Below are 224,964 nucleotides of genomic sequence, written 5' to 3'. Positions count from 1 at the left end.
TGTCGCCGGAACCCAGAACCTGTGCGACAACTCGCAGAACGACGTCTATATCCCTGAGGCCGAGCGCCACGGCGCTATCGCCAGCCTGTTCCAGGAATTGGACGATCGCACCAACGTGAACATCAAGGCGTTTTACGGCCGGCGAACCACGCTGAAGACCGGCGATCTGACCGGCGTCGTCGCGGTCAGCCCCGCCAACCCCTATGCGGCGGCCAGCCTGCCGGCGGGCCTGGCGCTCGGGCCGACGACCGTCACGATTCCCGGTTTCGGCACGTTCCCCGCGGTCAATCTCGCCTCGGTCAGCTTCAACCTGCGACCGTTGCTGGGCGCCGATGCGCAGCGCGAGAAGACCCGGCTGGACGAATGGGGCTTCAATGCCGAATTCGTGCGCGACATCGACGACAACTGGCAAGCGCGCCTGCTTTTCAACTGGAGCGAGAGCGACAGCGCGTTCAGCCTCACCGGTATCAGCAATGCCCGGCTGAGCGCCGCGGGCGCCGGCACGACCACGGCCACCGCGTTCAATCCGTTCAACGTGGCGACCAACAATCCGGCGCTGGTCGCGGACCTGATCGACAGCCAGATCGCCGGCCAGGCGCGCGACAACCTGGTCAACATCCGCGGCATCATCGAGGGACGCCTGCTGGAGCTGCCGGGCGGCGACCTGCGTCTCGCGGTAGGCTACGAATACATGAACGACCGGCTGCAGCAGCGCTATCAGAGCGACATCCGCATCGGGACGCTTTCGAGCTATCCTTACGGCACCTACGGCCGCAACGTGCACTCGGTCTTCGGCGAGGTGCGGGCGCCGATCCTGTCCGACGGCAATGGCGGCTCCCTGCTGACGCTGTCCGCCTCGGGCCGCTATGACGATTACAGCGACTTCGGCAGCACTTTCAACCCCAAGTTCGGCGCTACGTTCAAGCCGGCCGACTGGGTCACGCTGCGCGGCAACTGGGGCACGTCGTTCACTGCGCCGACCCCCCTCGACCAGCTCGGATCGCAGCGCAACACGATCAGTTCCTTCGCCTTCGTGCCCTTCCCGAATCCGGCCGATCCGCCGCCGAGCGGCGCCTACACGATCGGACTGCAGGGCTCGAACTCGAACCTGAAGCCGCAGACCGCCGACACCTGGTCGATCGGCGCGGACCTCACGCCGCTCGACGGGCTGCGCGCCAGCGTCAGCTACTACGACGTCAACTTCAAAAACATACTCCAGACCCCGCTCGTCAACGCGGACATCATCACCAACTATCCCGGACAGGTGCAGACCAACAGCGCGGGTTTCTCGGCGGCCGAGGTACTGGATTTCGCCGCGGGCGCACCAGGGGGAGCGGCCGTGGTTCAGCCGCTGATCGACAGCGGTACGCTGGTTTATTCGCTCGTCGACTTCCGCGTTGCCAACTTCGGCATCTTGCATGTCAAGGGCGTCGACTTCGACGTGAACTATACGCGTGACACCGGGTTCGGCAGCGTCGACGTGTCGGTCAACGGCAACAGGCCGCTGTCGCGCAAGGCCCAGGCAAGCTCGACCTCGCCGGTGGTGGACGAACTCGCGACCGAAAGCCCCAAGCTGTACCTGCAGGCCTCGCTGGGCGCCAACGTTGGGGCGCTGCGTGCCCAGGCGACCTGGAACCACACCGGCGGCTACCGGATCGCGCCGACCAGTTCGGTGCCGATCCAGGACCGCGTGAGCGCGTTCAACACGGTCAACTTGTTCTTCAAGTACGACGTGCCCGGCGACAGCCTGCTGCTCAAGAACCTGAGCTTCACGGTGAACGTCAACAACGTGTTTGACCAGGACCCGCCGATCCTGCGCCGCAACCTGCCGAGCGAACTCGGCTTCGCCAACGGCTTCACCTTCGGGCGCATGTTCGTCCTGGGGGTGAGCAAGCAGTTCTGACCTTGCGACGGGGCGGCCCTTGGGTTGCCCCCACCGGCTGCGCCGCGCGTGCCGGATCAGATTGGGAGACGATCATGAAGAACCGGATTATCGCTGCCGGAACGCTCGGCCTGGCCGCGCTGGCGGCATCGACTTGCCTCACCACGCCCGCGGCCGCCGCCGAGTGCCGGTTCGCGCCCGTCCGCCAGATCGACAAGGACGTCGGCGTGGAGCCGCAATTGCTGATCGACGGCACCTGCACCGATCCCGACTACAACGAAGCCACCTTCGTGGTCGATAAGACCGAGCAACTCACGCTCGAGGTGCCCGGCGGCTCGGCGATCCCCTACACCCAGGTGACGGGGCATTTCCCGGCGACCAGGACAACGGCGACCCTGCCGCCCTACGTGCGCCAGAGCCCGACGCTGTTCCAGCAGAACTATGTCTTCCGGTTTCCCGCGCGGGAATTCTGGAAGAACCGCTCGTTCGAGCAGCAGCACCCCTCGGGCGGGGGTGTGGTCGATAACCGGATGGCCTTCACCAACGGTGCTTTCTCGGTCAACTGGATGAGCGCCAGCACCGCCAATGCGGTGGCCAGCCACCGTCACGAGGCGGCGGCGACCAAGGTCGCCAAGGCCTATGCCAACAAGCTCTATGGCAACACCGCGAAGATCTACAGCTACTTCTGGGGCTGCAGCGGCGGCGGCATCGTCAGCATGGCCGCGGCCGAGAACACGGTCGGAGTCTGGGACGGGGTGCAACCGCATTGCCTCGGGCCAAAGGGCGTTGGGACCTTCCACTCGTTCCAGTGGCAGGCGCATTACACCATGGCGATCCCGCAGGCGAAGCGCGATGCGATCGCCGCGGCGACCGCGCCGGGCGGGACCGGTGACATCTATGCCGGCCTCAACGATGAGGAAAAGGCCGTCCTCGACGAGTTCATCGCCGCCGGTTACCCGTTGCCGGCGATCGGCAACCACTTCAAAAGCCTGGTGCCACTGGTTGATCCGATCGACATCCGCATCGCCGACCCGACCTACGAGGACGATTTCTGGTCGAAGTCGGGCTACGCCGGCGCCAATCCACCAGGCTACCTGAAGGCGGCGCTGATCGACGGCTGGGCGACGATCACCGGCATCACCCCCGGCGCCGACGGTACGCCGGCGGTGATCAAGTTCGACCCGGCGACCCTGCCCCGGCTGGGTGTCACTGGCGACAACTACCTCGAATTCTTCGTTTATGGGCCTGACGGCAAGACCCGCCTGATCGACCCGGAGGTCGTGGTGGGCGAGCCCAGCGACAACCGCCGCCGCTTCAGCCTTCAGGGCAAGTACGATCCCGCCGCAGGGACGCTGGCCGTGAGCGGCACGAAGAGCGACGTGTTCGGCAAGTCTTCGCCGATCACCAACAGCAAGCTCCTGCTCGACGGATTGAAGGTCGGCGGCAAGGTGCGGGTCAACAACCGCTTCATCCTCGCGATGTACTACTACCCGCGGTACAGCAACATCCCCGGCAGCCGCAGCCACGACCAGTACCGCAACGCCGACGGATCGCCCAAGTATCCGCAACGCGCCGACATCAGCGTCCTCTACGGCGCAAACTATCGCACGATGGGCGGACGCTTCGAGACGGGCGAGGTCAAGACCAAGATCATGATCCTGGAGGGGATGAACGACAACCTCTCGTGGCCGATCTTCAATGTCAGCTATGCCGAGGAGGTCCAGCACGCCCTGGGTGCGGCCAAGGCCGACAAGACGATGCGCTTCTACCTGCACGACAACGGCAGCCACAGCGCCGGCGCCGGCGAGCCGGGCATCTTCCAGCAATCCATGCAGGATATGATGGCCTGGGTGGAGAAGGGCGTCGTGCCGCCGCCGTCCACCCGCTACACGATCCGCAACGGCCAGGTCGTGCCCGCGCCGCGGGCCGCCGACCACGGCGGCCTGCAACCGGTGATGACGCTTGCGGTCGATGGAGCCAATCGCGCTACGGTGAAGGCGAACCAGCCGGTGAACCTGGTCGGAGAGCTCGAGATGCCGCCGAAGACCGGCAAGATCGTCCAATATTTCTGGACGGTTGCCGGCGCCGACGATGCCCCGACCAACCTCGCCACGCCGACGCAAAAGGTAGAGGTCAAGCGCACGCTCAGCTTCCCGACACCGGGCTCCTACCTCGTGCGCTTGACCGTCAACGGCCAGCGTGACGGGCAGGTCGATCCGTTCAACAAGACTCTTCTGCGCAACTTCAAGGAGGTCCGCGTCGTCGTGGAATGACGCGGGAACGCTCTACTTCTTGATACCCTCGACGAAGATGAGGGTTTTCTTGACGTGATCGCGGACCTCGTCGTCGTTGTGGACGAAGACGATCCTGCCTGAGGGCGCGATCACGTAAGTGGTGCGGGTGTTGAACATGGCGCCGTCGTTGACGTCGAAGGCGTTGACCAGGGCCTCGTCGGCAGAAGCCAGCGCGAACCGTCCCTGCGCAGCGCCTGTCGACAGGCCGGTCAGCGAGGCGACGGAATCGCGCGACATGCCCAGCACGGTGACCCCGGCAGCGCGGAAATTCTGGATATTTGTGGCGAATTCCCGCGTCTCGGCGTCCTCGGTGAAGGCGGACGGGAAAAAATACAGCACCACCGGTCCAGCCTGAAGGAGCGCGGCGAGTTCGACCTGCTTTGCCGAACCATTCTCTACCGCTTCCACCGTAAACGGTGCAACGACATCGCCAGGCGAAAGCGCGGCATGGGTCTGTGTAGAGACTCCCATGAGGGAAACGGCAATGGCAAGTTTCAATTTCATCGAGCCCTCCATGCACGCACGTAGACGAAGTGGCCGAGGAAGTCGCGCCTCTATCCGACACCACAGCCGGATCTGAGCGATCCAGGCGCTAAACTCGATACGCGCCTTCCGTTCACCGTGCTAAGAAAGCGGATCGACCGACCGGCTCTGGGCTTTTCTGATCATTCTACCGCGCCTGCCAACGACAGCCTTCGACAGAACCCGACGTTCGGTGATGTAAATGTGAACGGCTCATTCTGGTCGACACGAGCCGCCCAACAAGTCCTGCGCATCCTCGTCGGCAAGCGTTCTGCAGATGGCCAATGTGGCCATAGGAGAACGATCATGGAGATGCCTAAAACAGAACTTACCGCCACCAAGCGCCCGCCCTGGAATGCCGGAAGGACCGTGGGCGCAAAGCGGGCCCTGAAACCGAAACAAATCTGGGAAATCCGCTTCTATCTCAACCAGCGCCGTCGCTTGCGAGACCGTGCACTGTTCGACCTCGCGATCGACAGCAAGCTTCGTGGTTGCGATCTGCTGCAGATGAAGATCGGCGGCCTTGTCAGCGGCGGGCAAATCCGAACGCGGGCAATCGTAATGCAGCAGAAAACAGGCCGGCCTGTTCAATTCGAACTGCTGCCAGATGCTCGGGCCAGTTTGCTGGCGTGGCTCGAGCGCCGGGGCGGCACGGTGGACGATTATGTGTTCCCGAGCCGGGTTGATCCTAATGGGCACCTGAGCACACGGCAGTATGCTCGGCTTGTCGACGAATGGGTGTCAGGGGTCGGGCTAATGCGAAGCGAGTATGGCACCCACTCACTTCGGCGGACGAAGGCATCGATCATCTACAGAGCGACCGGCAATCTGCGGGCTGTCCAGATTCTTCTCGGTCATAGCAAGATAGAGAACACCGTGCGATATCTCGGGATCGATGTGGAAGACGCGCTTGCCCTTGCCGAAAACACAGAAATCTGAACCCTTGGCGCCCGTTTCTGGTAGAGAGCCGGAAACGGGTGCTTGGACGAAGCAGTCGTACACGCTGCCCAGCTCAACGACGGCTATCGTCAGCTAATGTCCTTTGTAAGTTGTGCTTATATTGGGACTCCCCCGCCCAAACCAGCGGCCGGATCACACCATCCCTCCGCTAACGTGGATCACCTGCCCATGTATCCAGCGTAGCGGTCCGGCGAGCGCGAGCACCACGTCCGCCACATCGTCGGGCTCGCCGATCCGGCCGAGCGGCGTCGATCCAACGATGAACTGGCGGAGCGCGTCGCCGTCGGCCTTGGCGAATTCGTTGCGCAGCATCTCCGTCTCGGTCGGTCCGGGGGCTACGGCGTTGATCGTGACGTCGCGACCCCGCAGCTCGAGCGAGAGCGTGCGCACCATTGCCTCCAGCCCCGCCTTGCTGGCGGTATAGACGCTGTAGCCCGGCGCGGTGCCGCGCGTGACGGCGCTCGACAGGTTGACGATCGCGCCGCCTTCGCGCACGCGCGTCATCGCCTGGCGGTTGACGAGGAACGCGCCCAGCAGGTTGGTGCGCAGGATCGCATCAATATCGGCCACCGGAAAATCGGCAAGCGGATGGGTAATCATCATCGCTGCCGCATGCACCACGACATCGACGCCGCCGAACGCGCAGTCTGCCGCATCGAACAGGCCCGCGACGGCGGCATCGTCGGCGACGTCCACCGCAACGGCTATAGCGGTACCGCCGTCGCGCGCGATAGTCGCGACCGCGGCATCGGCATCCCCGGCCGCAGACCGGTAGCCGATGACCACGGCATAGTCTTCCGCCGCCAGCCGTTCGGCGATCCTTTTGCCGATCCCGCGCGATCCGCCGGTTACGATCGCCACCCGGCGCGGCGCACCTGTTGATTGAGTCATGACAACCTCCTGCAATGTGGAAATCACCTTGCAATCAAACTTTGGAACGATGAATATTTGAACGTCCGCGTTATATGTGCAATCGTTCAGACATGGCTAGCGATCCCTTCTCCTCCGTCCTTTCGATGATGAACGCCCGCGCGGTGGCAGCGGGTGGATTCACGGCCGCCGGTCGATGGGCACTGCGCTTCCCACCGCCGAAGAAGATCAAGTTCTTCGTCATGGCGCGGGGCAATAGCCTGCTGATGGTGGATGGCATCGCCGCGCCGTTCACGCTGCGCGAAGGCGATGTCTTCCTGCTGCAGGCCGGCGCAGGCTTCGTCATCACCAGCGACGCCGACACCACCCCGCGCAATGCCCTGGAGGTGTTCGACGCAGGCGTGCCGGAGATCGTCGATCTTGGCGGCGAGGACATCCTCTTTCTCGCTCTTTCTCGGGGGACATATCGACCTCGACCTGGCTGGCGGCGACATGCTGGTCGCGCACCTTCCCGCCGCAATCCATCTGCCTTCCGGGCGGGCGGAGAGCCGGCGCCTCGGCTGGCTGATCGATGCCTTCGTGCGCGAGCAGACCGAACCGGACATGGGTTCGGATCAGGCCTGCGCGGCGATCGCCCAACTCATTTTTCTCGAAGTGCTTCGCGCGCATGTCGCCGAACCCGACATGCAGGCCACTGGCTGGCTGCGCGGGCTTGGTGACCTGCGGCTGGAGCCGGCTCTAAAGGTGATCCATGCCGAGCCGGCGCGCGACTGGAGCGTCGAGGAACTGGCGCGCCGCGCCGGCATGTCGCGGACCGCCTTCGCGGTTCGGTTCAAGGCGGTGATCGGGCTGGCTCCGTTGGCCTATCTTACCGACTGGCGGATGCGGGTGGCGCGGCGCGGTCTCGCCGCAGGCGTGCCGATCGCCTCGCTCGCGCCGACGGTCGGCTATGGATCGGAAGCGGCGTTCAGCACCGCATTCAAGCGCGTCGCCGGGGTCGCGCCGACCCACTATCGACGCATGGTGTTGAACGATGGATAATGGAGTGAGAACTCGGACGTATTCTTAGTTCCGTTTCTCCAGCCTATCCTTGGGCATATTTTCCGAGGAGATGTTCCCCATGACCACGCCCCAGCACCCGATCGGCTCTGGCTTTTCGGCCGCCACCACCACGGCCCATATCCTGCGCGGCATCGATCTGGTCGGGCATGTGGCGATCGTGACCGGCGGCTATTCGGGGATCGGCGCCGAGACGGTGCGCGCCCTGCTGTCTGCCGGCGCGCGCGTGATCGTACCGGCGCGCGATGTTGATCGCGCCAGCGCCTGCCTCGCGACCATGGGCGGCGTGGAAATCTGGCCGATGGACCTGCTCGACCCCGAGTCAATCGATGCTTTCGCCAAGCGGTTCCTCGACACCGGACTGCCGCTCGACATCTTGGTCAACAGTGCGGGGATCATGGCGGTACCGACGCTCGAGCGCGATGCGCGCGGGCACGAACTGCAGTTCGCGACCAATCATCTCGGGCATTTCCGCCTCGTCCAGCGGCTGCTCCCGGCATTGCGCGCGGCAGGCAAGGCGCGGGTCGTCTCGGTCTCGTCCTTCGGCCATCGCTACTCGCCGGTGCATTTCGATGATCTCGATTACACGCGCCGGGCCTATGATCCCTGGCTCGGCTATGGCCAGTCGAAGACCGCCAATATCTTGCTCGCGGTCGAACTCGACGCGCGCGAGCGGGCGAACGGCATCCGCGCATTCGCGCTGCATCCCGGTTCGATTGCCGGCACCGGCTTGGAAAAGCATATCCCCCGGCAAATGCTGATCGATCATGGGGTGCTCGATGCCGCCGGCAATCCGATCCGCGATCCCGCCCGCAACCTGAAGTCGGCCGAGCAAGGGGCCGCGACCAGCCTGTGGTGCGCCGTCAGTCCGCAGCTTGACGGCATGGGCGGGGTCTATTGCGAGAATTGCGAGATTGCCAAGGTGTCCGAGGCTGGCAGCGTCGAGACGACCATGGCGGATTCGTTGCGCCCGGGCGGGGTGCTGGGCTATGCGATTGATCCCGAAGCGGCGCGGCGTCTATGGGCGCTCAGCGAGGAATTGACCGAGGCGTGACCATCGGGCGAACCGTCCAGCCGCGCAGTCCATGAACGCGCGGACGCGCGGCGAGAACTGGCGGCTGGGCGGATAAAGCAGAGACACCGGCACCGAAGGCGGCCGATGCTCCTGCAATATCTCAACCAGTCCGCCCGCCGCCAGTTCGCGCGCCGCGTGGAACAGTGGCACCTGGAAAATTCCGAAGCCGAGCACTGTCTTGCGGTCCAGATCGGGAACGAAAACCCGGCAGCCGTCAAACTCGCGAATGGCTCTTTACAGCGCGAGCAGTCATTCGCGCATCCACGCTGGAACGGCGGAAGCTGGTCGCGTGCGGCCGGAAGCGGAACGCCTTGTCATGGGACGAAGCCGTCGTTCCCTATCGACGTTTAGAGCGGCAGGTTCTTTGCCAATACCCGACACTGAGCGTTCGCCGGCTTGGCCACGCACAGTGACTGCAACGGGCTGCTGACTGTCAGCTTCTCATCACCCACCACCATACTGCAGACTAAGCCGTTACCGGCCAAATCAGCCAAGTTGGCGGCGCTATTTGAGCAGCCGCATGAAGATACTGTTAGCTTGGGTGAATTTCTTGCGCTGTCCGCGGAGCTTTTGTGCGTTCCTATCGAATGAATACTACACCACACCGTCCACTTCTCAGATGACAGTGCCATGAGGCGTAGCTTGCTTCAGGGATTTCCCTGCGGGAAATCGTCGGTGTCCGCACCTGCTCCAGCACTCCGTTCACCCCATAGAGCCAGCTGGGATACAAATAGCGCAGCCACCTACGGCGCCCCTTCTTCGGTGGCCACGAGACGGCTGCCGCGATAGCGACAGGTAGCGAAATGCCTTGGTCGAACCATCGTCAGGGCGGACTATGACGATCGTAAAGCCGGTCGCCTGACATGCGTCGCTGGTCGCATCGCCGTTGAGTTTCGACATCACCTTGTTGCGAACTACCGCCGCGTTATCGTTGAACGTCGTCGAGGAAATGGCGGTCCCAGTCGCACTCGCCATGGTGCGAAGAAAGTTCATCAGACCGTTAGCGTATGCTTGCCCCGGGCCAGGGCGAAGCAGAAGAAGCGGTGCGTTTTTTCAAATCGTTACTGATTTCCCATGACCAATTGGTAGCAACACTCATTCGGCGCCGTCGCAAGACTTCCGATCTACCCCAACGTATTGGGATCGCTGGGGCGATGGTGCGCGCCACAGCCGCTGTCATTGTGTTGCGTTATGGATATTGGAATTCCATAAACGATCTAATGGTTCATAAAAGATAACGGCTTGGGATTGGGAGAATGGAGATGGGATCGGCAGGCCAAAGGATCTGTCTCTGGACCGCGCCGGTGGTGGCAGCAGTCTGGTTTTTGTGTTTCCTGTCCTTTCCAGGATTCACGCCGCCGATGTCCCCTCGCCTTCCGGCCGAGGCGGTCGCGGCATTCTATGCCGATCCTGACAACCTTGCCCGAACCCGTTACGGCATGATCCTGTTCAACTGGTTCGGCATCGGTTTTCTACCGTTTTATGGGCTTATCACCGTCCAGATAAAACGCATGGCCCACAACAGCGAAGTCCTAGCTTATGGTTTCCTGGGCACCGCGACATCGGCCGCCACAATAATGTCGCTCGCGATCTTGTTCTTCCAAGTCGCCGCCTTCCGACCTGATCGCGATCCCGCCATCGTCCAACTCATCAATGATATGGCCTGGATGACATTCACCGTTCCGGTAAGTTTCGTGATGGCGCAGGCGGGAGTGCTCGCCCTCGCCATTATCTTCGACCGCCAACCGACCCCGATCTATCCGCGGTGGGTTGCGTGGTTCAATTTGCTCGCCGTCGTGCTGCTGGCGCCTGCGGTCTTCGCCTCCGTGAAGCTCGAAGGGCCGCTGGCTTGGGACGGCATCTGGTCATTTTGGGTGCGCATCGCAACTTATGTAGCCTGGACTGCAGTGATGTTTGTGATGACTTGGCGCACGCTGGGTCGCATGGACGAGAATCGCATTTCGGCGACGGAGGCCATGCGATGATCGCCTCGATCTCCACTCCACCGCCGCACGGCACCGGCCTATTTGGAAAGTTGGCCTGGAACTGGAAGCACAACCGCCAGATCGAACTATGGATCGTTTGGTGGTCGATGCCGGTGTTCTATCAAATTTTCACGATCACCTATTTCGTGCTGGCGCGCACGCAACCGCCCCCCCCTCCCTCATGGGGTGCCGAGGAGATCCGGCAGTGGCTCGACCTGCGGCATGGCGGAATAGGCGTGGGCTACATCCTTTTCTACCTAACGATCGGTCTGCCGGGCTGGCACATCGGCTTGATCTGGGTTCTGATCAAGAACATGACGGTGCATCGTTCCTGGGCCTATGCCTATCTAGGTACGATGGCAGCAGGTACCTTGCCCGGCGCCATGCTCAACGGTTTCGCCTATTCGGTCCTGGCGCTGAGGCCTGACCGTGACCCACGCGCGCTTCAATTCATCTACGAATTTGCTAACCTGACGTTCGTGGGAACGATGGGCGTGTTCTTCGTCGGCTCATTTATCTTCGTGGTCGCTATCTTGCTCGACCGCAATGAAATCTTGCCAAAGTGGTTCGGCTTTGCGTGCATCTGGAACCTGACTACCGAGTTCACGGTAGCGCCTGCGTGGATATTCCAACACGGGCCGATGACCTGGACCGGCGGGATCACCTTCTACTGGAACATGGTAGTCTACGGTACTTGGCAGATGATGTATTTTGTCGTCTTCTATAAGGCGATCAACAAGATTCGCTCTAATCTGGCACCCTCAACTCATGCAGGCGGAGACCTGTCATGACGATCACCCCGCAGCAAAGCGAGGGTCAACCGGCGCACGCCATCGGGCAAGGCGCGATGTGGGTGTACATCATTGGAGACCTGTTCATCTTCGGCGGTTGGTTCGTATTCTACCTCGTCTATCGCGCGCTTGACCCGGCAACGTTCTTTACATCGCAGGCTCAGCTCAACCAGACGGCGGGAATGTTTAATACACTGATACTGCTCGTCAGTTCTTGGCAGGTCGCGCTCTGCGTAAACGCCGCTCGGGAAGGACGGTTCGATGCTGCAACGCGTAACGCCTGGTTGACCATCGCACTGGGAACCGTGTTTGCTGTCTCGAAGCTGTTCGAATGGTCACATGGAATGGCGGCCGGCCACACCTTCACCACCAACCGCTTCTTCATGTTCTACTACTTCCTGACGGCAATCCACCTGTTCCATGTCCTCTGCGGCTTCATCGTGCTGGGCGTGTTAGTGCGCAATCTCAGAACGCCCGAACTGCGCAGCCAGATCGTAACGGAAAACTGCGCTGCCTATTGGCACATGATCGACCTGCTCTGGGTGGTCATCTTCGCCTTGCTCTATCTTATGAGGTAACTATGCTCGCGAACCGCAAACGCCTGCGCCTCGTGCTCCTTTTGATCGTCTCGGTCACTTTGCTGTCCTGGTCGCTGGGCACCGGGGGCGGCGGACACCCGACGAAACCGAACCTGACGATTTCGGCCGCGGTGATCTTCATTGCATTGCTTAAGGTGCGGGTGATCATGCGCGAGTTCATGGAAATGGGACTGGCGCCGGCGTGGGTGCGCCGAACGAGCGACGGATGGCTGTTGTTGTTTTTCGCGGCAGTCTTCGCTGCACATTACGCCGTGCAGAACTGGTCCCCGCAGGCGTAAGGTTGCTTACTCCAACCTTCCGACCACCTGAGCGATAAACAGGCGATCCATGATATGTGCGACCTGATGTGCCGAGAGTTCAGGCGACTGCGCGAGCCACCAGCCTAACACCTCGACAACGAGCCCGATAACCAAAGCTGTCCCGGTGTCCCTCGGAAGCCAGGACTGGGCTGGTGGCCAGTCCTCAGACATCTCCGTGGTATGCACGATCATCCGCTCGCGTAAGAGCGGTGCCGCACCCCCGAGGAGCAGCGCCGACCAGACCCGGCGCCGGCTGTCGACATGCTGGCACATCCTGACGGTGGCGGTCAGACTGTCCGATGACCGCAGCAATGGCAAAGACTGTTGGATCATCTCTGACGCCTCGCGGTCCGCGAGGTCGGCGAGAGCCGCTTCCTTAGTCGGAAAGTGACGAAAAAAAGTCGTGTAGCCGATATCGGCCTCGGCGGAGATCTGTTTGGCCGTGATCTGCTCGATCGCGTTGTTCTGCAGTAGATTTTCTAGTGCGCCGCGGATGGCCAACAGCGTCTTGCGGACCCGCCGGTCGGGGATCGGGTCGGCGGCATTCGTCATGGGCAGCCTCGCATGCAGGGCAGACGGCGACCGTTGTATCGCCGTTGTTCATGCCCATAACTCTTATCGTCCTACGATTGCCATATGATACATTTCAAGGAGCACGATTTCCCGGATCTTCTCGTTAAACCTATGTTCTCCCGGGTCAGGAGTCCGTTTTAGCCAAAGACTAGGCAATGGCCCCTGATGTCTTGAGCTGCTCAATCCGGTCCCATTCGAGCCCTAGTTCCATGAGGACCAGTTCAGTGTGCTCGGACGCCTGCGGTGCTCTTGTGGTCACCAGAGGCTCACCGTCCCACTGAACCGGACCCCGCACGAGGCGCAATGGTTCGCCGTCCGCTCCATCCACTTCGATGATCATGTCGTTGGCCAGCGCTTGCTCATCTTCGAGCAGATCGGTGAAGCTCTGAACAGGGGCCCACTGCCCGCGCATCGTTTTAAGGTGCTGCTTCCAGTAGGAAAAGGGCTTCGCTGCGAAAGCTTCAACCATGTATTCGCTGGCGGCGACCGCATTCTCAAACAGCTTGACCGGCTCGCAAAACCGCGGGTCCTCAGCGAGGCCGGGCAGGCCTAGGTGCTCGAAGGTGTCACGGATCAGGCCGGTCGGGCTGTTGATGCACAAATTTATCGTGCCGCCGTCCGAGGTACGGTAATTGCCGTTGAATGGGCTGCGTTTGGAGCCGCCTGAGACCGGCATGGTGTTCTTCATCGGCACCCCGGTTTCCATGATCTGCGCCAACAGTGCACCCGACGCCCACCATGCCGAACTCAGTAGGGAAACATCCATCACCTTGGCTTCGCCCGTCTTTTCGCGGTGATAGAGCGCGGCAGAGAGGCCGCCCGCTATAAACATGGCGCCGATGGAGTCGCCGAAGGCGGGGATCGCCTGGCCCAATGGGCCGTCAAGCTCCGGCGGGGTCATCGCATCCGCTATACCACTTCGCGACCAGAAGGCAGTGCCGTCGAAGCCGCCCTTTTCGCGTTCCGGCCCCTTGTCGCCGAAGGCGCTGCCGCGGGCATAAATGATGTTCGGGTTGGCCGCGCGAATGTGTTCGACATCGAATTTGTTCTTTTGGCGCACCTGGGGAAGGTAGTTAGTCAGGAAGATATCCGCGGTCTTGGCCAGCTCGTAAAGCACGGCCTGTCCTTCTGCGGTAGCGAGGTCGATCCCGACGCTGCGCTTGCCGCGATTGGGATGCTCGATCAACGTGTGCCGCAGCGGATCGAGTTGGACGCCGCCCATGTTGAGGAATCCCCGCTGAGTGTCTCCCCGCAGCGGGTGCTCGATCTTGATAACGTCTGCTCCCCAATCGGCCAAGATTCCGCCCGCCGCCGGCACGAACGTGAACTGGGCAACTTCCAGGACCCTGACGCCATCCATGACATTGCTCATAGCTACTCCCACTTGATCGTTATCATTTCCGCTGTCGTTGACTCAGGCTGCGTCGGACTCTGCCTCGGCAAAGATCACTTTCTCCATCGCGACCTTAAGGTCGCCATGGAACCGGGCGAGACGGGCGAGGCGGTCCGCAGAAGGCCCCGGCGCCATTGTCTTGCTGTTCACCGCGAGAAGCGCTGCTGTGCGTCCGAGCGTTTCAGTCTGCGCCCGGAGCGGCAGCCCGGGATCATCCCCTGCGATGAAACGGATGCGCTTGGAGCCGCGCTCTCCCACCCGACGCGCGTTCCCGTGCTGCTCCAACAGCTTGGCCGCATTAAAAACGTTGCTGCGGCTCATTTCCAAGTCGCGAGCGATTTCGTCGATACTTGCCGCCTCGTCGCGGATCTGGAGATATCCATAAAGGCGAGCTGCGTTGTTCGGCATGTTCCAGACCGACAGGAGGCCGGCCAGGTCATCGACGAACCGGAGCTGCGTCTGCGTCATACCTGATGTTGCAATATTCTGCATATTGAGAATATACAAACTATCAAAGAGCGAATCAAGCTCGGTTTGCCCAACGGAAGGATTTCTGAGATGAGCGTACTCCCCGATGCCCTGCTCTACGTCGATGGCACGATGCGCCCCGCAGAAGGCAGTCGAACTTACGACAATATCGGTCCATGGACCGGCGAACCGGTCGGTAAGGCGGCCGATGCTTCCGCGGCCGATGTCGAGGCTGCGATCGCCGCCGCCCGCCGCGCGTTCGACACGACCGACTGGTCGACCAACCATGAGAAGCGCTTCGCGCTGGTGAAGAAGCTGCACGAACTCTTCGTCGCCAACACCGACCGCCTGATCGACATCGCTCGTCACGAGGTCGGAGCCCCGCTCGTTGCGGTGAACCGCGCGCAGGTCGCGAACTGCCTGAACAGCTGGGCCGACCTCATGGCAGTTTTCCCAAAGCTGGCGTGGGAAAAGGACTACGGCGACAAGGAGGCGATGGGCTTTGTTACGCGCCGCAAAGCAGTCTACGAAGCCGTGGGCGTCGTAGGGGCGATCACGCCCTGGAACTTTCCGCTCTATGTGAACGCCGAGAAGGTCGTCTCCGCCCTGCTGGCCGGTTGCACGGTCATCCTCAAACCCGCGCCGGACACACCCCTGGCGGGTTCGATTTTCGGAGAACTGGCAGCGGAAGCGGGATTTCCGGCGGGTGTCGTCAACGTCATCACCGCCGCCGATCCCGCTGAGGCCGGCGAGCTCCTGGTAACCGATCCCCGGGTCGATCTCATCACTTTCACCGGTTCGACCGGGATCGGCAAGCACATCATGCGCCAGGGTGCCGAGACCATGAAGCGCGTCTTCCTGGAACTTGGCGGCAAGTCCGCCAACATCGTGATGGAGGACACTCCCGATTTCACCCGCATCGTCGCTCAGTCGATCCTGGTGTTTCACGCCGGCCAGGGCTGCGCCGTGCAATCGCGCCTGTTGGTGCCGCGCAGCCGATATGACGAAGTCAAGGAAGCACTGAAGGCCGCTTACGATGGCTTCGCGGACAAGTGGGGGCACTTCGACGACGCCACCTGCTCGATGGGACCGGTCGTCTCGAAAAAGCAGATGGAGCGGGTTAAAAGCTACATCGAGCTGGGCAAGGCCGAAGGCGCTACGCTTCTAGCCGGCGGCGAACTACGTCCCGACAAAGGCACCGGTTGGTTCATCGAGCCCACCTGTTTTTTCGACGTCACCAACGATATGCGCATCGCGCAAGAAGAAATCTTTGGTCCTGTGCTGGTCGTGATCCCGTTCGATGACGAAGACGATGCCATCCGGATCGCCAACGATAGCATCTACGGGCTTTCAGGTGGTGTCTGGTCAGGGGATATCGAACGCGCGATGAAGATCGCAACCCGCATCCGTTCCGGTACGATCAGTGTCAACGGCGGCGCGCCAATCAACGGCGACCTGCCCTTCGGCGGCTACAAGCACTCCGGGGTCGGCAGGGCATGGGGGGTTGAGGGTCTTGAGGAATATCTGGAAACCAAGGTCATCGGCTGGCGCGCTTGAACCGGAATACGTCATATGTGGTATCCCGGCAGGACATCGCTCCTGCCGGGTGAGTGCGGGCGCTCGCCAAAAGGGTAATCATGAACCACCTAACGGCGGTCCGACGAGTGCCAGCACAACCAGCCGGAGCAGCGCGGCTGTGAGACCTGCTTTGGTCGCGCCGCGCGCTCACTCAAGATCGATGTCAATCTGATGGATCGCGCCGGAGAAGCGACTGTCGGCTACGGTGTAGTCTGTGTTGACCGGCGTGATTGTATCCATGCCCACGTCGAAGCCTTCGGTGTGCGACATCCAGCCACGAATGGTACGACCGATCTGTCCGTTGCCCACTGGCTTACCATCTATGCTGATGGTGAGTGTGCCGCCTGAGCCCAATCGCGCCTTGTCCGCTTTGAACGCCGCAGTGACCTTATGGCGACCAGCGCCGAGTGCACTCGTACCTCGGATGGTGAACTGATCTGAGCCCACAGCATTGTAGTGGAACACGGGCTTTCCATCCTTCAGGTAGAAGGCGTAGCCGCCGAAGCGGCCACCCTGCGTGACCAGCACGCCCTTGGCATTCGCACCAACATCGATGTCTGCATCGATGGTAAACGATTTACCTATGGTGTGCGGTGCAGCATCTTCGTTCAGGTGGCTGAGCGGAGCGCGATAGACGAAGTGGCTGCGGTTGCCGCCCAGTGTCGGTCTGCCCTGCGAGCCTTCACTGTAATCATGGATCGGCAGGATGTGGTTGACCGCCGCTTCCTTCCAGAATAGGTCCTGCATTTCCTTGAGCTTGGCCGGATTGCTCGCAGCGAGATCGTGCGCGGTGGTGAAGTCCTTGTCGAGGTTGAATAGCGTCCACTTACGATTCTCAGGCCCAACGCTCAGTTTCCGGTCTTCGCCCACACCGACTTCCCAAGCCATTCGCTTCGGCAGCGTGCCGGCCATCCAACCATCATGATAAATGCCAAAATTTTCCATCATCTCGAAAACTTGCGTGCGTCGTTGGGAGGGAGCCCTCGGCGCGGTGAAGCTATAGGCCAGGCTGATGCCGTCGATTGGCTGCTGCTTGACGCCTTCAAAAGTATCTGGCGCCTGGATCCCGGTGGCTTCCAGAATGGTGGGCGCGATATCGCTGACGTGGGTATACTGAGTGCGAAAAGTCCCCATGTCCTTAATCCGCGCGGGCCACGAAATAACCATTCCGTTGCGCGTGCCACCCGCCTGCGAGGCAATCTGCTTCCACCACGGATAGGGGCTATTCATCGCCCAGGCCCAAGGCGCCGGGAAGTGGTTGTAGACGTTCGGCCCGCCGATATCGTCGTAGTGCGAGGCGAGTTCGGCGAATGTCTCCTTGTGACCGGTGATTGCCGATTGTTCGAAAGCGAGGCCATCGAGTCCGCCTTCCGCGCTCGATCCGTTGTCGCCCTCAATGAAGACGATCATGGTGTTGTCGAGCTGGCCGCTGTCGCGAAGGCCCTGGATAACCCGGCCGGTCTGGAAGTCGGAATAGGCGACGGTCGCGGCGTAGGCTTCCATCAGCCGTGCGGAAATCTTCTTGTGCTCGGCATCGAGCGTATCCCAAGCCGGCAGTGAATCCGGGCGCGGCGACAGAACCGAATCCTTGGGTATCAGGCCCATCGCCTTCTGGCGCTTGAAGCTCTCCTCCCGGACCATGTCCCAGCCCTGGTCAAACTTGCCCCTGAATTTCTCTAGCCATTCCCTCGGTGCCTGATGCGGCGTGTGCGCGGCGCCGGGTGCATAATACATGAAGAACGGCTTATCCGGCGCACTGGCCCGCTGCGCCTGCAGCCAACTGATGGCGTGATCGGCGATGTCCTTTTCGAAGTGGTATTCGCGCTCCTCGGGCTGCTCAACCGCCTTTTCGTTCTCAACGAGGTTTGGATTCCAGAGCGACGTATCTGCAGACAGGAAACCATAGAAATACTGGAAGCCAAGGCCGGTGGGCCAGCGGTCGAACGGGCCGGCGGGGCTCATCTCCCATTCGGGCGTCAGGTGACTCTTTCCGAGCATGGCGGTGTTGTAGCCCCCGGCCTTGAGCATCTGCGCGATCGTCGCAGCGGTCCTGGGAATAGCCGTGGTATAGCCGTCATAGCCGGTGGGCAGGTTGGTGACGTTGCCCATATTGACGTTGTGGGGCTCGCGCCCGGTCAGCAACGATGCGCGGGTGGGTGAGCACAGCGCAGTGGTATTGAAACGGCTGTAGCGAAGGCCCTGTTTTGCCAGGCCTTCGAACGTCGGCGTCGAGACGGGACCGCCGAAGGCACTGCTGACGCCGTAGCCAACATCGTCGGTCATGATCACCAACACGTTCGGCGCGCCTTTTGGCGCCTCAGGCCCGGCAGGCCAGCGCGGAGCATGAGTCGTCTCTACGGTCCGGCCCACGGCGTCAGCGGCCACTTGAGCCAGCACCGGCGAAGCGCAGACGAGAGCGGATGTGGCGAGCAAGCCTGCCCACAGGCGCGACGATCTGGTCATCATCATATCCTTCTTAGTGTTCTCTCCTCCCGCAGAAAAAAGGGGGTCTCCAGTTATCGCCATATAGGCGGCCGGAGACCCTCAAGTGGGAGGACTGAGGAGCTGGATTAGTAGCGGAAGGTGAGTTGTGCCTGCACAGTGCGCGGCAGGCTGGCGAAACCGATTTGGTCCGCCACCACGCCGGCGTTCGTTCCTGTGCCCGAGCCGGTATTGGGGGCGTCAGTACCGCCGACTGCGTAGAAGCGATTGGTCAGGTTCTTACCGATGACCTGAAGCTGCCAACGCTCGTCCGGCGTCGTGAACGAGATGGTGCCGTCCAGCGAAACGTAGCGCTTCTGTCTGGTATAAGGATTGCCGAAGGCCGAAGCGAGATAACTGCTGCTGTAGCGGGCGTCAGCGCTGAACGCGACCTTGGCGCCGCTTCCCATTAGTGCCTCATAGGTCGCGCCGAGGTTGCCGGTCCAGTCGGGGGCGTTGGCGGTAGGTTGCCCCTTGAGATTCTGCCGGTTGGCGATGGTGTCAATCGCCGGATCGAACGGTCGGGAGCTGTCGGTTGCACCCAGGTAGACTAGGTTGCACCCTTCGCCACGCGTCTGACCCGCCCAGCACGGCGCGCCTTGCGCATCGCCGTAACGGGCACGATTGTAGTTCACGCTACCATGCAGGTCGAACCCTGCCAGCGCGCGCGGCGCCACCTGGAATTCGAACTCGATCCCCTTGGTGCGTGCCGAGCCAGCATTGATCGTCGTGAAGGCAAAAATATCCGACCGGAAGAAATCGAGCTGCAAGTTGCTGTACTTGTAATTGTACGCGGTCAGGTTGAGGCGCAGCTGGCGATCGAGCCAGGTGGTCTTGATGCCGGCTTCGAAGCCCTTGGCCTTCTCGGGATCGAACTCGAAATCGGCTAGGCCAGCGTTGGGGCTGTAGATGCCGGAATTCGAGAAACCGCCCGACTTATAGGCAGTCTTGTAGGCACCGTAGATCGTGATGTCGTTGGTGGGCTTGTAGGTGATCGTGGCTTCAGGCGACCAATCCTCGAAGTCCTGGTTCGAACGCAGGGTCACCCCCGGCAGGAAGATGCCCTGGGCCACGCGGATTGGATGGGAATAGGGCTGAAGGAAGTAGCTGTCCTTGCTTTCCGAGGTGTAGCGCACACCGCCAGCGATCTCGACCTTGTCGACCGGGCGTACTATTAGCTGCCCGAACAGGGCATAGGTTTCGCCGTTGGTCTGCGAATCCTTCGAGTTGGCGAGATAGCGGCGGAAGCCGGGGGTTGCCGCGCTGTTTTCCAGACCACCAGAGACCGTCCATGCATCATAGTCGCGCTTGGTCTTCTGATAGTAGCCGCCGAACATAGCATCCCAGAAGCCGCCGAGCGTGGTCTGCGCGCGCACTTCCTGCGAGAAAGCGTGCCAGGTCGAATCCTCGGTCGCGAAGATACCCGGTGCGCCAGAACGGGAAAGACTGTCGGCATCGAATTGGAAGGTGTTGTGATTCCAGTTGTAATTAGTGACGGACGAAATCGACAGATCGTCCATCGCCCAGGTGAGCCCCAGGTTCGCCGCCCAGGACTTGTACTGGTTGCCCTGCGCGCCATCGGAATTTGCAAAGGGCTGCGTTGCCGCGATGTCGACCGGGGTCCGGTTCGCGGACGAGGCGAAGCGCCGGCCGCATTTGATCGCCGGGTTACCAGCCGACGCGCCCGTAGGGCAATAGTACAGCACCGATCCGGCGCTGGGGTTGTTGCTGTCGTTAACGCCGTAATTGGCTTTAAGCACGGCGGTGAAGGTGTCGGTCGGCTCCCATTTAAGGGTGCCGCGGATGTACGCTTCCTTCGCGCGGCCGTCGCCGGCAGGGCCCGAATTGTGAAGGGTGGTTGTACCCGGAACGGCGGTCGATGTCCGGTCGATCGTAGGATAGGTCTGGGTGGTACCTTCCTGTTTGTAGTACCCGTCAAACTGCTTGGAGGCACGCGCTGCCACGCGAATACCGAGCGTATCGCTCAACGGGCTGGAAACGATCGCTTCGCCGTAAACCTGCTTTGCGGTGAATTCATAACCGGCACGGGCGATGATTTCGAGTTTGTCGCCCGGGTCTGCAGTGGTGATAGAAACGACGCCAGCCGTCGCGTTCTTGCCGAAGAACAGCGCCTGCGGGCCCTTGAGGATCTCCAGCCGACCCAGGTCGAAGAATCCTTCGTTGATCGTTCGGCCCTGGCCGTAATAGGCACCGTCGACGATCACGGCGACCGACTGCTCCAGTCCGATCGAGGTCGTGTTCGAACCGATCCCGCGCAGCACGAGCGTGGCGCCGGAACCGGACGGGGTGCGGCCGATCGAGAACGAGGGCGTCTGCGCGGCGACGCGTTCGAGGCTGCTAAGGTCGTACTGCTGCATGCGCTCGGCACTAATCGCGACGACCGAAACCGGAACATCCTGCGTCGTTTCCTGGCGCTTGCGGGCGGTAACGATAATGTCGCCAATGCCGCCTTCTTGCGCCTGTTCGGTTTGCGCCATAGCAACGGATGCATCGGTTAGCCCGATCCCCGCAGTAGCGGCCAGAAGCATGGCGCGGATTGCGGTTGTGCGGTGGCGAACGGGCACTGCCCGGCTCTGTCGAGTCATGTGATCTTCTCCCAAGCATTCTTCTAGGCAACGCTGCGTCGAGCGGCCGGTAATTAAAACATACGCGTTAATCGGGGTAACGCACCTGTTTTAATGGACAGGGCGGGTTGGTTTCGTTCAAGGCTACGGCGTAGAACGCACCTGTACGAAAGGGACAAACCGTGCTGCGCGAACTAGAATTCGCTCGGGGTTCGTGTACGGAACGCAGCGTGACCGAGCCGCCCCTACACTTCGCTGATGAGACCAAATTGCGGATCATCGCAGCAGCCGAATCGCTCTATGCCCAGCGTTCCATCGAGAGCGTCTCGTTCCGCGAGATCGCTCAGGCGGCGGGCAACCGGAACACGAACGCCGTGCAATACCACTTTGGCAATCGCGAAACGCTGGTGCAGGCGATCTTCGCTTGGCGCGTATGGCAAATGGAAGCCCCGCGCGGCGCGGCGATTGCGAGGCTCGAAAAATGCGGCCGACCATTTGATCTTCGCACCCTCATGCAGATCCTGTGCGAGCCGATTTTGGACCTTATCGACGAAGAGGGCCGACACACCTATGCGGCGTTCATGAGCAAATACCTGCTCCAACAGCGTCCGTTGGGTGTACCCCATGCCGGCGACACACGCCCCGATCTCAATCGCAACCTGCGATGGCTTCTGGATAGGATTAACAGATTGGTCGCCGCGGAGGATCTGCACCTTGGTGACTACCGTATCGCGTTGTCTTATCTCGTGGTCATCAACATGATGGTGCTCTCGGATAACGAAAGTCTGCAGAAGCGCGAGCCCGAGCAGTTCCGTCGGCGGTTCGATATCGCTCTTACCATGGCCGTAGCTGCACTGGAGAGCAGCCAAAACTGAACACCCCGACCTAGCCCTGTTGTCAGGCGACCGCCCCATCCGCATCCCGAATAAAAGAGCGGAATATAAATCGGAAGAGGACGACATAAGGAGCCGGCATGACCGATCTGCCTACCCTGATCGCGAAAGACGCAATACGCGATCTCGCCGCTCGCTACATACGCGGCCAGGACCGGCTGGACCTCGCGCCGCAACTGTTGAGGTTTTGGCTGGGTTCGCCCCCCGATATGGCAATTTCAAGGCCAGCGGGCGGAGTCGTGGACTTTGCGCAAGGCATGCTCGCCAAACATCTCGCCAACTAGCACATCATCGGCCAGCACGTGATTGCGTTCGATCCCGCTGATCCGGCGCGCGATTATGGCGCAGTGGACTACTTTGCCTGCCATCGGATTGTTGAGGATGGCGCGCCGATCGATATGGTTAACTCGGGCCGCTAGCTCGACCGATGCGAATGGGCGAGTGAGGCTTCGCCCGCCGCTCGGACTATGTCGATTGGATCCGCAAGCAAGCTGCCGTCGATGCCGTTCTTGCAACCGACCTGCCGCTTGCCTGATCGGCCGTCACGACATGCAGGATCAGTCTAAAGCCCCCCTTTGGCTCGCCACCGTTTAAATCGGAGACTCCATAGTGACCAACAAGACCATCATTGTCACCGGCGCGGCTTCGGCCGGCGGCCTCGGATTCGCCACCGCACGCCTGCTCGCCCGCGAAGGCTGTACCGTCATCCTTACCGACCTCGACGGCGACGGCGCCGCTGTGCGCGCCAAGGAACTGCGCGCCGAGGGCCTCGACGCTACCGGGGTAGCGCAGGACGTCACCGACGAAGCCGACTGGGCCGCGCTGATTGATAGAGTGAAGGGGCAGGCCGGCCGCATCGACGGTCTCGTCAACAACGCCGGCATCGCGGTGCTGAAGTGGACGGCCGACCTTGAACTCGCTGCCTGGAATCGCCAATTGGCCGTCAACCTCACCAGCGTGTACCTAGGCTGCCGCGCGGTGCTGCCGGTGATGCAGGCGCAAGGCTCGGGGTCGATCGTGAACCTGTCGTCGATCGCGGGACTGGTCGGCATTCCAGGCGCCTCGGCCTATGCCGCCAGCAAGGCAGGCGTGCGACTTTATTCCAAGTCGCTCGCGCTGGAGGTTGCCAAGCAGGGCATCCGCGTCAATTCGGTGCACCCCGGTGTCATCTGGACAGACATGCAAAAGGTCGCGATCGAGGACAATCCAGAGCAGCACGACGTCATCAACGCCTCAATCCCGGCGGGGCGGATGGGCGAGCCGGACGATATCGGCCACATGATCGCCTTTCTGCTGTCCGATCGCGCGAACTACGTCACCGGCGGCGAGTTTGTCGTCGACGGCGGATTAACCGCGCAGTGACTGCCGCCATCTCCACACACGCGCAATCGTGTTGTTCGTTGTAGTTGCGCTCGGCCAGATCGGCGGCAGCGTAATGCTCGCTCGCACCGCCGACTCACCAGTCGTGCTGGTCGGTGCATGCGCACGCGGCCTGCCCGGCCACATCAGTATCGATCGTCGAGACGTGCTCCAGACCACCGCGCTCGACGATGGGTCGCATCGCGGCAAATTTATATAGTTCGCAATCCCGATAAGCTCCGTCATCTAATGGCAGCTTTCGGCACAGACGGTCCTCCACACCATGGCCACTGAAGGTCTCGAATTGGTCGCAACCCGACGGCTTAAGACGATGTCGTTGGCTTGATCGACATCTTCGCCCGAATCACTGCGTTTCCCTGTCCGTGGCAATCCAATTGCTGCCAAAGATTCTAGGGTACTGCCTGGGGGCCACGGTAAGATGCAGTGATTCTAACGTTCTGATGGTCAATCGAAAACCTCCGCGAATTAAATTCCCTTCACCCGCTCCATCAATGAAATCAGTGTCTTTTCGGGGCCGACCGCTCAAATCCGGGCGACGAGCGAGTTCTTGCCAGGCTGCGGCGTCCTGCCGTCGCACCGACCGGTCGGGTGTCTGTCCCGCTTCCCCATAAATCGGCGCAAGGCTGTCATTGCACGGCGGGGCGATAATCGCTGGCTCATGGGCACGGCATCGGCCATCGTGCCGCCTTCCCATACTTGGCAGGAGAGTTCGTGTACCGCCCGACGATAATAGTGCTGAGTGCCCTGGCCGCCGCGTCCCCGGCCGCCGCCCTGGCCGATACACCGCGTGAACTGCTGACCGCCGCGGCGTTCCAGGCGCCGGACAAGACGAGGGCCCTGGCGCTGGTTGCCCAGGCGATCGCCGCCGCCGACCGGATCCTGGCGAAACGCGCGGGCGACTATGAAGCCACGCTCCAGCGCGGCATCGCGATCGGTTACCGCGGGAAGCTGACGCGCAGCAGGTCGGATGTGAAGGCCTCGCTTGTCACGTTCGAGCGCCTTGCCGCGCAGAACCCGCGTGACGCCGAAGTCCAGATGGCGATCGCGGGCTGGCACCTTGGCGCGATCGACCAGTTGGGCGGTTTCCTCGCCCGTACCGCGCTGGGCGCCAAGGCTGGGGCAGGAGAGAGCGCCCTGAAGCGGGCCGTCGCGCTGGGCGGCGATCGCGCTTTCTATCCCGGGCTGGGAGCGCTGCTGTACATTCGCGACAATACCGCCGACGTGGCGCAGGCCCGCAAATGGGCCGAGGTTGCCGCATCCGCGCAGGCACCGACGACGCTCGATGCGGTGATGAAGCGGGCCGCCGCCGCCATCCTGCCCGAACTGCGCGCCAACAACGGCAAGGGTGCCGCCGCGGAGGCGCGCCGACTGCTGCCCTTCGGCAAGCTCGAGAACTGATCGCCGGCGACGGACGTCAGGGCGCTGGCGCCTGTGCTTTCTCGGCAGTGCCGGCGGCGGGCATTGCCGGCGGCGGGGGCGGCAGGTCCACCCTGACGTCGACGCGCCGGTTTTTTGCGCGGCCTTCGGGGTCGTCGGAGCCGTCGAGCCTGCGATTGGGAGCGATGGGCCGGGCCTCGCCAAGGGCGATCACGGTCATCCGGTCCCGAGCGACGCCCTTGTTTTCGAGGTAGGCGCGCACCGCGTCGGCGCGGCGGCGCGATGCGGCGAGGTTGTCCGCGTCGGACCCTCTGGAATCGCTGTGGCCCCAGATCGTGATCGGCCCGCCCGCTAGGAACGCTGGCGCCTTCAGCAGGTCGCCGAGGAGAGCGGTGCCTCCCGCATCCGGCCTGGTCCCCGTGGCAGAGAAGGGAACCGTGATCTGCGAGGGTTCGATTGCAGGAGCCTCGGTGGGACCCGTATCCACTTCGGCACGGATGATCGACTTCTTGACGATATCGTCCGGCGCTTCGCTCGCGGCGGGATCGGCGTCGCCGCCGGGTGCCGATGCCTCGGTCGCGGTATCGTCCGTCTGGCCGGCGGGCTGGCAGGCGGCGAGCAGCAGCGGTGCGGCCATCAGGGCCGACGGCAGGATGCGGACGGGGGGGACGGAAAAGCCTCTCATGCAGTCGCCTCCTTCTTCGGGGTCTGGCGGGTCGGGTCGGGTTCGGCGCGGCGCGGGGGGCCGTAGGATACCACCACGTCGCCCGCCTGCGGGCTGGGGCGCGAGGCATGGGTGAAGAAGCGGATGCGCCCGTCCTTGCGCAGCAGGAACAGCATGTCCGCTTCGTCCGCCAGCGCAGCCTGCGCGGCGGCGAAGTCGAACTGCTCGCTGATGCGGGTCTTGCGGAAGGTCCAGCCCTGGCCCTCGCGCTCCATGATCTCGGCGACGCCGTGGCCAGAGGCGAACATGGCGCGGCCGCGCAGCGCCTCGGGGAGGCTGCGGTGGTCCTCGTCATCGCCCATGCCGCCGAGCTGGTAGACCGAATCGCGGCCGATGTCGGGCGCGAACTCGCTGCAGACGAGGGCATTGTAGGCCTCGTTGTCGGTCGTTGCGGCGAGGACCTGGAACTGCGTGAGGTCGAGGCGCTCCTCTGTCGATTCGGCCAGGATCTCGCCGTGATAGGTGGCGATACCGGCCTGCCGGGCCGCGGAAAGCCGCTGCCAGCTGTTGTCCGCGATCATCACCGGCAGTTCCAACTGGCGCAGCTGTTGGGCCAGCGCGAGGCTCCACGAGGTGCTGCCGACGATCAGCAGGCCTTTCTGCGGCGCACCGGTGACGCCCAGCCAGCGGGCCACATGGCGGATGGAGAAGCCGTGGGCGATGATCGTGGCGATGACGACCGAGAACGACAGCGTCACCAGGATCGAGCCGTCGCCGTAGCCCAGCTGGTCGAGCCGGAGCGCGAAGAGGCCCGAGACCGCGACCGCGACGACGCCGCGCGGAGCGATCCAGGCGATGAGCAGCCGCTCGTTCCAGGGGATCTTGCTGAAGGCGAGGCTCACCAGCACTGTCGCCGGGCGGACCAGGAACAGCAGCGCCAGCAGGAAGGCGATGAAGCGCCATTCGAAGTGGCGCAGCACGTCGAGGTCGAGTGAGGCGGAGAGCAGCACGAACACGCCCGAGATCAGCAGGACGGTCACGTTCTCCTTGAACGGGTGGATATCGCGCAGCGAATCGAGGCGCATGTTGGCGATGGCGATGCCCATCACCGTAACGGCGAGCAGCCCGGTCTCCTGCTGGATCAGGTTCGAGAGCACGAAGGTGCCGATCACCGCGACCAGCAGCACCGGCGCCTTGAGGTATTCGGGCACATGGCCGCGCGGGAAGGCCCAGGCGATCGCCTTGGCGACCGCGTAGCCGATCAGTCCGGCGACCGCGGCGGCGGCGAGCAGCGAGGCGACCACCGCCAGCAGCGTGCCGCCCTCGCCCGAGCGGCGCAGGTATTCGTAGGTGATCACGGCGCAGAGCGCGCCGAAGGGGTCGTTGACGATCGCTTCCCACTTGAGGATCGCGCGGGGCCGCGGCGCGACGTTGCTCTGGCGTAGCAGGGGGATGACGACGGTGGGGCCGGTCACCACGAGGATGCCGGCGAACAGGATCGCCACCGGCCAGACCAGGCCCGCCACGTAGTAGCAGGCCACCGCGCCCAGCACCCACCCGAGCGGGATGCCGATCACCATCAGGCGCGCAACTGCACCGTCGGTCTTGCGCAGTTCACGGAAGTTGAGGCTGAGACCGCCTTCGAACAGGATCAGCGCGACCGCCACCGAGACCATCGGTTCCAGCAGTTCGCCGAAGGTATGCTCGGGCATGACCAGCCCGGTGACCGGCCCGGCGATGACGCCGGCGGCAAGCATGAGGGCGATGGCCGGCCAGCCGGTACGCCAAGCGATCCATTGTGCTCCGATGCCAAGAATACCGATCAGCGCGAAAACGAGGGCCTGTTGCTCCATACCGACGCTTTAACGAACGAGGTCCTGTAAGGTAACCGGCCAAGGCCGCGCTTTCTGCGAAACCCCGGTTGCGCGGCGCGCGAACGCCTATTCGACCACGAGGAAGTACTCGGCCACGCGGTTGCCGCCGTTGCGTACCTCGATCACGTAGCGCTGGGTGAACAGCGGCACCCAACGGCAGGCGCGGCGTGCATCGACGGTGGTGCAGACGGGGCGCCGATCGGCGTCGAGCACCTGCAGCGTCAGCGGCGTGTCGCTGGGGGTGGAAAGCGCGATGCTGGCCTTCTTGCCCGACAGGAACACCTGCTCGAAGCTGTCGCTGCCACCGGGGGAGGCCTTGCCCGAGCGGTAGCCGGGGCCGAGCGGGCTGCCGCGCAGCGGGCCGGGCGCATCCGTCACCAGCGCGCGCCAGGCGGGAACGGGATCCTGGCCGGCCCAGTCGTCGAGCGGCCGGGCGCCGGAGCGTTCGATCACGGCCAGCGCCTGCGCCAGCGCGGACGGGTCGGAGCGGGTCTGGGCCGTCTGCGCCGAGGAAAGCGCCAGCGCCACGCGCTCGCCGAGGGCCGGGGCTTCGTCCTGTGCCGCCGCGGGCACGACCGACATGGCCGCCATGGCGAGGCCGCTGGCGAAGACCATGCACTGGCGCGGGGTTGGGCTCATCGTTTGAACTCCGGGGCAACCGTGAAACAGGCGCCCTTGCCTGAGGGCGCCAGCGTGATCTCCAGGTGGTGGCGTTCGGCGATCGCGCGGCACAGGGCAAGACCGAGGCCAGCGCCTTCCGTGCCGATACGACTCCCGCCTCGGCTGAACTTCTCGAAAATACTCTCGCGCTGGTCGTCGGGAATGCCGGGCCCATCGTCGCTGACGACGAGTCTCGGCCCCCTGCGCAGCTTGAGGCGCACCGTACCACCGCTCGGCACGTACTTGAAGGCATTGTCGAGCAGGTTGGTGACGAGGCGCGTGAGCTGCATCTCCTCGCCGTCGATCACCACTTCGGATTCGATGTCGAGCTCGAGCCTGTGCCCGGAATCCTCCGCGCTGTCGGCGTAGAGCTCGCCCAGCCGCGCGGTCAGGACGCTCATGTCCACCGGCGAAAGCCCGTGCCGGTCGCCGCGCCGGGCCTCGCTGGCGGCGATGTCGAGCAGCGATTCGAGCATGCGGATGATGCCGCGGATCTCGGTGCGCGCGTCGGCGATGCGCGAGGCGGTCTCGGCGTCGGGCGTCGCCGCCAACGCCTTCACTAGCCGGTTGTCGAGGTGCATCAGCGGCGTGCGCATCTCATGGGCGACGTGGTCGGTCGTTTCGCGGTGGGCGGCAGCGAGGCGTTTGAGGCGGCTCAGCGCGTTGCCCGAGTGGCTGGTCAGTTCGTCGATCTCGTCGCGCCCGGCCGATCCGCGTTCCAGTTCGGCGAGCGCGGCGTCGTCGGGTTGGCGGAACGCGGCGTTGATCCGCTCGAGCCGCCCGGCCAGGCGGTGTGCGGCCATCCACCCGCCCAGCGCCACGGCAAGGACGGCGAGCAGGCCCCCCGTCAGGAAGACCAGCGCCACCTGCCGCAGCAGCAGGCTCAGGTCGCGGTACTCGTGCGCCACCAGCAGCCGCAGGTTGGGGGCCAGTTGGGTCGAGCGGGCGAAGGCGTGATCGGCGCCGTCGATCGTCACGTCGGCCGCCTCCGAGACGCCCGCATGAAGCCCCGGCCAGGTCTTGAGGTCGCCGGCGATGCGTTTGCCCTGCGCGTCGGCGAGCAGGTAGTGCGCGGGATCGCCGTCGCGCGGCTGGAGGGCGAGGCGGTCCTCGATGCGCTTGGCGAGTTCGTGCTCGTCGCCGCTGGCGTAGATGTCGACCATGCCGGCGAGGTCGACATCGACCGCGCGTTCGAGCGCCTGGCGGTTGGTGCGCTGGATCGTCGCGTTGGTCAGCACCCAGAGGCCGAAGGTGATGACCGCGGCGGTCGCGATCGCCCAGAGCACGATCTGCGCGAAGATCGAATGACGGATGACGAACAGGCGGCTCATCGCGAAGCTGCGCGGCCGTGTTTCACCGGCCGTCCAACAGCCTGTACCCCGACCCCCAGATCGTTTCGAGCGCGGGCTTGTCGAAACCTTCCTCTAGCTTGCGGCGCAGGCGTCCGATGTTGACGTCGACGACGTTGGTCTGGGGATCGAAGTTCATCTTCCACACGTCGCGCAGCAGCATCTCGCGCGTCAGCACCTCGCCGGCATTCTCCATGAAGTAACGGAACAGCTCGAATTCCTTCGGGCTGAGCGAGAGGTGGCGGTTGTCGCGAAAGGCGGTGCGCGCCTTCACGTGGCATTCGAAGGCGCCATAGAGGATCACCGCCGAGTGCTCGCGCCCCGAGGAGCGCCGATGCAGCGCGCGCAGGCGGGCGAGCAGTTCCTCGCCCTCGAACGGCTTGGCGAGATAGTCGTCGGCGCCTGCGTCCAGCCCTTCGGCGCGGTCGGACGTGCGGCCGAGCGCGGAAAGCAGCAGCACCGGCGTGCCGACCCCGCTTTCACGCAGGCGCGACAGGATGGTGAGCCCGTCGAGGTCGGGCAGCATGCGGTCGAGGATGATGACGTCGAAGCGCTCCACTCCCGCACGCTTGAGCCCGTCGCCGCCGGTGGCGCACCAGGTCAGCGTGTCGCCCGACTGGCCTGCGAGTTCTTCGACCTGCGACGCCGCGCGCGAATCGTCCTCGATGTAGAGGATGTTCAGACCGCCCGTCATGTCGCCACTCCCCATTGCGCGCGCGCTCATCGTGAAAACGCCTCGTGCCGCATATCGTACACGGCGACGGGGTTGCCGGCGACGGTCATCGTGCCGGATGCAGGCAAGGGCCCCTCCCGGCCCATGACCTGCCCCGACCCGCCGACCGCCGCCAGGCGCGGAGCCTTCGGACGCCGCCCAAGGGGACTGGGACTGCGGCGCCCGCGACCCCGAAGCGCGTCGAGATCATCGCAGACAGCATCGCCGGCGTCGTGCCGGAGTGAAATCCAATCGCGAATAGCCATGTCCCCAGCCGAGGCCGTTTGCCTCCAGCGCCTCGGCGCCAAATCCGGCCCGGTGCTGGACCCGAACCGCGGCGGGCACTCTCGAGTATGTGCCATCCCCGGCCGAATCGGGAAATAAACCAGGCCGCGGCCGGGGTCGCCTGACAATGGCTGTTAGATGACGCCCCCGGCGCCCCGGTCGTCAGTGCGCTGCGGGCGCCGCCGCCGAGGCGTCAGCGGGCAGGCCGCCGAGCTGGGTGACGAGCTGCGTATAGGCGTCGAGGTAGGCGAGCACGATGATCTGTCCGATCTGCGTGTTCTGGTAGCCGCCGCCGCCGACCCCGCCGAAGGTGCCGCCGAAGAAGCCGCCCCCGCCACCGCCGAAGCTGACGTCGGACTTGCGCGCGTAACCCTCGGTCAGCGCTTCTTCCACCGTGGTGCGCGAATTGACGATCGAGAGAGTGACGTTGGCCTCGCCCTTCTTGACGTTGAGGCCGCCCGCGATCGCGCCGAAGCCGCGCCCGAACATGCCGCCAACGCCCCCCAGCACGCCGCCGAGGCCGCCGCCGCCCGAATTGTTGTTGGTCGAGACGATGTCCGGCTGCAGGAAGTAGTCCGCCGCCTTGATCTGGCCCTTGCCGATGTTCGAGTCGCCCTGGAGCTCGCCCTGCGCCGCGAGCGCGCGTTCCATCGCGCTGTTTTCCAGCGAGCGGCCGCGATTGACGAGAGTGAAGCAACCCGACTTCTGGACGAAGACGCGCAGGATCGCCTCGGGGCTGCCCAGGCTCAGCTCACGCCACCACTGGTTGTCGGGCTCGACGATCGCCACGGTGCCCAGCCGCTTGGTGCAGGTGGGGATGGCCTGCGTGCCCCGGTCCTGCTGCTGGCGGGCGGAGGACCTGTCGGCGGCCAGAGCCGGGCCGGCGGCCACAGTCGCCGCAAGTGAAACGGCGAGCACGCCCAAGGCGTGGACAGAGTTCTTCATGATCATCATTGCTCCCATGCTTGCCGCGTGGCGGCGCAGACCGCCCGGACCCCTGGGCGAATAGTGCTTAGGGCGCGACATTGGCATGAACAAATGACGATGTCTGTGAGAATTTCGCAGCCTTCGTCAAATGCTTGCAGGCATCACCGCCATGTTGTCGATCAGCCGCGCCGGCCCGATCCTCGCCGCAACGAGCAGGCGCATGGGCCGCGCCGAACGCGCGTCCAGCACCGCGAGGTCGTCCGCATCGCGCAGCTGCGCATAGTCGACCGAGAGGAACCCGCCCCCGACGATCTCCGCCTCCAGCCCCGCCAGCGCCGCAGGCACCTCGGCGCCGCTTTCGATCGCCGCGATCGCGCTGCGCATGGCGCGGGGCAGGGCGACCGCCGCCGCGCGGTCCTCGGCGCCGAGATAGGCATTGCGCGAGGACATCGCGAGGCCGTCCGCCTCGCGCACCGTCTCCACGCCGAGGATCGCGTCTGCAGCCGGCCGGGTGAGATCGAGGTCGCGGGCCATGCGGCGGATCACCGCCAGTTGCTGCCAGTCTTTTTCGCCGAATAGGGCAACGTCGGGCAGGACCTGGTTGAACAGCTTGCACACCACCGTGGCGACCCCGTCGAAGTGCCCGGGCCGCGCCGCGCCGCAGAGCCCCTCGCTCACCCCTGCAACCGCAATGTTCGATGCGAAGCCCGCCGGATACATCGCTTCGACCGTCGGTGCCCAGAGGAGGTCCACCCCTTCCGCTTCCAGCAGGCGGGAATCGCGCTCCAGCTGGCGCGGATAGGCGTCGAGGTCCTCGTTCGCGCCAAACTGCAGCGGGTTGACGAAGATCGAGACGACCACGGCTTGCGCCTGCTTCCTGGCCTCCCGCACGAGTGTCAGATGGCCTTCATGGAGCGCGCCCATCGTCGGCACCAGGGCGACCGGGCCCGCCCCATTCGACCGGGCGCGCAACTGCTCGACTGCACTGCGCAGTGGATCAAGGGTGTGGACGGTTTGCATTGGGGTTCACTGCTCCAGTATGATGGCCTCGGCCGGCAGGCGCGTGGAGGGTTCTCTAACCGCGGCGTGCTTCCGGGGGCAATGTTTGAAACGTGGGTCCGGCAATCTCCGGACCGCCAGCCAGGAAAGCGTAACGGTCAAGTGACAGCGCATCGCATCGTCTTCGCCAACGAAAAGGGCGGCACCGGCAAGTCGACGACGGCCGTGCACGTCGCCATCGCGCTCGCCTACCAGGGCGCCAAGGTCGCCGCGATCGACCTCGATCCGCGCCAGCGCACGCTGTTCCGCTACCTCGAGAACCGCGTCGAGACCGAGCGCCGCCGCGACATCGCGTTGCCGGGTGCGCGCTTCGCGGTCTACGACGGGGACGACCTCGGCGAACTCGACGATCTCGCCGAGCAGATCGCGGAAGGTTACGATTTCCTCGTGTTCGACACGCCCGGCCGCGACGACGCCTTCGCCCGCCACGTCGCCACCACGGCGGATACGCTGGTGACCCCGCTCAACGACAGCTTCGTCGACTTCGACCTGCTCGGCCAGGTCGACAGCGAGACCTTCAAGGTCAAGCGCCTGTCGTTCTACGCCGAAGTCATGTGGGAAGCGCGCAAGCAGCGCGGCCTCAAGACCATCAACGAAGGCCGGCGAGAACTCGACTGGGTGGTGGTGCGCAACCGCGTCCAGCACGTCGAGGCGCGAAACATGCGGCGCATCGACGGCGCGCTGCAGGAACTGTCGAAGCGCGCGGGCTTCCGCATCGCCGGCGGCCTGTCCGAGCGCGTCATCTTCCGTGAGCTGTTCCCCTCCGGTCTGACCCTGCTCGACAAGGGTTACCTGGGCGACCTCGGCACCAGCCACCTTGTCGCGCGGCAGGAAGTGCGCGGGCTCCTGGCCGGGCTCAAGCTGCCGGTGCCGGGCACGCAGACGGCCGGCCTCGCTCCCGCCCCTGCCTTCGCGGCCGGCGCCTGACGCCATGCTCAAGCTGCTCTGGCTGGTCGCGCTCGGCTGCATCGCGTGGCGGCTCTATGCGGGGCGCTGGCCCTGGCAACCGAAGCTCGGCAAGGCGGGAGGCCGGGCCGCGCCCTCGTTCGAGGCCGCGCAGGCCCGCGTCCTGCTGGGCGTGGAAACGGGCGCGACCCGGCGCGAGATCGTCGACGCCCACCGCCGCCGACTTGCCGCCGTCCACCCCGACCGGGGCGGCAGCAACGAGCAGGTCCACGAGGCCAACGCCGCCCGCGACGTGCTGCTCGCGCAGCTGCCGGTCGAAGGGTAAGGCGGCGGGGCTATACCCGCCCGGTCCTGAGCGCCCTGGCCCAGTCCATTCGCCCGTTCGCTTCGGCATCGCGGGCTGCCTGCTCCCAGTCGTAGTCCACGGCGCGGAGTTCGGCCGACCAGGCTCCTGCGGACTGCGTCAGGATGGCGTAGCGGGCGTGGGGAGAGCCGCTCTGCACGACGTGAGCATAGGGCAGGTCATCGGCATAGGCGGGAAGGCCGACGCTTCCCGGATTGACGATGAGGCGTCCGTCGGCAAGCCGCGCCACTCCGGCGACATGGGTGTGGCCGCACAGGAGCACCGCCGCATCCGCATTTCCGGCGCGTTCCAGGACCTCCGCCCCGGTCGCCGGTCGCAGCCCTTCTTCGTCGACCGTCTCCAGGAAGTAGTCGAGGTCGCTGCCGGGGGTGCCGTGGACCATCAGCACCTCGGGCGAGAGCCGCAGCGTGGCGGGCAGATCGGCGATCCAGGCCCGTTGCTCGGGGCGCAGGCGGGCCGCGGCATGCCGGTCGGACAGGCCCATCCGTTCCGGCGCCAGCTCCAGCAACTGGCGCTCGTGATTGCCCCGGATGGTCGGCAGGCCCAGCGCCATCAGCCGATCGGCCGTCGCCTCTGGAAAGAGCGGTCCGGAGAGAATGTCGCCAAGGTTCACGATCTGGTCGACACCGCGCGCGGCAGCATCGGCCAGGACCGCATCCAGCGCGGCGAGGTTCCCGTGGATGTCGGAAAGGGCGGCGATTTTCACCGGGCGGTTCTAGCGGATCGGCCCGCCGGGAGGAACCCGCTGTCGATGGCGGCCTTGCATGACCCGGGCGGTCGCCAGACGCGCAGTCCTGCGCTGCGCATGACTGGCCCTGCTGGCGCGGAGCCCATCGTACCTCGGGATACGGCGTTGCATGACCGCCGCAGGTTACCTTGCCGCAATCGCCGTTGCGGGACCGTCAGGGATTGCGGATAAGCGGGCATGCCCGACATGAGCCACCGCTTTCACCCCTCCATCCTGCGCGAATACGATATCCGGGGCATCGTCGGCGAGACGCTGGGTCCGGCGGATGCCCACGCCATCGGCCGCTGCTTCGCGACGGTCGTGCGGCGGGCGGGCGGGCGCCAGGTGGTGGTCGGCCGCGACGGCCGGCTGAGTTCGCCAATGCTCGAGCAGGCGCTGGTCGAGGGGCTTACCGCCAGCGGCATGGATGTGGTGCGCATCGGGCTGGCCGCCACGCCGATGCTCTATTTCGCGGAGGCCTCAGCCGAAGATGTGCAGGGCGGCGTTCAGGTAACTGGCAGCCACAATCCCGCAGATCACAATGGCTTCAAAATGGTACTGGGCGGGCGGCCGTTCTTCGGGGCGGACATCCAGCGGCTTGGCGCGATGGCGGCGGCGGGGGACTGGATCGACCTCGATAGCCGCGAAGGGGGCGGTCGCCGCGGCCGGCGCGACGTCCTTGCCGGCTATGTCGCGCGTCTGGTCGAGGGGCTCTCGGGTATCGATGCGGATGACGTTCGAGGCCTGCGCATCGGTTGGGATGCCGGGAACGGCGCCGCCGGACCTGCCCTCGAACTCCTGACTTCGCGTCTGCCCGGCGAACACCATCTGCTTTACTCCGAAGTGGACGGGCGGTTTCCCAATCACCATCCCGATCCGACCGTCGAGGCGAACCTTGCAGACCTGAAGGCGCTCGTCGCCGCCAAGAGCCTCGATTTCGGAGTGGCTTTCGACGGCGATGCCGACCGCATGGGTGTGGTGGACGCCCTGGGCAGGGTGATTGACGCCGACCAGTTGCTCACGATCTACGCGCGAGACATGCTGGCCCGTCATCCGGGCGCCACGGTAATCGCGGATGTGAAGGCCTCGCGCCTCGTCTTCTACACCGTGCGGGCGCTTGGCGGCAGGGCCGAGATGGCGCCGTCCGGGCACTCGCATATCAAGTCCAGAATGAAGGAAACCGGCGCCCTGCTGGGCGGCGAGACCAGCGGGCACTTCTTCCTCGCCGACGATTACTATGGCTTCGATGACGGGCTCTATGCCGCCGTGCGCCTCATCGCCGCCGCCGCGCGGCTGGGCGCCTCGATCACCGAACTGCGGGACGCCATGCCGGTCATGGCCAACACGCCCGAACTGCGCTTCGCCGTGTCCCGGGAGCGCAAGTTCGCCGCGATCGAGGAAGTGCGCGAACGGCTGGCGGCGGCGGGCGCGGAGGTGAACGCCCTCGACGGCGTGCGCGTCGATACGCCGGACGGCTGGTGGCTGCTGCGCGCCTCGAACACGCAGGAAGCGCTCACGGCGCGGGCCGAAAGCGATACGGCCGAGGGGCTGGAGCGGCTGGTGGACGAGATCGACCGGCAGCTGGCGTTGTCGGACCTGTCGCGCTGAAGGGAAGGCCTCAGGCAACTCGCACGCGAACGGTGCTTTTCCCTCACCGTGCAGATATGGTCCCCCCAATGAGCGAACCCGCCCCCGGCACCATCCCGCCCGAGATCGCCGGCTGGTTCGACGCGCGCGGCTGGCGGGTGCGGCGGCATCAGCAGGCAATGCTCGCCGCCGCCGACCGGGGGCACCATGCGCTGCTGGTGGCCGATACCGGCGCGGGCAAGACGCTTTCGGGCTTCCTGCCGACGCTGGCCGCGTTCTGCCCCTCGCGCCTGGGGCGAAACCCGCCGGAGGGCCTGCACACGCTCTACGTCTCACCGCTGAAGGCGCTGGCGACCGACGTCCAGCGCAACCTCATCGCCCCGATCGAGGAGATCGGCCTCCCCATCCGCGTCGAGACCCGCAGCGGCGATACCTCTTCCGACCGCAAGGCCCGCCAGCGCGCACGGCCGCCGCATGTGCTGCTGACGACGCCCGAATCGCTGTCGCTGCTGCTGAGCTATCCCGAGGCGCCGACCTTGTTCGCCGGGTTGCAGCGGGTGGTTGTTGATGAAGTGCACGCTTTCGCCACCGGCAAGCGCGGCGACCTTCTGGCGCTGTCGCTGGCGCGGTTGCAGGCGATCAACCCCGACCTCCAGCGCGCGGCGCTCTCGGCGACGCTGGCGGACCCCGACGAGTACCGCGGCTGGCTCGCGCCCTGGGGCGAGATCGACGGGGTGGAACTGGTCCACGGCGAGCCCGGCGCCGACCCCGTGGTCGACATCCTGCTCCCGCAGGGAGAGCGTATCCCGTGGAGCGGTCACGCCGCGATCTGGGCTATCCCGCAGCTGATCGAGCAGATCCGCGCCCACCGCACGACGCTCGTCTTCACCAACACGCGGTTCCTGGCGGAGTACATCTTCCAGGAGCTGTGGAATGCCAACGATGGCAACCTGCCGATCGGCATCCACCACGGCTCGCTGTCGAAGGAGGCGCGGGCCAAGGTCGAGGGGGCGATGGCCGAGGGCAAGCTCCGGGCGCTGGTCTGCACCGCCAGCCTCGATCTCGGCATCGACTGGGGCGACATCGACCTCGTCGTGCAGATGGGCGCGCCCAAGGGCTCGTCGCGGCTGCTGCAGCGGATCGGGCGCGCCAACCACCGGCTCGACTGCCCCAGCGAGGCGGTGCTGGTGCCGGGCAATCGCTTCGAATTCCTCGAGGCTTTCGCGGCGCAGGAGGCGGTGCGGCAAGGCCAGCGAGACGGCGACCCGTTCCGCCCGGGCGGGCTCGATGTTCTGGCCCAGCACGTCATGGCGGTCGCCTGCGCGGGGCCGTTCCGCGAGGATGAGCTGCTCACCGAAGTGCGCTCCAGCCTCGCCTATGCCTGGGTGGACGCGGCGATGTTCGCGCGGGTGCTCGAGTTCGTCGCGACCGGCGGCTACGCGCTGCGCTCCTACGACCGCTTTCGGCGGATCGTGCGAGACAAGGACGGGACCTGGCGGCTGACTCACCCGGAACATGCGGCACGCCACCGGCTGAATGCGGGGATCATCGTCGATTCCGAAATGCTCGACGTGCGCTTCCGCAACGGACGCTCGCTCGGCAAGGTGGAGGAGGGTTTCGGCGCCAGCCTGGAACCCGGCGATACCTTCCGGTTCGCGGGCATGGACCTCGAGGTCGAATCGCTGAAGGACCTCGAACTGATCGTGCGCGCGGCCAAGCGCTCGGCGACGATCCCGAGCTATTCGGGGCAGCGCATGCCGATCTCCACGCATCTCGCCGACCGGGTGCGCGCGATGCTGTCCGACCGCGCGGGCTGGGCGCGCTTCCCCGACGACGTGCGCGAATGGCTGGAAGTGCAGGACTGGCGCTCGCACCTGCCCGCGCCAGGGCGGCTGCTGGTCGAGAGCTTCCCGCACCGGGGGCTCGCCTATACCAGCTACTATACCTTCGAGGGGTGGAACGCGAACCAGTCGCTCGGCATGCTGATTACCCGGCGGATGGAGGACCGGGGGCTCGGCCCGCTGGGCTTCGTCGCCACCGACTACACGCTGGTCGTCTGGGGGCTCAAGGAGGTGGCGGAGCCCGCCGCGCTGCTCTCGCCCGACATCCTGACCCACGAGTTCGTCGACTGGGTGCAGCAGTCGTACCTGCTGCGCCGCGCTTTTCGCGAAGTGGCGGTGATCTCCGGCCTCGTCGAGCGGCAGCAGCCAGGGAAGCGCAAGTCGGGGCGGCAGGTGACCTTCTCGACCGACCTCATCTACGACGTGCTGCGCAAGTACGAGCCCGACCACCTGCTGATCCAGGCGGCCTGGGCCGATGCCCGCTCGCGCATGACCGACGTGGCGCGGGTCGCCGACGTGCTCGACCGCGCGGCGAAGGAAGTGGACCACGTCCGCCTCGACCGCATCAGCCCGCTGTCGGTCCCGGCGCTGTCGATGATCGGGCGCGAAAGCCTGCCCTCGGGCGCGGCGGATGACGACCTGCTGTTCGAAGCGGAAAGCCTGGCCTCGGTGGCGATGCGGGTGGACCCGGTGGAAGAGGGCGAGGGCGACTAGCGCCCGTCCGCAGCCCTGCGAAAAAAGCCCGGCTGCATCGCTGCGCCGGGCCTTTCCTTTTCACTTCGCGGCGGGGTCAGTCGCCGTGCTTGCGCTCGCGGGTGGGGGCCACCATGCCCGGGGCGATGAAGCCGATCGGGGTGACTTCCATGGCGCGCTTCTTCAGTTCGCCCTTCATGCGGCGATATTCCTCCTCCATCTCCTCGGTTACCGTGGCGCGGCTGTCCTCGAGGGCGTCCTCGAAGTCCGCTGCCGTCACCTGTTCCACCGCCGCCCCGCGCTTGCGGATAGCCACGAGGCCGGCGCGGCGGACCACGTCTTCCAGGTCGGCGCCGGTGAAGCGCGCGGTACGCTCGGCGATCGAGGCGAGCGAGACGTCGTCGGCCAGCGGCATCTTGCCGGTGTGGATGCCCAGGATATGCTCGCGCCCGGCCGCATCGGGGGTGCCGACGTACACGAGTTCGTCGAACCGGCCCGGCCGCAGCAGCGCCGGATCGACCAGCGCCGGGCGGTTGGTGGCGCCGATCAGCACGACCGACTGCAGCTCCTCCATCCCGTCCATCTCGGCGAGGATGGTGTTGACCACGCGGCTGGTGACCTGCGGCTCGCCGCCGCCACCGCCCATGCCGCGCGCGGGCACGAGGCTGTCGATCTCGTCGATGAAGATCACGCAGGGCGCGACCTGCCTTGCTCTCGCGAAGAGGCGGGCGATCTGCTGCTCGCTCTCGCCGTACCACTTGCTGAGGAGGTCGGACGACTTGATCGAGATGAAGTTCGCCTCGGCCTCCTTGGCGACGGCCTTGGCGAGCAGGGTCTTGCCGGTGCCCGGGGGCCCGTAGAGCAGGAAGCCCTTGGCCGGGCGGATGCCCAGCTTGTGGAACGTTTCGGGGTTCTTCAGCGGCAGTTCGACACCTTCCTTGAGCTTGAGCTGCGCCTCGTCGAGCCCGCCGATGTCGGCCCAGCCGATGTTGGGCACCTGCACCATGACTTCGCGCATGGCGGAAGGCTGGACGCGCTTGAGGGCGGCGAGGAAGTCCTCGCGGTAGACCTGCAGGTTGTCGAGCACTTCGGCAGGGATGGTGCGCGCTTCGAGGTCGAGCTTGGGCATGATGCGGCGCACGGCCTCGATCGCGGCCTCGCGGGCGAGGGCGGCAAGGTCGGCGCCGACGAAGCCGTGCGTGGTGCGGGCCAGCTCGTTCAGGTCCACGCGCTCGCTCAGCGGCATGCCGCGCGTGTGGATGCCCAGGATTTCGCGGCGGCCCTTTTCGTCGGGGACGCCGATGACGATCTCGCGGTCGAAGCGGCCGGGGCGGCGCAGCGCCTCGTCGATCGCGTCGGGCCGGTTGGTCGCGGCGATGACGACGACGTGGGCGCGGCTGTTGAGGCCGTCCATCAGCGTCAGCAGCTGCGCGACGAGGCGCTTTTCCGCCTCGCCGTGGACCTGGTCGCGCTTGGGGGCGATCGAATCGATCTCGTCGATGAAGACGATCGCAGGCGCGGCCTTGGTCGCTTCCTCGAATATCTCGCGCAGGTGCTTCTCGCTCTCGCCGTAGCCCGAGCCCATGATCTCGGGCCCGTTGATCGAGAAGAAGCTGGCCTCGCTCTCGTTGGCGACCGCCTGCGCCAGGCGCGTCTTGCCGGTGCCCGGCGGGCCGTGGAGCAGCACGCCCTTGGGCGGGGCGACGCCGAGGCGGGTGAACAGCTCGGGATAGCGCAGCGGCAGCTCGACCATCTCGCGCAGCTGGCGGATGGTGTCGCCCATGCCGCCCACATCGTCGTAGTTGACGTCGCCGCGTGCGTCGTGCGCCTCCTCGAAAGTCTCGCGCAGTTCCACTTCGGTGTTCTCGTCGATGTGGACGATGCCCCGCGGGGTGGTGGAGACGACGTTGAGGCGGATCTGCGTCAGCGCATAGGCGGGCGCGTTGAACATGCGGCGCAGCTGCGGCGGGATGTCCGCGACCTGCTGCTGGCCGGCGGTGGCGACGAGGTCGCCCTGCACCATCGGCCGGCCGAAGAAGTTGCGCTTGAGCGCCGCCGCCGGCCCCTGCAGGCGCATGTCCTTCTGCGCAGGGGCGAAGACGACGCGCTGGGCGGGGCGCGATTCGGTCTTGCGCACGACGACGTGGTCGCCCGAGCCGACTTCGGCATTGCCGCGCTGGAGCCCGTCGAGGCGGATGACCTCGAGGCCCTCGTCCTCGTCATAGGCGAGCACGGCGCGCGCCACGGTGACGGCCTTGCCGGTGATCTCCAGCACGTCTCCTTCCAGCGCGCCGATTTCGGACAGCGCGCCGCGCGAGAGGCGGGCGATGCCTTGGCCACTCTCTTCCTGACGGGCAGCTGCAACCTGCAGCCTGACCGTGCGCTCGTCTGTCCTGATGTCCGTATCCGCCATCGCGCTTCCCTTCTTCGATCCCGTTCCCGATGGCCTCTCGCATGAAGCGCGGCTCGATCGGGCGGCGAGATCGGAAGCTAGGTATCGCTCCGAGTGATTTCAAACCGCCCGACGCCCGGAGCAACACGCGCCGCGATGGGCGGTTCCCCGATTCGCGCCGCGGCCCGCGAGCAGCGATCCCAGACGCGTGACCGAACTGCCTGTTTTTTGGGCACGCTGCGGAGTGCTGCAGAAATGCAGATCACGGCATTCGCTGCTCAAAATTTAGGCAAAAAAATGGCCCGATCGTTGCCGACCGGGCCTTGGAAGTTTTGGGAGAGGATGCCTGAAAGGCACTGTCTGTATGACCCGACTCGGCTTATTGTGCAAGTGCGAAGTGATGCGGAAGTGTTGCTAAAAACGCAAACAAAGTTGCATATTGCTGCACGAAGCATGGGAGTGGGCGCAAAACCTCAACAATCCTGCCTTGTATGATAATGAACCGATGTTCAGGTTTGGCCCCATCGCAGCGACGGTTCGTACCGCCGGAGCGATGCGCGCAAACGTTTGTCTGCTGCGCTGCGCCATTTGCTTGCCCTGCTTAGTATCGCTGGGGATTGGATATTCCGACGCAGCGGCGCAGCAACAATCCGCGTGGGGTGGAGGACGCAGCAGGCGAAGGACAGGTCGGTGCTACGGAAAATCACTTCACTCAGTGCGCCAGCAGGAGCGCAGGGGCGCTCTGCGCATCGAGGAAATGCGCCGTGACCCCGCCGAACAGAAACTCGCGCATCCGGCTCTTGCCGTAGGCGCCCATGACCAGCAGCTCGGCGTGGGCCTGGGTCACTGCGATGGCGAGGGTCTGCTCGGTCGAATCGCGGCGCTCGTGCTCCTCGAATTCGGCGCCGATGCCATGGCGCGCCAGATAGCGCAGCGCTTCGGTGGCGGGGAAACCGCCCTTCTTCTCGATCACCGAGAGCAGCGTCACCGAGTGGCAGGTGGCGAGCAAAGGCACTGCACCGCGCAGGGCCGCCGCGGCTTGCTCGCCGCCATCCCAGGCGACGCAGGCGCGGCGGACCGGCACGTCGAGCGGTTTGTCGTCCGCCAGCGCCAGGATCGGGGTACGCGAGGTGAGGGCGAGGTCGCCCGCCAGTCCCGCCGAGCGCGAGACGACGACCAGATCCGCCAGCCGCGCCGCATGAGCGAGCGCGGTCACCGGCTCGTCCTCGCACCGAATGACGTCGAAGGCCACGCCGCTGCCGGCCAGCTGCGCCTCGACGGCGGCGGCGACCGCGTCGTCCTCCTCGCGTGCCTTGTCGAGCGCGTCGGACATCACGTAGCTTCCGCCCATCGGGTCCATCGCGATGTAGCGCGACACCGGGGTATCGACGAGCACGGTGACATGGCCGTCGGCGCGGCGGGCGATGTCGGCGGCGGTCCGGATGCGGGCCTGGGTGCCGGGCTTGCGGTCGGCGTTCACGAGTATCGAGCGCATGGTCTGTCTCCCATATGAGCGGCCTGGGGCCGGAGCCCTGCGCGTGCCGGTTCCATGACCGGGATCAAACGCGGGCGCGGGGGGCGCCGTTTTGCGCAGGAGTCATGGCAGAAACGAGCGGCATGCGGGGCGGTTGCAGCCGGACATACACGGTAACATTCGCGCATCCCGTCGTCCCGGCTAAGGCTGGGACGACGTCAATCTGCGACCTTGAGCGGATCGATCGTCAGCCGCGCCGCCCGCGCGAAGAGGTCGAGGATCACCGGGTCTCGCTCCCGCGTGCGGATCGCCGCCTCGAAATGCACGCCCTGCGCCGGTCGCGGCAGCACCTCGCGCAAGGTCCCGGCGAGCAGGTGGCTTCGCACCATGGTCTCAGGCAGCACCGCCGCGCCCTGGCCGCTGGCGACGATCTCTATGAGAGTGCGCACGTTGTTGCAGGTGTGCAGCGCGCGCGGGGTGAGCCCATGCGCCTCCAGCGTCTCGTGGGTGACGGCGTGGAGCGGCGAGTGGTCGGGCAAGGACCACACCGGCAGCGGTTTGGCGAACCCGCCCGCCTCCGCCACCTCGGCCCCCGCCGCCCAGACCAGGTCCACCGAGCCGATCGGCGCGGTGCGCATGCCGGGGCTCGCCACGGGCCCCGCGAGGAACACGATGTCGCGCGTGCCCGCCAGCAGCTGCGCCAGCAGGGGCGCGGTGAGGTCGATCTCGATCTCCATGGCGACGCCGGGCCGGTCGCGCTCTATCGCCTGGATGAAGGCGGGCAGGCAGCTCGCCGCCGCGATCTCGCCCGAGCCGATGCGCACCGCGCCGGTGGCGCCCGCGAAGTCGCTCGCCTCCAGCAGCACCTGTTCGAGCCCGTGGTAGAATGGCTCGCTCGCCTGGACGAGCCGCCGCCCGCGCGCGGAGAGCACCATTCGCCGCCCCTCGCGCTGGAACAGCTGGACGCCGAGTTGGTCCTCGATCTCGCGAACACGGGCGGAAATGGCGGGCTGGGTGGTGTTGAGCCGCTGCGCGGCGGCGGCGAAGGTGCCGAGCCGGTCGATCCACATCAGCGTTTCGAGATGGAACAGGGCGATGCGCTTCATGCTGAACTGATAACCAATGGCTATCGGAATTGATAAAAAATAATCCCTATTCGTAATGGGAGACGCGCTCTAGCTTCCGCTCCGCAATCGGAGAGGATTTGCCTCATGAAGAAGATCTATCCCAGCGCCGAGGCCGCGCTGGAAGGCGTGCTCAAGGACGGCCTGCTGATCGCGGCAGGCGGCTTCGGCCTCTGCGGGATCCCCGAGCGCCTGCTCGACGCGGTGCGCGATGCAGGGGTCAAGGACCTGACCTTCGCCTCGAACAATGCCGGCATCGACAACGAAGGCATCGGCAAGCTGCTGCGCACGAAGCAGGTGAAGAAGATGATCTCGTCCTACGTCGGCGAGAACAAGGAGTTCGAACGCCAGTTCCTCGCCGGTGAACTCGAGGTCGAGTTCTGCCCGCAGGGTACTTTGGCGGAGCGTATGCGCGCGGGCGGCGCCGGCATCCCGGGCTTCTACACCAGGACCGGCGTCGGCACCCAGGTCGCCGAGGGCAAGGAAGTGAAGGTCTTCGGCGGGCAGGAATATATCCTCGAGGAAGGCATCTTCGCCGACCTCAGCCTCGTCAAGGCATGGAAGGCGGACGAGACCGGCAACGTCGTGTTCCGCAAGACCGCGCGCAACTTCAACGTGCCCGCCGCCACCTGCGGCAAGGTCTGCGTGGTCGAGGTGGAGGAGATCGTGCCGGTGGGCAGCCTCGATCCCGACGCGATCCACCTCCCCGGCGTCTTCGTCCAGCGTATCGTCGTGGGCGCGCCCTATGACAAGAAGATCGAGTTCACGACGACCCGCGAGAGGGAGGCTGTCTGATGCCCTGGAATCGCAATGAAATGGCCGCGCGCGCGGCGAAGGAGCTTGAGGACGGGTTCTACGTGAACCTCGGCATCGGCATCCCGACGCTGGTGGCGAACTACGTGCCGCAGGACATCACCGTCACGCTGCAGAGCGAGAACGGGATGCTCGGCATCGGGCCGTTCCCCTACCCGGACGAAGTCGACCCCGACCTCATCAACGCCGGCAAGCAGACGATCAGCGAACTGCCGCAGTCGGCCTACTTCGACAGCGCGCAGAGCTTCGGCATGATCCGCGGCGGGCATATCGACCTGACCGTGCTCGGCGCGATGGAAGTGGCCGAGAACGGCGACATCGCCAACTGGATGATCCCGGGCAAGATGATCAAGGGCATGGGCGGCGCGATGGATCTCGTCGCGGGCGTCAAGAAAATTATCGTCGTGATGGAGCACACCTCCAAGAACGGCGATCCCAAGTTCATCCCCGCGTGCACCCTGCCGCTGACGGGCCGGAACGTGGTGGACATGGTCATCACCGACCTCGCGGTGTTCCAGCGCGCCGACCACGACAGCCCGTTCAGGCTGGTCGAGATGGCGCCGGGCGTCACCGCCGAGGAAATCGCCGCGAAGACGACCGCGCACTACGTGAGCTGAAGCCGCCGATGTCGTCCCCGTGTTCGCGGGGACGACGTTGCCGCGAGGGGGCTCGCCTTCCTCGGGACTTGTCATTATTCCTCCTCGCACTCGACGCCGAGAGGAATCCCATGACCTACACGCTGATCACCGCGAACCGGAACTATTCGAGCTGGTCGCTGCGCCCCTGGGTGCTGATGAAGGCCCTCGGCATTCCCTTCGAGGACGAGCTGGAACAGTTCACCATGCCGGTGAACTACGACGCCTTCCGCAGCTTCTCGCCCACCGGACAGGTGCCGGTGCTGATCGACGAGGAGCGCACGATCTGGGATTCGCTGGGCATCGCGCTCTACCTTGCCGACCGTCATCCCGGCGTCTGGCCCGCCGACGAGGACGCCCGGACTTATGCCCAGAGCGCGGTCTGCGAGATGCACGGCGGCTTCCCGGCGCTGCGCGGCTTCTGCACCATGAACGTGGGCGTGCGGGTGAAGCCCCGGCCGATGGACGGGCAACTGGTGCGCGAGATCTACCGGGTGCGCGAAATCTTCGAGGAAGGCCTGTCGCGCTTCGGCGGGCCATGGCTGGCAGGGCCGGAGTTCACCGTGCTCGACGCCTTCTACGCCCCGGTCGCCTTCCGCGTGCGTACTTACGGGCTCGACGTGGGGCGCGGCCAGGCGTGGGTCGACGCCGTGCTCGCCCATCCTGCGATGCGCCAGTGGGAGGAAGAAGCCCTGGCAGAGGAATGGCGCGAGGAAGGCCACGAGGCGGAACTGGCCGCAGCGGGCGAGATCATCGCGGACTATCGGAACGGAGGCTGATCCGATGCGGGTGCTGCTGACGGGCTCCTCGGGCTGGCTCGGCAGGCACCTCGCGCCGCTGCTGGAATCGCGGGGGCACGACGTCGTCGGGCTAGACGTGACGCCCGGCGCGGCGACCACGATCGTCGGCTCGGTGGCCGACCGGGGCCTGGTGTTCCAGGCGGTCGCGCATCATGGCATCGAGGCGGTGATCCACGGCGGCGCGCTGCACAAGCCGGACATCGCGCGGTTCCCGCGGCAGGCTTTCGTCGATGTCAACGTGACCGGCACGCTCAACCTGCTGGAAGCCGCCGCCGAGGCCGGGCATGCGCGCTTCGTGTTCACCTCCACCACCTCGCTGATGGTGCGCGGCGACGTGCGCGCCGGGGCGGGCGAGCAGGGCGCCTGGTGGATGGACGAGAGCTTCGGCCCCATCGCCCCGCGCAACGTCTACGGGCTCACCAAGCGTGCCGCCGAGGACCTGTGCCGCCTCGTTTCGCGGGAGAGCGGGATGGCGGTGGCGATCCTGCGCACCGGCCGCTTCTTCCCCGAGGACGACGATACCCATGCCGTGCCCTCCGGCCCGAACCTCAAGGCCAACGAGTTCCTGAACCGCCGCCTGACCGTGGCCGACGCGGCGCTCGCCCATCTTGCAGCGCTGGAGCGGGTCGAGGGGTGCGAGACCTTCGTGCTGTCCGCCCCGCCGCCGTTCGGCTGCGAAGATGCGGCGGAACTGGCGACCGACGCCCGCGCCGTGATCGCCCGCCACTTCCCCGAGGCCGAGGCGCTCTACGCCCAGGCCGGCTGGGTGCTGCCCGAACGGATCGAGCGGGTCTACGATCCCGCCAAGGCCGAACGCCTGCTGGGCTGGCGCGCGCGGACGGACTTCGCCGCGATCCTCGACGCGCTGCGCCGCGGCGCAGAGATGCCTTTCGCGCACAATCCGGAATGGGTGTCGCCTGTGCTGGGACAGCCATCCCGCGGATGATGCCGACTGTCTTGCGGCGGTCAGACGGGCACTCCATAACCCGCCGGTCATCACATGGGAGAATCTCGAATGGCCGACCTCGCCTCCATCCCGCTCGAGCGTATCGACGGCAAGTCCGACAGCCTCGCCGATCATGCCGGCAAGGTGCTTCTCGTCGTCAACGTCGCGTCCAAGTGCGGGCTCACGCCGCAGTACGAAGGGCTCGAGGCGATCTACAAGGAGTACCAGGACAAGGGCTTCGAAGTGCTCGGCTTCCCCGCCAACGACTTCGGCGCGCAGGAGCCCGGGACCCACGAGGAAATCGCCGAGTTCTGCTCGGTGAACTACGGCGTCTCGTTCCCGCTCTTCGCCAAGGCCGACGTCACCGGCGAGGCCAAGCAGCCGCTCTACGCCGCGCTGACCGAAGCCGTGCCGACCAAGCAGGGCGACGTCGCCAGCATGAAGGAGCGCTTCAAGGGCTATGGCATGACGCCGAACGACGACCCCGAAGTGCTGTGGAACTTCGAGAAGTTCCTGATCGCGCGCGACGGCTCGGTCGCGGGCCGCTTCGCTCCGGGCACCGCGCCCACGGACCCGTTGCTGATCGGCGCGATCGAGGCCGAACTGGCGAAGTAATCCGGGCGGGGGGCGTCAGTCCCCCACCAGGACGAACGGCGCCCAGCTTGCGGGGTGGGCGCCGCCGGGAATCGAGGGATCGCGCATCACGTCCAGCTGGGCGCGGCGCAGCGCCTCGGCCCGCGACAGGCCGGAGCTTGCGCCTTCCAGCGTGCGCAGCGTCAGGCGTCCGGCCACGTCGTCGCGCACCGGCCAGTGCGACAGAAGCAGCGCGCGCGAGCCCGCCGAGATGAACGCCCGCGCGAGACCCGAGTAAGTCGGCGCGTTTTCGCTGTCGCCCGCGCTGGTGTCGCAGGCGGAGAGGATCACCCAGTCCGCGTCGAGCCGCAGCTGCGCCACTTCCGAGGCAGTGAGCAGTCCATCGTCGAGCGCGCTCGGCACGCGCGGGGGCGTCATCACCAGCGCCGGTTCGACCACGCCCCGCAGTGCGCCGCCGACGAGGCCGTGGGTGGCGAAGGCGATCACCCGCGCCCGGTCGAGCGGGGCCTGCTTCACCGCCGTCTCGGTGGCGTCGGCACCGATCAGCAGCTGGCTCCGGGGGCCGAAGCGGCTCGCCATGTCGCGCAGTTCGCGCGCGGCGTCGGGCAGGCCGGGGAGCTGGGCAAGCGCATCGACGCCGACATCGCCCGCCCTCAGGCGCGGCGCCGAGCGCAGGGCCAGCATCGCGGGCGGACCGAGCAGCGGCGCGCCGATCCCCGCGAAGGTCGCCTCCTTGTCCGAGGAGGCGGGGCGGCGCGGCAGGGGAGAGGCGCTGATCATCACGCTGACCGCATGGTCGCGCGCCAGCCAGCGCGTTTCGCGCAGCGCCTGGGGATCGGCGTCGTCGCCCCTGGGAGGGCGGCTCACCAGCGCCGAGAACGGCACCGTCGAGAGGCTCCCGGGCGCCAGGATCTCCAGCTCTCGCACCGACTTCAGCGCGCGGCGGATGGCCTCGGGGAAGACCAGCCCGTAGAGTTCGTAGGCGGAGCGGCGGTCGAACCCGGCATGTGTCCGGTCGAGCAGGCCCGCCTCGACCGAGCCGCGCAGGCGCTGCTGCAGTTCCAGCAGGTGCCGGGGGGATACGTCGCCCGAGCCGATGACCACCGCATCGCGGGTGACCAGCTGCGTGACGAGGCCGATGTTGTCGCTGCCGATCAGGAGCAGGCCCTGGCCGGGCCGCAGCCGCGCGCGAGCATCGGCGAGCCTTGCCGGTTCCACCGCCGTAAGCGCCTGGTAACCCGGCACCAGCGCGGCGACGGCGGCATCCGCTGCGCGCAGTTTCGTGTCGAGGGCGGCAACCTGCGCGGTGAGGTCGCGGGCGGCGGCGGCATCGCCCGCGATCAGCGCCTGGTCCAGCGCCTTGCGCTGCTGGCGCCCCTGCGCGGCAAGCGCGAGGTAGCTGCGGATCGCCTCGCGCGCCTGGGGACCATAACTGTCCTGCAGCACGGCGAGCGAGGAGAACGCGCCCTGCAGGTCGCCCAGGTTCGCCATCTGCAGGGCATCGAACGCCTCGGCCTGCGCATCCGCCCGGTCGGCGATGCGCGCCAGCTGCATGAACGACAGGCGGAATTCGGCCGCCATCGAGAGCACGTCGCGGCGGGCGGTGGCGCGGTCGAGCAGGCGCGCACGCAGGGGCGCGAGGCCGGCGGACAGCATCGCGAGCGCCTCGTCCGCCTTGCCGTTCTCGGCGGCGATGCGCGCGGCGAGCGCGGTGACGGTGATGCGGCGCTTGTTGGTCGGGCTGGTCCCGCGAGAAAAACCCTCGCGCGCGTGGGCGATGAGCGGGGCGGCCTCGTCCGGCCGATCGGCATCGACGAGGACGCTGGCGAGGTTGTACTCAGCCGTCAGCACGGTCAGGTCCTCGGCCGAGGCGGAATATTTGCGCGCCACCGCCAGTGCCTTCTCACGCAGCGCGAGCACTCTGTCGTAGTCGCCGTCCCAGGCGGCGATGCGCGCTTGCTGGCCGATCATGGTCGACAGCCCGTTGGCCTGCAGGCGATCGGGATGGGCCTCGAAGATCGCCACGGCCCCGTCATAGAGCGGCCCCGCCTCCCCGCGCATGCCCGCATTGTCGAGCGCGTAGGCGAGGGCGTGCAGCGACATCGCCACTTGCGGGCTGCCGGGCGGCAGGATCGCCCGGCGCTTTTCCAGCGCGGCGCGCAGCAGCGGGATCGCCTGCGCGTACTGGCCTGCCTCCGACAGGATGGCGCCGAGCTGCTGCGTGGTGGCGACCCGCACGCGGTGGTTTTCGGGCAGGTGCGCCTCGGCCCAGGTGGCCGCTTCGCGCGCGGTGACGATCGCCGTCTCGGCATCCGAAACATAGAGCTGCAAGGCCGCGAGGCTGATCCCCCAGCTGGCCGGGGCTTCGAGGTTCTCGCCGGTCGCGGCGGCGTGGTTGCGGGCGATGACGACCGATTCGGCGACGAGCGGGATCGCATCGACCTGCCGGCCGCGCTGGTATTCGATCAGGCCGAGGCCATAGAGCGCCTCGCCGTATTCGGGGCTCTGCCGGCCTTCGAGGCGCGCGGCGAGGTCCAGCGCGCGGCGGGTGTAGGCCTCCGCCTCGTCCAGCTTGCCGAGCGAGCCCAGTTCAGAGCCGATGTGGAGCAGCAGCCCGGCGCGGTCAGCGGTCAGCGGCGCCTTGCGCGCCTCCAGCCCGGCCTCGACCTCCTGGAACAGCGCCAGCGCCTCCTCGGTGCGGTCGAGAGAAGAGAGCGCCTGCGCGCGCACCGCCCGGGCATAGAGCAGATCGACCGGATCGACGCGGCGGTCGCGGCCCGCGCGCGCGAGCACGTCGTCGACATGGCGCAGCGCGGTTTCGGGATCGCCGCTGGTGTCGTAGCCCCGCAGTGCGTGCAGTTCGTCGCCCGTCGGGGAAGGGCGCGGCCCCGCGGCGCCCGGGAGCATGATTGCCAGCACGATCGCGCACCACAGCCTGCGCATCCAGTCTCTATCCCGGTGAACGCGAACGGCCGCAAGTGATCGCTCGGTCGTCCGAGGAAAAGCGCATTCGGCTGTTAATACAACTCACAAGTTCTGTAATGACGGGTGAAATTCATGTCCCGTCGCCCGGGCCGCGACCGGCCGCGCGGGATCGGTGGTCCACTCGCTCCACGAGCCCGGATAGAGACGGCCGGCGGGCAGGCCGGCGACCGCCATGGCCAGTGCGTTGTGGCAGGCGGTGACGCCCGAGCCGCATTGCAGGATGGCGGGGGTGTCCTCCAGCAGCGCCGAAAAGTCGGCGGCGAGGCTGCCGGCATCGCGGAAGCGGCCATCGGGCGCAAGATTGTCGCGGAAGAAGCGGTTGCGGGCACCGGGAATGTGCCCGGCCACCGGGTCGAGCGGGTGGGGCGCGCCTGCGAAGCGCGAGGGATCGCGCGCGTCGAGGACCTGCGCCGCGCCCGTGCCGATCTGGGCGAGGACGTCGGCGGCGCTGACGGGGGCGGGCACCAGCGACGGGCCGGCCTCGAAGTCGCCCGAGGCGGCGCGCGGCGTCGTCCCGGTCTCGAGCGGCAGCCCGGCGGCGACCCAGGCGGGCTTGCCGCCGTCGAGCACCGCGACCTGAGCATGGCCGAGCCAGCGCAGCAGCCACCAGGCCCGCGCCGCCCAGGCCCCGCCGCTGCTGTCGTAGGCGACGACCTGCTGTCCCTTGCGCAGTCCCTGTCCGCGCAGCCAAGCTGCCATCGCCACCGGAGCGGGCAGCGGGTGGCGCCCGTTGCGTCCGTCGGGCGGCGAGGCGAGGTCGTTGTCGAGGTGGGCATGGCGGGCGCCGGGGATATGGCCCCTGGCGTAGATTTCGGTGCCTTTGTCCGGAGCGCCCAGGTCGAACTCGCAGTCGAGCAGCAGCACATCGCTGCCGGTCGTTATCAGGCCCTGCAGCGCATCGACGCCGATCAGCGTTTCGTAGACCATGATATGCGCTGCCTATGTGACCTGGTGGACACAAGGTAGGGTGTGCGGGGGCCGCTGTCGATGCGTTAGAGCAGCGGCCCGGCGGTTTTCACGCCGCTGCACCACGCCCCGAACAGATGTATGCGCTCCCACAGCAGCGCGCGGGTGCCGGCCATGTTGTGGACGTGCCCCATGCGCGGGCAGACGAACAGGTCGACGCTGGGGGCGGAGGCATAGGCGCGCGGCTCGCCGCGGGGGTCGGGCACGAGGTCGCGCACGCCCATCGCGCACAGGACCGGCACCGTGATCGCGGCGGCTTCGGGAGCGACGACGCCGGGCGTCAGCGTCGAACGGGCGGCGCGCTGGGGAGTGCGGCGGGCGTACCACGGCGGGGAAGGCGCATCGGGGTCGCCCCCGCGCGCAATGCCTTCGTAGTGGGCGAGGTCCTGCTCGACGACCTCGACCGGCACGTCGTCGTAGTGGAAACCCCAGGCCAGGGCCTCCCACGCGGCCTGGGCGGGTGCGCCTTGCACGGCCGCCAGTGCGGCGGCGTTGAGCGGCTCGCGGCACTCTGAGAGCCGTGCGTCGCGCGGATACCACGCGACCACCACCGGCGTGCCGCCGGGCGGCGTCGCGGGGTGCGCGTGGACCGCGCTGAAACCCAGCACGGCGATCCCGTCGAAACTGCCGTGCCGGGCCTGCTGGCAGATCAGCAGCGCCCCGCCGAGCGACTGGCCGATGCCGATCACGCAGGCGCCGCTAATGGGGGGATAACCCGGCGCTAATACACCGTTGGCGAGGCGCAGAACGATCTCCGCCTGCGCGGCGTGGGCGGCGGCGGTGAGCACCGCATAGCCGAGATCCTCGGGGTCGATCCCGCTGGAACCGTCGCAGCCCAGCCAATCGAGCGCCACGAAGATCCAGCCCCGCTGCGCATGGTAGGCGCCCTGCGCTCCGCTTCCCGCGCCCGGGAGGTCGCAGGTATAGTACCCGCGCGCATAGCTGCTGCTGGGCATGGCGACGCAGATGACCGGACGGTCGGGCAGGGCGGCGGGCTCGGGCAGGACCACCGTGGCCGAGACCCGTGCCGCCACGCCCAGCCCCACCGCATCGCTGACATCGACGCCGACTTCGAGCTGTCGCACGCGCTTCCTTCCTTGTCCCGTCCGCATGTCTTGTCACCCTGATTGACCGCGCGGGGCAATGGCATATTGTCCACCGCATAGACCGATCGTCCCGAGGATCGGCAGCGAGAGAGGACCGCCAGCCATGCCCGGCCAGTCCGAGACGAGGACCCTGACGGAAGGATCGCCGAATGCGCGGCGCGGCCTGTCCGAACTGCTGGGAGACCTGCGCCTCGCCGGACGGACGTGGTGCTACGGCGACTTCGGCGGCCATGCCGGCTGCGCGGTGGCTCCGGGCGATGCGGTCTTCGTCCACGCGGTGATCCACGGCACCCTGCGCCTCGCCTGCGCGGGCGGGGCGATGGCGCATCTCGGACAGGGCGACGTGGCGCTGGTGCTTTCGGGCGAGGCCCACGCCCTGCGTACGGCAGCGGGGGCCGCCGCTCAGCCCCATGACTTCCTGCGCCGCGAGAGCGAGCACGACGTGCCGCCGACGCTGGCGTTCGGCGAGCCCGACCGCATCGGCGCAAGGGTGCTCAGCGCCCGGCTTCGCGCGACTTGGCCGGGCGAAGTGGTGCGCTCCTCGCTGCCGGCACTGCTGCGAGGAGCGCCGGGCCTGCTGCAGGCAGACGCGCTGGCGCTGGCGGGGATGGGCGCCGGATCGACCGCGCTGCTGACCCGTATCGCCGAGGTGCTGCTCGTCGCCACGCTCCGCGCCGACCCCGCCTGCCGCCGCATCCTCGCCAGCGAGAAGCGCGACCCGGTGGAGGAAGCCATGCAACTGATCGCGGCGAGCCCGGCACATCCCTGGACGGTCGAATCGCTCGCCCGCGCGGTGGGCATGGGGCGTTCGAACTTCGCCGCGCATTTTTCCGCCGGGATCGGCAAGGCACCGATGGAGGTGGTGGCGCAGGCCCGGATGGAGCACGCGGTGATGCTGCTGCGGCAGGGGCGGATGAAGATCGCCGAGATCAGCGAGCTCGCGGGCTATGGCTCGGAGGCCGCGTTCAGCCGCCGCTTCAGTCGCCACTTCGGCGTGACGCCCAGCCAGATGCGCGAGGAAGCGCGTGCGGCGAGGGCCGAGGCGGAAGCGGTCCCGGCCTTCCGGGCGATGCTGGGCGGGGCGCGCAGCCGCACCGTGCCGCGCGAGGTCGCGGCGCCCGAAGGTGCGTCGGCCGGCGACCGTCTCCCTCCGGGCCATGTCTTCATCACCCCGGGACGGCGGGACTGAGGGGCAAGGCACGGCGCTGGACGATCGGTCAAAGCGCATGGAGGCGCGGGGCTTCTCTCCGCCCCCGACTTACGCGACCCATGACGCAACGAAACAAAAGCACGGGAGAGCACCATGGCCACCGCCGCCCTCGAGAGGCATGCCGAGACCCGCTACAAGGTCATCGACGCCGATACGCACCTCACCGAACCGCACGACATGTGGACGCGCCGCGCGCCCGCCTCGATCCGCGACCGGGTGCCGCAGGTGAAGATGCTGAACGGCCAGCGCTGCTGGGTGATCGACGGCGACAAGTCGATCGGCACCGGCGCCCACCCCAACAGCGCGATCCTCAAGGACGGCGGCAAGGTCCGCGTGCTCGACGAGTTCCTCAAGCTGCAGTTCGAGGACGTTCATGTCGGGTCATCGTCGCTCAGGGAACGGCTGCAGGTCATGGACGAGTGCGGGATCTTCGCGCAGATCGTCTACCCCAATATCCTCGGTTTCGGCGGGCAGGCGGCGGCGCATGTCGATGCCGACCTGCGCCTCGCCTGCGTGCAGATCTACAACGACGCGGTGGCCGAGATGCAGGCCGAATCGAACGGCCGCTTCTTCCCGATGGCGCTGCTGCCGTGGTGGGACGTGGGGCTGTCCATCAGGGAGACCGAGCGCTGCGCGGCGATGGGCCTGCGCGGCATCAACATCAATTCGGACCCCCACCTCGTCGCGCTGGATGGCGGGAAGATTCCCGACCTCGCGCACGAGCACTGGTATCCGCTGTGGGAAGCCTGCGAGGGCCTGGAGATGCCGGTGAACTTCCACATCGGCGCGTCGGAAACCTCGATCGACTGGATGGGTCAGCAGGGCTGGCCCTCGCTCACCCGCGACCTGCGCTCGGGGATTTCGGGGGCGATGCTGTTCTTCAACAACGGCAAGGTGGTGGCGAACCTGATCTACTCGGGCCTGCTCGACCGCTTCCGCAAGCTCAAGTTCGTCTCGGTGGAAAGTGGGATCGGCTGGGTGCCGTTCATGATGGAAGCGCTCGACTACCAGCTCGTCGAGATCGCGGAAGGGCGTAGCTTCGAGAAAAAGCCCTCCGAGTATTTCCAGAGCAACTTCTACGCCTGCTTCTGGTTTGAGACCGGCCAGAACGCCGCCGACATGGTCCGCAAGGTCGGCGTCGACAACGTGCTGTTCGAGACCGACTTCCCGCATCCCACCGGGCTCTATCCGATCGAGAACCTCGAGGGCCGCATGGGCGACCTGACGCACGAGGAGAAGGTTAAGGTGCTGGGGGGGAACGCGGCGAAGCTCTACCGCATCGAGGTGTGAGTTTCACGAAAGCACCGGCCTGCAAACACCCCGTCGCCCCGCGCAGGCGGGGCCCGCTCCCTTCCTGGCGCCACGCCCGCAAAAAGAAGCGTCGTCCCCGCCTGCGCGGGGACGACGGGGGAGGGGACGTGGGAATGGCACATGAGACGTGCGCTATGGGGGCGAAGCGTCGCCCGGGCGGTTTTGCGCCGCACGGGGGCGGACCCGCTTCTGCCCGCGGCAATTGTCGGTAAGCCTGCGCCAAAGCATCCCCGGGAGAGACCATCATGACCTACAGAGTTGCCATCGTCACCGGCGCCGCCGCCGGCATCGGCGCCGCCTGTTCGAAGCGGCTGGCGCAGGACGGCGTCGCGGTCGGCGTGCTCGACCTCGACGAGGCGCGCTGCGCGGAGACGGTGCAGACGATCAAGGACGCGGGCGGCACCGCGATCGCGCTGGGCGCCGACATCTCCAACCGCGAGCAGGCAGCAGCCGCCGTCGCCAGGGCCCGCGACGCGCTCGGCCCGATCTCTATCCTGGTGAACAACGCCGGTGTCACCGACTTCACCCCGTTCGAGGAGTTGACCGACGAGCGCTGGGACCTGATCTATGCGATCAACGTGCGCGGGCCGATGGTGATGACGCAGCTGGTGCTCAAGGACATGAAGGACGCCGGCTGGGGGCGTATCGTCAACGTCTCGTCCTCCTCGGCGCAGACCGGGGCGATCAACATGATCTGCTATTCCTCGTCGAAGGGCGCGGTGGTGACCATGACGCGCTCGATGGCGCAGGAGTTCGGGCCCTACGGCATCACCGTCAACAACATCCCGCCCGGCTCGGTGATGGGCACGATCATGTCGGAAGCCAACCGCGAGCGTTTCCAGATTCCCACCGAAGTGCTGACCCAGACCATCCCGGTGCGCCGCATGGGCGAGCCCGCCGACATCGCCAACGCCTGCGCCTGGCTGTGCCACGAGGCCTCTGGCTACGTCACCGGCCAGACCATCGGCGTCAACGGCGGCCGCGTGGTGAGCTGAACGAGAGGCTGCGCCCAGGCGCTACAGCCGGCCCGTTGCCCCCGGTCATCCCCGCGAAGGCGGTGGTCCCGCTTGTTCTTCTGGCGCCGCGCGCAGAGTAAGCGTGGCCCCGGCCTTCGCGGCGGCGACGGATTTTTCCATCCGGGGGCTGAGGCCGCCGCCCGGCCACACCAGATACTCGCAGTTCCAGAATCACAAAGGGGCCGGCAACTTGCGCTGCCGGCCCCGATCCACATGGGGCGTGGAAATCGTCGCGACCCGACGATCAGGCCTTCTTGTCGGCCTCGTAACGCTCGATGGCTTCGATCACTATGCGGCGTGCGTCTGCGGCGTTGCCCCAGGTGCCGACGCGAACCCACTTTTCCTTTTCCAGGTCCTTGTAGTGGGTGAAGAAGTGCTCGACCTGCTGGTAGACGATGTCGGGCAGGTCTTCCTTCTCCTGCACGTGCGAATAGTACGGGAAGGTCGAGTTGATCGGCACGCAGAGCAGCTTCTCGTCGCCGCCGTGCTCGTCTTCCAGGTTGAGGACGGCGATCGGGCGCACCTTGACGACGCAGCCCGGAATGAACGGCGAGCGGGCGACGACGAGCGCGTCGAGCGGGTCACCGTCGGGCGAGAGGGTGTGCGGCACGAAACCGTAGTTAGCCGGGTAGCGCATCGGCGTGTGGAGGATGCGATCGACGAACAGAGCACCCGACGCCTTGTCGAACTCGTACTTGACCGGCTCACCGCCGACGGGAACTTCGATGATGACGTTCAGGCTCTCTGGCACATTGTCGCCAACGGGAATCATGTCGATGCGCATAACGGTCCTTACTTTAACTGGCACGGCGAAGTCGCACCGGTTGGATCTCGATGCGGCCGGACTTAGCGGCGCAACTATTGCACTGCAACAGCCTATTGGAATGAACGTAATTGAGTTGGGTGGGGGCGTCCGGCTCCCGATTTTCCCTTTTAGTTTTTGCGGGAGGTCAGGAGTCGATCCAGTCCGTTGGTCTTGCCTGGCGTGGTGCTTTCCAGCGCCGGATAGCGAAGGCCGCCGTGGTAGTCGATCGAGATCGTCTGGTAGCGGTCGTCCCGCCGCACGAGCAGCGCGATCGGTGCCTTCGAGGACCTGGCAGCGGTGATCGCGTCCTTGATGACGTCCTCGGAGTAGGCGATCCCGTTGACGGCAGTGACCTTGACCGTGTTGACGATCCCGGCGTCGTAGGCGGGGCCGTCCCACAGCGTTGCGGTGACTTCGCCGTCCTTGTTGAGCGTCATGCCCAGCGAGTACGTGAGATCTACGTTCTTGCGCGATTCCGCGACGCCCTTGTCGTAGGCGTTCTGCTTGTCCTTCCAGACCAGCTTGTAGCCGCCCATCTCGATGCCCTTGAGCGGCGCGGGTTGCCCCGTCGCGTAGAGGCGGGTGCGCAGGAAGCTGGCCCAGTCGTAGGCATAGATGCCGTTCAGCGTCGCCACGATCTCGTCGAAGTCGTAGGTCAGCTCGCCCCAGTCGCCGTCGCGCACGCCAAAGAACGCCCGGGCGAAATCGTCGAGGCCCTTCTTGCCGGCAGTGCCCTGGCGGATGATCTGGTCCGCCTCGAGCCAGGTCAGCGCTCCTTCGACGTAGTAGTCCTCGCCGCGGGTGAGCGAGGAATAGGGCAGCGGCTTGCGGCGGTTGAGCTGCGGCGCGTTGACGGTGTCCTCGACCGAGCGCCAGCCACGGCCGGGCGTACCTTCGACGTACTTGGCGGCGGCACTGGCGAAAGAGCCGAGGATGGTGTCGCGCGTCTGTACCCCGGAGCGGGCCGCGAGGACGTAGCCCCAGAACTGGGTCTGGCCCTCGTACATCCACAGCAGCGTGTTCTGCATCGGCTGCTGGTAGTCCGGCGTCCAGGCATCGGCGCCGCGGCGGAACTTGCCGTTCCAGCTATGGACGAACTCGTGCGGGATCACGTTGCGATCCCAGTCCATGTCGTCCCACTTGGTCCAGACCTTGGGCTCCATCTGGTTTTCGCTCGAGCGATGATGCTCGAGGCCGATGCCGCCCATGCGGTCGGTCAGTGCCAGCAGGAAATCGTAGTGGTCGAAATGCCTGGCGCCGAAGGTTGCGAGCGATTCGGTGACGAGATTGCGATAGGTCTGCAGATGCTCGGGCTTGATCGCCAGCATTTCGGCCTCGTCGGCGACGACGTCCATCGAGACGCCCTGACCGAGGTCGAAGCGCTGCGCGTGAACGCCGGCGAAGATCGGCGAATCGACCAGCCGCTCGAAGTCGATCGCGTTCCAGGTCACCTTGTCGCCCGATCGCACCGTGCCGTCGAGCGCGGTGTAGACGCTCCATCCCTTGGGGAAAGTCACCGTGGGCTTCATGACGATGCCACGGGTGTAGTAACCGGCGGGGTAGAGGCTCATCTTCTCCCACTGGAGGTTGAGCATCTCGCGGGTCATCGTCACGCGGCCCTCGCTGGTCTGCAGCGGCGAGGTATGGACGAACTTCGCGGTGACCGTCCTGGTGCCTTCGGGCAGCGCGAGGTGGAAGGCATTGACCGCCACCGTGTCGCGCACCCAGGGAATCTCCTTGCCGTCGGCGAAGAAGTGGATCTGGGCGAGCAACGCGTAAGGGCCGGTTTCGGAGTGGTTACCGGGCAGCCAACCGGCCTGCAGCAGCGTCAGCGAGGTCGTGCCCGCCGCCACCGGGAATGTCTGCGTAACGCGGTAGACGCCGCGATCGATGTCGCTGGCGTCGATGGCGAGCGCGATCGTGCCGGCGTAAGGCACGTCGCGCGCAGCCGCGATCGCCGGTGGCAGCGGGGGCGCCATGGGAGTGCTGCGGGTAGCGTCCTGTGCCGGTGCGGCGGTCGACAGGAACAGGGAGGCGAGGAGCGTGGTAGTCGCGAACCGATAGATCATTACGCAATCCATTGCGTCTGGAATCGGGTTTGGCAACTATCGAAAGATCCATTTCCCCCGCTACCACTTCCCCCAGCGGCGCGTTGGGGCTAAGCGCGCGCGTCATGAACACTACGCCACAGGCCATTCGCGGAACCCAGGATATCTTCGGTGCAGAGGCTGAAGCTTTCGCCCACGTCGTCGAGACGTTCGAGCGCGTGCGCCGCCTCTATCGCTTCCGCCGGGTCGAGATGCCGGTGTTCGAAAAGACCGCCGTGTTCTCGCGCTCGCTGGGCGAGACGACCGACGTGGTCTCCAAGGAAATGTACTCGTTCGAGGACCGCGGCGGCGAATCGCTGACCCTGCGGCCCGAGTTCACCGCCGGCATCGCCCGAGCCTACCTGACCGACGGCTGGAAGCAGTTCGCCCCGCTCAAGGTCGCCACCCACGGTCCGCTGTTCCGCTACGAGCGCCCGCAGAAGGGTCGCTACCGCCAGTTCCACCAGATCGACGCCGAAGTGATCGGCGCGCCCGAGCCGATGGCCGACGTGGAACTGCTGGTCATGGCCGACCAGCTGCTCAAGGAACTGGGCATTTCGGATGGCGTGACATTGCAGCTCAATACGCTGGGCGACGGCGCCAGCCGCGATGCCTGGCGCGCCGCGCTGGTGGAATACTTCCGCGATCACAGGGATGCGCTGAGCGAGGATTCGCAGGACCGTCTGGAGCGCAACCCGCTGCGCATCCTCGATTCCAAGGACCCGCGCGACAAGCCCTTCACCGCCGACGCGCCCAGGATCGACGACTTCCTCTCGGGCGAGGCGCAGGACTTCTTCGGCGCGGTGACACAAGGGCTCGAGGCGGCCTCGGTGGACTTCGTCCGCGCCCCGGCCCTTGTGCGCGGGCTGGACTACTACAGGCACACGGCTTTCGAATTTGTGACAGACCGTCTGGGCGCACAGGGCACCGTGCTCGGCGGCGGCCGGTATGACGGCCTGATGGTCGCGCTCGGTGGTCCCGAGACCCCTGCAGTCGGCTGGGCGGCGGGGATCGAGCGGCTGGCGATGCTGGTCGCCGATGCCGGCGGCGCGGCGGAAACTCCGCTCACCGCGATCCTCGCGGTTGAGGACGATGCGGCACTTTCCTTCGCGCTCAAGGCGCTGACCGCACTGCGCCATCAGGGCATCGACGCCGAGATGATCGCCACAGGCAGCCCCCGCAAGCGCTTCGACAAGGCCGTGAAGCTGGGCGCCAAGGTGCTCGTCTCGTTCGTCGTGAAGGACGGCGTGCCCACCGCCAACCTGCGTGCCGGCGACACCACGCCCGCACGCCTGGCGGTCGAGCAGGTGCTGGTGTCGATCCACCCGTGAGCTCGAACCTGTCATCCCGTCCTTGCCGGACCGCCAACCCCGTCGCCCCCGCGAAGGCGGGGATGACGAGAGAGTTTGGCTTGGCGACGGCCGACGGCATGACCTACATCCGTCGTCACCCTGACCATGTCGGGGGAAGGGCCTGATGGCGATATCCGACGCCCGCCTCGCGCAGATGGCCGCGCGCCTGGCCGAACTCGAAGCGCGGCTCGCCTCGGGCACGCTGGAGGGTGATGCCTTCGTCGCCGCCAGCCGCGACTATGCCGAGCTGGAGCCGGTGGCGCGCGTCGCGGCCGACGTCGCCTCGATGCGCGGCGAACTCGAACTGCTCCAGAAGCTCGAAGACCCCGACCCCGAGATGCGCGCGCTCGCCGCCGAGGAAGTGCAGCGCCTCAAGACCGAGCTGCCTGATGCCGAGCGCCGCCTCGCCGTCTCCATGCTCCCGCGTGATGCGGCCGACGTGCGCCCGGCGATGCTCGAAATCCGCGCCGGCACCGGCGGCGACGAGGCCGCGCTGTTCGCCGCCGACCTCTACCGCATGTACGAGAAATACGCCGCCGAACAGGGCTGGCGGGTCGAGATGGTCAGCGCCAACGCCAGCGACGTGGGGGGCTTCAAGGAAGTTGTCGCCAATATCTCGGGCTCGGGCGTGTTTGCCAAGCTCAAGTTCGAAAGCGGCGTCCACCGCGTCCAGCGCGTGCCGGTGACCGAGAGCGGCGGGCGGATCCACACCTCCGCCGCGACCGTCGCGGTGCTGCCCGAACCGACCGAGGTAGACGTGCAGGTCGAGGACAAGGACCTCAAGATCGACATCTACCGGGCGAGCGGCGCTGGCGGCCAGCACGTCAACACCACCGATTCGGCGGTGCGCATCACCCACCTGCCCTCGGGCCTCGTGGTGATCTGTCAGGACGAGCGCAGCCAGCACAAGAACAAGGCGAAGGCCATGCAGGTCCTGCGCGCGCGTCTCTACGAGAAGATGCGCGACGAGGCGCAGGGCGCCGAGGCCGAGGCGCGAAAGGCGATGGTCGGTTCGGGCGACCGCTCCGAGCGCATCCGCACCTACAACTTCCCGCAAGGGCGCGTCACTGACCACCGCATCAACCTGACGCTCCACCGCCTGCCCGAGATCCTCGAGGGGCCGGGCCTTGCCGAACTGGTCGATTCGCTCATCGCCGAGGACGAGGCCAAGCGCCTCGCGGCTATGGATGGCTGAGCCCTTCCCCCGGCCGCAGACACCGCCCGTTCGCGCGGCACGAACGGGGCTGGCGTGCTGATTTCCGAAGCCATCCGCGATGCCGCCCGGCGCCTTGCCCCCACCAGCGACACCGCCCGGCTCGACGCCGAAGTGCTGATGGCCCGTGCGCTGGGCGTCGACCGCTCGGCGCTGCTGCTGCGCCACATGCGCGATCCCGCGCCCGATAGCTTCGCGCCCTTGGTCGAACGCCGTGCGGCCAGCGAGCCGGTGGCCTACATCACCGGTCGCCAGGAATTCTTCGGCCTGCCCTTCATCGTCGGCCCCGACGTGCTGATCCCGCGGGGCGATTCGGAAACGCTGGTCGAAGCCGCTCTCGCTGCCCGCCCGGACGCCCGAAGCGTGCTTGACTGCGGCACCGGCTCGGGCGCCCTGCTGCTGGCGGTGCTGGCGAACCTGCCGGATGCGCGCGGGCTGGGCATCGACCGCTCGTCCGGCGCACTCGCCGTCGCATCGGCCAACGCGCGGGCGCTCGATCTCGCCGGCCGCGCCGAAATGCGCGTCGCCGACTGGCATGCGCCCGGCTGGAGCGAGGGTCTCGGCGGCCCCTTCGACCTCGTCCTCGCCAACCCGCCTTACGTCGAGGATGGCGCTGTCCTCGAAACCTCGGTCCACGCCTTCGAGCCTGCCGGCGCGCTGTTTTCGGGGCCCGAGGGGCTCGACGACTACCGGGTGCTGGTGCCCCAGCTTTCCGGCCTGCTGGCCCCCGGCGGTGTCGCGCTGGTGGAGATAGGGCATGCGCAGGCGGAGGCGGTCGGCGCGATCGGCGCGGCCTGCGGATTGACCGCGCAGCTCCACCGCGACCTTGCCGGACGCGCTCGGGTCGTCGCTTTTTCGGTGGGTAACCTGCAGGAGCGGTAAGTTTTTGCTTGGAATTCGCCGGTACAATGCCTAGAGATTGAAGCGAACCGGCTTATGGACGATGTTTTCCCATACCCGGTTCGCCTCCACTATTTGCAAGCGTTCGTGGTTTAAGCGCCACGGCAGGGCAAATGGGGAACTCGCGGCAGCCGGGGGCCAGCCGGGATCATATCACGTTCGGCAGACCGGCCCTTGGGGCTCAGGTCGATGCTAAGGGTTTTGAGGAAAATCATCCTTGAATAACAATCGCGGTAACAACAACAACCGCCGGCGTGGCCGCGGTAACAACAATCGCCAGCAGGGCGGCGGCCAGCAGACCAACCGGATCGACAGCAGGGCACGCGGCAACGCGCCGCAGATGCTCGAGAAGTACCGGAAGCTGGCCCATGACGCCCATCTGAACGGTGACCGGGTGACGGAGGAATACAACCTCCAGTTCGCTGATCACTACTTCCGCGTCATCGCTGACCAGAAGCAGCGGCAGGACGATTCGCGCCAGCCGCGCCGGGATGACCGGCCGTCGGAATATGGCGACGATTTCGCCGCGGCCGAGTACGATCCCTATGGCGAGACGCCCTCGATGCCGGCCAGTCACGCCGATCGTGGCCCGCGCCAGGACCGTGAGCCCCGCGAGCAGCGCGAACAGCGCCAGGATCGCTACGAGCGCGAACCGCGTGTCGAAGCGGCGCCCGAGGCGCCCGTCGAGGCGGCTGCGGAAGAGGTCGCGCAGGTTGTCGGCCAGGCTCCCGGTGCGGTCTACGAACCGCCCGAGAATCCCTTCGTGCGGGACAACCGCGGTCCGGGCCGCGGCCTGAAGCAGCGCAAGCCGCGCCCTGCGCGCGACGAAGACGCTCGCGCAAGCCAGCCCGACGCATCCTCGCAGGATGTTTCGGACGAGCGGGGCGGCAACTTCGACGCCGCCGTGCTTCCGCCCGCGATTTCCGCCCGGCCCGCCCGCAAGCCCAAGGCCGCCCCGGCGCCTGCCGAGCAGACCTCGGAAGCACCGGAGGCTTCGGCCGAACCCGCCGGCGAGGAAAAGCCCCGTCGCCGCCGTGCCCGCAAGCCTGCAGCCGACGATGCGGGCGCCACGCCCGAAGCCGTGAACGGCTGATCCCTGACATCCGGCGCGGCGCAACTGGACTTGCGCCGCGCCGGACCGGGCTTACAAGCCCAAGGCGATGCAGTCCGATCGGCGCGCTTCGCCCACCCCCCGAACCCTGAGCCTCGCGCTCGTCCCCGCACGGCCTCGTGGCCGCGCCCTGGCGGCGACCGTCGCCGGCGCCGTGGCCGCCTGCGGCTTCCAGCCCCTCGCGCTCTGGCCGCTGACGTTGATCGGTGTTGCGTGGCTGCTCGAACTCGCGGTGCGGGCCCGCACCGGCCGGCAGGTCTTCGCGCTCGGCTGGTGCTTCGGCCTCGGTCACTTCACGCTCGGCAACAACTGGATCGCCACGGCCTTCACCTACCAGGCCGAGATGCCCGCATGGCTCGGCATGATCGCGGTCGTGCTGCTGGCGCTGTACCTGGCGCTGTTCCCGGCCGTGGCGCTGCTGGCCGCCTGGCTGCTCGCCCGTCCCGATCGTGACACCGGCCCTCGCGCCTTTGCGCCGCTGGTGTTCGCCCTGGCAGGAGCCTGGATCCTCGCCGAGTGGACGCGTGGCTGGCTGTTCACCGGCTTTCCGTGGAATCCCATGGGCGTGGCGCTGCTGGGTCCGTTCGACAGCCGGGGGCTCGCGCTGCTGACGCCGTGGATCGGGACCTATGGGTTATCCGGCATCCTCGTCCTGCTGGCGGGCCTGCCCGGGGTCTTCGCCAGGGCGGCGGGGCTGAGCCAAGGCAAGGCGCGGGCGCTCTGGGCATTGCCCGTCGTCGCCGTTGCGGCCGCGCTGGGGCTGGTCATGTACGCGCCGGGCCCGCAGGCGACGCAGGGCGCCATTCCCTATACTCTCGTGCAGCCGGACCTGCGGCAGGAGGTGATCGACGATCCGCGTCATTTCGAGCCCAACTTCCGCAAGCTCGCCACGCTCTCGCTGCCGCGCCGGGCAGGTGATCGCCGGCTGGTGCTGTGGCCCGAGTCGGGGCTCGGCGACTTCCTGCGCGATGGTTACCCGGACTACGTCTACAGCGCCTATACCTACGCCGGGGACCCGCTCGTCTCGCGGCGCCGCATCGGCCGGGTGATCGGCCCCTACGGCCTGCTGCTGACGGGCGCGGTCGACCTCGTCATCAAGGACGGGGAAGAAATCGCCGCCCGCAACTCGGTGACCGCGCTCGACGGCGGCGGCGCCCTGCTTGCCGGCTATTCCAAGGCCCACCTCGTGCCTTTCGGCGAGTACCTTCCGCTGCGCTGGCTGCTCGAACCGCTGGGCGCCAGCCGCTTCGTCGCCGGCAGCCTGGACTTCTGGCCGGGCCCGGGCCCCCGCACCATCGACTTCGGCGCCTACGGCGAGGCGGGTATCCAGATCTGCTACGAGATCGTCTTCAGCGGACAGGTCGTCGATCGCCGGAACCGGCCCGACTACATCTTCAATCCTTCGAACGACGGCTGGTTCGGCGGCTGGGGGCCGCCCCAGCATCTCGCCCAGGCCCGCCTCCGCGCGATCGAGGAGGGCCTGCCGGTCCTGCGCTCGACCACCACCGGGATCAGCGCGGTGGTCGATGCCGACGGCATCGTCCGCGCCTTGGTGCCATGGCACCGGGCAGGACGACTCGACGGTCGCATCCCGCCACCGCATGAGCCGACCCTCTTCGCCCGGTATGGCAACGTGCTGCCGCTGGGCATCGCCGCGCTGCTGCTTTTTGCAAGCCTTTGCGTGGTTGCACTGAGGCGCCCGCGGGGCTAGACCGACCGCCACATAAAGTTTCCTTTATATCCCAAGGTCTCTCATGCGCAGCAACTACGTCTTCACGTCCGAGAGCGTCTCGGAAGGTCATCCCGACAAGGTTTCCGACCAGATTTCCGATGCCATCGTCGATCTCTTCCTCTCCAAGGATCCCGAGGCGCGCGTCGCCTGCGAGACCCTGACGACGACCCAGCTCGTGGTCCTCGCCGGCGAAATCCGCTGCAAAGGCGTCTACGAGAACGGCGAATGGGCACCCGGCGCACTCGACGAGATCGAGAAGACGGTCCGCGCGGTCGTGAAGAAGATCGGCTATGCGCAGGACGGTTTCCACCACGAGACCTTCGAGCTGATCAATCGCCTCCACGGCCAGTCCGCACAGATCGCCCAGGGCGTCGATGCCTCGGGCAACAAGGACGAAGGCGCCGGCGACCAGGGCATCATGTTCGGCTTCGCCTGCGACGAGACGCCCGACTTGATGCCGGCGACGCTCTACTACAGCCACAAGATCCTCGAGCGCCTCGCCGCCGACCGTCATTCGGGCACGGCTCCCTTCCTCGAACCCGATGCCAAGAGCCAGGTCACACTGCGCTTCGAGGACGGCGTGCCCGTCGCCGCGACCGCTGTGGTCGTCTCGACCCAGCACCAGGCCGGTTACGACAAGGGCGACAAGGAAGCCGAGCTCAAGGCCTACGTCCGCCAGGTCGTCACCGAACTGCTGCCCGCGGGCTTCGTCACCGACGAGACGGCGTTCCACATCAACCCGACCGGCTCGTTCGAGATCGGCGGCCCCGATGGCGACGCCGGGCTGACCGGCCGCAAGATCATCGTCGACACCTATGGCGGCGCGGCTCCGCACGGCGGCGGCGCGTTCTCGGGCAAGGATCCCACCAAGGTCGACCGCTCGGCCGCCTACGTCACGCGCTACCTCGCCAAGAACGTGGTCGCCGCCGGCCTCGCCACGCGCTGCACGATCCAGATCTCGTACGCGATCGGCGTGTCGCAGCCGCTATCGCTCTACGTCGATACGCACGGTACCGGCACCGCGAAGGACGCCGACCTCGAAGTGGCGATCGCCAAGGTCGCGGCCGACACGCTCGGCGGTCTGACCCCGCGCGGAATCCGCGTCGGCCTTGGCCTCAACAAGCCGATCTACGCCAGGACCGCCGCCTACGGCCACTTCGGCCGCCAGCCCGAAGGCGACCTGTTCCCCTGGGAGCGCACCGACCTCGTCGACGCGCTGAAGGCCGCGCTGGGCTGATAGCCGCAGGCGGCCGGGGCTGTCTCCTGGTCGCCGGGTCAAAGGCCACAACGGGACATAAGACCCCGTCGTCCCCGCCTACGCGGGGACGACGGGCCTTTTTGTTCGAATGATTCAATTGATCGGTAGCCCGGCACTGCCACGCTCGCCAATCCGCGATGGCGCGTAGCGCTCATCGTCGCCCCTTGCCACCGCCGAAACAGGCGATAGCTTCCCCTCATCACGCCGCGCTTTCCAGACGCGGACCGCAGGGGACTTATCCATGATCGAAACCGACCGCCGCGGCGCTCTCGGCCTTGCCGCCGCCCTTCCTCTCGCCTCGGCCATCCCGTCGCTGCTCGCAGGCGCGGCCCATGCCGCAGAGACTTCCGCCGCCGCCTGGGACCTCACCGAACTCTACCCCGATCTCGCCGCCTGGGACGCCGCGCGCAAGGACGTGGTCGCCGCGCTGCCGCGCCTCGCCGCCTACAAGGGCACGCTGGGGCAAGGCGCGGGCGCCATGGTCAAGGCGCTGGAAGATATCTCGGCGGTGACGCTGAGGTTCATGCGCGTCTACGTCCACGCCTCGCTGCGCGCGGACGAGGACGTGCGCGTCTCCGCCAACCAGGAACGTAATGCGCAGGTCGAAGACCTCTACGCCCAGTTCGGCGAGGCGACCGCCTGGACCAGCCCGGAAGTGCTGGAACTCGGCAAGGACAAGGTCGAAGGCTACATCGCCGCGAACGATACGCTGAAGCGCCGCTTCGCCTATTCACTGCGCAAGACGCTGCGGCAGGCAGCGCATACGCTGGACACCAAGGGCGAGCAGATCCTCGCGGCCGTGTCCTCGCCGCTGTCTGGCCCGCAGACGATCCGGGAGCAGCTGTTCAGCTCGGACATCCCCTGGCCCACGGTCACCCTGTCCGACGGGCGCAGCCAGCGGCTCGACGCGCAGGGCTATACCTTGACGCGCGATGCACCCAACCGGGATGACCGCAAGAAGGTCATGGACGCCTTCTTCGGGCAGATGGGCAAGTTCCAGAACTCGCTCGGCACGGCGATGGCGGCCAAGCTCAAGGGCGACGTCTTCGAGGCGCGGGCGCGCAGCTATCCCAGTTCGATGGCGGCGGCGCTCTCTCCCGACAATGTGCCCGAGGGCGTCTACCGCACGCTGATCGCCGAGACCAACGCGGGCCTGCCGCAGCTGCACCGCTCGTTCCAGCTGCGGCGCAGGATGCTCAAGCTGCCGGACATCCACTACTACGACATCTATCCGCCGCTGGTGAGCCTCGAGCGCAAGTTCACGCTGACCGACATGCGCAACATCACCCTGAAAGCGGTCGAGCCGCTCGGCCCCGACTACGTCAAGCGGCTGGGCACGGCGACGGCGGCGAAGTGGATGGACCCGCTGCCGCGCCCCGGCAAGCGCGCGGGCGCCTACATGAACGGTGCGGCCTACGGGGTGCATCCGTACCTGCTGCTCAATCTCGGCGAGAATTACGAGGGCCTGTCGACGTACGCGCACGAGTGGGGCCACGCCATGCACACGCTGCTGGCCGATAGCGCGCAGCCGTTCGAGCTTTCGGACTACCCGATCTTCGCCGCCGAGATCGCCTCGACCTGCAACGAGGTGCTGCTGACCGAGTACATGCTGGCGCAGGCGAAGACCAACGAGGAGAAGATCTACTACCTCGGCATGCGGCTGGAGGGGATGCGCGGCACCTTCTTCCGGCAGGCGATGTTCGCCGAGTTCGAGCTGAAGATGCACGAGATGGCCGAGGCCGGCGAGGGCCTGTCGGGCGAGAGCCTGACGCGGGTCTACCTCGACCTGCTGAAGCGCTACCACGGCCCGGACTTCGTCATCGACGAGCCCTACGCGGTGGAATGGGCCTATATCCCACACTTCTACAGCCAGTTCTACGTCTACAAATACGCCACCTCGATCGCGGCGGGGACGTGGTTCGCGCATTCGATCCTGAACGGCGGCAAGGCCGAGCGCGAACGCTACCTCGACGTGCTGCGCGCGGGCGGATCGGCCGACCCGGTGGACATCATCAAGGCGTCCGGCCTCGACATGACCGGGCCCGAGCCATACCGCGGCCTGGTCGCGGACTTCGCAGCCACCATCGACCAGATCGAGAAGCTGATGGGGTGAAGCGCCAAATCCTCCCCGTCGGCTGGCGGCGGGGCGGATTGGCCGCGATCACGCGCTCGTTTTCGCGGGTTCCATGCCGTCCAGCGGCGTCTTGCGCCCCGGCCCGCCGCTGACCGCGACGGTCATCTCGCCGAGGCCCTCCATCCACGCCTGCATCGTGTCGCCCGGCACGACGGGCCCGACCGACCGCGGCGGGGTGCCCGAGAAGATCACGTCGCCGGGATGCAGCGTCATCACCGAGGCGGCGTGTTCGACAAGGTCGGCGATGCCCAGCACCAGGCGGCGGGTGTTGTCGACCTGGCGGTCCTCGCCATTGACCTTGAGGACGAAGTCGAGGGCGTCGGGATCGGCGATCTCGTCGCGGGTCGTCAGCCAGGGGCCCATCACGCCGTACGTGTCGAAGCTCTTGCCGAAGCTGGGAAATTCGCTGCCCTGCATGGTCATGTCGAGGCCGATGCAGTAGCCCGCGACGTAGTCCAGCGCCTCGCTCGCCGGGATTTCGGTGCCCTGGCGGCCGATGACGATGGCGATCTCCATCTCGTGGAAGGTGGTGCGCTCGGGCCAGCGCAGGGTGACGCCGTCGGCCTCGCCGGCGGCGGCACTGGTCATCTTGAACAGCAAGCCGAGGCGGCGGGGGTGGCCGCCGGCGGCCAGCACTTCCTCGAAATTACCGGCGCCGCAGACGAACTTGCCGGGGTTGGCGACGGGGTTGCGCAGCAGGACTTGCGCGAGGGGCACGCCCTCGGCCTGGTCGGCGAGGTCTTCCATCAGCGGGCGCAGGGTTTCGAGGCTGGCGATGAACTGGTCGCCCGCCGGGTAGGGCCAGCGCACGTCGGGCAGGGTGTCGGTGACGGCCGTCACGTCATGGACACGTTCGCCGCGCACGACGCCGACCCGGATGGGGCCGTCGGCCTGAGTCTGGTAGCGGCAGATCTTCATGGCGGCATTCTCTCCCGTTGTATTGGAGGAGAGCTATGCGGCGGGCGGGGAACGGGCAAGCACCGGGAGTCCGGGCCGGCTGTCCGAGCGTCCATTGGGAAAAATAGATCGTCGCCCCCGCGTAAGCGGGGCCCCCCTTCCTTTCCGCTACCTCACACCAATGCGCGAAGTTGCGAGAATAACAAGCGGGGTCCCCGCCTTCGCGGGGACGACGGGTGTTGTTCGATAGGCTGAATCAGGCAGGCTTGATGCCCCCAGGCCGGTCTCAGGCCGGCTTGATGCCCATGCAGAGGTACTTCACCTCCATGTAGTCATCGAGGCCGTAGTGCGAACCCTCGCGCCCCAGCCCGGACTGCTTGACGCCGCCGAAAGGCGCGACCTCGGTCGAGATCAACCCGGTGTTGATCCCGACCATGCCCGCTTCCAGCCCCTCGGCCACGCGCCAGACGCGGCTGAGGTCGCTTGCGTAGAAGTAGCTGGCGAGACCGAACTCGGTGTCGTTGGCCATGCGGATCGCCTCGGCCTCGTCGGTGAAGCGGATGACGCCCGCCAGAGGCCCGAAGGTTTCCTCGCGCGCAAGCTTCATGTCGGGCTTCACGCCGGAGATGACGGTGGGGTTGAAGAAGCTGCCGCCGCGTTCGTTGCGCTGGCCGCCCGCGAGCACCGTGGCGCCGCCATCGACCGCGTCCTTGAGGTGCTCCTCCACCTTCTCGACCGCCTTCTCGTCGATCAGCGGGCCGACGTCGGTGCCCTTGTCCATGCCGTAGCCCACGGTCATCGCGTTGACGCGCGCCGCGAGCTTGGTGACGAACTCGTCGTAGACGCCGTCCTGCACGTAGAAGCGATTGGTGCAGACGCAGGTCTGGCCGCCGTTGCGGAACTTGGAGATCATCGCGCCTTCGATCGCGGAATCCACGTCGGCATCGTCGAACACCAGGAACGGCGCGTTGCCGCCCAGTTCCATCGAGCACTTCTTGATGGTCTCGGCGCATTCGCGCAGCAGGTCGCGGCCGATCTCGGTGGAGCCGGTGAAGGTCAGCTTGGCGACCTTGGGGCTGCCGGTCAGGGCCGAGCCGATCTGGCCCGCGCTGCCGGTGACGACATTGACGACGCCCTTGGGAATGCCCGCCATCTCGCACAGCTGCGCGATCGCCAGCGCCGAGTAGGGCGTGGCCGAAGCGGGTTTGATGACGATGGTGCAGCCCGCCGCCAGCGCCGGGCCGAGCTTGCGGGTGATCATCGCATTGGGGAAGTTCCAGGGCGTGATCGCGGCGACGACGCCGACGCCCTGCTTGATCACGACGATGCGGCGGTCGGGCGCGTGGCCGGGGATCACGTCACCGTAGGCGCGCTTGCCCTCTTCGGCGAACCACTCGATGAAGCTGGCGCCATAGGCGATCTCGCCGCGTCCCTCGGCGAGCGGCTTGCCCTGCTCGCGGGTGAGCAGTTCGCCGAGGTCGTCCTGGTGCTGCAGCATCAGTTCGAACAGCTTGCGCATCAGCTTGGCGCGTTCACCCGCGGTCTTGGCACGCCAGGCGGGCAGGGCGGCCTCGGCGGCGTCGATCGCGCGGGCGGTTTCATCCGCGCCCATCTTCGGAACCGTGCCCAGCACTGCGCCCGAGCCGGGGTCGGTGACCTCGAACGTCGCGCCGGAATCGGCATCCACCCACTCGCCGTCGATGTAGCACTGCTGCTTCAGGAAGTCGGTGTAGGCCATGTGGTGCGGTTCCTCTGATGCCGGTGGCGTGTGGGGCGCATCGGATGCACGCCCGCGAATGTCCCGGTTTGAATAGGCACGACCCCTAGCCCTGACAAGGCGCACCGACCTCCTCGCATAAGCGCGAGGTCGGGCGATTGACGGCCCTGTGCGGCTCGGTTAGTCTTGAAGTCGAATAATAATTCGCAAATGTGAATTAACTCGGGAGAGTTCGGCTTGGAATACGCAGGGTACATCGGCGGCGCCTTCGTGAAGGGCGAGGGCGAGCGCTTCGAGGTGCACAATCCTTCCGACGAATCGGTGGTGGCCGAAGTGGTGGGCGTCTCGGCCGCGCAGGCCGACGCGGCGATCGGTGCGGCGCGGCAGGCGTTCGATTCGGGCGTCTGGTCGGGCCTGACGATGAAAGCGCGCGCCGCCGCGATGACCCGCTTCGGCGAGGCGATGCGCAAGCGCGCCGACTGGCTCAAGGAATGCGCGATCGACGAGGCCGGGTGCCCTGTCTCCTCCACGGTGATGGGCGCGCAGGTCCACGCGCCGCTGCGCATGACGGACGAGATCATCGACCTGTTCCTGCGCCTGCCGGAGCAGGAGGAAAACCCGCTGCCGATCCACGAACGGGTCAATCCCTACTTCGTGGTGCAGAGCCTCAAGCGCTGGTCGCCGCTGGGCGTGGTATCGGCGATCTCGGCCTACAACGTGCCGTTCTACACCGCGTTCTGGAAGGTCGTGCCAGCGCTGATGGCGGGCGACACGGTGATCCTGCGGCCCAATCCGCTGACCCCGATATCCTCGATGATCTTCGCCGCCGCCGCCGAGGAAGCGGGCCTGCCGCCGGGCGTGATGAACGTGATCGTCGAGCAGGGTCTCGCGGGCGGCCATGCCATGACCACCGACCCGCGTGTCGACATGGTCTCGTTCACGGGCTCGTGCACCGTGGGCGCCAAGGTGGCCGAGCAGGCCGCGCCCACGCTCAAGCGGCTGGTGCTGGAACTGGGCGGCAAGTCCGCGCAGATCTACCTGCCCGACGCGGTGGGCCGCGCGGCTTCGGCGGCGTATTCGGTCTGCACCTCGCACGCGGGGCAGGGCTGTGTGCTGGGCACGCGGATCTTCGTGCCCGAGGAGAACAAGGCGGAAGTTCTCGACGGCATGGCCAAGGCGCTGTCGGCGGTGAAGATCGGCCCGGCCAGCGATCCCGCGACCCAGCTCGGCCCGGTGATCAGCGCGGCCCAGCGCGACCGCTGCGAGCACTTCACGAACGCCGCCGTCGCGGCGGGCGGGCGCGTGGTGTGCGGCGGCAAGCGGCCCGAGGGGCTGGACAAGGGGTTCTACTGGGAGCCGACCGTGCTCGACCTGCCCGACAATTCCAACCCCGCCGCGCAGGAGGAGATCTTCGGGCCGGTGGTCGGCGTCATCGGCTACCGCGACCTCAACCATGCGGTGCAGATGGCCAACGATTCGCGCTTCGGCCTGTCGGGCTGGGTGCACGGGGCGGACAAGGTCAAGGCGCTGGAAGTCGGCCTGAAAATCCGCAGCGGCGCGGTCAACATCAACGGCGCGGTGATGTCGAGCTACGCGAGCGGCGGCGGCATCAAGATGAGCGGTCAGGGCCGCGAGCGTGGGATCGACGGCCTGCGCGAATTCCAGATGATCACCACGCTGAACATCGGCGGGTAGACAACGACAACAGAGACGGGAGAGGGACGATGGACGGACTGGTTCAAGGCAAGGTGACGCTGATCACCGGGGCAGGCTCCGGCGTGGGGCGCGCGGCGGTGCTGCTGTTCTGCGAGCACGGCGCCAGAGTCGTCGCGGCCGACATCAACGGCGCCAATGCCGAGGAAACTGTGGCCCTCGCCAAGGCGGCGGGCGGCGAGGCGATCGCGGTCACCTGCAACGTCGCCGACCCGGCCAGCGTCGATGCGGCAGTGGCGAAGGCGGTGGAGAGCTTCGGCCGCCTCGACATCATCTACAACAACGCGGGCATTACCATCAGCCCGGTCCCCGGCAAGGGCCTGCGCAGCCTCGTCGAGTGCGCGCCCGAGGAGATGAAGCGCGTCGAGGACGTCAACATCAACGGCGTCGTCTACGGCTGCCAGGCGGCGATCCGCCAGTTCGAGGCGCAGGACGGCGGCGGCGTGATCGTCTCCACCGCCTCGGTAGCCGGGCTGATGGGCTACGGCGGCGTGCTCTACGGCGCGACCAAGGGCGCGGTGGTGCAGCTGACCCGCGCGCTGGCGATCGAGGTCGCGGACAAGGGCATCCGCGTCAACGCGGTCTGCCCGGCGGGCATGCTCACCCATTACGCGGGCATGGACCCCGACAGCGAGCATCGCGGCCGTATCCTCGAAGGCATGGGCAAGGCGCATCCGCTGGGCAAGGCGATCGACCCGCGCGACACCGCGTCCGCCGCGCTGTTCCTGTGCTCGGACCTCGCGAGCAACATCACCGGGGTGAACCTGCCGGTCGACGGCGGCCTCACTGCCGGCCGCAAGGCAGGAGGCTGACCATGGCCAGCTGCCCGATGCACGGCGGTAACTCCGCCGCCCTCGCCTCGCTGATGAGCGACAATCCGCGCTATGCGGAGATGTTCGACGTGAACAAGGAAACCGCCAACCACGGCGTCGACGGTGACCGCGACTACACCGATGACATGAACGCGCTGCGCGACGCCGCCCCGGTCCAAAAGGGCAGCTTGCGCGAACTGCTCGGCGTGCCCGAGATGGCGCACTCCATGGGCCCGCCGCGCGAGGCGATGACCTTCTTCTCGTACCGCGCCTGCGAGATCGGCTTTCGCGAGAACCTGCTGTTCTCGTCCGAGGGCTACAACGAGAGCCCCGGCGTGCGCACGATCGGGCCGACGATCCTCTCGATGGTCGGCAAGCCGCACAAGCGGCTGCGCTCGGCCGCGCAGCCGCTGTTCAAGCGGCCCAAAGTGATCGACTGGTGGAACAAGCGCTGGATCGAGGAGACGGTGGACGCGCTGCTCGACCGGCTGGTGGACGAGGAGACCACCGACCTCAATTCGCAGCTCTGCGCGCGCCTGCCGATGGCCACCGTCACCCGCGCGATCGGGCTGGAGGGCGAGGACGTGATCGAGTTCCGCTACCAGCTCAACCGGGCCACCTTCGGCGCGGCTAAACTGACGCCCGCCGAAGCGGCCGAATCGCGCGCCTGGGTGGACAGGACCCTGCGCGACCTCATCGCCGAGAACACCCGCAACCCCGGCGACAACCTCATCACCGGCCTCATCGCCAGCGCGATAGTCGACGAGGAGGACGGCTTCAAGCGCAAGCTGACCGAGGACGAGATCTTCGGCTACTGCAAGCTGGCGATCTTCGCGGGCGGCGGCACCACCTGGCGCCAGCTGGGCATCGCCATCGATGCGCTGATGAACCACCGCCATTTCTGGGACGCCTGCCGGGACGACCGAGCGCTGGTGGAACTGGCGGTCGAGGAATCGCTGCGCTGGCGCTGCACAGACCCGATGATGCCGCGCCTCTGCACCGCCGATGCCGAGGTCGAAGGCGTCGCCGTCCCCGAAGGCACCCGCGTGTTCCTCGCCTTCGGCGCCGCCAACCACGACCCAGCCGTGTTCGAGCGTCCGGGCGAATACGATATCTTCCGAAAGAAGCAGGCCAACATGGGCTTCGGCTTCGGCCCGCACCGGTGCCTCGGCATCGAGGTCGCGCGGCAGGAGATGATCGTCGCCATCAATGGCCTGCTCGACCGGTTCCCGAACATGACGCTCGATCCCTCGAAACCGAAGCCCGAATATCGGGGCCTCGAGCACCGGGGCATGACGGCGGTGACGGTGAAACTGAAATGAGCGAGACGATGAAGCAGGTCGTGCTGGCGGCTTATGCCAAGGGTAACCCCAAACCCTCCGACTTCCACATCGAGGAGGTGCCGGTGCCGCAGCCGGGGGAGCGGGAGATTCTCCTGAAGACGCTGTGGCTGGCGGTCGATCCGCTGATCCGCTTCTCGCTCGACGAAAAGCTGCTTTCGGGCGCGACGCGGATGGAGCTGGGCGCGGTCATGGTCGGGCCGACGGTGTGCGAGGTCGCCGCCTCGAACCATCCCGACTATGCCGTGGGCGACGTGGTCGAGGGCCGCTCGGGCTGGCAGGAGTACGCCGTCGTCGCCCCGTACCAGAGCGACTATCGCGGCCCCCCGCGCAAGGTTGATGCCGCGCTGGCGCCGGTATCCACCGCGCTCGGTGCGCTGGGCGGGCCGGGGCAGACCGCCTACGAGGGCATCGTCAACGTCGGCAAGGTCAAGGCGGGCGAGACGGTGGTGATCTCCGCCGCCGCAGGGGCGGTCGGCTCGATCGCCGGGCAGATCGTCAAGGTCCTCGGCGGCCGGGCGGTCGGCATTGCCGGGGGCACGTCCAAGTGCGCCGCGCTGCTCGACCTCGGCTTCGATGCGGTGGCGGACTACAAGGCCCCCGACTTCGCCGCGCAATTGAAGGCCGCGCTGCCCGAGGGGGCGGAAGTCTACCTCGACAATGTCGGCGGCGACGTGACCCTGGCCGTGCTCCCCCACCTCAAGCGCGGCGCGCGGATGCCGATGTGCGGCTTCATCGCCTACTACGGCGTCGGCATGGAAGGGCCGGGGCCGGACCACCTGCCCGGCTTCTACCGCCAGATCATGGCGAAGGCGCTCAAGATCGAGGGCTTCGCCGGGATCTTCGCGGGCAAAAAGGGCCTAGAGGACATCGCCGGGTGGATGAAGGACGGCAAGATTCGCTTCGCCGAATCCGTCGTCGAAGGACTGGATGCCGCGCCGGAGGCCTTTTCCAGCGTGTTCTCGGGCCATGACCACGTCGGCAAGCTGCTGGTGCGCGTCGCACCCGAGGCTTGATCCCGCGCGCTGCGCGGTTCAGCGTGGATCACATGGAGACTCTCACCCTGACGCCGCCGCCGCGCAGCACCGCCAATCCCGCGCCGGCCCGCGTCGCCGGCTCGGTGCGGCGCACGACGAGCATCGACGTCTCGTGGCCCGACGGCGTCGAAGGCCAGCGCCTCTTCATCGGCGCGGCGCGCGACTTGTGGACCCCGGTCGCGGGCGACGACGGGCTGACCCTCGCCGAGGCGCGCTTCGAAGTGCGCATGACCGAGGACAAGACCATCACCGCGATCACCGCCGACCCGGCGCCGGAGGGGCTCCAGCGCCTCGTCGGCGCGCGGGCGGGCGGGCATCTGCGGATGCTGCTGCGCGAGGTCATGCCCGACCTTTCGCACCCGCTGTACCTCGTGCTCGACGACCTGTCCGGCACCGCGCTGGTCAGCGCCTTCGCCTGGTCGCAGTGGTATCCCGACTGGGCCGAGCGCCTGCGCGAGCGCCTCGGCGCGGAGCAGCACGCGAGCCTCATGGCGCAGCGCATCAACGTGTGCTGGGGCCTTGCCGAGGGCAACAGCGGCGTGAGCCCCGACGGCCCGCCGCTCGACGTCGCCAGCGCCGATGCGGGCGACGTGCGCAACCCGCTCGACCCGCAGGGCTGGCACGCGCTCTCGGACCGCGACGGCGCCGGCTTCCGCCGCGCCCGCCGCATCGACGTGACCCGCGACGAGGCCGCCGGGGTGATTCGCATCGACTCCGCCTTCCAGGACAGCGCCACCCGGCCGACCGGCGGCCGCGTCGCCATCCACGAGTACAACCTGCGGGCGACGGCGGACCTCGCCACTCTCGAAGTGCTGACAATGGAGCCCGAGGCGCGCATCCTGCCGTTCTCCGAATGCCCCGGGGCGGTGCACAACACGCAGCGCCTCGTCGGCCGCAATCTCGGAGAAATCCGCGAGGAGGTGCTGGCGCAGCTGCGCGGCCCGGAAGGCTGCACTCACCTCAACGACGCCCTGCGCGCGCTGGCGGACGTCCCCGAACTGGCGGCGCGGATCGCTTCTTAACGTCACCCCGACCGTCGCCGGGACGACGGATGGGCGATGCAACGTGCGCTCCCCCGCACACCCGCTTGACCGCCGCAGCGCAAGCGCCCCGGCTCGCTTGCGCCGCCCCGCGCCACGTGGAAGGCCATGGCCAACAACCATGACCCCCGGGGAAAGCAGTGACCAAGTCGGTCGTCACGCTCGATGACAAGTACGTGCAAGGCGAAGGCCAGGTCATGCTCTCGGCGCTTCAGGGCGTGGTGCGCCTGCTGCTCGACCAGGCGCGGCGGGACAAGGCGGCGGGGCTGAACACCGCAGGCTATGTCACCGGCTATCGCGGCTCGCCGATCACCACGCTCGATGCGCAGCTCTGGGCGACCGAGAAGCTGCTCACCGCCCACGACATCCGCTTCGAACCCGGCCTTAACGAGGAACTGGCGGCCACCTCGATGCGCGGCACCCAGCAGCTCGGCTGGTACGGCCAGCCGCGCGTCGATGGCGTCTTCGCGCTGTGGTACGCCAAGGGCGTCGGCGTCGAGCGCGCGGGCGAGGCGATCAAGGCGGCGAACTTCGAAGGCACCCACGCGAAAGGCGGCGCGCTGCTGCTCTGCGGTGACGACCATGCCGCCAAGTCCTCGCTCACCGCGCACCAGAGCGAGCATGTGCTGGTCACGGCGATGGTACCGGTCCTCTATCCCGCGACCACGGACGAGATCCTGACGATGGGCCAGCTCGGCTGGGCGCTCTCGCGCGCCAGCGGGCTCTATGTCGGGATCAAGGCGGTGACGGACACGCTCGACCTGACAACCACGGTGACCTTGCCGGGGCACACTTTCCCGATCCATAGACCCGAGGTCAGCGGATCGCCCAACCTGCGCCTTGCCATGTCGGCGCTGGAGCAGGAGGCGGCGGTGATCGAGCAGCGCCTCCCGATCGTACCGCGTTTCGCCGCGCTCAACCGCCTCGACCGGGTGAGCCACGAAGCCGCCGACCGCCGCCTGACCATCGTCAGCGCCGGCAAGGCGTGGCTCGACGTCTGCCAGGCGCTCGCCGACCTCGGCCTCGACGATGAGGCCCGCCGCCGCGCGCTGGGCCTCAGGGTGGTCAAACTGGGCCTCGTCTGGCCGCTCGACGCCGCCTTCGTGCGCGAGGCCTGCGGGCACAGTGCCGAACTTCTGGTGGTCGAGGAGAAGCGCGCCTTCATCGAGGAGCAGCTCGCCCGCCTGTTCTACGGCCGCGCCGATGCCCCGGTGCTGACCGGCAAGACCCTGCCCGACGGCACGGCGCTGCTGCGCGAGACCGGGGTGCTCGATCCCGCCACCGTCCGCCGCGTGATCGTCGCCCGGCTCGATGCCTGGGGCGTGCTCGATGACGAGGCGCGCTCCCGTGACGCCGCGTTGCGGGTGATCGAGGACGGCGCGGCAGCGCTCCAGCGCACCGCGATCCGCCCGGCCTATTTCTGCTCGGGTTGCCCGCACAACACCTCGACGCTGGTGCCCGAGGGCAGCGCGGCGATGGGGGCGACGGGCTGCCACGGCCTCGCCCACTACATGCCCGAGCGCAATACGATGCAGACGGTTTCGATGGGGCAGGAGGGCATGCCCTGGGTGGCGGCGCAGAGCTTCGTCGATACGCCGCACATGTTCCAGAACCTTGGCGACGGGACCTATACTCACTCCGGCCTGCTGACGATCCGCGCGGCGGTGGCGGCGAAAAGCCGCGTGACCTTCAAGATCCTCTACAACGATGCCGTCGCGATGACCGGCGGCCAGCCTGCCGAGGGTGCGCTGACGCCGGAGCAGATCGTGCAGGAACTCGTCACCGAGGGCGTCCATCCGGTGGTGCTGGTGAGCGAGGACCCGACCCGCTTTGCTGCCGCCGACCTGCCGCGCGGCACCCGCGTGCTGCACCGCGACCACCTCGACGCAGTGCAGCGCGAGCTTCGCGACGTCACCGGCACTTCGGCCATCGTCTACGAGCAGACCTGCGCCAACGAGAAGCGGCGGCGGCGCAAGAAGGGCGCCATGCCCGACCCCGACAGGCGGCTCTGGATCAACCCGGCGGTCTGCGAGGGCTGCGGCGACTGTTCGGTGCAGTCGAACTGCCTCTCGGTGGTGCCGATCGAGACCGATTTGGGGCGCAAGCGCGCGATCGACCAGTCGACCTGCAACAAGGACTATTCCTGCGTGAAGGGCTTCTGCCCGAGCTTCGTCGAAGTCTCCGGCGCCCCGCTCGCCAAGCGCGCGATGGACGATGCGGCGCTGGCGGCGAAAGTCGCGCTGCTGCCGGTCCCGCCGGTGCTGGAGGCGCGGACCTGCGCGCTGGCGGTGGCGGGGATCGGCGGCACCGGGGTGCTCACGGTCGGCGCGATCCTGGCGATGGCGGCGCATCTCGAGGGCAAGGCGACCAAGATCCTCGACCAGACGGGCATGGCGCAGAAGGGCGGCGCGGTGACCAGCCATATCCGCATCGGCCCCGATACCGCCGCGATCCCCTCGGCGCGGCTGGGGGCGGGGCAGGCCGACGTGCTGATCGCCTGCGACCTCGTCGTCGCCTCGGCGCCCGAAGTGCTGGCGCTCGCCCGGGCGGACACGCGGGTGCTCGCCAACGCGGACGTGGTGCCGACCGGCGAATTCCAGCGCAACCGCAACCTCGACCTGACGGCCAGCCGCTTCCTCTCGGCGATCGGCAAGCGGGTCGATCCGGCCAACGTCGATTCGCTGAATGCCGGGTCGCTGGCGAGCCGGCTCTTGGGCGACACGATCTTCACCAACCTGATGATGCTGGGCTTCGCCGCGCAGAAGGGCCTGCTGCCGGTGGCGCTGGCCTCGATCGAGGAGGCGGTGCGGCTCAACGGCGTGGCGGTGCGCGCGAACCTCGCGGCCTTCGCGGTGGGCCGGCTGGCGGCGGCGGGCGAGGAATTCCTCCCAGAGCTTGCTCGGGGAGGAATGGGTTATGCTGCGCTCGTCGTGCATCGTTCGCGGCTGCTTACCGATTATCAGAACGAGGCTTATGCTGCGCAATATCGCGGCTTCCTCGACGCCATCGAGGGCACCTTGCAATCGCGCGGGATCCCCGACCGCGAAGCCCTCCTCACCCCCATCGCGCGCGGCCTCGCCCGGCTCATGGCCTACAAGGACGAGTACGAAGTCGCCCGCCTCTACGCCGCGCCCGCCTTCCGCGAGGGGTTGGCGGACACCTTCGCCGGCAAGCCCAGACTGAAGATCCATCTCGCCCCGCCGCTGCTGGCCTTCCGCAAGGACGCGCGTACCGGCAGGCCGCGCAAGATCGCGTTCGGTGGCTGGATCTTCCCGGTCTTCACCGTGCTGGCCAGGCTCAAGGTCCTGCGCGGCACTTCGCTCGACCCGTTCGGCTATACGGCCGAGCGCCGCATGGAACGCGGCCTCGTGGGCGAGTACCGCGCGCTGGTCGAGGAGATCGCGGCCAAGGTCACGCCGGAGACGATGGAAATCGCGATCGACCTTGCCGCCGCCGCCGACCTCGTTTCGGGTTACGGTCCGGTCAAGGACGCGGGCGTCGTCGCCTACCGGGCGCGGGTGGCGGACTTGCGCGGCGGGCTCTCGGCCGCGTTCGCCGCGCCGAGCAAGCGGGTGCCCGAGCCCGCCTGATCGGCGATCACGCTCTCGATCGCGGTGCGGATGGCGGTGTAGAAGTCCGACATCCGCGCGAAGCGGTCGGCCACCGCGTCGGGGATCGCGCGGTCCTGCTGCGCCGCGAACATGCGCACCTGCCGTTCGAGCAGCGCGGCCTTTTCCACGAACGGCCCGCTGAATTCGCCCGGCACCGAGTAGTAGAGGCGCCGGCTGCCCGGCTCGCCCTGGCGGCGCGCATTGCCGCAATGCTCGAGCGTGCGCGCGGCGACGCTGGCGTTGCTCTTGCTCATACCGAGGTCGGCGGCGATCTCGTCGAGCGTGGCGGGCGACTCGCGCAGCAGCAGGTAGGCGTAGATGCGCCCGACCGGCCGGGCCCAGCCCCAGGGCGCCATCAACATCGCCATGGCGTCGAGAAAGGCCTCGTCCTGTTCAGAGAGCTTGATATTCGTCATATTCTGGATTTACTGAATTTTATTGTGGGACGCCAGCGGAAAAGCTGGGGCGGGATGGAGAGCCTGAAGCATGGACGACCTGGAATTCAACCGCCGCTACGGCCCCTGGGCGCTGATCGCCGGGGCGTCGGAAGGCACCGGCGCCGCCTTCGCGCGCCAGCTGGCCGCTAAGGGGCTCAACCTCATCCTCGTCGCCCGGCGGGAAGGCCCACTCGAAGCCCTAGCCGAGGAGCTGCGCGCCGCCAGCGGGGTTGAATGCGTAACCGCCTCGATCGACCTCGCCGGCGACGATGCCGCGCGGCAATTGCTGGCGGCGGCGGGCGGGCGCGAGGTCGGGCTGCTGATCCTCAACGCCGGCGCCGACCCGAACGGCGCGATGTTCCTCGACAACGAAATCGCCGCCTGGGACGCGCTGGTCATGCGCAATGTGATGACCACCACGCGCGCACTCCACGTCTTCGCGGCGCCGATGCGCGAGCGTAGGCGCGGCGGGCTCATGGTCGTCGGTTCGGGCGCCTGCTACGGCGGCCTGCCCGGCATCAACGTCTACGCCGCGACAAAGGCCTTCGATCTCGTGCTGAGCGAAGCACTCTGGGCCGAGCTTGAGCCATACGGCGTCGACGTGCTCAGTTTCGTGCTTGGCCGCACCGACACGCCCGCGCACCGCGAACTGATGGATGCGCGGGGCATGGCGATCCCGGACGGCCTCGCCGATGCCGACGACGTCGCCCGCCTCGGCCTCGAACGCCTGCCCCACGGCCCGGTGTGCAACTGGGGCGAGGCTGACGACGAGGCGATTATGTCCGCTTCCTCCGCCGCCGATCGCCGGGCCCGCATCCGCCAGATTTCCGCGATCGCCGCCTCCTACGCGAAGAAAGGATAAGCGATGACCGACATTCTCGCGCAGCTTGCTGACAAGCAGGCGATCACCGAACAGATCTACCGCTACTGCCGCAGCGTCGACCGGCTCGACGTCCCGCTCGGGCACTCCGTATTCCACGAGGATGCGACCGCCGACTACGGTCCGCACGGCTACCAGGGCCCGGGGCGCGGCGCGATCGACTGGATCTGCGCGGCGCACGGCCAGTTGCTGCACCACACCCACCAGGTCACCAACATCCTCATAGAACTGGCGGGGAACCGCGCCTCCAGCGAGGCCTACGTCACCGCCGACCTGCGCATGGACCGCGAGGGCCGGACCATGCAGATCGAGAACTGGGCACGCTACTGCGACACCTGGTCTAAGCGCGAGGGCGTCTGGGCGATCGACCGGCGCGAGACCGTGATCGAGTTCGATTCTATCCGCGAGGTCACGCCGATGAAGCCCCACGCACACGGCACCCGCGATCCGCAGGACCCGTCCTATGCCGTATTGGAGAACCGCGCATGAAGGATTTCAAGGTTTCCGTCTCGTTCGACATGCGCTCGCCCGACTGGGCGACGCCGACGCCCGAGCTCTACCGCGCCGCCATCGAGATGGCCGGCTTCGTCGACGGGATCGGCGCCGACCAGATCGGCCTGATGCAGCACCACGGCTCGGACGACGGCTACCTGCCGCAGCCCTTCGCGCTGGCGGGCGGCATGGCGGCGGTGACTAAGCGCATTCGCTTCCTGCTGGGCGCGGTGATCCTGCCGCTGCACGATCCGCTGGAACTCGCCGAGCAGATCGCGGTGGTCGACAACATGTCGAACGGGCGCCTCGGGGTGATCTTCGGCGCGGGCTACGTGCCCTACGAATTCGCGATGTTCCGCAAGTCGCTGAAGGACCGCGCGAAGCTCATGGACGAGGGGCTGGAGGTGATCCTGCGCGCGCTCAAGGGCGAGCGGTTCGAGCACGGCGAGGGCGACCAGTCGCGCCCGATCTTCGTGCGCCCGCTGCCGGTGCAGGAGCCCGAGGACATCATCCTCGTCGGCGGCGGCGTCCCCGCTTCGGCGAAGCGCGCGGCGAAGTTCGGGGTCGGCTTCGGGCCGATGAAGGGCGATCTCGTCGATATCTACCTCGCCGAATGCGAGCGCCTCGGCCACCGCCCGCGCCAGTACTTCCGCCCGCGTCCCGGCATGCCAATGGCGGTGCACTTGTGCGAGGACCCCGATCAGGGGTGGGACGCCATCGCCCCCCACGCCGTCCACGTCATCACCGAATACGCCAAGTGGGCGGCGGCCGAGGGCGACGGCTCGAACTCGCCGTTCAAGGGCCTGACCGACCCCGCCGTGCTGCGCCACGCGGGCATGTTCGTCGCCTGGACCCCGCAGATGCTGCTCGACAAGGTGAAGGAACTCGAAGGCGGTAACATCGGCTTCCAGCCGCTGCTCGGCGGCCTGTCGCCCGAAGAAGGCTGGAAGAGCCTCAGGCTATTGGAGCAAACGATGCCTGCGCTGCGCGAGGCGATCGCTGCATGAAGGCCGCCTGCATCGAGAACGGCGAGGTGCACGTCCGCGAATTCGCCGACCCGGAGCCGGGCAAGGGGCAGGCGCTGGTGCGCACCCATTCCTGCGGATTGTGCGCCTCCGACGCGCATTTCCTGACCGGCGGGCAGCACATCATCGACCTGTCGCGCAAGATGGGCGGGCCTTATGCCGCGCTCGATTTCGCGCGGCCCTTCGTGCCGGGGCATGAGTACGTCGGCGAGGTGCTGGACTATGGCGCCGGCAGCCGCCGCTCCGTCGCGCCAGGGCGGCGGGTCACTTCGGTGCCGATCATGCGGCAGGGCGGCGCTCACGCGGTCGTCGGCTTCAGCCACGACTGCCCCGGCGGCTGCGGCGAACTGATGCTGCTCGACGAGGACTTCCTGCTCGAGATCCCGGACGGCCTGCCCGACGACCACGCGGCGCTGATCGAGCCGCTCGCGGTCGGCCTCGAACACGCGCGGCGCGGACGGCCGGGCAAGGACGACGTGGCGCTGGTGCTCGGCTGCGGGGCGATCGGCCTCGGCGTGATCGCGGGCCTCGCGCTGGCAGGCGTCGCGCCGATCGTCGCGGCCGACTTCCATGCCGACAGGCGCGAATTGGCGCTCAAGATGGGCGCCCACATCGCCATCGACCCGCGCGAGACCGAGCCCTACGGCCCGCTTCCCGACCTCGGCGGCAAGCGCGTCAACCTGATCTACGAGAACGTCGGCGTGCCCGGCATGCTGCAGCGGATCATCGAGAGCGCGCCGTTCGATGGGCGCATCGTCATGGGCGGGTACTGCATGGAGCCCGAGCCGCTCTACGTCTTCGCCGCGCAGAACAAGCGCCTCAACATCCAGTTCGCCGGCGGCGAGGAGCCGCAGGACATGGACCTCGCCATGCGCAGCATCGCCGATGGGCGGATCGACGTGACGCCGTGGCTGGGCGGGCGGATCGGGCTGGGCGCGGTGGCCGGGGCGATCGCGAACCTGTCGGGGCCGGGGACGCCGGTGCGCACGGTGGTCGATCCTCGGCTGCTGTAGGGGAGGGTAAGACCTGGGGCCATGGGCCCCAGACCCCGGTCCTGTCGTCGTTGCGCGCGCAGATTCGTGGGTGCGCTCATTTCGGGGGTGCGAGGCTTTATGGCCTGCGGCGCTGGGAAGCGTTGCTCCGCTCTCCTATCCTCGTCGCCCCCGCGCAGGCGGGGGCCCCGCTTGCTTTCCCACATCTCAGCCCAACGCCAGAAGCGGGGTCCCCGCCTGCGCGGGGACGACGAGGATTGGGAACCATAGGTAACGCGCGACCTCTCCGACTGCCCCCTCAGGCACCCACCGCGATCCAAATCTTTCCCGCCCGCCGCCAACGACAGGCTTTTCATTTCCTCGCGCGCTCGCTAACCGCGCTTTCCCATGGACTACATCAGCACCCGCGGCAGCGCACCGGCGCTCGACTTCGAAGGCGCGACGCTCGCCGGGCTCGCATCGGACGGCGGACTCTATGTCCCGCGCGAATGGCCCCGCTTCTCGGCAGACGAGATCGCCGGCTTCGCGGGCCTGCCTTACGCGCAGCTGGCCGCGAAGGTCATGGCACCGTTCGTGGCGGGGAGCCTCAGCGAGGAGCGCCTGCTCGAACTGACCACCGAGGCCTACGGCCGCTTCGCGCACGATGCCGTCACGCCGCTCAGGCAGCTCGACGAGCAGCAGTGGCTGCTCGAACTGTTCCACGGTCCGACGCTGGCGTTCAAGGACGTGGCGCTGCAGCTCCTGGGCCTGCTGTTCGAGGAATTCCTCGGCCGCTCGGACCGCAACCTGACCATCGTCGGCGCGACTTCGGGCGACACCGGCTCGGCGGCGATCGACGCGGTGGCGGGCCGCGCCAAGGTGGACATCTTCATGCTCCACCCCAAGGGCCGCGTCTCGGACGTGCAGCGCCGCCAGATGACCACGGTGCTGGCGCCCAACGTCCACAACATCGCGCTGGAGCACGCCAACTTCGACGATGCGCAGGCGATCGTGAAACGCGTGTTCAACGATAAGGGCATGACCGACCGCTTCGCCATCGGCGCGGTGAACTCGATCAACTGGGCGCGCCTGATGGCCCAGGTGGTCTACTACTTCGCCGCCGGCCTCCAGCTCGGCGCCCCCCACCGCAAGGTCGCCTTCTCGGTGCCGACCGGCAACTTCGGCGACGTCTTCGCTGGCTACGTCGCCGCGCAGATGGGCCTGCCGATCGCCAAGCTGATCGTCGCCACCAACGTCAACGACATCCTCCACCGCGCGCTGGCGGATGGCGATTATTCGCAGGGCACCGTGACGCCCACCGCCGCGCCCTCGATGGACATCCAGGTCTCGTCCAACTTCGAGCGCCTGCTGTTCGACCTCGGCGGCCGCGACGGCGAGGCTCTGGCCGCGCAGATGGCCGGGTTCGAGAGCACCAGGGCGATGCAGCTCACCAATGCCCAGCGTGAGGGCGCCTCGGCGCTGTTCACGTCGGCCCGTGCCGATGCGGACGAGATGGCCTCCACCATCCGCTGGGCCTGGGAAAGCTGCGGCGAGCTGATCGACCCGCACACCGCCTGCGGCCTCTTCGCCGCACGCAGCGCAGGTATCGAGCCGGGCACCCCCGTCGTCACCCTGGCGACCGCGCACCCGGCCAAGTTCCCCGAAGCGGTCGAACGCGCCACCGGCCACCGCCCGAGCCTGCCCACCCGCGTGGGCGACCTGTTCGAGCGCGAGGAGAAGTGCGAGACGCTTCCCGGCACTTTCGAGGCCGTCACCGAATACGTGGCGCAGCACGCCAGCCCGAAGGTCTGATGGCTACGCTCTCTCCCCAGCCCCTGATCCTCGCGGGCGAGGGCTGGGCGGACTACGGCCTCGTCGATTCGGGCCACGGCCGCAAGCTCGAGCGCTACGGCGACTTCCGCTTCGTGCGCCCCGAACCGCAGGCGATGTGGAACCCGCGCGTCAACGGCGGCGAGTGGGACGCCCACGGCGAGTTCGTCCCCGGCTCCGACGAGGACGGCGGCGGCAGGTGGCAGTTCGACAAGGCTGTCCCCCGTGACGGCTGGTCGCTGGCGTGGAACGAGGTGAAGTTCACCGCGCAGTGCACGCCCTTCCGCCACCTCGGCTTCTTCCCCGACATGGCCCCGGTGTGGGACTGGATGCGCGGGATGCTCGATGGTCGCACCGACGCCAGCACGATGAACCTGTTCGGCTACACCGGCGTCGGCACGCTGGCGCTTTCCCCGCACGGCCCGGTGACGCACGTCGATGCCTCGAAGAAGTCCGTGGCACAGGCGCGCGAGAATGCCGCGTTGGCGGGGCTTCAGGACCGTCCGGTGCGCTGGATGATCGACGACGCCGCCAAATTCGCCGCACGCGAAGTGCGCCGCGAGAAGCGCTACGACGGCATCATCCTCGACCCCCCGAAGTTCGGCCGCGGCCCCACCGGTGAGACCTGGCGGCTGGAGGAGAACCTTCCGGGCCTGCTGGCCGACTGCCGCAAGCTGCTCGACGCCGACAGCCGCTTCCTGTTCCTCACCGTCTACGCCGTGCGCATGTCGTCGCTGGCTCTGGCGGGACTGATGGAAGAACTGTTCGCCGATCTGCCCGGCACTATCGAGCACGGCGATCTCGCCGTTCGCGAAGATGAGCAGGGTCGCCTCCTTCCCACCGCGATATTCGCGCGCTGGTCGAATCCCGAGTAAGGCGCGCGCCATGGCCGATTCGCTGATCCTAGAAATTGCCGACTTCGAGCAGGATGTCCTCACCGGCATCTACTCCGAAGAGACCGGCAAGCCGCAGCCGCTGCGCTTCACCATCACGGTGCGGCTGACCCCGGCCGACCACTACGCGCCCGATACGCCGCTGAGCGCCAGCAAGAACTACATGGACCTCAAGTTCGCCGCCTCCGAGGCGCTGCCGGTGGGGCTTCATTTCAAGCTGATCGAGGCGGTCGCCGACCACATCTGCGAAACCCTGTTCCTGCAGGACGAGCGGGTCGAGGCGGTCACGGTCAAGATCGTCAAGCTGGCACTGACCGAGGCCAACGAGCAGATCGGCATGACCCTCTCGCGGGATCGCCGCCGTTGACCGAACTGCTGCACCTCGGGCCGCTCTCGGAAGACGCGCTCGAGGCCGCGGCCGATTTCCATGCCCGGCTGCTGCCCTCGGTCGAGGCGACGCTGCTGGGCGGCGCCGATCCGCTGACGCTGGTGTTCCTGCCCGCCTCCCACGATCACCGCGCCTGGCGCCTCGCCGCGGTGCAGGGACTCGCCCGCCGCTTCGCCCCCTCGCGCATCAACGCGGTGGAGTCGGGCGAGGCCGATGCGATCGCCGCCGCCTCGCGCTGGCTTGACGGTGCGGGAGGCGTGACCGGTCAATTGCTGCCGCTGGATGGAACTGGCGCGGGCGGAGTGCTATATCCTCCCCGATGACATCGCCAGCGCCCCTCGTCGACCAGTTCCAGCGCAGGATCACGTACCTGCGCCTGTCGGTCACCGACCGCTGCGACTTGCGCTGCGCCTACTGCATGCCCGAGCGGATGACGTTCCTGCCCAAGAAGGACGTGCTGACCCTCGACGAGATGCACGACCTCGCGCTCGGCTTCATCGCCCGGGGCATCACCAAGATCCGGCTGACCGGCGGCGAACCGCTGGTGCGCCGCGATATGATCGAGCTGGTCCAGGCGCTTGGCCGCCGCATCGGCGCCGATGACGGACGCGGACATCTCGAGGAACTGACCCTCACCACCAACGGCACGCGTCTTTCCGAGTTCGCCGAACCGCTCTACGCGGCGGGCGTGCGGCGGATCAACGTCTCGCTCGACACGCTCGACCGCGAGGGCTTCGCGAAGCTCACCCGCCGCGATTCGCTGCCGCAGGTGCTCGAAGGGCTGGCAGCGGCCAGGGCGGCGGGGCTCAGGGTCAAACTCAACACCGTCGCGCTCAAGGGCATCAACGAGCACGAGATCGCCGACCTGATCGGCTGGGCGCATGGACAGGGGTTCGAGGCGACGCTGATCGAGGTCATGCCGCTCGGCGAGGTCGAGGAAGACCGCATCGACCATTACCTGCCGCTGCTCGCGGTGCAGGACGACCTCGCGCGGCGCTGGACGCTCACCCCCAGCGGCCACCGTACCGGCGGCCCCGCGCGTTACTGGGACGTGGCTGAAACCGGCGGCCGGCTGGGGCTCATCACGCCGCTCACCAACAACTTCTGCGAGGGCTGCAACCGCATCCGCGTCACCGCGACCGGGCAGCTCTACGCCTGCCTCGGCGGAAACGAGCAGGTCGACCTGCGCGCCGCGCTGCGCTCGGGCGATCCGGAAACGGCGCTGACCGAAGCGCTCGACCTCGCCATGCGGATCAAGCCCGCGCGCCACAACTTCGCCATCGATGCGCGCGGTGAAGCGCCCGCCCTCGCGCGCCACATGTCGATGACCGGGGGCTGACGATGGCGGCAAGGCTGGTGTTCCTGGGCCGGCTCGAGGAGCTGGCGGGAAGCGGCGGCGCGGACCTTGTGCTGGAGGCTCCGCTGGATTGGGCGGGGCTCGTCGAGCGGCTGTCCGAAGACTATGCCCCGGCGCTCGCCGAACTGGTCGACAGCGACCGCGTCAAGGTGGCCCTTAATGGCGCGCTAATGGGGTCTAAGCAGGGCCTTATTCTCTCCGACGGCGACGAGATCGCGTTTCTGCCCCCCGTCTCGGGCGGCTGACGTGTCCGACATTCGCCTCCTCACCACCCCATTGGATCCGGCGGAAGAACTGCGCGCCTTCACCGCCGCGCACCCCGAGGCGGGCGGCATCGTCAGCTTCCTCGGCCAGGTCCGCGAAGGCGGCGGGGTCGAGGCGCTGGAACTCAGGCACTACGACCCGCTCACGCTGCCGGCGATGCAGGATCTCGCGGAGCGGGTGCGGAATCGCTGGATTCTCAACGGTTTGCTGGTGATCCACCGCAGCGGCGAAATGACGGTGGGCGAACCGATCGTCCTCGTCGCCGCCGCCGCGCGCCACCGCCGCGACGCCTTCGCCGCCGCCGATTTCGCGATGGACCACCTCAAGAGCGAATCGTGGTTCTGGAAGCGCGAGAAGGTGGCCGGCGAATGGCGCTGGATCGAACCACGCGCGCAGGACTTCGCGGATATCGGCCGCTGGCGACCCGCATAGTCCCGGCCGCTTCGCAAAAGGGCGGAGCCTTCAGCCTTTGAGTCGCGTGGACAGCTGCGCGATGACCTTGTCCTGCGCATCGAGCAGCGCCGCCACTTGCGAGCGGGCATCGCCGATCGCCTTGGCGCTGGGCGATTCGTCCAGCGGCGCGGTGTTACGGGAATCGGCATAAAGCAGGTCGAGTTCGGCCAGCGCGCCCATGCCGCTGGAGCGGCTCGTTTCGAGCTTCGCGAGCGCGACGCTGGCCGCGCTCCACGAATCGGTGCCTTCGCTCCCGGCCGCGGCGACGGCGCGCTGGGCAGCGGCGCTTTGGGCCTGGAACTGCCGGTCCGCCGCCTGCGCCACGGTCACGAGGCCCTGGAGGCGCGTGACGAGATCGGCGCTGGCGGGGGGCAGGTCAGGGACGGCAGGCGCCGCCTCACCCGCCGCGGGCGTGCCCGAGCCGCCGACCCGCTCGACATCGCGTATGGCGAGCGAGGGATAGGAGCCGGACGTGGAACAGGCTGCCATGCCGAAGGGAAGCAGCAGGGCGAGGAAACGGGCTTTCGCGCGGGTCATGTCGCTGCCATAGCACGCCGGACCATCAGGGCGAGGGGCTTTCGTGCCCGTTCGGCCGTGAACCCGTCGCCGGTGGGCCTAGTCCTTGTTGACACGAATCGGTCCATCCCCTAACGGCACCCTCTCTTTCCGGCACCCCGCGCCAAGCGGGGCGGTCGGCGCGTCGCCCGAAAGGCTCATGGTTCCTCGGAACCAGAGCGGCCGGGGCAGTTCTGTTTCGGCTCGTTTCGGGCACATTGATATTAGGTAAGGGCACCATGTTCGCAGTTGTGCGCACGGGCGGCAAGCAATACCGGGTTGCCGCCGGAGACAAGATCGCGGTCGAGAAGCTGGCTGGTGAAGCCGGTGACAAGATCACCCTGGGTGACATTCTTCTGGCCGGCAAGGACGGCGAGGTCGCGGACATCGCTAACCTCACGGTCGCTGCCGAGATCATCGCGCAGGCCAAGAGCGAGAAGGTCGTGGTGTTCAAGAAGCGCCGCCGCCACAACTACCGTCGCAAGAACGGCCACCGCCAGCAGCTCACGCTGCTGCGCATCGTGTCCGTCGGCTGACCCAGATTTCGGAGTAACCAGAAATGGCACATAAGAAAGCAGGCGGTTCGTCGCGTAACGGTCGCGACTCCGCTGGCCGCCGTCTCGGCGTGAAGAAGTTCGGCGGTCAGGAAGTGATCGGCGGCAACATCATCATCCGTCAGCGCGGCACCCGCGTGTACCCCGGCGTCAATGTCGGCATCGGCAAGGACCACACCCTGTTCGCACTGGCCGAAGGCCGCGTGCGCTTCCACGACGGCAAGCAGGGCCGCAAGTACGTGTCGGTCGACGCGCAGCTCGCGGAAGCCGCCGAATAATCGGATGGTCTTGCATAGGGCCATCCTGACGGGATGGCCCCCGCCACGCTCCTGAGCGTGGCAGAACGAGGGAGAGGGCCATAAAGCCCGTCTCCCTTTTTCCGTTTCTCCCTCTGCCGCCTGTCTCGTGCGCCATGTTGCGTTCGATTGCAGGCATTTGCGTAATCGCACTGTCACGTCCGCCCGCTACCGGGCCGGCGGGGCGGATGGAGAGACGACGATGTTCATTCGCAGCGAAAGGCTGTTCCTGCGCCCCGGCTGGTCCGAGGACTGGCAGGACCTGCTGACCCTGATCGCCGACGAGGCGGTCGTGGGCAACCTTGCCGGCGCGCCCTGGCCCTATACCGCCGAGGACGCGCGCGGTTTCATCGCCATGCCGCAGGACCGCCTGCTGCCCCGCTTCCTCGTCACCGTGCCGGGGGCCGGCGGCGCCCGCCTCATCGGCGGGTGCGGGCTGTCGCTGCGCGATGGCGACGTGAATCTCGGCTACTGGATCGCGCCCGCGGAGTGGGGACGCGGCTTCGCCAGCGAGGCGGCACGCGCGGTGCTGGGCCTGGCCAATGCGCTGGGCCACCGCCGCGTCGTCGCCAATCACTACATCGACAACGCGGCATCGGGCCGGGTGCTCGAGAAGGTCGGCTTCCGGCGGACCGGGCGGGTGGTCGAGCGCTTCAGCAGGGCGCGCGGCTTCGCCAGCCCTTCGCGCGAATACGAGGTGCTCTTCGAGTCCTCGGGCGATTCGCCGGGCGACTGTGACGGCGCCGACGTCATGAACGGCCGAAAAGCCGCCTGAGGACGCTTTATCCCCGCGCGACTCGCGTGATTCTGGCATCGAGCGGCACCTGGGGAACACTCCCTAGTGCGGCTCTTACTCCTCGTTAATCAGGCAATGTCAGGACTTTATCGCGCGCTGCAGTCGGCGTGCAGCAAATTTCGTGCATTGGCGGAAGCTTGTGTGCATGATCCCCGTATTAATACGACGGAGAACCATGGAATGTTCGTCCGCACGGAGAGACTGTTTCTGAGGCCCGCCTGGCCGGAAGACCTGGACGATCTCGTCGAGGCGCTTCTGGAGGAGGATATCCAGCGCAATGTCGGGGTCGCACCGCTGCCGCGGACCCCGGCGGACGTGCGCGCCTATCTCGACCGACCGCGCGACCCGCGCCTGCCCCACTTTTTCATGTACCTGCGCGCGCCGGGCGGGCCCCAGCTCGTCGGCGGCATCGGCCTTGGCCGGTATGACGAGGACGTGGAGGTGGGTTACTGGATCGCCTCGCGCCATCGGGGACGCGGCTTTGCCGGGGAGGCACTGCGTGCGCTCGTCGGCCAGGCGCGGACGCTCGGGCACAAGCGGATCGTCGCCAGCCATTTCGCCGACAGCCCGGGTACGCACCAGGTGCTCGAGAGCGCGGGGTTCCGCGATACCGGGCAAGTCCGCTCGCGCTACAGCGCGGGGCGCGCGATGGAATATGCGGTGCGGATCTACGACAGCGCGATGAGCGAATCGAGCGCGGCTTAGGGCATGACGGGGCGGTCAGCGGGACCTTGATCCAGCGGCTCCGTCGTCCCTGCTCAGGCAAGCCCCCCCGCCTTCGCGGGGGCGGCGAAGCTTTTTGTCCAGCGAAAGGCTGAGGTTAGGACGGCAGCCAGTGCGGGGCGAGGTCCGGCGTGATATCCTCGATCCGCAGGTGGTCGACCGCGTAGCCCAGCTCCGGATAGGCCGCGCGCCGGCGCTTTTCGTTCGAGCGGGCGAGGGGGACCACCACCAGCCGGCGGTTGACCTTGGCGCGCCAGTTCATCCGCGCGGTGTTCTCTTGCCCGACGTAGCAGCCCTTGGTGAAGCTGACGCCGTTCAGCTCGGCGGCATTGCATTCCAGCCAGAGCGTTTCGCCGTCGCCGAGTTCGGCGCTGCCTTCGGGGACGCCCTGCGCCAGCCGGTGCGCACGCCAGGCGGCGTCGGCGCCGGTCTCGGTTTCCTCGGGGTCGGCCTCGTCGATCGGAGCCACCCAGCGTTCGCCCAGCGCATGAAGGCGCGGGTCGGGAGCGGCGCCGTCGCCGGTGTGGGGACGCCAGTGGACCGCGAGATGGTCATCGCGGACAATGTCGATCGCCTTGCGCAGCCGGTACATCGACAGGCGCTTCACCAGCGCGTCGGCGACTTCGGCCTCGCAGTCGATCAGCAACCCATTGCCAGCGGGCCAGACGATGAAGTCGAACAGCGCCTTGCCCTGCGGGGTCAGGAGCCCCGCCCAGACCGGCAGCGCCTTGGCGACGTCCGCCGTGACGAGGCCTTGGAGAAAATCGACGACATCTTCGGTCGAATCGGGGCGGGGGGAAAGCCGGATGAGGGCGCGATCGAACAGGCGGGTTGCGGTCATGGCCTCTAAGTGGGGCGAATCGCGAGCCGGCTCAAGTGCCTGGCGGACACTTCGCCAGTCGCCCGCGCAGTTCGTCGAGCACCCAGAGCGCGGCGGGGCCGGGGGGCGTGTCCTTGCGCCAGAGCGCGACCAGTGCGTAGTCGATCACGGTGCGCTCGGGCAGCTGCAGTTCGACCAGCGCACCCGATTCGATGTCGCCGCTGACGACGTGGCGCGGCATCGAGCCCCAGCCGATCCCCTCCTTGAGCAGCGCGTGCTTGGCGCCGAGGTCGGCCAGGCGCCACGAGCGCGGGCTGAACACCGAGAAATCGCGCCCGTCGGTCAGCGGCGAGCGGTCGGTCAGCACGAGCTGCAGGTGCTTGCGCGCCTCGCCCGGCACGATCTTGCCGGCGCGGGCGAGCGGATGGTCGGGCGCGGCGACCGCCACCAGTTCCACCGAACCGATGATCTCGCGCTCGATGTCGGCAAGGTCGACGATATCGGGACCGGCGATGGCGAGCGTCGCGCGGCCTTCCAGCACCAGCGCCGCCACGGCGCCCAGCGCTTCTACGTTGAGGCGCAGCGGGACGGTGGGGAAACGCACCTGGAAGTCGCGCAGCAGGCGGGCGAGGACGTGGCCGGGCACCATGACGTCGATCGCCAGCGAGAGTTCGGCCTCCAGCCCCTGCCTCAGGCTTCGCACTTTGGCGAGCAGGGCGTCGACGTCGTCCGAGATCGCGTGGGCCTCTGACAGCAGGGCGCGGCCCTCGTCGGTCAGCACCGGGCGGCGCGAGCCCTCCCGGTCGAACAGGCGCACATCGAGCTGCGCCTCGAGCTGGGCGATGGCGTAGCTGACCACCGAGATCGCCCGGCCCAGCTTGCGCGCGGCGGCATTGAAGCTGCCTTCCTCGACCACGGCGAGGAAGCAGCGCAAGTGATCCAGACTGGGAGCAACGAGATCGACCATTCAGCTTTTCCGAATAATTGGGTCGATTTTATCGCAATTATGCGATCGGGTTGCAAGCCATAGATAGGGCGCAACAGGTCACCCCGACCTCACCAATTCGAGGAAACAGCCATGATCGAACTCCGCCCCTTCGACAGCCTCGGCGCCGCCAACCACGGATGGCTCGACGCTCACCACCACTTCTCGTTCGGTGGCTACCATGACCCGGCGCGCACCAACTGGGGCCGCCTGCGGGTGTGGAACGACGATACCATCGCCGCCCAGACCGGTTTTCCGCCTCATGCGCACAACGACATGGAAATCATCACCTACGTCCGCAAGGGCGCGATCACCCACCGCGACAGCCTGGGCAACACCGGCCGCACCGAAGCCGGCGACGTCCAGGTCATGAGCGCGGGCACCGGCATCCAGCACTCGGAATACAACCTCGAGGACGAGGACACCACGCTGTTCCAGATCTGGATCATGCCCGACCGCCGCGGAGAAAAGCCGCAGTGGGACGCGCGTCCCTTCCCCAAGGGCGACCGCACCGGCCGCTTCGTCACTCTCGCGAGCGGTATCGCGGGCGACGACGATGCGCTGCCGATCAACGCCGAGGCCCGTGTTCTGGGCGCCACGGTCAAGGCGGGCGAGACGGTGACGTATGAAACCGCGCCGGGCCGCCATTCCTACCTCGTTCCCGCCAAGGGCCGGATCAGGGTGGGCGACGTGGAAGCGGGCGCCCGCGACGGCGTGGCCATCACCGGGCTCGACACGATTTCCGTGACCGCACTTGAGGATGCCGAACTGGTCCTCGTCGACGCGGCCTGACATACGAGCGGCGGGCGATTCGCAAGGGTCGCCCGCCTGCTTGTGCACATTCTCCCAAACCTGAGCAGACAAGGACAGTTTTCGATGACCGGACGCATTGCCAACCCCAAGATCGAGAAGCTCATCGTCGATCGCTGGAGCCCCCGCGCCTTCGACGGCAGCGAGATCCCGCAGGCGGACCTCGACACCATCCTCGAAGCGGCCGGCTGGGCGCCTTCCGCGTACAACGTGCAGCCCTGGACCTTCCTCTACGCCAAGCGCGGCGATGCGAACTGGGATCTGTTCCTCTCGCAGCTGATCGACTTCAACCAGAGCTGGGCGAAGGATGCTTCGGCGCTCGTGTTCGTCGTCTCGGACACACTGATGCGGTCGGAGAAAGGCAATTCGGACAACCACAGCCACAGCTTCGACGCCGGCGCCGCCTGGGCGCTCGCGGCCCTGCAGGCGCAGGCGCTGGGCTACCACACCCACGGCATGACCGGCCTGAAGTTCGGCGACGCCGAGGCCGCGCTGGGTGTTCCCGCCGACCACCGCCTCGAAGCGGGCTTCACCATCGGTCGGCAGGGCGACAAGGCCTCGCTGCCCGACTTCCTGCAGGAGCGCGAAGTCGCCAGCACGCGCAAGCCGCTCGCCGAGATCGCCAGGGCGGGCAAGTTCGCCTGATCCTGGCCGTCGGCTCTTGGTAGATGTGGCCCGGTCTCTCGCAGGAGAGGCCGGGCCGTTTGCTGTCCGGGCCACGAAATCGCCTTTATTGCATGGCCAACTGGCAGCACCTTCCCCTCCTCGCGAGGCCGCCATGCCCTTCGACCTGCCGCCCTCGCCGCCGCCCGCGATCGAGGCCGCCGCCTTCGATCTTGCAGAGATGCCTGCCGGGGACCGGGGCATCGACTTTCGCGCCGTCCGGCGCCGTTGCCCCGAGGGTCGCCCGGGCGAGATCGTGGTCTGCGCGCAAAACCCCGAGAAAGAGCGGGTACGGCCGCTGCCCGATACTTACGCGGCCGAGGAGGGCCTGCCGCGCGCGGAGCTGGGGCTGGGCGACAACGCCACCATCGACGTGCATGTCGACCAAGCGGCGCTGCCCGGCGCGGTCAGCAACCGCGTCATGGTGGGCGCGAAGATCAAGTTCTGAACGCGCCTGAAAGCCGCCCTTGTCGGCGGCGAGGCAAGCCTTGGGTCGTCATCGCGCGCGCTCTCGGCCATAGCGCCAGCGGTCAGCAGGACGGATTGGAAGGCATGGCGCCGGCTTCATCGACACATGAGCATTGGCGGGTGCGCGCGATAGGGCACCTGGGCTGGCTGAGGGGCGCGGTGGGCGCGGTCATCGGCATTGCGCTGGCGGGGCTTACGACGTGGCTTGCCCTTGGCCTCATTCCGGGAGGGCGCAGCGATGCGCTGCCGTTCCTCGTCGCGCCGCTCGGGGCCTCGGCGGTGCTGGTGTTCTGCGTGCCCGCGAGCCCGCTGGCGCAGCCCTGGGCGGTGATCGGCGGGGACCTGCTCTCCGCCGCCGTGGGGCTCGTCGCCGGGCACCTCATCGGTGATCCGTGGGCGGCGGGGAGCCTTGCCGTGGGCACCGCGATCGCGGTCATGTCGCTGGCGCGCTGCCTGCATCCGCCCGGCGGGGCCTGCGCGCTGCTCTGCGCGCTCGGGGCGACCGGCAAGGTGCCCTGGGACTGGACCTGGATGGCGCCGATCGCGGCCAACGTGCTGCTGCTCTGCGCGGTCGGCTGGCTCTACAACAACCTTACCGGCCACCCGTGGCCGCATCGCCCGCCGCGTGTGCCGCCTGTCGCGGCGGCGGCCTACACCCGTGAGGACATCGTCGCCGTGCTGGAGGACTGGAATGAGGTGCTCGACGTCGATGTCGACGACCTAGACGCCTTCGTGCAGGCGCTGCTCCGCCGGGGGAAGGCTGGCTGACGACGTATCTTGCTGCCCCGCCTTGAAAGGGCGCGCGCACGGGCCTAGGTCGTCGGGCATCGTCTCAAACCGCCAGAAAGGCCCCTCGCGATGAGCGCAACCGCACCCGAACTCGTCCTTTCCGGCGGCACCGTCCACACGCCCAGCGGGCCCGTCATCGCCGATGTCGCCGTGCGGGACGGCAGGATCCTCGGCGTGGGCTCCTATCCCGACGCGGTCCGGCGGATCGACTGCACCGGGCTCGACGTGCTGCCCGGCGTGATCGACAGCCAGGTCCACTTCCGCGAGCCGGGGCTGGAGCACAAGGAAGACCTCGAGACCGGCAGCCGCGCCGCGGTGATGGGCGGGATCACCGCCGTGTTCGAGATGCCCAACACCAACCCCAACACCGACACCACCGAGCGCGTGCTCGACAAGCTCTCCCGCGCGCATCACCGCATGCACTGCGACCATGCCTTCTACGTCGGCGCCACGGCGGACAACGCGGTCGAGCTCGCCGAGCTGGAGCGCATTCCCGGCACCGCAGGGGTCAAGATCTTCATGGGCGCCTCGACCGGCAGCCTGCTGGTGGCCGAGGACGAGCAACTCGCCCGCGTGCTCGCGCATGGCCGCCGCCGCGTCGCCATCCATGCCGAGGACGAGGCGCGGATGAACGCGCGCAAGGACCTGCGGGTCGAGGGCGATCCCTCCAGCCACCCCGTCTGGCGCGACGACGAGAGTGCGATGCTGGCCACCAAGCGCATCCTGCGCCTCGCCCGCGAGGCGAAGCGTCCCATCCACATCCTCCACATCACCACCCCGGCCGAGCTGGAGCTGATCGGCCAGCACCGTGACATCGCGACCTGCGAGGTGACTCCCCAGCACCTGACGCTGGCCGCCGAGGAAGCCTATCCCAAGATCGGCACTTTCGCGCAGATGAACCCGCCGATCCGCTCGGCCGCGCACCGCGACGGGCTGTGGCACTGGCTGCGCCAGGGCGTTCCCGACGTGCTCGGCTCCGACCACGCGCCGCACACGCGCGAGGAGAAGGCCAAGACCTATCCCGCCAGCCCCTCGGGCATGCCGGGGGTGCAGACGCTGCTGCCGCTGATGCTCGATCATGTCGCCAAGGGGCGGCTGACGCTGGAGCGGCTGATCGACATGACTTCCAGCGGCGTCCAGCGCGTCTTCGGGCTTGTCGGTAAGGGCCGCATAGCGACGGGTTATGACGCGGACTTCACGGTGGTCGATCGCAAGGGCCGCTTCACCGTGACCGAGGACTGGAACGAGAGCCGCTGCGGCTGGACGCCCTTCGCCGGCATGGAACTGGAAGGCCGCGTCGTGGGCACCATCGTGCGCGGGCATACCGCGATGTGGGAAGGCCAGCTGGCGAACGAGGCCGTGGGCGAGCCCCTGCGGTTTGCGGGCGCGCTCTAAAGGCGCCGGAGGGCTTACACGCGGGCCTCACCTCATAACTCGTCGCCCCCGCGTAGGCGGGGGCCCCGCTTCATTCCTCGCGAAGCCGAAGGAACAAGCGGGATCCCCGCCTTCGCGGGGATGACGGGGTATTTTGGTATCGACCGGGGCGCCTGGTATCGGCAGGTCCGGCCTAGCTGGCGATCGCAGCCGCCCTGCGCCGTGACAGGATATCCCAGCAGAACACTGCGATCGCGGTCCAGATGAACAGGAAGCAGACCAGCTGGATCGGCCGCAGCGGCTCGCCGAAGACGAGGATGCTGAGGAAGAACAGCCCGGTCGGCGTCACGAACTGGATGAAGCCGAGGATCGAGAAGTCGAGCCGCCGCGCGGCGCTGGCGAACAGCATCAAGGGAATCGCCGTCAGCGGCCCGGCGCAGGCGAGCAGCAGGTCGAGCTTGAGCGAAGAGCCCATCGCCAGCCCCTGCGGCGTCTGTGCCTGCCATGCCAGCAGGCCGAGGCCCGGCACCAGCAGGACGATCGTCTCCACCGTCAGGCCGGGCAGCGCGTCCACCGCTACCAGCTTGCGCACGAGGCCGTAGCCCGCGAAGCTGAACGCCATCAGCAGGCTGATCCACAGCGTGTCGAGCGCGCCCTGCGCCAGCAGGGCGACGCCGATGGCCGCGAGGGCCACCGCGATCCACTGCCGCCGGGTCAGCTTTTCCTTGAGGAAGACGGTGGCCGCCAGCACGTTGACCAGCGGGTTGATATAGTAGCCGAGGCTGGCGGCAAGGACGTGGCCGTCCATGACCGCGATGACGTAGATCAGCCAGTTGGCGCCGATGAGCAATCCGCTGACCACCAGTGCACCGAGCACGCGTGGGGCCATGAACGCCGCCTTCAGGGCGGCGCCCTGCCGGAATAGCAGGATCATCACCAGGCAGAACGGCAGCGTGAACAGCAGCCGCCAGACCACCACCTCGAACGGGGCGACGGCATGCAGCAGCGCGAAGTAGAGCGGGAACAGCGACCACACAGCATAGGCGCCCAGCGCCTGCGGCAGGCCGGCGATCACGCGGGTTTGGCGGGGCAGGGTCTCGGGCATGGGCTTGTCTCTGCGGGCGGCAGCGCCCGGATGGTGGCCTTAGGGGCGCCTTGGAATGCGAACAACCACTCGCACCATCGCCGCTGCGCCTTCGGCTCGTCGCAAAATCGAATTCTGACAGCGGCGTTGCGGATCGTTCATAATAAGCGGCGTAAAGATGAATGCATACAGCGGATCGACGGATATGGCCGGTTCGCCCTCACCTGAAGGGAGATACGCAATGAATGCATTCTTCAAGGCTTCCGCCATCGCCGCCGCTGCCGCCAGCCTCGCCACCGCGATGCCCGCCACCGCCGCGATCGCAGCTTACAACCCGGCCGCGAGCTTCACCGCTCCGGGTGAGCAGGTTTCCGACTACGGCCGCCAGCGCTACTCGAACGAGGATCGCCGCCGCGGCTATGGCAACTACGACCGCTACGATCGCCGCGACGACCGCCGCGATTATCGCAACGACGCCCGCTCGTGGCGCGGCAACGACGGCCGTTACTACTGCCGCAAGTCGAACGGTACCACCGGCCTGCTGATCGGCGGCGCGGCGGGTGCGCTGCTGGGACGCGGCATCGACACCCGCGGCGACCGGGCCACCGGCACCCTGCTCGGCGCGGCCGCCGGCGCCCTGCTGGGCCGCGAGGTTGACCGCGGCGGCTCGAACAACTGCCGCTGATCCGTCCCTGATCTGAGGTTTTCCCGAGCGAACGGCGACGCGAGGGGAAACCGCCCGGACCCCATGTGTCCGGGCGGGAGGGCGTCCGCTTCCGGCGGGCGCCCTCTTCGCGTGGGTAATGCGTAGCGGGGCGACCTTCCCGAAATGGGACGCGGGGTTACAGGCGGCTGGCACTTAACGGCATTTTCGCGTTTTCCTCCGACAGGAACGATGTGGCCCGCCCGGGGCCGGACGAAGGAATGCGCCGATGAAGACCCCCGCCCGTCTCGCCCTGCTCGGTCTCGCCGGAACGCTGCTGCTCGCCGGCTGCGATTCGAACAAGGGCGCCCCGGACCCGGCCGAGACCGACCCCGCGCTCACCGGCGCGCTCGGCGACCAGATCATGGTGGACCCCGAGATGGCGGGCGAGCAGGGCGCGGCGGTCGCGCCCAGCGGCGGCCAGATCACCATCCCCCCGCAGGACCGCACGCCCGAGGCTATCGCGGCGGCGAAGAAGCAGGCCGCGCAGCTGGTCGGCGGAACGCTCAAGCCCGCCCCCGCCCCGGCGCAGGGCGGCGCCAACGCACTGGCCGAAAGCGCGGCGACCGCGGCGCAGGTCGCGCAAGCCTCCAAGGCCGCCAGCGCCGACTGCTCGGCCAAGGTCCAGTATTCGAACACCTGGGCGGCCAAGCTGCCCCCCGAACTGCCGGTCTATCCGCGCGGCGCGGTGCAGGAAGCGGCGGGCATCGACGGAGGCGGCTGCGCGCTGCGCGTCGTCAACTTCGCGACGCCGGTGAGCGTGGGCGACGTCATCAGCTTCTACTACACCAGGGCGGCAGCGGCCGGTTACGGCGCCGAATACAAGCTCGACGGCGGCGATCATGTGCTGGGCGGACGCAAGGGCGGCAAGGCCTACGTGGTCTATGCGCGCAAGCTGGCGAGCGGGCTGACCGAAGTCGATCTGGTGGCGAGCGGGAAGTAAAAGCCCTCTCCCCTTCAGGGGAGAGGGTTGGGAGAGGGGAATGGCGTGCGCTCGCCCCTCTCAACTGCGGCTAGTCAGCAAGCTGACAAGCCTGCGTATATCTCCCCTGAAGGGGAGAGAGAGCGCGCTACCTCAACCCCACCCCGATCACCGCGCGCGGTTGTTCCATCTCGCCCGAGGCCACGGGGTAGGCGCAGTAGTCCGCTGCGTAGTAGCCCGTCGGCCGGTGGTTGCCCGAGAGGCCGACGCCGCCCATCGGCGCGGCGTGGCTGGGGCCGATGGTGGCGCGGTTCCAGTTGACGATCCCGGCGCGCACATTGGCCCAGAAGCGGTTGTATTCCTGCGGCGTGCCCCCGACCAGGGCGGCGGCGAGGCCGTAGCGGGTGGCGTTCGCCTCGGCGATCGCCTCGTCGAAGTCGGAAACGCGGATCACCTGCAGGATCGGGCCGAACAGCTCGACGTCGGGGCGCTCCTTCATGGCCGTCACGTCGATGATCGCGGGGCTGAGGAAGGGCAGCTTGTCGTCCATGCGCACGAGGTGCTTGATCGCCCTGCCGCCGTGGCTGAGGAGATAGAGAAAGCTTTCGGTCAGCCCGTCGGCGGCGGCATTGTCGATCACCGGGCCCATGAACGGCGCGGGCTCGTCGAACGGCGCGCCGACGATCACGCGGTCGGCCAGTGCCTTCACCTCGGCCATCACCGCGTCGTACAGCGTTTCGCGCACGATCAGGCGGCGCGCGGCGGTGCAGCGCTGGCCGGCGGTGGCGAAGGCGGACTGGACGATCAGCGCGGCGGCGTCGGTCAGCTTGGGCGTGTCCCAGACCACCATCGCGTTGTTGCCGCCCATCTCCAGCGCGACCATCTTGTCGGGCCGCGCGGCGAGGCGCCGGTTTATGCTGATGCCGGTGCTGGCCGAGCCGGTGAACAGCACCCCGTCCACGCCCTCGTGCGCGACGTAGGCGGCGCCCTCGGCCGGGCCCCCGGGGGCGAATTGCAGGACGGCGGCGGAAATCCCGGCCCGGTGGAAGCACCGCGCCAGCACTTCGCCCGAGGCGGGCGCGCGTTCGCTCGGCTTGAAGATCACCGCATTGCCCGCGATCAGCGCGGGCACGATGTGCGCGCCGGCGAGGTGCGCGGGGTAATTGAAGGGGCTGAGCACCACCAGCACGCCGTGCGGCTTGTGGCGCACCGCCATGCTCCCCTGCAGCGCCGAATCGAGCTTGCGCTGGGCGGTGCGCTCGGCATAGGCGCGGATCGAGACTTCGACCTTGCCGATCACCGCGTCCACTTCGGCGCGGGCTTCCCACAAGGGCTTGCCGACTTCGCGGGCGATCGTGGTGGCCAGTTTCTCGGCGTCCTTGCGCACTTCGTTGGCGAAGCGGCGCATCAGTTCCATGCGGGTGGAGAGCGGCTGCGCGGCCCAGCCCGGCCAGGCGCGGCGCGCGCGCGACACGGTCTCGTCGACGTCGGCCACGGGCCCACGCCAGACTTCCGCGCCGGTGGCGGGTTCCCACGAGATGACTTCGGCCTTGCTCACGTTGCTCCCGGGTCCCCGTCCGCGATCTGTCCCGCTGGCTGGTTGCGGCGGGCTTGTGACTGAACCGTCCATCGCGGCAGAGGATCCGTTAACTGTCATGTGTCGAGATTTCGCGACCTTGGCACAGGTATTCCTACCGTGATGTGAACGGGCGGTGTTTCGCCGCGCTTTCAAGGGAACTGACGCCAGTGCCCCCCGCAGCCCTGGAAGGACTGGCCAACAGCCGTCGTCCTCGCGAAGGCGGGGACCGCTGGGTACGCCTCAGGCGATGGCTTGACGGCGGTCCCCGTCGGCGCGGGGACGACGGACATCGTCAGGTGGAGACACATACTCCCTGCCCCGCCGGTGCGGGCGCCGGGCCGAGCTGCGCGCCGAGCCCGCGAATCGCTTCGACTTTGGCGTGGAGTTCACTCCAGTCGTCGGACTGGTCGATGGCGGACCAGATGCGCTCGACCTCGTCGATCAGCACGCCGGGGGGCGCGTTCTCGTGCCAGAGCCGATCGTCGATGGCGGCGGCGGGCGCATAGCCGCGCAGGATCGCGCCGAAGTCGTCGTCGCCCGCCCCGCGCCCGGCGCGGTGGTCGAAGAAGAACTGCTCGGGCGCCGCGCCGCTGGCGACCATGCTGGACTCGGCGGCCTGGATCAGCGCGGTGTCGGCCTCTGCCCCGCGCGGCTCGACGCCGAGGCGCCAGGTGAAGCGGCGGGCCATCGCCGCCTGATACAGCGGCCCGAAGCGGTCGAGCGCGGCGACCAGCGGGGCGGTTTCAGCGAGCTGGCGCAGGGCGACCGCAAGCTGGCCGCAGTTCCACAGCAAGGCCTCGGGCTGGCGGCCGAAGGCGTAAAGGCCCGAGTGGTCGAAATAGGCGGCGGTGAAGCGCGGGTCCCATTTCGGCAGCCAGCGCCACGGGCCATAGTCGAAGCTCTCGCCCGAAATGTTCATGTTGTCAGTGTTGAGCACGCCGTGGACGAAGCCCGCGACCATCCACGAGGCGGCGAGGTCGGCCAGCCGCTCGACCACCTGGTGCAGCAGGATCACGGCGGGCTCGTCGCGCCCGGGGGCATCCTCGGGCGGAAGGTTTCCGGGATAGGTTTCGAGGCTGTAGGCGACCAGCGCCTCCAGATGGTCCTTCTCCTCCAGCACGGCCAGGCGCTGGAAGCTGCCGATGCGGATGTGCCCGTGCGAGAGGCGCACCATCACCGCCGAGCGGGTGGGCGAGGGCTCGTCGCCGCGCCACAGGTTCTCGCCGGTCTCGATCACCGAGAAGGTCTTGCTGGTGTAAACGCCCAGCGCCTCGAGCATTTCGGTGGCGAGGATTTCGCGCACCGCGCCCTTGAGCGTCAGCCGTCCGTCGCCGTCGCGGCTCCACGGGGTCTGGCCCGAACCCTTGGTGCCGAGGTCGAGCAGGCGGCCTCGCGCATCGCGCATCTGCGCGAACAGGAACCCGCGCCCGTCGCCGAGGTCGGGGTTGTAATTGCGGAACTGGTGGCCGTGGTAGCGCAGCGCGAGCGGCTGGGGCAGGTTGCCGGGCAGCGGCGTGAAGCGGCCGAAGTGCGCGGTCCACTGCGCGTCGTCCAGATCGCCGAGGCCGACGGCCGCCGCCCAGCGGTCGTTACGGAAGCGCAGGTCGGTACGGGGGAAGTCGGCGGCGTGGACCGGGTCGGCGATCCATGCCGAGATCGCCTCGATTCGCGGGTCGGGGCGGTAGGGCGCGGCTTGCGGTTCGCTGTGCATCAGGCGATAGTGGGGCCCCGCCGCCCGCCGATCAAGCGCAGCGGTTTTCTTTGTTTTTCCGCGTTTAGAGGGTAGCCGCTCGGGAATGAAGGTTTTCGAAGATCGCTTCTGGTCGAGCCGCGATGGTCTCAAGCTCCATTTCCGCGATTATCCGGGCCCCGATGGGGCGGGCGGACACCTGCCGGTGCTCTGCCTTCACGGGCTGACCCGCAACGCCCGCGACTTCGATGTGCTCGCACCGCGCCTTGCCGCCGGGCGCCGGGTGATCTGCCCCGACCTGCGCGGGCGCGGCGACAGCGAATATGCGCGCGATTCGGCCACCTACACCCCCATGCAATACTGCGAGGACGTGCTGGCGCTGCTCGAGCAGGAGGGCATCGACCGCTTCGTGGCGATCGGCACCTCGCTCGGCGGGCTGATGACGATGGGCCTCGCGACCGTGATCCCCGAGCGGATCGCCGGCGCGGTGCTCAACGACGTCGGCCCCTGGCTCGAGCCGATGGGCCTCGCGCGGATCAAGGACTACGTCGGGCAGGGCCGCTCCTTCGCGACATGGGTCCATGCCGCGCGCGGGCTGGAGGACACGCAGGGGGCCGCGCACCCCGGCCATACGCTCGACTTCTGGATCGGCATGGCCAAGCGGCTGATGACGGTCGCGGGCAACGGGCGCGTGGTGTTCGACTACGACATGAAGATCGCCGAGCCGTTCCTCGACCTCGACGTGGACGCTCAGCCCGACCTCTGGCCTGCCTGGGAGGCGCTTGGGCGCGCGCCGGTGCTGATCGTGCGCGGGGCGCGCTCGGACCTGCTGTCGGCGGCGACGCTGGCCGAGATGGTGCGCCGCATCCCTTCGGCCGAGGCGCTGACGCTTGCCGATGTCGGCCATGCCCCGACGCTGGACGAGCCCGAATCGGTGGCCGCGATCGAGCGGCTGCTGGCCCGGACCGGCTGACCTTGCGGGTCCTCCACCTCCATTCCAGTTTTTCGGCCGGCGGCAAGGAACTGCGCGCCGCGCGGCTGATGAACGTGTTCGGGGGCGGGCTGGAGCACACCGTCGTCTCGGCCCAGCCCGGCGCATTCGGTGCGAAAGTGGCGCTGGACCCTGCGCTGAACGTCCGCTTCCCCGACGACTTTCCAAGCCTCCAGGGCCGGCCCACCCCCCTGCGGCTGCTGCGGATCGCCCGGGCCATGCGGGGCTTCGACCTCGTCCTCACCTACAACTGGGGCGCGATGGACGCGGTTCTCGCGCATCGCCTCTACGCCCGCGCGCTGCGCCTGCCGCCGCTGGTCCACCACGAGGACGGCTTCAACGAGGACGAGGCGGGCGGCCTCAAGCCCCGGCGCAACCTGTTCCGCCGAGCGGCGCTCGCCCGCGCCTCGGCGCTGGTGGTGCCCTCGCGCCGGCTCGAGGGGATCGCGCTCCACGCCTGGAAGCAGCCGCGCCGCCGCGTGCGCCTCATCATCAACGGCATTCCCGTGGCCGCCTATCGCGAACCGCCGCCGGAGGACGCGATCCCCGGCCTCGCCAAGGCGCCGGGCGAGCGGTGGCTGGGCACCCTTGCGGGCCTGCGCGCGGTCAAGAATCTCCCCCGGCTGGTGCGCGCCTTCGCCGGGCTCCCGCCCGAGTGGCACCTGGTGATCCTCGGCGAAGGGACCGAGCGCGGCGCCATCGCCGCCCAGGCCAAGGCCTGCGGCGTCGGCGCGCGCGTCCACCTTCCCGGCTTCGTTCCCGACCCTTCGCGCGCGGTCGGCCTGTTCGATCTCTTCGCGCTCTCCTCCGACAGCGAGCAGTTCCCGATCTCGGTGGTTGAGGCGATGGCGGCGGGCCTCGCGGTCGCCTCGCCCGCGGTGGGCGACGTCGCGGCGATGGTATCGGGGGAAAACCGCAGCTACGTAACGCCCCCCGGCGATGAAGCCGCGCTGGCCTGGGCCATGGCCGAACTGGCCGGGGACGAGGCGCTGCGCCGTACCGTCGGCGACGCCAACCGCGCCCGCGCGGAGGCGCAATACGATGAAAACACGATGATTAGCGCCTATGCCGAGGTCTACGCCGCCGCTATGGGACGGTCTCGTTTTCCCTGAGCGAATCCGCGTTCAGCGGCGCTTCACGCCGGGACGGGCACCGACATCCCCGTTGAAAAGCCCTGTCCATTCGCTAAACACCCCCGCACCATCCCGATTTTTCCGCAGAAAGCGCCCGAATCTTGGCCCTGCCTCCCGACACCTCCACTCCCTCGACCGTGCGTGATGCCGCCCAGCGCGAGGTCTTCCTGCGCGAAGTCGACGAAGCCGTCCGCCAGGACCAGCTCGAAGGCTTCATGAGCCGCTACGGCAAGGCGCTGATCGCGGTGATCGTCGTCGCCCTGCTCGCCTTCGCCGGCTGGATCTACTGGGACCACCGCCAGACCAAGGCGCGCGAGGAGCGGGCCGAGGCCTACGTCCAGGCGCTCGACAGCCTCCAGGCCGAGAACCTCGACGCCGCCAAGGCCAAGCTGGCGCCGATCGCCGCCGCCTCGGGCTCGGACGCCAATGTCACTTCGGCGCGCCTGCTGCTGGGCGGCATCGCGCTGCGCCAGGACCGCAAGGCCGACGCGCTCAAGCTGTTCCGCCAGGTTTCGGCCGATACCGATGCCCCGCAGCCGATGCGCGATCTCGCCACCGTGCGCGAGATCGGCACCGATTTCGACGCGATGAAGCCGCAGGACGTGATCGACCGCCTCAAGCCGCTCGCCGCGCCGGGCAATGCCTGGTTCGGCGTCGCCGGCGAGATGGTGGGCATGGCCTATCTCAAGCAGGGCAGGCAGGACCAGGCCGGCCCGCTGTTCGCGGCGATCGCCAAGGACGAGAAGGTCGACCAGGGCCTGCGCAGCCGCGCGCGCCAGCTTGCCGCCGTGCTGGGCGTCGATGCGGTCGATGATGTCGTCGATGAAAAGGGCGAGCCGCTGAACAAGCCGGCCGCCAAGGTATCCGCCGAAGCCGCGGACGCCGGAGAATGAGCATGTCTCGTGAGGATATTCGCATGAACGCAAGCGTCCCCAATATCCGTAAGTCCGGCACCCTGCCGGCACGCAAGGTGGTGCCGCTGATCGCGCTCGCGCTGGTCATGGGCCTGTCGGGCTGCAAGGTGTTCGGCGGCGGCAAGGGCCCCGCCAAGACCCCCACCGTGGGCGACCGCGTGCCGATCCTCTCGCGCATCGAAAGCGGTGCCAAGACCGACCCGACGCTCGGCGCGGTCTCGGTGATCCTCCCCCCGGCCGAGGTCAATGCGACCTGGGCGCAGGGCGGCGGCACCCCGAACAAGGCCTATGGCCACCTCGCGCTGGCCGACAACCCGGTCAAGGCCTGGACCGCGCAGATCGCCGGCTCTACCAACCGCCGCCGTCTCGCGGCGGCGCCGGTCATCGGCGACGGCAAGATGTTCGTCATGGACACCGACGGCGTGGTCCACGCCTTCGACGCGCAGAGCGGCGCGAAGCTGTGGACCAAGAGCTTCGCGGTCGACGGCAGCAACCAGAATTCGGTGTTCGGCGGCGGCGTCAGCTTCGACGGCGACAAGCTCTACGTGACCACCGGCCTCGGCGAAGTGGCGGCGCTCAACGCTGCTGACGGCAGCCAGATCTGGAGCAAGAAGCCCGCCGGCCCGCTGCGCGGTTCGCCGACGGTGGCGTTCAACTCGGTGTTCGTGATGACGCAGGACAACCAGATCGCCGCGCTCAATGCGGCGGACGGGACCTCGGTCTGGAGCGAATCGGCCTCGCTCACCCAGTCGGGCGTGTTCGGCGTCGCCTCCCCGGCCGCCGGGCAGGGAACCGTGATCGCCGGGTTCTCGTCGGGCGAACTGGTCGCCTATCGCTACGAGAACGGCCGCCAGCTGTGGTCGGACGCGCTGTCGCGCACCTCGATCTCGACCGAGGTCGGCAGCCTCACCGACGTCGACGCCGACCCGATCATCGATCGCGGCCGTGTCTACGCGCTCGGCCAGGGCGGGCGCATGGCCGCCTACGAACTGATCACCGGCCAGCGCATCTGGGAACTCAACCTCGCGGGGATTTCGACCCCCGCCGTGGCGGGCGACTGGGTGTTCACCCTCGACGACCACGCCGAGATCCTGGCGATCGCCCGCTCGACCGGCAAGGTCCGCTGGCTGACCGAACTGGAGCGCTACAGGAACGCGAAGAAGCGCAAGAACCCGGTCTTCTGGGTCGGGCCGGTGCTGGCCGGCAACAAGCTGTGGGTCGCCAACTCGCGCGGCCTGCTGGCGACCGTCGATCCGGCGAGCGGCACCATGGCGCCCGTCACCGAACTCGACGGGCCGGTCTCGCTGGCACCGGTGGTGGCCAACCAGACGCTCTACGTCCTCGACGATTCGGGCCGCATCACCGCGTTCCGCTGACCTTCCGGTCCTCCCGGCCTCCGCCATCGGATCGCGCTCGGTCACGGTTTGCGCCCTCTTAACCAATTGCGGTTAGCGAACGGCGCATGAGCCAGACACCGAGCGCGCCCCAGAACCGGCCCCCCAGCGACGTCTCCGCAGGCGTCGGGCTGTCCGGCGTCGCCGCGCTGGGCGTGTGGCTGCTGGTCTGCCGCAACTGGGCCGTGGTCGCCGAGGCGCTGTCGCTGCCCGGCCCGCGCGCGCCGCTGAGCGGGCCTTATGCCGCGGTGGCGACGCTGCTGGTCACCGGCGCGGCGATGAGCGCATGGTCGCTGCTGGTCGACAAGGTCCATCGCCGCCCCTCCACCGGCATCGACTGGTCGCGGCGGCGGCCGCTGTCCGAAACGCTCGACGTGTCGATCACCAAGATCGCCGGGCTCTGGACGACCTGGGCGGCGATCGCCTGCTTCTACTGCATCTGCCGCTGGTACTGGGATGGCCAGTACCTCTTCGCCATGCAGGTGCTGGGCGCGGCGGCGGTGCCGCTGTTCCTGTTCTCGGTCCCTTACGTCCTGTGGCTGGACCGCGTCCTGGTGGAACCGCGCGATGCATCCTGGCACTTCGGGGCGCTGGTCGTCGGCGGCGCGTGGGACGCGGCCGAGGTGAAGAAGCACTGGCGGGCCTGGGCGATCAAGGGCTTCTTCGGGGCCTTCATGATCTCGATCCTGCCGGGCGGCTTCGGCCATGTGGTCGAGGCGGACTTCACCGCCATCGCCCGTGACCCGGTCGCGCTGGGCTCGCTGCTGATCGAGGCGCTGTTCCTGATCGACGTGCAGATCGGCACCGTGGGGTACCTGTTCACCTTCCGCCCGCTCGACGCGCACATCCGCAGCGGCAACCCGCTGCTGGCCGGCTGGGTCGCGGCGCTGATCTGCTATCCGCCGTTCGTGTGGGGCACCATGGGCCGCGCCGACGTGCTGGGCTATGAGGTCAATACCGGGGGCTGGGCCTACTGGCTCGCCGGGCACGACTGGCTGCTGTGGGGCTGGGCCGGCATGATGGTGGTGCTGACCGGCATCTACGCCTGGGCGACCTTCGCCTTCGGCCTGCGCTTCTCGAACCTCACCTACCGCGGCGTGCTGACGAACGGGCCGTACCGCTTTACGCGCCACCCGGCCTACCTGTCGAAGAACCTGTTCTGGTGGACCTCGACGCTGCCGTTCCTCGTCACCAACGGCTCGTGGACGGACGCGCTGCGCAATACGGTGCTGCTCGGCGTGGTCAGCGGCATCTACTACTGGCGTGCCCGGACCGAGGAAGCGCATCTGCTCGCCGAGGATGCGAAGTACCGCGAGTACCACGCCTGGATGGACGAGAATGCGCTCATCACGCGTGGTTTCGGGCGGGTGCTGGCGTTGCTGCCCAAGGGGCGCAACTAGCGCGCGATCGGGGTTGCCCGAAGCATCTTCGTCATTCCCGCGCAGGCGGGAACCTATCTGAGGTCGCTTCGTGTTGCGCCGTCATCAGATGGGTCCCCGCCTGCGCGGGGATGACGATACAATATAAGATGACCGCGCTCTGAGGGACGGATCGATAGTCCCGTCGACTCAGAAGCTCTTCACCGCGTAGATCTTTGAAAGATCGCCGCCCCACTCGCCGTTGTAGAGGTCGAGCAGGCGCTGCGCCGGGACCTTGCCCGACTTCACGATCTCGGCCAGCGGCTCGAGGTAGCCGGTCTCGTTCTCGCCGCTGGCATTGAGCCTGCCGCGCGCGGCGAGGCCCTGGCGGGAGATGTCCACCACCTCGGCCGCGATGTCGCGCAGCGTACCGCCGCTCTTTCCAGAAGATCCGGGAATCGGCGAATCGAGACCGAGCTTCGGCGCGGCCGAGCGCAGCGCCTCGCGGCCTTCCATGTCCCAGTCCTTGACGAGGTCCCAGGCGGCGTCGAGCGCGCCCTGGTCGTAAAGCAGGCCGACCCACAGCGCCGGCAGCGCGCAGATGCGGCCCCAGGGACCGCCGTCGGCACCGCGCATCTCGAGGAACGACTTGAGGCGCACTTCGGGGAAGGCGGTGGAGAGGTGGTCGGTCCAGTCGGACAGGCGCGGCAGTTCGCCCGGAAGCACCGCAAGCTCGCCCTTGAGGAAGTCGCGGAACGAGAGGCCGGCGGCGTCGATGTACCGGCCGTCGCGGAACACGAAGTACATCGGCACGTCGAGCATGTACTCGACGTAGCGCTCGTAGCCGAAGCCGTCCTCGAACACGAAGGGCAGCATGCCGGTGCGCTGCGGATCGGTGTCCGACCAGATGTGGCTGCGGTAGGAGAGGTAGCCGTTGGGCTGCCCTTCCGTGAAGGGCGAGTTGGCGAACAGCGCCGTCGCCAGCGGCTGCAGGGCCAACGAGGTGCGGAACTTCTTCACCATGTCCGCCTCGCTCGAATAGTCGAGGTTGACCTGGATGGTGCAGGTGCGCAGCATCATGTCGAGGCCCATCGAGCCCACGCGCGGCATGTGCCGCAGCATGATCTCGTAGCGGCCCTTGGGCATGATGGGCAGTTCTTCGCGGGTCTTGTCCGGCCACATGCCGAGGCCGAGGTAGGCCTTGCCGATGCGCTCGCCGATCGCCTTGACCTGGGCGAGGTGGCGGCCGGTCTCGGCGCAGGTCTGGTGCAGGTTCTCCAGCGGGGCACCGGAGAGTTCCAGCTGGCCCGCCGGCTCCAGGCTGACGTTGCCGTCCGCGCCCTTCATGGCGATGACGTTCCCGCCCCCATCTGGACTGGCCTCGACGATCGGCTCCCAGCCGAATTCGGTGAGGTTGTTCAGGAGGTCGCGGATGCCGCCGGGCTCGTCGTAGGACGGCGCGTGGTGATCGGCGGTGTCGTAGACGAACTTCTCGTGCTCAGTCCCGATCCGCCACGCCTCGCGCGGCTTTTCGCCCGCAGCCATCGGCGCGGCGAGTTGATCCAGGCTTTCGACCACCGGATCTTCGCGATCCGAAACCTCACGGGTGCTCATGGCGGCGGAATTAGTGCGAGCCGAGGGGAGACGCTAGAACTTTTTGTACCGCCTGGTCTTTTTGTACCGGGCGGTCGTTAAGAATGCCCGGCCGACCAGTCGCCCGATACCGCCATCCACAGCGCAGTGGCGGAAAGGCAGGCGGTCTCGGCCCTGAGGATGCGCGGGCCCAGCGTGATCGCGCGGGCCTGCGGATGGGCGCGGACGAGCGCGCGTTCCTCCTCGTCGAATCCGCCTTCGGGGCCGACCAGCAGCGCCGCCGGGCCGGAATGGGCGGCGAAGGTGGCCGCGGCGGGCGCGCCGCCCTGCTCGTCGGCGAAGAACAGGACGCGCTCCTGCGGCCAGCCGCGCAGCAGCGCCTCCAGCCTGACGACCGGCGCGACGCGGGGCAGGGCGGTGCGCGCGCACTGTTCGGCCGCCTCGGTGACGATCGTCAGCGCGCGTTCGGGGTTGAGCTTGTCGGCCACGCAGCGGCGCGTCACGAGGGGCTGGACCGCCGCGACGCCCAGTTCGGTCGCCTTTTCCAGCACGAGGTCGAAGTTCGGTTTCTTGAGCAGCGCGGCGCAGAGCACGAAGTCGGGCACGTCCTCGCGCCCCCGCAGGTGCCGGCGGGGGCTGAGCACTACCTCGCGCTTTCCGGCCGAGACGACCTCGCAGGCCCATTCGCCGGTCACGTCGTCGCAGGCGATCACCGCGTCGCCGGGGGCCACGCGCATCACCTTGCCGAGATAGTGCGCCTGCTGGCCCTCCAGCACGATCTGCCCCCCCTCGGACAGCGGGCCGGTAACGAACAGGCGGGGGGCCGAGCGCGGCGGCCAGGCGGGAGTGGCGGGCATGTCTGGCGGGCTTTCGGCAAGGTGGTCGGCGAGATTGTCGGAGGGGGATGCCCTTCTCGCGCGATCGCCGGGGGGATGCAACGGTGGCGGCGAAGTGTGCACGAATCACGTTCTGGCATGACTCCAGTGGCGCGATCGACTAGAGATCGCGGGGTGACCCAACCTTCGCTCGTCCCCGACAGCCAGCATCGCGGCCTCGTCTCGCTCCTGCCGCCGCCACTGGGCGACTTCGCCATGCTGGCGCGTTTCGACCGGCCGATCGGTTGGTGGCTGCTGTTCTGGCCCTGCGCCTGGGGGGTGATGCTGGCCGGGGGCGAGCGGCACTGGGGCATCGCCCTGTGGATGCTGCTGGGGTCGATCGCGATGCGCGGGGCGGGCTGCGTCTACAACGACATCGTCGACGCCGATCTCGACCGCAAGGTCGCCCGCACGGCCCTGCGTCCGATCGCGAGCGGGCGGGTGAGCCGCACCGCCGCCTGGGTCTGGCTCGCGATCCTCTGCGCGATCGGGCTCGTGGTGCTCCTGCAGCTACGCCCGCAGGCGCAGCTGGTGGCGCTGGGCAGCGTGGTGCTGGTGGCAGGCTACCCCTTCATGAAGCGCATCACCTGGTGGCCGCAGGCGTGGCTGGGCATGGTCTTCACCTGGGGCGCGCTGGTCGGCTGGGTGGAAGTGCGCGGCGACCATATCGACGCGCTAACCGCTCTCTATCTGGGCGCTATTGCATGGTGCATCGGCTACGACACCATCTACGCGCTGCAGGACCGCGAGGATGACGCGCTGGTCGGCATCCGCTCCTCGGCGCTCAGGATGGGGTCATGGGTGCGCGCCGGGGTCGGCGGATTCTACGCGGCGGCGCTGGCGCTGTGGGCGCTGGCGTTCTGGGCGATGCGGCCCGACTGGGTTTCGCTCGTCGCGCTGGCCCCGGTGGCGCTGCATCTGGCGTTCCAGGTCGCCACGCTCGACACCGAAGACGGCGACAACGCGCTCGCCCGCTTCCGCTCCAACCGCGACCTCGGCCTCGTCATGGCGCTGGCCTGCTGGGTGGTGGGCAACGCCGGCATCGTCTGAGCGCGCGCAAAATTGACCTGCCCCCCGCCGCGCCGTAACGCGCCAGGCATGACCGTCACCCGCTTCGCTCCGTCGCCCACCGGGCACCTCCACGTCGGCAACATCCGCACCGCGCTGCACAACTTCCTGCTCGCAAAGCAGGCAGGCGGGCGCTTCCTGCTGCGCATCGACGACACCGACGCCGCGCGCAGCCGCGAGGAATACGTCGAGGCGATCCGCGCCGATCTCGCCTGGCTGGGGCTCCATCCCGAGGGCGAGGAGCGCCAGTCCGCGCGCTTCGCCATCTACGACGAGGCCTTCGCGCGGCTCGAGGCAGCGGGCCGCGTCTATCCGTGCTGGGAAACGCCGCGCGAACTTGAATTGAAGCGCAAGGTCCTGCTCGGGCGCGGGTTGCCGCCGATCTACGACCGTGCGGCACTGGAGCTGAGCGACGCGGACAAGGCGGCGAAGATCGCGGCGGGCGACCTGCCGCACTGGCGCTTCCTGCTCGCCCGCGACGAGCCGATCGCGTGGATCGACGGCATCCGGGGGCCGCAGAAATTCGACGCGGCGCAGATGAGCGACCCCGTGGTGCGCCGGGCCGATGGGTCGTGGCTCTACATGCTGCCCTCCGTCATCGACGACATCGCCATGGGCGTGACGCAGATCCTGCGCGGCGAGGATCACGTCTCGAACACCGCCACGCAGGTGCAGATGTTCACCGCGCTCGGCGCTCCGGTCCCCGCCTTCGCGCACGAGGCGCTGCTGGTGGGAAGCGAGGGCAAGCTGTCGAAGCGCCTCGGCTCGCTGGGGCTGGCCGAACTGCGCGGAGCAGGCATCGAGCCGCAGGCGCTGGTCGCGCTGCTCGGGCGGCTGGGGACGAGCGACCCGGTCGATCCGGCGCTCGGGCTGCAGGAACTGGCGGCGAGCTTCGACCTCTCGCGCTTCGGCCGTGCCCCGGCACGCTTCGACGAGGCGGAACTCGAGCGGGTCAACGCCGGCGTCGTCCACGCGCTGGCTTTCGAGGCCGTGCGCGATCGCCTGCCCGACGGCATGGACGCGGCGGCCTGGGCAGCGGTACGGCCCAACCTCGCCCGCGTGGCCGAGGTTGGGGACTGGTGGCAGGTCGTGACCGGGCCGGTCGCCCGGCCGGAGATGGCCGAAGAGGACCGGGCCTTCTGCGCGCAGGCGGCCGAAGTGCTGGCCTCGATCGCATGGGACGAAGGCGTGTGGAAGGCGCTCACCGGCACGCTCAGGGACGCGACGGGGCGCAAGGGCAAGGCGCTGTTCCTGCCGCTGCGTCAGGCGCTCACCGGCATGGACCATGGCCCCGACATGGCCGCGCTGCTGCCGCTGATCGGGCAAGGGGCAGCGATGGAGCGGCTGCGAGCGGCGGCCTGACGCGGGGCAGAAAGCGAGTAGACCTTTCGCTTCCTTTCCCGTCGCCCCCGCGAAGGCGGGGTCCCCGCCTTCGCGGGGCGACGAGGCCTCGGTTGGTGAAGTTGTCCGATCAGACGCGCAATAAAATGCCCATTTACACTGCGCGCGCTTGCCGCTAGTGGCGCCGTCATGTTCGTCAAGCCGATCATTATTACCACCCCGAAACCGACTGCCACCGCGCGGTCGGTGTCGGTGGTGTGCGTGATCTAAGGCACCACCCGGACATCGACCCCGCATACGGCAGGCGGGGCTTTTCACATTCGAAAACAACAACCTCGCGCTGCTCCCCTCGATAGGAGACGCTTAGTCATGGTTGCAAAGTTCGCCCCCGGTCAGAAGCTCAACGTCGGCGTCGTCGGCGCGACCGGGCTCGTCGGCTCGATGATCCGCGAGATCCTCGCCGAGCGCAATTTCCCGATCGCCAGCCTGCGCCTGTTCGCCTCGGCCCGCTCGGCCGGCAAGGAACTGGACGGCGTGGTGGTCGAGGATGCGGCGACCGCCGATTTCGCAGGCCTCGACGTGGTCCTGTTCTCGGCCGGCGGCTCGACCGCCAAGGAACTGGCGCCCAAGGCGGCGGCGGCAGGCGCCATCGTGATCGACAACAGCTCGGCGTTCCGCTCGGATCCGCAGGTGCCGCTGGTTGTCGCCGAGGTGAACCCGCAGGCGCTGGAGAACCTCCCCAAGGGCATCATCGCCAATCCCAACTGCACCACCATGGCCGCGATGCCGGTCCTGCGTCCGCTGCATGACGAGGCGGGGCTCAAGAAGCTCGTCGTCTCGACCTACCAGGCGGTTTCGGGCGGCGGGCTCGAGGGCATCGAGGTGCTGGCCGGCCAGATCGCCCATGTCGGCGAGCGGACCCGCGACCTCGCCAGCGGCGATGCCGCCGCGCTGCTCCCCGCCGCCGAAAAGTGGGCGGTGCCGATCGCGCACAACGTGGTGCCGCTCAACTACGTCTACGCCGAGGACGGCTACACCGAGGAAGAGATCAAGCTGCGCGACGAGAGCCGCAAGATCCTGGATATCCCCGGCCTGCCGGTCTCGGGCACCTGCGTGCGCGTGCCGGTGTTCACCGGCCACTCGCTGTCGATCAACGCCGAGTTCGAGCGCCCGATCAGCGTCGAGCGTGCGCTGGAACTGCTGGGCTCGGCGCCGGGCGTGGTGGTCACCGAAGTGCCCAATCCGCTCGATGCGACCGGCAAGGACCCGGTGTTCGTGGGCCGCGTGCGCCGCGATCCGACGGTGGCGGCGGGCCTCGCGCTGTTCGTGGCGAGCGACAACCTGCGCAAGGGCGCGGCGCTCAATGCCGTGCAGATCGCCGAAGTGCTGCTGGGGTGAGGTGACGGGCGCGTGCATCGTGCGCGCCCTTTTCCCCTCAACTTCGTCATTCCCGCGAAGGCGGGAACCCATCTGATGTCCCGTCGTGTTGCCTGGTCATCAGATGGGTCCCGCCTGCGCGGGAATGACGAGAAAATAAGGGTCGAGAAGGAAGACGAGATCGTTTCCTCGTCCCCTCACTCCATGAACCATCCATGGCTCGCCACCAGCGACTGGCCGGTGAGCGCGTTGGTGGAGAAGCCGGCGAAGAACAGCGCGACCTCGGCGATGTCCTCCACCGTGGTGAACTCGCCATCCACCGTCTGGCCGAGCATGACCTTCTTCACCACCTCGTCCTCGGAGATGTTCAGCTCCTTCGCCTGCTCGGGGATCTGCTTGTCGACCAGCGGCGTGCGCACGAAGCCGGGGCAGATCACGTTGCTGCGCACGCCCTTCCGGCCGCCTTCCTTGGCGATCACGCGGCTGAGGCCGAGCAGTCCGTGCTTGGCGGTGACGTAGGCGCTCTTGAGCGGGCTGGCCTCCTTGGAGTGGACCGAGCCCATGAAGATGATCGAGCCGGATCCCTGCGCATACATGTGCGGCAGCACCGCCTTCGAGGTCAGGAAGGCGCCGTCGAGGTGGATCGCCAGCATCTTCTTCCAGTCGGAGAAGGCGTAGTTCTCGACGGGGTTCACGATCTGGATACCGGCGTTGGAGACCAGCACGTCGACCGTGCCCCAGGCGTCGACGACATTGGCGACGCCGGCGTTCACCTGCTCCTCTCTGGTCACGTCCATCGCCACCGCCATCGCCTGGCCGCCCTTGGCGACGATGTCGTCGGCGGCCTTCTGCGCGGCTTCGAGATTGAGGTCAGCGATGACGACCTTGCCGCCTTCGCCTGCGTATGTATCGGCGATGGCCTTGCCGATGCCGCTGGCGGCGCCGGTGACGATGCAGACCTTGTCCTGAAGCTTCATGCTTGTACTCCGATGCGGTGTTGGTCAGGCGGTTAGCGGTTTTTCCGGCTTGAGCCCCGCGAGGTCGAAGGTGACGATCTCGTCGGGCTTCAAGCGGCGGTCCAGCCAGTCGGGATGTTCGAGCGAGCGCAGCGCGTCGGCGTGGCCGGTGGCCCAGTGCTCGTCCACCGTCATCCGCGAGAACTCGTAGTCCTTGGAATTGGTCTCGTAGTCCTCGGGCCGGTTGATGAGGTGCATCACCGCGACCGCGCCGGCGGGGCGGCAGTCGAGCAGGTGGGCGAGGTCGGGGTCGTCGCGGTATTCCGGCGGCAGCCGCTCGGCGAGGCGGCTGGCGGCGGCGCGCATCGTCTGGAGCTGCTTCGACTGGTCGGTTCCGAGGCGGGTGCGGCTGGAGAAGCGGATGTCCTTCTCGCGCTGCGAGACGTCGGCCATGGTCCGCGGGATCATGCCGCGCGAGGAGAACAGGTCGACCTGGTAGATGGTCATCTCGCACGGGGGCCGGTTGTCGAGCACGTACTGAAGCGGCGTGTTGGAAACGAGGCCGCCGTCCCAGTACCATTCCCCGTCGATCTCTACCGGGGGGAAGCCGGGTGGCAGGGCGCCGCTGGCCATGATGTGTTCGGGGCCGATCTTGCGCTCGGTGTTGTCGAAGTAGGCGAAGTTGCCGTTGAGCATGTTCACCGCGCCGACGCTGAAGCGCATGTCGGTGCGGTTTAGCCGCTCAAAATCGACCAGTTCCAGCAGCGTCGCGCGCAGGGGACTGGTGTCGTAGTAACTTAGGCGGCCGAGATCGGCGGGCCATTCGGGCATGGGCATCGGGATGCGCGGCAGGAAGAAGCCGGGAATGCCGAACGCCGCGACCCATTGAGCGGCGCCCTCGTTGAAGGCGCGGCGGGCGAAACCGAGCGGGGTGTCCAGCTTGTACGGCAGTTCCGAGGAGACCCGGTTCCAGAACCGGCGCAGGGCCTTCACGCGCTCCTCGGGCGCGTTGCCGGCGATGATCGCGGCGTTGACCGCGCCGATCGAGATGCCGGCAACCCAGTCTGGCAGCGCGTCCTCCTGTGCCAGCGCCTCGTAGACGCCCGCTTGGTACGCACCGAGCGCGCCGCCGCCCTGGAGGACGAGCACGGATTGGGCGCGGAGGTTGGAGTCGGAGCGGGGACGGGTCACGGAAGAACCTTGTGCCAAAGTTTTGTCCCCATGTGCTGCAGCGCAACAGTTGGGGCCGGGCGGCGCGGGTTTCAACTCATAGTTTGTGAAGGTTAGTTCATGAAGTGCATGCGCGGGCAGCCGTCCACGAAGGGCCGGGCCGGGCGGGTTTTCGACGATGGGAAAGAACCGGCGCGAAGGTAGCAGGGGTTTGCGGTGTAGGAAAATGGCGGAGGGTGACTGGTCGGTCTCCCTTATCGCTCTCGCCTCGTTACTCCCCCACCCTCCCGTCGCCCCCGCGAAGGCGGGGGCCCCGCTTCCTTTGCGCTACGTTAGAAAGAACAAGCGGGGTCCCCGCCTTCGCGGGGACGACGGGGTTTTTTCGGGCAGAGTTTGGATTTGATACGCCCGCCCCCTCAGGCCGCCACCACCGCCTCCGCCGGGTCGCTCGCCGCTTCCAGCAACCGGCGTTCAAGCGCTTTCAGCCGCGGCGTCGCGGTCAGTTTCTCGCCCAGCAGGTCGGTCACGTAGAAGGTGTCGGCCGCGCGCTCGCCGTAGGTGGCGATGTGGGCGGAGTGGACCATCAGCTTCGATTCGAACAGCGCATGCGCGAGCCGGTTGAGCAGCGCGGGCCGGTCGCGCGAGTTGACCTCGACCACGGTGAAGCGGTTCGAGGCCTTGTTGTCGAACAACACGCGCGGGCGGACCTCGAAGGCGTCGGCGCGCGGGCGCGCGTCGGGGCGGGCGTTGAGCTGGGGCAGGATCTTGATGCGGTTGGCCAGTGCGTTCTCGATCGAGGTCGAGAGGCGTTCCAGCTGGCTGGTTTCCATGAACGGGCGGCCGAGCGGGTCCTGGATCAGGAAGTTGTCGACCGCGCGGCCGGTGCGCGTGGTGTGGATGCGCGCGTCGATGATATTGCCGCCGGCAAGGTGGATGCCCCCCGCGATGCGGTAGAACAGGCCGGGGTGGTCCGAGGCGATCACCGTCACCAGCGTGGCGCCGCGCGCCGGGTAGTATTCGGTGAAGATCGACAGCGGCTCGTCGTCCGCCGCGTCGAGTTCGACGAGGTTGCGGGCGATGACGTCCTCGGGCTCGGCGATCCAGTAGGCGTCGCCCAGCTTGCCGCCGACCTTCTCGATGAGCGCGGGGAAATCGCCGCCCATCGCCTCGACAGCGGCCTTCTTGGCGGCGACGCGGTTGGGGCGGCCGAATTCGGCATGGCCGAGGCGCAGGCGCTCCTCGGTCGCGCCGTAGAGCGTGGCGATGAGCTGGCGCTTCCACGAATTCCAGGTGCCCGGCCCCACCGCGCGGATGTCGACGATGGTGAGCACGGTCAACTGGCGCAGGCGGTCCACCGACTGCACCACTTCCACGAAGTCGGCGATGGTCTTGCCGTCCGAAAGGTCGCGCTTCATCGCCGTGGCCGAGAGCAGCAGGTGCTGGCGCACCAGCCAGGCGACCAGTTCGGTCTCCTCCTCGTCGAGCCCGAAGCGCGGGCAGAGCCTGCAGGCCACCTCGGCGCCGAGCACCGAATGATCGCCCTGCCGTCCCTTGGCGATGTCGTGCAGCAGCGTGGCGACATAGAGCGCGCGGCGCGAGCGGACCTTGTGGATCACGTCATGCGCGAGCGGATGGTCCTCGCGCAGTTCGCCCTTCTCGATGCGCGAGAGCAGGCCGATGGCGCGGATGGTGTGCTCGTCCACCGTGTAGTGGTGGTACATGTCGAACTGCATCTGCGCGTTGACCCGGCCGAACTCGGTCACGAAGCGGCCGAACACGCCCGCCTCGTTGAAGCTGCGCAGCGCGACCTCGGGGTTGTTGCGGCTGGTGAGCAGTTCCATGAACAGCTCGTTGGCGCGCTTGTCGCGGCGCACCTCGTCGCGGATCAGCACGGCATCGCGCGAGATCAGGCGCAGCGTCTCCGGGTGGATCTCCAGGTGCTCGCGGTCGGCCAGCACGAAGATCTCGATCATGCGCACCGGGTCATTGGCGAACCAGTCGTCCGAAGGCGCCTTGAGCCGGCCGCCGAACACCTTGTAGCCCTTGAGCAGGCGCTCCTTGGCGCGGAAGCCCGCCAGCAGCCCGCGCGGCTGGCGCTTGGCGAACTGCTCGTCGAGCTGGGCGAGGAACACGCCGGTCAGGTTGCCGACGACCTTGGCCTGCAGGAAGAACATCTGCATGAACCGCTCGACCGAACTTTTGCCCGGGCGGTCGGAGAAGTTCATCCGCGTCGCCACTTCGCGCTGCATGTCGAAGGTCAGACGGTCCTCGGCGCGGCGGGTGATGGTGTGGAGGTGGCAGCGCACCGCCCAGAAGAAGTTCTCGGCGCGGCGGAAGGCGCGGTATTCTCGGTGCGTAAGCAGACCCACGTCGACCAGCTCGGCGGGCGAGCGGACCTTGTGGATGTACTTGCCGATCCAGTAGAGCGTGTGGAGGTCGCGCAGGCCGCCCTTGCCCTCCTTGATGTTGGGCTCGACGACGTAGCGGGTGTCGCCCATGCGCTTGTGGCGTTCCTCGCGCTCGGCCAGCTTCTCGACCACGAACTGCCGCTCGGTGCCCGAGACCACGTCCTTGAAGAAGCGGGTCCGCGCCTCTTCATACAGGTCCTGGTCGCCCCAGACGTAGCGTCCTTCGAGCATCGCGGTGCGGATCGTCAGGTCGGACTTCGACATGCGCACCATGTCGTCCAGAGAGCGGCTGGAGTGGCCGACCTTCAGCGCCAGGTCCCACATGAAGTAGAGCATCGCCTCGATCACCTGCTCGCACCACGGCGTCTGCTTGATCGGGGTGAGGAAGGCGATGTCGACGTCCGAATGCGGCGCCATCTCGCCGCGGCCGTAGCCGCCCACCGCCATGATCGTCAGCCGCTCGCCCTTGGAGCGGTTGCCGGCGGGGTAGACGTTGACGCAGATGTGGTCGTGGATGACGCGGATCAGCTGGTCGACCAGGAAGGCCTGCGCCTCGGCGACCTCGTGCCCTGCGGAGGGCTTGTCGATCAGGCGGCGGGCGATCTCGGCGCGGCCGTTCTCCAGCGCGGCGCGCAGCAGCTCGACGATCGCCTTGCGGCCCTTGGGCCCGCCCTGCTCGGCGACGACGGCCTCGATGCGCTCGACGAGGTCGCGCCGGTCGATCACGGAGCGGGGGGAGGGGATACGGATCACGCTGCTCATGCCTTGCATCTAGGGGTTGGGACGGAGGAGGGGAAGACGGCAGCGCGCGATCGGCGCGCCCGCGGCGATTATGGCACGAAGATATGAATTGCCCGCTACCATCGCGCAGCGGGCTATGCCAGAAGGCCGGCCATTCAAGGCGCCCCGCTCCAGAGCGCCCGGACATGAAGCACGCGAGGTCCACGACTTGTCCCTGACACTGCTCGCCGCAGCCGCGGCAGAGGCGCCCGAGCCCATCTACTGGGTCAACCTCGGCCTCAAGAACTACCTGTTCCGGATCGGCAGCTTCGAGTTGCGCTGGTATTCGCTCGCCTACCTTGCCGGGATCATGCTGGGCTACTGGCACCTGACGCGCATGATAAAGTCGCCCGGCGCGCCCCTGGCGCAGCGCCATGCCGACGACCTGTTCTTCTACTGCACGCTGGGCATCATTCTCGGCGGGCGGCTCGGCTACGCGACGTTCTACACCGGCGGCAGCTCGGACATTCCCAGCCTCTGGGCGCACCCTGCCGACATGGTGAAGCTGTGGCACGGCGGCATGAGCTTCCACGGCGGGCTCATCGGCGTGATCCTGGCGCTGGCGTGGGTCTCGTGGAGAAACAAGCTGAACTTCGTGCGCGTGGCGGACTACATCGCCGTCTGCGTGCCGTTCGGGATGCTGTTCGGCCGCCTCGCCAACTTCGTCAACGGCGAGCTGTGGGGCCGCGTGGTTACCGGCCATGTGCCCTGGGCGATGGTCTTCCCCGACGCGCCGGACCAGCTGCCGCGCCACCCCAGCCAGCTCTACGAGGCGGGGCTGGAGGGGCTGCTGATGGTCGTCGTCATGCTGCTGCTGTTCTGGAAGACCCGCGCGCGGTTCCGCCCCGGCCTGCTGGTGGGCGTCTTCACCGCCGGCATCGCGGCGGCGCGCTTCACCGTTGAGTTCTTCCGCGAACCGGACAAGCAGCTGGCGCAGTTCGCCCAGTCCACCGGCCTGTCGATGGGCCAGTGGCTGACCATTCCGCTGATCCTGCTCGGCCTGTTCCTCGTCGCCCGCGCGCTGGCCCGCCCGGCGCTGTCGACGCGCCGGCCGATCGAGATCACCTGAGGGAACCGAGGCCTTCGTCATTCCCGCCTTCGCGAGGATGACGACAAAAGTAGGGGAGCGGAAAGACATGGAACCGTCGCCCATGCCCGAAACCGAATCGCTTTCCGCGATCTTCGAGCGGCTGATCGCGCGCTTCGGGCCGATCACGCTGCAGCACTACATGGGCGAATCGAACGCCCGCTACTACGCCGGCAAGGACCCGCTCGGCAGCGGCGGGGACTTCATCACCGCGCCCGAGATCAGCCAGATGTTCGGCGAACTGGTCGGCCTGTGGCTGGTCGACATATGGGTGCGGGCGGGCCGTCCCGCGCCGGTCCACTACGTCGAACTCGGGCCGGGACGCGGTACCCTGGCGCGCGACGCGCTGCGGGCGATGCGGCGGCAGGGACTGGAGCCCGAGGTCCATTTCGTCGAGGGCAGCGCCGCGCTTCGCGCCCTCCAGCGCGAGGCGGTGCCCGGCGCGGCCTCGCATGACGACCTCGCCACGCTGCCTACAGGCGCCCCGCTGCTCATCGTCGGCAACGAATTTCTTGACGCGCTGCCGGTGCGCCAACTGGTGAAGACCGCCGAGGGCTGGCGCGAGCGGATGGTGGACTGGCAGGGCGGCAGGTTCCTCCCCGTCGCCGGCGACAAGCCGATGGACGCCGCCGTGCCCGAGCATCTCAAGGACGCTTCCGAGCAGACCCTGATCGAGACCTGCCCCGCCGCCGCCGCCGTCGTCGACGAGATCGCCCGGCGCGTGGCCGCACAGGGCGGCGCGGCGCTGCTGATCGACTACGGCCATGCCACGCCGCAGACCGGCTCGACGCTCCAGGCGCTGAAGGATCACCGCAAGGTCGATCCCTTCGAGGCTCCGGGGGAGGCGGACCTCACTTGCCTTGTCGATTTCGCCGCGATGGCCGAGGTCGCGGTGGCGGGAGGAGCGCGTCATCTCGGCACCGTGACGCAAGGCGCCTTCCTGAGCGCGCTGGGCATCGACATGCGGGCCGAGCAGCTTTCTGCTGTTGCGCCGCAGCAATCATCTGCAATACTATCCGCCAGGGATCGACTTGTCGACGAGGGGCAGATGGGGACTTTGTTCAAGGTAATGGGCCTCGCGGCTCCCACATGGCCGGACGGGGCAGGGTTCTGATGGAGCCCGTGCACAGCGTGAAGGGGCTGGGCCTCGAACGCCTGGTGTTCTTCTCCGACGCGGTCTTCGCCATCGCCATCACGTTGCTGGTCCTCGAGATCGAGGTGCCGCACTTGCCGCACGACGCGCTGCCTTCGGTGTATTGGGAAGCGCTGGGCGAACTGGTGCCCAGCTTCCTCGCCTTCCTGCTGAGCTTCATGGTGATCGGGCGGTTCTGGCTGTCGCACCACCAGATATTCGCCCGCGTCACTCATTTCGACGTGCGGCTGGTCTGGCCCAACATGCTGTACCTGCTGGCAATCGCCTTCATGCCCTTCACAACCGCGTTCATGGCGGCCGGGCGCAACACGTTCGTGCCGGCGCTGTGCTACAATCTCAACCTGCTGGTCTGCGGGCTCACGGCTTGGCTGCTGATGTCGCAGGTCGAGCGTTACGGCCCCGACGCGGCGGTGCCGAACGAGGGGCGCACCGGATCGCCCAGCGTGATCGCCGCCGCCGCGCTGAGCGTGGGGGTGACCTTCGTCCTTCCGCAGGTCAGCCAGTGCGCGATGATGACGATACCTCTCTGGCGACTGCTGTTCCACCGCAAGGGCCGGGCCTGATGGCGTCGGCAGCAGGCGCCGACAGCGGCGCCGCATACTCCACCGCGCCCGACCGGCTGGAGCATGCCCTCGGCGGGCTGGCGCTGGTGATGCTCGGCTTCATCGTCGCCGCGCTGGTCAGGGGAAGGCACGACTGGCCCCAGATTCCCGGCGTGATCTGGCTGCACCTCGCGACCATCATGCTGGCGCTGGCGCTGACCCCGGTGCTGCTGTGGCGCCCCCGGGGGACGCCGGGGCACCGCCAGCTCGGCTACGTGTGGAGCGGCGCGATGTTCCTCACCGCGCTCGACAGCCTGTTCGTGACCACCAGCCGGCCCGGCCATTTCAGCCCGATCCATGTGCTTTCGGTGGCCACCCTCGTGCTGGTGCCGCTGCTGGTCGTCACCGCGCGCCGCCACAACGTCGCCCGCCACCGCCGCACCGTGCGCGGGCTTATCATCGGCGCGCTGCTGGTCGCGGGGTTCTTCACCTTCCCGTTCGACCGCCTGCTGGGGCACTGGCTGCTTAGCTGAGGGTGGGGCGAACTGCTCAAGACCTGAAAACCACACTCGTCATCCCCGCGTAGGCGGTGATCCCGCTTGTTCTTCCACGACACAGGGATGGGGGCCCCCGCCTACGCCCAGGGCGACGAGGTGTATGGGGCCTGGACGGGTAGTCAGCGGTCCCCGGTCGTATACGGAGCCTTCTGGCCCACCCGCACGACCCGGCTCTCCTGCGGGACTTCGCGGACCGGCGCGGCCTTGATCCAGTCCTCGAACGCCTCGATGTCGATCGCCCCGCGCACGCGGTCGGTGCCCTGGGCGAAGATCGCATAGCCGTCGCCGCCCTCGGCGAGGAAGTTGACCACGCTGACGCGGTACTTCGCGGCGGGGACCACCGGCTTGCCGTTCAGCGTCAGCGCGGTCACGCGGGCACCGGCGGGGCGCGACAGGTCGTAGCGGATCAGGGTCCCGGCGGATGGCGAGAGCAGCTGGGTCGGCGCGTGGCCGTCGATGCCTTGCTCGATCACGGCGCGCAGCTGGGCGCCGGTCAGCGTCATCGTCACCAGTTCGTTGCCGAACGGCTGGACCGCGTAGAGCTGGCCAAACGTAACGGTGCCGTCGGCGGCGGGCACCAGCGCGGCGCGCAGGCCGAAGGGGTTGGTGAACGAGATCTGCGCGCCCGCGCCACGCGTGGCGGCGAGCTGGCCGTCGGCGATGAGGTTGCCCAGCGTGCCGCCGGTGCCCGATTCGTCGCCCTCGCTCTTGGCCGAGGCCGCCGAGACCTTGCCCACCGGCCGCGCCACCAGCGACAGCGAGGCGTCCTTGTACTGCTTGACGTAGGCGGTCACGTCGGCGCGCGGCGCGAACCGGGGGAAGGCGTCGGTATTGGCGATCGGCCCGCGCCCGGCCTGGTAGGGCAGCGACTGGACGATGACGTTGTGCGCGGCTTTCGACAGCACGCGGTGCGTCGCCGCGTCGATCTTCAGCGTGATATCGGTGACGAGTTCGCCGTAGACGCCCGCGCTGGTCAGCAGGATCGGCGCGTTGCCATTCGCCGGCGTGTAGTCGCAGACATAGGACCAGTGCGTGTGGCCCGAGACCACCACGTCGACGCCGGGGTCGAGCCGGTCGAGGATCGGGGTGATGTCGCCCGCGAAGTCGGCACAGCCATTGGGATCGCCCACCGGGGTCTTGCCGCCCTGGTGGATCAGCACGACCACCGCATCGGCGCCCTCGGCCTTGAGCACGGGAATCGCCCTGTTGATCGCCTCGGCCTCGTCGCCGAAGGTCAGTCCGGCGATCTGCGTGGGCGCGACGAGCGTGGGCACGCTCTTGAGCGACAGACCGACGAAGCCGATCGTCACCTTGCTGGCGCCCGAACCGAAGGACTTGAGCCCGGTCGCCGGGAACAGCGTGGTGCCGTCCGCCTTGAAGGTGCTGGCGGACAGGTACTTGTACTTGGCGCCGGCGAACTGCTCGAGCTGGCAGGGCTGGAGCCGCCCGTTCTGCGCGCAGCCGCCGTTCTGCAGGCGCTGGAGTTCCTTCCAGCCGCGGTCGAACTCGTGGTTGCCCACCGCGTTGAATTCCACGCCGACGCGGTTCATCACCCCCACCGCCGGCTCGTCGAGATAGAGCGAGGACGCGAGCTGCGAAGCGCTGGTGAGATCGCCCGCCGCTACCACCACGTTATTGGCGTGGCGCGCCTTGATCGAATCGACCGCCGAGGCCAGCCAAGCGCCGCCGCCCGCCGGGACGGGCAGCATCGTGCCGTCGGCCTGTTTCACATTGACCGACTGGTTCGGCGGCTCGAGCGCGCCGTGGAAATCGTTGATGCCGATGATGCCGACCTCGACCGGGCCTGCCGGAGCAGCGGCGGGAGAGGTCGGATGTGTCCCCTGCGGGCCTGCGCAGGCGGCCAGCAGGGAAGCGATGAGGAGCGGGAGGGCTTTGTGGCGGGTGGAGGTCATGATCGGGCTCTATCGCAAGGAAACGTGACGTTCCAAGGTCCAATTTTGCAATGGGCGGTGCTCCCGATCAGCGCGCCCCGTCCTCCAGCGCATGCATGGCCTCGTCCGACAGGCCGAAGTGGTGGCCGACCTCGTGGATCACGACGTGGGCGACCAAGGCCTCCAGCTCCACTTCGGTCTCGCACCATTCGGCGAGCAGCGGCTGGCGGTAGAGCGTGATGCGCGGCGGCAGCTCGCCCGAGATCCACACCGAATCGGTGTCCATCGAGCGGCCATGGTAGAGGCCGGTGAGGCCGAACGGGTCGTCGATTTCCAGATCGCGCAGGGTTTCCTCGTCGGCGAATTCCTCGACGTGGACGGTGATGCCGTCGAGGTGCTCGGCGAACGGTGCGGAGATGCGCGCGAAGGCAGCATGGGCGAGCGCCTCGAAGTCGGCGGGCGAGGGGGGTGTTCCGAAGCGGCGGGTCATGGCGTGGTTGTGGCACCGATGGCGGGGCCGTGTAAACGCATCACCCCCGTGCCGCCGCCAGGTGCCGCAGGATCACCGCGCGGTTGCTGCGGTCGGCCTCGAAGCGGGCGAGCGCACCGTCGCGGGCGAGGATCGCGGCGATGATGCGGCGGCGGCCGGCCTTCCACCCGGCAAGGTCGTGGTCGAGCGCATGGACCGGCGCGCCGGGGCGGGTGGTGGCGTAGTGCAGGGTGACGCGGGTGAGCATCTCGAACAGCGGACGGCGGACCATGCGGAACAGCAGTTCCTGGAACTCGAACTCGAACGCGCCGAGGTCGGCCTCGGTGGTGCAATGCTCGATCCGCTCGCCCATGGCGCCGAGCTGGGCGCGCAGCGCGGCGTCTGCGCATCCGGCGGCGGCGGCGACCAGTTCGTTGAACAGCAGCGAGGTCATGTCGAGCGCCTCCTCCCAGGTCGCGGGATGGACGCGCAGGTACGCGTCGAAGGCGCGTTCTAGCGAGGCATCGTCGGGCCGCGCGCCATAGTAGCCGCCGCCGGGCCCGCGCCGGACCTCCAGCAAGCCCTCGTGCTCGAGCACCCGCGCCGCCTGCTGCAAGGTGACGATGCCGACCTCGAGGCTGCGGGCGAGGGCGTGGAGCGAACCGATCAGCGCGCCGGGTTCGGCCGCGAAGATGCGCTCGCGCAGGACCTCGGTGGTTGCGGCGACGAGGTTGACGCCGCGTCGGCGGCGGACCCTGGGTTCGGAAGGATAGGCATCAATTATAGGCATATAATAGGTTCACATCTCGTCGTTCCGGTGCTGGAAAATGCAATTCAAGTCCGTTGTCTTGCTATTTAGATGCACATAACCTGGCGCTCAAGACGGATCGCCGCTGATCGATACACCCCCGCCATTTCCGCGCAGGTGAGGAAAATCAGCGAAGGTCCGCGTTTTTGGGACGGGAGCAATTCGATGGCATTCCTCACACCGGATCGGTCGGCCTTGCCCGGCCGCGCGCTCGTGATCGGCGAGGCCGCCGAAGCGGGCGGCAGCGGCGCGGCGTTCGAGCACGTCTACCCCGGCACCGCCGAAGTCACGACCAGCTTCCGCCTCGCCAATGCCGACGACGTCGACCGCGCCGTCGCGGCTGCGCAAGCCGCCGCGCCCGCATGGCGCGCGCTGCCGGGCGACAAGCGGCGCGACCTCATGTTCCGCCTCGCCGCGCTGATCGAGGAGAAGGCGGCGGAAATGACCCCGCTGCTCTCGATCGAGAACGGCTCGATCGTGCTCGCCGGCCCGCACATGAGCGCCGACGCCGCGCAGAAGTTCCGCTACTTCGGCGGCTGGGCGGACAAGATCGAGGGTCGCACCGTCAGCACCTGGGGCGGGCCCGCGCTCGATTACGTGAGCTACGAGCCCTACGGCGTCGTCGGCCTGATCGTGCCGTGGAACGGGCCGCTGTTCGCCGCGACCATGTGCATGGCCCCGGCGCTGGCGGCAGGTAACTGCGTGGTGCTCAAGGCCCCCGAGAACGCCCCGTTCTCGATCATGAAGCTGGTCGAGATCATCGGACTGGCGGGCTTCCCGCCGGGCGTGGTCAACCTCGTCACCGGCGGGCCGGACGTGGGCGCGGCGATGGTCGCGCACCCCGGCATCGGCAAGATCGAGTTCATCGGCTCGGGCGGGACGGCGCGCAAGATCCTCGCCAGCGCGGCGGAGAGCCTGAAGCCGGTGGGACTGGAACTGGGCGGCAAGTCGGCGGTGCTGGTCTTCGCCGACGCCGACCTCCAGGCCGCCGCCAAGCGCGGGCTGTCGGGTGCGGTGAGCGCCAACGGGCAGGGCTGCGTCAACGGCACGCGCCTGCTGGTCGAGCGCTCGATCTATGAGCCCTACGTGCAGATGCTCGGCGCGATGGCGGGCTACATCAAGGTCGGCGATCCGCTGGCGATGGACACGATCATGGGCCCGGTTATCTCGGAAACCGCGCTGGCCCGCATACAAGGCATGGTCGATGGCGGCATTGCCGACGGCGCCCGCCTCGTCTGCGGCGGCGAGCGGCTGGGCGGCGACCATGCCTCCGGCTTCTTCCTGCCGATCACGGTGCTCGCCGACGTTTCCCCCGATAGCGCCATCGCCCGCAACGAGGTGTTCGGTCCGGTCCTCGTGGTCACCCCCTTCGACAGCGAGGAGGAGGCCGTCGCGCTCGCCAACGACAGCGACTACGGGCTCGGCGCCTACATCCACACCACCAATCTCGCCCGCGCGCACCGCGTTGCGGGTCAGATGATGGCCGGGCAGGTGCAGGTCAACGGCGCGGGCGAGGCGATGACGCCCTGCGTGCCTTTCGGCGGCATGAAGCATTCGGGACACGGCCGCCTCGGCGGGATCGAGGCGCTGCGCGAGTTCCAGCAGGTGCGCAACGTCTGGGTCAACCTGCAGGACTGATGGCCATGACCCTGATCGACCCCCAGACCCGCACCGCCGCCGGCCTCGCCGCCGAGGCGCAGGCCACCGCCCGCGAGCCCCGCGAGCCCGCCACCCTGTTCGAGCAATCCTGGCGCGACTTCGTCTGGGCCGAGGTCTGGACCCGCCCCGGCCTGCCGCCGCGCCCGCGCCACCTCGTCGCCATCGCCAGCGCTGCGACCTGCGGGCTGGAGGAAAGCCAGCTCGACGACTTCGTGCGCGGCGCGCTGGTGGGCGGGCACCTCACGCTCGCCGAACTGCGCGAGGCGGCGCTGCACCTTGCCGTCTATGCGGGCTGGGGTAACGGCGGCAAGCTCGACCGCGCGGTGACCCGCGTGGCGACCGAACTCGGCCTGCCGCCCGCTGAGAGTCCTCCGCTCGCGCCCGAACCGTGGGACCCGCAGGTCCGCAACGACCGCGGCCACGCCGCCTTCGCCAAGGTCATGACCTTCCCGCCCGGCCCGCCCAATTCACCGTACCTGCAGGGCATCAACAACTTCGTGTTCGGCGAGATGTGGTGGCGCCCGGGCCTCGATGAACCCTCGCGCCGCTGGATCACGCTGGTCGGCGTGTGCGAATCGGCCGCCGAGATCCCCATCCGCAGCCACGTCCACGCCGCCATGGCGAGCGGCAACTGCACGGGTGAGGAGATGCTCGAATTCGTCCTGCAATACGGCACCCACGCCGGCTGGCCCAAGGCCTCGCGGATCAACGGGGTAGTGCAGGAGATGATCGGCAAGGTCGCCAAGGGCCTGCCGTGGAACGGGTGAGGAGCAGAACGCGATGAACACCGACATGACCGGCAAGGTCGCCCTTGTCACCGGCGCCGCCTCCGGGCTGGGCCGGGCCACCGCGCTCAAGCTGGCCGAGGCCCGCGCCGACCTCTGGCTCGTCGACGTCGCCGTCGAGGCATTGGCCGAGACCGCCGCGCTGCTCGCGAAGAGCGGACGCGCGGTCGCCACGCAGGTCGCCGATCTCTCCGATCCCGCCGCCAGCCCCAAAGTCGTCGCCGAGGCGGTGGAGCGGTTCGGGCGGCTCGATGCGCTGTGCAACATCGCCGGGCTGATCTACCTCGCCAACACGCCGCAGATGCCGCTCGACCAGTACCGGCGGACCATCGCGGTCAACCTCGACGCGCCGTTCCTGCTTTCGCAGGCGGCGATCCCGCATCTGCTCGAAACAAACGGCGCGATCGTCAACGTCGCGTCCTCGGCCTCCTACATCGGCGAGGCTTATGCGGCGGCCTACTGCGCCAGCAAGTGGGGCATCGTCGGCATGACCAAGGCCATGGCGATGGAGTTCCAGAAGGCCCCGATCCGCATCAACGCGGTGGCGCCCGGCGGCATGATCACCAACATCGCCACCAACTTCCGCCCGCCCGAGAACTGCGACTTCGAACTGCTCAAGCGCTTTTCCGGCATGCGCGGCACGGTGGAGGTGGAAGACGTGGCCGACATGATCCTGCTGCTCGCCTCCGAGGCCGGGCGCGGCTTCCACGGCGCCTGCATCAACATCGACAAGGGTATCACGGCGGGCTGAGCCGCCGTCAGGGAGAGTTCCAATGACCTTCACGCTCGATCAGTTCCGCCTCGACGGCAAGGTGGCGGTGGTCACCGGCGCCGGCGGGCGCGGCAATTCCATCGGCCGGGCCTATGCGCTGGGTCTCGCCGGCGCCGGCGCCAGCGTCGTCGTCGCCGACCTCAATCTCGAAGGCGCGAAGGCGGTCGCCGAGGAGATCAACGGCGCCGGGGGCAAGGCCGTGGCGGTCGAGGTGAACGTCGCCGACGAAGCCTCCACCCTCGCCATGGGCAAGGCCGCGGTCGAGGCGTTCGGCGGGGTCGACATCCTCGTCAACAACGCGGCGCTGATGGTCGATATCAGCTACGACAACTGCGAGACCGTAAGCCTGGAAGCGTGGAACCGGGCGTTTTCGGTGAACCTCAACGGCGCGCTGCTCTGCGCGCGGGCGGTCATCCCCTCGATGCGCGAGCGCGGGGGCGGGCGGATCGTCAACCAGACCAGCGGCGGCGCGTTCCCGGCCACCGGCCTTTACGGGATTTCCAAGCTGGCGCTGGTCGGGCTGACCACCACGCTGGCCAAGCAGCTGGGCAAGGACGGCATCACCTGCAACGCCATCGCGCCGGGCAACGTCACCTCGGACGCGGGCAAGCTGCTGGTCCCGGACGATTCGCCGTTCATCAAGTTCCTCGAGATGACCTGCGCGACGAAGCCGCGCGGCGAGCCCGACGAACTGGTCGGCGCGCTGATGCTGCTGTGCTCTCCGGCGGGGCAGTGGATCACCGGGCAGACCGTGCACGTCGACGGCGGCTGGGTGATGCGGCCGTAATTCCCGTCGTCCCCGGTCGAGCGGGGGCGACGGTGAAGCATCCACACTCCGCTGCCCCCGCTTCCTTGCGAAACGCCCCCGTTTCTGCGACTAAACCGCTATGACACCGGCGATCTTCGGCCTTTCCGGCCTGACCCTCACCGACGACGAGCGCGCCTTCTTCCGCGATGCCGATCCGGCAGGCTACGTGCTGTTCGGCCGCAATGCGCAAAGCCGCGAGCAGGTGCGCGCGCTCACCGACGACTTGCGCTCCATCCACGGGCGCGAACGGCTGTTCATCTGCATCGACCAGGAAGGCGGCCGCGTCGCCCGGATGAAGCCGCCCGCCTGGCCGAAATACCCGGCCGGCGAGGCGTTCGACCGGCTCTACGACCTCGCCCCCGCCAGCGCGATCGAGGCGGCGCGGGTCAACGCCCATGCGCTCGGACTCGACCTTGCCGAAGCAGGGATCACGGTCGACCTTCACCCGATGCTCGACGTGCGCCAGCCCGGCGCGCACGACGTCGTCGGCGACCGTGCCCTGGGGTCCGAGCCGATGCGCGTTGCCGCGCTCGGCCGCGCGATCCTCGACGGGTTCGCACGCGCCGGGGTCGCCGGCTGCATCAAGCACATGCCCGGCCACGGCCGCGCCATGGCCGACAGCCACAAGGAACTGCCCACCGTCACTGCTTCGGCGCAGGAACTGGAATTCGACCTCGCGCCGTTCCGCGCGCTGGCCTCCGCGCCGATCGGCATGACCGCGCACGTGCGCTACACCGCCTGGGACGACGAGAACCCCGGCACCCTCTCACCTTACGTGGTGGGCGAGGTGATCCGCCGGAACATCGGCTTCGACGGCCTGCTGCTGAGCGACGACCTCGACATGGAGGCGCTGTCCGGCTCGGTCCCGGAACGCGCGGCGCGCGCCATCGCGGCGGGCTGCGACCTCGCGCTCAACTGCTGGGCGAAGATGGACGACATGCTCGGCATCGCCGACCTGCTGCCGGCGATGGGCGAGGCCGCCACAGTGCGCCTCGACCGCGCGCTGGCGACCGTGGGAGGCGCGGCGACGGGCGATCATGCCCAGCTCATCGTCCAGCGCGACGCCTTGCTGGCGCTCACTGCCTGATGGCCGACGCGCCCGACCTGTTTGGCGGCGACTGGGACGGCGAGGACCGGGCCGAGGGGCAGGACGACAAGCTCTACCTCGACATCGACGGCTGGGAAGGCCCGCTCGACCTGCTGCTCGACCTCGCGCGGCGGCAGAAGGTGGACCTGCGCGGCATCTCGATCCTCGAGCTGGTCGACGCCTACCTCACCTATATCGAGCAGGCCGAGGCGCTGCGGCTGGAACTGGCGGCGGATTACCTCGTGATGGCCGCCTGGCTCGCCTACCTGAAGTCCGCGCTGCTCCTGCCGCGCGATGAACAGGAGGACCCGAGCCCCGAGGAACTGGCGCTGCGCCTGCAGATGCGGCTCCAGCGGCTCGGCGCGATGCGCGAGGCGGCGGCGCGGCTGATGGCGCGCGATCGCCTCGGCCGCGACGTCTTCGTGCGCGGCGCGCCGGAGGGGCTGCGCGTCGATCGCAAATCGCTGTGGCAGTGCAACTGGTTCGACCTTGTGCGCGCCTATGGCGACGTGAAGATCCGCTCCGAGCCCGTCGTCCACATGGTGCGCGAGCGCATGGTGATGACGCTCGACAGCGCGATCCAGCGGGTCGCCTCGATGCTGGGCGTGGCGATCGACTGGATGGACCTGCGCGATTTCCTGCCGCCCGCCCACGACACCTGGGCCGACCCGCGCCTGCGCCGTTCCGCGCTCGCCTCCAGCTTCGTCGCCGCGCTGGAACTGGCGCGCACCGGGAGGGCCGAGATCGCGCAGGACGAAACCTTCGGGCCGCTCAGGCTGCGCGGGGTGAAGCCGTGAACGTGCCTCCCGACGATCTGGTCCGCTCCGTCGAGGCCGCGCTGTTCGCCGCCGAGGAACCGCTGAGCGCCGAGCAGGTCGCGCTGCACCTCGGTTTCGGCGAGAAGGGCGCAGGCCAGGTGCGCCCGGCCCTTGTGGAACTCAAGAACCACTACGAAGGCCGCGGCGTGCATCTCGTCGAGCGCGGCGGTCGCTGGCATTTCGAGACCGCGCCCGACCTCGCCCACCTGCTCCGCCGCGAGAAGGAGGAACTGCGCCGTCTCAGCCGCGCGGCGACCGAGGTGCTGGCGATCGTCGCCTACCACGAGCCGGTCAGCCGCGCCGAGATCGAGGCGATTCGCGGGGTGCAGACCGCCAAGGGCACGCTCGATGTGCTGATGGAGGCGGGCTGGGTGCGCGTCGCCGGACGGCGCGAGGTGCCGGGGCGCCCGGTGATCTACGCGACGACGCCGGTTTTCCTCGACCATTTCGGGCTCGCTTCGCTGCGGGAGCTGCCCGGAATCGACGAACTGCGCGCGGCGGGCTTGCTCGATCCGGTCGACGAGGACATGATCGAGGCCGTCCTCGGGCCGCCGAAAACGGGCAGGCCGGATGCGGCCGAGGCCGATCCTGACTGAGCCGTGACGGGCGAAGGACAGAACCATGACGGGCTTTCAACTTGGCACCAAAGCGCCTAGATGGGCCCGATGACGGTCGGAATCGGCCGTGGCTTTTGGAGTTGAGGTTATGGGTAGCTTCTCGATCTGGCACTGGATGATCGTTCTCGTGATCGTGCTCGTGCTGTTCGGACGCGGCCGCGTGTCGGAAATCATGGGTGACTTCGGCAAGGGCATCAAGAGCTTCAAGGAAGGCATGAACGAGGAAGAGGCCAAGAAGGCCGCCGCTCCCGTTACGCCTACCCCGAGCCCCGCCCAGATCGCCTCGCAGCAGGTCGTCGAGCCCGCCCCGACAGTGGCTCCGGCTCCGGCGGCGACCCCGGCCGAGACCAAGAACGAGCAGGTCTGAGCGCGCGGGACTGACGTACGATGTTCGACGTCGGCGCATCCGAACTCCTGATGATCGTCATCGTGGCGGTCGTCGTCATCGGCCCCAAGGACATGCCGATGGCGCTGCGCACGGCTGGCCGCTGGATCGGCAAGATGCGCAAGGTCTCGAACCACTTCCGCTCGGGTCTCGACGCCATGGTGCGCGAGGCCGAGCTGGAGGACATGGAGCGCAAATGGCGCGAGCAGAACGAGGCGATCATGAAGGCCAGCCCGCAGCTGCCCGCCATGCATCCCACCGCCGAGGACATGCAGGCGCCGACCACGACGCCCGTTCCGCTGCCTGACGCCGCCGAGCCCGCCCCGCAGAACGGCACGGCCGAGCCTGCCTCCGAAACCCGGCAGGCCGAGCTGCACCTGCCGCCTCCACCCCCTTGAGGCACCCGCCATGCAGCCCTTCCGCATAGCCGACATCGACGATTCGCAGGCTCCGCTGATGGAGCACTTGATCGAACTGCGCGGCCGCCTGCTGCGCGCGTTCCTCGCCTTCGCGGTGGCCTTCGCGGTGTGCTTCTACTTCTCGGGCGACATCTTCTCGTTCCTGGTGCGGCCCTTGACGGCCGCCTTCCCGCCGGGCCAGGGCAAGCTGATCTACACCAAGCTCTACGAAGCATTCTTCGTCGAAGTGAAGATCGCGATGTTCGCGGCCTTCTTCGTCAGCTTCCCGGTTATCGCCAACCAGATCTGGGCCTTCATCGCGCCGGGGCTCTACGCGAAGGAGAAGAAGGCGTTCCTGCCCTTCCTCGTCGCCACCCCGGTGCTGTTCACGATGGGTGCGGCGCTCGCCTACTACGTGGTGATGCCGACCGCCTTCCACTTCTTCCTCAGCTTCGAGGGCCAGAAGGGCGGCCTCAAGCTCGAGGCGCTGCCCGGCACCGGCGACTACCTCGGGCTGGTGATGCAGTTCATCCTGGCCTTCGGAATCAGCTTCCTGCTGCCGGTGCTGCTGATGCTGCTCAACCGCGCCGGCATCGTGACCCGCGCGCAGTGCGTGGCGGCGCGGCGTTATGCCATCGTCGGCATCTTCATCATCGCCGCCGTGGCCACCCCGCCCGACGTGATCTCGCAGCTGCTGCTGGCGATCCCGCTGCTCATGCTGTTCGAAGGCACGCTCCTGCTGATGTGGTTCACCGAACGCCGCGACGCCAAGGAACGCGCGGCCGAGGAAAAAGCGATCGAGAAGGAAGCCGAAGCCGCCGGCAAAGCGGTAGCGGACGTGCTGCCTTAAGAACCCAGCGTCGTCCCCGCCTGCGCGAGGACGACGGCGATCCAGCTAGCGCCGCACCCCGGCCTTGCCGCCGTCCTGCGCCGCAGACCACGCCAGCTTGCCGCCGATCCAGGTCTCCAGCACCCGCATCGCGCGAAGCTGCTCGGGCGAGGCGGTCATCGGGTCGTTGTCGACGAACAGGAAGTCGGCGCGGTAGCCCCTGGCGATGCGGCCGAGGCGACCTTCCGCGAACATCGCGTAAGCCGCGCCCGTGGTGTAGGCGGCCAGCGCCGCCTCGCGGGTGAGCGTTTCCTGCGGCTGCCAGCCGCCCGCCGGCTGCCCATCCGCGCCCTGCCGGGTCACCGCCACGGCGAGCCCCTCGAAGGGATGCGCGGGCTCGACCGGGGTGTCGGACCCGAAGGCGAGCGTCGCCCCGGTGGCCGCGATCGACTTCCACGCATAGGCGCCCGCCAGCCGTGCCGGCCCCAGTCGCGCCTCGGCCATGGTGCGGTCGGAGGCTTCGTGCTGCGGCTGCATCGAGGCGATCACGCCGTTGCGGCCGAAACGCGGAATGTCGGCCGGATCGACGATCTGAGCATGCTCGATCCGCCAGCGCCGATCGCCCTTGTAGGTGGCCGACAGTTCCTCGATCGAATCGAGCACGGTGGCGTTGGCCTCGTCGCCGATGGCGTGGACGGCGACCTGGAAGTTGTCCATCGCCGCCCGGCTCATCAGGTTGCCGAGCTGGGTCTGGTTCATCTGCGGCAGGCCCCTGGCTTTGGCATCGTCCGCATAAGGCGCCTTCAGCCACGCCCCGCGCGAACCCAGCGCGCCGTCGAGGTAGAGCTTGACCCCGTTCATCTTGAGCCGGTCGTCGTAGAGCCAGGGCGTCGGCCCCGGCCCGCCGATCAGGGTCATGGCGTCGATGCCAGCGGCGTAGGACACCACGCGCACGCGCAGGGCGCCGGTGTCGGCGGCGCGGCGGAAGGTCTGCCAGTCCTCGATGGTCGAGCCCATGTCGGCCACGGTGGTCACGCCCGAGGCGAGGAACGCCAGCTGCGCCTCGCCCAGCGCGGTGTCGCGGTCCTCTGGGCGCACACGCGGCAGCTTCGCTTCCACTAGCCGGGCCGCGGCGTCCACGAACACGCCCGAAGGCGCCTTCGAGCCCGCGACGCGCAGAATTTCGCCACCCGCCGGGTCGGCGGTGGCGGCGGTGATCCCGGCGGCCGAGAGCGCGGCGGAATTCGCCCAGCCGGCATGGCCGTCGACGCGGGTGAGCCAGGCGGGCTTGCCGCCGGTTACTTCGTCGAGTTCGGCGGCGGTGGGCATGCGGTCCAGTCCCCCCCCGCTTTTGAACCAGTCCGCCTGGTTCCAGCCACTGCCGAGAATCCAGGGCGCGTCGGGGTGCGCGGCGGCCCATGCCGCCACGCGCGAGAGCGCCTCATCCAGCGTTCGCGCGGTGGAGAGGTCCAGCGTCATCTTCGCGAAGCCGGTGCCCATCACGTGTGCGTGCGCGTCGATCAGGCCGGGCATGACCACGCGGCCCTTGCCATCGACCTGATAGTCGACCTTCTTCGGCCGCTTCTCGCCCTTGTGGAACACCTGGAGGACGTGGCCGTCGGGGCTGATGAGGAAGCCTTCGAAATGCTCGACGCCGCCCCGGCCGTCAGGAGTCACGCCTTCGACGTTGTCGACGAGGACGTCGGCGTGGGCCACGGACGCAGGGAAGGGCGCCGTCATCGCGGTCCCGGCGAGCAGCGCGGCGGCTGCCCCGATCGAATGCTTCACTTCTTGCCCTTCTTCGGGAGGCGCTTGATGATGGCGCTGGTGTCGAGCCGGCCGCCGCCCTGAGCCTGGATGTCGGAGAAGAACTGGTCGACCAGCGCCGCCACCGGCAGCGAGACGCCGAGCCCGCGCCCTTCTTCCAGGCTGAGGCCGAGGTCCTTGCGCATCCAGTCGATCGCGAGGCCGAAGTCGAACTCGTCCGCGTCCATCGAGGTCCAGCGGTTGTCCATCTGCCACGACTGCGCCGCCCCGCCAGAGATCGCCTCGTAGACCTTGCCCATGTCGAGGTGCGAGGCCTGCGCGAAGCGCACCGCCTCGGCCAGCGCGGCGACGTTGCCGGCGATGCATATCTGGTTCGCCATCTTGGCGATCTGGCCCGAGCCGGGCTTGCCGACGTGGACGATGCGGCTGGAATAGGCCTCCATGATCGGGCGCGCGGCCTCGATCGCGTCGTCGCGCCCGCCGCACATCAGGGTGAGCGTGCCGTTCTCCGCGCCGATCTGCGAGCCGGTCATCGGCGCGTCGACGCAGTGGATCTTCAGGTCGCGGGCCTCGACCGAGATCTGCCGCGCGATGCGCGCCGAGACCGTCGTGTGGTCGATGAAGGTGCCGCCCTTCTTGAGCATGCGGAACACGCCGTTGGGGCCGAGCACGACGTCGGCAAGGTCGTCGTCGTTGCCCACGCAGGTGATCACGACGTCGGCGTCCTGCGCCGCGTGCGCGGGGTTTGCGGCGATGCGGTGGGCGAGGCCGGGGTTGTCCCCGCTCCACTTGCGCGCGCGCTCGGGTGTGCGATTGTAGATCGTCAGTTCGTGGCCGGCCTCGCCGATGTGCCGCGCGATCGCACCGCCCATCGTGCCGAGACCGATCATGGACACCTTGCGGCGTTGTATCGTGCTTTCGCTCATCAGGGCGTTCTAGCGGGTTTTAGCTAAAAGCAAACCGTGGAGGTGCCGAGATTGGGCCGATCCGGGGCGACTGCGCTTTCAATTCGTCGCGGTTTCCTCTAGTCGCGGCCCCATGGACCAGACTCTGCTCAACACCGCTCCCGGGGCCGCCACCGGCGACGCCCCGCTGACCGCAGCCGACGTTCGTGCGGCGGCGGAGCGAATTTCGGGCAAGGTCGTGCGCACGCCGACCGAATACAGCGCCACGCTGAGCGCGATCACCGGCGCCGAGATCTACCTCAAGTTCGAGAACCTGCAGTTCACCGCCGCCTACAAGGAGCGCGGGGCGCTCAACGCGCTGCTCCAGCTGCCCGAGGAGCGCAAGAGCCGCGGCGTGATCGCCGCCTCGGCGGGCAACCACGCGCAGGGCCTCAGCTATCACGGCACGCGGCTTGGCGTGCCCGTCACCATCGTCATGCCCAAGACCACACCCACGGTGAAGGTCATGCAGACCGAGAGCGTGGGCGGCAAGGTCGTTCTGGAAGGCGAGAGCTTCGACGAGGCCTATGCCCATGCCCGCAAGCTCGAGGTGGAGCTGGGGCTGACCTTCGTCCATCCGTTCGACGACCCGCACGTCGCGGCCGGGCAGGGCACCGTCGCGCTGGAAATGCTGGAAGACGTGCCCGAACTCGACACGCTGGTGCTGCCGGTGGGCGGCGGGGGCCTGTCCTCGGGCATGGGGACCATCGCGCGCGACATCAACCCGGCGATCCGCCTGGTCGGCGTCGAGGCGCAGCTTTATCCGTCGATGTACAATCTGCTCAAGGGCACCAACCTGCCGATCGGCGGCGACACGCTGGCCGAGGGCATCGCGGTGATCCAGCCGGGGCTGTTCACCTCCAAGGTGCTGCGCCCGCTGCTCGACGAGTTCCTGCTGGTGAGCGAGCCGGCGATCGAGAGCGCGCTGTGCCTGCTGCTCCAGATCGAGAAGACGCTGGTCGAGGGCGCGGGCGCCACCGGCCTTGCCGCCGTGCTGGGCAACCGCGAGTTGTTCGTCGGCCGCAAGGTCGGCATGGTGCTCTCGGGCGGCAACATCGACACGCGCCTGCTCGCCAACGTGCTGCTGCGCGACCTCGCGCGCTCGGGCCGCCTTGCGCGCCTGCGCATCGGCCTGCAGGACCGCGCCGGCGCCCTGTTCAAGGTCGCCAAGGTGTTCCACGAGCACAACGTGAACATCATCGAGGTCTTCCACCAGCGCATCTTCACCCACCTGCCCGCCAAGGGCCTCGTCACCGAGATCGAGTGCGAGGCGCGCGACAAGCAGCAGCTGGATGCCCTCGTTTCCGCGCTGCGCCGCGAGGGCTACGAAGTGAAGCAGGTCGAGACCGAGTAGGCAGGTCTTTCGATTAGGTCTTGCGCGGGGCTGACGGTTACGTAAGGTTTCGCATATCCGGACGCCCCGTACCGGGACAGTCACGCGCCGATGCCACCGCTACGGCGCGATTTCACCGCAGGCCGGTCGGTTCCTGTGGTTAAAAGACTCGCAACGCGCTGCGACGACATGCATATTTCGGGAAGCAGACGGACGCAGCGCCGGCCACAACGCAAGAGGAAGATCAAGTTCGGTGACGGCTCCGGTTCGATTTCCCCGCTTCTTCGTGACGAGCCCGGCGCCGTGCCCCTATCTTCCGGGGCGCAGCGAACGCAAGGTTTTCACCGAACTCAAGGGCCCCCACGCCGATTCGCTGAACGACGCGCTGGGCCGGATCGGCTTCCGCCGCAGCCAGACCGTAGCCTACCGCCCATCCTGCATCGATTGCAACGCCTGCGTCTCGGTGCGGGTGGTCACGGGTGAGTTCATTCCCTCGGGTACCCAGAAACGCACGCTCAAGGCGCATGGCGACCTCGTCGCCACGGTCTGCCGGCCCTGGTCCACCAGCGAGCAGTTCGACCTGCTGCAGCGCTACCTCTCGGCCCGTCACCCCGAAGGCGGCATGACCACGATGGACGAGGTCGATTTCGCCGACATGGTGGAGCACACACCGGTCACCAGTTACGTCGTCGAATACCGCGAACCGTCGCTGGACGGCGTCAAGCCCGGCCGTCTCGTGGGCGCCTGCCTCACCGATCGCCAGTGCGATGGGCTGTCGATGATCTATTCGTTCTACGACCCGCACCACGAAGGCAGGCAGGGGCTCGGGAACTACATCATCCTCGACCATATCCGCCGCGCCAACGAGATGGGGCTGGCCTACGTCTACCTCGGCTACTGGGTCGAAGGCTCGCCCCGGATGCAGTACAAGGTGCGCTACCGCCCCATGGAAAAGCTCGGCCGTTCGGGCTGGGAGCGTATCGCGCCCGTCGACCAGGACCGCCTGATCGCCGAAGCCGTTTCCAACCCCCGCAGCCGCGACGATGCCGCGGGTCCCAAGGACGGCATGGGCACGATCGCCAAGGGGTGAGCGCGCACCGATCCGACGATCTGCGGTGACGAACCGGCATCTGCTGGGTCTTCCGTCGTCGCGGGGATGACGGATCGGGCAGAAGCGCGCGGCTACCGCTTCTTCTTCGCGCCGTTGAGCGCGGCCGCTTCCACGAACAGTGCCTTGAGCGCCGCCTCGTCCACGACGTCGCCCTCGTGGAGATCGATGGCGCGGCGCACGTTGCCTTCGAGGCTGGCGTTGAACAGCCCCGCCGGATCGGTGAGCGCGGCCCCTTTCGCAAACGTCAGCTTGACCGCGGCCTTGTAGGTCTCGCCGGTGCAGACGATGCCGCCGCCGTGATACCAGGTCGGCACCCCGCGCCATTTCCACTCCTCGACCACCGCGGGCAGCGCCTCGAGGATGAGGGCGCGCACCTGCGCGAGGGTTTCGCCGCGCCAGTCGTCCAGGGCGGCAATGCGCGCGTCGATGAGCTGCGACGGTGTCTTCTGGTCGTGTCCGGTCATGGTATCCCGTATAGCTGCGCCTCGTCGGCCCGGCGAGATTTCAGGCCGTTCATCGGCTTTCCGTCATTGAAGATCCACTTGCCGAACTCGGCCTGCGCCGCCGCGAACTGGCCCTGGAGGTGCAGCTTGCCGAGCGCGGCGCTGCGGATCTTGCCGGTATTGTAGTGAAACGAGACGAGCGCGTCGAACTGGTTCTGGCGGGTCGGAGCCGCGCCGAGGAAGTCCGCGACTTCGGCGACGTGCCGCAGGATGTCCACGTCGAAGCGCGCGTCGCACTGGGCCTGGGTCCAGACCGCGCCTTTGCGCACGTCCGGTCCGGTCGAGCCCCAGCCGATGGTCCATGGGGCGCCGTCGGCGCTGCCGGGATCGGGATAGGCGGCGAAAGTGCCGTCGGTCTGGCGTCTCGCGCAGCCCTCCCACTTCTTGATGAGCGCGGCGCCGGCGGCGCCCAGCGATCGCCGGGCGGCAGGCCCGGAGGCGGCGGCCAGGTCGATGGCAAGGACGCTGGCAAGGTCGATGGCGCGGTCGAGCGCCGCGACCTCGGCCCGCGTGAAACTGCGGGCCAGCATCTGGCGGACGGCATCGAATATCGGCTTTCGGTCCATGGACACTCCTGCGGATGGAACCGCCCGCAGGGCATGGACAGGCCGTCCGTCTTGCGGGCAGCCGATTGAGTAAGCCTGAGCGGGATCTGTAGGAAAGTGTTTTCGTGCCCAAAGCGAAAGGGCGCCCGGATTGCTCCGGACGCCCCTCTCGGCGAACTGGTCGCCAGTCTCTTACCGGGGAGGGATCATAGGCTGTAGTACATGTCGAACTCGACCGCCGACGGCGTGGTTTCCCAGCGCAGCACTTCGGGCCACTTGAGTTCGAGGTAGGCTTCGATCTGGTCCTCGGTGAACACGCCGCCTTCGAGAAGGAAGGCGTGGTCGGCCTGGAGGCTGTCCAGAGCTTCACGCAGCGAACCGCAGACGGTCGGCACTTCGGCGAGTTCGGCCGGGGGCAGATCGTACAGGTTCTTGTCCATCGCTTCGCCCGGATGGATCTTGTTCTTGATGCCGTCGAGGCCGGCCATCAGCAGCGAGGCGTAGCACAGGTACGGGTTGGCCATCGCGTCGGGGAAGCGGAATTCCACGCGCTTCGCCTTGGTGCCGGCACCGTAGGGGATGCGGCACGAGGCCGAACGGTTGCGGGCCGAGTAGGCCAGCAGCACCGGGGCTTCGTAACCCGGGACCAGGCGCTTGTAGCTGTTGGTGGTCGGGTTGGTGAAGGCGTTGAGGGCCTTGGCGTGCTTGATGACGCCGCCGATGAAGTACAGGCAGTTCTCGGACAGACCGGCGTAGCCGTTGCCCGCGAAGGTGTTGTTGCCCTCGTTCCAGATCGAGATATGCGTGTGCATACCCGAACCGTTGTCCTTCATGATCGGCTTGGGCATGAACGTCGCCGTCTTGCCGTAGGCCTGTGCGACCATCCACACGACGTACTTGTAGATCTGCATGCGGTCCGCGGTGGTGACGAGCGTGCCGTAGGTCAGGCCGAGCTCATGCTGAGCGGCGGCGACTTCGTGGTGGTGCTTGTCGCAGGGCAGGCCCATCTCGATCATGGTCGAGACCATCTCGGCGCGGATGTCGGTGGCCGAATCGACCGGAGCGACCGGGAAGTAGCCGCCCTTGGCGCGCGGGCGGTGGCCCAGGTTGCCGGTGTCGTACGACTTGTCGGTGTTGCCCGGCAGTTCGATGTCGTCGATCTTGAAGCCGTTGCCGTCGTAGCCGTCGTAGAACTTCACGTCGTCGAACATGAAGAACTCGGCCTCGGGGCCGACGAAGACGGTGTCGCCGAAGCCGGCCGACTTGACGAACGATTCGGCGCGCTTGGCGCACGAACGCGGGTCGCGGGCGTAAAGCTCACCGGTCGAAGGCTCGACGATGTCGCAGAACAGGATCAGCATCGGGGTGGCCGAGAACGGATCGACGTAAAGGGCATCGAGGTCGGGCTTGAGGATCATGTCCGACTCGTTGATGGCCTTCCAGCCCTCGATCGACGAACCGTCGAACATGAGGCCGTCTTCCAGCTCGTCTTCGCCCAGGACCGTCGAAACCATGGTCAGGTGCTGCCACTTGCCCTTGGGGTCGGTGAAACGGAGATCGACCCACTCGATCTCTTCGTCCTTGATCCTCTTCAGGACGTCCTTTGCAGTTGCCATGGTCTTGGTTCTCCAGTGTTACTCTTCCGATCCCGAAAGAGGATAGGGGTGGATGGGGACTTGGGGCAGCCACCGGCCCCCCAGCCGGCGTATCCCCTGGCCCGGCCGAGGCCGGAAATTGGAGCCCGGCCGAAGCCGGAAATTCGCTGCGGCGCGCGTTACAGCGCGTCGTCGTCCCGCTCGCCGGTGCGGATGCGCACGGCGGTCTCGACATGGACGACGAAGATCTTGCCGTCGCCGATGCGGCCGGTCTGCGCGGCGTCGGCGATGGCTTCGACCACGCGGTCCGCGAGCGCGTCGGGCACGACGACCTCGAGCTTCACCTTGGGCAGGAAGTCGACGACGTATTCGGCGCCGCGATAGAGTTCGGTGTGGCCTTTCTGACGTCCGAAGCCCTTGGCCTCGGTGACCGTGATGCCGGAGACGCCCACTTCGTGGAGCGCTTCCTTCACTTCGTCGAGCTTGAACGGCTTGATGATGGCTTCGATCTTCTTCACGCCTGCCTGGACCCCTGCACTTGCACCCGGACTGTCTAGTAGGAGGGAACCGGTCCGGGAACCAGAAGCCTCGCGCGCGAATCCCATCAAGAATCGTGCCAATGCGGCGGGCTCACTGGTAGGCCAAGTGTGCAACCGCGAAAAGGCCGGAATTGCACCATTTGCCCAGTCAATTGACGGACTGTGGCAATGCCGCACCGGCTGATGGGGCAAGTTCTGTTCAAGATTCAGGCAGGGCGTGCCCGTAAATTGTGCAATGCGGTTTTTGGAGCTCGCCGTCCCCGATCAGGTCGGGGACGGCGATCCGATCAAAGCCGCAGCCCGGCGGTCTCGTCGAGGCCGGCCATGATGTTGAGGTTCTGCACGGCCGCGCCGCTGGCGCCCTTGCCCAGGTTGTCGAGCATGGCGACGAGGCGCGCCTGTTTGCCGTCCTTCGCGCCGAGGACGCGCAGGGTCAGGCTGTCGACCGGGGCCATGGAGCCGCGCAGCAGCAGTTCGTCGGGCTGGTCGTCCACCACCTTCACGACGGGGCTGCCGGCGTAGAATTCGGCGAGAGCGGCGCGCAGCGTTTCGGGCGAGCCGGCAGACGGCATCATCGAGAGGTGCAGCGGTACTTCGACCAGCATGCCGCGGTGCGCAGGCACGACGGCGGGGGCGAAGATCGGCTCGTGCGCCAGGCCGGCGTGGACCTGCATTTCGGGCACGTGCTTGTGGCCGAGCGCGAGGCCGTAGGCGCGGAAGGCGATGCCGGTGTCGGCTTCGAAGCGGGCGATCAGCGCCTTGCCGCCGCCCGAATAGCCCGAGACCGCATGGCAGACGTAGGGCCATTCGGCTGGCAGGAGGCCGGCGCGCACCAGCGGCGCGACGAGGGCGATGAAGCCGGTGGGATAGCAGCCCGGATTGCTCACCCGCATGGCCGAGGCGATCGCCTCGCGGCCGGTCACTTCGGGGAAGCCGTAGGCCCAGTCCGGCGCGGTGCGGTAGGCGGACGAGGCGTCGATCACCCGGGTGCGGTCGTTGGCGATCATGCCCACGGCGGCCTCGGCGGCGTCGTCGGGCAGGCAGAGGATCACGAAATCGGCGTCGTTCAGCGCTTCCGCGCGCGCCGCGTCGTCCTTGCGGCGCTCGTCGTCGAGGATCACCAGATCGAATTCGCTGCGGCCGGCAAGCCGCTCGGCGATCTCGAGGCCGGTGGTGCCGGCGGCGCCGTCGATGAAGACGCTGCGGGTCATGCCGCTTCCAGGTTGCTCATGGGAACGTAGCCGACCGGCCCGTCTTCGCCGTACTGGCCCCAGGCCCAGCCGCCCGAAATGTCGAGGACATTGAAGGTGGCGCCGACGGGAACTTCGCAAATCTCGTCGGCATCAAGCCGTCCGGCCGCGCGCAGCCAGATCAGGGCGATCACCTTGCGCGGCATCGGCTCCGCGTAGTGGGGCACGAAGTAGAGCCCGGCGAGCTTGATGTGCGCGAGGTCGCCGCGCACCGGAAGGCAACCGGGATCCGCGCGCACGCTCGGCCCGGTCATGGCAAGCATGCCTTCGGTCCGGGGAGGGCGGGTATACGAATCCACAGGTGCCAACGTCGGTGCGTCTCCAAAAGCAAAGATGGGCGCGCTTAGCCGGGTCATGTCAGCTTCGCAAGTTAGGTATAGCGGCCCCTGAGCATGTGCCACGCCGCACGAAGCCCCAGCGCATCGCCGCCCTTGGGGCGGCCGGGCTTGGCGGCCGGGCGCCAGGCGAAAGTGTCGAAGTGCGCCCAGTCGAGGCCCTTGGGCACGAAGCGGTCGAGGAACAGCGCCGCCGTGCTGGCCCCCGCGAAGCCGCTGGAGCCGGCGTTGTTGATGTCGGCGATGTCGGATTTCAGGTATTCGCGGTAACCCTCGTGCAGCGGCAGGCGCCAGCAGGGATCGTCCACCGCCTTGCCCGAGGCCAGCAGCGCCTCGGCCGTCGCGTCCTCGCGGGTGAACAGCGCAGGAAGGTCCGGGCCGACCGCGACACGCGCGGCGCCGGTGAGGGTGGCGAAGTCGATCACAAGCTCTGGCTTGTCCTCGCCGGCCCGGGTGAGGGCATCGCCCAGGATCAGGCGGCCTTCCGCGTCGGTGTTGCCGATCTCGACGGAGATGCCGGCGCGGCTGCGCAGCACGTCGCCGGGGCGGAAGGCATTGCCGGCGATGGCGTTCTCGACCGCCGGGACCAGCACGTGCAGGCGCACCGGCAGGTTCGCACCCATCACCAGCCGGGCGAGCGCCAGCGCGTGCGCCGCGCCGCCCATGTCCTTCTTCATCAGCAGCATGCCCGAGCCGGGCTTGATGTCGAGCCCGCCCGAATCGAAGCACACGCCCTTGCCGACGATGGCCACGCGCGGATGTTTCGGGTCGCCCCATTCCAGCTCGATCATGCGCGGGGCGTGGGAGCGGGCGGCGGCCCGGCCGACGGCGTGGACCATCGGGAACTCGCGCTCGAGCAGGTCGCCGCGCGTCACGCGGATTTCGGCGCGGTAGGCCTTGTGGAGGTTCTCCGCCTCGGCCTCCAACTGGGCGGGCCCCATGTCCTCGGCGGGGGTGTTGACGAGGTCGCGCACCAGCATGACCGCCTCGGCCTCGGCGGTGACTGCATCGATGTCCCGGGGCTCGCCGGTCAGCAGCACGCGGGGGCCTTCGTCCTCGGCGTCGGAAAGGTAGCGATCGAAGCCGTACTGGCCGAGGATCCACCCCAGCATCGCCGCGCCCGGCTCCCCGCCGACGCGGCGGTAAGTGCCCGCCGGCAGCTTCTCTGCCAGCTTGGCCATGCACCAGCTCGTCAGCGAGGCGGCGTCCGCCACGCCGAGCACAGCCGCCCAGCCGTCGCCGTCCGGGATCACGGCGTAGTCGCCGGCGCCGCCGGTGAAGCGGTTCGCCGCGATGGCGGCGCGCTGGGGAACGCTCAGGCCCTTGAGGAATTTCTCCAGTCCGTCCTTCTCGACGAGGTGGACGGAAACGGCCTTCTGGCCGCGATCGGGCTGGATCAATGGGTTCTTGTCGCTCATGCGCTGATTCTCTAGCCTTCCCGCGAGCCCGAGTGCGAGAGGAAATGTGATGCGATACGGCAGTTGGGTGGCGATCATGGCCCTGGCGGCGGCAGGTTGCAACGGCTCGCGGGATACGGCGCCGGGCCCATCGGAGACCGCGAGCGTCGAGGCGGCAACTCCCACGCAGGCGTCGCCGCCGGCCCCGTCCGCCGTCAAGGGACGATCCGAGACGGTCAAGAACGATGCCTATTCCTTCGCCTATTCCTATCCCGACCAGGCAGCCGCGATCCCCGGCCTTCGCGAAATGCTAGACCAGCGCCTCGATGCTTCCAGGTCCGACGTCGACACCTCGGCGCGCAGCGGTAAGGCCGAGGCGGCGAAGGACGGCTTTCCGTTCCATCCCTACGAACGCCAGGCTGAGTGGAAGGTGGTGACCGATTTGCCAGGCTGGCTCTCGCTGTCGTCCACGCTCTACGAGTTCTCCGGCGGGGCGCATGGCATGACCAACTACGACGCGCTGCTGTGGGATCGCGCCGCCGACACCGCGCGCAAGCCCGGCGACCTGTTCGCCAGCCAGGACGCCCTGCGCGATGCGATCCAGGCGCCGTTCTGCGAAGCGCTCGACCAGCAGCGTTCGAAGAAGCGCGGCGAGCCGGTCCAGCGCAGCGGGCAGATGTTCACCGAATGCATCGACCCCACCGCGCAGACGGTGATCCTGGGCTCGACCAACCGCCGCTACTTCGACCGTATCGGGGTGCTAATAGCACCTTACGAGGCCGGTCCCTACGCCGAGGGCAGTTACGAAGTGACCGTGCCGGTGACCGCCAGCGTCATCGCCGCGCTCAAGCCGCAGTACCGCGCGGCGTTTTCTGTAAGGCCCTAAGCTCGCAATTTCCGGGCAGGCGTGCTATCTGGGGCACATGACCGAATACCAGATCGTAGAGCCCGGCCAGGAGGAAGCCCTCCTGCGCGACGGCACCATCAAGCTGCACGGCCCCGAAGGCTTCGAGGGCATGCGCCGCGCCGGCCAGCTCGCCGCGCGCATCCTCGACGAGATCGCGCCGCTGGTGCAGCCCGGCGTCACCACCGCGTCGATCGACGACAAGGTGCGCGAACTCACGCTCGACGGCGGCGCCGTGCCTGCCACGCTGGGCTACCGTGGCTATGCGCATTCGTGCTGCATCTCGATCAACCACGTCGTCTGCCACGGCATCCCGTCCGAGAAGACCTTCAAGGACGGCGACATCGTCAACATCGACGTGACACCGTTGCTCGACGGCTGGCACGGTGACACCAGCCGCATGTACCTCGTCGGCGACGTGCCGCTGAAGGCCCGCCGCCTCGTCGACGTGACCTACGAGTGCCTGATGATCGGCATCGCCCAGGCCAAGCCGGGCAACCGCGTCGGCGACATCGGCGCCGCCATCCAGGAATATGCCGAGTCGAACCGCTACGGCGTGGTACGCGAATTCTGTGGCCACGGCCTCGGCCGCCTGTTCCACGACGCACCCGAAGTGGTCCACGCCGGCCGCCCCGGCACAGGGCCGCTGCTCAAGCCGGGCATGTTCATGACTATCGAGCCGATGATCAATCTCGGCAAGCCGCCGGTGAAGCTGCTCTCCGACGGCTGGACTGCGGTGACGCGGGACAAGTCGCTCTCGGCCCAGTTCGAGCACTCGATCGGCATCACCGAGGACGGCTGCGAGATATTCACCACTAGCCCGACCGGCCGTCACAAGCCGCCCTACGTCTGAGCCCACCGCCTCCGAATATCGCCGAGGCGCGCCGCTGGGGGCGTGACCTCGCCGCAGCGGCGTGACAGCCTCCCTCCGCAATAAAAGGAGGGAGAGCAATGGCGACCCAGACGACCGACCTGTCCGGCGGCCTGCCCGTGGCCCGCGAATACGTCGTAGCCGAGCGACCGGAGGACGGCATCCGCGACGCCGTGAACGTCTGGCTCGAGGAGGAAAACGGCCTCTTCGCCATGCGGGTCGGCGTCGAAGCCGTTGGTGCGCAGTGGGACCGCCACGAACTCTGGCTCGACATCGCCTTCGCCGACGGCCGCCTCTATTCGCGGCGCGGCGACGGGGAGACGCAGGCTGCCTATGGTGCCGACGGCCGCCCCACGGTGCGCGCAACTGGTCCGATCCGCTTCGAATGCGTCGAGCCCTTCCGCCGCTGGACCGTGACTTTCAAAGGTCCGGTCGCCCTCACCAGCGCGCAGGAAATCCTCGAGAACCCGGACTTCGAGGAGAAGGAATGGGCCGCAATTTCCTTCGACATCGACATGCGCATGGCCGCGATCCCGTGGGAGCCCGGCTCGATCCTGCCCGAAGCGGCGGAGGCGCTGGGCGGCAAGCAGGGCGACTACATGAGCCCGCGCTACGAACAGCTGCTGCGCGCCACCGGTACCCTGACCATCGACGGCGAGGAGCGGACGTTCAAGGCCAATGGCCTGCGCATTCGCCGCACCGGCTTCCGCGCCTTCGCGGGCTTTTGGGGCCACTGCTGGCAGTCGGCGGTGTTCCCCAGCGGGCGGGCCTTCGGCTTCAACTCCTACCCCCCGCGCGAAGGGGAGCCGCCGAGCTATTCGGAAGGCTGGATCATCGAGGCGGACGGTACCCGCATCGGCGCGCGGCCGGTCGAGATTCCCTGGCTGCGCAAGCTGGTGACCGGCGGCGAGGACGTGCCTTGCGTGCTGGAAACCGTGGATGGCCGCCGGATCGAGATCGGCGGTGTCACGTTCGCCAACACCCGCTCGCGCGGCGGCCATGTCCTCCCGCCGGACTGGCCCAAGGACTGGCCGATCGTCCAGCAGAGCCACGCCTTCTACACCTGGGAAGGCGAGCGCACGACCGGGATGATCGAGCGCTCCAGCAAGCCCAGCGTCATGGAGTTGTGAGGGCAGGAGGCTTTGGAGCCTACCTTCAGAACGAAATCACGGCCTCGCCGATGGCGTTCCACACGTCGTCGAGCTGGTCGTCGGTGATGCAATAGGGGGGCATCACATAGACGGTGTTGCCGAGCGGGCGCAGCAGCACGTCGCGCTCCCTGAAAAAGGCCATGAGTTCGGGGGCCAGGCTGTCCATGTAGCCGCCCGCCTCCAGCGTCCTGAGGTCCAGCGCGGCGATGGTGCCCAGCGTGCGCGGGTTCTCGAAGTGGCAGAAGCGGCCCAGCTTTTCCAGCCAGGCGGACTGGCGCGCGGCGAGGTCGGTGACGCATTCCATCACCGGCTCCTCGCGCCACATGGCGAGGTTGGCGGCGGCGGCGGCGCAGGCAATCGGGTTGGCGGTGTAGCTGGACGAGTGGAAGAACATCCGCGCGCGGTCGGTGGACCAGTGGGCCTCGAAGATCGGCTCGGTCGCCATGGTCACCGCCAACGGCAGCGAGCCGCCGGTCAGGCCCTTGGACAGGCACAGGATATCGGGGACGATCCCGGCCTGTTCGCAGGCGAGCAGCGTGCCGGTGCGGCCCCAGCCGGTCATGACCTCGTCGGCGATGAACAGCACGCCGTGGGCCGCGCAGATCTCGCGCATCGCCTTCAGCGTTTCCGGCCCGTAGACCAGCATCCCGCCGGCGCCGAGGATCAGCGGCTCGACGATCAGCGCGGCAGTGTCGCCCTCGCGGCAGAGGGCTTCGAGGGCATCGAGCGTATCCTGTTCGTGGCCTGCCGCCGGGAAGGGAATACGGCCGACGTCGAACAGCAGTGGCTCATAGGGGCGGTTGAACACGCCGCGCGCGCCTACCGACATCGCGCCGATCGTGTCGCCGTGGTAGGAATGCTCCATCACCACGATGCGGTGCCGCGCTTCTCCCCGTCCGTGCCAGTAGCCGAGCGCCATCTTCAGCGCGACCTCGACGCTGGTGGAGCCTGAATCGGAGAAGAACACCCGCGTCAGTTCGCGCGGCATGATCGCGGTGAGCCCGGCGGCGACGGCCTCGGCGGGCTCGTGCGTCCAGCCGGCGAAGATGAGCTGGTCCAGCTTCTGCGCCTGCTCGGCCACGGCGGCCATGATGCGGGGGTGGCAGTGGCCATGCGTGGTCACCCACCAGGACGAGACTGCATCGATCACCGTGCGTCCGTCGGCCGTGTGCAGCAGCGCGCCTTCGGCATGGGTGACGAGCGGGATGGGCTCGCAGAGGCCGTGCTGGGTGAAGGGGTGCCAGATCGCCGAACCACTCATGCGAAGTCGTCCACCCGGAAGGCGGCGGCGAACGCGGCGCGCAGGTTTTCGCACGTCAGCGGATCGAGCCGGGGCAGGCGGCCCAGGCGCCTGACGCCGCCCATGGCGCAGATCGTCGCCTCGCTGTCTTCGACGGGCTCGCCGACGAACGCCACGCCCAGGATCGGCACGCCGCGTGAGCGCAGCGCCTCGATCGAGAGCAGGGCGTGGTTGATCGTGCCGAGTTGCGTGCGCGCGACCAGCACGACCGGGGCACCCCAGCGGGCGAACTGGTCTGCATAAGTCTCGTTGCGCGAGATGGGGACGAGCACGCCCCCCGCGCCCTCGACCACCAGCGGGCCATCGACCTCGGGCAGCGCGAGCCGGGCGGGGTCGATGGTCACGCCGTCGATCTCGGCGGCCAGGTGGGGCGAGCAGGGGGTCGCGAGGCGGTAGGCCTCGTCCAGCACCTGCGCGCGCGGCAGGCCCGAGAGTTGCGCGACGCGCTGGGCATCTGTGCCCTCTTCCTCGATCCCCGCCTGCACCGGCTTCCAGTAATGTGCGCCCAGCGCTCCAGCGAGGGCGGCGGCGAACACGGTCTTGCCGATGCCGGTGTCGGTGCCGGTGACGATGATCGGGCGTGTGGTCATGGGCGTGTCACCTAGCGCGGTGGAGATGGCAGGTCACGACCTCGTACGTCACTTCGCATCCGCTTTGGGCGAATCTGGCCATGACGCGGCGCAACTGGGGGGGGCTCAGTGGGCGGTGCGCGGGATGCGAAGTGCCCGCGCCGATCGCCTTCACCGCGCGCAGGAAAGCGCGGGGGTCGGCGTGGCTTTCGAGATGGCGCTCCACCGTCAGCGACGTGGGGGAGAGGGCGGCGAAATTCTCTACCGGAGCGAAGGCGGGGGTGCCGGGCGCGATTCCTTCCGCCTCGTGCGCGGCGCGCCACTCGCCGAAACTGCCGGGTGCGAGCGTGGTGACCATGAGGTGCCCGCCGGGCGCGAGCCAGCCCGCCATGCGCGCGAGCGCAGCGGGAGCATCGTCGAACCACTGCACCGCAAGGCTGGAGCAGATGAGGTCGAAGGGGCCGCCTGCGGGCGTGCCGTGTTCGCCGTCGAGCACGGCGAAGTCGAGCGCGCGGCCATGCTGCGGCGCGCCGAGGCGGGCCCGGCAACGCTCGACCATTTCGGGGGCGATGTCGGTAACGAGCCACTCGCCGCCGAGCCCCGTATCCGCCAGCGCTCCGGTCAGGAAGCCGGTGCCGCAGCCGATCTCCAGTACGCGCGGCGCGGAAGGCAGGCCCAGCGCGGCGGTGCGCGCGACGAGGCGGTTCGCAACGTCGCGCTGGACGCGGGCCTGGCCGTCGTAGTCCGGCGCGGCGGCGAAGGCGTCGCGGATGCGCTCGCGCCGGGTCACAGGCTCTCGACCATGCCGCGCACGGCGGCGGCGCAGAGCTGCGGCGCTTCGAGCGGAAGCAGGTGGCCGCCCGCCGCGTGGTCCAGCCGGCGGACATCGGCGCCCGCGAAGGCGCCCTCGCGCATGGCCTCGGGCAGCAGCGGATCGCGCCTGCCCTGGAGCGCCAGTATCGGCAGGCGCGGTAGCGGCGGGGCGGCATCGCGCAGGCGTAGGAGGTCGGTGTGGAGCAGGGCTGCGTCGATTTCGTCGAACGGCGCCTCGCTCCCGCATGTGCGGCGGAATTCCGTCAGGACGGCGCGCGGCTCGGTTTCGAAGCGGCGCAGCATGCGATCGAGCACGCGCACCGGCACGCCCGCGCGGCTGGGGACGGCGGTGAAGCGCTCGAACCCGTTGATCGCGACGATCCCGGAGAGGCCCGGCGGCGGCGCGGCAAGCACGCGCATGGTGCCGAACGAGTGGGTCACCGCCACGCAAGGGCCTTCGACAGGCGCTGCCTCGGGCGCGCCGAAGTAGCCGCGGTCGTCGATGGCGTGCGCCCACTCTGGCAGCAGCGCGGCGAGCGCGTCCCAGAAGCGGCGGTCGAACCCCCAGCCGTGCGCAAACAGCAGCTTCACCGATGCGCCTCTATCGCAGCCAGGAGCGCGTCGATATTGGCCTCGGAGTGCGTCGCGCGCAGGGCGATGCGCAGGCGGCTGGTGCCGGGCGGCACAGTCGGCGGGCGGATCGCGGAGGCGAGGAAACCAGCCTTCTCCAACCGCGCGGAGAGAGCCATGGCCTCGTCCTCAGGCCCGATCATGGCGGGGACGATCTGCGTCAAGGAGTCGCCGTGGTCGAGCCCGAGCCGCGTGAGGCCCGCGCGCAGACGGTCGCCCAGCGCCCCCAGATGCGCGCGCTCGGCGTCCATCCGGGGCACGAGGTCGAGCGCGGCGTCGATCGCGCCCAGCACGGCGGGCGGCGGGGCGGTGGTGAAGACGAAGCCGCTCGCCGCGTTGACGAGGTAGTCGATCAGCACCTGCGAACCCGCAATGTAGGCGCCGAAGCCGCCCAGCGCCTTGCTGAAGGTGCCCATGACCACGTCGACGCGGCCGGGCACCAGCGCGGTGAGGCCGCGCCCGCCGGGGCCGAGCACGCCGGTGGCATGCGCCTCGTCGACGAACAGCGCGGCGTCGTGGCGCTCGGCGATGTCGGCGAGGCGGGCGACGTCGGCGCGGTCGCCGTCCATCGAGAACACCGATTCGGTCAGGATCAGCCGCGCCGGAGCGTCGGCGCCCTTGTCGGCGAGCAGGGTTTCGAGGTGGTCGAGGTCGTTGTGGCGGAAGCGGTGCTGGCGACTGCCGGCCATCGACAGCCCGGCGTGCATGCTGGCGTGGACCAGCCGGTCGGTGAACACCGCGGTTCCGGGCGCGGCGGCGAGCAGCGCCGGGATCACCGCCGCGTTGGCCTGCCAGCCGCTCGCGAAGATCAGCGCCGCCTCGCAGTGCTTGAACGCGGCGATGCGCGCCTCGAGTGCGAGGTGCGCCTCGCTCGTGCCGGTCACCAGCCGCGAGGCGCCCGAGCCCGCGCCGTATGCCGCCGCCCACTCGCCTGCGCGCGTCGTCAGCAGCGGATGACGGGCAAGACCGAGGTAGTCGTTGCTGGAGAAGTCGATGAGGATGCGGCCGCCGCGCTCGACCCGGCCGCCCGGCATCAGGGCCGTCGCACGCAGGGTGCGGCGCTGCCCGGCGCGTCCGATCCGCGCCAGCGCCGCCTCGAGATGGGAATCGAGCTTGCTCATGTCGCGCTCCGGTATGGCAAGCGGGCGCGCAGCACAATCATAAGGGTTTGGCATAAGGGTTTGGCGCAGGCGTTTCACCGTGGAGTTGCAAACCATGCATCCCGGGACGATCTGGCGCGTTGAGACGGCATAGAACAATAACGCCGGGTGTCCGCTTGAAACGCTTCCTTCCGCTCTGCCTTCCCGCCCTCGTGCTGATCTCCGCCTGCGGATCGCGTGACGAACCCGCGCCCGCGCCATCCAAGGCGGCGAGCGCGGATACGCTCGCCTTCGCCGACGCGCCGGGCGGGGGCGAGACCGAATCGGCCGACAGCGTCATCATGCGCGCGCAGGTCGTACTCGATCGGCTCGGCTTTTCGCCGGGCGTGATCGATGGCAAGGATGGCCAGTCCTACAAGCTGGCGCTCGCCGCCTGGCAGGAAGCGCGCGGGCTGGCCCCCAGCGCCGCGCTCGACCCGGCAACGCAGCAGGCGCTGTTCCAGGGGCAGGGTGCGGCGACGACCCGGCTTGTGGTCATCCCCGATGCCTTCGCGCGCGGTCCCTTCGTGCGCGACCTGCCGCACAGGACGGCGGAACTCGCCCGGTTCGACCACCTCGGCTACCGGTCGATGACCGAGGCGCTGGCGGAACGCTTCCACACCACGCCCGAAACGCTGGTCGCGCTCAATGGACCCAGCACCGCGCTCGGTGCCGGTCGCACCATCCGCGTGCCCGGTATCGCCAACGTCCCGCTCGCGACGATCGAGGGCGACGAGCGCGGCTGGGCGGACACGCTGCAGCGCCTCGGCGTCTCGGCCGACCAGCCGGAGGCCGAGCGCATCGTCGTCGACAAGTCGCAAGGCACGTTGCGGGTCTACGACAAGGCGGACAAGCTCATCGCTCAGTTCCCGGTGACCACCGGCAGCGCCCACGATCCGCTGCCGATCGGAAACTGGACGATCAAGGGCGAATCGCGCAACCCGGACTACCAGTACGACCCGGACCTGTTCTGGGACGCCGGCAAGAACGACAAGGCCAAGCGCCTCGCGCCGGGTCCGAACGGGCCGGTCGGCGTCGTCTGGATCGACCTTTCGAAGGACCATTACGGCATCCACGGAACGCCCGAGCCGCAGAATATCGGCCACACCGAAAGCCACGGCTGCGTGCGCCTGACCAACTGGGACGCCGCGCGCCTCGCGCAGATGGTCCACACCGGCACCGAGGTGGTGTTCCAGGCTTAAAGCGCCGGAAACCGACAGGGCGAGTCCTTGCCGGGACGGACCGAATCCACCTGCCTTGCCCCTGCTCCGCACTGAAACTAGCCCCGCGAAAGCAAACGGTTTCAAGGAGCAGGGACCATCATGAAGCACCTTCTCGCAGGCTCGCTGGGTGCTTGCGCCCTCACCGTGGCCGTGCCCGCTACCGCCGCGACCGTCACCGCCGAGGCCAATGTCGCGCGCTCGGAAGGCGACTGGGGCGGCGAACTCGCGGTCGGCGTGCCGATCATCCAGGACGGCGGCTTTTCGATCACTCCGGGGGTCGGCGCCTTCTTCCACAAGCGTGACCACGACGGCTACGACAACCGCGATTCGCAGTGCATCCGCGAATCCGACGGCGAGCAGGTTTCGGACGGCAAGTGCGACAATTCGGGTACGAAGCTCTTCGGCAAGGTGGAGGCGACCTACAAGCTGCCGATGTCGCTGTCCTTCGGCCTTGGTGCGCGCTTCATCGGCGACGACCTGCGCGGCTACGGCACCGTCGCGATGCCGCTGGCCCCGTTCATTGATGTCAAGGGCAACATCGGCGACCACTACGTCGCTGCGGGCGTGCAAGCGAAGTTCTGAGGCTCCGGTCTGACTGATCGGATGTGGGCGTGAGTAAGCGGGACGGCAGGCAGGTCGGCTTGCCGCCGCCTGAGGCTCAGCTCTCGAGCAGGTCGAGGTAAGCCACCACGTCGTTGTCGGTGGCGATGAACAGGCCGTCCTGCACTTCTTCGGGCTGCTGTTCGGCGATGAGCATGGCCTGGGACAGCGGGCCGTAGAACAGCGTGTTCGCCGCGCCGCCCTCGGCGCCGCCGTCGAGGTGGTAGAGGCGCACGCTGGCTTCCTCGTAGGTCGAGCGCATCAGTCTTCCCTGTTCTCGCGTTTCGCGCCTTCGACCACGCGGTCGATCCGGGCGGCTTCGGCTTCGGAGGCCAGACGCTCGCCCTTGGTCCGGCCGTGGCGGGCGCGGGCGGCGTCCGCTTTCAGCTTGCCGGCAGCGCGGGCCTTCGCCTTGCGGGCCATGCGGAGGTTGACGATTTCGGCCATGAATGGGCTTTACAGTCTTCTTTCGGGAGCGTGAAGGGCCTGGTCGTCCCTGCGAAGGCAGGGACCGCTCACCGCGCGGCTCCTAACACTCGGCGCTCCGGAGTACCCAGCGATCCCGGATCAGGTCCGGGATGACGTATCGACTACGCCTCGACCGGGCTCGTCGTCACGCCGAGGTCGGGCAGGCCGACCGATCGCTTGCCCGAGAAATCGGTGCGCACCACGATCAGCCCGTCCTTCTCCAGATAGTCGAGCAGGCGCTGCACGCGGCGGGGCGAGCTGGTGCCGTAGATGCGCGCGAGGTCCATGTCGTCCGGGCAGGGCCGCCCGTCGATGGCGGCGCGGGCGATGACGTAGAACGTCGCCAGCGCGTCATCAGGGACGTGTTTGGACAGGTTTACGAGGTCCACCCAGCGTTGGTCGTCGGGGTCCTCGATTCCGGCCAGCGCGGCGGCGAAGCCCCGACGGAACATCGTCGCGTCCAGCCCGCGCACCGAGATTCCCTTCATCCGGCAGCGGATCGAGAAGTCCTGGAACAGCGTGGTCGAGGACTGGAACGTACAGTCGTCCTCCTGCGCCATGGCGTTCATGATCTCGGTCATGGCGGCGCGGCTTTCCTCGGCCCCCGGCTCGGCGCGTTCCCTCTCGCGCTCACGTTCGCGGGCCTGCGAGCTGGTCGGCTCCAGCACTTCGTTGGCGGCGATCCGGCGGGCGAGCGATTCGGCGTCTTCGGTGCGGAGCGCGGGACGCGGGAATTCGGGGCGCTCCAGCTCGACATGGAGGTTCTCGTGGAGCAGCTCACGCAGTTCCGCCGTGGTGGCGGTGGGCAGCGGGGTGAGGCCGGGCGTCACCGACTTGGCGCCGGTGCGCACGGAGCCGACGTTCACCGATACCGGCCGCCGCGCGATCGCGGGGCCAAGGCCGAGGAATTGCCCGCGCGCTAGGTCGCGGATCGCTTCGGCCTGGCGCCGCTCCATGCCGAGCAGGTCGGCGGCGCGGATCATGTCGATGTCGAGGAAGGTGCGGCCCATCAGGAAGTTGCTGGCCTCGGCCGCGACGTTCTTGGCGAGCTTGGCGAGGCGCTGCGTGGCGATAATGCCCGCGAGGCCGCGCTTGCGCCCGCGGCACATCAGGTTGGTCATCGCCGCGAGGCTGACCCGGCGCGCTTCCTCGGAAACCTCGCCGGCGGCGGCGGGGGCGAACATCTGTGCCTCGTCCACCACCACGAGCGCGGGATACCACTGTTCGCGCGGGGCATCGAACAGGGCGTTGAGGAACTGCGCGGCGCACTTCATCTGCTGGTCGATTTCCAGCTCGTCGAGCGCGAGGACCACCGAGGCGCGGTGCTGGCGGATGCGCGCGGCGAGCCGGGCGATCTCGGCCTCGCCATAGGCGGAGCCGTCGATGACGACGTGGCCGAACTCCTCCGCAAGCGAAACGAAGTCGCCCTCGGGGTCGATCACGACCTGCTGGACGATGCTGGCGCTCTCTTCCAGGATCCGGCGCAGCAGATGCGACTTTCCGGACCCGGAATTGCCCTGCACCAGCAGGCGGGTCGCCAGAAGTTCCTTGATGTCGATCTCGATCGGCTGGCCCTGCGGCGTCTGGCCGATCACGATGTTCGCGCTCACGCCTCGCTCCTGCCAAAGCGCCGGACGGGGCGCAAGCGAAGCGCGGCGTTATCCCCTGACGCGGGGAACAGGGGATGGTGGTTCGGAGCAACTGAAACAAGAGTCGTCATCCCCGCGAAGGCGGGGGACCCAGCTGACGTCCTTGAAACCTGCCACCTCATCAGCTGGATTCATGCTTTGGCGGGAATGACGGAATGAGGGTGGGGAGGGTGACGCACGGCGCCCCGAGTGAAAAATCATGGGAAACGAAAATAATCCGCACGACTCGCTTGCAGGGTCCGAATGTCTGCGCTAATGGCCCGCTCCTGCCAGGGGCGGATGATTATCCAGCCCCGAAAAAATGCGGTCGTGGCGGAATTGGTAGACGCGCAACGTTGAGGTCGTTGTGGGCGAAAGCCCGTGGAAGTTCGAGTCTTCTCGACCGCACCAGCAGTATCTGAAATGGAATGAACTTTGCCTTCGGGCTCCCCCTAATGGCGCATGCCTCGTGGGGTTTTCTTGCGTTCGCCGCCTCAGTCGCCGGGCTTCTGGTTGCCCTTGCCGACATCCTCGCGCGGCTTGCCCTTGGTGGTTCGCTGGGCGGCGGCCCTGGCGCCGGAAAGGACCGGGCCGCAGGCCGCCGACTTGGCATCGCCCACGTCGACGAAGGCCAGCAGCCCTGCGACCGGGGTCGCCACCACGGCCAGCCCGATTCCCGCGCCCGCGCGGCCCAGCAGTTCGGGGCTGACCACGTTCAGCGACGGTGAGGCGAAGTGCCCGCCGATGCCGACCGGGGATTGCCCGGAAAACAGGCTGAACTTCTTTCCGTCGGCCCGGAACGCGAGATCGACGGCCTCGGTATCAAAGGAGAAAGCGCCCCGCCCGGTGATGACGTTCTTCTTCGTGTCGATCAGGATCGGGTCAGTGGAGGCGATACCGCCCCGCACCGTGAAGGCGACGACGCCGCAGTTGACCTCGACCGGGGTCTTCAGCTTGTCCTGGAACATCTTCTGGACGAATGTGCCGAGGTCCAGCTCCGCGAGTTGAACGTTGCGCGTCCACAGCGCCCCCTGTGGCATGACGAAGGCGATCCGGCCCGACGACGTCGCGAGCGAATCGTGGATCGTATCGCCCCGCCCGTTGAGCTTGATGCGTCCCTTGATGGTGCCGGTGGTGCCGGCTTCCGCGACGCCGTACCCGGCGAGCAGGCGGCCCATCGGTGTGGGCGAGAGGCGGATGTCGTAGCTGATCGCGGAAGGGCGCTGGCGGGTGTCGAAGATGAGATCGGAGACCACATCGCCGCGCGCCATCGAGAACGTCAGCGGCGACAGCGCCAGTCGTCCGTGGTCAAGGGTGAGCTTCATCGCGATCTTCTCGATCGGCACGTTGCGCGAGCGTACGACGCCGATCTTCCAGTCGAGCGCGGCGTCGAAACGCTGCATCGAAGCCACCGGCAACGCGGCGTCGGGGAGGATACGCTGCGCGCCCGCGCCGGTCGCGGCGGCAGCGGCGACCGCGCCCTTTGAGGCGACGATGTCCGGGTTATAACCGATGAACGGGGCGGCATCGACGATGTCGAGGCGGCGGGTGGTGAGCTCGGCGTCCATGCGCAGCCGCTCGCCGTTGGTGGCGGTGAAGCTGCCGGCGAGGTCGGACTGGCCGAAAGTCCCGGCCAGCTTCGTGAAGCGGTAGGCCTGCCCGTCCTTCACCATCTGCGCTTTCAGGTCATAGCGGCGGGTCTGCGGGATCACCACGTCGATGATCCCGAGCAAGTCCGACAAGTCGCGGCCCTGCGCGCGCACCTGGAGCGGTACGCCCTCCACGTCGGCGATCGAGGGGAGGGTGCCATTGACGTCGATGATGCTGTTCGCCGCCCAGGCCCTGAGTTCCAGCTTGTTCTCGCCGCGATTGACCGTCGCGTCGGGCGAAAGCAGGCGGGCGGTGAGGCGGAAGGGGGTGCTGCGCAGCGTACCGTCGCCGCGCACCGAGACGGCCTTGCCGATCCGCGCGTCGGTGGAGACGATGGGATCGACGAGCAGGTTCGCCAGGAGTTGCATCTGCGGGTCGATGTAGCGCACGGTGGTGCCGGACACGGCGGCGCGGTCGATGCGCGGGAACTCGAAGGGCTTGCCGCCGCCATCGGCGCCGAAGGTCCAGGTGTTGTTCTTGTGCGGCTTGTCCCACTCGAGGTCGGCGCGGCCCTGGTCGAGGTCGAGCGTGTAGACGTGGCGCCGCCCGAACAGCAGTGACAGCGGGGCGATGCGCGCCTCGATGCGTTTGGCCGCGAACAGGCTGGGGCGGCTCGCCCACTGCGGGTTGGCGACGTCGAGCCCCTTTGCAAGGAACTTGATGCGAAGCGGCGCGAAGTAGAGCTGAAAGTCGCCCGCCACGCTCACCTTTCGATGCGTGAGCGAGGAGGCGATGCTCTCGAACGGGTGCTTGAGGAATCGCCCCTTGGTGATGAACAGGACCAGCCAGACCGCGAAGATCAGCCCGAAAACGGTCAGGACGACGTTGCGCACGATGCGCATGCGCCGCTTCCGGCGGACCGGGTCCGCGGCGAGGCCGGGACCGGCATCGAGCTGTGTCGTGGCGTCCATGATACGCAGTAGCGCTTGGGCGGAGCATTTGGTTTCAGGCAGCTCGGCGATTGTCGGCGAAGGGGGCGCCAACCGTCCGTCGCAAATGACCGGGCAAGCGCGCGGCAGGCAGGAACCGATGGCGGTTCAAGGAATTACCCAGCGGAATGCGCGGCAGCACCAGAGGGTTTGAATGAACTTTGTGAATGGCGACGGACTGGCCGATCAGGTGGTTTCGATCGTTCTGGCAGGCGGAAAGGGCAGTCGTCTCCATGATCTGACGCGTGAGGAAGCCAAGCCGGCATTGCCCATCGGTCCGACTGCAAGGCTCGTGGATTTCACGCTGGCCAATGTCGCCAACTCGGGTTTCCGCAAGGCCATGGTCCTGACGCAGTATGCGCCGGCCACGCTGCTCCATCATGTCGAGCATTGCTGGGGTTCGTCCGGGGACGGCTGCTCTTTCTCCGTGCTCGACGGCGAGGATCACGGACCGTTCGAAGGCACTGCCCACGCGGTCGCCAGTGTCGTCGCCGAGATTGACCGGCTGGCGCCCCGGCATGTCGTCGTGCTGGGCGGGGACCACCTCTACCAGATGGACTACCGGCCTTTCGTCGATCGCCACCTCGCCTGCGATGCCCATGTCACTGTGGGCGTCGTCCATGTCCCCGTCGCGCAGGCATCGGGCTTCGGCGTTCTGGATGCGGGCGCGGACTTCCGCATCGCCGCTTTCGTCGAGAAGCCGGTGCTCGCGCCCGAATCGTTCGATCGGCCGGGCTACGCGCTGGCGTCGATGGGCATCTACGTCTTCGACTGGCAGGTCCTGCGCCGGACTCTGCTCGACATGGGCGGTAGCGTGCCGGAGCTGGACTTCGGCCAGCACGTCATCCCGCAGATGGTCGAGGCCGGAACCGCCTTCGCCTACGCCTTGCCGGGCCGCGAGGGCGCGGAGCCGCTGTGGCAGGATCTGGGCACGCTCGATGCCTATCACGCGGTCCAGCGCCGGCTTGCCGACGGCACGCTGCCGCTCGACCCCTCGTGGCCGATCGCTCACCCCGGACGCCCGGCTCAGGCGGACCTCGGCGTCGTCGGCGCGGGCAGTGTGCTTCGCAATGCCGTGATGCTGCCCGGCGCGCGGATCGGCAGGGGCGTCAGGATCTGCGATGCCATCGTCATGGGTGATGCCGTGCTGCCCGACCACTTCGACCTCGATGCCTCTATCGCCCGGCACGGCAACTGGTGCACCGTTTCCGAACGCGGCATCCGCGTGATCTCGGCGCGGGCTCTGCGCCGCCTCGAGGCCCGCGAGCGTCCCTTCGTCGCGGCCGGGAAAGCGCGGTCCACCGCGCCGCGCATGGCCCACGTGCCGGTGCGCGAGCGCGCCGCCTCCGCCGTCATCTGAGGAAACCCATCCCATGCCACTCAAAGCCCTTGCCCTGAACTGCACGCTCAAGTCCGACGCCAGCGAGGCGTCCTCGACCGATGCGATGATCGCCGTGCTCACGGCGGCCTTCGCGCAGAAGGGCGTGACCGTGACCGAGACGGTCCGGGTAGCCGCGCTCAACATCAAGCCCGGCGTGACCTCGGACGAGGGCGATGGCGATGAATGGCCAGCCCTGCGCGAGAAAATCCTCGCTCACGACATCCTGATCTTCGGCGGCCCGATCTGGATGGGCCAGATCGGCAGTGTCGCCAAGCGCGCGCTCGAACGCATGGACGCCTTCCTCGACGAAACCGACGAGCAGGGCCGCATGCCCAGCTACGGCAAGGTCGCCGTCACCGCGATCGTCGGCAACGAGGACGGCGCGCACTTCTCCTCGGCGCAGCTGTTCCAGGCGCTGAACGATGTCGGCTGGACCATCCCCGCGATCGCCGCCTGCTACTGGGTGGGTGAGGCTATGGGCTCGATCGACTTCAAGGATCTGAAGGAAACGCCGGAAGCGGTCACCAGGACTGCCGGCATGCTTGCGGGCAATGCGGCGCACCTCGCAGGATTGCTCCAGGCGAACCCTTACCCGGGCTGAGCGCCCGAAACCTCGGGGAACACCAGCGATACCCTCAGCCCCGGCCCGGCATCGGTGAATTCGAGCGAGGCGCCGTGGGCATGCGCGATGGCCGCGACCATGCTGAGGCCGAGGCCATCGCCCGGCAGCCCGGCGGCGCCGTTCCCGCGGTAGAACTGCTCCGTCACCCGCTCGCGCTCCTCGGCATCGAGGCCGGGGCCGTTGTCGGCCACGCTCAGGTGCAAGCCTTCACGTACCCGCTCCGCCGAGAAAGCGACCCGGTTGCCCCCGCCCGCGTGCTTGAGCGCGTTGTCGAGCAGGTTCGACAGTGCCTGGAACACGAGGTCGAGGTCGAGGTCCGCCACCAGCGGGCGCCGCGCCGAGACGACCAGCTCGATGCCGAGCCGCTCCGCCTCCGGCTGGTAGAACTCGACGATGTCCTCGATCAGCTGGATCACGTCGGTACGCTGCAGGTCGAGGGGATGGCGTCCGTTCTCGAGCCGCGAGATACGCATCAGCGCGGCGAGAATCTGCTGCAACCGGTTGGCCTCGACGATCGTGTCTCCGGCGGCCACGCGCATGGCCGGGTGGTCCTGCGCCAGTTGCTCCAGCGCCTCCAGCCGCCCCACCAGCCGGGCGAGCGGCGTGCGCAGTTCGTGCGCGGCATTGTCCGATACGCTCTGCACCGCGCGGAACAGGCTCTGGATGCGCGAGAGCATGAGGTTGAGCGTCTCGCCAAGCCGGTCGAAGTCGTCGTTGGTGCCGCGCACTTCCACGCGCTTCGCGAGATCCCCGTCCATCACCTGCCGGGCCGTCCGTCGCACCGCCTCGATGCGCCTGCCGATCGCGACGCTCATCAGCCAGCCGCCGCTGAGGCCCAGCAGCAGGGTCACGCCGAAGATCCAGAGCGCCGCGGTGCGCAGCACTTCCTCCTCGCTGGTCACGTCCTCGACATCGCGGCCCACCATCAGGCGGGCGCCGTCGGGGAGCTTCTGGTCGCTGACGAGCGCGTTATGGTCGATCTCGGTGCCGTCCACGAACGTGTCGGCCTCGATCACGGTGAGGTGGCGGGGCGGTTTCAGCGGCCAGCTTGGCAGGTTGGCGGTGACCACCGTGCCGTCCGGGGCGAGCAGGGCGTGGAATGCCTTGATGTCGCCCGAATGCTCCGCCCGCCGATCTAGCGCCGCGCGCGCGGCGTCGATCCCGTGGGCGAGATAGAGGGCGCGCACCTCGCGTTCCTCCCGCTCGACCATGGTGCGGGCCCTGTCCATCGGCACCACCACCCGCAGCCAGTAGACCACGCCCATCAGCAGGCCCACCGAGACGCAGAACAGCCCGGCGTAGCTCAGCGCCAGCCGGAACGAGAGGCTGCGCAGCAAGCGCTTCATGCCTCGCGCATCATGTAGCCGACACCGCGTATGGTGTGGATCAGGTTGGTTTCGTCCCCGGTGGCGATCTTCTGGCGCAGCTTGCTGATGTGCTGGTCGATGATGTTGGTCTGCGGGTCGAAATTGTAATCCCACACGTTCTCGAGCAGCATCGAGCGGGTGACCACGCGTCCGGCATTGCGCGCGAGGTAGGCGACGATCCTGAGTTCGCGCAGGGTCAGTGCGATGCGCCGCCCGGCTCGGGTGACGGTATGCGAGGCGAGGTCGATCTCCAGGTCGCCGACCCGCAGCACGCTGGCGGTTTCCGCCACCGGCGCATTGCGGCGCGCCAGGCTTTCGAGGCGGGCGAGCAGTTCGGACATCGCGAAGGGCTTTGCCATGTAGTCGTCCCCGCCGGCGCGCAGGCCCTTCACCCGCTCGTCGACATCGCCCAGCGCGCTGAGGATCAGGACGGGGGTGGCGTCGTCGGTGGCGCGCAGGGCCGCCAGCAGCTTGAGCCCGTCCAGCGTCGGCAGCATGCGGTCGAGGATGATCGCGTCGTAAGTCTCGCAGGTCGCCCGCACCAGGGCGTCGCGGCCGTCGGCGCAGTGCTCGACGACGTGACCGGCCTCGCGCACGCCGGCGATGATATGCGCCGCAAGGGCGGAATCGTCTTCAACCAGGAGTATCTGCATGAGCCTCGAGCCTTATCCCCGCGCGGCCCCGGCGTCGAGGTTGCGGTGGAGAGGGCGGGGCATGGGTCGGGGAACATGGACAAATTCACATGAAGGCTCCATTCTCGGACCATGTCGCTAGGGCAAGGGCCGGTCATGTCCGCATCCTCCGCCGTCGATCCCCGTCCGTCTCCGTCTGACCGGGTCCATGTGCTCGCCATCGGCGGGGCGCACCAGTTCGCGCATATCCTGCCCGTGGCCTGCGAACTCGAACGGCGCCATCCGGGGCAGGTGACGATGTTCGTCTGCACGGACGACGAGGCCGCCATCGCCCGGGACCAGGCCCGCGTACACGGGCCGGCGGTTCCCGAAGTCGTGGTGATGGCGCTGCCCCGCCTGGCATCGGTGTTGCCCGACAAGCTGCACAAGGCCGCGCGCCTCGCCGTCTGGGCGGAGCGTTTGTGCAATGCGGGCGTGATTCTCTGCGCCGAGCGGACCTCGACGTTGCTCCGCCGGCTGCGCGGCGACTGTCCGCCGATCCTGCACATCCCCCATGGCGCGGGCGACCGCGCGGTGGGCTTCGAGAAGCGCTTCACGCTGTTCGACCATGTCCTCGTCGCCGGCCGCAAGGACCGCGACCGCCTGATGGCAAGCGGCTTCGTCGATCCCGCCGATTGCACGGTGACGGGGCCGATCAAGCTCTCGACGATCCTGGCGGGCGCGGGCCGGCACGCGCCGCTGTTCGACAATCGGCGCCCGACGATCCTCTACAACCCCCACTTTTCGAAGAAGCACTCCTCGATCGAGTCCTTTGGGCGGCGGCTGGTCGAGGCGGTGGTGCGGGACGGGCGCTACAACCTCGTCGTCGCGCCGCACGTCCGGCTGGCGCGGGGCTGGTCGGCGCGGCGGCGGCGGCAGTGGGAGGCGCTGGCGGTGTCCGGCCGGGTCATCGTCGACCTCGGTTCCGAACGGTGCAACGACATGACCTACACGCTGGGCGCCGACCTCTACGTCGGGGACGTCAGCAGCCAAGTCTACGAGTTCCTCGTGCGCCCGAGGCCCTGCCTCTTCGTCGATCCCCGCAGCGTCGACTGGCAGGGGAGCGAGGACTACGCGATGTGGCACTTCGGCGAGGTCGTCTCGCCCGATACCGACCCGGTCGCCGCGATCGACCGGGCGCTCGCCACCCACGGCGCCTATGTCGCCTGGCAGCGCGAGCGCATGGCCTACACGATCGAAGGCATCGCCTGGACACCGAGCGGCCAGCCGACATTCCGGGGCCGGTGCGCGGTGCGCGAGGCCGCGGACGTGGTCGAACGCTACGCCGGGCTGGCGGGCATTCGGCGCATAGCGGCGGCCGCCTGAGGCGCTTCCACCCTTTTCCTTGCAACCGGCGGTAGACTTGCACCCCTGATTTGGAACATAATAGGAACATATCTCCGATTCGAGGCATGCTCCCATGTTCCAGCACTCCGCGCCGTCCAGCGCCGACCCCCCCACCGATCCTCCCGTTCCGGCGCGGGTTTCCGGGCTGCCCCGGCTTGTGAAAGGACAGCTCCACGAAGTCCACGCAGGCCTCGATGGCTGGGCCTCGGCGCTTGCCTTCAGTCTCGCATCGATCGAGGCAGCCGATGAACGTCCGATCCTGCTGCTGCGGGTCCGGAAAGGCAAAGGCCGCTCCCGGACCATGCGGATGGAGCCCTGCGGCGAGGGCTGGGCACCGCTCGGGCTCGACCCGGCGCGGCTGGTGATCGTCGATGCGCCGGACGATGCCGCCCTGCTGCGCGCCGGGTTAGACGCGGCGCGGTGCCCGGGGCCGGCGGCGGTGCTGCTGGAGACCTGGGGCGCCCTGCGCGATTACGATCTGGTCGCCAGCCGCCGGCTGATCCTCGCGGCCGAGCAGTCGCGCATCCCGATCGTGATCCTGCGCGGCGACGCCCAGCCGCGCGCCAGCGCCGCGCATACCCGCTGGTCGGTCGCCAGCGCGCCCTCCACCCCGCTCGAAGTGCGCGCACCCGGCGCGCCCGCGCTCCACGTCGAACTCCAGCGCCGAAGAGGCGGGCCGGGCGGCCTGCACTGGCGGCTGGAATGGAATGAAGACCATGGCGGTTTCCGCGAAGAACCCATCGAGCCCGCACAGTCCCCCCGCGACCATCCCCCGACGCTACCTGGCGCTGTGGTTTCCCTGGATGCCCTGCGAACGCGCGAGCCGTTGCGGCGTACTGCCTGAGAGCGGCGGCGCGCTGGTCGCACGGGACGGACAGGCGCTGCGCCTCGCGGCGATCGACGCGGGCGTGCACGGGCAGGGATTGACCGCAGGCATGACCCTCGCCGATGCGCGTGCGCGCTGCCCGGACCTCGTCACCGCGCCGCACGATCCGGTGGCCGACGCCCGCGAGCTGGACCGGCTGGCGAACGCGATGATCGCCTTCACCCCGCTGGTCGCGCCCGATCCGCCGGACGGGCTGGTGCTCGACGTGACCGGCTGCGCGCACCTGTTTGGCGGCGAGGGCCAACTGGTGCGCCGGGTGCTCGCCGCCGCCGGCTACACCGCCCGCCATGCACTCGCCCCTCACGCCGCCGCCGCGCGGGCACTGGCCCGCTACGGCAGCGGCGACGAGGTGCGCACCCTGCCGGTCGCCGCGCTGGAACTGGACGAGGACAAGCTGTCGGGCCTGCGCCGCGCCGGGCTGATGACGCTGGGCGATCTCGCGGCGCGGCCGATGGCGGGGCTGGCGGCGCGCTTCGGCGAGGCGGCGGTGATGCGCCTGCGCGCGATCCTGGGCGAGGCCGGCAGCCCGATCACCCCGCTCCGCCCTGCCGAGCCGATCCATCTGGAAACCCGCTTCCCCGAACCCCTCGCCCGCACCGACGACGCGCTCGACGTGATCGAGGACCTGCTGGCGCAGGCCTCGCGGATCATGGAACAGCGCCAGCTCGGTGGCCGCCGCTTCCTTGTCGTGCTCCAGCGCAGCGACAACGTGCGCCCGCGCCTTGCGGTGGAGACCGGCCAGCCGGTGCGCGATCCCGCCGCCGTCATGCGCCTGCTGCGCGAGCGGATCGACACGCTCTCCGACCCGCTCGACCCCGGCTACGGCTTCGACGCGATCAGCCTCGCGGTGCTCACGGTGGAACACCTGCCCTCGCGCCAGATCGCGCTGGAAAGCTGCAAGGAGGAGAGCGAGGACAGCGTCGCCGCGCTGGTCGACCGGCTGAGCGTGCGGCTCGGCGAGGATAGCGTCAGCCGCCTCGTCCCCTGCGATCGCCACTTGCCCGAACGCGCGCAGGGGCTGATTTCCGCCAAGCAGGCACCCCCGGTTTCATGGCGGCAGGCGGACGACCGGCCCACCCGCCCGCTGCTGCTGCTCGATCCGCCGCAGCCGGTCGACGTGATCGCCGGCGTCCCCGACAGCCCGCCCCAGCGCTTCCGCTGGCGGGGCTGCCTCCACGACGTCCGCCTCGCCGAAGGGCCCGAGCGGATCGGCGCGGAATGGTGGCGCAGGCGCGGCGGCCACCTCCCCGGCGGCGCCTCGAATGGCAGGGGGGGCGACACCCGCGACTATTACCGGATCGAGGACGCCGAAGGCCGCCGCTACTGGATCTTCCGCAGCGGGTTGTTCGGCGAGACGCCCGACCCGCGCTGGTACCTGCACGGGATGTTCCCATGAGTATGCCGGCCTTCGCCGAACTCGTCGCCGCCACCAACTTCAGCTTTTTGCGCGGCGCCTCACCGGGGCCGGAGATCGTCGCGCGGGCCCATGCAATGGGCATGACCGGCGTGGGCATAGCCGACCGCAACACCGTCGCCGGCGTGGTGCGCGCCTTCGCGGCATGGAAGGAGATCGGCCGGGACAAGAGCGGCTTGAAGCTGATCGTCGGCGCGCGGCTGGTCTTCGCCGACGGCACCCCCGACATCGTCGCCTATCCGATGACGCGCTTCGGCTGGGGCCGCCTGACCCGCCTGCTGACGCTCGGCAACCTGCGCGCGCAGAAAGGCGAGTGCGAACTGCGGCTGCCCGACCTGCTCGACCACGCACAGGATCTCGCGCTCATCGCCATGGACGGCGACGCGGCGCTCCTGGCGACCCTGCGGGCGGCCACGCCGAAGCTCTGGCTGGCCGCGACGATGCCGCGCGCGGGGCGCGACGCACGGCGCCTCGCGCAGCGCATGGCGCTCGGCCAGGCGGCGGGCGTGCCGCTGATCGCCACCAACGACGTGCTCTACGCCGTGCCCGAGGACCGGCCGATGCAGGACGTGCTCACCTGCATCCGCGAGGGCCTGAAAGTGCAGACCGCCGGGCGCCGCCTCGCCGCCAATGCCGAGCGCCACCTCAAGGCCCCCAAGGAGATGGCCCGCCTGTTCCACGCCTGCCCCGCGGCGCTGTCCGCCACGCAGGACCTGCTGGACTGCGTTACGTTCCAGCTTACCGACCTGCGCTACGAATACCCGCACGAGCCCGTCCCGGAAGGCTGGGAACCGCAGGATTGGCTGGAGCATTTGGTGCTCGAAGGATCAGCCAAGTGGTTCCCGAATGGTCTCTCGCCTGCATACCACAAGGTGCTGACCGAAGAGTTCGACCTGATCCGCGACAAGAAGATCGCCTATTATTTCCTCACCGTCCACGACATCGTGCACCATGCCCGCAGTCTGACCCCACCGATCCTGTGCCAGGGGCGCGGCAGCGCGGCCAATTCGCTGGTCTGCTACTTCCTCGGCATCACCCCGATCGACCCGGTGGAGCAGAAGCTGCTGTTCACCCGCTTCCTTTCCACCGAGCGCGACGAGCCGCCCGACATCGACGTCGATTTCGAGCACGAGCGCCGCGAGGAGGTGATGCAGTACATCTTCAAGCGCTATGGCCGAGACCACGCCGGCATCGCCGCGACCGTCATCCGCTACCGCCAGCGCAGCGCCATCCGCGAGGTCGGCAAGGTGCTGGGCCTCAGCGAGGACGTCACCGCGCGGCTCTCGGGCACCGTATGGGGCAGCTGGGGCGGCGATGAACTGCCTGAGGACCGGCTTACCGAGGCGGGCTTCGACCCCGCGAACCCGCAGGTGGAGCGCCTGCGCGACATGGTCGGCCGCCTGCTGGAATACCCGCGCCACCTCTCGCAGCACGTCGGCGGCTTCGTGCTCAGCGAAGGGCGGCTCGACGAGATGGTGCCGATCCACAACGGAGCGATGCCCAAGCGGACCTTCATCGAATGGGACAAGGACGACCTGGAATCGCTCGGGCTGATGAAAGTCGACGTGCTGGCGCTCGGCATGCTCACCGCGATCCGCAAGAGCTTCGACCTCCTGCGCGACCATGGCTTGCGTGACCTAGCGCTCGCTACCGTACCAAAGGAGGACGAGGCGACGTATCTCATGCTCCAGAAGGGCGATAGCATCGGTACTTTCCAGGTCGAAAGTCGGGCGCAGATATCCATGCTGCCGCGCATGAAGCCGAAGATCCTCTACGATCTCGTCATCCAGGTGGCGATCGTGCGGCCCGGCCCGATCCAGGGTGGCATGGTCCACCCCTACTTGCGCCGCCGAACCGGCGAGGAGAAGGTCGAATATCCCGGTCCCGAAGGTGAAATGTTCGAGCTTCTGCACAGGACATTGGGCGTGCCGCTGTTCCAGGAGCAGGCAATGAAGCTGGCGATCACCGCTGCCGGCTTCAGCCCTCCAGAGGCGGATAAGCTGCGCCGTTCCATGGCCACGTTCCGCAGCAACGGAACCATAAAGCAGCATCAGGACAAGTTCGTCGAAGGCATGGTCGGGCGCGGCTATCCGCGTGCCTTCGCCGAAGGGTGCTTCCAGCAGATCGAGGGTTTCGGCGAATACGGCTTCCCCGAAAGCCACGCGCAGGCTTTCGGCTGGCTGGCCTATGTGTCGTCGTGGCTGAAGTGCCATTATCCGGCGGTCTTCACCTGCGCGCTGCTCAACAGCCAGCCGATGGGCTTCTACGCCCCTGCGCAGCTGGTGGCCGATGCGCGCCAGCACGGGGTTGAGGTTCGCCCGATCGACATCGGGGCGAGCCTCTGGGACAACACCCTCGAAGGGGAGCGGATCCTGCGCCTCGGATTGCGGCAGATCGGCGGGTTCAAGAAGGAGTGGGCGCAGAAGCTGGAGGAGGCGCGCAAAGTCGCCCCCATCACCGGGCTCGAGGACGCCGCCCGGCGCGCGGACCTGCCCTCGCGCGCGCTGCACCTCCTGGCCGATGCCGACGCGCTCGGCTCGCTCGGCCAGAACCGGCGCGGGGCGGGGTGGGAGGCGCGGCGCGTGCCGCCCGCGCAGCTGCCGCTGTTCGCCGCGCTGGAAGCTCCCGAGCTTGCGAAAGAGCCCGATGCCGCGCTGCCGGACATGGCACCGGCCGAGGAAGTCGTCGCCGACTACCAGACCCAGCGCCTGTCGCTGAAGGGCCACCCGATGCAGTTCCTGCGCGGCCACTTCGAAGGACAGGGCGCGCGGACTTGCGCCGAGGTCAACGCCGCGCGCGACGGCGCGAAGATCCGCGTTGCCGGGGTCGTCCTGATCCGCCAGCGGCCGGGCAAGGGCAATGCGATCTTCATCACGATCGAGGACGAGACCGGCGTGGTCAACGGGCTGCTCTGGGCGCGCGACTTCGAGAAGCAGCGCCGTGCGGTGATGGCGGCTCGGCTCATGGTGCTCGACGGCGTCGCCCAGCGCAGCAAGGAGGACGTCATCCACCTCATCGTCGACACGGTCACCGATGCCAGCGAGGCGCTGGCCCTCCTCTCCGCGCTGCCCGTGCTGAAACCCGAGCCGATGCCCGGCGACGTGGTGCGCAAGCCTGTCTACGACCGCGATCGCCCCACCTCGCGCGGTCACCCGCGCAATGTGCGCATCCTCCCGCGCTCCCGGGATTTCCACTGAGGTGCCCGTCTATCGACCGTCAGGAAGCGGGATGCTATCGAGGACGTGAAACTACGGAGCCTCGGGCCGGTCCCGGGGCATGACACGAAAGCGCGCACCGCATGATGGAAAGAGAGCCGGGTAGCGATGGTTCGGGCCTGGGGCGGGCTCCCCGCGTCGCCGACGCCGCTTCGCCCTGGCGTGCGCGCGGCGGGGTCGGCGAGACGGCTCGACCGGTAGCCGGCAGGCCGATCCTGTGGAAATGGTGGCTGCTCGCCGCTGCGCTGAGTATCGCGCTATGGGCGGGGATCATTGCCCTCGTAATGTGAGACGGAACCCGGTTGACCCGTCAACCGGGCGCCTTCCCGCCGTATTTCGTGGAGGAAGGCCGGCCGTTCAGTCCGGCTTCCAGCCGATTTCGGCGGCGGCGGCGGACTTGGGGATATCGGCCAGGGCTTCGTTGACGGTGATCGTCTCGCCCGGGGCCAGCTGGCGCTTGGCGGGAACGACTTCCTTGGCATAGACGATCGTCTCGCGCCGGTCGCGCAGGACCACCAGCAGCGAGGGAACGGCGCGGCTCTGCGCGCCGATGTTGCTGATCGTGCCGCTGACGCTGAAGAACTCGGTGCCGTCGGGCAGGGGCTTGCGGTCCTGCCGGGTACGCGGGAAGTCGAGCTTGAGGTCGGGCTGCGCCTGCTGGAAGGTCGGATGCGGGATCGGCAGCCAGTCGGGCAGGCCGCCAAAGGCGACCGCCGCGGTCAGGCCCAGCGTCGCGATGGCGAAGGCGACCGCGCTGAACGTGGCGATGCGCGTCCAGTTGCGGCGCGGACGGAATGGCGGCGAGAAGTCGAAGTTCGAGGTGCGCTCGTCCGCGTAGCGCTTGGTCGCGGTATCGTCGTAATAGACCGGCGCCGCTTTCTGCTCGCCCCGGAGCGGCGGGGGCAGCGGGTCCACGCGGCCGGGTGCGGCCAGTTCGGGTTCGGGCTGCGGGGCAGCGGGCTCGGGCGCCGGCGGGCGCGGCACGACGATGGCGGGGCGCGGGGCGGGAGCGGCGCGGGGAACGGGTGGCGGAGCGGGTTCCGGCTGCGGGGCGACCGGGGGTTCGGCCATCTCCGCCGCAGGCTGGAGCGCGGCTTCGGGCCCTTCCTGGAACCAGCTGTGGCGGCACTTGGCGCAGCGCACCGTGCGGCCTTCCATGCCGACCGCACTATCCGGTACGGCGTAGCGCGTCGAGCAGGCAGGGCAGGCGATGATCATGATCGATCTCATAAGCACGGTTGACTTGCATGCGACAAGCGCCCGGCCTGTGGGTTCGCGTCCTGACGCCCTTTTTTCCACATGCAATGACGGCTATAGGGCCAAAGACGGCTAGGGGGCACGTCGTCGTCCGTTCGGCCCGACTGAGATATAGTGACGAGCATGACCGCGGACGGCGAAATCATCCACTTCGACAATGTCGGACTGCGCTACGGCACCGATCGCGAGGTGCTCAGCGATCTGACGTTCACGCTGTTTCCGGGCCGCTTCTACTTCCTCACCGGGGCGAGCGGCGCGGGCAAGACCTCGCTGCTGCGCCTGCTGTACCTCGCCCAGCGCCCCTCGCGCGGGGCGATCCGCATGTTCGGGACCGACGCCATCACCCTGCCGCGTGCCCGGCTTCCGGTGCTGCGGCGGCGGATCGGGGTGGTGTTCCAGAACTTCCGGCTGGTGGAGCACCTTTCCGCCTTCGACAACGTGGCGCTTCCCCTGCGCGTCGCGGGCCACCGCGAGCGCGACATTGCCGGGCCGGTGCGCGATATCCTCGAATGGGTGGGCCTGGCCGACCGCATTCATGCCCGCCCCGCCACGCTCTCGGGCGGCGAGCAGCAGCGCGTCGCCATCGCCCGCGCCGTGATCGCCCGCCCGGCGATGCTGGTCGCCGACGAGCCGACCGGCAACGTCGATCCCGACATGGCGCTCAAGCTGCTGCGCCTGTTCGAAATGCTCAACCGGCAGGGGACGACCGTGGTCGTCGCCACCCACGACCTCGACCTGCTGCGCAAGGTGCCTGAAAGTCTCATCATGCGGCTCGACCGGGGGCGGCTGGCCGATCCGACCGGGGCGCTGCGCTATCCTCCGCGGAAGCTGACATGAACATGGGCGCCCTCTTCGGCCGCTGGTTCGACAAGACGCTGCCCTCCAGCCGGCGCGTCGAGATCATCCCGCAGGCGCGCATGTCCGGGCCGATGCCCTGGGTGATCGCGATCATGGTGGCGCTGACCGCGATCGCGCTCGCTGCCGGACTGGCGCTGGGCAACGCCGTCAGCGCCGCGCGGGCCGAGATCGACGGCGGCGTCACCGTGCAGGTCATCGAGCCGCGCGCCGAGGTGCGGGCCGCGCAGGCCGCGCGCGCGGTCGAGGCGATCAAGACGATGCCGGGCGTGGCGGGGCTCCGGCTGGTCCCGCAGGAGGAACTCGACGCCCTGATCGAGCCGTGGCTGGGCACCGGCATCGCTTCGGCCACCGGCGCGGCGATCCCGGTGCCGGCGCTGATCGATGTGCGCCTCAAGGGCCCGGCGACCCCCGCGCAGCTCGAGGCGATCGGGCGGCGGGTCATGCCGGTGGCGCCCTCGGCGAAGATCGACGCGCAGTCGAACTGGCTGCGGCCGGTGTTCGACGCGATGGTCTCGCTGCAGGTGCTCTCGATCGCGCTGGTGGCACTGCTGGCGATGGCGCTGGCGGCGGCCGTGCTGCTGGCGGCGCGCTCGGCGCTGGGCGCGAACCGCGACACCATCGAGATCGTCCACCTGCTGGGAGGAACCGACGCGCAGGTGGCCCGCGTGTTCCAGCGCTCAATCGGCTATGACGCGGCCGGCGGCGGCACCGTGGGGCTGGCGCTGGCGCTGGTGGTGATCCTGGTCCTGGCCCGCCGCTTCTCCGGGCTGGGCGCGGGCCTCGTCGACAATGGCGCACTGGTGTGGAGCGATTGGCTGCTGCTGGCGCTGGTGCCGATCCTGGCGACGCTGCTGGCGATGCTCACGGCGCGGCTCACCGTGCTCCATGCGCTGCGGCGGATGCTTTAAGGCTGCGTTAGCCGATAGCTGTGCTTATATAGAGATCCATGTTCCGCCGCTTCGTCGCCTTCATCGTGCTGGTCTGGCTCTTCGGGTTCCTGTGGTTCGCGATCGCGCTGCCCGGCCCGTTGCCCGCAAGCATGCGCACCGACGCGATCATCGTGCTGACCGGCAGCTCGGGGCGGATCGAGCATGCACTCACGGTTCTGGAGGCCGGAAAGGCGCCCGACCTCCTGGTTTCCGGGGTCGACCGCGAAGTGCGCCCGCGCGAGTTCGCGGTGCAGTTCAAGGTGCCCGCACGGCTGATGCGCTGCTGCGTGACGCTGGGTTACCGCGCCTACGACACCCGCTCCAACGCGATCGAGGCGGTGCAGTGGGTGACCGAGCATGGGGCCAGGTCGGTGCGACTGGTCACGGCCGACTGGCACATGCGCCGCGCCGCGCTGGAGCTGGCGCGCGAAATGCCCGCCGACGTTCGGATCGAGCGCGACGGTGTACCCTCGCGGCCGAGCCTGGGGGCGCTGTTCCTTGAATATCACAAGCTGCTGGCAAGGGCCGCGCTCAACCTCTGGGGACGATGATGACTGAAGCAGGCCCCAAGGCCGGGCGCGCCGGGCCGAACATGGTGCTGGGCGCCGCGAGCCCGCTCGACGTGGTGCGCAGCCTGCTGTTCTACGCGATCTTTTACCTTGGCTCGATCCTCTACGTGGGCGTGAGCTTTCTCGCCGCGCTGTTCGGGGACGAGCCGTTCCGCCGCGTGGCGCGGGGCTGGAGCCAGTACCACCGCTTCTGCGCCCGCTACATCCTGGGCATCCGCGTCGTCGTCGACGGGGTGATGCCCGAGGAGGGCGGCCTGCTGGTCGCCATCAAGCACGAGAGCTTCTTCGAGGCGATCGACCTGCCCGCCGTGATGCAGCGGCCCGCGCCGTTCCCCAAGGCCGAGCTGACCGACATCCCCGGCTGGGGCTGGGCGCTGCGCCGCTACGGCGCGGTGGTGGTGGAGCGCGGCGAGGGCGCCAAGGCGCTGCGCAAGATGATCTCCAGCGCGCGGAGCCTCTCCGCGCAGGGCCGGCCGCTGGCGATCTTCCCCGAGGGCACGCGGGTTCCCACGGGCCAGCGACCGCCGCTGCAGTCGGGCTTCGCGGGGGTCTACAAGCTGCTGGCGCTGCCGGTGGTGCCTGTCGCGGTGGACAGCGGGCGGCTCTATCACCGCCGCTGGAAGAAGCCCGGCGTCATCACCATGCGGGTCGGGACGAGGATCGAAGCCGGCCTCCCGCGCGAGGAGATCGAGGCGCGGGTCCATGCGGCGATCAACGTGCTGAACGTCTGAGGCGTCGGGGCCGGGGGATCGCCTTCCGACCCGGCTGCAACACCTTTTCCCGTCGCCCCCCCGCGCTGGCGGGGGCCCCGCTTTTTTGGCGCTCCTGTTGAAGGAACAAGCGGGATCGCCGCCTGCGCGGGGATGACGGTGGGTTTTCCGGGTCGGTATTCTTGGGCGGGGGTCGTTCCCACCAGGCCGCTTACGCCGGCACCAGTTCGCTGACCTCGACCGATTGCGACAGCATTTCCACGTCGCCGAAGCTGGAGAGGAACGACACGTCCGCGGCGTCCCGGCCGACGCCGATCTTGGCGATGCGGTCGGGCGAGCTCATGCCGGTCGCATCGACCATGTGCCAGGCGCCGTCGAGGAACACTTCGGCGACCGCATGGAAGTCCTGCGGCTCGACGCCGAGGCCGTAGACGCTGGCGAAGCGCGCGGGGATGGCGCTGGCGCGGACCAGCGCGATCATCAGGTGCGCATAGTCGCGGCACACGCCCCGGCCGCTCTGGAAGGTGTCGGCGGCGGTGGTGAAGGCGTCGCTGGAGCCGGGCTCGTAGGTCAGCGTGCTGGCAAGCCGGTCGCGGATCGCGGCGACCCGTGCGCCGCCGCCGAGGTGTCCGAATTCCTGCTCGACGAAATCGTGGAAGGTGTCCGAAGTCACGTACCGCGAGGGCATCAGGTAATCGACCGTCTCGCCGGGCAGCAGGTGCGTGGGGACGGCAGGCAGGGTGGCGACGTCGGCCAGCATGCGCTCGACCGAGACGGTGGCCTCGTAGCGGATCTGCAGCGGGGCGGCGGTGCGCAGCCAGATGCGCTCGCCGATGTCGGACTGCGCGGCGACGCGGGCGAAATGGTCGAGGGGGGGAAGGTCGATGCGCGCCTGGAGCACGTGCTGCTCCGGGATGATCGCCGCTTCGATCTGAAGCAGCACATCGACCGGCCCCCGGTCGGGCTGGCGCAGCGCGTAGTCGAGGGTGGTGACGATCGAAAGCTGCATGAGGGTACGTCCTTGAGCGGGGTTCTCCGGTGAAACCCCGAAAAGGCCCGGGGCTCCCGGACTACCCGAAATATACCGCTGTGCCCGATTGGGCCCGCGATATCAGCCGTTCTTTGCACCTTCGTGATCGCCGCGGCCGAAGTCGGCGCGGGCGTCGTCCTGGCCTTCCTCGATGATCGAGCGGCGGATCGCGCGGGTGTGGGCGAAGTGGTCGAACAGCTGGTCGCCGTCGCCCACCCGGATCGCGCGCTGGAGCGCGGTCAGGTCCTCGGTGAAGCGCTGGAGCATGGTCAGCACCGCTTCCTTGTTCGACAGGAACACGTCGCGCCACATGGTGGGGTCGGAGGCGGCAATGCGGGTGAAGTCGCGGAAGCCGCCGGCGGAATACTTGATGACCTCGCCCTGCGTCACGTCCTCGAGATCGGAGGCGGTGCCGACGATGGTGTAGGCGATGAGGTGGGGCAGGTGGCTGGTCACCGCGAGCACGAGGTCGTGGTGCTCGGGCGTCATGATCTCGACGTTGGCGCCGAGCGCTTCCCAGAACGCGACCAGCTCGCTCAGCCGGAGCATGTCGACCTTCTCGGGCGGAGTGACGATGCACCAGCGGTTGCGGAACAGGTGCGCGAAACCGGCGTCCGGCCCCGAATTCTCGGTGCCCGCGACGGGGTGCGCGGGGATCACCAGGTGACCGGGCAGCGCCTCGCCCAGCGCCTTGGCGATCGCCTGCTTGGACGAGCCGACGTCGCTGACCAGCGCGCCTTCCGGCAGAGCGTCACGCACCTGCTCGGCGGCGAGGCCCATGGCGCCGGGGGGGACGCAGAAGATCACGAGGTCCGCCTCGCGCACGGCATCGGCCGGGCTGTCGCACACGGTGTCGACGAGGCGGCGGCTTGCGGCGCGGGCGCGGTGTTCTGCGCTGAGGTCGTAGCCGGTGGTCCGCACGCCGGGCAGGTATTCCCGCACCGCCAGCCCGATCGAGCCGCCCTGCAGGCCAAGGCCGATGATGGCGACGGTCGCGAAAGTCACTTCGCGCCTTCCGCCATTTCGCGCAGGGCCTCGGCGATCACGTCCATGTCCTCTGGCTTGCCGATGGTGATGCGCAGGGCCTGCGGCAGGCCCTGTCCGGGGAGCCAGCGCACGATGTAGCCCCGGTCGGCGAGGCCGTCGAAGGCGGTCTCGGCGGTGAGCGCGCCTTCGAACAGGACCAGCACGAAGTTCGCCTGGCTCGGCAGGGCACGCAGCCCGTGATTGCCGAGCGCTTCCAGCTTCGTCACGAAGCGGGCGCGCTCATCGCGGTTGTGGACGCGGCTGGCCTCGACGAAGGCGGGGTCACCCAGCGCCGCGATGGCCATGGCCTGCCCGGTGGCCGAGACGTTGAACGGCCCGCGGATGCGGTTGAGCGTGGCGACGATGCCGGCCGCGCCGGTGCCCCAGCCGATACGCTCGCCGGCGAGGCCGAAGATCTTCGAGAAGGTGCGGGTGACCAGCACGTTCTCGTGCGCAGCGGCCAGCGCCAGCGCGCCGTCGTCGTCCTCGGGCGCGACATATTCGCCGTAGGCCTGGTCGATGACCAGCAGCACGTCGGACGGCAGGGCGGCGTGGAGCCGCGCGATCTCGCCGCCGGGCAGGTACGATCCGGTCGGGTTGTTGGGGTTGGCGACGAAGACCACGCGGGTCTTCTCGCTCACCAGCGCCAGCAGCGCGTCGACGTCGGTGCCATAGTCGGCGTCGGGCGCGACCACCGGCTCGGCGCCGCAGCGACGGGCGGCGATGTCGTAGACCGAAAAGCCGTAGCGCACGTAGATCACTTCGTCGCCGAGCCCGGCATAACCCTGCGCCGCAAGGTTGAGCAGCTCGTCCGATCCGGTGCCCATGACCACGCGCGCCGGGTCGATGCCGTGGGCCGCGCCGATGGCGACACGCAGCGCCGTGCTGTCGGGGTCAGGATAGAGCGCGGGCGCCTGCGCGCGGGCGGAGAGCGCGGCGGGGCTGGTGCCCAGCGGGTTCTCGTTCGCCGAGAGCTTGATGAGCGGACGGCCGTCCTTGCCCTTGGACTTGCCCGGCACGTAGGCGTGGATCGCCTCGATCCAGGGCTTAGGAGTCGGGGCTTTTGTGGAGGTGATCGTTTCGCTCATGACGGGCGGCCCCATAACCCAGCGCGGCGCCTAATGACAGACCCGGATTGAATCCCTATTGGCGGTTCCCCATTTGGCGAAACGATCATGGCGACTGCCCCACCCATCCCCACCGAGAACAGGTTCCTCGATCTCGACATGCCGCTGATGCTCGACGGCGGGCAGAGCCTTGCCTGCCCGCGCATCGCCTACGAGACCTGCGGGACGCTGAACGCGGCCAGGGACAACGCGATCTTCATCTGCCACGCGCTGACGGGGGACCATCACGTCGTCTCGGACCACCCCAAGACCGGCAAGCCCGGCTGGTGGGTGCGCATGGTGGGGCCGGGCAAGCCGATCGACACCGACCGCTTCTTCGTGATCTGCGCCAACGTCATCGGCTCGTGCATGGGCTCGACGGGCCCGGCCAGCCTCTCGCCCGACGGCGAGCCCTGGGGTATGCGCTTCCCGGTCATCACCATCCGCGACATGGTGAAAGGCCACATCGCCGTGCTCGACTCGCTCGGGATCGACAGCCTCTACGCGGTGGTCGGCGGATCGATGGGCGGGATGCAGGCGCTGAGCCTTGCCGCCAACTTCCCCGAGCGCACCCGCGCCGTGCTGATCCTCGCCTCGACCGCGCGGCATTCGGCGCAGAACATCGCGTTCCACGAAGTCGGGCGGCAGGCGATCATGGCCGACCCCGCGTGGCGCGACGGCAATTACTACGCCTTCGGAAAAGGCCCCGAGAAGGGCCTCTCCGTCGCGCGCATGGCCGCGCACATCACCTACCTGTCCGAAGCCGGGCTGACCGAGAAGTTCGGCCGCCGGCTCCAGAACCGCGAGGAGAAGACCTTCGGCTTTGACGCCGATTTCCAGATCGAATCGTACCTGCGCTATCAGGGGCTGGCCTTCACCGACCGCTTCGATGCGAACTCGTACCTCTACATCACCCGCGCCATGGACTACTTCGACCTGGCCGAGGAGCACGGCGGCCTGCTCGCCAATGCCTTCGCGAAATCGAAGGCGCGCTACTGCCTCGTCAGCTTCGACACCGACTGGCTGTACCCCACGGCCGAATCGCGCAACGTCACCCACGCGCTCAACGCGGCGGGCCTGCCGGTGAGTTTCGTGGAACTGTCGGCACCGTTCGGGCACGACTCGTTCCTGCTCGACGTGCCGGCGCTGGACCGCGTGGTGGAGGGGTTCCTGGGATGATCGAACTGTCCGACGACCCCGCGCGGATCGACACCACCCGCGTCCACGGCTGGCTGGCGTCGAGCTACTGGACGCCCGGCATCGCGCTGGAACAGGTCGAGCGGCAGAACGCCGGCTCGCACTGCCTTGGCGCCTATCACGCCGAGCACGGGCAGGTCGGCTTCGCCCGCGTCATCTCCGACCGCGCCAGCTTCGCCTGGCTCGCCGACGTCTGGGTGGACGAGGCGTCGCGCGGGGAGGGGCTTGGCCGCCGCATGGTGCAATGGTTCGTCGCGCATCCCGGCTATGCCACCGTGCGCCGTTTCGCGCTGACCACGGCTGATGCCCACGGCGTCTACGCGGCGCTAGGCTTCACGCCGCTCAAGCGGCCCGAGCGGCTGATGGAGCGTCTGTCTGCCCAGTTCGCCGCGCAACTGGAAGCCGCGCCATGAACGCCGCCCAGCGCGCCGGCCTGCGCCCCGACCTCGCCGTGATCGCCGACAACGTCGCGCGCGGATCGAGCGTGCTCGACGTCGGCTGCGGCGACGGCACCCTGCTGCAGGCCCTGCGCGACGGGCAGGACTGCCACACGCGCGGCATGGAGATCGATGCCGCCAACGTCGGGCGCTGCGTCGCGCGCGGGCTCTCGGTGATCCAGGGCGACGCCGACAAGGACCTCGCCTTCTATCCCGACAAGTCGGTCGACTACGCGATCCTCAGCCAGACGCTGCAGACCACCATGCGCCCCGACAGGGTGCTCGAGGAACTGCTGCGCATCGGCCGCAAGGCTTTCGTCAGCTTCCCCAACTTCGCGCACTGGCGGGTGCGGACCTCGCTGCTGTGGAACGGGCGCATGCCGGTGACGCGGCTGCTGCCGGTCGGCTGGTACGAGACGCCCAACATCCACCACCTCACCATCAACGACTTCCGCGCGCTGGTGAAGGAGCGGGGGATCACCGTGGAGGGCCGCTGGTTCCTCTCGGGCGACCAGAGCTGCAGCGCGGCGGCCGCCAACTTCCGCGCCGAGCACGCCGTGTTCCTGCTCTCGCGCGGGAGCTGAGCTGGCGGCGCGTGCGGGCCTGCGAGAGAGTTAACGCTCCGTTCGCCACCTTGCGCTAGGGCTGCCTGCGCCGTCCGACCTGCGGCGCCGACAGCGAGCCTTGCCATGACCCGTTCGATCGCCCGTAGCCTCCCGCCCCTGGCGCTCCTGCTGCTCGCGGCCGCGCTGGTCTGGACCTGCCTGCACCGGGGGCCGTGGTACGATGAGCTCTACACGCAGTTCGTCTCGCGCCCCGGCGTGCCGTGGCTGACCGCGCTGCGCGAAAGCTGGCTCGCCGACAACCATCCCCCGCTCTATTACATGCTGGCGCGGGCGGCGGCATGGCTGGGCCCGATCCCTCATCACCGCCTGCTGAACCTTGCGATCGGCGCCATGGCGTTGGCCGGATGCGCGGCGATCGTGCGCGACGTGCCGCGCCTGGCTCCTGCCGCCGGCGCGCTCGCGCTGGGACTGGCGGCGAACCCGTGGACATTGCTCGCGGGGAGCGAGCTGCGCTCGTACTTCCTGTCGCTGTGCGCGGGCGCGGTGCTGGTGATGGCGCTCTGCGCGCTGCGCGTCACCGGGACCGCTGGTTCGCCCCCCCGGCGCGCGGCCTACTGGATCGCGGCGATGGTGGGTTTCAACACCCACATCGTCAGTTCGCTCACCTGTGCGGCGCTGGTGGCCCCGTTCCTCGTGGTTGCCGCCTGGCGCCGGGACTGGCGCAAGGCGCAGGCGATCGCGGTGCCGCCTTTGGTTGCCGGACTGGTGCTCGTCGCCGTCACTGCGCTGCAGCTGCCGACATGGCTCGCGAACACGGCGGTATTCTGGATCGAGCCGGGCTTCTCGTCCGCGCGCTGGTCGGTCGAACTGGCGGTGCTCCACACGCTCGAGGCCAATCCGGTATGGCTTCTGGGCGCGCTGGCGGGAGCGGCCCTGATGGTCCGTGACCTGCTGCGCCGCCAGCCACGGGCCGAGGCCGGCGCGCTGGCGCTGCTGGGGGCCGGGGTGGGCCTCGCCATCGTCGGCCTCGTCACGCTGCATCTGCTGCGCCCGATGCTGATCGAGAAGTACCTGATGGTCCTGATTGCAGCGATCGCCATGGGCGCCGCGCTCGGCTTCGGCCGGCTGCTCGAAGCCCTCGGGCCGCGCCTGCGCCTGCTGACCCTGGCGGCGGCGTTCGCGGCGACGGCGCTGGCAATGGTCCACAACGCGAAGGCGGCGGCCGACGGTCCGAGCTGGTTCGGCACCGGCCGCCTCGTCGCGGCGGAAGCGGCGCGCTGCCCGGGCACGGTCGTCCACGTCGACCCCTTCTGGAACGCCGACGTGGCGGCCATGCTGCCCCGCGACAATGCGCGGACGGTGCCCTTCGCCTACCGCTACGTCGCCGATGCGCTGGGCTTCAGGCTGGCACCCGCCGGATCGCGGGCCATGTCGCAAACCTGCCCGACGATCTTCTGGGCCGAGCACGACAGCGCCGAGCGCTGGGGCGCGTCCAGCGTCGCCGCCCGCCTGCGCGCGCGGGGCATGCCCATTGCCGGGCTGGAGTTCCGGCGCGTGGGCAAGGGCTGGATCGCCCTCGTCCCGCCGCAGCCGGTTCCCTGAGTTCCGTCAGCCGTCAGCCCATCGACAGGCCGAAGTAGGCCCCCAGCTTGTTGCCGTCCGGGTCGCGCAAATAGGCGCCGAAGGCCCCGCGCGCCTGCGGCTTGGGCTCCGGCTCGCCCTCGCTGGTGCCGCCGTTGGCAAGGCCCGCCGCATGCCAGGCCTTGACCGCGTCCTCGTCGGCCGCCTCGAAGATGATGGTGCCGCCGTTGGCGTGGGTCGTCGGCTCGCCGTCGCGCGCGGGGCCGAGCAGGAAGCGCACGCCGCCCAGGTCCCACATGACGATCGGATACTGTTCCGGCGTCGAGCAGGGCGCGAGGCCCAACGCGCCGAACGTGGCGTCGTAGAAGGCGCGGGTCCTGGCCAGATCATTGGCGCCAAGGCGGATGGACTTGAGCAGCATTGGATTTCCTCTCCCGATTGTCGTTGTCAGTGCGTCGGCCGGATCACTGGCCCGGCGCGTGGAGCGCGCAGAGCTTGTTGCCGTCCGGATCGCGCAGGTAGGCGAGGTAGAGCGAGCCGAACGCGAACTCGCGGATGCCCGGCGCATCCTCGCACGAAGCGCCGCCCGCCGCACAGCCGGCCGCATGCCAGGCGTCGACCTGCTCCGGGCTCTCGCAGCCGAGGCCGACGGTCCCGCCGTTGGCGAAGCTCGCCGCCTCGCCGTTGATCGGGGTGCAGATCATGAAGTTCGCGCCCTTGTGGGCATAGGCCAGCCGGCCCGCCGCAGGGTCGGACATGATCGGCGCCGCGCCGAGCACGCCGAACGTGGCGTCGTAGAAGGTCTTGGAGGCGGCAAGGTCGTTGCTGCCGACGGCGATATGGCTGAACATGAACGTCTCCCAAGGTGTCGGCGCGTGCCGTCCGGCGGCAGATTGTCGCCCGTCCGGCGCGAGGTCAATCGCGGCCCGGTGCGTTGCGGCGATATATGAGCCCGCGGCTCCGACCGTCGCAGCCTTGTGACTTATCCACGCGTTTACCTGCCGCTCTAAATCCCGTTCGGTGGACGCTGTCTCCCGGCTTTGGCATCGAAAACCCTATGTGGCACATCTATCAGTTTCCGCTCTGCCCGTTCAGCCGCAAGGTCCGGCTGCTCATGGCCGAGAAGGGCATCGCCTACGAACTCCAGACCGCCCGGCCGTGGGAGGGTGAGGACCGGCTGTTCGCGATGAACCCGGCGGGCCGCACCCCCGTCATCCGCGAGACCGAGAAGGGCATCGTCCTGTCGGACAGCCGCGCGATCTGCGAGTATTTCGAGGAGACGGTGGACCGCAACCCGCTGATCAGCGGCACTGCCCAGCAGCGCGCCGAGATCCGCCGCCTGATCGCGATGTTCGACGAGAACTTCCACAACGACGTCTCGGGTCCGCTCCTGCTCGAGCGCATGAAGAAGCGGCTCGTGCTGCGCCAGTCGCCCGACGCCAAGTCGCTGCGCGAATCGATGAAGCTCGCGCACGACTATCTTGATTACATCGACTACCTGATCGACAACCGCCCCTGGCTTGCCGGCGCGACGATGACGCTGGCCGACCTCGCCGCCGCCGCGCAGATCTCGGTGGCGGACTATCTCGGCGGTCTCGACTGGTCGAGCCATGAGCAGGCGCGCGCCTGGTACCTGGTGATGAAGTCGCGCCCCTCGTTCCGCCCCCTGCTGAGCGAGCGCATGGAAGTGATCCAGCCGCCCAGCCACTACGCCGAAGTGGACGGCTGAACCCGGCTTTTCGGGGAGAGCTGAACCCTCATCCGAACGGAAGGGGCCGTGTTGTCCCTTCCGCGGAGCAGCTTACGCCGCGTGCTTGGCGCCGAAGCGGCCGTGCTTGCGGAAGCGCACCATCCAGCGGTCGAGGAACAGGGCAAGCGGGCGCGGCGTCACGCCGAGGTCGGCGATGCCGGGCAGGGTGCCGCTCGCCACGCTGCCGGCCTTCAGCAGCTTGAACTGGTCCGAGCTGATCGGCGCGCCCGGCAGCCAGCCGGTGGCGCTGGCGATCAGGCCCGACACCGCGTCCGGCAGCGCAGCGAAGCTGCGCGAGCGGCCCTGCGCGGCGGCGATGCGCTCGTTGAACGCGAGCATGGTGATCACTTCGGGGCCGGCGACCTCGTAGGTCCTGCCGCCATGCGCTTCGGGATCGGCGAGGGCATTGGCGATGGCCACCGCCACGTCGTCGACGAACACCGGCTGCAGCTTCGCCTGCGGAGCGAAGACGGGCAGCGCCGGCATGCGCGAGATCAGTTCGGCGAACATCATCACGAAGCGGTCGTCGGGGCCGAACATCAGCGAGGGACGCAGGATGGTCGCCTCGGGGAAGGCGGCGCGCACCGCGTCCTCGCCCTCGCCCTTGGTGCGGGCGTAATCGATGTCCGAGCCGGCATCCGCGCCGATCGCCGAGACGTGGACGAAGGCGCCGACGCCCGCGGCCCTGGCGGCAGCGGCGATCGCGCCGGCCCCCTTGCCCTGCACCGCGTCCAGATTGCCGCCAAACGCGCCGACGAGGTTCACCACCGCGTCCGAGCCCGCTAGCACGGCAGCGATCGAATCGGGCCTGGTCACGTCGACCCCGGCGAACTGGACCTGGCCGAGGTTGCCGAGCGTCTTGATGGAGAACGCCTTCTTCGGATAGCGGCTGGCGATCCGCAGCCGCGCGCCGCGCGCCAGCAGTTCCTGCGCAAGATGCCGGCCGACGAAGCCGCTTCCGCCAACGATGGTGACGATCTTGCCGTACAGGGAATTCGGGGTGTCGATAACGGGGCGGGGGTTCATGGTCAGAATCGGTCCTTCCGTCGCCGCGCGGAGCGACTATCCCGCGCCGCAGCACATTGAAATCGCCCCTGCCACAAGGCCGGCGCAGGGGCAACCGGCCAGTTCGCCCGACGCTTTGCCGGCGCCGCGAACCCAAGCAATCGCGCGGTGCGAAAATTGTTGCTCCCGATAGTGTTGACAACCCCGCGGGCGCTGCGTAGAGGCGCCCTCCTACCCAGCAAGGACGGCAACTTCGCCCCCTTGCTACCGTGCCCAGATGGCGGAATTGGTAGACGCACCAGCTTCAGGTGCTGGCGCTCGCAAGGGCGTGGAGGTTCGAGTCCTCTTCTGGGCACCACTTCTCAAGACATTGAGAACACCGGTGGACCGTCGCAAGACGGTCCCCTCGGCGTGTCCGTTGCCGAGGCCGTCATGGGGAGCCTTTGGCAGGGCGGGGCATTCGCGCTATGGGCGCGGCATGGACGTCTCCGGCATCGAACCTCATCACCCCCTGCGCGTGGCGGCGCTCTATTGCTTTACGCGCTTCGACGACTGCGAGGGCCTGCAGGGGCCGCTCGAACGGCTGTGCAAAGAGCAGGGCATTCGCGGAACGCTGCTCCTCGCGCATGAGGGGATAAACGGGACGATCGCGGGCAGCGATGCGGGCATCGACGCGGTGCTGGCGCACATCCGCGCGCTGCCGGGCTGTGCCGGTCTCGACGTGAAGCTGTCGAGCGCGGGCGCGATGCCGTTCCACCGGATGAAAGTGCGCATCAAGCGCGAGATCGTGACGATGGGCGAGCCGGAGATCGACCCGCTCGCCAGCGTCGGCACTTACGTCGAGCCGCAGCACTGGAACGCGCTGATAGCCGATCCCGGCACGATCGTGATCGACACGCGCAACGACTACGAGGTGGCGGTGGGCACCTTCGAAGGCGCGATCGACCCGCAGACCCGCACCTTCCGCGATTTTCCCGAGTGGTTCCGCCAGGAGCGCGAACGCCTGCTGGGCGCCGGGGACAAGCCGCCCCGGGTCGCGATGTTCTGTACCGGCGGCATCCGCTGCGAGAAATCCACCGCCTTCCTGAAGCAGGAGGGCATCGAGGAGGTCTACCATCTCAAGGGCGGCATCCTGCGCTACCTGGAAAGCGTGCCCGAGGACGAGAGCCTGTGGCGCGGCGAATGTTTCGTGTTCGACCAGCGGGTGACGATCGGCCACGGGCTCATCCAGGGCACCCACGCGCTGTGCCATGCCTGCCGCCGCCCGGTGAACGGGCAGGACCAGCGCTCCCCGCTGTTCGAAGTGGGCGTGAGCTGCCCGGCATGCCATGGCGAGCGGACCGACGAGCAGCGCGCGTCCTACCGCGAGCGCCAGCGGCAGGAGGAACTCGCCGCCGCGCAGGGGCGCGCCCATGTCGGGGCGGTACGCGAGGAGCGCGGCGATCCTGCCTGATCCGGTCCTCTACAGCTTTCGGCGCTGCCCCTACGCGATGCGGGCGCGGCTGGCGCTGATGGTCAGCGCAACGGCCTGCGAACTGCGCGAGATCAAGCTGTCGGCCAAGCCCGAGGCGATGCTGGCCGCCTCGCCCAAGGGGACGGTTCCGGTGCTGGTGCTGCCGGACGGCGCGGTCATCGAGCAGAGCATCGACATCATGCGCTTCGCCCTCGGGCTTCGCGACCCCGAAGGCTGGCTGGAGCGCGACGACGCGGAACTGATCGCGGCGAACGACGGGCCGTTCAAGCACGACCTCGACCGCTACAAGTATCCCGAGCGCCACGACGCCGACGGCCTCGCCCACCGTGAAAGCGGACTGGGCTTCCTGCGCGATCTCGACGCCCGGCTGGCGGGTTCGGAATACCTGTGCGGCGCTTCGAGGGGGATCGCGGATGCCGCCATCATCCCCTTCGTGCGCCAGTTCGCGGCGGTCGACCGCGCCTGGTTCGAGGCGCGGCCGCTACCGCATCTCCAGCGCTGGCTCGCCGGCTATCTCGATTCGGACCTGTTCGAGGCGGTCATGGCGCGCGTTGCGCCATGGTCCCCTGGAGATCCGCCGGTGCCTTTCGCGGCTGCTCAGGGACGCCCGACCGACGCGTAGGCGAACCCTGCCGCGCGCATTTCGTCCGGCTTGTAGATGTTGCGCAGGTCCACCAGTACCGGCGCATTGGCGAGCGCCTTGACGCGGCCAAGGTCCAGCGCGCGGAAGGCGTCCCATTCGGTGACCAGGACAACCGCGTCGGCGCCGGTGATCGCGGCGTAGGGGTCGCCCATCATCTCGACATCGGGCATCAGCGGCCGGGCCAGTTCCATGCCCTCGGGATCGAAGGCAGCGACCGACACGCCCGCGTCGAACAGGGTCTGGGCGATCGCGATGGCGGGCGAATCGCGCATGTCGTCGGTGTTCGGCTTGAAGGTCAGGCCGAGCATGGCCACGCGCTTCCCGCGCGCGGCGTCGCCGCCGCCGAGCGCCTCGATGACCTTGCGGCCCATCGCGCGCTTGCGCAGGTCGTTGGACTTGGCGACCGCCTCGACGATCCGCAGCGGGGCGTCGTGGTCCTCCGCCGTCTTGAGCAGGGCGAGCGTGTCCTTGGGGAAGCACGAGCCGCCGTATCCGGGGCCGGCATGGAGGAATTTCTTGCCGATCCGCCCGTCGAGCCCGATGCCGCGCGCCACGTCCTGGACATTGCCGCCGACTTTCTCGCACAGGTCCGCGATCTCGTTGATGAAGGTGATCTTGGTCGCGAGGAAGGCGTTGGCGGCATACTTGATCATTTCGGCCGAGCGGCGCGAGGTGAACAGCAGCGGCGATTCGTTGAGGAACAGCGGCCGATAGACGGCGCGCATGACGGTGCGGCCGAAATCGTCCTCGGCACCGATGACGATGCGGTCGGGGCGCTTGAAATCGCCGATCGCCGCACCTTCGCGCAGGAATTCGGGATTCGACACCACCGCGACGCGGTGCGGCGTGCCGCACTCCGCGAGGATGCGCTCCACCTCGTCGCCGGTGCCGACGGGCACGGTCGACTTGGTGACGATCACCGCGTCGTTCGACAGGCTCTCGCCGACTTCATGGGCGACGGCGTAGACGAACGAAAGGTCGGCATGGCCGTCTCCCCGGCGCGACGGCGTGCCGACGGCGATGAAGATCGCGCTGGCGCCGCGGATGCCCTCGGCGAGATCGGTGGTGAAGGAGAGGCGGCCGGCCCTGACGTTGTTCGCCACCAGGGTGTCGAGACCCGGCTCGTAGATGGGCATCACCCCGTCGTGCAGCCGGTCGATCTTGGACTGGTCCTTGTCGATGCAGACGACATCGTGGCCGAAATCGGCGAAACAGGCTCCGGACACCAGGCCGACGTAGCCCGAACCCACCATTGCAATCTTCATGTAAACCTCACGCGAGGGAAATCAGGAGCGGCCTTTAGGCCCTGAGACGAGGAAGGGGAAGAAGCTGCGCAGGCTGCCGGTCGTGTCGCGGCCTCAAAGTCCGGTGTACCTGCGGAACCAGTCGGCGAAGCGCGGCACCCCGACCTCGATGGGGGTGCTTGGCGCATAGCCCGTGTCGTGGGTAAGGGCGGCTATGTCGGCGTAAGTCGCGTGAACGTCGCCTGGCTGCATCGGCAGGAGGTTACGCTCCGCCTTGCGGCCCAGCGCGTCCTCCAGCACCTCGATCAGGCGCAGCAGGTGTTCGGCGCGGTTGTTGCCGATGTTGTAGAGCGCGTGCGGCTTGACGCTGCCGCCGGCCTTCTTCGCGCCATCGTCCGCGGGCGGACGGTCGAGGCAGGCGAGCACACCGCCGACTATGTCGTCGATATAGGTGAAGTCCCGCGACATCTCGCCGTGGTTGTAGACATCGATCGGGCGCCCGGTGAGGATGCGCTCGGCGAACTTCCACATCGCCATGTCTGGTCGGCCCCAGGGGCCATATACGGTGAAGAACCTGAGGCCGGTCAGCGGGATGCGGAAGAGGTGCGCATAGGTCTCGCTCATCAGTTCGTCCGCCTTCTTGGTGGCGGCGTAAAGCGAGACGGGCTGGTCGGCGCGGTCGTCGACCGAGAACGGCAGGCTGGCATTGCCGCCGTAGACCGAACTGGAGCTGGCGTAGACCATGTGTGCGGCGTCCCGTGCGCGCGCCAGCTCGAGCATGTTGACGTGGCCCGCCAGGTTCGAGGCGACATAGGCCTGCGGGTTCTCGAGAGAGTAGCGTACGCCGGCCTGAGCCCCAAGATGGACGATCGTCTCGAACGCGAACGGCTCCAGCGACCGGGTGAGGGCGGTCATGTCGGAGAAGTCGATCGCGCGAAAATCGAACAGGTCCCGATGCCGGGCGCCGAGCCTGTCGAGCCGCGCCTGCTTGAGCGATACGGGATAGTAGTCGTTCAGGTTGTCGATGCCCAGCACCGGCTGGCCACGGGCCATGAGCGCGTCGGCTACCGCCGCGCCGATGAAGCCTGCCGCACCCGTCACGAGAACTCTCGATTGGTTCATGTTGCTCGCCCTGCCGCCTTCTCGTGTCACCTGGATTGCAGATGCGGCCCTAACGCAAAAAGATGGACCAGAAGATAACTTGCCCGAGACATTCGGTCTCGCCTCAGAAGGATTTGCGCAGCGTGATGCCGGCTGCGGTCACGTTGCCGGCCTTCATGCCGATGCTGCGCGTCGCGAAGAGGTCGATGTAGAGGTTGCGGCCCAGCTTCATGCTGGCGGTCGCACCGGCTTCGGACCAGCCGTCGGCGTAGTGCTTGCTGTCGAGGGCGAAGCCGTCCTCCGAGGGTCGCAGGCGCAGCGCGGAGATGCCGTTGCTCGTCCAGTTGCGCGAGATCGACAGGCCGGCATAGTGGACGCCCCCCGGCCCGAAAGCGCGATCGAAGCGGATCGCGGCGTTGGCCGACCATGTCGGTTCGTCGGTTTCGAGATCGGTCAGCCCCGATCCCGTCGGAGCCGGGCGCAGGAGCCGGCCATCGGCGTAGGAGCCGGCCACGGTCGGCGTCATGTAGAAACCCGAACCCAGCGGAACCACGCGCCCGAAATCGCCGCCCAGCGCCCAATAGCCGCTGCTCCTGGCGCCGGTGCTGGAACGGCTCCCTGTTGCGGTGCTAATGCGGCCGTAATGCTGTCTTCCGTAGCTCGCCCAGCCGTCGACCACCCAGTTATCGAAGTTGCCGCCCGCGCCGAGGGTCGCGACGGTATAGTCCGAAGGCAGCGCCACGTCGGCCTGCAGCAGCGTGCCGTGATAGCGCATCAGGCTGCCGCGCATGTAGCCACGGCCGATGCGGCGGGTGAGGCTCAGCGACCCCCAGCTGCCATCCGGCCCGTCGTCGCGGGCGCTGATCCCGGCGGATACGGCCGCGGTCCAGAGCGGCTCGGCGTTTGCGGGTTCCATGGAGGCGACGGTGATCAGGTCGGACGCACCGGCCTCGCTGTCTTGCCCCAGCGCGGGAAAGGGTGAGGCGGCAAGCAGCAGGGCGAGCAAGCAGTTGCCATCGAACCGGGGGCTGGCCATGCGCTTCAGGCGGCCTTGCCGAGTACCGGACGCAGCGCCGGGTCGAACGCCGCGGGCACCGCGACGCGCGCGACGAAGCCGTCCTGTCCATGGGTGAACGACACGTCGCCGCCATGCGCGCGCGCGATCGAGCGGCAGACCGCGAGGCCCAGACCACTGCCGGCCCGGCCCGACCGGCGCGCGGCGTCGCTGCGATAGAAAGGCTCGAAGGCCCGGTCGAACTCGTCCTCGGGAATACCGGGGCCGGCATCGACGATCTCGGCCACCGCCTCGCCGCCTGAGAGCGAGACGCGCACCCTGGCGCTGTCGCCGTACTTCACCGCGTTCTCGAGGAGATTGCCGAGCAGGCGGCGGATGCCTACCGCGTCGACATCGACCGGAATGTTGGCGTTGCGCTCGATCTCGACGCGCCCGCCCACCAGCCGCGCGTCGGCAACGCTGCCGGCGATCAGCTCGGCGAAGTCCACGCGCTCGCGCGGGCCGGGGGTGGAGGCGTCACGGATGAAGGCGATGACCTGGCTGATCATGGCTTCCATCTCGGTCACTTCCTTGAGCAGCCCCTCGCGCTGGTCATCAGGCACGTATTCGATGCGGAAGCGCAGGCGGGTGAGCGGGGTGCGCAGGTCGTGGCTGATCGCGCCGACCATGGCCGTACGGTCGTCCACGAAGGCGCGCAGGCGGTTGCGCATCTGGTTGAAGGCGTTGGCGGCGCGGCCGATCTCGGCGGGGCCGGACAGCGGCAGGATCGTGGCGGAGGGGTCGCGGCCGAGTTGCTCCGCGGCGCGGGCAAAGTCGCGCAGGGGCAGGACGATGCGCCGCACGAACAGCCAGGCGAGAGGACTGACGATCGCCAGCGAGAGCGCGAACCACAGCATCACGCGTTGCTGCCAGGCGTTGGGGAAGGGTTCCGCGCGCGGGGCGACCGCCAGCCAGGTACCGTCGGCCTGGCGCGCCGCCGCGACGAAATCGCCTTCGATGAATGGCGGCGAGGCCACTTCGAACAGCGAGCTGCGCACCCGGCGGAAGGGGATCGGCTGCGGGGTGGAGGCCAGCTCGGCGGCGGCGGCGGCCGGCGCCGTGGCGACTGGCTGCGTCTGAGGCGCAGCGACGGAAGGCACGGCCTGAGCGGCCCCGCTGGCCGCCGGCTCTGGCGCTGCGGGCACGGCGACGGCGGGGCGACCTTTTGCGACCGGGAGCGGCGCTTCGGGTTCGGCCACGCGCGTTGGCACGATCTGGACCGGGGGCGTCAGGATCGGCACCGAGGGAACGGCGTTCATCCCCGGGCGCATTGCACCGCCCGGACCTCCAGTGCCCGGCCCGACACCGCCGGGATTCGCGCCGACCACCCCGCCCGGGCCGCCGGGATTGCCGCCGATGCCGGTCGCGGGCTGCGTCGCGCCGACGCCGGGACGGACCGGGTTGGGAGCGCCTGGACTATGCGGCCCGCCTCCGGGTTGGCCGGCGACGGTGCCCCGCGGATTGCCGGGCCGGGGCATCGCGGAACCCGGCTGTCCGGGAGCACGGGGAGCGGAGCCACCGGGAAACCCACCGCTACCGGGCACACCGCCGGCACCGGGCATCCGCCCGCCGGGAAAGCCTCCGCCCGGCATTCCCCCGGGACCGGGCGCGCCGCCCGCCGGAGGGCCGCCGGGAATCGCCTGGGCCTGCGCTTCCTCGACCAGTAGCGAACCGATGCCGCCGCCGCGATTGGTCACCACAGCAAGCGGCGAACGCGCTTCGCTAGGTACGGCGACGCCGCCCACGGGAAGCTGGGTGTAGAACGCCAGCACGATATCCTGCGAGCTGCGTCCAAGCCGCCGAGCCAGCGCGTCGCGCGAGGATTCGGAGACCAGCCAACCCTGCCCGCGTACGTCCGGGGGGCCGCTCATCGTCTTGCGTTCAAGACGGTCGGGGGCGGAGCCGCCAGTGGTCAGGGCCGAAGCCACCTCGTCCATGTTCCAGCGCGCGGTCGGACGCGGGGGCAGCAGCACGGTGAGCGCGAGCGTCACCACCTGCGCGGCCACGAGCACGCAGACGAGGATGGCGACCATCTGCATAGCCAGCGGCATGCCGAGCCGACGTGGAAGGCTGGGTAGGTTCATGGGCCATGCTGTGCCACGCAAAGGCGGCAAATTCGAGATGGCGCTTTGTAGCAGGCGTCGCGCCCGTGGCGTACGAATTGCGAAGCAGGGACAGGAGAGAGGGACACGTCCCTCCTGTCCCCGCTCCGCGTTCCCTCCTCCGGCCGCGAGGGACGGTGGAAGGAACGGTCACATCGGACCAGTCCGGAAGCGCAACCGGCGGGGGCGCGGGTCCGGATGGAAACTCTTGCGGCGATCGCTCGGCCGAGCGGCAGGTAGCGCACACCTGTGTCAGTTTGTGGACTCTCAATTCCGCCGGTGTCCGGATTACGAACAGTTCCGGGACCGCCGCCGAGCAGGACGGGTGCGACTACAGAACCTGCTCGGACAACGGCCCCGGCACCGTCGGACGCCATGGCGGCGGCGCCCTGGACGGTGGCCGTTGACACGACCGGGCCTTGCATCACGAGAATGGGCGCGGGGGGCGCTGGCAGGCTCGTGAAGCGGGCTGCCCGATGCGTGTCGTGGCTGGCTCGACTGTCCATGGCCCACTGTCTGGTGGTGCCAGGTTGCGGCCGGATTTCATTGCTTTGCAGGGACATTTCAGGGCTGTCGCAAGCTGTATCGAGCGCTGAAATCCGGGGGGAACACGCTCTATTCATGAGGGCCGAATGATCCTAGAACACCGCGCAATGGACCTTCAGACCCGCATTCTTATTGTCGATGACGACGAGGGTATCCGCTCCCTGATCGGAGAATTCCTCGCCAAGCACGGCTACGAGACGGCGACTGCGGCGGATCCCCTGGAAATGCGCGCGATGCTGGCGCAAGAGAGCTTCGATCTCATCGTCCTCGACGTGATGATGCCGCGCGAGGACGGGCTGACCGCGCTTCGCCAGATGGGGGCGGACGCGCCGCCGGTCATCATGCTGTCGGCGGTGGGCAGCGACGTGGACCGCATCGTCGGCCTCGAGATGGGCGCCGACGACTACCTCGCCAAGCCGTGCAATCCGCGCGAACTGCTTGCCCGTATCCGCACCGTCCTGCGTCGCCGCGCCGCCGCGCCGCAGTCCGAGGGGCAGGCGGGGCCGCGTGCGGCGGGAATCGATTCGGGCATAGATTCGGGTGACTGCCTGCACTTCGCCGGTTGGCGCATGGATCTGGGCCTGCGCCTGCTGTTCGATCCCTCCAATGGCCTGATCTCGCTGTCTGACGGCGAATTCCGCCTGCTGCGCGCCTTCGCGGAGCACCCGCGCCGCGTACTCACCCGCGACCAACTGCTCGACTGGTCGCGCGGCGAGGACTCGGAACACTACGACCGCGCCATCGACGTCCAGCTCTCGCGCCTGCGCCGCAAGCTGTCCGAAGGGCAGGGTGGCAGCGACGTGATCCGCACCGTGCGCAACGAAGGCTATCTCTTCGTTCCCGCTGTGACGAACGTTTCGGAGAAGTAGCGCAACACGCGCAAACTTCACGCAATCCACCTGAAATCCGTCGGCAACCGCCGGCGCACAGTCCTCGCTGTGCAAGGCCAGCAGAATGGCCGGGGCGCACGGAGGACCAGATGGACAATCGGGAACATGCAAAGGCCCATGGGCACGGCTTGACCGGCGACATCGCCGTGCCAGGGCGCGAGATGTTCGTCCTCCGCCGCGCATTCGCATTCCCCGCGGGCGCGGGGACGCCCCCCGGCATCGCGAGCTGCCACGCGGCCTGACCCGGCCGGCCGCGCCCACGCCTTCCAATAGGTACAGCTACCACCCCTTCGGGACGCAAAAATCATGACATCGCTGCACACCACTTCCAGCCTGGGCGCCTTGGTGCTCGCCCTCGTTTCGGGCACCGCCTTCGCCGACACCACCGTATCGACCGACACGACCGCGCCGCTCTCCACGTCCAGCGCGGGCAATGTGACCGTCAAGAGCGACGGCACCATCACGGTCGCCGGCGGCAATGCCATTACCGTCGACAGCAATTCGAGCGTGGCCATGAACGGCACGCTGGCAGTGGGCGGCGCGAACAGCGCCTCGGCCATCGCGATCGCCGCCGGCACCGTTTCGACGGTGACCACCGACGAGGACGCGGCGATCACCGTGCTCGAGGACTATTCGGTCGATGACGACGACAGCGACGGCATCATCACCAACGGCGTCGCGTCGGCCACGGGCCGCGCCGGCATTCGCGTGCTGGGCGGCGCCTCGGGCACCATTCTCAACGAAGCCGACATCACCGTGGAGGGACAGAGCTCCGGCGGCATCGTTCTCGACGGGGACTGGACAGGCAACATCACCAATACCGGCACGATCAAGGTCATCGGTGACAACGCCTTCGCCATCTCGACGCAGGGCGTGGACGGCGACCTCACGGTGCAAGGCTCGGTCTCGGCGACCGGATATGGTGCGAGCGCGATCAGCGTCGCGGGCGACGTCACCGGCGACGTGACGATCCAGGGCGCCGTCACCAAGGGCTATACTTTCTCGACCGACGACGGCGACACGATGGTGCTTTCGCGCGCGGCGCTGCGCACCGGGACCGCGGCGGTCTCGGTCACGGGCAATGTCGCGGGCGGCATCTACATTGCCGCGCCCCCGGTCGACGACGATTCGGATTCCGACGACATCGACGGCGACGGTGTCGACGACAGCGACGAGGGCACCGGCGTCATCACCGCCTACGGCAACGGCCCGGCGCTCCAGATCGGCGGTGCCAGTGACATCACCATCGGGTCGGTGACGGGCAACGTCGGCACCTACTCGCTCGCCATCGACGGGACGGTCACGGCCAACTCGTATTACAGCAACACCAATGCCTACGGCGTCGTCGTGGGCGGGCAGGGCGGCAATGTCACGCTGACCCAGGGCATCGGCGTCTACGGCACGCTCTCCGCCACGTCGTACGATACCTCGGCCACCGCGCTGCTCATCAACCAGGGCAGCACCGCCACCAGCCTCTACAACAGCGGCGCGATCACGGCCGCGCTGAGTTCGCCCGGCGAGGGGACCACGGTCGCCATCCAGGACTTGTCGGGCACGCTGACCTCGATCGTCAACACCGGCTACATCACCGCCAGCGGGTCGAGCACCGACAGCCGCACCGCGCTCGACCTCTCGGCCAACACCACAGGTGTCGCCATCACCCAGTACATCAACGATATCGACGCCGAGACGAGCGCCGAATACGTCGAGGACAACGAGGAGGAAGATCCGACGATCTACGCCCAGATCACCGGCGACATCCTCACCGGATCGGGCAACGACTCCATCACTTCCTCGACCGGCGGCATCGCCGGGGACACCTGGTTCGGCGCGGGCGACGACAGCCTGGCGCTGTCCGACGACGCCACCTACACCGGCGACGTCCACTTCGGCACCGGCCTCGCCACCGCAAGCCTGTCGGGCGAGTCGATCTTCGCGGGCACGATGGACTTCGCCGGCGAGGCGGGTACGGTCACCATCAACGACAGCGCGGTCTACTCGGGCCAGTTCACCGATGCCTCGAACGTGGCGGTCACCGTGAACGGCGGCACGCTGATCCCGGATGAGGCGACCACGGTCAGCTTCGGCAGCCTCCACGTCGCCTCGGGCGGCACGATCGGCGTCTACGTGGATGGTGCCGAAAGCTCGACCATCGTCGTCGGCAGCGCCACCCTGGAGGACGGGGCCAGCGTCAGCGCCACGGTGAACAGCCTGGCGACGGCGGAAGGCACCTATACCGTGCTGACCTCGGACAACCTCACCATCGACGGCTCGCTGGCCTCGTCGGTCGATACGCCGTTCATCTACAACGGCTCGGTCAGCAGCGACGACAGCAACATCTACCTGACCCTTGCGCGCAAGACGACGGGCGAACTGGGCCTGACCAGGGCGCAGGCGGCTGCATGGGACGCGGTCTACGCCACGTCGCAGAACGACGACTACATGACGGCCAGCCTGCTCGAGGTGGAGGATACCGCCACCCTGCGCGAACAGGTCGGCTCGCTGCTGCCCGACCACGCGGGCGGGGTATTCAAGGCCGCGACCGTGGGCGACCGCCTCGCGGCCCGTCACATCAGCGACGAAACCTCCCTGTTCGACATATCCGACGTCGGCGGCTGGCTGGAGCCCGTCTACTGGCGCGCCAGCAAGGATGCGACCGGCACGGCGGGCTACAAGGCCAGCGGCTGGGGCCTGTCAGGCGGCGTCGAGCGGCATACCGACCTCGGCTACTTCGGCGTCTCCTATGCCTGGTTGTCGAGCAGCGTGAAGAACAACGGCGGCACCGGCAACCTCGACATCGGCCAGCACGACCTCGGCCTGTTCTGGCGTACCGCCAGGGGCCCGCTAATGGCCTGGGCGCGCATCGGCGCCTCGCGCATCTCGATCGATTCGACGCGCACCTACACGGGCACCGTCAGCGACACCGACTTCACCTACGACGCCGACGGCAGCTGGAAGGGCTGGCTGTTCTCAGGGCTCCTGGGGGCGTCGTACAAGTTCGACATGTCGCGCCGCCTCAGCCTCAGGCCCAAGGTGGAACTGGAGCAGATGTGGCTGAAGGAGGATGGATACGACGAGACCGGGGACAGCGATGCCATCGAGCTTTCGGTTGCGGGCCGCACCAGCAAGGCGCTGACCGCGACCCCGACCGTGACCGCGTCGTACTCGCTGGGCCCGATCTCGCCCGACTGGCGCCCGCTGACCTTCTCGGTCGAGGGCGGCCGGCGCGCCGTGCTGGCTGGCAAGCTCGGCAGCACCACCGCCTACTTCAACGGCGGCGACACCTACGATGCGGGCGAGGCCTTCACCATCGCCGGGGAGAGCCTGAAGGGCGCCTGGGTCGGCGAGGCGAGCGTGCTTGCGGGCGGCTACGACTTCACCTGGAAGATCGCCGCGCGTACCGAGCGTAGCAGCACCGGCGCGGACAACTCGCTGCGCGCGTCGCTCAGCGTGGCGTTCTGATGCGCGCGGTGGTCGAGGCTCGCGGTTCCTGTCGGGCATCGGGCTGAGAATACGGGGGCGGGGACGGGGGCGTCGGACGCTCGATGCCGACCCGGCGAACACCGCCGCAGCGCTGATGAGCCGTGCGCATCCCCGCCCTTCACCGGCAGATCACGATGACGCCATTCGCCGCAAGAGGCCGTCTTTTCGGGGACTCGTTAATCGCGCAATGGCATCCTGAAACTCGCAGTGCCCACGGCGATCCCGGCGTGAGCTTGGCTCAATGGGCCGGGTGTTGACGCGACGCAGCATCACCCATATGCCCAAGCCCTGCAACACGCGTCGGATCGGCGTCCATGGGGAAAACATGACCACCACCCCCGTTCTCGTCACCGGCGGTGCCGGCTATATCGGCAGCCACGCCGTCCTGGCGCTCAAGGATGCCGGCTGGCCGGTGGCGGTGATCGACAACCTGTGTACCGGGTTTCGTTTTGCGGTCCCCGATGACGTGCCCTTCTACCAGGGGGACATCGAGGACGCGGCGCTGCTCGCGCGGATTTTCGCCGAGCAGGGCATGGGTGCCGGCGAAGGCGCGATCATGCATTTCGCCGGCTCCGTGGTCGTGCCGGAGTCTGTCGAAAACCCCCTCAAGTACTACCATAACAACACCGTCAAAAGCCGGGAGTTGATCGACGCGGCGGTGCAGGCGGGTGTACCGCGCTTCATATTCAGCTCGACCGCCGCGACTTACGGCATACCAAAGGTCTCGCCCGTGGGCGAAGACTGTCCGCAGCTGCCTATCAATCCGTACGGCATGTCCAAGCTGATGACCGAGGCGATGCTCGCGGATGTCAGCAAGGCCCACGCCCTCAATTATGGCGCGCTACGCTACTTCAACGTCGCCGGTGCCGACCCACGAGGCCGCGCCGGGCAGTCGACGGCGGGGGCGACGCATCTCATCAAGGTGGCGGTCGAGGCGGCGCTGGGAAAACGCGATCATGTCGCGGTCTTCGGCACCGATTTCGATACCCCCGATGGAACCGGCGTTCGCGACTATATTCACGTTTCCGACCTCGCCGACGCGCATGTGCTGGCGCTGGAAGCGCTCATCGCAGATCCCCGGCGCTCGCTGACGATGAACTGCGGCTATGGCCGCGGGTTTTCGGTTCTCGAGGTGCTGGATGCGGTCGACCGTGTGACCAACCGGAAAGTGGTGAGGCAACTGGAAGGGCGCCGCGCTGGCGATCCGGATGCCCTGATTTCCGACAACAGCCTGATCCGCAAAACGCTGCCATGGGTGCCGCGGCATGCGGACCTGTCGACCATCGTGGAACACGCGCTCGCCTGGGAAAGCCGACTGGGCGAGGTCGTGGGAAGGTAGCCCTCCCGGCAGCGTCACGAGGCGCTGCAGCGAACCTTGCCCAACGAAGCGGCCGCGTCCCGCCTGCCCGAGCGTGCAAACCCTGCCGCAATACCCGACAACGTGTCACACTTGAACGACATGCCCTTGTCCGACGCCCGGGCGACGACCGAGGCCAGGGTTTCGGGAGGGATCGTCGCCGAGGCCTTGCGCAGGAAGTTGACCGGCCAGGTCTTGGACTGGCTCATGTTGCCGGTGAAGGCGTCGATGCCGTCCGGGCTGGACAAGACTGCCGCCGTCAACTGGGCTAGCTGCGGATACTCGCCGTCGGTCGCCCAGATTGCGGCGAGGCGATTCGCCGCTTCTCGCCCGTCCCCGGCCTGCAGGTTGACCCTCAGCGCCATTTCCTGAAGCGGCAGGACACGCCAGCCTCGCGTGGCTGCGACGGAGGCAGCCTGCGTAGCCAGTCCCTCGTTTCCGGCATAGTGGCTGCTCAAGGCAAGGGCGTAGAGACTGTCTGCGGTAATCGGCCGGCGACGGATCAGCAGCAGCGCGGCGGGCAGCGCCGCCTTGCCGTCCTGGCGCGCGATGGCGGCTTCTGCGATCCGCTCCTGGGCGAAGCCGCGCGCGGGGGCAGGCACCAGATGCGCCAGATTTGCGTCTCTGCGTGCGGCGCGGTCGAGTTCGACACTGATTGTCACACCGGCGAGCAGCGTGATCAGGATGGCCCACATGATCCGGGTCATGACGATCTCCGGACGGACATTCGGGCCAGCAGCACCAGGGCGAGGGCCGTCAGGCAAAGCATGATCTGGTTGCGCAGGGGGAACGAAAGCACCGATTGCGCGGCGATCCCGGCGATCGTCAACACCGCGGCGCGTGTCGGCCACTGTCTCGGGCGCCGCAGCGATCGAATTGCGGCTGCGGCGATCCAGGCGGCCCAGGCGGCCAACAGCGCGAGGCCGGCGACACCGGCTTCAATCGCCAGTTCGTAATAGTCCATGTGCGCACGGCCGGCGCGGCGCGGACTGAGATATTCGAGCGATTCGTCGACCTGGAAGACTTCGTCGAACGTGCCCATGCCAGCACCGACGGGCCAGTACCGACGGGCCGAATACAGCGCGTCCTCGCGCATTTCCGCGCGCATGCCGTCGTCGAGCTGGAAACGCGAAAGGCTCGTCTGGACGCGGCCGGAGGTTGCCACCAGATATCCCGCTGCGGTGACGATCAGGATACCCGATACTGCCACCAGCAGGACCGGAGCCGTCCGCGCGCGGACCACGGCTGCGACCCGGTCGCGGCGCGCATGCGCGGCCAGGGCGACGCGGGCCGCCAGCAATCCGAACGGCAGCGCCAGCAGGGCTATTCCGGAACGGGATTGGGTCAGCACCACCGCAAGCAGCAGTGCGATCCCGATGGAGGTCCACAAGACCATCCGGCGCGGCGTGAAGCGGCCCCATGGCAGCGCGATCACCTGCAGCAGGATGCAGTCGAAGAAGAGCGCGCAGCCGTTGCGGTCGGCGAAGGTGGCGACGAGAACGCCGGGCAGGTCGCCCTGCTTGCCATAAAGACTGCCGTAGTCGGGGTTGATGACATGGAGCATGCCGAAAACGGCGCCTGCGAATGCCATCACTATGACATGCCGCAGCAATCGCGCGAGTTGCTCCTCGGCCATCGTGCATCCGACTATCATCACGGCGAGGGGGGGCAGCAGCCCGACGAACGCAGTCAATGTTCGGCCGCGATCGAGGCTGATCGGATACCATCCCACGCCGCCCACCAATTCGAGCGATTCGCGGACCAGGTCGCGTCCGGGCAGTCCTGTCCAGAGCGCGGGGGGCAGCGGAACGAGTTGCAGCAGGGGGAGCGCGCATGTGAGCGCGACAAGCAGCACCAGCGGCAGTGACCGTCTGCGCAGGAATTCCGCGAACGCGGAACGGTTGAGCGCTATGACCAGCAACGCCGACAATTGCACGACGAGGTTTGCGAGGCCTTCCTTGACGCCGCCGCCGCCGAACACGATCGCGACCAGGAACAGAAACGAAAGCTGGTTCGCTCCGTCGAAAAACCACTCTCGCGATCCCAGGCGCGGGGCGACGGGATCGGGCCGCTTTTGCTTCATGAAGTCAGTCGCTGCTTTCGCCGAAAGGAAGCGACGCAAAGCGACGCACGCAAGAAAAACCCGGCTCTCGATCTTCGAGGGCCGGGTTTTTCAGATCACTTTCACCTCGGTCAATGACCGGGGTTCAGGCGCCCGAGGACTTGTCGTCCTTGGTCGCTTCGACGATGCCATAAGTGGCAGCACCGACGCCAAGCGCGATGAGCAGGAAAGTACCTGCCTCGAGCGAATTCTTCTTCGAGACCGACGCCGAAGCGCGTGCGGGGGTGAAGGCAACCTTGCTGCTCGAAGCGCGAGTTCCGGCCTGAGCCGCAAGCGGGCTCAGAACCAGCGAGCAAGCCGCGATCGATGCGGCAACTTTGGTAAGGGTCATAAACGATCCTCCCTGAGGGTTTGGTGAGACCCTTCTTACCGCATTGCACAACATGACTCAACGAAAATTATGCGTTAGCACCTAGGCCGGTTCGAGAGCCTCGTTGCACTGAATCAAAGGTGATTTCCAGACTGCGTCACGACGGCGTGGTTTATTTCCGAGGAAAAAGTTTCAGATTTATAGTTCCTCGCGAATCATCATCGTTGTTTGATCTAGATCGCTAGTGAAGTGCACTGTCAGGTATGGCGATAATTCTGACACCAAGTTATCGCGGAAGCCGCGGACGGGGTGGTTTCCAGTGGGATTTCAGGCTGCCGAAGTGGAATTCAGGCGCGATCCCGTGCGGTGACGACCGGGCTTGCGTTCGCTGGTCGATACGCAGTTGACCCATAGTGCCTTTGCTGCAATGCACCAGCCGTGATGCGTCGGGGCAGCAGGCATAGATGAAGTTTTGCTTGGCCTACGCCTCTCAGCGCGGGGAGTACGGTTTCGGTGGTAGGTATTAGTCGCAAGGGTATCATTCTTGCCGGTGGGTCGGGTACGCGGCTGTATCCGCTTACTCGCGGTGTTTCGAAGCAGTTGATGCCGGTCTTCGACAAGCCGATGATCTATTATCCGCTGTGCGCCTTGATGCTGGCGGGGATCCGCGAAGTCCTCATTATTACAACGCCCGACGACAGTGCCCAGTTTCAGCGCGTTCTCGGCGACGGGGCGGAATGGGGGCTCGAGCTTTCCTATGCGGTCCAGCCGAAGCCGGACGGACTGGCGCAGGCCTTCCATATTGGGGCCGACTTCCTGGCAGGCGGTCCCAGTGCCTTGGTACTGGGTGACAACATATTCTACGGCCATGGCTTGCCTGAGCTGCTCAAGAGCGCGAGCGAGCGAACCAGCGGCGCCAGCGTTTTCGCCTACCACGTCAACAATCCCAAGGCTTACGGCGTTGTGGCGTTCGATCAGAACGGCGTGGCCCGTTCGATTGAGGAGAAACCCGAAGTCCCGCAGTCGAATTATGCGGTGACCGGGCTCTATTTCTATGACGACACCGTGGTCGATCGGGCGCGCGACCTGAAGCCCTCGCCGCGCGGCGAACTCGAAATAACCGACCTCAATCGCCTGTACATGAACGAGGGCGCGCTGAACGTGGAGATCATGGGGCGCGGCTACGCCTGGCTTGACACCGGCACCCATGCCTCCTTGATTGATGCCGGAACCTACGTGCGGATCACCGAGGAACGGCAGGGCGTAAAGATCTGCTGTCCGGAAGAGATTGCCTGGCGTTCCGGTTTCATCGATGACGCGCAGCTTGCGGCCATCGCGCAGCCGCTGCGAAAGTCGGGCTATGGCGAATATCTCTTGCAGCTGTTGAGCTGAGGACAAACCCGTGAATATCAGTGAATGTGGAATTCCCGGGCCGCTCATCATCGAGCCCAAGGTTTTTGGCGATGATCGAGGCTTTTTCATGGAAGCCTGGAATGCGGCGGCTTTTGCCGAAGCAGGGTTGAACATGTCGTTCGTGCAGGACAATCATAGCCGGTCGCGAAAAGGCGTCCTGCGAGGGATGCATTTCCAGAACCCCGCCCCTCAAGGCAAGCTCGTGCGTGTCGTCAGCGGCGCCGTGTTCGACGTCGCCGTCGACCTGCGCCGCTCCTCGCCGAATTTCGGGAAGTGGGCGGGCGTGGAACTGAGCGCCAGCAACAAGCGCATGTTCTGGGTGCCGGAAGGCTTTGCCCACGGTTTCCTGACCCTCGAAGACGATACCGATTTCCTCTACAAGTGCACGACCCCTTACGCCCCCTCGAATGAGCACAGCCTGGCCTGGGATGATCCGCAGGTCGGCATCGAGTGGCCGCTCGACGGTATCGAGCTGCAGATTTCCGCCAAGGACCAAGTGGGCGCGTCGCTAGCTGAAATAGAGGCTTTCGCGTGAAGGTCCTGATTACCGGAGGCACCGGGCAACTGGGCCGGGCGTTCCGGGAACAAGTATCGCCAGAGTGGACCGTCGATTGTCCCGGCAGGCAGGAACTCGATCTTTCGGATCCCGCCGCGATACGCGACCGCGTCGCAAGCGGCGGTTACCAACTCGTGCTGAACGCTGCCGCCTATACCGCGGTCGACCGGGCCGAATCCGAGGAAGACCTCGCCTTTGCGATCAATGGCGCGGCCGTCGGCGCCATTGCCGAAGGCTTGGCGGAAACCGGCGGCAAGCTTGCCCACGTTTCGACCGACTTCGTGTTCGACGGGACGTCTTCGCGCGCGTATTGCCCCGCCGATGCGCTCAACCCGGTTTCGGTCTACGGGCGCAGCAAAGCGGCAGGCGAGGAAGCGGCGGGGCCGAACGCTTTAATTGTCCGCACGTCGTGGGTCTATACCGCAGGCGGCGCGAATTTTGTGCGGACCATGCTGCGCCTGATGCGCGAGCGTGACGAGATCCGCGTCGTCGCCGATCAGATCGGCGCGCCGACCTGGGCTCCCGGACTGGCCGCGACGGTGCTGGCCCTGGTGGCCGCGGACGCACGCGGCATATTCCACCACAGCGATGCAGGCCTCGCCGGCTGGTACGACTTTGCCGTCGCCATCTACGAAGAGGGCCGCAGCCTGGGCCTGCTGGATCGCGAAGTCGCGATCGTTCCCATCCATACCTCGCAATACCCGACTCCAGCGGCGCGCCCGGCGTTTTCCTTGCTCGACAGCAGCGGGACTAGGGCCGTGCTGGGAGACAAACCTCCGCATTGGCGTGAAAACCTGCGGATCATGCTAAAAGAGGAAATCGCGCTTGGCTAATCTGCTCGTGACCGGCGGAGCCGGCTTTATCGGCGGTAACTTCGTTCATTACTGGGCGGAAACCCATCCGGATGACGCCATCGTCGTGCTGGACAGCCTGACGTATGCCGGCAACGAATCGACCATCGCCGGCGTCGAGCAGGCCGATCTGGTGCCGGGCGACATTCGCGATACGGCGCTCGTGGAATCCCTTTTGCGGGATCGCGACATCGCGACCATCGTGCACTTCGCTGCAGAGAGCCATGTCGATCGCTCGATCACCGGCCCGGATGCCTTCATCGAGACCAACATCCTGGGCACCAATAGTCTGCTCAAGGCCGCCCGGACGGTCTGGCTGGACGAGGGTTCCGGGCGTGAGCATCGCTTCCATCACATCTCGACCGACGAAGTCTACGGTTCGCTGGCGCCCGAGGACCCGGCCTTCTCCGAAACCACGGCCTATGCGCCCAACTCGCCCTATTCGGCGTCCAAGGCCTCGTCCGACCATCTGGTGCGCGCCTACCATCACACGTTCGCGCTGCAGACCACCACGACCAACTGTTCGAACAACTACGGACCGTACCAGTTTCCCGAGAAACTGATCCCGCTGTTCCTCCTCAACGCCCTTTCGGGCAAGCCGCTGCCGATCTATGGCGACGGCCTGAACGTGCGCGACTGGCTTCACGTCGAAGATCACTGCCGCGGCATCGAGGCCGCATTGGCACGCGGCGTCTCGGGCGAGACCTACAATATCGGCGGCGGCGAGGAGCTGGCCAACATGGCGGTGATCGACCGCATCTGCGCCGAAGTCGACCGGGCGTTCGCCGACATCGCCGATCTTTCTGCGCGCTATCCCGATGCGCCGGCGGCCAAGGGCCAGCCGACCAGCACGCTCAAGACCTTCGTGCAGGACCGCAAGGGCCACGACCGGCGCTACGCGATCGACGAGACCAAGGCGCGAGCGGAGCTGGGCTACGTGCCTGCGCATAGTTTCGAGGCCGGTCTCGCAAGTACGCTGCGGTGGTATCTCGATAACGAGACATGGTGGCGTCCGCTCCTTTCCACCGGGGCATGAAACGTCGATAGGAGTTTGCGATGCCGGACGCCCTGACAACCAATTCTCGGACCCTCCTGGTTGGGAATCCGATCGCGCGTTATCTGGGCGGCCGCAACAACAACCTGAACCTCATCCGCATCGTTGCCGCGACGGCCGTGCTGGTGTCGCATGCTTTCGCTTTGACGACCGGCGGTGAGTTCAGCGAGCCGTTTCGCTCGTCTACCGGGCTTTCGCTGGGACAGTTCGCCGTCGCCATTTTCTTCGGCATGTCGGGCCTGCTGATCGGGCGCAGCTTCGACCGGCGGCAGTCTTTTTCCCATTTCGTGGTGGCCCGCGTCCTGCGCCTCTGGCCTGCGCTGATCATCGTGCTCGTGCTCACGGCGTTCCTGCTCGGGCCTTGGGTGACCACGCTGCCCGCCGGCGCCTATTTTGCGAACGAGGTGACCTGGGCATACGTACCGCGCAATGCCAGCTTGCTGTTCCGCAACGATTCGCTGCCCGGCGTCTTCGAAAACAATCCCTACGGCCCGCCGACCAACGGAAGCCTCTGGAGCCTTTTCTACGAGGTGACCTGCTACGCCGGGGTCGTGGTCGTCGGTTTGCTTGGGGGGCTGCGTAAGAGCGGCTTCTTTGCCGCCTTTATGGTCCTGGTCCTCATCGGCCATGGCGCCTCGGTGATCTATTCGCCCGCCGGAGGGATCGGCTACCGCCTCGACGTTCTGGGCTTTGTCGGCTTCCCGTTCGCATTGGGCATGGCCGCATATGTTTGGCGCGAAAGGTTGCCGCTCGGTCTGGGCGGAATAGCGCTGGCCTGGCTGCTTGTCGCGGCGGCCTCGCCGACGATCTGGTTCGGCTCGGCGATCATGGCGGCGCTGGTGTACACGTCGATGTGGCTGGCGTTCGTGCCAGGCGGACGGATGTTGGAATACAACCGCGTGGGCGACTATTCCTATGGCGTCTATATCTTCGCCTACCCCATCCAGCAGACGTTGGTCCTGCTGTTTCCGGAGCATGATGCCTGGATGAACATGGCGTGCAGCCTGCCGCTCACGCTGTTGATGGCGATCGCGTCCTGGCATCTGGTAGAAAAACGTACGCTGGGCCTCGCCCGTCCGGCGGGTGACTTGCTGGTGCGACGTTTCGACAGGGTTCGCAGCCCGAAAGCGCCCGCGGTGACAAGCGAGGCCTGATGCGCAGCTATACCCGCGTCAGGAAGCTTCGCGCGCGGGATTGCCAACCACGGTGGCGCCGTCGGGCACGTCGCGGTTCACCACGGATCCCGGGGCGATGACGCAGTTACGCCCGACGGTGACCCCCGGCAGGATGATGGCCCTTGCGCCGATCAGGGTGCCTTCGCCGACATGGGTATCGAGATATACACCCCGCGTCATATCATGCGTCAGAACTACCGCCTGATGGTCGATCACGCAGCCGGCGCCGATGTGGATGCCGCGGGGCCACGTCCGGTCGATGAGCGCGGTGCTGGCGATCCAGGCCGTGGGATGGATATTCATCTGCCAGAGCCGGGTCTGTATCAAACGCTGGAAACGCTGCTTCGCGGATTGACGCGGCAGGTTTTTAAGGGGGGCAATTGGCATTGGGAATGAATAGGGTATCGTTCTCGCACGTGCAACAAGACTCGGCCCTGAAGAAGGAAAGTCGATGCGAAGCCTGAACAAGCTGCTGGGTGTGCGGAAGGTCGTGCTCGACTGGCGACGCAGGTGGCTGAAACTGGCCCGGGGCGTCCACGCCCATCCTGGAGCGAGCATCTCACTGTCGTCGACGATGATCGGCGGCGCACCCGGTGCGATAACCATTGGCGATGGCACGCTCGTCGCTTTCAAGACCCTGCTGATCGCACGTACGCCCGATGGCGATGTCAAACCCATCCGGATTGGTCGGCACTGTTTCATCGGGGGCGGATCGACGATCATGCCGGGCGTCACGATCGCGGACGAATCGGTGGTAGGAGCGGGCGCCGTGGTGACGCAGGACGTTCCGCCCCGCTGCATCGTCGGCGGCAACCCGGCCCGCGTGCTGCGCGAGGATATCGAGGTGGGGCGGTACGGCCGCTTCGTCTATGCCGCGGAAAACCAGAAGAAGTATTGGGTGGACAGCTAGGCGCCGTGATCGCCTCGCGCGGAGCCCGGCTGCTGCTCACCGCCGCTGTCCTGGCGACCGGCCTGTGGATGAGCGGCGAAATTCCCCGCTGGCGCCTCGGCGGCACGGCGGCGGAACGGACGGCCCCGTTGGCGCCGATCGGCGCATTCCCCATTCGTCTTGCGCCCGGAGACCGTGTGGTGTTCCTCGGCGACAGCAACACCGCGGGCTCCAGGATCGGCGGTGCGTCCCATGCGTTTCCCTACGCCTTTTCGGCACTGGAGGGCGGGCTGGACGTCAGCAACCTGGGATCGGGCGAAAGTACCGCGCACAGTACCTTGCCCTTGTTGAACGACCTTCATGCGCCGTCTCTCGTCGTCGTGATGCTGGGCACCAACGATGCGGCATCGCGCGGATGGCTGGCATCGCGCCGGCCGGTGCCGCTCGGCGCGTTTGAACGTGACCTCGAGCGCATCGTGCGATCCGCCATGGCCCACCGCGCGCGCGTGCTGGTCCTCGCTCCCCCGCCCGCAGGCTCCAGAGCGGCCGCGCGGCGCCTTGCACCCTACCGTCGATCGGCCCGCACGGTGGCCGAAAGAGCCGGCGCATCGTTCCGGGACCCGGTCGAGGTGCTGGCCCTCATGGATGCGGCCTTCGGCTACGATGCGTTGCATCTCGGGCCTGGCGCGCACGATGTCCTGGCCCGCTGGCTGGCGGACATGATCGAGGTCGCCCCAGGCCGGGAAGACGGCCCGGATCAGGCTGGCTGAGCGGCGCGGCGCTGCCTGGCGCGGAAATGAAGCTGGGTGGCGAACCACAGGATGAGCGATAGGCCCAGGTAGGCGCCATAGGCGCAGGCATAAATCTGCCCCACGGCGATGATCGAATCGATGGCGCCCATGCGGACGGCGACGATGGCCGTGGCGAGGCAGCCGATGCGCGGTATCAGGGTGAGGTAACCCAGGTTCCGCGAAAGCAGCGTGTGGTTGAGCATGATGCTCCCCATGCGCATGACTTCGCCGGAAAGGAACCACGGTATGGACGTCGCGCCCGGCAGAAACGCGCTGGTGAAGAACAGCCGCACCAGCAGGGGCCACAAGGGCGAGATCAGGAAGACGAACCCCACGCCGATTGCCGGCACGACGATGGCGCAGGCGAGCAGGGCGAGAAAGCGCTGCGAAAACGCCGGCTCCTCCGACTGGTCCCAGCGGGCAAGGGTCATGCCCAGGAACGAGTTGAACAGCGAGGCCGCCAGAATGACGAACAGCATTCCCGGCTGGACGAGGCCGACGCCGACTTCACCGAAGCGCGCGGCCGTCTCGCTGCGCAGCACGAGGATCGTCACCGGCTCCAGCAACAGCCCTCCTACGATCGGTATGCCTATGGCGAGGATCGGCTTGCGTGCCGCCATGGCGCGCATTTCCGGCCAGCGCAGGAAGTCCCGCAGATGCGGCCAGACACCCCAGATGCCGCAGATCGCCAGCAATACCGGCGTCGTCACGACATAAAGCATCGGGTTGCGCAAACCGCCGAAGAGCATCGCCGCGGAAAGGGCGAGATTGGACGCGCCGCCCAAGACGATCGCGTTGAACATGCGGCGGGAAAGGCCGAGGCCGAGGTATATGCCGCTTATCGCGCGCCATGCCGAGGCCATCGTCGCAGCCAGGCAGAAGGCGGCGATGGCGGCGATGCTCTGGCCTTTGCCGCCGGCATTGTCGAGATAGACCATGATCGCGACGGGCAAGGCCAGCAGCATGACGATCGCGAAGATCGCCGCGCCGCTCGACACGATCTCCCGGTGCGTGAAACCCGGCTTCTTGCGCGACAGTTCGCGGTTCAGGGCATCGCACACGCCCATCCCGCTGACCACCGCGACGGTCTCGATCAGGTTGTTGATGAGCGCGATCCAGCCGATGCCCACCGGCCCGAAAAAGATCGCCAGCAGCTTGTTGCGCCCGAGGGTCAGGGCGAAATTCGCCATGTTCCCGCCGATCATGGCAAGGCCGCGGCGGATGTGCTGGTGATATGCCTTCACAGAACGGTTTCCAGAATTGCGCGCCAGCGTCCGGCTGTGGGGACGGACGGACGGGATGGCGGTCGAAGGTTGGCGGTTTCCGGGCGACGGCGCAAATTCTGGAAGCTCGCGTTCACATTCAATCGACGGGCGTGCGCTTTGCCATGCGGTACACCGCCGGGGGAAGCCAGTCGCGCAGGATATGATCCACCTTGACCTTGTAGTCGGTCCTGTCCGAGCTTTCGGGGCGAACCTTGAACACGGTGGTGCGCTTGGGCAGCTTGGCAATGCCGTCCTCGTGCGCCGTGTAGTAATACGTGGCGATCGAGCGGCGACCGCGCTCGGGCGGACAGGTCAACGGCACCGGCTGGCCATGGTAGCTGTCGAGCGAGGTGTTGAAGACCACGGCCCGGCCGATCGTGGGCAGGACCCGGTGATGGCACCGTTCCATCTTCTGGTCCCACAGCTCGAGATGGCCGCCCCAGTCCTCGGACCAGTCGTCGTTGAGATAAACGAGCAGGTTGAGGCGTCGCTCGACCTTGAGCTTGGGATGAATGTTGAAATCGGCGTGAACCCCCAGATGGCCGCCCGACTTCGTTTCATGAAGGCCGCCGCCGGCATAGTAGGGATCCGCGATCAGCCCGTCGATGCCGGTCATGGCCTGGAGGAACCGGAGGACCGCCGGACTGTTGAGTTCGGTCACCAGGTTGCGCAGCTGCCTTCCCGGAATCTCCTTCGGGCGAAACTGGTACTTCAGTCGCTCCTGGTCGCGGTCGAAGAAGTCGTGCCCGTTGGTATCGGGAAACTCCCGCGCGACGTTCCGTAGAAAATCGGCAGGGAGGAAGTCCTCCATGACGATGTGGGGGAAAGGTTGGGCAGTCTGATACTTCTCGGCGAGCGATTTGCCGGCCGCAATGCCTTCATCCTCGTCGAAATGGATATAGCCGTCGGTCTCCCGCGGCGTGAGAATGGACATTGCATGAGCCTCCATAACAGGTCCGTTGTGGTTCTTTCTAGCAAGTCTATTCGCACTCGCACAGTCAGCATCAAAAGAAATTGAACGGGCCGCACAGAAATCGCCCGGTTAGCTAAAGTCGCGGGCGCCGGGCGATTTCTGCGGGTCGTCACGCTCTGGTCACAGCGTGATCCCGTTGGCGGTGGCCACGCCGAGCACGGGTACTCCAAGGCCGTCTTCGCACTCGCAACCATCGTAGAGGCTGCCCTTGTAATGGGCGTTGAGTTCCTCCGCGGTGCCGTAGCTGAATGGGCCTCCGCGCAGGTACGTCAGCTTGAGCCCGCTGGGCCAGGCGCCGCTCGTCTTGGTCAGCGTCACGGTGGTGGAGTTGACGATCGTGGCGGTGAACCCGCTGCGGGTCCAGGTGGCCCCGCCATCCAGTGACAGTTCGAACCCCGTCGGTGCCCGCCCGTCCTGCGTTCGCAGGCCAGTACCGCCGTTTGGCAGGACGCATCGGGCGGTGATGACCGTGCGGCCGGCGTTGATCGTGACCTGCGACGGGTCGAGATAGGGGTTGCCGGGGCAAGGGCTGAGGATGCGGGCGCGCAGGTACGTTTCGCCGATGCGATAGCCGAGCCTGTAGACGCCTTCGCGGAGCACCTGGCTCTCGTGGGGACCGCCGAGGTTGACGTTGGGACCCGATGGCGACCCGGTCGCGAGATTGTCGATCGCCAGGTCCGTGGTGGCCGGACCGACGGCCGAGATCGCCGGATTTGCTGCGCACCATGCAACCTGGCCCGCCTGCGCGTAAGTGCGGTTGACGCCGAGGTCGTCGGCATCGAGCGGACCGGCATTGGTGGTCGTCGCGCGGGTGGGAAGGCACACGCCGAGCCTGTAGCCGCCTGCCTGCAGGGAACCGTCGAACAGCGTGTGGTTCTTGGCGTAAGGGCCGGTGCCGAGGACCACGCCATTGAGCACCTGCGTATAGTCGTATCCCGTTTCGGACGTGTACCACTGCCAGACGGGAACGCGGTCCTTGCCGGCGAGCGTTGCCACTTCCACGTCCACCGCCCATTGGCGGGCGGTGGTGGTGTCGTCGATCCAGTCGCGGGCCGACGTGCCGGGGATGGCGGTGTCGATCACGCAGATCGCCTTGCCCTGATTGTGCATGGCAATGCGCGCGGCGATCGCGACCGCCCCGTTGGCGACGTTTTTCATCTGCGGTTCGATCACGAACATCTGCGCGCGCTGCAGGGTGCTGAAGCGGGCGACCGGACTGGTGGTCGAATCGGCAGGGTCTGCCCTGTCCCCGGTGAAGCTGCAGAAGCTGACCGTACCGCTCGGCGAAAGGGCCATCGCGGCGGCGTTCAGGGCGATATCCGCCTGGCTCTGGCCGATGACGCTGAGCTTGTCGCCGCAGCCGATCCGGCTATTGATGCGATAGACGGTCGAGGCATCGCTTTCGGCCCAGAGTTCTACGTAACCCCAGCCGGCGAACGGAGGCAGTTCCAGGTCGAATGCGATGGTGGCGGCCACCGTGCCCACCGCGCAGGCGGGAACCTTGACTGCGCCGTCTTCTCCCAGGACGCGGGCGAACAAGGCGCCCGAAAGCCCGGCGCTGCTTCCCGTCAGGGCGACGCGCCCGACGGTCGCGTCATCGGCCGGGCACAGGACATAGCCGTCGGGGATACGGTCGAAGGTGAGATACTGCCTGGTCGACTGGCGGCCGGCCGAGCCGCCGGCCCGTACCGCGCCCTGGATCACGCCCGGAAGCGTCAGGTCGCCGGATGCCCGCGAGGAAAGCGCTCCGGAGATGTCGCTGTAGCCACGGTAGTCGCGATAGAGGCGTACCGCCGTCGCGCCGGACAGGGCGGAGGCGGGATCGGCGCCTTCGCAGATCGCCTGCCAGACGGCGTCGCCGCCGGCGGTGCCGACAACGAAGCCGTGGAATGCGACGGCGCCGTCGAACCCTCCCGCGGGCGCCGCCAGCGTGGACAGGCTGCCGGCGGCATTGACCGCATCGCCGAGGGTGACGTGTGTCCCCGAGAGGGCGTTCAGGGCATGGCTGGTGCTGGACTGGCTGCTTCCGGCGATCTTCGGCTGCGCGGCGGCGTAGCTGGCGATCGTATAGCCTCCCGTGCCGTCCCCGCGAACGACGAGGAGTTGCCACCTGTCCGCCCGCAGCTGAACGTCCACGGAAAGATCGAGCAGGTCACCGGTGTTGCCGCGTGAGCGCCAGCGCAATTCGTCGTGCCGTTCGCCCTCGAAGTAGTTGTCGCCGTAATGCACGAGACTGAACGTGGCGCCGGTGGAGCCTGCCACGTTGCCGATCACGCGGTACTCGCGATTCCGCTTGGTCCGCTCGTAAGGGACCTGCAGCATGATGAAGAACGCGCAAGGCGAATTGTTGGGCATCAGCGGCGGCTGGACGAGGTTGGTGTTCGGGTAGGCGATGCTTCCCGCGATGCCGTCGTACTGCCTGTTGCAACTGGGGAACTGCAGGCAGCCGAAGGCGGCGCTCGCGGGTTCCACCACGGCTATCGCCTGGTCCGCTTCGGAGCCGACGACGTCGGTGGGCGCCCGCTTGCGGCCCGAGCGATCGTAGGCGAGAAGCGGGATCCGGCGGTTTTTCTGCAAGGGCCCGCGCGCCGCGAACTTGCCCTGGGCGCTGCCGGCGAAGGACTGCGACTGGGCGCCTCCCACCGTGGTGCCGTTCCCGACCGCGCTTCCTGCCGCGCCGGCCTGGAGGTGGTTGTTGGTGATCGCGAGATCCGCATCGACGGTGCCTTGCCAGATCATGTCGCCTGCGGCGTTGTTGGCGACGAGGCAGTAGCGATCGGGATCATAATTCTGGTCGCCGCGCAGCCATAGCGACTGGGACGACCATGTGTTGTGCGCGATGACCACGTGGCTGTGGCTGCGGGCCAGCTGGCTGTGCAGGAAGTCGCTGGACTCGTAGGCGCCGGTGGTCAGGGCATTGTCGAAGGCGTTGTTGAAAATCAGGAAGTCGCGCGCGCCGGCGGTGCCCGTGATGAAGATGTCCTGGGCGACGAGGCCGGTGCACAGGTTGTCTGCCAGCACGCAGTTTTCCAAAATTCCGGCGCTGTTCTGCTGGAACCAGTCGGTATGCTGGTCGAACATCGTGACGAGCGTGAGCGGCGTGCTTTTCACGTCCCTGGCGGTAAATCCGATACCCTTCAGCCCCTCCAGCGAAAGGGCCGAGGCGCGGCGCGTATTGTCCAGCACCGATGCGGTGAAGCCCGCGCCCAGGCCGTTCAGCCAGTTGGCGACCTGCTGGACGGAGTATGTGCCCGCGGATTGCATCGCTTCCGTGTTGCCGACCGTGAACGTCGCCACGTTGCTGCCCCAGGACGCGGTCAGGGTGCGGCTGGACGCATCATTGCCGCCGGAAAGGGCCAGCGTCGCCGTCGTTTCCGCTCCGGTGTAGGCCAGTCTCAGCGCAGGGATATCCACCGTCCAGCCGTCGGCGCTCGTCCAGTTGCTGGTCCGGGTGCCGACCACGCAGGCCGCGTCGGTCACCACGTCGCTGTATCCCTCTCGCAGCGTGCATCCCCGCACGAGGCTGGCATTGACGCAGGGGTTGGAGACATGCGCGATGTCGCATTCTGTGAACCAGGCATTGTCGCGGACGAAATAGCCGAGCGGGCGCGTGCCCATGCGCCACAAGGCGTAGCGGCCGGCACTGTTGATGACCTTGATGCCGTCCAGCCAATGCTGCCGCCCGGCTGCGGATTCGTGATAGATGCTGGATATGTTGCGGCTATCGAGAGTGATGTTCGCGCCGCACAGCCGCAGCCCTTCCCATCTGCTGCGCAGGAGCGATGCGCTATCCGTGGTGTAGCCCGGCTTGGCAATGGTGATGGGCGCGGTGGCGGTGACCTTGCAGTAGCCCTGGCCCTGGTAGGACTGTGCCATGCCGCCGATGTCGTAGGTCCCGGCCTCGGTGACGGTAATCAGCGGATTGTTGGCCGAAACCGATCGCAGGTAGTTGAGCGCCGCGACGAACGAGCCGTAGCGCAGGCCGGCAACCTCCGGCTTGCTCGGCGCGATCTCGACGGCATGGTCATGGAGCGTGGACTGGGGGCTGAACTGATATGGACCGATCACGCGGTTCTGCATCGCGGCGTCCCTGGGCACGGCTTCGAAGTAAAGGTGCGCATGCCCGCTGCCGGTGCGCTGCAGGCGGACCCACCATCCAAGGTACGTGCGCGCGACGCCGTTGGCATCGGTCAGGGTCTGGAGCGAGGGTGCCGTCACTTCGACGCGGTTGCCTTCGTAATGCACCACGACCTTGGCGAGGCCGAGGTCGTCAAGCAGCGTGCCGTTGTTGTTGGCGCCGCCGATCACGCCGACCAGCAGGTCCGAGGTGAAGTATTGATTGGGCGGAACCAGCAGCCGCAGCGCGGGCTTGGCCGTGCTGCGGGCGGGGGCTGCGGGCGGTGCCGTGAAGCCGCTGCCTGCCGTTCCGACCCAGCCGCTGCCGGGACGGATCGACAGGACGGCGGCGCGAGTATCGGGGCGCTTGCGGACACGGCCGCCGCGAAAACCGAAGCCGAACCGTCCCATCAGGCGAGACCCACAATGTCGGCCGCCGTCGTGCCCGTCGCCCGGACCGCCAGGACCCTGACGTCGAGGATGCTGCCTCCCGGCACGTTGCGGAAGACCACATCGGTTTCGCTGCGGGCGGGCCTCAGCGTGATGTCGCCGGCGGTCCCGACGTAGATGGCCTTGGTAATCTGCTCCAGTTCGACCGTGTCGCTGGGCGTGACGGCGAAGCAGGACTGCGCAGGAGCGAGCAGGGTGTCGATGGTGGAACGGAAGGCATCGAGCGCCATGGAATATTCCTTCATCCAGTTGGAACATATGAAGAACAATCGGTAACATGGCCCGTTTGCTGTAGGAAAGCGCTATTCGACCCCGCTAATGCTGCACTGCAGCTTTGACGCTTGCCCGGGGGTGTGCTTTGGGCATATGAGAAAAACCCATAGGATTGTGCGGGACGATATGGCCTCTTCCGGATTGCCAATGCCTGAGCAGCCGCTGCGGTTTTCCGCAGCATCGCTCCCGAGGATCCGGACGGCGGGCACATTGATGCCGCTGCTGCCGGCGATCCTGCTGCTGTATGCGACGCTGGTTCCCCAGGAGGTCCGCATCAATCTCGCGGGGCAGGTGATCTACCCCTATCGTGCGGTCACTTTCGCGCTGCTGCCATGGATCATCGTGAGCCTTGCCAAGGGACGCTATCCGTTCCGCATGGCCGACCTGTGGGTTTTCGTCGGCGTCATCTGGATGGTGGTGTCATTCAGCGCCTTCTACGGCGTCGGGGACGGCATCCGGCGCGGCGGCGCGCTCGCGCTGGACGTCATCTCGCCTTACCTGATCCTTCGCCTGACAGTGCGCAGCTTCGACGATATCCGCAGGTTGCTGGTCGTCATCGCGCCGGGCCTCCTGATCGCCGGACTGTCGATGATGGTCGAGAGCATCACCCACCGGCAGCTCGTGCGCCCGGCCTTCGCGGCGATCTTCGGCAACCTCGCATACTTCGAAAACGGGGAGGCGGTTGCCGGCGGCAAGGAGTTCAACGTGGTGCGCCTGGGGCTGCTGCGCGCGGCCGGTCCGTTCTCGCACCCGATTCTGGCCGGTCTGTTCCTCGCCAGTTTCCTGCCGCTCTATATCAATTCCTCCTTGCGCAAATGGCCATACAAGATGGGCGTCATCGCAGGACTGCTGGCATTCTTTTCGGTCAGCTCGGCGGCAATCCTGTCGATGGCCATCAGCTTCTTCCTGCTGGGATACGACTGGTTCCAGCGCATGGTCCGCGGCGTCGGATGGCGCTCGTTCCTGTTCGCCGTCGCCGTCCTCATGACGTTTCTCCAGGTCGCGTCCCAGAATGGCGTCGTGCCCATCCTCATTCGCTACACGCTCGATCCGCAGACGGGGCGTTTCCGGCAGCTCATCTGGGAATACGGGTCGCGATCGGTCGCCAAGCATCCCTGGTTCGGCATCGGCTTCTCGGATTACGAGCGCCTGCCGTGGATGATCAACAGCATCGATAATCACTGGCTGCTGCTGGGGGTTCGTCACGGGTACATCGTTCCCATATGCCTGTTCATGGCCTGCATGACCGGAATTTTCGCCTCCGGCCGCTCGCGGGCGATCGCCTCGGAACGGGATCGCAAGCTGAGCCTGGCGCTTTCGATTACGCTTGCGGGCCTGGTCATCAACGGATTCACCACGTCGTACTTCGGCGGCACGCTCACCTGGTTCATGTCGATGATCGGCATCGCGCTGATCGTGCCGGAGCGGACTCGCATGTCCTGACGGAGTGCTCGATCAGCGGAGGGCCGTCGATCGCGATTGTATTTCTCGGACATGCCTGCAGCAGCGCCGGTATTGGCGTGACGATATTCTTGGTTTTTCGGTTGTCTCATTGCTTATCGATGGATGATATTGCTAAGAGTGAGCCGTAATAGGCTTGGTGTCTGTAACTGTTTGTTGATATATAGCGCCCCCGTGTTCGAGTGCGTCGAGCGGCCCATTGGGCGGCTCCGAACCAGAATCGCGGCGGCGCTGGCACCGGCCCATACGACCGCACCTCGCCCGACCCGTGTAACCTGACGGAAAATGACATGACCCAGTCTGCCGCCTCTCCCGAAGTCACGGTGATCATCGTGAGCTACAATACCCGCGACCTCACGATCCGTGCCATCGAAACGCTGTTCGAGAATGCCGGCGACATCACCATGCGCGTGGTGGTGTGGGACAATGCGTCGCACGACGGATCGGCCGAAGCGGTGGCCACGCGCTTCCCGGATATCGAACTGATCGCCAGCAGCGAAAACGTAGGCTTCGCGAAGGCCAACAACGCGATCGCCGCAGAGGCGACCACGCCCTGGGTCCTGCTGCTCAATCCCGATACCGAGACTCACCCCAAGGCGGTCGAGAACATCGTCGCGTTCGGCAAGGCCAATCCCCAGGCGGGGATCGTGGGCGGGCGCACGGTGTTTCCGGACGGTTCGCTCAACATCGCATCCTGCTGGAACACGATGTCGCTGTGGAGCCTGTTCTGCTCGGCGACGGGTCTTGCGAAGGTCTTTTCCAATACCCTGTTTTTCAATCCCGAAGGAATCGGCGGGTGGAAGCGCGATACGGTCCGGCATGTCGATGTCGTGGTCGGGTGCTTCATGCTGGTGCCCACGGCGCTCTGGCGCCAGCTGGACGGCTTCAGCACACGCTACTTCATGTATGGCGAGGAACACGATCTGTGCCTTCGCGCGGCGCGGATGGGGTATCGCCCCATGATCACGCCATCAGCCGAAATCATGCACCTTGTCGGCGCCTCCAGCGCAAAGCGGGAAGACAAGATCCTGCGCCTGATGCGGTCCAAAGCGACGCTCGTGCGCGATCATTGGAGCAAGCGCCGGGCGACGCTGGGCATCGCGATGCTGTGGCTGTGGATCGCCAACCGGCATTTTGCCTCGGCCCTGCGCGCGCGGCTGTCGGGCCGCTCCGAGGATGCGGCACGGTGGCGGACGATCTGGGGGCAGCGCCGCGACTGGCTGGCGGGGTACTGACCCGTGCAGGAACAGTTCGCCCACAAGCAACGGCTGAGCCGGGGCGCGAAATTGCTGCGCCTGATCCGGTCAACCCTCGATCCGAGGGCATGGCTGCACCTCGGCAAACTGGTCAATTATTACAACTACACCCATGTCGCTCCGATGCGGCAGATACGCTTCGGCGCCGGGCCCAGCGTGAGCCCGGACGTGGTGTTCTCCAATTCGGAACGGATCGTCATCGGTGACCGCGTCCGCATCGGTTCGCGATGCCACATATGGGCAGGGCCGCGCGACGGGTGGATCCGCATCGGCGACGACGTGCTGTTCGGTCCCGAAGTCATGCTGACGGCATCGACCTATCGCTTCAACGACGGATCGCCCGTGACCGACCAGGCGATGCGCGAAGGCGACATCGAGATCGGGAACGATGTCTGGCTGGCGACGCGCGTGGTGGTGCTGCCGGGGACGCGGATCGGCGATGGCTCGGTCATCGCGGCGGGCACGGTCGTAAAGGGCGACATTCCCCCGATGTCCATCGTCGCGGGATCGCCGGGCAAGATAGTCGGCCGGCGCGAATTGCCGCTCGCCGTGCCGGAGCCGGAGAGAACCTGATCCGAGCGGGTTGGGAGATCGGGAAGAAGGTCCGCCCGGCCATCACCCGATCGCGGTGGTCAATCCCCGTGCGAAGTCGGCGGCGATCGTCCCGCGCTTGAAACGGTCCGCGTCCTTGCTGAACTGCCAGTCCGCAAGCGCCTCCTTGAGGTTGCGTTCCTCGCGGACGACGTGGCGCATGGCGGCCGCCAGCGCGGCGGCATCACGCGCATCGACACGGATTGCGAAGGGCAGGCCGTCGAGATAGCCGTCGACCGCGGTCCCGGCCGGGTAGATGATGGGCAAGCCGCTGAACAGCGCCTCTATGAACACGAGGCCGAAGCTTTCGCGGAGCGAGGGCATGACGAAGCCGGCGGCCGCGTTCAGGCGGGTCCGAAGGCCATCCCCCGACATCGGTCCCGCAAATTCGACATGGCGGACCTTGCCTGCCAGCGCCTGGCAATCCGCGGTTTCCTGCGGGCTGCCGCCGCCGATCACCGTCAGCAGGGGCGCATCGCCTTCGCGCTCCATCAGGCCGATGGCCTCCACCATCGTCGCGAGGTTCTTGCGCTTGTAGTTCTTGAGATGGAACACCGACACCAGCCCCTGCCCGCCGACGATCGGGGGCAGCGGCAGGTCGAGATCGGTGGGGCAGGGCAAAAGGACACTGGCCGCGCTGCGTCGGCCCAGGGCATCCTCGACCTTGCGCATGGCCCAGGGAGAAAACGGAAAGACGACCGAGGCCTCGTGGAAGACCTTTGCGAATTCCCGGCGAAGGTCGGGCCGGGCGGACAGGATCTTGGTGTCGGTATCGCCCTGGATGGACAGTGCGTAAGGGATGCCCAGCTCGGCTGAGGCGCGGCGCACCGCGATCCCTTCCACCGCAAGCTTGTGCCCGACGATCAGGGCTGGCGGCTCGCCGGACGAAAGATCCCGCGCGAGCCAGTCTCCGACCTGGCGCAGCATGGTGGCATGAAGGATGCCCTTGGGCGGTGCCCGATAGATGGCGGCGCTGCCGTATCGGAAGGGCTGCGTCTCGACCTCGGGCGAAGGGCGAAGGCCGTTCCGCAGGACCGACTGCAGAAATCGTGCGGGAGAGGGTGTGCGCCTGTTGAGCGAATAGACGCAGTGATCGAAGCCGGTTTCGGTGAGGTCCACGAGCGAGCGTATGACCTTGGTCTTATGGCCGTCGATGGGATCGGGAAAATCGGCAGTCACGTGCACGATGCGGCGCTTCATGGTCGGCGGCTCCGTGTGGTGTGATGCGATCTGGGTCGAGCGAACCCGCCAATCGCGTCCGGCTCGGGCCGGGCGCGATTGGCGGGGCGGGGTCAGCCCTTTTCTTCGCCGTAGCTGTAGTACGTGTAATGATAGTCGTAATAGTGGCCGGCGTCGAGCGCGCGGAACTTGGTCAGCACGGCGCCCAGGATATTGGCATCCGCGTCGCGCATGCGGCGCAGGGCGGTCTTGGCCTGGCCGAAGTGGGCGCGATTGGACTCGACGATGAAGACCACGCCGTCCGCGAGGCGCGACAGCAGCGGCGCATCCGCGAGGCCCATGACCGGTGGAGAGTCGAACAGGATTATCGAATACTCGTTCCGGTACTTCTTCACGAACTCGGCCATGAGGGTCGAGGAGAGGAAGTCCACGGTGTTGGGCGGGGCCGCACCGACCGGGAGGACGTCGAGGTTCGGCTCGTTCGATCGCAGCAGCGCATTCTCGAGCGCGACTTCGCCGAGGAGCACTTCCACCACGCCGACCTTCGGGCGGGAGGTCCCGCCGAAGTGACGCGCCACCGAAGGCTTGCGCAAGTCGGTATCGACAAGCAGGACCTTCTTGCCGAGCCTGGCGTAGCGGCGCGCCATGGCCACCGCCGTCGTCGTCTTGCCCTCGGCCGCCTGGCTCGACGTGAACTGCAGCACGTTGTGATCCGGGCGAGGCAGGACGAAATCGAGCGAGGTGCGGATCGTGGAATAAGCCTCGCCGAGCGGGAGCGGCTCCTCGGACACGTCATGGTCGGGGACGATCGGCGTCTGGCCGAGCGCCTTTACCCCGAGCTTGCGCTGGAGGTCTTCCATCGACCGCATGCGGTCGTCGAAGGCTTCGCGAAGCACGGCCACCGCAAGCGCCAGGCCGATGCCGACCACGAGCGAGACCAGCAGGTTCTTCTGCAGGTTCGGCGACACCGGGCTGACCGGCGGGATGGCTTCGTCGATCTTCGTGATCGTGCCGGGACGAATGTTCGCCGCGGACGAAATCTGATTGTAGCGCTCCAGCAGCGAGGAGAGCTGCTGGCGCTCCGCCTTCACCTGACGGTCGAGCTGGTTGAACTGAACCCGGCGTTCCTGCTCGTCCAGGGTGGCATTGGAGGTCGTGTCCAGCATGCCCGACATTGCCTGCTCCTGGCGCAGGGCAACTTCGTAGTTCTGGCGGATACCGTTTTTGACGTCCTGGCGGTTCTTTTCGATCTGGCGATCGAGCGCATCGACCTGGGCGCGCAGACCGGCGACCTGGGGATAGCCTTCGCCATAGCGCGTGCGCATTTCGGCAAGCTGCCCGGCAAGCTGCGAGCGCGTGCCGACGAGCCCCTGGATGGCGGAGTTCTGCTGAACTTCGGGAAGCTGCGCCGCGGGCAGGCCCTGCGAGGCCTTCCAGCGCTGTTCGGCGGTGATGCGTGCCTCGCGCGCCTGCGACAGCGACGAGTTCACGCTGGCGAGGTTCGCCGCGGTGATCGTCTGCGGCACGGACTCGCCCGAGGCATTGTCACCGCCGTCGCCGAGCAGCGACTGGCCCACGATGCGGTTCGCGCGGGCATAGGCGAGGGCGGCCTGCTCCGCGACGCGAAGGCGATCGCTGACGGACTTCACCTGGCTCTGCAGGTAACGCAGCGCGTAGTCGTTCTTCTCGAGACTGCGGCGCACGTCGTCGGTCGCGAAGTTGTCCGTGTAGGCATTCACGATCGAGGCGGCGAGAGCCGGGTCCGACGAGGGGAAGCTGATCGTGATCAGGTGACCGGTCATCGGCGTTTCCGCCTTGACCTGGGCCATGAGCTTTGCCGCCGCCATCTCGCGCAGCTTGGCTTTCCACTCGGCCGCGCTCACGCCCTCGCGCTTCGACGTCAGCGCGTCGCCGAGGAATTCGGCGTTGCGATCGAGCTTCAGCGTGTCGACCACGAGCATCGCCATCGAGCGGCTCTTGATGACAGCGACGAGCGTGGCGAGGTAGTCGTTGACTTCGTTGGGGCGGATCTCGGGCGAGAGATCCTGGCCCTCGATGATGTTCGTGCCCTCGGGATCGACGCGGACGGTGGAGCTGGCCTCGTAGACGGGGCGCATCAGCAGGGTGACGACGAAGCCCAGTACCAGCAGGCCGAGGATCACCCCCGAAAGGATGTAGCGCTGGCGCCACGCGAACCCGCGCAGCGTGGCCATGTCGATGGTCTTGGCGTCTTCAAGCTTCTCCTGCGGCTGTTCCGACGGCAGGTAGCGGTCGGCCCATGTGGCAGGCGGCGGCGGCGGGAGCGCGTTGTCGCTGGTGTGCATGATGTTCTAGCGTCCCGTCAGAGCTGAGTGAAGAGCGCGAAGGCGGGCAGCGTTCTCAGCAGGTCCTGCCAGAACTGCGACAGGCCGGAGGTGCCCACGACGACGCGGTCGTTAGGTTGCAGAATAGGGTCGATCATCGTGCCCTGCTGCATTGCAGCATAATCGAACTTGGCGATCGCGATGCCCTGAGGCGTGGTGCGGAATACGGCCACCTGTCCGACCTTGGCTACGCGCGAAGGGCCGGCGGCCAGCGCGATGGCGCCGGAAAGCCGTGTCGCCGGAGTGGTCTTGTAGATCCCCGGCTTCTCCACCGCGCCCTCGACGGTGACCATGTGCGAGGCGTAATCGACCACGTTGACCGCCACATGGGGCGCCGTGAGATAACGGCCCTGCAGGCGCTGCTCGATCTGCTGGCCGAGCTGCTCGCTGGTCATGCCGGTGGTGTTGATCGTGCCGAGCAGCGGCAGGGAGATCGTCCCGCCCGCGCCGATCGTGGCACTCTCGAGGGAAAGCTCGGGTTCGCGGAACACGCTGATCGAAATCACGTCGGCCGGTTGCAGCAGGTATACGGTCGAGGTCGCCGCGGCATAATCGGACTGCCCGAACTCGCTAACCGGCTGCGCGGTCACCGGGCCGATGTTTGGTGGTGGCGTGCCGTTGCAGCCCGACAAGACGAGGGCCAGCATGACAGGCAATGGCGCAAAGCGACCGGTTTTTGCGATCAACATTAAGTAAGGACCCCGTGTCGAATGAAATTTGCATAACTAGGCCCCTTGGCAATGGCAAGACATATGCTGCGGGCGGGAAAGAGCGATTGTGCGGTGCATGATGGTGCCGCGCGGCCATGCGCGCGCAACCGGAAGCGCGCCTCGCCATGCGGGCCGGCTTGCCGCGCGGCAAGGGCGCGGCTGCCGATTTTTCAGGCAAATGGATGATTTCAACATAAAAATGCCGCCCGCACCGAGGCTTGCGCATGCTGCGAGCGCGGCGGCAGCGGGTATGGTCCATTCGTCCGCTGGACCATGGGCCCGGGTTGATCTAGCAGTCCGATATTGCAGTTGCACATCAGCTGCTGCACCAGGTTCCCTGATGGGGCGCGATGTCGCATGCTTAATATCGTTTGCTGTGTTGTATATGCCGCTGTGGCGGTTCTCAGTGCCAGGTCCTGCCTGCAGGTGCGGCGCCTGCAGGGGCCGCCGAAGAGCCTGGCGCTGTGGGGCGCCGCCGCCGTGCTC

At 67.7% G+C, this 224,964-nt stretch carries 206 protein-coding genes, 2 tRNA genes and 1 pseudogene (2 of these 209 cut by a window edge); 126 read left to right on the top strand and 83 right to left on the bottom strand.

Annotated elements, in window-relative coordinates; genetic code table 11:
• Together AC07M9_RS13930 and AC07M9_RS13925 are read left to right on the top strand one after the other, a co-directional pair.
• Positions 1-1,903 carry the 3' portion of a TonB-dependent receptor domain-containing protein gene (locus tag AC07M9_RS13930; protein ID WP_494884346.1) on the top strand. Its footprint begins 815 nt before the window's first position, so the window shows 1,903 of its 2,718 coding nt (coding positions 816-2,718); its start codon lies beyond the left edge, outside the window; the stop codon is at positions 1,901-1,903.
• A gap of 74 nt (positions 1,904-1,977) precedes the next feature.
• Positions 1,978-4,155, top strand: coding sequence for a PKD domain-containing protein (locus AC07M9_RS13925; RefSeq protein ID WP_494884345.1), 2,178 nt, complete (start codon positions 1,978-1,980; stop codon positions 4,153-4,155).
• Positions 4,156-4,167: 12 nt separating this feature from the next.
• On the opposite strand, the gene AC07M9_RS13920 is transcribed toward AC07M9_RS13925, so the two are convergent.
• The gene (locus tag AC07M9_RS13920) at positions 4,168-4,692 is read right to left on the bottom strand and encodes a redoxin domain-containing protein (RefSeq protein ID WP_494884344.1); all 525 of its coding nucleotides are present in this window, start codon (positions 4,690-4,692) and stop codon (positions 4,168-4,170) included.
• Positions 4,693-5,004: 312 nt separating this feature from the next.
• Here AC07M9_RS13920 and AC07M9_RS13915 point away from each other — a divergent pair, with 312 nt between their 5' ends.
• Positions 5,005-5,637, top strand: coding sequence for a tyrosine-type recombinase/integrase (locus AC07M9_RS13915; protein WP_494884343.1), 633 nt, complete (start codon positions 5,005-5,007; stop codon positions 5,635-5,637).
• Between the two features lie 153 nt (positions 5,638-5,790).
• Here the strand turns inward: AC07M9_RS13915 and AC07M9_RS13910 are convergent, their stop codons facing one another.
• Positions 5,791-6,549 (bottom strand): SDR family oxidoreductase, encoded by a 759-nt coding sequence (locus AC07M9_RS13910; RefSeq protein WP_494884342.1) that lies wholly within the window; start codon positions 6,547-6,549, stop codon positions 5,791-5,793.
• A 74-nt stretch (positions 6,550-6,623) separates the two neighbouring features.
• On the opposite strand from AC07M9_RS13910, the pseudogene AC07M9_RS13905 reads away from it, so the two are divergent.
• The 3 genes and pseudogenes from AC07M9_RS13905 to AC07M9_RS13895 all read left to right on the top strand — a co-directional run.
• Positions 6,624-7,143 (top strand): annotated as a pseudogene (locus AC07M9_RS13905) (cupin domain-containing protein); the annotation flags it as partial.
• Positions 7,132-7,569: a helix-turn-helix transcriptional regulator gene (locus AC07M9_RS13900; RefSeq protein ID WP_494884526.1), complete on the top strand. Its 438-nt coding sequence runs from the start codon at positions 7,132-7,134 to the stop codon at positions 7,567-7,569. The pseudogene AC07M9_RS13905 and the gene AC07M9_RS13900, both read left to right, overlap by 12 nt.
• A 79-nt stretch (positions 7,570-7,648) precedes the next feature.
• Positions 7,649-8,641 (top strand): oxidoreductase, encoded by a 993-nt coding sequence (locus tag AC07M9_RS13895; RefSeq protein WP_494884341.1) that lies wholly within the window; start codon positions 7,649-7,651, stop codon positions 8,639-8,641.
• Here AC07M9_RS13895 and AC07M9_RS13890 read toward each other — a convergent pair.
• Positions 8,606-8,812 carry a LysR substrate-binding domain-containing protein gene (locus AC07M9_RS13890; RefSeq protein WP_494884525.1) on the bottom strand — a complete coding sequence of 69 codons (207 nt, stop codon included), beginning with the start codon at positions 8,810-8,812 and terminating at the stop codon, positions 8,606-8,608. The genes AC07M9_RS13895 and AC07M9_RS13890 overlap by 36 nt on opposite strands.
• Between AC07M9_RS13890 and AC07M9_RS13885 the strand changes: the two genes are divergently transcribed.
• The 5 genes from AC07M9_RS13885 to AC07M9_RS13865 all read left to right on the top strand — a co-directional run bounded on the left by AC07M9_RS13885 (position 8,747) and on the right by AC07M9_RS13865 (position 12,315).
• Positions 8,747-9,013 (top strand): hypothetical protein, encoded by a 267-nt coding sequence (locus AC07M9_RS13885; RefSeq protein WP_494884531.1) that lies wholly within the window; start codon positions 8,747-8,749, stop codon positions 9,011-9,013. The genes AC07M9_RS13890 and AC07M9_RS13885 overlap by 66 nt on opposite strands.
• Before the next feature lie 905 nt (positions 9,014-9,918).
• Complete coding sequence (locus tag AC07M9_RS13880; protein WP_494884340.1) at positions 9,919-10,647, top strand: hypothetical protein; 729 nt, start codon at positions 9,919-9,921, stop codon at positions 10,645-10,647.
• The gene (locus tag AC07M9_RS13875) at positions 10,644-11,438 is read left to right on the top strand and encodes a hypothetical protein (protein ID WP_494884339.1); all 795 of its coding nucleotides are present in this window, start codon (positions 10,644-10,646) and stop codon (positions 11,436-11,438) included. The genes AC07M9_RS13880 and AC07M9_RS13875 overlap by 4 nt, the downstream gene beginning before the upstream one ends.
• Positions 11,435-12,016, top strand: a complete 582-nt coding sequence (locus AC07M9_RS13870) for a cytochrome c oxidase subunit 3 (RefSeq protein WP_494884338.1) — start codon at positions 11,435-11,437, stop codon at positions 12,014-12,016. Before AC07M9_RS13875 ends, AC07M9_RS13870 begins: the two co-directional genes overlap by 4 nt.
• Before the next feature lie 2 nt (positions 12,017-12,018).
• Positions 12,019-12,315, top strand: coding sequence for a cytochrome C oxidase subunit IV family protein (locus AC07M9_RS13865; protein ID WP_494884337.1), 297 nt, complete (start codon positions 12,019-12,021; stop codon positions 12,313-12,315).
• Positions 12,316-12,321: 6 nt separating this feature from the next.
• Here the strand turns inward: AC07M9_RS13865 and AC07M9_RS13860 are convergent, their stop codons facing one another.
• The 3 genes from AC07M9_RS13860 to AC07M9_RS13850 all read right to left on the bottom strand — a co-directional run bounded on the left by AC07M9_RS13860 (position 12,322) and on the right by AC07M9_RS13850 (position 14,794).
• Positions 12,322-12,888 (bottom strand): TetR/AcrR family transcriptional regulator, encoded by a 567-nt coding sequence (locus AC07M9_RS13860; protein WP_494884336.1) that lies wholly within the window; start codon positions 12,886-12,888, stop codon positions 12,322-12,324.
• A gap of 169 nt (positions 12,889-13,057) precedes the next feature.
• Positions 13,058-14,281, bottom strand: a complete 1,224-nt coding sequence (locus tag AC07M9_RS13855) for a CaiB/BaiF CoA transferase family protein (RefSeq protein WP_494884335.1) — start codon at positions 14,279-14,281, stop codon at positions 13,058-13,060.
• Positions 14,282-14,323: 42 nt separating this feature from the next.
• Positions 14,324-14,794 carry a GbsR/MarR family transcriptional regulator gene (locus AC07M9_RS13850; protein ID WP_494884334.1) on the bottom strand — a complete coding sequence of 157 codons (471 nt, stop codon included), beginning with the start codon at positions 14,792-14,794 and terminating at the stop codon, positions 14,324-14,326.
• A gap of 66 nt (positions 14,795-14,860) precedes the next feature.
• Here AC07M9_RS13850 and AC07M9_RS13845 point away from each other — a divergent pair, with 66 nt between their 5' ends.
• Positions 14,861-16,327 carry an aldehyde dehydrogenase family protein gene (locus tag AC07M9_RS13845; RefSeq protein WP_494884333.1) on the top strand — a complete coding sequence of 489 codons (1,467 nt, stop codon included), beginning with the start codon at positions 14,861-14,863 and terminating at the stop codon, positions 16,325-16,327.
• Positions 16,328-16,495: 168 nt separating this feature from the next.
• On the opposite strand, the gene AC07M9_RS13840 is transcribed toward AC07M9_RS13845, so the two are convergent.
• Both AC07M9_RS13840 and AC07M9_RS13835 read right to left on the bottom strand, forming a co-directional pair.
• On the bottom strand, positions 16,496-18,817 hold the full coding sequence (locus tag AC07M9_RS13840) for an arylsulfatase (protein ID WP_494884332.1): 2,322 nt from the start codon (positions 18,815-18,817) through the stop codon (positions 16,496-16,498).
• 101 nt (positions 18,818-18,918) lie between these two features.
• Positions 18,919-21,435, bottom strand: a complete 2,517-nt coding sequence (locus AC07M9_RS13835) for a TonB-dependent receptor (RefSeq protein ID WP_494884331.1) — start codon at positions 21,433-21,435, stop codon at positions 18,919-18,921.
• A gap of 209 nt (positions 21,436-21,644) precedes the next feature.
• On the opposite strand from AC07M9_RS13835, the gene AC07M9_RS13830 reads away from it, so the two are divergent.
• The 4 genes from AC07M9_RS13830 (at position 21,645) to AC07M9_RS13815 (ending at position 25,085) form a co-directional block, all read left to right on the top strand.
• Entirely contained in the window at positions 21,645-22,289 is a 645-nt protein-coding gene (locus tag AC07M9_RS13830; protein WP_494884330.1) for a TetR/AcrR family transcriptional regulator, read from the top strand.
• 98 nt (positions 22,290-22,387) lie between these two features.
• Positions 22,388-22,591 (top strand): hypothetical protein, encoded by a 204-nt coding sequence (locus tag AC07M9_RS13825; protein WP_494884329.1) that lies wholly within the window; start codon positions 22,388-22,390, stop codon positions 22,589-22,591.
• A gap of 325 nt (positions 22,592-22,916) precedes the next feature.
• Positions 22,917-23,669: an SDR family NAD(P)-dependent oxidoreductase gene (locus tag AC07M9_RS13820; protein WP_494884328.1), complete on the top strand. Its 753-nt coding sequence runs from the start codon at positions 22,917-22,919 to the stop codon at positions 23,667-23,669.
• Between the two features lie 729 nt (positions 23,670-24,398).
• Complete coding sequence (locus AC07M9_RS13815; protein ID WP_494884327.1) at positions 24,399-25,085, top strand: hypothetical protein; 687 nt, start codon at positions 24,399-24,401, stop codon at positions 25,083-25,085.
• A 16-nt stretch (positions 25,086-25,101) separates the two neighbouring features.
• Here AC07M9_RS13815 and AC07M9_RS13810 read toward each other — a convergent pair whose 3' ends face one another.
• From AC07M9_RS13810 to panC, 7 genes are all read right to left on the bottom strand, one after another.
• Positions 25,102-25,749 (bottom strand): OmpA family protein, encoded by a 648-nt coding sequence (locus AC07M9_RS13810; protein WP_494884326.1) that lies wholly within the window; start codon positions 25,747-25,749, stop codon positions 25,102-25,104.
• Positions 25,746-27,581, bottom strand: a complete 1,836-nt coding sequence (locus AC07M9_RS13805) for a cation:proton antiporter (RefSeq protein WP_494884325.1) — start codon at positions 27,579-27,581, stop codon at positions 25,746-25,748. The genes AC07M9_RS13810 and AC07M9_RS13805 overlap by 4 nt, the downstream gene beginning before the upstream one ends.
• 87 nt (positions 27,582-27,668) lie before the next feature.
• The gene (locus AC07M9_RS13800) at positions 27,669-28,241 is read right to left on the bottom strand and encodes a hypothetical protein (protein WP_494884324.1); all 573 of its coding nucleotides are present in this window, start codon (positions 28,239-28,241) and stop codon (positions 27,669-27,671) included.
• On the bottom strand, positions 28,238-29,593 hold the full coding sequence (locus tag AC07M9_RS13795; RefSeq protein WP_494884323.1) for a sensor histidine kinase: 1,356 nt from the start codon (positions 29,591-29,593) through the stop codon (positions 28,238-28,240). The genes AC07M9_RS13800 and AC07M9_RS13795 overlap by 4 nt, the downstream gene beginning before the upstream one ends.
• 22 nt (positions 29,594-29,615) lie before the next feature.
• A complete protein-coding gene (locus AC07M9_RS13790; RefSeq protein ID WP_494884322.1) occupies positions 29,616-30,305 on the bottom strand; it encodes a response regulator transcription factor in 690 nt (229 codons plus the stop codon).
• A gap of 465 nt (positions 30,306-30,770) precedes the next feature.
• Positions 30,771-31,553: a CsgG/HfaB family protein gene (locus AC07M9_RS13785; protein WP_494884321.1), complete on the bottom strand. Its 783-nt coding sequence runs from the start codon at positions 31,551-31,553 to the stop codon at positions 30,771-30,773.
• A gap of 126 nt (positions 31,554-31,679) precedes the next feature.
• Positions 31,680-32,555, bottom strand: a complete 876-nt coding sequence (gene panC, locus AC07M9_RS13780) for a pantoate--beta-alanine ligase (RefSeq protein ID WP_494884320.1) — start codon at positions 32,553-32,555, stop codon at positions 31,680-31,682.
• Between the two features lie 141 nt (positions 32,556-32,696).
• Between panC and AC07M9_RS13775 the strand changes: the two genes are divergently transcribed.
• Together AC07M9_RS13775 and AC07M9_RS13770 are read left to right on the top strand one after the other, a co-directional pair.
• Positions 32,697-33,521, top strand: coding sequence for a division plane positioning ATPase MipZ (locus tag AC07M9_RS13775; RefSeq protein ID WP_494884319.1), 825 nt, complete (start codon positions 32,697-32,699; stop codon positions 33,519-33,521).
• Positions 33,522-33,525: 4 nt separating this feature from the next.
• Positions 33,526-33,825, top strand: a complete 300-nt coding sequence (locus AC07M9_RS13770; RefSeq protein ID WP_494884318.1) for a J domain-containing protein — start codon at positions 33,526-33,528, stop codon at positions 33,823-33,825.
• Positions 33,826-33,835: 10 nt separating this feature from the next.
• Here AC07M9_RS13770 and AC07M9_RS13765 read toward each other — a convergent pair whose 3' ends face one another.
• On the bottom strand, positions 33,836-34,570 hold the full coding sequence (locus AC07M9_RS13765; protein WP_494884317.1) for a metallophosphoesterase family protein: 735 nt from the start codon (positions 34,568-34,570) through the stop codon (positions 33,836-33,838).
• Between the two features lie 228 nt (positions 34,571-34,798).
• Between AC07M9_RS13765 and pgmG the strand changes: the two genes are divergently transcribed.
• The gene (gene pgmG / locus AC07M9_RS13760) at positions 34,799-36,199 is read left to right on the top strand and encodes a phosphoglucomutase/phosphomannomutase PgmG (protein WP_494884524.1); all 1,401 of its coding nucleotides are present in this window, start codon (positions 34,799-34,801) and stop codon (positions 36,197-36,199) included.
• 68 nt (positions 36,200-36,267) lie between these two features.
• Positions 36,268-38,733, top strand: a complete 2,466-nt coding sequence (locus AC07M9_RS13755) for a ligase-associated DNA damage response DEXH box helicase (RefSeq protein ID WP_494884316.1) — start codon at positions 36,268-36,270, stop codon at positions 38,731-38,733.
• Between the two features lie 76 nt (positions 38,734-38,809).
• Here the strand turns inward: AC07M9_RS13755 and AC07M9_RS13750 are convergent, their stop codons facing one another.
• The 3 genes from AC07M9_RS13750 to AC07M9_RS13740 all read right to left on the bottom strand — a co-directional run bounded on the left by AC07M9_RS13750 (position 38,810) and on the right by AC07M9_RS13740 (position 43,684).
• On the bottom strand, positions 38,810-41,125 hold the full coding sequence (locus tag AC07M9_RS13750) for a CDC48 family AAA ATPase (RefSeq protein ID WP_494884315.1): 2,316 nt from the start codon (positions 41,123-41,125) through the stop codon (positions 38,810-38,812).
• Between the two features lie 691 nt (positions 41,126-41,816).
• Positions 41,817-42,599 carry a universal stress protein gene (locus AC07M9_RS13745; protein WP_494884314.1) on the bottom strand — a complete coding sequence of 261 codons (783 nt, stop codon included), beginning with the start codon at positions 42,597-42,599 and terminating at the stop codon, positions 41,817-41,819.
• Between the two features lie 197 nt (positions 42,600-42,796).
• Positions 42,797-43,684, bottom strand: coding sequence for a LysR family transcriptional regulator (locus AC07M9_RS13740; protein WP_494884313.1), 888 nt, complete (start codon positions 43,682-43,684; stop codon positions 42,797-42,799).
• Between the two features lie 105 nt (positions 43,685-43,789).
• On the opposite strand from AC07M9_RS13740, the gene AC07M9_RS13735 reads away from it, so the two are divergent.
• The 5 genes from AC07M9_RS13735 (at position 43,790) to AC07M9_RS13715 (ending at position 47,511) form a co-directional block, all read left to right on the top strand.
• On the top strand, positions 43,790-44,497 hold the full coding sequence (locus AC07M9_RS13735; protein WP_494884312.1) for a CoA transferase subunit A: 708 nt from the start codon (positions 43,790-43,792) through the stop codon (positions 44,495-44,497).
• Positions 44,497-45,132 carry a CoA transferase subunit B gene (locus tag AC07M9_RS13730; RefSeq protein ID WP_494884311.1) on the top strand — a complete coding sequence of 212 codons (636 nt, stop codon included), beginning with the start codon at positions 44,497-44,499 and terminating at the stop codon, positions 45,130-45,132. The genes AC07M9_RS13735 and AC07M9_RS13730 overlap by 1 nt, the downstream gene beginning before the upstream one ends.
• Positions 45,133-45,242: 110 nt before the next feature.
• Positions 45,243-45,929: a glutathione S-transferase family protein gene (locus AC07M9_RS13725; protein WP_494884310.1), complete on the top strand. Its 687-nt coding sequence runs from the start codon at positions 45,243-45,245 to the stop codon at positions 45,927-45,929.
• A gap of 4 nt (positions 45,930-45,933) precedes the next feature.
• Positions 45,934-46,896 (top strand): NAD-dependent epimerase/dehydratase family protein, encoded by a 963-nt coding sequence (locus tag AC07M9_RS13720; RefSeq protein ID WP_494884309.1) that lies wholly within the window; start codon positions 45,934-45,936, stop codon positions 46,894-46,896.
• 69 nt (positions 46,897-46,965) lie between these two features.
• Complete coding sequence (locus AC07M9_RS13715; protein WP_007685373.1) at positions 46,966-47,511, top strand: glutathione peroxidase; 546 nt, start codon at positions 46,966-46,968, stop codon at positions 47,509-47,511.
• Positions 47,512-47,526: 15 nt separating this feature from the next.
• Here the strand turns inward: AC07M9_RS13715 and AC07M9_RS13710 are convergent, their stop codons facing one another.
• From AC07M9_RS13710 to AC07M9_RS13700, 3 genes are all read right to left on the bottom strand, one after another.
• Complete coding sequence (locus tag AC07M9_RS13710) at positions 47,527-50,433, bottom strand: CHAT domain-containing tetratricopeptide repeat protein (RefSeq protein WP_494884308.1); 2,907 nt, start codon at positions 50,431-50,433, stop codon at positions 47,527-47,529.
• An 84-nt stretch (positions 50,434-50,517) separates the two neighbouring features.
• Entirely contained in the window at positions 50,518-51,402 is an 885-nt protein-coding gene (locus AC07M9_RS13705; protein WP_494884307.1) for a sulfurtransferase, read from the bottom strand.
• A gap of 65 nt (positions 51,403-51,467) precedes the next feature.
• Entirely contained in the window at positions 51,468-52,526 is a 1,059-nt protein-coding gene (locus AC07M9_RS13700; protein WP_494884306.1) for a hypothetical protein, read from the bottom strand.
• A gap of 124 nt (positions 52,527-52,650) precedes the next feature.
• On the opposite strand from AC07M9_RS13700, the gene AC07M9_RS13695 reads away from it, so the two are divergent.
• From AC07M9_RS13695 to AC07M9_RS13685, 3 genes are all read left to right on the top strand, one after another.
• Positions 52,651-53,736, top strand: coding sequence for a helix-turn-helix transcriptional regulator (locus tag AC07M9_RS13695; protein ID WP_494884305.1), 1,086 nt, complete (start codon positions 52,651-52,653; stop codon positions 53,734-53,736).
• A 114-nt stretch (positions 53,737-53,850) separates the two neighbouring features.
• Positions 53,851-55,047, top strand: a complete 1,197-nt coding sequence (locus tag AC07M9_RS13690; RefSeq protein ID WP_494884304.1) for an amidohydrolase family protein — start codon at positions 53,851-53,853, stop codon at positions 55,045-55,047.
• Positions 55,048-55,313: 266 nt separating this feature from the next.
• Positions 55,314-56,063, top strand: a complete 750-nt coding sequence (locus tag AC07M9_RS13685; RefSeq protein ID WP_494884303.1) for an SDR family NAD(P)-dependent oxidoreductase — start codon at positions 55,314-55,316, stop codon at positions 56,061-56,063.
• A gap of 265 nt (positions 56,064-56,328) precedes the next feature.
• Here AC07M9_RS13685 and ppa read toward each other — a convergent pair whose 3' ends face one another.
• Together ppa and AC07M9_RS13675 are read right to left on the bottom strand one after the other, a co-directional pair.
• Positions 56,329-56,868 carry an inorganic diphosphatase gene (gene ppa / locus AC07M9_RS13680; protein ID WP_494884302.1) on the bottom strand — a complete coding sequence of 180 codons (540 nt, stop codon included), beginning with the start codon at positions 56,866-56,868 and terminating at the stop codon, positions 56,329-56,331.
• A gap of 149 nt (positions 56,869-57,017) precedes the next feature.
• The gene (locus tag AC07M9_RS13675) at positions 57,018-58,958 is read right to left on the bottom strand and encodes a M61 family metallopeptidase (protein WP_494884301.1); all 1,941 of its coding nucleotides are present in this window, start codon (positions 58,956-58,958) and stop codon (positions 57,018-57,020) included.
• Positions 58,959-59,062: 104 nt separating this feature from the next.
• Between AC07M9_RS13675 and hisS the strand changes: the two genes are divergently transcribed.
• The 7 genes from hisS to pepF all read left to right on the top strand — a co-directional run bounded on the left by hisS (position 59,063) and on the right by pepF (position 68,655).
• Positions 59,063-60,307: a histidine--tRNA ligase gene (gene hisS / locus AC07M9_RS13670; protein ID WP_494884300.1), complete on the top strand. Its 1,245-nt coding sequence runs from the start codon at positions 59,063-59,065 to the stop codon at positions 60,305-60,307.
• Positions 60,308-60,452: 145 nt separating this feature from the next.
• The gene (gene prfA, locus AC07M9_RS13665) at positions 60,453-61,523 is read left to right on the top strand and encodes a peptide chain release factor 1 (protein ID WP_494884299.1); all 1,071 of its coding nucleotides are present in this window, start codon (positions 60,453-60,455) and stop codon (positions 61,521-61,523) included.
• 54 nt (positions 61,524-61,577) lie between these two features.
• A complete protein-coding gene (gene prmC / locus AC07M9_RS13660; protein WP_494884298.1) occupies positions 61,578-62,423 on the top strand; it encodes a peptide chain release factor N(5)-glutamine methyltransferase in 846 nt (281 codons plus the stop codon).
• Positions 62,424-62,658: 235 nt separating this feature from the next.
• Entirely contained in the window at positions 62,659-63,534 is an 876-nt protein-coding gene (locus AC07M9_RS13655; protein WP_494884297.1) for a DUF4167 domain-containing protein, read from the top strand.
• 67 nt (positions 63,535-63,601) lie between these two features.
• Positions 63,602-65,263, top strand: coding sequence for an apolipoprotein N-acyltransferase (gene lnt, locus AC07M9_RS13650; RefSeq protein ID WP_494884296.1), 1,662 nt, complete (start codon positions 63,602-63,604; stop codon positions 65,261-65,263).
• A 43-nt stretch (positions 65,264-65,306) separates the two neighbouring features.
• A complete protein-coding gene (metK, locus tag AC07M9_RS13645) occupies positions 65,307-66,521 on the top strand; it encodes a methionine adenosyltransferase (RefSeq protein WP_494884295.1) in 1,215 nt (404 codons plus the stop codon).
• A 262-nt stretch (positions 66,522-66,783) separates the two neighbouring features.
• Entirely contained in the window at positions 66,784-68,655 is a 1,872-nt protein-coding gene (gene pepF / locus AC07M9_RS13640) for an oligoendopeptidase F (protein ID WP_494884294.1), read from the top strand.
• Positions 68,656-68,703: 48 nt separating this feature from the next.
• Here pepF and AC07M9_RS13635 read toward each other — a convergent pair whose 3' ends face one another.
• Positions 68,704-69,594 carry a fumarylacetoacetate hydrolase family protein gene (locus tag AC07M9_RS13635; RefSeq protein WP_494884293.1) on the bottom strand — a complete coding sequence of 297 codons (891 nt, stop codon included), beginning with the start codon at positions 69,592-69,594 and terminating at the stop codon, positions 68,704-68,706.
• A 265-nt stretch (positions 69,595-69,859) separates the two neighbouring features.
• The gene (locus tag AC07M9_RS13630; RefSeq protein WP_494884292.1) at positions 69,860-71,311 is read right to left on the bottom strand and encodes an NAD-dependent succinate-semialdehyde dehydrogenase; all 1,452 of its coding nucleotides are present in this window, start codon (positions 71,309-71,311) and stop codon (positions 69,860-69,862) included.
• 216 nt (positions 71,312-71,527) lie between these two features.
• On the opposite strand from AC07M9_RS13630, the gene AC07M9_RS13625 reads away from it, so the two are divergent.
• From AC07M9_RS13625 to AC07M9_RS13600, 6 genes are all read left to right on the top strand, one after another.
• Positions 71,528-72,985: an aldehyde dehydrogenase family protein gene (locus AC07M9_RS13625; RefSeq protein WP_494884291.1), complete on the top strand. Its 1,458-nt coding sequence runs from the start codon at positions 71,528-71,530 to the stop codon at positions 72,983-72,985.
• Positions 72,986-73,014: 29 nt separating this feature from the next.
• A complete protein-coding gene (locus tag AC07M9_RS13620; RefSeq protein WP_494884290.1) occupies positions 73,015-73,815 on the top strand; it encodes an SDR family NAD(P)-dependent oxidoreductase in 801 nt (266 codons plus the stop codon).
• 2 nt (positions 73,816-73,817) lie between these two features.
• The gene (locus tag AC07M9_RS13615) at positions 73,818-75,137 is read left to right on the top strand and encodes a cytochrome P450 (RefSeq protein ID WP_494884289.1); all 1,320 of its coding nucleotides are present in this window, start codon (positions 73,818-73,820) and stop codon (positions 75,135-75,137) included.
• Positions 75,134-76,171, top strand: coding sequence for an NADP-dependent oxidoreductase (locus AC07M9_RS13610; RefSeq protein WP_494884288.1), 1,038 nt, complete (start codon positions 75,134-75,136; stop codon positions 76,169-76,171). Before AC07M9_RS13615 ends, AC07M9_RS13610 begins: the two co-directional genes overlap by 4 nt.
• A 32-nt stretch (positions 76,172-76,203) precedes the next feature.
• On the top strand, positions 76,204-77,214 hold the full coding sequence (locus AC07M9_RS13605; protein ID WP_494884287.1) for a DUF2889 domain-containing protein: 1,011 nt from the start codon (positions 76,204-76,206) through the stop codon (positions 77,212-77,214).
• A gap of 158 nt (positions 77,215-77,372) precedes the next feature.
• The gene (locus tag AC07M9_RS13600; protein ID WP_494884286.1) at positions 77,373-80,822 is read left to right on the top strand and encodes an indolepyruvate ferredoxin oxidoreductase family protein; all 3,450 of its coding nucleotides are present in this window, start codon (positions 77,373-77,375) and stop codon (positions 80,820-80,822) included.
• Here AC07M9_RS13600 and AC07M9_RS13595 read toward each other — a convergent pair.
• Positions 80,738-81,259: a GbsR/MarR family transcriptional regulator gene (locus AC07M9_RS13595; RefSeq protein WP_494884285.1), complete on the bottom strand. Its 522-nt coding sequence runs from the start codon at positions 81,257-81,259 to the stop codon at positions 80,738-80,740. The two genes, AC07M9_RS13600 and AC07M9_RS13595, sit on opposite strands and share 85 nt — an antisense overlap.
• A gap of 70 nt (positions 81,260-81,329) precedes the next feature.
• Here AC07M9_RS13595 and AC07M9_RS13590 point away from each other — a divergent pair, with 70 nt between their 5' ends.
• The 11 genes from AC07M9_RS13590 to AC07M9_RS13540 all read left to right on the top strand — a co-directional run bounded on the left by AC07M9_RS13590 (position 81,330) and on the right by AC07M9_RS13540 (position 89,812).
• Positions 81,330-82,142: an SDR family NAD(P)-dependent oxidoreductase gene (locus AC07M9_RS13590; RefSeq protein ID WP_494884284.1), complete on the top strand. Its 813-nt coding sequence runs from the start codon at positions 81,330-81,332 to the stop codon at positions 82,140-82,142.
• A gap of 3 nt (positions 82,143-82,145) precedes the next feature.
• Positions 82,146-82,649, top strand: a complete 504-nt coding sequence (locus AC07M9_RS13585; protein ID WP_494884283.1) for a nuclear transport factor 2 family protein — start codon at positions 82,146-82,148, stop codon at positions 82,647-82,649.
• On the top strand, positions 82,646-83,659 hold the full coding sequence (locus AC07M9_RS13580; protein WP_494884282.1) for an LLM class flavin-dependent oxidoreductase: 1,014 nt from the start codon (positions 82,646-82,648) through the stop codon (positions 83,657-83,659). Before AC07M9_RS13585 ends, AC07M9_RS13580 begins: the two co-directional genes overlap by 4 nt.
• Positions 83,656-84,690, top strand: a complete 1,035-nt coding sequence (locus AC07M9_RS13575; RefSeq protein WP_494884281.1) for a zinc-binding dehydrogenase — start codon at positions 83,656-83,658, stop codon at positions 84,688-84,690. The genes AC07M9_RS13580 and AC07M9_RS13575 overlap by 4 nt, the downstream gene beginning before the upstream one ends.
• A gap of 366 nt (positions 84,691-85,056) precedes the next feature.
• Entirely contained in the window at positions 85,057-86,460 is a 1,404-nt protein-coding gene (gene thrC, locus AC07M9_RS13570) for a threonine synthase (protein ID WP_494884280.1), read from the top strand.
• Positions 86,460-87,353 carry a class I SAM-dependent methyltransferase gene (locus AC07M9_RS13565; protein ID WP_494884279.1) on the top strand — a complete coding sequence of 298 codons (894 nt, stop codon included), beginning with the start codon at positions 86,460-86,462 and terminating at the stop codon, positions 87,351-87,353. Before thrC ends, AC07M9_RS13565 begins: the two co-directional genes overlap by 1 nt.
• A 10-nt stretch (positions 87,354-87,363) precedes the next feature.
• Positions 87,364-87,738 (top strand): dihydroneopterin aldolase, encoded by a 375-nt coding sequence (locus AC07M9_RS13560; RefSeq protein WP_494884278.1) that lies wholly within the window; start codon positions 87,364-87,366, stop codon positions 87,736-87,738.
• Positions 87,735-88,082 carry a Rossmann fold domain-containing protein gene (locus AC07M9_RS13555; RefSeq protein WP_494884277.1) on the top strand — a complete coding sequence of 116 codons (348 nt, stop codon included), beginning with the start codon at positions 87,735-87,737 and terminating at the stop codon, positions 88,080-88,082. Before AC07M9_RS13560 ends, AC07M9_RS13555 begins: the two co-directional genes overlap by 4 nt.
• Positions 88,079-89,098 carry a GTP 3',8-cyclase MoaA gene (moaA, locus tag AC07M9_RS13550; protein WP_494884276.1) on the top strand — a complete coding sequence of 340 codons (1,020 nt, stop codon included), beginning with the start codon at positions 88,079-88,081 and terminating at the stop codon, positions 89,096-89,098. Before AC07M9_RS13555 ends, moaA begins: the two co-directional genes overlap by 4 nt.
• Before the next feature lie 2 nt (positions 89,099-89,100).
• Positions 89,101-89,361, top strand: coding sequence for a MoaD/ThiS family protein (locus tag AC07M9_RS13545; protein ID WP_494884275.1), 261 nt, complete (start codon positions 89,101-89,103; stop codon positions 89,359-89,361).
• Between the two features lies 1 nt (position 89,362).
• Positions 89,363-89,812, top strand: a complete 450-nt coding sequence (locus tag AC07M9_RS13540; protein WP_494884274.1) for a molybdenum cofactor biosynthesis protein MoaE — start codon at positions 89,363-89,365, stop codon at positions 89,810-89,812.
• A 30-nt stretch (positions 89,813-89,842) separates the two neighbouring features.
• On the opposite strand, the gene AC07M9_RS13535 is transcribed toward AC07M9_RS13540, so the two are convergent.
• Positions 89,843-90,370, bottom strand: coding sequence for a hypothetical protein (locus AC07M9_RS13535; RefSeq protein WP_494884273.1), 528 nt, complete (start codon positions 90,368-90,370; stop codon positions 89,843-89,845).
• 257 nt (positions 90,371-90,627) lie between these two features.
• Between AC07M9_RS13535 and rplU the strand changes: the two genes are divergently transcribed.
• From rplU to AC07M9_RS13515, 4 genes are all read left to right on the top strand, one after another.
• A complete protein-coding gene (gene rplU / locus AC07M9_RS13530) occupies positions 90,628-90,924 on the top strand; it encodes a 50S ribosomal protein L21 (protein WP_007685436.1) in 297 nt (98 codons plus the stop codon).
• Between the two features lie 23 nt (positions 90,925-90,947).
• Positions 90,948-91,220 (top strand): 50S ribosomal protein L27, encoded by a 273-nt coding sequence (rpmA, locus tag AC07M9_RS13525; protein WP_404479844.1) that lies wholly within the window; start codon positions 90,948-90,950, stop codon positions 91,218-91,220.
• A gap of 220 nt (positions 91,221-91,440) precedes the next feature.
• On the top strand, positions 91,441-92,013 hold the full coding sequence (locus AC07M9_RS13520) for a GNAT family N-acetyltransferase (RefSeq protein ID WP_494884272.1): 573 nt from the start codon (positions 91,441-91,443) through the stop codon (positions 92,011-92,013).
• A gap of 201 nt (positions 92,014-92,214) precedes the next feature.
• Positions 92,215-92,739 (top strand): GNAT family N-acetyltransferase, encoded by a 525-nt coding sequence (locus tag AC07M9_RS13515; RefSeq protein WP_494884271.1) that lies wholly within the window; start codon positions 92,215-92,217, stop codon positions 92,737-92,739.
• 115 nt (positions 92,740-92,854) lie between these two features.
• Here the strand turns inward: AC07M9_RS13515 and ygfZ are convergent, their stop codons facing one another.
• Positions 92,855-93,598, bottom strand: a complete 744-nt coding sequence (gene ygfZ, locus AC07M9_RS13510; RefSeq protein ID WP_494884270.1) for a CAF17-like 4Fe-4S cluster assembly/insertion protein YgfZ — start codon at positions 93,596-93,598, stop codon at positions 92,855-92,857.
• Between the two features lie 31 nt (positions 93,599-93,629).
• The gene (locus AC07M9_RS13505) at positions 93,630-94,544 is read right to left on the bottom strand and encodes a LysR family transcriptional regulator (protein ID WP_494884269.1); all 915 of its coding nucleotides are present in this window, start codon (positions 94,542-94,544) and stop codon (positions 93,630-93,632) included.
• A gap of 111 nt (positions 94,545-94,655) precedes the next feature.
• Here AC07M9_RS13505 and AC07M9_RS13500 point away from each other — a divergent pair, with 111 nt between their 5' ends.
• The 5 genes from AC07M9_RS13500 to AC07M9_RS13480 all read left to right on the top strand — a co-directional run bounded on the left by AC07M9_RS13500 (position 94,656) and on the right by AC07M9_RS13480 (position 98,687).
• Complete coding sequence (locus AC07M9_RS13500) at positions 94,656-95,354, top strand: pirin family protein (protein WP_007685450.1); 699 nt, start codon at positions 94,656-94,658, stop codon at positions 95,352-95,354.
• Positions 95,355-95,438: 84 nt separating this feature from the next.
• Entirely contained in the window at positions 95,439-96,017 is a 579-nt protein-coding gene (locus tag AC07M9_RS13495) for a nitroreductase family protein (protein ID WP_494884268.1), read from the top strand.
• Positions 96,018-96,150: 133 nt separating this feature from the next.
• Positions 96,151-96,483, top strand: a complete 333-nt coding sequence (locus tag AC07M9_RS13490; RefSeq protein ID WP_494884267.1) for a hypothetical protein — start codon at positions 96,151-96,153, stop codon at positions 96,481-96,483.
• A gap of 140 nt (positions 96,484-96,623) precedes the next feature.
• The gene (locus AC07M9_RS13485) at positions 96,624-97,271 is read left to right on the top strand and encodes an HPP family protein (RefSeq protein WP_494884266.1); all 648 of its coding nucleotides are present in this window, start codon (positions 96,624-96,626) and stop codon (positions 97,269-97,271) included.
• A 90-nt stretch (positions 97,272-97,361) separates the two neighbouring features.
• The gene (locus tag AC07M9_RS13480) at positions 97,362-98,687 is read left to right on the top strand and encodes a dihydroorotase (RefSeq protein WP_494884265.1); all 1,326 of its coding nucleotides are present in this window, start codon (positions 97,362-97,364) and stop codon (positions 98,685-98,687) included.
• A gap of 172 nt (positions 98,688-98,859) precedes the next feature.
• Here the strand turns inward: AC07M9_RS13480 and rarD are convergent, their stop codons facing one another.
• Positions 98,860-99,771 (bottom strand): EamA family transporter RarD, encoded by a 912-nt coding sequence (rarD, locus tag AC07M9_RS13475; protein ID WP_494884264.1) that lies wholly within the window; start codon positions 99,769-99,771, stop codon positions 98,860-98,862.
• A 220-nt stretch (positions 99,772-99,991) separates the two neighbouring features.
• On the opposite strand from rarD, the gene AC07M9_RS13470 reads away from it, so the two are divergent.
• On the top strand, positions 99,992-100,435 hold the full coding sequence (locus AC07M9_RS13470) for a glycine zipper 2TM domain-containing protein (protein WP_494884263.1): 444 nt from the start codon (positions 99,992-99,994) through the stop codon (positions 100,433-100,435).
• A gap of 247 nt (positions 100,436-100,682) precedes the next feature.
• Positions 100,683-101,396, top strand: coding sequence for a hypothetical protein (locus AC07M9_RS13465; protein ID WP_494884262.1), 714 nt, complete (start codon positions 100,683-100,685; stop codon positions 101,394-101,396).
• Positions 101,397-101,523: 127 nt separating this feature from the next.
• On the opposite strand, the gene AC07M9_RS13460 is transcribed toward AC07M9_RS13465, so the two are convergent.
• Complete coding sequence (locus AC07M9_RS13460) at positions 101,524-103,005, bottom strand: succinylglutamate-semialdehyde dehydrogenase (protein WP_494884261.1); 1,482 nt, start codon at positions 103,003-103,005, stop codon at positions 101,524-101,526.
• A 241-nt stretch (positions 103,006-103,246) separates the two neighbouring features.
• Positions 103,247-104,665: a protein adenylyltransferase SelO gene (locus AC07M9_RS13455; protein WP_494884260.1), complete on the bottom strand. Its 1,419-nt coding sequence runs from the start codon at positions 104,663-104,665 to the stop codon at positions 103,247-103,249.
• A gap of 85 nt (positions 104,666-104,750) precedes the next feature.
• Between AC07M9_RS13455 and AC07M9_RS13450 the strand changes: the two genes are divergently transcribed.
• The 5 genes from AC07M9_RS13450 to AC07M9_RS13430 all read left to right on the top strand — a co-directional run bounded on the left by AC07M9_RS13450 (position 104,751) and on the right by AC07M9_RS13430 (position 110,476).
• Complete coding sequence (locus tag AC07M9_RS13450) at positions 104,751-105,617, top strand: alpha/beta fold hydrolase (protein ID WP_494884259.1); 867 nt, start codon at positions 104,751-104,753, stop codon at positions 105,615-105,617.
• 2 nt (positions 105,618-105,619) lie between these two features.
• Positions 105,620-106,747 carry a glycosyltransferase gene (locus AC07M9_RS13445; RefSeq protein WP_494884258.1) on the top strand — a complete coding sequence of 376 codons (1,128 nt, stop codon included), beginning with the start codon at positions 105,620-105,622 and terminating at the stop codon, positions 106,745-106,747.
• Between the two features lie 122 nt (positions 106,748-106,869).
• Positions 106,870-107,661: a tetratricopeptide repeat protein gene (locus tag AC07M9_RS13440; RefSeq protein WP_494884257.1), complete on the top strand. Its 792-nt coding sequence runs from the start codon at positions 106,870-106,872 to the stop codon at positions 107,659-107,661.
• 23 nt (positions 107,662-107,684) lie between these two features.
• A complete protein-coding gene (locus tag AC07M9_RS13435; protein WP_494884256.1) occupies positions 107,685-109,058 on the top strand; it encodes an outer membrane protein assembly factor BamB family protein in 1,374 nt (457 codons plus the stop codon).
• An 86-nt stretch (positions 109,059-109,144) separates the two neighbouring features.
• Positions 109,145-110,476 carry a methyltransferase family protein gene (locus AC07M9_RS13430; protein ID WP_494884255.1) on the top strand — a complete coding sequence of 444 codons (1,332 nt, stop codon included), beginning with the start codon at positions 109,145-109,147 and terminating at the stop codon, positions 110,474-110,476.
• Positions 110,477-110,644: 168 nt separating this feature from the next.
• Here AC07M9_RS13430 and AC07M9_RS13425 read toward each other — a convergent pair whose 3' ends face one another.
• Positions 110,645-112,048 (bottom strand): glutamate--cysteine ligase, encoded by a 1,404-nt coding sequence (locus AC07M9_RS13425; protein ID WP_494884254.1) that lies wholly within the window; start codon positions 112,046-112,048, stop codon positions 110,645-110,647.
• A 77-nt stretch (positions 112,049-112,125) separates the two neighbouring features.
• Positions 112,126-112,884 (bottom strand): 16S rRNA (uracil(1498)-N(3))-methyltransferase, encoded by a 759-nt coding sequence (locus AC07M9_RS13420; RefSeq protein WP_494884253.1) that lies wholly within the window; start codon positions 112,882-112,884, stop codon positions 112,126-112,128.
• Positions 112,885-113,037: 153 nt separating this feature from the next.
• Between AC07M9_RS13420 and ubiA the strand changes: the two genes are divergently transcribed.
• The 3 genes from ubiA to AC07M9_RS13405 all read left to right on the top strand — a co-directional run bounded on the left by ubiA (position 113,038) and on the right by AC07M9_RS13405 (position 116,709).
• Positions 113,038-113,952: a 4-hydroxybenzoate octaprenyltransferase gene (gene ubiA / locus AC07M9_RS13415; RefSeq protein ID WP_494884252.1), complete on the top strand. Its 915-nt coding sequence runs from the start codon at positions 113,038-113,040 to the stop codon at positions 113,950-113,952.
• A gap of 48 nt (positions 113,953-114,000) precedes the next feature.
• Positions 114,001-115,332, top strand: coding sequence for a glutamate--tRNA ligase (locus AC07M9_RS13410; RefSeq protein WP_494884251.1), 1,332 nt, complete (start codon positions 114,001-114,003; stop codon positions 115,330-115,332).
• A gap of 348 nt (positions 115,333-115,680) precedes the next feature.
• On the top strand, positions 115,681-116,709 hold the full coding sequence (locus tag AC07M9_RS13405; protein WP_494884250.1) for an aspartate-semialdehyde dehydrogenase: 1,029 nt from the start codon (positions 115,681-115,683) through the stop codon (positions 116,707-116,709).
• Positions 116,710-116,885: 176 nt separating this feature from the next.
• Here AC07M9_RS13405 and AC07M9_RS13400 read toward each other — a convergent pair whose 3' ends face one another.
• The 3 genes from AC07M9_RS13400 to AC07M9_RS13390 form a co-directional block, all read right to left on the bottom strand.
• Positions 116,886-117,665 carry a 3-hydroxybutyrate dehydrogenase gene (locus tag AC07M9_RS13400; protein ID WP_494884249.1) on the bottom strand — a complete coding sequence of 260 codons (780 nt, stop codon included), beginning with the start codon at positions 117,663-117,665 and terminating at the stop codon, positions 116,886-116,888.
• A 24-nt stretch (positions 117,666-117,689) separates the two neighbouring features.
• Positions 117,690-118,835: a patatin-like phospholipase family protein gene (locus tag AC07M9_RS13395; protein ID WP_494884248.1), complete on the bottom strand. Its 1,146-nt coding sequence runs from the start codon at positions 118,833-118,835 to the stop codon at positions 117,690-117,692.
• A gap of 395 nt (positions 118,836-119,230) precedes the next feature.
• Positions 119,231-121,984 (bottom strand): [protein-PII] uridylyltransferase, encoded by a 2,754-nt coding sequence (locus AC07M9_RS13390; protein WP_494884247.1) that lies wholly within the window; start codon positions 121,982-121,984, stop codon positions 119,231-119,233.
• A gap of 187 nt (positions 121,985-122,171) precedes the next feature.
• Between AC07M9_RS13390 and lgt the strand changes: the two genes are divergently transcribed.
• The 4 genes from lgt to AC07M9_RS13370 all read left to right on the top strand — a co-directional run bounded on the left by lgt (position 122,172) and on the right by AC07M9_RS13370 (position 125,317).
• Positions 122,172-123,071: a prolipoprotein diacylglyceryl transferase gene (lgt, locus tag AC07M9_RS13385; protein ID WP_494884246.1), complete on the top strand. Its 900-nt coding sequence runs from the start codon at positions 122,172-122,174 to the stop codon at positions 123,069-123,071.
• A gap of 67 nt (positions 123,072-123,138) precedes the next feature.
• Positions 123,139-124,203 (top strand): class I SAM-dependent methyltransferase, encoded by a 1,065-nt coding sequence (locus AC07M9_RS13380; RefSeq protein WP_494884245.1) that lies wholly within the window; start codon positions 123,139-123,141, stop codon positions 124,201-124,203.
• Positions 124,203-124,805, top strand: coding sequence for a TMEM175 family protein (locus AC07M9_RS13375; protein WP_494884244.1), 603 nt, complete (start codon positions 124,203-124,205; stop codon positions 124,803-124,805). The genes AC07M9_RS13380 and AC07M9_RS13375 overlap by 1 nt, the downstream gene beginning before the upstream one ends.
• Positions 124,805-125,317 carry a DUF2306 domain-containing protein gene (locus tag AC07M9_RS13370; RefSeq protein WP_494884243.1) on the top strand — a complete coding sequence of 171 codons (513 nt, stop codon included), beginning with the start codon at positions 124,805-124,807 and terminating at the stop codon, positions 125,315-125,317. The genes AC07M9_RS13375 and AC07M9_RS13370 overlap by 1 nt, the downstream gene beginning before the upstream one ends.
• A gap of 143 nt (positions 125,318-125,460) precedes the next feature.
• On the opposite strand, the gene AC07M9_RS13365 is transcribed toward AC07M9_RS13370, so the two are convergent.
• From AC07M9_RS13365 to AC07M9_RS13355, 3 genes are all read right to left on the bottom strand, one after another.
• Positions 125,461-127,254: a bifunctional metallophosphatase/5'-nucleotidase gene (locus AC07M9_RS13365; RefSeq protein ID WP_494884242.1), complete on the bottom strand. Its 1,794-nt coding sequence runs from the start codon at positions 127,252-127,254 to the stop codon at positions 125,461-125,463.
• 67 nt (positions 127,255-127,321) lie between these two features.
• Positions 127,322-127,723 (bottom strand): metallopeptidase family protein, encoded by a 402-nt coding sequence (locus AC07M9_RS13360; RefSeq protein WP_494884241.1) that lies wholly within the window; start codon positions 127,721-127,723, stop codon positions 127,322-127,324.
• A gap of 40 nt (positions 127,724-127,763) precedes the next feature.
• The gene (locus tag AC07M9_RS13355) at positions 127,764-128,492 is read right to left on the bottom strand and encodes an FCD domain-containing protein (protein WP_494884240.1); all 729 of its coding nucleotides are present in this window, start codon (positions 128,490-128,492) and stop codon (positions 127,764-127,766) included.
• Between the two features lie 183 nt (positions 128,493-128,675).
• Between AC07M9_RS13355 and AC07M9_RS13350 the strand changes: the two genes are divergently transcribed.
• From AC07M9_RS13350 to tatC, 10 genes are all read left to right on the top strand, one after another.
• Positions 128,676-130,148: an aldehyde dehydrogenase family protein gene (locus AC07M9_RS13350; RefSeq protein ID WP_494884239.1), complete on the top strand. Its 1,473-nt coding sequence runs from the start codon at positions 128,676-128,678 to the stop codon at positions 130,146-130,148.
• A gap of 5 nt (positions 130,149-130,153) precedes the next feature.
• On the top strand, positions 130,154-130,936 hold the full coding sequence (locus AC07M9_RS13345) for a carboxymuconolactone decarboxylase family protein (RefSeq protein WP_494884238.1): 783 nt from the start codon (positions 130,154-130,156) through the stop codon (positions 130,934-130,936).
• A gap of 13 nt (positions 130,937-130,949) precedes the next feature.
• On the top strand, positions 130,950-131,705 hold the full coding sequence (locus tag AC07M9_RS13340) for an SDR family NAD(P)-dependent oxidoreductase (protein ID WP_494884237.1): 756 nt from the start codon (positions 130,950-130,952) through the stop codon (positions 131,703-131,705).
• Positions 131,706-131,727: 22 nt separating this feature from the next.
• A complete protein-coding gene (locus AC07M9_RS13335; protein ID WP_494884236.1) occupies positions 131,728-132,513 on the top strand; it encodes an SDR family oxidoreductase in 786 nt (261 codons plus the stop codon).
• Between the two features lie 100 nt (positions 132,514-132,613).
• Entirely contained in the window at positions 132,614-133,621 is a 1,008-nt protein-coding gene (gene nagZ, locus AC07M9_RS13330; RefSeq protein ID WP_494884235.1) for a beta-N-acetylhexosaminidase, read from the top strand.
• Positions 133,621-134,418: a segregation and condensation protein A gene (locus AC07M9_RS13325; RefSeq protein WP_494884234.1), complete on the top strand. Its 798-nt coding sequence runs from the start codon at positions 133,621-133,623 to the stop codon at positions 134,416-134,418. Before nagZ ends, AC07M9_RS13325 begins: the two co-directional genes overlap by 1 nt.
• Positions 134,415-135,035, top strand: coding sequence for an SMC-Scp complex subunit ScpB (gene scpB, locus AC07M9_RS13320; protein WP_494884233.1), 621 nt, complete (start codon positions 134,415-134,417; stop codon positions 135,033-135,035). The genes AC07M9_RS13325 and scpB overlap by 4 nt, the downstream gene beginning before the upstream one ends.
• A gap of 109 nt (positions 135,036-135,144) precedes the next feature.
• A complete protein-coding gene (locus AC07M9_RS13315; protein ID WP_494884232.1) occupies positions 135,145-135,423 on the top strand; it encodes a twin-arginine translocase TatA/TatE family subunit in 279 nt (92 codons plus the stop codon).
• Positions 135,424-135,443: 20 nt separating this feature from the next.
• Positions 135,444-135,839 (top strand): Sec-independent protein translocase protein TatB, encoded by a 396-nt coding sequence (tatB, locus tag AC07M9_RS13310; RefSeq protein ID WP_494884231.1) that lies wholly within the window; start codon positions 135,444-135,446, stop codon positions 135,837-135,839.
• 10 nt (positions 135,840-135,849) lie between these two features.
• Positions 135,850-136,689 (top strand): twin-arginine translocase subunit TatC, encoded by an 840-nt coding sequence (gene tatC, locus AC07M9_RS13305; RefSeq protein WP_494884230.1) that lies wholly within the window; start codon positions 135,850-135,852, stop codon positions 136,687-136,689.
• Between the two features lie 45 nt (positions 136,690-136,734).
• Here the strand turns inward: tatC and AC07M9_RS13300 are convergent, their stop codons facing one another.
• Both AC07M9_RS13300 and AC07M9_RS13295 read right to left on the bottom strand, forming a co-directional pair.
• Positions 136,735-138,456, bottom strand: coding sequence for an amidohydrolase (locus tag AC07M9_RS13300; RefSeq protein WP_494884229.1), 1,722 nt, complete (start codon positions 138,454-138,456; stop codon positions 136,735-136,737).
• Entirely contained in the window at positions 138,453-139,361 is a 909-nt protein-coding gene (locus AC07M9_RS13295) for an NAD(P)-dependent oxidoreductase (protein ID WP_494884228.1), read from the bottom strand. The genes AC07M9_RS13300 and AC07M9_RS13295 overlap by 4 nt, the downstream gene beginning before the upstream one ends.
• 112 nt (positions 139,362-139,473) lie before the next feature.
• Here AC07M9_RS13295 and AC07M9_RS13290 point away from each other — a divergent pair, with 112 nt between their 5' ends.
• Together AC07M9_RS13290 and AC07M9_RS13285 are read left to right on the top strand one after the other, a co-directional pair.
• Entirely contained in the window at positions 139,474-140,733 is a 1,260-nt protein-coding gene (locus AC07M9_RS13290; protein ID WP_494884227.1) for a threonine ammonia-lyase, read from the top strand.
• Positions 140,734-140,965: 232 nt separating this feature from the next.
• Positions 140,966-141,802 (top strand): arginyltransferase, encoded by an 837-nt coding sequence (locus AC07M9_RS13285; RefSeq protein ID WP_494884226.1) that lies wholly within the window; start codon positions 140,966-140,968, stop codon positions 141,800-141,802.
• A 92-nt stretch (positions 141,803-141,894) separates the two neighbouring features.
• Here the strand turns inward: AC07M9_RS13285 and AC07M9_RS13280 are convergent, their stop codons facing one another.
• From AC07M9_RS13280 to AC07M9_RS13250, 7 genes are all read right to left on the bottom strand, one after another.
• Positions 141,895-142,287 (bottom strand): DUF1801 domain-containing protein, encoded by a 393-nt coding sequence (locus AC07M9_RS13280; protein WP_494884225.1) that lies wholly within the window; start codon positions 142,285-142,287, stop codon positions 141,895-141,897.
• A complete protein-coding gene (locus AC07M9_RS13275) occupies positions 142,284-142,892 on the bottom strand; it encodes a lysozyme (RefSeq protein WP_494884224.1) in 609 nt (202 codons plus the stop codon). Before AC07M9_RS13275 ends, AC07M9_RS13280 begins: the two co-directional genes overlap by 4 nt.
• 185 nt (positions 142,893-143,077) lie before the next feature.
• Entirely contained in the window at positions 143,078-144,487 is a 1,410-nt protein-coding gene (gene glnA, locus AC07M9_RS13270) for a type I glutamate--ammonia ligase (protein ID WP_494884223.1), read from the bottom strand.
• A gap of 158 nt (positions 144,488-144,645) precedes the next feature.
• Positions 144,646-144,984, bottom strand: coding sequence for a P-II family nitrogen regulator (locus AC07M9_RS13265; RefSeq protein WP_043978976.1), 339 nt, complete (start codon positions 144,982-144,984; stop codon positions 144,646-144,648).
• A gap of 308 nt (positions 144,985-145,292) precedes the next feature.
• Positions 145,293-146,216: an N-acetyl-gamma-glutamyl-phosphate reductase gene (gene argC, locus AC07M9_RS13260; RefSeq protein WP_494884222.1), complete on the bottom strand. Its 924-nt coding sequence runs from the start codon at positions 146,214-146,216 to the stop codon at positions 145,293-145,295.
• Positions 146,213-146,509 (bottom strand): SH3 domain-containing protein, encoded by a 297-nt coding sequence (locus AC07M9_RS13255; protein ID WP_494884221.1) that lies wholly within the window; start codon positions 146,507-146,509, stop codon positions 146,213-146,215. The genes argC and AC07M9_RS13255 overlap by 4 nt, the downstream gene beginning before the upstream one ends.
• A 116-nt stretch (positions 146,510-146,625) precedes the next feature.
• Positions 146,626-148,008 carry a leucyl aminopeptidase family protein gene (locus AC07M9_RS13250; RefSeq protein WP_494884220.1) on the bottom strand — a complete coding sequence of 461 codons (1,383 nt, stop codon included), beginning with the start codon at positions 148,006-148,008 and terminating at the stop codon, positions 146,626-146,628.
• A gap of 49 nt (positions 148,009-148,057) precedes the next feature.
• Here AC07M9_RS13250 and AC07M9_RS13245 point away from each other — a divergent pair, with 49 nt between their 5' ends.
• From AC07M9_RS13245 to AC07M9_RS13235, 3 genes are all read left to right on the top strand, one after another.
• Complete coding sequence (locus tag AC07M9_RS13245) at positions 148,058-148,873, top strand: DUF4163 domain-containing protein (protein ID WP_494884219.1); 816 nt, start codon at positions 148,058-148,060, stop codon at positions 148,871-148,873.
• 37 nt (positions 148,874-148,910) lie between these two features.
• Entirely contained in the window at positions 148,911-149,744 is an 834-nt protein-coding gene (gene map, locus AC07M9_RS13240; protein ID WP_494884218.1) for a type I methionyl aminopeptidase, read from the top strand.
• 98 nt (positions 149,745-149,842) lie between these two features.
• Entirely contained in the window at positions 149,843-150,892 is a 1,050-nt protein-coding gene (locus tag AC07M9_RS13235; protein ID WP_494884217.1) for a DUF7064 domain-containing protein, read from the top strand.
• Positions 150,893-150,917: 25 nt separating this feature from the next.
• Here AC07M9_RS13235 and AC07M9_RS13230 read toward each other — a convergent pair whose 3' ends face one another.
• The 5 genes from AC07M9_RS13230 to bioF are packed head-to-tail and all read right to left on the bottom strand — an operon-like array spanning position 150,918 to position 155,346.
• Complete coding sequence (locus tag AC07M9_RS13230) at positions 150,918-152,174, bottom strand: adenosylmethionine--8-amino-7-oxononanoate transaminase (RefSeq protein WP_494884216.1); 1,257 nt, start codon at positions 152,172-152,174, stop codon at positions 150,918-150,920.
• Positions 152,171-152,803 (bottom strand): dethiobiotin synthase, encoded by a 633-nt coding sequence (bioD, locus tag AC07M9_RS13225; RefSeq protein WP_494884215.1) that lies wholly within the window; start codon positions 152,801-152,803, stop codon positions 152,171-152,173. Before bioD ends, AC07M9_RS13230 begins: the two co-directional genes overlap by 4 nt.
• A 7-nt stretch (positions 152,804-152,810) precedes the next feature.
• Positions 152,811-153,572 carry a methyltransferase domain-containing protein gene (locus AC07M9_RS13220; protein WP_494884214.1) on the bottom strand — a complete coding sequence of 254 codons (762 nt, stop codon included), beginning with the start codon at positions 153,570-153,572 and terminating at the stop codon, positions 152,811-152,813.
• Positions 153,569-154,186, bottom strand: a complete 618-nt coding sequence (locus AC07M9_RS13215; protein WP_494884213.1) for an alpha/beta fold hydrolase — start codon at positions 154,184-154,186, stop codon at positions 153,569-153,571. Before AC07M9_RS13215 ends, AC07M9_RS13220 begins: the two co-directional genes overlap by 4 nt.
• Positions 154,183-155,346 (bottom strand): 8-amino-7-oxononanoate synthase, encoded by a 1,164-nt coding sequence (gene bioF, locus AC07M9_RS13210; protein ID WP_494884212.1) that lies wholly within the window; start codon positions 155,344-155,346, stop codon positions 154,183-154,185. The genes AC07M9_RS13215 and bioF overlap by 4 nt, the downstream gene beginning before the upstream one ends.
• A gap of 155 nt (positions 155,347-155,501) precedes the next feature.
• Between bioF and AC07M9_RS13205 the strand changes: the two genes are divergently transcribed.
• Both AC07M9_RS13205 and AC07M9_RS13200 read left to right on the top strand, forming a co-directional pair.
• A complete protein-coding gene (locus AC07M9_RS13205; RefSeq protein ID WP_494884211.1) occupies positions 155,502-156,566 on the top strand; it encodes a L,D-transpeptidase family protein in 1,065 nt (354 codons plus the stop codon).
• 120 nt (positions 156,567-156,686) lie between these two features.
• Positions 156,687-157,169 (top strand): hypothetical protein, encoded by a 483-nt coding sequence (locus tag AC07M9_RS13200; RefSeq protein ID WP_494884210.1) that lies wholly within the window; start codon positions 156,687-156,689, stop codon positions 157,167-157,169.
• A gap of 76 nt (positions 157,170-157,245) precedes the next feature.
• Here the strand turns inward: AC07M9_RS13200 and AC07M9_RS13195 are convergent, their stop codons facing one another.
• The 3 genes from AC07M9_RS13195 to AC07M9_RS13185 form a co-directional block, all read right to left on the bottom strand.
• Complete coding sequence (locus AC07M9_RS13195) at positions 157,246-157,449, bottom strand: hypothetical protein (RefSeq protein ID WP_007685093.1); 204 nt, start codon at positions 157,447-157,449, stop codon at positions 157,246-157,248.
• Positions 157,449-157,634: a DUF4169 family protein gene (locus AC07M9_RS13190; RefSeq protein ID WP_494884209.1), complete on the bottom strand. Its 186-nt coding sequence runs from the start codon at positions 157,632-157,634 to the stop codon at positions 157,449-157,451. The genes AC07M9_RS13195 and AC07M9_RS13190 overlap by 1 nt, the downstream gene beginning before the upstream one ends.
• 143 nt (positions 157,635-157,777) lie before the next feature.
• Positions 157,778-159,265, bottom strand: a complete 1,488-nt coding sequence (locus AC07M9_RS13185; RefSeq protein WP_494884208.1) for a helicase HerA domain-containing protein — start codon at positions 159,263-159,265, stop codon at positions 157,778-157,780.
• A 342-nt stretch (positions 159,266-159,607) separates the two neighbouring features.
• Between AC07M9_RS13185 and AC07M9_RS13180 the strand changes: the two genes are divergently transcribed.
• Positions 159,608-159,694: transfer RNA gene (locus tag AC07M9_RS13180), tRNA-Leu, on the top strand.
• Positions 159,695-159,777: 83 nt separating this feature from the next.
• Here AC07M9_RS13180 and AC07M9_RS13175 read toward each other — a convergent pair.
• Positions 159,778-161,844: an AsmA family protein gene (locus tag AC07M9_RS13175; RefSeq protein WP_494884207.1), complete on the bottom strand. Its 2,067-nt coding sequence runs from the start codon at positions 161,842-161,844 to the stop codon at positions 159,778-159,780.
• Between the two features lie 172 nt (positions 161,845-162,016).
• Here AC07M9_RS13175 and AC07M9_RS13170 point away from each other — a divergent pair, with 172 nt between their 5' ends.
• The gene (locus AC07M9_RS13170) at positions 162,017-163,222 is read left to right on the top strand and encodes a glucose-1-phosphate adenylyltransferase family protein (RefSeq protein ID WP_494884206.1); all 1,206 of its coding nucleotides are present in this window, start codon (positions 162,017-162,019) and stop codon (positions 163,220-163,222) included.
• Between the two features lie 13 nt (positions 163,223-163,235).
• Positions 163,236-163,844, top strand: a complete 609-nt coding sequence (locus AC07M9_RS13165) for a flavodoxin family protein (RefSeq protein ID WP_494884205.1) — start codon at positions 163,236-163,238, stop codon at positions 163,842-163,844.
• Here the strand turns inward: AC07M9_RS13165 and AC07M9_RS13160 are convergent.
• Positions 163,832-165,211: a sensor histidine kinase gene (locus tag AC07M9_RS13160; protein ID WP_494884204.1), complete on the bottom strand. Its 1,380-nt coding sequence runs from the start codon at positions 165,209-165,211 to the stop codon at positions 163,832-163,834. The genes AC07M9_RS13165 and AC07M9_RS13160 overlap by 13 nt on opposite strands.
• A complete protein-coding gene (locus AC07M9_RS13155; RefSeq protein ID WP_494884203.1) occupies positions 165,208-165,885 on the bottom strand; it encodes a response regulator transcription factor in 678 nt (225 codons plus the stop codon). The genes AC07M9_RS13160 and AC07M9_RS13155 overlap by 4 nt, the downstream gene beginning before the upstream one ends.
• Before the next feature lie 135 nt (positions 165,886-166,020).
• Between AC07M9_RS13155 and AC07M9_RS13150 the strand changes: the two genes are divergently transcribed.
• The 5 genes from AC07M9_RS13150 (at position 166,021) to AC07M9_RS13130 (ending at position 173,055) form a co-directional block, all read left to right on the top strand.
• On the top strand, positions 166,021-167,229 hold the full coding sequence (locus AC07M9_RS13150) for a CDP-glycerol glycerophosphotransferase family protein (protein WP_494884202.1): 1,209 nt from the start codon (positions 166,021-166,023) through the stop codon (positions 167,227-167,229).
• A gap of 94 nt (positions 167,230-167,323) precedes the next feature.
• On the top strand, positions 167,324-168,094 hold the full coding sequence (locus tag AC07M9_RS13145) for an ImuA family protein (RefSeq protein ID WP_494884201.1): 771 nt from the start codon (positions 167,324-167,326) through the stop codon (positions 168,092-168,094).
• Positions 168,054-169,532 (top strand): Y-family DNA polymerase, encoded by a 1,479-nt coding sequence (locus tag AC07M9_RS13140; protein WP_494884200.1) that lies wholly within the window; start codon positions 168,054-168,056, stop codon positions 169,530-169,532. Before AC07M9_RS13145 ends, AC07M9_RS13140 begins: the two co-directional genes overlap by 41 nt.
• Positions 169,529-172,747, top strand: a complete 3,219-nt coding sequence (locus AC07M9_RS13135; RefSeq protein WP_494884199.1) for an error-prone DNA polymerase — start codon at positions 169,529-169,531, stop codon at positions 172,745-172,747. The genes AC07M9_RS13140 and AC07M9_RS13135 overlap by 4 nt, the downstream gene beginning before the upstream one ends.
• 101 nt (positions 172,748-172,848) lie before the next feature.
• Positions 172,849-173,055, top strand: coding sequence for a hypothetical protein (locus tag AC07M9_RS13130; protein ID WP_494884198.1), 207 nt, complete (start codon positions 172,849-172,851; stop codon positions 173,053-173,055).
• A gap of 67 nt (positions 173,056-173,122) precedes the next feature.
• Here the strand turns inward: AC07M9_RS13130 and AC07M9_RS13125 are convergent, their stop codons facing one another.
• Positions 173,123-173,983 (bottom strand): zinc-ribbon domain-containing protein, encoded by an 861-nt coding sequence (locus AC07M9_RS13125; RefSeq protein ID WP_494884197.1) that lies wholly within the window; start codon positions 173,981-173,983, stop codon positions 173,123-173,125.
• 162 nt (positions 173,984-174,145) lie between these two features.
• On the opposite strand from AC07M9_RS13125, the gene ftsE reads away from it, so the two are divergent.
• From ftsE to AC07M9_RS13105, 4 genes are read left to right on the top strand one after another with little or no spacing between them, the layout of a single operon-like run.
• Positions 174,146-174,859, top strand: coding sequence for a cell division ATP-binding protein FtsE (gene ftsE, locus AC07M9_RS13120; protein WP_494884196.1), 714 nt, complete (start codon positions 174,146-174,148; stop codon positions 174,857-174,859).
• Positions 174,860-174,861: 2 nt separating this feature from the next.
• Entirely contained in the window at positions 174,862-175,788 is a 927-nt protein-coding gene (locus AC07M9_RS13115; protein WP_494884523.1) for a cell division protein FtsX, read from the top strand.
• Between the two features lie 38 nt (positions 175,789-175,826).
• A complete protein-coding gene (locus tag AC07M9_RS13110; protein WP_494884195.1) occupies positions 175,827-176,360 on the top strand; it encodes a YdcF family protein in 534 nt (177 codons plus the stop codon).
• Positions 176,360-177,109 carry a lysophospholipid acyltransferase family protein gene (locus tag AC07M9_RS13105; RefSeq protein ID WP_494884194.1) on the top strand — a complete coding sequence of 250 codons (750 nt, stop codon included), beginning with the start codon at positions 176,360-176,362 and terminating at the stop codon, positions 177,107-177,109. The genes AC07M9_RS13110 and AC07M9_RS13105 overlap by 1 nt, the downstream gene beginning before the upstream one ends.
• Positions 177,110-177,299: 190 nt before the next feature.
• Here AC07M9_RS13105 and AC07M9_RS13100 read toward each other — a convergent pair whose 3' ends face one another.
• The 3 genes from AC07M9_RS13100 to hisC all read right to left on the bottom strand — a co-directional run bounded on the left by AC07M9_RS13100 (position 177,300) and on the right by hisC (position 180,247).
• Positions 177,300-178,097 (bottom strand): transglutaminase-like domain-containing protein, encoded by a 798-nt coding sequence (locus AC07M9_RS13100; RefSeq protein WP_494884193.1) that lies wholly within the window; start codon positions 178,095-178,097, stop codon positions 177,300-177,302.
• A gap of 102 nt (positions 178,098-178,199) precedes the next feature.
• Positions 178,200-179,123: a prephenate/arogenate dehydrogenase family protein gene (locus AC07M9_RS13095; protein WP_494884192.1), complete on the bottom strand. Its 924-nt coding sequence runs from the start codon at positions 179,121-179,123 to the stop codon at positions 178,200-178,202.
• A complete protein-coding gene (hisC, locus tag AC07M9_RS13090) occupies positions 179,120-180,247 on the bottom strand; it encodes a histidinol-phosphate transaminase (RefSeq protein ID WP_494884191.1) in 1,128 nt (375 codons plus the stop codon). Before hisC ends, AC07M9_RS13095 begins: the two co-directional genes overlap by 4 nt.
• A gap of 72 nt (positions 180,248-180,319) precedes the next feature.
• Here hisC and metX point away from each other — a divergent pair, with 72 nt between their 5' ends.
• The 4 genes from metX (at position 180,320) to AC07M9_RS13070 (ending at position 184,052) form a co-directional block, all read left to right on the top strand.
• A complete protein-coding gene (metX, locus tag AC07M9_RS13085) occupies positions 180,320-181,429 on the top strand; it encodes a homoserine O-acetyltransferase MetX (RefSeq protein WP_494884190.1) in 1,110 nt (369 codons plus the stop codon).
• Positions 181,426-181,860 carry a GNAT family N-acetyltransferase gene (locus tag AC07M9_RS13080; protein WP_494884189.1) on the top strand — a complete coding sequence of 145 codons (435 nt, stop codon included), beginning with the start codon at positions 181,426-181,428 and terminating at the stop codon, positions 181,858-181,860. The genes metX and AC07M9_RS13080 overlap by 4 nt, the downstream gene beginning before the upstream one ends.
• On the top strand, positions 181,857-182,468 hold the full coding sequence (gene metW / locus AC07M9_RS13075; RefSeq protein WP_494884188.1) for a methionine biosynthesis protein MetW: 612 nt from the start codon (positions 181,857-181,859) through the stop codon (positions 182,466-182,468). Before AC07M9_RS13080 ends, metW begins: the two co-directional genes overlap by 4 nt.
• A gap of 105 nt (positions 182,469-182,573) precedes the next feature.
• Positions 182,574-184,052 carry a hypothetical protein gene (locus AC07M9_RS13070; RefSeq protein WP_494884187.1) on the top strand — a complete coding sequence of 493 codons (1,479 nt, stop codon included), beginning with the start codon at positions 182,574-182,576 and terminating at the stop codon, positions 184,050-184,052.
• A 13-nt stretch (positions 184,053-184,065) separates the two neighbouring features.
• Here AC07M9_RS13070 and AC07M9_RS13065 read toward each other — a convergent pair whose 3' ends face one another.
• Together AC07M9_RS13065 and AC07M9_RS13060 are read right to left on the bottom strand one after the other, a co-directional pair.
• Positions 184,066-184,452, bottom strand: coding sequence for a VOC family protein (locus AC07M9_RS13065; RefSeq protein ID WP_494884186.1), 387 nt, complete (start codon positions 184,450-184,452; stop codon positions 184,066-184,068).
• Positions 184,453-184,495: 43 nt separating this feature from the next.
• Positions 184,496-184,882 (bottom strand): VOC family protein, encoded by a 387-nt coding sequence (locus AC07M9_RS13060; RefSeq protein ID WP_494884185.1) that lies wholly within the window; start codon positions 184,880-184,882, stop codon positions 184,496-184,498.
• A 206-nt stretch (positions 184,883-185,088) separates the two neighbouring features.
• Here AC07M9_RS13060 and AC07M9_RS13055 point away from each other — a divergent pair, with 206 nt between their 5' ends.
• Positions 185,089-185,760, top strand: coding sequence for a glutathione S-transferase family protein (locus tag AC07M9_RS13055; RefSeq protein WP_494884184.1), 672 nt, complete (start codon positions 185,089-185,091; stop codon positions 185,758-185,760).
• Between the two features lie 72 nt (positions 185,761-185,832).
• On the opposite strand, the gene AC07M9_RS13050 is transcribed toward AC07M9_RS13055, so the two are convergent.
• Positions 185,833-186,807: a complex I NDUFA9 subunit family protein gene (locus AC07M9_RS13050; protein WP_494884183.1), complete on the bottom strand. Its 975-nt coding sequence runs from the start codon at positions 186,805-186,807 to the stop codon at positions 185,833-185,835.
• A 250-nt stretch (positions 186,808-187,057) separates the two neighbouring features.
• Here AC07M9_RS13050 and AC07M9_RS13045 point away from each other — a divergent pair.
• The 3 genes from AC07M9_RS13045 (at position 187,058) to AC07M9_RS13035 (ending at position 188,882) form a co-directional block, all read left to right on the top strand.
• A tRNA-Leu gene (locus AC07M9_RS13045) sits at positions 187,058-187,144 on the top strand.
• A gap of 120 nt (positions 187,145-187,264) precedes the next feature.
• Positions 187,265-188,239 carry an oxygen-dependent tRNA uridine(34) hydroxylase TrhO gene (gene trhO, locus AC07M9_RS13040; protein ID WP_494884182.1) on the top strand — a complete coding sequence of 325 codons (975 nt, stop codon included), beginning with the start codon at positions 187,265-187,267 and terminating at the stop codon, positions 188,237-188,239.
• Positions 188,199-188,882 carry a glutathione S-transferase gene (locus tag AC07M9_RS13035; RefSeq protein ID WP_494884181.1) on the top strand — a complete coding sequence of 228 codons (684 nt, stop codon included), beginning with the start codon at positions 188,199-188,201 and terminating at the stop codon, positions 188,880-188,882. Before trhO ends, AC07M9_RS13035 begins: the two co-directional genes overlap by 41 nt.
• On the opposite strand, the gene AC07M9_RS13030 is transcribed toward AC07M9_RS13035, so the two are convergent.
• The 4 genes from AC07M9_RS13030 to AC07M9_RS13015 form a co-directional block, all read right to left on the bottom strand.
• On the bottom strand, positions 188,858-190,168 hold the full coding sequence (locus AC07M9_RS13030; protein ID WP_494884180.1) for a UDP-glucose dehydrogenase family protein: 1,311 nt from the start codon (positions 190,166-190,168) through the stop codon (positions 188,858-188,860). The two genes, AC07M9_RS13035 and AC07M9_RS13030, sit on opposite strands and share 25 nt — an antisense overlap.
• Before the next feature lie 93 nt (positions 190,169-190,261).
• Positions 190,262-191,269 carry an NAD-dependent epimerase/dehydratase family protein gene (locus tag AC07M9_RS13025; RefSeq protein ID WP_494884179.1) on the bottom strand — a complete coding sequence of 336 codons (1,008 nt, stop codon included), beginning with the start codon at positions 191,267-191,269 and terminating at the stop codon, positions 190,262-190,264.
• A gap of 103 nt (positions 191,270-191,372) precedes the next feature.
• On the bottom strand, positions 191,373-192,284 hold the full coding sequence (locus AC07M9_RS13020; RefSeq protein WP_494884178.1) for an autotransporter outer membrane beta-barrel domain-containing protein: 912 nt from the start codon (positions 192,282-192,284) through the stop codon (positions 191,373-191,375).
• Between the two features lie 5 nt (positions 192,285-192,289).
• Positions 192,290-194,386, bottom strand: coding sequence for an ATP-binding protein (locus AC07M9_RS13015; RefSeq protein ID WP_494884177.1), 2,097 nt, complete (start codon positions 194,384-194,386; stop codon positions 192,290-192,292).
• A 671-nt stretch (positions 194,387-195,057) separates the two neighbouring features.
• Here AC07M9_RS13015 and AC07M9_RS13010 point away from each other — a divergent pair.
• From AC07M9_RS13010 to galE, 3 genes are all read left to right on the top strand, one after another.
• Entirely contained in the window at positions 195,058-195,819 is a 762-nt protein-coding gene (locus tag AC07M9_RS13010; protein WP_494884176.1) for a response regulator, read from the top strand.
• 327 nt (positions 195,820-196,146) lie between these two features.
• The gene (locus AC07M9_RS13005) at positions 196,147-199,302 is read left to right on the top strand and encodes an autotransporter outer membrane beta-barrel domain-containing protein (protein ID WP_494884175.1); all 3,156 of its coding nucleotides are present in this window, start codon (positions 196,147-196,149) and stop codon (positions 199,300-199,302) included.
• 346 nt (positions 199,303-199,648) lie between these two features.
• Positions 199,649-200,662 (top strand): UDP-glucose 4-epimerase GalE, encoded by a 1,014-nt coding sequence (gene galE, locus AC07M9_RS13000; protein WP_494884174.1) that lies wholly within the window; start codon positions 199,649-199,651, stop codon positions 200,660-200,662.
• A 14-nt stretch (positions 200,663-200,676) separates the two neighbouring features.
• Here the strand turns inward: galE and AC07M9_RS12995 are convergent, their stop codons facing one another.
• From AC07M9_RS12995 to AC07M9_RS12985, 3 genes are all read right to left on the bottom strand, one after another.
• Positions 200,677-201,387, bottom strand: coding sequence for a hypothetical protein (locus AC07M9_RS12995; RefSeq protein ID WP_494884173.1), 711 nt, complete (start codon positions 201,385-201,387; stop codon positions 200,677-200,679).
• Positions 201,384-202,763, bottom strand: a complete 1,380-nt coding sequence (locus tag AC07M9_RS12990; RefSeq protein ID WP_494884172.1) for an O-antigen ligase family protein — start codon at positions 202,761-202,763, stop codon at positions 201,384-201,386. Before AC07M9_RS12990 ends, AC07M9_RS12995 begins: the two co-directional genes overlap by 4 nt.
• Before the next feature lie 124 nt (positions 202,764-202,887).
• Positions 202,888-203,133, bottom strand: coding sequence for a hypothetical protein (locus tag AC07M9_RS12985; protein ID WP_494884171.1), 246 nt, complete (start codon positions 203,131-203,133; stop codon positions 202,888-202,890).
• A gap of 501 nt (positions 203,134-203,634) precedes the next feature.
• Between AC07M9_RS12985 and rfbA the strand changes: the two genes are divergently transcribed.
• From rfbA to AC07M9_RS12960, 5 genes are read left to right on the top strand one after another with little or no spacing between them, the layout of a single operon-like run.
• Complete coding sequence (gene rfbA, locus AC07M9_RS12980; protein ID WP_494884522.1) at positions 203,635-204,504, top strand: glucose-1-phosphate thymidylyltransferase RfbA; 870 nt, start codon at positions 203,635-203,637, stop codon at positions 204,502-204,504.
• 10 nt (positions 204,505-204,514) lie between these two features.
• Positions 204,515-205,060, top strand: a complete 546-nt coding sequence (rfbC, locus tag AC07M9_RS12975; protein ID WP_494884170.1) for a dTDP-4-dehydrorhamnose 3,5-epimerase — start codon at positions 204,515-204,517, stop codon at positions 205,058-205,060.
• Positions 205,057-205,914: a dTDP-4-dehydrorhamnose reductase gene (gene rfbD, locus AC07M9_RS12970; protein ID WP_494884169.1), complete on the top strand. Its 858-nt coding sequence runs from the start codon at positions 205,057-205,059 to the stop codon at positions 205,912-205,914. Before rfbC ends, rfbD begins: the two co-directional genes overlap by 4 nt.
• A complete protein-coding gene (gene rfbB / locus AC07M9_RS12965; protein WP_494884168.1) occupies positions 205,907-206,968 on the top strand; it encodes a dTDP-glucose 4,6-dehydratase in 1,062 nt (353 codons plus the stop codon). Before rfbD ends, rfbB begins: the two co-directional genes overlap by 8 nt.
• Before the next feature lie 20 nt (positions 206,969-206,988).
• Positions 206,989-208,140: an acyltransferase family protein gene (locus AC07M9_RS12960; protein ID WP_494884167.1), complete on the top strand. Its 1,152-nt coding sequence runs from the start codon at positions 206,989-206,991 to the stop codon at positions 208,138-208,140.
• A gap of 18 nt (positions 208,141-208,158) precedes the next feature.
• On the opposite strand, the gene AC07M9_RS12955 is transcribed toward AC07M9_RS12960, so the two are convergent.
• Positions 208,159-208,548, bottom strand: coding sequence for an acyltransferase (locus AC07M9_RS12955; protein WP_494884166.1), 390 nt, complete (start codon positions 208,546-208,548; stop codon positions 208,159-208,161).
• 64 nt (positions 208,549-208,612) lie between these two features.
• On the opposite strand from AC07M9_RS12955, the gene AC07M9_RS12950 reads away from it, so the two are divergent.
• Entirely contained in the window at positions 208,613-209,071 is a 459-nt protein-coding gene (locus AC07M9_RS12950) for an acyltransferase (protein ID WP_494884165.1), read from the top strand.
• A gap of 5 nt (positions 209,072-209,076) precedes the next feature.
• On the top strand, positions 209,077-209,820 hold the full coding sequence (locus tag AC07M9_RS12945) for an SGNH/GDSL hydrolase family protein (protein ID WP_494884164.1): 744 nt from the start codon (positions 209,077-209,079) through the stop codon (positions 209,818-209,820).
• Here AC07M9_RS12945 and AC07M9_RS12940 read toward each other — a convergent pair.
• From AC07M9_RS12940 to AC07M9_RS12925, 4 genes are all read right to left on the bottom strand, one after another.
• Positions 209,808-211,085 (bottom strand): MATE family efflux transporter, encoded by a 1,278-nt coding sequence (locus AC07M9_RS12940; RefSeq protein WP_494884163.1) that lies wholly within the window; start codon positions 211,083-211,085, stop codon positions 209,808-209,810. The two genes, AC07M9_RS12945 and AC07M9_RS12940, sit on opposite strands and share 13 nt — an antisense overlap.
• 118 nt (positions 211,086-211,203) lie before the next feature.
• The gene (locus tag AC07M9_RS12935; RefSeq protein WP_494884162.1) at positions 211,204-212,040 is read right to left on the bottom strand and encodes a 2OG-Fe(II) oxygenase; all 837 of its coding nucleotides are present in this window, start codon (positions 212,038-212,040) and stop codon (positions 211,204-211,206) included.
• 159 nt (positions 212,041-212,199) lie between these two features.
• Positions 212,200-216,606, bottom strand: a complete 4,407-nt coding sequence (locus tag AC07M9_RS12930) for a hypothetical protein (protein WP_494884161.1) — start codon at positions 216,604-216,606, stop codon at positions 212,200-212,202.
• A complete protein-coding gene (locus AC07M9_RS12925) occupies positions 216,606-216,875 on the bottom strand; it encodes a spike base protein, RCAP_Rcc01079 family (RefSeq protein ID WP_494884160.1) in 270 nt (89 codons plus the stop codon). Before AC07M9_RS12925 ends, AC07M9_RS12930 begins: the two co-directional genes overlap by 1 nt.
• 190 nt (positions 216,876-217,065) lie before the next feature.
• Between AC07M9_RS12925 and AC07M9_RS12920 the strand changes: the two genes are divergently transcribed.
• The 3 genes from AC07M9_RS12920 (at position 217,066) to AC07M9_RS12910 (ending at position 220,208) form a co-directional block, all read left to right on the top strand.
• Complete coding sequence (locus AC07M9_RS12920; protein WP_494884159.1) at positions 217,066-218,361, top strand: O-antigen ligase family protein; 1,296 nt, start codon at positions 217,066-217,068, stop codon at positions 218,359-218,361.
• A gap of 308 nt (positions 218,362-218,669) precedes the next feature.
• Positions 218,670-219,614, top strand: a complete 945-nt coding sequence (locus AC07M9_RS12915) for a glycosyltransferase family 2 protein (RefSeq protein ID WP_494884158.1) — start codon at positions 218,670-218,672, stop codon at positions 219,612-219,614.
• A 3-nt stretch (positions 219,615-219,617) separates the two neighbouring features.
• On the top strand, positions 219,618-220,208 hold the full coding sequence (locus AC07M9_RS12910; protein ID WP_494884157.1) for an acyltransferase: 591 nt from the start codon (positions 219,618-219,620) through the stop codon (positions 220,206-220,208).
• Positions 220,209-220,250: 42 nt separating this feature from the next.
• Here AC07M9_RS12910 and AC07M9_RS12905 read toward each other — a convergent pair whose 3' ends face one another.
• The 3 genes from AC07M9_RS12905 to AC07M9_RS12895 form a co-directional block, all read right to left on the bottom strand.
• The gene (locus AC07M9_RS12905) at positions 220,251-221,426 is read right to left on the bottom strand and encodes a glycosyltransferase (protein ID WP_494884156.1); all 1,176 of its coding nucleotides are present in this window, start codon (positions 221,424-221,426) and stop codon (positions 220,251-220,253) included.
• A 92-nt stretch (positions 221,427-221,518) separates the two neighbouring features.
• Positions 221,519-223,729, bottom strand: coding sequence for a GumC family protein (locus AC07M9_RS12900; RefSeq protein WP_494884155.1), 2,211 nt, complete (start codon positions 223,727-223,729; stop codon positions 221,519-221,521).
• 17 nt (positions 223,730-223,746) lie between these two features.
• Entirely contained in the window at positions 223,747-224,415 is a 669-nt protein-coding gene (locus AC07M9_RS12895) for a polysaccharide biosynthesis/export family protein (RefSeq protein ID WP_494884154.1), read from the bottom strand.
• Positions 224,416-224,835: 420 nt separating this feature from the next.
• Between AC07M9_RS12895 and AC07M9_RS12890 the strand changes: the two genes are divergently transcribed.
• Positions 224,836-224,964 carry the 5' portion of a hypothetical protein gene (locus tag AC07M9_RS12890; RefSeq protein WP_494884153.1) on the top strand. The gene runs 429 nt beyond the window's last position, so only the first 129 of its 558 coding nucleotides appear in the window; its start codon is at positions 224,836-224,838; its stop codon lies off the right edge, out of view.

The sequence above is a fragment of the Novosphingobium sp. GW821-FHT09E05 genome (assembly GCF_059416165.1).
Note: the sequence above shows the minus strand (reverse complement) of the source record. Positions and strands in the feature narration are given on the sequence as shown.

Excerpts from the sequence above, each read along its gene's own strand:
- AC07M9_RS13925 (WP_494884345.1), top strand. The coding sequence starts at position 1,978 with ATGAAGAACCGGATTATCGCTGCCGGAACGCTCGGCCTGGCCGCGCTG.
- AC07M9_RS13920 (WP_494884344.1), bottom strand. The coding sequence starts at position 4,692 with ATGGAGGGCTCGATGAAATTGAAACTTGCCATTGCCGTTTCCCTCATG.
- AC07M9_RS13915 (WP_494884343.1), top strand. The coding sequence starts at position 5,005 with ATGGAGATGCCTAAAACAGAACTTACCGCCACCAAGCGCCCGCCCTGG.
- AC07M9_RS13910 (WP_494884342.1), bottom strand. The coding sequence starts at position 6,549 with ATGACTCAATCAACAGGTGCGCCGCGCCGGGTGGCGATCGTAACCGGC.
- AC07M9_RS13900 (WP_494884526.1), top strand. The coding sequence starts at position 7,132 with ATGGGTTCGGATCAGGCCTGCGCGGCGATCGCCCAACTCATTTTTCTC.
- AC07M9_RS13895 (WP_494884341.1), top strand. The coding sequence starts at position 7,649 with ATGACCACGCCCCAGCACCCGATCGGCTCTGGCTTTTCGGCCGCCACC.
- AC07M9_RS13885 (WP_494884531.1), top strand. The coding sequence starts at position 8,747 with ATGCTCCTGCAATATCTCAACCAGTCCGCCCGCCGCCAGTTCGCGCGC.
- AC07M9_RS13880 (WP_494884340.1), top strand. The coding sequence starts at position 9,919 with ATGGAGATGGGATCGGCAGGCCAAAGGATCTGTCTCTGGACCGCGCCG.
- AC07M9_RS13875 (WP_494884339.1), top strand. The coding sequence starts at position 10,644 with ATGATCGCCTCGATCTCCACTCCACCGCCGCACGGCACCGGCCTATTT.
- AC07M9_RS13870 (WP_494884338.1), top strand. The coding sequence starts at position 11,435 with ATGACGATCACCCCGCAGCAAAGCGAGGGTCAACCGGCGCACGCCATC.
- AC07M9_RS13865 (WP_494884337.1), top strand. The coding sequence starts at position 12,019 with ATGCTCGCGAACCGCAAACGCCTGCGCCTCGTGCTCCTTTTGATCGTC.
- AC07M9_RS13860 (WP_494884336.1), bottom strand. The coding sequence starts at position 12,888 with ATGACGAATGCCGCCGACCCGATCCCCGACCGGCGGGTCCGCAAGACG.
- AC07M9_RS13855 (WP_494884335.1), bottom strand. The coding sequence starts at position 14,281 with ATGAGCAATGTCATGGATGGCGTCAGGGTCCTGGAAGTTGCCCAGTTC.
- AC07M9_RS13850 (WP_494884334.1), bottom strand. The coding sequence starts at position 14,794 with ATGCAGAATATTGCAACATCAGGTATGACGCAGACGCAGCTCCGGTTC.
- AC07M9_RS13845 (WP_494884333.1), top strand. The coding sequence starts at position 14,861 with ATGAGCGTACTCCCCGATGCCCTGCTCTACGTCGATGGCACGATGCGC.
- AC07M9_RS13840 (WP_494884332.1), bottom strand. The coding sequence starts at position 18,817 with ATGATGATGACCAGATCGTCGCGCCTGTGGGCAGGCTTGCTCGCCACA.
- AC07M9_RS13835 (WP_494884331.1), bottom strand. The coding sequence starts at position 21,435 with ATGACTCGACAGAGCCGGGCAGTGCCCGTTCGCCACCGCACAACCGCA.
- AC07M9_RS13825 (WP_494884329.1), top strand. The coding sequence starts at position 22,388 with ATGACCGATCTGCCTACCCTGATCGCGAAAGACGCAATACGCGATCTC.
- AC07M9_RS13810 (WP_494884326.1), bottom strand. The coding sequence starts at position 25,749 with ATGAGAGGCTTTTCCGTCCCCCCCGTCCGCATCCTGCCGTCGGCCCTG.
- AC07M9_RS13805 (WP_494884325.1), bottom strand. The coding sequence starts at position 27,581 with ATGGAGCAACAGGCCCTCGTTTTCGCGCTGATCGGTATTCTTGGCATC.
- AC07M9_RS13800 (WP_494884324.1), bottom strand. The coding sequence starts at position 28,241 with ATGAGCCCAACCCCGCGCCAGTGCATGGTCTTCGCCAGCGGCCTCGCC.
- AC07M9_RS13795 (WP_494884323.1), bottom strand. The coding sequence starts at position 29,593 with ATGAGCCGCCTGTTCGTCATCCGTCATTCGATCTTCGCGCAGATCGTG.
- AC07M9_RS13790 (WP_494884322.1), bottom strand. The coding sequence starts at position 30,305 with ATGACGGGCGGTCTGAACATCCTCTACATCGAGGACGATTCGCGCGCG.
- AC07M9_RS13785 (WP_494884321.1), bottom strand. The coding sequence starts at position 31,553 with ATGAAGAACTCTGTCCACGCCTTGGGCGTGCTCGCCGTTTCACTTGCG.
- panC (WP_494884320.1), bottom strand. The coding sequence starts at position 32,555 with ATGCAAACCGTCCACACCCTTGATCCACTGCGCAGTGCAGTCGAGCAG.
- AC07M9_RS13770 (WP_494884318.1), top strand. The coding sequence starts at position 33,526 with ATGCTCAAGCTGCTCTGGCTGGTCGCGCTCGGCTGCATCGCGTGGCGG.
- pgmG (WP_494884524.1), top strand. The coding sequence starts at position 34,799 with ATGAGCCACCGCTTTCACCCCTCCATCCTGCGCGAATACGATATCCGG.
- AC07M9_RS13755 (WP_494884316.1), top strand. The coding sequence starts at position 36,268 with ATGAGCGAACCCGCCCCCGGCACCATCCCGCCCGAGATCGCCGGCTGG.
- AC07M9_RS13750 (WP_494884315.1), bottom strand. The coding sequence starts at position 41,125 with ATGGCGGATACGGACATCAGGACAGACGAGCGCACGGTCAGGCTGCAG.
- AC07M9_RS13745 (WP_494884314.1), bottom strand. The coding sequence starts at position 42,599 with ATGCGCTCGATACTCGTGAACGCCGACCGCAAGCCCGGCACCCAGGCC.
- AC07M9_RS13740 (WP_494884313.1), bottom strand. The coding sequence starts at position 43,684 with ATGAAGCGCATCGCCCTGTTCCATCTCGAAACGCTGATGTGGATCGAC.
- AC07M9_RS13735 (WP_494884312.1), top strand. The coding sequence starts at position 43,790 with ATGAAGAAGATCTATCCCAGCGCCGAGGCCGCGCTGGAAGGCGTGCTC.
- AC07M9_RS13730 (WP_494884311.1), top strand. The coding sequence starts at position 44,497 with ATGCCCTGGAATCGCAATGAAATGGCCGCGCGCGCGGCGAAGGAGCTT.
- AC07M9_RS13725 (WP_494884310.1), top strand. The coding sequence starts at position 45,243 with ATGACCTACACGCTGATCACCGCGAACCGGAACTATTCGAGCTGGTCG.
- AC07M9_RS13720 (WP_494884309.1), top strand. The coding sequence starts at position 45,934 with ATGCGGGTGCTGCTGACGGGCTCCTCGGGCTGGCTCGGCAGGCACCTC.
- AC07M9_RS13715 (WP_007685373.1), top strand. The coding sequence starts at position 46,966 with ATGGCCGACCTCGCCTCCATCCCGCTCGAGCGTATCGACGGCAAGTCC.
- AC07M9_RS13710 (WP_494884308.1), bottom strand. The coding sequence starts at position 50,433 with ATGCGCAGGCTGTGGTGCGCGATCGTGCTGGCAATCATGCTCCCGGGC.
- AC07M9_RS13705 (WP_494884307.1), bottom strand. The coding sequence starts at position 51,402 with ATGGTCTACGAAACGCTGATCGGCGTCGATGCGCTGCAGGGCCTGATA.
- AC07M9_RS13695 (WP_494884305.1), top strand. The coding sequence starts at position 52,651 with ATGCCCGGCCAGTCCGAGACGAGGACCCTGACGGAAGGATCGCCGAAT.
- AC07M9_RS13690 (WP_494884304.1), top strand. The coding sequence starts at position 53,851 with ATGGCCACCGCCGCCCTCGAGAGGCATGCCGAGACCCGCTACAAGGTC.
- AC07M9_RS13685 (WP_494884303.1), top strand. The coding sequence starts at position 55,314 with ATGACCTACAGAGTTGCCATCGTCACCGGCGCCGCCGCCGGCATCGGC.
- ppa (WP_494884302.1), bottom strand. The coding sequence starts at position 56,868 with ATGCGCATCGACATGATTCCCGTTGGCGACAATGTGCCAGAGAGCCTG.
- AC07M9_RS13675 (WP_494884301.1), bottom strand. The coding sequence starts at position 58,958 with ATGATCTATCGGTTCGCGACTACCACGCTCCTCGCCTCCCTGTTCCTG.
- hisS (WP_494884300.1), top strand. The coding sequence starts at position 59,063 with ATGAACACTACGCCACAGGCCATTCGCGGAACCCAGGATATCTTCGGT.
- prfA (WP_494884299.1), top strand. The coding sequence starts at position 60,453 with ATGGCGATATCCGACGCCCGCCTCGCGCAGATGGCCGCGCGCCTGGCC.
- lnt (WP_494884296.1), top strand. The coding sequence starts at position 63,602 with ATGCAGTCCGATCGGCGCGCTTCGCCCACCCCCCGAACCCTGAGCCTC.
- metK (WP_494884295.1), top strand. The coding sequence starts at position 65,307 with ATGCGCAGCAACTACGTCTTCACGTCCGAGAGCGTCTCGGAAGGTCAT.
- pepF (WP_494884294.1), top strand. The coding sequence starts at position 66,784 with ATGATCGAAACCGACCGCCGCGGCGCTCTCGGCCTTGCCGCCGCCCTT.
- AC07M9_RS13635 (WP_494884293.1), bottom strand. The coding sequence starts at position 69,594 with ATGAAGATCTGCCGCTACCAGACTCAGGCCGACGGCCCCATCCGGGTC.
- AC07M9_RS13630 (WP_494884292.1), bottom strand. The coding sequence starts at position 71,311 with ATGGCCTACACCGACTTCCTGAAGCAGCAGTGCTACATCGACGGCGAG.
- AC07M9_RS13620 (WP_494884290.1), top strand. The coding sequence starts at position 73,015 with ATGGACGGACTGGTTCAAGGCAAGGTGACGCTGATCACCGGGGCAGGC.
- AC07M9_RS13615 (WP_494884289.1), top strand. The coding sequence starts at position 73,818 with ATGGCCAGCTGCCCGATGCACGGCGGTAACTCCGCCGCCCTCGCCTCG.
- AC07M9_RS13610 (WP_494884288.1), top strand. The coding sequence starts at position 75,134 with ATGAGCGAGACGATGAAGCAGGTCGTGCTGGCGGCTTATGCCAAGGGT.
- AC07M9_RS13605 (WP_494884287.1), top strand. The coding sequence starts at position 76,204 with ATGGAGACTCTCACCCTGACGCCGCCGCCGCGCAGCACCGCCAATCCC.
- AC07M9_RS13595 (WP_494884285.1), bottom strand. The coding sequence starts at position 81,259 with ATGACGAATATCAAGCTCTCTGAACAGGACGAGGCCTTTCTCGACGCC.
- AC07M9_RS13590 (WP_494884284.1), top strand. The coding sequence starts at position 81,330 with ATGGACGACCTGGAATTCAACCGCCGCTACGGCCCCTGGGCGCTGATC.
- AC07M9_RS13585 (WP_494884283.1), top strand. The coding sequence starts at position 82,146 with ATGACCGACATTCTCGCGCAGCTTGCTGACAAGCAGGCGATCACCGAA.
- AC07M9_RS13580 (WP_494884282.1), top strand. The coding sequence starts at position 82,646 with ATGAAGGATTTCAAGGTTTCCGTCTCGTTCGACATGCGCTCGCCCGAC.
- AC07M9_RS13575 (WP_494884281.1), top strand. The coding sequence starts at position 83,656 with ATGAAGGCCGCCTGCATCGAGAACGGCGAGGTGCACGTCCGCGAATTC.
- thrC (WP_494884280.1), top strand. The coding sequence starts at position 85,057 with ATGGACTACATCAGCACCCGCGGCAGCGCACCGGCGCTCGACTTCGAA.
- AC07M9_RS13565 (WP_494884279.1), top strand. The coding sequence starts at position 86,460 with ATGGCTACGCTCTCTCCCCAGCCCCTGATCCTCGCGGGCGAGGGCTGG.
- AC07M9_RS13560 (WP_494884278.1), top strand. The coding sequence starts at position 87,364 with ATGGCCGATTCGCTGATCCTAGAAATTGCCGACTTCGAGCAGGATGTC.
- moaA (WP_494884276.1), top strand. The coding sequence starts at position 88,079 with ATGACATCGCCAGCGCCCCTCGTCGACCAGTTCCAGCGCAGGATCACG.
- AC07M9_RS13545 (WP_494884275.1), top strand. The coding sequence starts at position 89,101 with ATGGCGGCAAGGCTGGTGTTCCTGGGCCGGCTCGAGGAGCTGGCGGGA.
- AC07M9_RS13535 (WP_494884273.1), bottom strand. The coding sequence starts at position 90,370 with ATGACCCGCGCGAAAGCCCGTTTCCTCGCCCTGCTGCTTCCCTTCGGC.
- rplU (WP_007685436.1), top strand. The coding sequence starts at position 90,628 with ATGTTCGCAGTTGTGCGCACGGGCGGCAAGCAATACCGGGTTGCCGCC.
- rpmA (WP_404479844.1), top strand. The coding sequence starts at position 90,948 with ATGGCACATAAGAAAGCAGGCGGTTCGTCGCGTAACGGTCGCGACTCC.
- AC07M9_RS13520 (WP_494884272.1), top strand. The coding sequence starts at position 91,441 with ATGTTCATTCGCAGCGAAAGGCTGTTCCTGCGCCCCGGCTGGTCCGAG.
- AC07M9_RS13515 (WP_494884271.1), top strand. The coding sequence starts at position 92,215 with ATGTTCGTCCGCACGGAGAGACTGTTTCTGAGGCCCGCCTGGCCGGAA.
- ygfZ (WP_494884270.1), bottom strand. The coding sequence starts at position 93,598 with ATGACCGCAACCCGCCTGTTCGATCGCGCCCTCATCCGGCTTTCCCCC.
- AC07M9_RS13505 (WP_494884269.1), bottom strand. The coding sequence starts at position 94,544 with ATGGTCGATCTCGTTGCTCCCAGTCTGGATCACTTGCGCTGCTTCCTC.
- AC07M9_RS13500 (WP_007685450.1), top strand. The coding sequence starts at position 94,656 with ATGATCGAACTCCGCCCCTTCGACAGCCTCGGCGCCGCCAACCACGGA.
- AC07M9_RS13495 (WP_494884268.1), top strand. The coding sequence starts at position 95,439 with ATGACCGGACGCATTGCCAACCCCAAGATCGAGAAGCTCATCGTCGAT.
- AC07M9_RS13490 (WP_494884267.1), top strand. The coding sequence starts at position 96,151 with ATGCCCTTCGACCTGCCGCCCTCGCCGCCGCCCGCGATCGAGGCCGCC.
- AC07M9_RS13480 (WP_494884265.1), top strand. The coding sequence starts at position 97,362 with ATGAGCGCAACCGCACCCGAACTCGTCCTTTCCGGCGGCACCGTCCAC.
- rarD (WP_494884264.1), bottom strand. The coding sequence starts at position 99,771 with ATGCCCGAGACCCTGCCCCGCCAAACCCGCGTGATCGCCGGCCTGCCG.
- AC07M9_RS13470 (WP_494884263.1), top strand. The coding sequence starts at position 99,992 with ATGAATGCATTCTTCAAGGCTTCCGCCATCGCCGCCGCTGCCGCCAGC.
- AC07M9_RS13465 (WP_494884262.1), top strand. The coding sequence starts at position 100,683 with ATGAAGACCCCCGCCCGTCTCGCCCTGCTCGGTCTCGCCGGAACGCTG.
- AC07M9_RS13460 (WP_494884261.1), bottom strand. The coding sequence starts at position 103,005 with ATGGACGGTTCAGTCACAAGCCCGCCGCAACCAGCCAGCGGGACAGAT.
- AC07M9_RS13455 (WP_494884260.1), bottom strand. The coding sequence starts at position 104,665 with ATGCACAGCGAACCGCAAGCCGCGCCCTACCGCCCCGACCCGCGAATC.
- AC07M9_RS13450 (WP_494884259.1), top strand. The coding sequence starts at position 104,751 with ATGAAGGTTTTCGAAGATCGCTTCTGGTCGAGCCGCGATGGTCTCAAG.
- AC07M9_RS13435 (WP_494884256.1), top strand. The coding sequence starts at position 107,685 with ATGAACGCAAGCGTCCCCAATATCCGTAAGTCCGGCACCCTGCCGGCA.
- AC07M9_RS13430 (WP_494884255.1), top strand. The coding sequence starts at position 109,145 with ATGAGCCAGACACCGAGCGCGCCCCAGAACCGGCCCCCCAGCGACGTC.
- AC07M9_RS13425 (WP_494884254.1), bottom strand. The coding sequence starts at position 112,048 with ATGAGCACCCGTGAGGTTTCGGATCGCGAAGATCCGGTGGTCGAAAGC.
- AC07M9_RS13420 (WP_494884253.1), bottom strand. The coding sequence starts at position 112,884 with ATGCCCGCCACTCCCGCCTGGCCGCCGCGCTCGGCCCCCCGCCTGTTC.
- AC07M9_RS13410 (WP_494884251.1), top strand. The coding sequence starts at position 114,001 with ATGACCGTCACCCGCTTCGCTCCGTCGCCCACCGGGCACCTCCACGTC.
- AC07M9_RS13405 (WP_494884250.1), top strand. The coding sequence starts at position 115,681 with ATGGTTGCAAAGTTCGCCCCCGGTCAGAAGCTCAACGTCGGCGTCGTC.
- AC07M9_RS13400 (WP_494884249.1), bottom strand. The coding sequence starts at position 117,665 with ATGAAGCTTCAGGACAAGGTCTGCATCGTCACCGGCGCCGCCAGCGGC.
- AC07M9_RS13390 (WP_494884247.1), bottom strand. The coding sequence starts at position 121,984 with ATGAGCAGCGTGATCCGTATCCCCTCCCCCCGCTCCGTGATCGACCGG.
- AC07M9_RS13380 (WP_494884245.1), top strand. The coding sequence starts at position 123,139 with ATGGAACCGTCGCCCATGCCCGAAACCGAATCGCTTTCCGCGATCTTC.
- AC07M9_RS13375 (WP_494884244.1), top strand. The coding sequence starts at position 124,203 with ATGGAGCCCGTGCACAGCGTGAAGGGGCTGGGCCTCGAACGCCTGGTG.
- AC07M9_RS13370 (WP_494884243.1), top strand. The coding sequence starts at position 124,805 with ATGGCGTCGGCAGCAGGCGCCGACAGCGGCGCCGCATACTCCACCGCG.
- AC07M9_RS13365 (WP_494884242.1), bottom strand. The coding sequence starts at position 127,254 with ATGACCTCCACCCGCCACAAAGCCCTCCCGCTCCTCATCGCTTCCCTG.
- AC07M9_RS13360 (WP_494884241.1), bottom strand. The coding sequence starts at position 127,723 with ATGACCCGCCGCTTCGGAACACCCCCCTCGCCCGCCGACTTCGAGGCG.
- AC07M9_RS13355 (WP_494884240.1), bottom strand. The coding sequence starts at position 128,492 with ATGCCTATAATTGATGCCTATCCTTCCGAACCCAGGGTCCGCCGCCGA.
- AC07M9_RS13350 (WP_494884239.1), top strand. The coding sequence starts at position 128,676 with ATGGCATTCCTCACACCGGATCGGTCGGCCTTGCCCGGCCGCGCGCTC.
- AC07M9_RS13345 (WP_494884238.1), top strand. The coding sequence starts at position 130,154 with ATGACCCTGATCGACCCCCAGACCCGCACCGCCGCCGGCCTCGCCGCC.
- AC07M9_RS13340 (WP_494884237.1), top strand. The coding sequence starts at position 130,950 with ATGAACACCGACATGACCGGCAAGGTCGCCCTTGTCACCGGCGCCGCC.
- AC07M9_RS13335 (WP_494884236.1), top strand. The coding sequence starts at position 131,728 with ATGACCTTCACGCTCGATCAGTTCCGCCTCGACGGCAAGGTGGCGGTG.
- nagZ (WP_494884235.1), top strand. The coding sequence starts at position 132,614 with ATGACACCGGCGATCTTCGGCCTTTCCGGCCTGACCCTCACCGACGAC.
- AC07M9_RS13325 (WP_494884234.1), top strand. The coding sequence starts at position 133,621 with ATGGCCGACGCGCCCGACCTGTTTGGCGGCGACTGGGACGGCGAGGAC.
- AC07M9_RS13315 (WP_494884232.1), top strand. The coding sequence starts at position 135,145 with ATGGGTAGCTTCTCGATCTGGCACTGGATGATCGTTCTCGTGATCGTG.
- tatB (WP_494884231.1), top strand. The coding sequence starts at position 135,444 with ATGTTCGACGTCGGCGCATCCGAACTCCTGATGATCGTCATCGTGGCG.
- tatC (WP_494884230.1), top strand. The coding sequence starts at position 135,850 with ATGCAGCCCTTCCGCATAGCCGACATCGACGATTCGCAGGCTCCGCTG.
- AC07M9_RS13295 (WP_494884228.1), bottom strand. The coding sequence starts at position 139,361 with ATGAGCGAAAGCACGATACAACGCCGCAAGGTGTCCATGATCGGTCTC.
- AC07M9_RS13290 (WP_494884227.1), top strand. The coding sequence starts at position 139,474 with ATGGACCAGACTCTGCTCAACACCGCTCCCGGGGCCGCCACCGGCGAC.
- AC07M9_RS13280 (WP_494884225.1), bottom strand. The coding sequence starts at position 142,287 with ATGACCGGACACGACCAGAAGACACCGTCGCAGCTCATCGACGCGCGC.
- AC07M9_RS13275 (WP_494884224.1), bottom strand. The coding sequence starts at position 142,892 with ATGGACCGAAAGCCGATATTCGATGCCGTCCGCCAGATGCTGGCCCGC.
- glnA (WP_494884223.1), bottom strand. The coding sequence starts at position 144,487 with ATGGCAACTGCAAAGGACGTCCTGAAGAGGATCAAGGACGAAGAGATC.
- argC (WP_494884222.1), bottom strand. The coding sequence starts at position 146,216 with ATGACCCGCAGCGTCTTCATCGACGGCGCCGCCGGCACCACCGGCCTC.
- AC07M9_RS13255 (WP_494884221.1), bottom strand. The coding sequence starts at position 146,509 with ATGACCGGGCCGAGCGTGCGCGCGGATCCCGGTTGCCTTCCGGTGCGC.
- AC07M9_RS13250 (WP_494884220.1), bottom strand. The coding sequence starts at position 148,008 with ATGAGCGACAAGAACCCATTGATCCAGCCCGATCGCGGCCAGAAGGCC.
- AC07M9_RS13245 (WP_494884219.1), top strand. The coding sequence starts at position 148,058 with ATGCGATACGGCAGTTGGGTGGCGATCATGGCCCTGGCGGCGGCAGGT.
- map (WP_494884218.1), top strand. The coding sequence starts at position 148,911 with ATGACCGAATACCAGATCGTAGAGCCCGGCCAGGAGGAAGCCCTCCTG.
- AC07M9_RS13235 (WP_494884217.1), top strand. The coding sequence starts at position 149,843 with ATGGCGACCCAGACGACCGACCTGTCCGGCGGCCTGCCCGTGGCCCGC.
- AC07M9_RS13230 (WP_494884216.1), bottom strand. The coding sequence starts at position 152,174 with ATGAGTGGTTCGGCGATCTGGCACCCCTTCACCCAGCACGGCCTCTGC.
- bioD (WP_494884215.1), bottom strand. The coding sequence starts at position 152,803 with ATGACCACACGCCCGATCATCGTCACCGGCACCGACACCGGCATCGGC.
- bioF (WP_494884212.1), bottom strand. The coding sequence starts at position 155,346 with ATGAGCAAGCTCGATTCCCATCTCGAGGCGGCGCTGGCGCGGATCGGA.
- AC07M9_RS13200 (WP_494884210.1), top strand. The coding sequence starts at position 156,687 with ATGAAGCACCTTCTCGCAGGCTCGCTGGGTGCTTGCGCCCTCACCGTG.
- AC07M9_RS13195 (WP_007685093.1), bottom strand. The coding sequence starts at position 157,449 with ATGCGCTCGACCTACGAGGAAGCCAGCGTGCGCCTCTACCACCTCGAC.
- AC07M9_RS13190 (WP_494884209.1), bottom strand. The coding sequence starts at position 157,634 with ATGGCCGAAATCGTCAACCTCCGCATGGCCCGCAAGGCGAAGGCCCGC.
- AC07M9_RS13175 (WP_494884207.1), bottom strand. The coding sequence starts at position 161,844 with ATGGACGCCACGACACAGCTCGATGCCGGTCCCGGCCTCGCCGCGGAC.
- AC07M9_RS13170 (WP_494884206.1), top strand. The coding sequence starts at position 162,017 with ATGAACTTTGTGAATGGCGACGGACTGGCCGATCAGGTGGTTTCGATC.
- AC07M9_RS13165 (WP_494884205.1), top strand. The coding sequence starts at position 163,236 with ATGCCACTCAAAGCCCTTGCCCTGAACTGCACGCTCAAGTCCGACGCC.
- AC07M9_RS13160 (WP_494884204.1), bottom strand. The coding sequence starts at position 165,211 with ATGAAGCGCTTGCTGCGCAGCCTCTCGTTCCGGCTGGCGCTGAGCTAC.
- AC07M9_RS13155 (WP_494884203.1), bottom strand. The coding sequence starts at position 165,885 with ATGCAGATACTCCTGGTTGAAGACGATTCCGCCCTTGCGGCGCATATC.
- AC07M9_RS13150 (WP_494884202.1), top strand. The coding sequence starts at position 166,021 with ATGTCCGCATCCTCCGCCGTCGATCCCCGTCCGTCTCCGTCTGACCGG.
- AC07M9_RS13145 (WP_494884201.1), top strand. The coding sequence starts at position 167,324 with ATGTTCCAGCACTCCGCGCCGTCCAGCGCCGACCCCCCCACCGATCCT.
- AC07M9_RS13140 (WP_494884200.1), top strand. The coding sequence starts at position 168,054 with ATGCCCTGCGAACGCGCGAGCCGTTGCGGCGTACTGCCTGAGAGCGGC.
- AC07M9_RS13135 (WP_494884199.1), top strand. The coding sequence starts at position 169,529 with ATGAGTATGCCGGCCTTCGCCGAACTCGTCGCCGCCACCAACTTCAGC.
- AC07M9_RS13130 (WP_494884198.1), top strand. The coding sequence starts at position 172,849 with ATGATGGAAAGAGAGCCGGGTAGCGATGGTTCGGGCCTGGGGCGGGCT.
- AC07M9_RS13125 (WP_494884197.1), bottom strand. The coding sequence starts at position 173,983 with ATGATCATCGCCTGCCCTGCCTGCTCGACGCGCTACGCCGTACCGGAT.
- ftsE (WP_494884196.1), top strand. The coding sequence starts at position 174,146 with ATGACCGCGGACGGCGAAATCATCCACTTCGACAATGTCGGACTGCGC.
- AC07M9_RS13115 (WP_494884523.1), top strand. The coding sequence starts at position 174,862 with ATGGGCGCCCTCTTCGGCCGCTGGTTCGACAAGACGCTGCCCTCCAGC.
- AC07M9_RS13110 (WP_494884195.1), top strand. The coding sequence starts at position 175,827 with ATGTTCCGCCGCTTCGTCGCCTTCATCGTGCTGGTCTGGCTCTTCGGG.
- AC07M9_RS13105 (WP_494884194.1), top strand. The coding sequence starts at position 176,360 with ATGACTGAAGCAGGCCCCAAGGCCGGGCGCGCCGGGCCGAACATGGTG.
- AC07M9_RS13100 (WP_494884193.1), bottom strand. The coding sequence starts at position 178,097 with ATGCAGCTTTCGATCGTCACCACCCTCGACTACGCGCTGCGCCAGCCC.
- hisC (WP_494884191.1), bottom strand. The coding sequence starts at position 180,247 with ATGGGGCCGCCCGTCATGAGCGAAACGATCACCTCCACAAAAGCCCCG.
- metX (WP_494884190.1), top strand. The coding sequence starts at position 180,320 with ATGGCGACTGCCCCACCCATCCCCACCGAGAACAGGTTCCTCGATCTC.
- AC07M9_RS13080 (WP_494884189.1), top strand. The coding sequence starts at position 181,426 with ATGATCGAACTGTCCGACGACCCCGCGCGGATCGACACCACCCGCGTC.
- metW (WP_494884188.1), top strand. The coding sequence starts at position 181,857 with ATGAACGCCGCCCAGCGCGCCGGCCTGCGCCCCGACCTCGCCGTGATC.
- AC07M9_RS13070 (WP_494884187.1), top strand. The coding sequence starts at position 182,574 with ATGACCCGTTCGATCGCCCGTAGCCTCCCGCCCCTGGCGCTCCTGCTG.
- AC07M9_RS13065 (WP_494884186.1), bottom strand. The coding sequence starts at position 184,452 with ATGCTGCTCAAGTCCATCCGCCTTGGCGCCAATGATCTGGCCAGGACC.
- AC07M9_RS13060 (WP_494884185.1), bottom strand. The coding sequence starts at position 184,882 with ATGTTCAGCCATATCGCCGTCGGCAGCAACGACCTTGCCGCCTCCAAG.
- AC07M9_RS13055 (WP_494884184.1), top strand. The coding sequence starts at position 185,089 with ATGTGGCACATCTATCAGTTTCCGCTCTGCCCGTTCAGCCGCAAGGTC.
- AC07M9_RS13050 (WP_494884183.1), bottom strand. The coding sequence starts at position 186,807 with ATGAACCCCCGCCCCGTTATCGACACCCCGAATTCCCTGTACGGCAAG.
- trhO (WP_494884182.1), top strand. The coding sequence starts at position 187,265 with ATGGACGTCTCCGGCATCGAACCTCATCACCCCCTGCGCGTGGCGGCG.
- AC07M9_RS13035 (WP_494884181.1), top strand. The coding sequence starts at position 188,199 with ATGTCGGGGCGGTACGCGAGGAGCGCGGCGATCCTGCCTGATCCGGTC.
- AC07M9_RS13030 (WP_494884180.1), bottom strand. The coding sequence starts at position 190,168 with ATGAAGATTGCAATGGTGGGTTCGGGCTACGTCGGCCTGGTGTCCGGA.
- AC07M9_RS13025 (WP_494884179.1), bottom strand. The coding sequence starts at position 191,269 with ATGAACCAATCGAGAGTTCTCGTGACGGGTGCGGCAGGCTTCATCGGC.
- AC07M9_RS13020 (WP_494884178.1), bottom strand. The coding sequence starts at position 192,284 with ATGGCCAGCCCCCGGTTCGATGGCAACTGCTTGCTCGCCCTGCTGCTT.
- AC07M9_RS13015 (WP_494884177.1), bottom strand. The coding sequence starts at position 194,386 with ATGAACCTACCCAGCCTTCCACGTCGGCTCGGCATGCCGCTGGCTATG.
- AC07M9_RS13010 (WP_494884176.1), top strand. The coding sequence starts at position 195,058 with ATGGACCTTCAGACCCGCATTCTTATTGTCGATGACGACGAGGGTATC.
- AC07M9_RS13005 (WP_494884175.1), top strand. The coding sequence starts at position 196,147 with ATGACATCGCTGCACACCACTTCCAGCCTGGGCGCCTTGGTGCTCGCC.
- galE (WP_494884174.1), top strand. The coding sequence starts at position 199,649 with ATGACCACCACCCCCGTTCTCGTCACCGGCGGTGCCGGCTATATCGGC.
- AC07M9_RS12995 (WP_494884173.1), bottom strand. The coding sequence starts at position 201,387 with ATGACCCGGATCATGTGGGCCATCCTGATCACGCTGCTCGCCGGTGTG.
- AC07M9_RS12990 (WP_494884172.1), bottom strand. The coding sequence starts at position 202,763 with ATGAAGCAAAAGCGGCCCGATCCCGTCGCCCCGCGCCTGGGATCGCGA.
- AC07M9_RS12985 (WP_494884171.1), bottom strand. The coding sequence starts at position 203,133 with ATGACCCTTACCAAAGTTGCCGCATCGATCGCGGCTTGCTCGCTGGTT.
- AC07M9_RS12960 (WP_494884167.1), top strand. The coding sequence starts at position 206,989 with ATGCCGGACGCCCTGACAACCAATTCTCGGACCCTCCTGGTTGGGAAT.
- AC07M9_RS12955 (WP_494884166.1), bottom strand. The coding sequence starts at position 208,548 with ATGCCAATTGCCCCCCTTAAAAACCTGCCGCGTCAATCCGCGAAGCAG.
- AC07M9_RS12950 (WP_494884165.1), top strand. The coding sequence starts at position 208,613 with ATGCGAAGCCTGAACAAGCTGCTGGGTGTGCGGAAGGTCGTGCTCGAC.
- AC07M9_RS12935 (WP_494884162.1), bottom strand. The coding sequence starts at position 212,040 with ATGTCCATTCTCACGCCGCGGGAGACCGACGGCTATATCCATTTCGAC.
- AC07M9_RS12930 (WP_494884161.1), bottom strand. The coding sequence starts at position 216,606 with ATGGGACGGTTCGGCTTCGGTTTTCGCGGCGGCCGTGTCCGCAAGCGC.
- AC07M9_RS12925 (WP_494884160.1), bottom strand. The coding sequence starts at position 216,875 with ATGGCGCTCGATGCCTTCCGTTCCACCATCGACACCCTGCTCGCTCCT.
- AC07M9_RS12920 (WP_494884159.1), top strand. The coding sequence starts at position 217,066 with ATGCCTGAGCAGCCGCTGCGGTTTTCCGCAGCATCGCTCCCGAGGATC.
- AC07M9_RS12915 (WP_494884158.1), top strand. The coding sequence starts at position 218,670 with ATGACCCAGTCTGCCGCCTCTCCCGAAGTCACGGTGATCATCGTGAGC.
- AC07M9_RS12905 (WP_494884156.1), bottom strand. The coding sequence starts at position 221,426 with ATGAAGCGCCGCATCGTGCACGTGACTGCCGATTTTCCCGATCCCATC.
- AC07M9_RS12900 (WP_494884155.1), bottom strand. The coding sequence starts at position 223,729 with ATGCACACCAGCGACAACGCGCTCCCGCCGCCGCCGCCTGCCACATGG.
- AC07M9_RS12895 (WP_494884154.1), bottom strand. The coding sequence starts at position 224,415 with ATGCTGGCCCTCGTCTTGTCGGGCTGCAACGGCACGCCACCACCAAAC.